210 protein-coding genes and 2 pseudogenes (1 of these 212 only partly in view) are annotated in these 227,862 nt (G+C 71.3%); 104 read left to right on the top strand and 108 right to left on the bottom strand.

Translation table 11 applies throughout. From position 1 onward, the window contains the following. Nucleotides 1–338 precede the first annotated feature (338 nt). Nucleotides 339–518, top strand: a complete 180-nt coding sequence (locus ABD978_RS20525; protein WP_345356623.1) for a DUF397 domain-containing protein — start codon at nt 339–341, stop codon at nt 516–518. A 148-nt stretch (nt 519–666) separates the two neighbouring features. Here ABD978_RS20525 and ABD978_RS20530 read toward each other — a convergent pair whose 3' ends face one another. Beyond that, the gene (locus ABD978_RS20530) at nt 667–1,176 is read right to left on the bottom strand and encodes a hypothetical protein (protein WP_345356626.1); all 510 of its coding nucleotides are present in this window, start codon (nt 1,174–1,176) and stop codon (nt 667–669) included. 463 nt (nt 1,177–1,639) lie between these two features. After that, nucleotides 1,640–2,443, bottom strand: a complete 804-nt coding sequence (hisN, locus tag ABD978_RS20535) for a histidinol-phosphatase (protein ID WP_345356629.1) — start codon at nt 2,441–2,443, stop codon at nt 1,640–1,642. Nucleotides 2,444–2,525: 82 nt separating this feature from the next. Between hisN and ABD978_RS20540 the strand changes: the two genes are divergently transcribed. After that, nucleotides 2,526–3,209 (top strand): HAD family hydrolase, encoded by a 684-nt coding sequence (locus ABD978_RS20540; RefSeq protein WP_345356632.1) that lies wholly within the window; start codon nt 2,526–2,528, stop codon nt 3,207–3,209. A 121-nt stretch (nt 3,210–3,330) separates the two neighbouring features. On the opposite strand, the gene ABD978_RS20545 is transcribed toward ABD978_RS20540, so the two are convergent. The 3 genes from ABD978_RS20545 to aroA are packed head-to-tail and all read right to left on the bottom strand — an operon-like array spanning nt 3,331 to nt 5,957. Next, the gene (locus tag ABD978_RS20545) at nt 3,331–3,753 is read right to left on the bottom strand and encodes an MmyB family transcriptional regulator (RefSeq protein WP_345356635.1); all 423 of its coding nucleotides are present in this window, start codon (nt 3,751–3,753) and stop codon (nt 3,331–3,333) included. Further along, complete coding sequence (rsgA, locus tag ABD978_RS20550) at nt 3,666–4,697, bottom strand: ribosome small subunit-dependent GTPase A (RefSeq protein WP_345356638.1); 1,032 nt, start codon at nt 4,695–4,697, stop codon at nt 3,666–3,668. The genes ABD978_RS20545 and rsgA overlap by 88 nt, the downstream gene beginning before the upstream one ends. A 3-nt stretch (nt 4,698–4,700) precedes the next feature. After that, nucleotides 4,701–5,957 carry a 3-phosphoshikimate 1-carboxyvinyltransferase gene (gene aroA, locus ABD978_RS20555; RefSeq protein ID WP_345356641.1) on the bottom strand — a complete coding sequence of 419 codons (1,257 nt, stop codon included), beginning with the start codon at nt 5,955–5,957 and terminating at the stop codon, nt 4,701–4,703. Between the two features lie 283 nt (nt 5,958–6,240). On the opposite strand from aroA, the gene ABD978_RS20560 reads away from it, so the two are divergent. Continuing rightward, nucleotides 6,241–6,897, top strand: a complete 657-nt coding sequence (locus ABD978_RS20560; protein ID WP_345356644.1) for an ATP-binding cassette domain-containing protein — start codon at nt 6,241–6,243, stop codon at nt 6,895–6,897. A gap of 48 nt (nt 6,898–6,945) precedes the next feature. Here the strand turns inward: ABD978_RS20560 and ABD978_RS20565 are convergent, their stop codons facing one another. Then, the gene (locus ABD978_RS20565; protein WP_345356647.1) at nt 6,946–7,503 is read right to left on the bottom strand and encodes a DoxX family protein; all 558 of its coding nucleotides are present in this window, start codon (nt 7,501–7,503) and stop codon (nt 6,946–6,948) included. Here ABD978_RS20565 and ABD978_RS20570 point away from each other — a divergent pair. Further along, a complete protein-coding gene (locus ABD978_RS20570) occupies nt 7,502–8,440 on the top strand; it encodes an SOS response-associated peptidase (RefSeq protein ID WP_345356650.1) in 939 nt (312 codons plus the stop codon). The genes ABD978_RS20565 and ABD978_RS20570 overlap by 2 nt on opposite strands. Nucleotides 8,441–8,461: 21 nt before the next feature. Further along, complete coding sequence (locus ABD978_RS20575; RefSeq protein ID WP_252775578.1) at nt 8,462–8,794, top strand: TraR/DksA family transcriptional regulator; 333 nt, start codon at nt 8,462–8,464, stop codon at nt 8,792–8,794. 69 nt (nt 8,795–8,863) lie between these two features. On the opposite strand, the gene ABD978_RS20580 is transcribed toward ABD978_RS20575, so the two are convergent. Continuing rightward, nucleotides 8,864–9,625: a methyltransferase domain-containing protein gene (locus ABD978_RS20580; protein ID WP_345356654.1), complete on the bottom strand. Its 762-nt coding sequence runs from the start codon at nt 9,623–9,625 to the stop codon at nt 8,864–8,866. A 235-nt stretch (nt 9,626–9,860) separates the two neighbouring features. On the opposite strand from ABD978_RS20580, the gene ABD978_RS20585 reads away from it, so the two are divergent. The 6 genes from ABD978_RS20585 (at nt 9,861) to ABD978_RS20610 (ending at nt 15,511) form a co-directional block, all read left to right on the top strand. Beyond that, a complete protein-coding gene (locus ABD978_RS20585; protein ID WP_345356657.1) occupies nt 9,861–10,490 on the top strand; it encodes a sigma-70 family RNA polymerase sigma factor in 630 nt (209 codons plus the stop codon). Next, the gene (gene rsrA, locus ABD978_RS20590; RefSeq protein WP_345356660.1) at nt 10,487–10,753 is read left to right on the top strand and encodes a mycothiol system anti-sigma-R factor; all 267 of its coding nucleotides are present in this window, start codon (nt 10,487–10,489) and stop codon (nt 10,751–10,753) included. Before ABD978_RS20585 ends, rsrA begins: the two co-directional genes overlap by 4 nt. Nucleotides 10,754–10,979: 226 nt before the next feature. Then, a complete protein-coding gene (locus ABD978_RS20595; RefSeq protein WP_345356663.1) occupies nt 10,980–12,320 on the top strand; it encodes an HD-GYP domain-containing protein in 1,341 nt (446 codons plus the stop codon). 186 nt (nt 12,321–12,506) lie between these two features. Beyond that, the gene (locus ABD978_RS20600; protein WP_345356665.1) at nt 12,507–13,775 is read left to right on the top strand and encodes an HD-GYP domain-containing protein; all 1,269 of its coding nucleotides are present in this window, start codon (nt 12,507–12,509) and stop codon (nt 13,773–13,775) included. A gap of 95 nt (nt 13,776–13,870) precedes the next feature. After that, nucleotides 13,871–15,202, top strand: a complete 1,332-nt coding sequence (locus ABD978_RS20605; RefSeq protein ID WP_345356668.1) for an acetyl-CoA carboxylase biotin carboxylase subunit — start codon at nt 13,871–13,873, stop codon at nt 15,200–15,202. 96 nt (nt 15,203–15,298) lie between these two features. Continuing rightward, entirely contained in the window at nt 15,299–15,511 is a 213-nt protein-coding gene (locus ABD978_RS20610; protein WP_345356671.1) for a biotin/lipoyl-binding carrier protein, read from the top strand. Between the two features lie 430 nt (nt 15,512–15,941). On the opposite strand, the gene ABD978_RS20615 is transcribed toward ABD978_RS20610, so the two are convergent. From ABD978_RS20615 to ABD978_RS20640, 6 genes are all read right to left on the bottom strand, one after another. Next, nucleotides 15,942–16,493 carry a GNAT family N-acetyltransferase gene (locus tag ABD978_RS20615; RefSeq protein WP_345356674.1) on the bottom strand — a complete coding sequence of 184 codons (552 nt, stop codon included), beginning with the start codon at nt 16,491–16,493 and terminating at the stop codon, nt 15,942–15,944. A 79-nt stretch (nt 16,494–16,572) separates the two neighbouring features. Next, nucleotides 16,573–18,192 carry a monocarboxylate uptake permease MctP gene (gene mctP / locus ABD978_RS20620; protein WP_345356677.1) on the bottom strand — a complete coding sequence of 540 codons (1,620 nt, stop codon included), beginning with the start codon at nt 18,190–18,192 and terminating at the stop codon, nt 16,573–16,575. 6 nt (nt 18,193–18,198) lie between these two features. Further along, a complete protein-coding gene (locus ABD978_RS20625; RefSeq protein WP_345356680.1) occupies nt 18,199–18,453 on the bottom strand; it encodes a DUF3311 domain-containing protein in 255 nt (84 codons plus the stop codon). Between the two features lie 109 nt (nt 18,454–18,562). Continuing rightward, nucleotides 18,563–19,261, bottom strand: coding sequence for a hypothetical protein (locus ABD978_RS20630; RefSeq protein WP_345356683.1), 699 nt, complete (start codon nt 19,259–19,261; stop codon nt 18,563–18,565). After that, nucleotides 19,258–20,628, bottom strand: a complete 1,371-nt coding sequence (locus ABD978_RS20635; RefSeq protein WP_345356686.1) for a sensor histidine kinase — start codon at nt 20,626–20,628, stop codon at nt 19,258–19,260. Before ABD978_RS20635 ends, ABD978_RS20630 begins: the two co-directional genes overlap by 4 nt. After that, entirely contained in the window at nt 20,625–21,299 is a 675-nt protein-coding gene (locus ABD978_RS20640; protein ID WP_345356689.1) for a response regulator, read from the bottom strand. Before ABD978_RS20640 ends, ABD978_RS20635 begins: the two co-directional genes overlap by 4 nt. A 121-nt stretch (nt 21,300–21,420) precedes the next feature. Between ABD978_RS20640 and ABD978_RS20645 the strand changes: the two genes are divergently transcribed. Then, a complete protein-coding gene (locus ABD978_RS20645; RefSeq protein ID WP_345356692.1) occupies nt 21,421–23,478 on the top strand; it encodes a transglycosylase domain-containing protein in 2,058 nt (685 codons plus the stop codon). A gap of 27 nt (nt 23,479–23,505) precedes the next feature. Here ABD978_RS20645 and ABD978_RS20650 read toward each other — a convergent pair whose 3' ends face one another. The 6 genes from ABD978_RS20650 to ABD978_RS20675 all read right to left on the bottom strand — a co-directional run bounded on the left by ABD978_RS20650 (nt 23,506) and on the right by ABD978_RS20675 (nt 28,235). Continuing rightward, a complete protein-coding gene (locus tag ABD978_RS20650) occupies nt 23,506–24,174 on the bottom strand; it encodes a LysR family substrate-binding domain-containing protein (RefSeq protein WP_345356695.1) in 669 nt (222 codons plus the stop codon). Between the two features lie 170 nt (nt 24,175–24,344). Continuing rightward, on the bottom strand, nt 24,345–25,085 hold the full coding sequence (locus ABD978_RS20655; protein ID WP_345356698.1) for a hypothetical protein: 741 nt from the start codon (nt 25,083–25,085) through the stop codon (nt 24,345–24,347). Nucleotides 25,086–25,182: 97 nt separating this feature from the next. Further along, nucleotides 25,183–25,920, bottom strand: coding sequence for a dethiobiotin synthase (gene bioD / locus ABD978_RS20660; protein WP_345356701.1), 738 nt, complete (start codon nt 25,918–25,920; stop codon nt 25,183–25,185). A 103-nt stretch (nt 25,921–26,023) separates the two neighbouring features. Further along, the gene (locus tag ABD978_RS20665) at nt 26,024–26,191 is read right to left on the bottom strand and encodes a hypothetical protein (RefSeq protein WP_345356704.1); all 168 of its coding nucleotides are present in this window, start codon (nt 26,189–26,191) and stop codon (nt 26,024–26,026) included. A 109-nt stretch (nt 26,192–26,300) separates the two neighbouring features. After that, on the bottom strand, nt 26,301–27,053 hold the full coding sequence (locus ABD978_RS20670; RefSeq protein WP_345356707.1) for a GntR family transcriptional regulator: 753 nt from the start codon (nt 27,051–27,053) through the stop codon (nt 26,301–26,303). 15 nt (nt 27,054–27,068) lie between these two features. Further along, a complete protein-coding gene (locus ABD978_RS20675; protein ID WP_345356710.1) occupies nt 27,069–28,235 on the bottom strand; it encodes an 8-amino-7-oxononanoate synthase in 1,167 nt (388 codons plus the stop codon). 38 nt (nt 28,236–28,273) lie between these two features. Between ABD978_RS20675 and ABD978_RS20680 the strand changes: the two genes are divergently transcribed. After that, entirely contained in the window at nt 28,274–29,785 is a 1,512-nt protein-coding gene (locus ABD978_RS20680; RefSeq protein WP_345356713.1) for a histidine kinase N-terminal domain-containing protein, read from the top strand. Between the two features lie 109 nt (nt 29,786–29,894). On the opposite strand, the gene ABD978_RS20685 is transcribed toward ABD978_RS20680, so the two are convergent. Together ABD978_RS20685 and ABD978_RS20690 are read right to left on the bottom strand one after the other, a co-directional pair. Further along, nucleotides 29,895–30,149 (bottom strand): WhiB family transcriptional regulator, encoded by a 255-nt coding sequence (locus ABD978_RS20685; RefSeq protein ID WP_252809415.1) that lies wholly within the window; start codon nt 30,147–30,149, stop codon nt 29,895–29,897. A 256-nt stretch (nt 30,150–30,405) separates the two neighbouring features. Beyond that, a complete protein-coding gene (locus ABD978_RS20690; protein WP_345356716.1) occupies nt 30,406–31,332 on the bottom strand; it encodes a diacylglycerol/lipid kinase family protein in 927 nt (308 codons plus the stop codon). An 84-nt stretch (nt 31,333–31,416) separates the two neighbouring features. On the opposite strand from ABD978_RS20690, the gene ABD978_RS20695 reads away from it, so the two are divergent. Next, a complete protein-coding gene (locus ABD978_RS20695) occupies nt 31,417–31,794 on the top strand; it encodes a hypothetical protein (RefSeq protein ID WP_345356719.1) in 378 nt (125 codons plus the stop codon). Nucleotides 31,795–31,853: 59 nt separating this feature from the next. Here the strand turns inward: ABD978_RS20695 and ABD978_RS20700 are convergent, their stop codons facing one another. Continuing rightward, nucleotides 31,854–32,651, bottom strand: coding sequence for an RNA polymerase sigma factor SigF (locus tag ABD978_RS20700; RefSeq protein ID WP_345356722.1), 798 nt, complete (start codon nt 32,649–32,651; stop codon nt 31,854–31,856). Between the two features lie 67 nt (nt 32,652–32,718). Continuing rightward, nucleotides 32,719–33,138 carry an ATP-binding protein gene (locus ABD978_RS20705; RefSeq protein WP_345356725.1) on the bottom strand — a complete coding sequence of 140 codons (420 nt, stop codon included), beginning with the start codon at nt 33,136–33,138 and terminating at the stop codon, nt 32,719–32,721. A gap of 333 nt (nt 33,139–33,471) precedes the next feature. Here ABD978_RS20705 and ABD978_RS20710 point away from each other — a divergent pair, with 333 nt between their 5' ends. Beyond that, nucleotides 33,472–34,575, top strand: a complete 1,104-nt coding sequence (locus tag ABD978_RS20710; RefSeq protein WP_345356728.1) for a cobalamin-independent methionine synthase II family protein — start codon at nt 33,472–33,474, stop codon at nt 34,573–34,575. 83 nt (nt 34,576–34,658) lie between these two features. On the opposite strand, the gene sodN is transcribed toward ABD978_RS20710, so the two are convergent. After that, complete coding sequence (sodN, locus tag ABD978_RS20715; RefSeq protein WP_345356731.1) at nt 34,659–35,060, bottom strand: superoxide dismutase, Ni; 402 nt, start codon at nt 35,058–35,060, stop codon at nt 34,659–34,661. Between the two features lie 87 nt (nt 35,061–35,147). Here sodN and sodX point away from each other — a divergent pair, with 87 nt between their 5' ends. Continuing rightward, nucleotides 35,148–35,495: a nickel-type superoxide dismutase maturation protease gene (sodX, locus tag ABD978_RS20720; RefSeq protein WP_345356734.1), complete on the top strand. Its 348-nt coding sequence runs from the start codon at nt 35,148–35,150 to the stop codon at nt 35,493–35,495. Between the two features lies 1 nt (nt 35,496). On the opposite strand, the gene ABD978_RS20725 is transcribed toward sodX, so the two are convergent. The 4 genes from ABD978_RS20725 to ABD978_RS20740 all read right to left on the bottom strand — a co-directional run bounded on the left by ABD978_RS20725 (nt 35,497) and on the right by ABD978_RS20740 (nt 39,151). Further along, entirely contained in the window at nt 35,497–36,249 is a 753-nt protein-coding gene (locus ABD978_RS20725) for an amino acid ABC transporter ATP-binding protein (protein ID WP_345357499.1), read from the bottom strand. 26 nt (nt 36,250–36,275) lie between these two features. After that, a complete protein-coding gene (locus ABD978_RS20730; protein ID WP_345356737.1) occupies nt 36,276–37,208 on the bottom strand; it encodes an amino acid ABC transporter permease in 933 nt (310 codons plus the stop codon). Nucleotides 37,209–37,212: 4 nt separating this feature from the next. After that, entirely contained in the window at nt 37,213–38,178 is a 966-nt protein-coding gene (locus ABD978_RS20735) for an ABC transporter substrate-binding protein (RefSeq protein WP_345356740.1), read from the bottom strand. Nucleotides 38,179–38,320: 142 nt separating this feature from the next. Then, the gene (locus ABD978_RS20740) at nt 38,321–39,151 is read right to left on the bottom strand and encodes an ABC transporter substrate-binding protein (protein ID WP_345356743.1); all 831 of its coding nucleotides are present in this window, start codon (nt 39,149–39,151) and stop codon (nt 38,321–38,323) included. Nucleotides 39,152–39,479: 328 nt separating this feature from the next. Between ABD978_RS20740 and ABD978_RS20745 the strand changes: the two genes are divergently transcribed. From ABD978_RS20745 to ABD978_RS20760, 4 genes are all read left to right on the top strand, one after another. After that, nucleotides 39,480–40,664 carry an NAD(P)-dependent malic enzyme gene (locus ABD978_RS20745; protein WP_345356745.1) on the top strand — a complete coding sequence of 395 codons (1,185 nt, stop codon included), beginning with the start codon at nt 39,480–39,482 and terminating at the stop codon, nt 40,662–40,664. A 145-nt stretch (nt 40,665–40,809) separates the two neighbouring features. Continuing rightward, nucleotides 40,810–41,094, top strand: a complete 285-nt coding sequence (locus ABD978_RS20750; RefSeq protein WP_345356747.1) for a type II toxin-antitoxin system VapB family antitoxin — start codon at nt 40,810–40,812, stop codon at nt 41,092–41,094. After that, the gene (locus ABD978_RS20755; protein ID WP_345356750.1) at nt 41,081–41,509 is read left to right on the top strand and encodes a type II toxin-antitoxin system VapC family toxin; all 429 of its coding nucleotides are present in this window, start codon (nt 41,081–41,083) and stop codon (nt 41,507–41,509) included. Before ABD978_RS20750 ends, ABD978_RS20755 begins: the two co-directional genes overlap by 14 nt. Before the next feature lie 32 nt (nt 41,510–41,541). Further along, the gene (locus ABD978_RS20760) at nt 41,542–42,510 is read left to right on the top strand and encodes a zinc-binding dehydrogenase (protein ID WP_345356753.1); all 969 of its coding nucleotides are present in this window, start codon (nt 41,542–41,544) and stop codon (nt 42,508–42,510) included. Nucleotides 42,511–42,531: 21 nt separating this feature from the next. Here ABD978_RS20760 and ABD978_RS20765 read toward each other — a convergent pair whose 3' ends face one another. The 5 genes from ABD978_RS20765 to ABD978_RS20785 all read right to left on the bottom strand — a co-directional run bounded on the left by ABD978_RS20765 (nt 42,532) and on the right by ABD978_RS20785 (nt 49,438). Beyond that, on the bottom strand, nt 42,532–43,248 hold the full coding sequence (locus ABD978_RS20765; protein ID WP_345356756.1) for a PadR family transcriptional regulator: 717 nt from the start codon (nt 43,246–43,248) through the stop codon (nt 42,532–42,534). Nucleotides 43,249–43,264: 16 nt separating this feature from the next. Continuing rightward, on the bottom strand, nt 43,265–44,092 hold the full coding sequence (locus ABD978_RS20770) for a DUF4097 family beta strand repeat-containing protein (protein ID WP_345356759.1): 828 nt from the start codon (nt 44,090–44,092) through the stop codon (nt 43,265–43,267). Between the two features lie 156 nt (nt 44,093–44,248). Beyond that, nucleotides 44,249–44,428 (bottom strand): DUF6104 family protein, encoded by a 180-nt coding sequence (locus ABD978_RS20775; protein WP_252775676.1) that lies wholly within the window; start codon nt 44,426–44,428, stop codon nt 44,249–44,251. 94 nt (nt 44,429–44,522) lie between these two features. Continuing rightward, nucleotides 44,523–48,212, bottom strand: coding sequence for a multifunctional oxoglutarate decarboxylase/oxoglutarate dehydrogenase thiamine pyrophosphate-binding subunit/dihydrolipoyllysine-residue succinyltransferase subunit (locus ABD978_RS20780; RefSeq protein WP_345356762.1), 3,690 nt, complete (start codon nt 48,210–48,212; stop codon nt 44,523–44,525). 185 nt (nt 48,213–48,397) lie between these two features. Continuing rightward, a complete protein-coding gene (locus tag ABD978_RS20785; RefSeq protein WP_345356765.1) occupies nt 48,398–49,438 on the bottom strand; it encodes a serpin family protein in 1,041 nt (346 codons plus the stop codon). Between the two features lie 125 nt (nt 49,439–49,563). Between ABD978_RS20785 and ABD978_RS20790 the strand changes: the two genes are divergently transcribed. Both ABD978_RS20790 and ABD978_RS20795 read left to right on the top strand, forming a co-directional pair. Next, the gene (locus ABD978_RS20790) at nt 49,564–50,232 is read left to right on the top strand and encodes a DedA family protein (protein WP_345356768.1); all 669 of its coding nucleotides are present in this window, start codon (nt 49,564–49,566) and stop codon (nt 50,230–50,232) included. Between the two features lie 196 nt (nt 50,233–50,428). After that, nucleotides 50,429–51,328, top strand: coding sequence for an SDR family oxidoreductase (locus ABD978_RS20795; RefSeq protein ID WP_345356771.1), 900 nt, complete (start codon nt 50,429–50,431; stop codon nt 51,326–51,328). Between the two features lie 169 nt (nt 51,329–51,497). Here the strand turns inward: ABD978_RS20795 and ABD978_RS20800 are convergent, their stop codons facing one another. Next, nucleotides 51,498–52,169 carry a cupin domain-containing protein gene (locus ABD978_RS20800; protein WP_345356774.1) on the bottom strand — a complete coding sequence of 224 codons (672 nt, stop codon included), beginning with the start codon at nt 52,167–52,169 and terminating at the stop codon, nt 51,498–51,500. A 132-nt stretch (nt 52,170–52,301) separates the two neighbouring features. Between ABD978_RS20800 and ABD978_RS20805 the strand changes: the two genes are divergently transcribed. Both ABD978_RS20805 and ABD978_RS20810 read left to right on the top strand, forming a co-directional pair. After that, nucleotides 52,302–52,898, top strand: coding sequence for a DUF1707 SHOCT-like domain-containing protein (locus ABD978_RS20805; RefSeq protein WP_345356777.1), 597 nt, complete (start codon nt 52,302–52,304; stop codon nt 52,896–52,898). A gap of 211 nt (nt 52,899–53,109) precedes the next feature. Beyond that, nucleotides 53,110–53,850 carry a L,D-transpeptidase family protein gene (locus ABD978_RS20810; protein ID WP_345356780.1) on the top strand — a complete coding sequence of 247 codons (741 nt, stop codon included), beginning with the start codon at nt 53,110–53,112 and terminating at the stop codon, nt 53,848–53,850. A gap of 52 nt (nt 53,851–53,902) precedes the next feature. Here ABD978_RS20810 and ABD978_RS20815 read toward each other — a convergent pair whose 3' ends face one another. Beyond that, nucleotides 53,903–54,289: an SCO5389 family protein gene (locus ABD978_RS20815; protein ID WP_345356783.1), complete on the bottom strand. Its 387-nt coding sequence runs from the start codon at nt 54,287–54,289 to the stop codon at nt 53,903–53,905. Between the two features lie 223 nt (nt 54,290–54,512). Here ABD978_RS20815 and ABD978_RS20820 point away from each other — a divergent pair, with 223 nt between their 5' ends. Continuing rightward, entirely contained in the window at nt 54,513–57,335 is a 2,823-nt protein-coding gene (locus tag ABD978_RS20820; protein WP_345356786.1) for a hypothetical protein, read from the top strand. A gap of 91 nt (nt 57,336–57,426) precedes the next feature. Here ABD978_RS20820 and ABD978_RS20825 read toward each other — a convergent pair whose 3' ends face one another. From ABD978_RS20825 to ABD978_RS20870, 10 genes are all read right to left on the bottom strand, one after another. Continuing rightward, nucleotides 57,427–57,603 carry a hypothetical protein gene (locus ABD978_RS20825; protein ID WP_345356789.1) on the bottom strand — a complete coding sequence of 59 codons (177 nt, stop codon included), beginning with the start codon at nt 57,601–57,603 and terminating at the stop codon, nt 57,427–57,429. Nucleotides 57,604–57,879: 276 nt separating this feature from the next. Then, entirely contained in the window at nt 57,880–58,965 is a 1,086-nt protein-coding gene (locus ABD978_RS20830; protein ID WP_345356792.1) for a Zn-dependent alcohol dehydrogenase, read from the bottom strand. A gap of 99 nt (nt 58,966–59,064) precedes the next feature. Then, the gene (locus ABD978_RS20835) at nt 59,065–59,256 is read right to left on the bottom strand and encodes a ferredoxin (protein WP_345356795.1); all 192 of its coding nucleotides are present in this window, start codon (nt 59,254–59,256) and stop codon (nt 59,065–59,067) included. A 10-nt stretch (nt 59,257–59,266) separates the two neighbouring features. Next, nucleotides 59,267–59,719, bottom strand: coding sequence for a pyridoxamine 5'-phosphate oxidase family protein (locus tag ABD978_RS20840; RefSeq protein ID WP_345356798.1), 453 nt, complete (start codon nt 59,717–59,719; stop codon nt 59,267–59,269). A 127-nt stretch (nt 59,720–59,846) separates the two neighbouring features. Beyond that, nucleotides 59,847–60,236, bottom strand: a complete 390-nt coding sequence (rbsD, locus tag ABD978_RS20845; protein ID WP_345356801.1) for a D-ribose pyranase — start codon at nt 60,234–60,236, stop codon at nt 59,847–59,849. 1 nt (nt 60,237) lies between these two features. After that, nucleotides 60,238–61,122: a ribokinase gene (locus ABD978_RS20850; protein WP_345356804.1), complete on the bottom strand. Its 885-nt coding sequence runs from the start codon at nt 61,120–61,122 to the stop codon at nt 60,238–60,240. Next, a complete protein-coding gene (locus ABD978_RS20855; RefSeq protein WP_345356807.1) occupies nt 61,122–62,075 on the bottom strand; it encodes a substrate-binding domain-containing protein in 954 nt (317 codons plus the stop codon). The genes ABD978_RS20850 and ABD978_RS20855 overlap by 1 nt, the downstream gene beginning before the upstream one ends. A 27-nt stretch (nt 62,076–62,102) precedes the next feature. Continuing rightward, nucleotides 62,103–63,062: an ABC transporter permease gene (locus tag ABD978_RS20860; RefSeq protein ID WP_345356810.1), complete on the bottom strand. Its 960-nt coding sequence runs from the start codon at nt 63,060–63,062 to the stop codon at nt 62,103–62,105. Then, nucleotides 63,059–64,555, bottom strand: a complete 1,497-nt coding sequence (locus tag ABD978_RS20865) for a sugar ABC transporter ATP-binding protein (RefSeq protein WP_345356813.1) — start codon at nt 64,553–64,555, stop codon at nt 63,059–63,061. Before ABD978_RS20865 ends, ABD978_RS20860 begins: the two co-directional genes overlap by 4 nt. Further along, nucleotides 64,552–65,553, bottom strand: a complete 1,002-nt coding sequence (locus ABD978_RS20870) for a LacI family DNA-binding transcriptional regulator (protein ID WP_345356816.1) — start codon at nt 65,551–65,553, stop codon at nt 64,552–64,554. Before ABD978_RS20870 ends, ABD978_RS20865 begins: the two co-directional genes overlap by 4 nt. A 161-nt stretch (nt 65,554–65,714) precedes the next feature. On the opposite strand from ABD978_RS20870, the gene ABD978_RS20875 reads away from it, so the two are divergent. The 5 genes from ABD978_RS20875 (at nt 65,715) to ABD978_RS20895 (ending at nt 76,314) form a co-directional block, all read left to right on the top strand. Continuing rightward, on the top strand, nt 65,715–66,338 hold the full coding sequence (locus tag ABD978_RS20875; RefSeq protein WP_345357502.1) for a class I SAM-dependent methyltransferase: 624 nt from the start codon (nt 65,715–65,717) through the stop codon (nt 66,336–66,338). A 362-nt stretch (nt 66,339–66,700) separates the two neighbouring features. Beyond that, nucleotides 66,701–70,090, top strand: coding sequence for a hypothetical protein (locus ABD978_RS20880; protein WP_345356819.1), 3,390 nt, complete (start codon nt 66,701–66,703; stop codon nt 70,088–70,090). 29 nt (nt 70,091–70,119) lie between these two features. Beyond that, nucleotides 70,120–74,091, top strand: a complete 3,972-nt coding sequence (locus ABD978_RS20885; RefSeq protein ID WP_345356822.1) for a hypothetical protein — start codon at nt 70,120–70,122, stop codon at nt 74,089–74,091. A gap of 18 nt (nt 74,092–74,109) precedes the next feature. Further along, entirely contained in the window at nt 74,110–75,432 is a 1,323-nt protein-coding gene (locus tag ABD978_RS20890; protein ID WP_345356825.1) for a hypothetical protein, read from the top strand. A gap of 189 nt (nt 75,433–75,621) precedes the next feature. Further along, nucleotides 75,622–76,314 (top strand): IclR family transcriptional regulator, encoded by a 693-nt coding sequence (locus tag ABD978_RS20895; RefSeq protein WP_345356828.1) that lies wholly within the window; start codon nt 75,622–75,624, stop codon nt 76,312–76,314. Between the two features lie 151 nt (nt 76,315–76,465). Here the strand turns inward: ABD978_RS20895 and ABD978_RS20900 are convergent, their stop codons facing one another. Both ABD978_RS20900 and ybiA read right to left on the bottom strand, forming a co-directional pair. After that, entirely contained in the window at nt 76,466–78,724 is a 2,259-nt protein-coding gene (locus ABD978_RS20900; RefSeq protein WP_345356831.1) for an MDR family MFS transporter, read from the bottom strand. A 103-nt stretch (nt 78,725–78,827) separates the two neighbouring features. Then, the gene (gene ybiA / locus ABD978_RS20905; RefSeq protein ID WP_345356834.1) at nt 78,828–79,370 is read right to left on the bottom strand and encodes a riboflavin biosynthesis intermediates N-glycosidase; all 543 of its coding nucleotides are present in this window, start codon (nt 79,368–79,370) and stop codon (nt 78,828–78,830) included. Between the two features lie 406 nt (nt 79,371–79,776). Here ybiA and ABD978_RS20910 point away from each other — a divergent pair, with 406 nt between their 5' ends. Together ABD978_RS20910 and ABD978_RS20915 are read left to right on the top strand one after the other, a co-directional pair. After that, on the top strand, nt 79,777–80,154 hold the full coding sequence (locus ABD978_RS20910) for a VOC family protein (RefSeq protein WP_345356837.1): 378 nt from the start codon (nt 79,777–79,779) through the stop codon (nt 80,152–80,154). After that, on the top strand, nt 80,151–81,209 hold the full coding sequence (locus ABD978_RS20915; RefSeq protein WP_345356840.1) for a sigma-70 family RNA polymerase sigma factor: 1,059 nt from the start codon (nt 80,151–80,153) through the stop codon (nt 81,207–81,209). Before ABD978_RS20910 ends, ABD978_RS20915 begins: the two co-directional genes overlap by 4 nt. A 114-nt stretch (nt 81,210–81,323) precedes the next feature. On the opposite strand, the gene ABD978_RS20920 is transcribed toward ABD978_RS20915, so the two are convergent. Together ABD978_RS20920 and ABD978_RS20925 are read right to left on the bottom strand one after the other, a co-directional pair. Continuing rightward, on the bottom strand, nt 81,324–82,727 hold the full coding sequence (locus tag ABD978_RS20920) for a DHA2 family efflux MFS transporter permease subunit (protein WP_345356843.1): 1,404 nt from the start codon (nt 82,725–82,727) through the stop codon (nt 81,324–81,326). Nucleotides 82,728–82,856: 129 nt separating this feature from the next. After that, nucleotides 82,857–83,723 carry a PhzF family phenazine biosynthesis protein gene (locus ABD978_RS20925; protein WP_345356846.1) on the bottom strand — a complete coding sequence of 289 codons (867 nt, stop codon included), beginning with the start codon at nt 83,721–83,723 and terminating at the stop codon, nt 82,857–82,859. Nucleotides 83,724–83,871: 148 nt separating this feature from the next. On the opposite strand from ABD978_RS20925, the gene ABD978_RS20930 reads away from it, so the two are divergent. After that, nucleotides 83,872–84,663, top strand: a complete 792-nt coding sequence (locus ABD978_RS20930; protein ID WP_345356849.1) for an SDR family NAD(P)-dependent oxidoreductase — start codon at nt 83,872–83,874, stop codon at nt 84,661–84,663. Nucleotides 84,664–84,751: 88 nt separating this feature from the next. Here the strand turns inward: ABD978_RS20930 and ABD978_RS20935 are convergent, their stop codons facing one another. The 3 genes from ABD978_RS20935 to ABD978_RS20945 all read right to left on the bottom strand — a co-directional run bounded on the left by ABD978_RS20935 (nt 84,752) and on the right by ABD978_RS20945 (nt 87,376). Then, nucleotides 84,752–85,666: an LLM class flavin-dependent oxidoreductase gene (locus tag ABD978_RS20935; protein ID WP_345356852.1), complete on the bottom strand. Its 915-nt coding sequence runs from the start codon at nt 85,664–85,666 to the stop codon at nt 84,752–84,754. Nucleotides 85,667–85,701: 35 nt separating this feature from the next. Then, nucleotides 85,702–86,796 (bottom strand): NAD(P)/FAD-dependent oxidoreductase, encoded by a 1,095-nt coding sequence (locus ABD978_RS20940; protein ID WP_345356855.1) that lies wholly within the window; start codon nt 86,794–86,796, stop codon nt 85,702–85,704. A gap of 97 nt (nt 86,797–86,893) precedes the next feature. Then, nucleotides 86,894–87,376 carry a MarR family winged helix-turn-helix transcriptional regulator gene (locus ABD978_RS20945; RefSeq protein WP_345356858.1) on the bottom strand — a complete coding sequence of 161 codons (483 nt, stop codon included), beginning with the start codon at nt 87,374–87,376 and terminating at the stop codon, nt 86,894–86,896. 282 nt (nt 87,377–87,658) lie between these two features. Here ABD978_RS20945 and ABD978_RS20950 point away from each other — a divergent pair, with 282 nt between their 5' ends. Then, a complete protein-coding gene (locus tag ABD978_RS20950; RefSeq protein WP_345356861.1) occupies nt 87,659–88,138 on the top strand; it encodes a hypothetical protein in 480 nt (159 codons plus the stop codon). 10 nt (nt 88,139–88,148) lie between these two features. Next, the gene (locus ABD978_RS20955) at nt 88,149–89,033 is read left to right on the top strand and encodes an alpha/beta fold hydrolase (RefSeq protein ID WP_345356864.1); all 885 of its coding nucleotides are present in this window, start codon (nt 88,149–88,151) and stop codon (nt 89,031–89,033) included. Here ABD978_RS20955 and ABD978_RS20960 read toward each other — a convergent pair. From ABD978_RS20960 to ABD978_RS20985, 6 genes are all read right to left on the bottom strand, one after another. Continuing rightward, nucleotides 89,030–90,133 carry a prenyltransferase/squalene oxidase repeat-containing protein gene (locus ABD978_RS20960; RefSeq protein ID WP_345356867.1) on the bottom strand — a complete coding sequence of 368 codons (1,104 nt, stop codon included), beginning with the start codon at nt 90,131–90,133 and terminating at the stop codon, nt 89,030–89,032. The genes ABD978_RS20955 and ABD978_RS20960 overlap by 4 nt on opposite strands. Then, on the bottom strand, nt 90,120–90,875 hold the full coding sequence (locus ABD978_RS20965; protein ID WP_345357505.1) for a class I SAM-dependent methyltransferase: 756 nt from the start codon (nt 90,873–90,875) through the stop codon (nt 90,120–90,122). The genes ABD978_RS20960 and ABD978_RS20965 overlap by 14 nt, the downstream gene beginning before the upstream one ends. Nucleotides 90,876–90,877: 2 nt before the next feature. Beyond that, nucleotides 90,878–92,143, bottom strand: a complete 1,266-nt coding sequence (locus tag ABD978_RS20970) for a glycosyltransferase family 4 protein (RefSeq protein ID WP_345356870.1) — start codon at nt 92,141–92,143, stop codon at nt 90,878–90,880. Between the two features lie 155 nt (nt 92,144–92,298). Next, a complete protein-coding gene (locus tag ABD978_RS20975; RefSeq protein ID WP_345356873.1) occupies nt 92,299–93,501 on the bottom strand; it encodes a cytochrome P450 in 1,203 nt (400 codons plus the stop codon). A 13-nt stretch (nt 93,502–93,514) separates the two neighbouring features. Beyond that, nucleotides 93,515–94,384 carry an SDR family NAD(P)-dependent oxidoreductase gene (locus tag ABD978_RS20980; RefSeq protein ID WP_345356876.1) on the bottom strand — a complete coding sequence of 290 codons (870 nt, stop codon included), beginning with the start codon at nt 94,382–94,384 and terminating at the stop codon, nt 93,515–93,517. Between the two features lie 104 nt (nt 94,385–94,488). Beyond that, entirely contained in the window at nt 94,489–95,709 is a 1,221-nt protein-coding gene (locus ABD978_RS20985; protein WP_345356879.1) for a cytochrome P450, read from the bottom strand. Here ABD978_RS20985 and ABD978_RS20990 point away from each other — a divergent pair. Further along, nucleotides 95,690–96,331, top strand: a complete 642-nt coding sequence (locus ABD978_RS20990; RefSeq protein WP_345356882.1) for a hypothetical protein — start codon at nt 95,690–95,692, stop codon at nt 96,329–96,331. The two genes, ABD978_RS20985 and ABD978_RS20990, sit on opposite strands and share 20 nt — an antisense overlap. A 104-nt stretch (nt 96,332–96,435) precedes the next feature. Here the strand turns inward: ABD978_RS20990 and ABD978_RS20995 are convergent, their stop codons facing one another. From ABD978_RS20995 to ABD978_RS21005, 3 genes are all read right to left on the bottom strand, one after another. Further along, the gene (locus ABD978_RS20995) at nt 96,436–97,632 is read right to left on the bottom strand and encodes a steroid 3-ketoacyl-CoA thiolase (RefSeq protein WP_345356885.1); all 1,197 of its coding nucleotides are present in this window, start codon (nt 97,630–97,632) and stop codon (nt 96,436–96,438) included. Between the two features lie 197 nt (nt 97,633–97,829). Beyond that, on the bottom strand, nt 97,830–98,069 hold the full coding sequence (locus tag ABD978_RS21000; RefSeq protein WP_345356888.1) for a DUF397 domain-containing protein: 240 nt from the start codon (nt 98,067–98,069) through the stop codon (nt 97,830–97,832). After that, nucleotides 98,070–98,936 carry a helix-turn-helix domain-containing protein gene (locus ABD978_RS21005; protein ID WP_345356891.1) on the bottom strand — a complete coding sequence of 289 codons (867 nt, stop codon included), beginning with the start codon at nt 98,934–98,936 and terminating at the stop codon, nt 98,070–98,072. A 163-nt stretch (nt 98,937–99,099) separates the two neighbouring features. On the opposite strand from ABD978_RS21005, the gene ABD978_RS21010 reads away from it, so the two are divergent. Further along, the gene (locus tag ABD978_RS21010) at nt 99,100–99,633 is read left to right on the top strand and encodes an ATP-binding protein (RefSeq protein ID WP_345356894.1); all 534 of its coding nucleotides are present in this window, start codon (nt 99,100–99,102) and stop codon (nt 99,631–99,633) included. A 61-nt stretch (nt 99,634–99,694) separates the two neighbouring features. Here the strand turns inward: ABD978_RS21010 and ABD978_RS21015 are convergent, their stop codons facing one another. Both ABD978_RS21015 and ABD978_RS21020 read right to left on the bottom strand, forming a co-directional pair. Beyond that, nucleotides 99,695–99,964, bottom strand: a complete 270-nt coding sequence (locus ABD978_RS21015; RefSeq protein WP_345356897.1) for a DUF202 domain-containing protein — start codon at nt 99,962–99,964, stop codon at nt 99,695–99,697. After that, entirely contained in the window at nt 99,961–100,308 is a 348-nt protein-coding gene (locus ABD978_RS21020) for a YidH family protein (RefSeq protein ID WP_345356900.1), read from the bottom strand. Before ABD978_RS21020 ends, ABD978_RS21015 begins: the two co-directional genes overlap by 4 nt. Nucleotides 100,309–100,864: 556 nt before the next feature. On the opposite strand from ABD978_RS21020, the gene ABD978_RS21025 reads away from it, so the two are divergent. The 3 genes from ABD978_RS21025 to ABD978_RS21035 all read left to right on the top strand — a co-directional run bounded on the left by ABD978_RS21025 (nt 100,865) and on the right by ABD978_RS21035 (nt 106,532). Beyond that, nucleotides 100,865–101,440, top strand: coding sequence for a hypothetical protein (locus ABD978_RS21025; RefSeq protein ID WP_345356903.1), 576 nt, complete (start codon nt 100,865–100,867; stop codon nt 101,438–101,440). Nucleotides 101,441–101,458: 18 nt separating this feature from the next. Continuing rightward, complete coding sequence (locus tag ABD978_RS21030) at nt 101,459–106,300, top strand: cation-translocating P-type ATPase (RefSeq protein ID WP_345356906.1); 4,842 nt, start codon at nt 101,459–101,461, stop codon at nt 106,298–106,300. A gap of 106 nt (nt 106,301–106,406) precedes the next feature. Next, a complete protein-coding gene (locus ABD978_RS21035; protein WP_345356909.1) occupies nt 106,407–106,532 on the top strand; it encodes a hypothetical protein in 126 nt (41 codons plus the stop codon). Nucleotides 106,533–106,608: 76 nt separating this feature from the next. Here the strand turns inward: ABD978_RS21035 and ABD978_RS21040 are convergent, their stop codons facing one another. Then, nucleotides 106,609–107,199, bottom strand: a complete 591-nt coding sequence (locus ABD978_RS21040) for a TetR family transcriptional regulator (RefSeq protein ID WP_345356912.1) — start codon at nt 107,197–107,199, stop codon at nt 106,609–106,611. Between the two features lie 225 nt (nt 107,200–107,424). On the opposite strand from ABD978_RS21040, the gene ABD978_RS21045 reads away from it, so the two are divergent. The 5 genes from ABD978_RS21045 to ABD978_RS21065 are packed head-to-tail and all read left to right on the top strand — an operon-like array spanning nt 107,425 to nt 113,807. Beyond that, complete coding sequence (locus tag ABD978_RS21045) at nt 107,425–109,116, top strand: AMP-binding protein (protein WP_345356915.1); 1,692 nt, start codon at nt 107,425–107,427, stop codon at nt 109,114–109,116. Next, nucleotides 109,085–110,158 carry an acyl-CoA dehydrogenase family protein gene (locus ABD978_RS21050; protein WP_345356918.1) on the top strand — a complete coding sequence of 358 codons (1,074 nt, stop codon included), beginning with the start codon at nt 109,085–109,087 and terminating at the stop codon, nt 110,156–110,158. Before ABD978_RS21045 ends, ABD978_RS21050 begins: the two co-directional genes overlap by 32 nt. After that, the gene (locus tag ABD978_RS21055; RefSeq protein WP_345356921.1) at nt 110,158–111,330 is read left to right on the top strand and encodes an acyl-CoA dehydrogenase family protein; all 1,173 of its coding nucleotides are present in this window, start codon (nt 110,158–110,160) and stop codon (nt 111,328–111,330) included. The genes ABD978_RS21050 and ABD978_RS21055 overlap by 1 nt, the downstream gene beginning before the upstream one ends. A 9-nt stretch (nt 111,331–111,339) precedes the next feature. Then, nucleotides 111,340–112,641, top strand: a complete 1,302-nt coding sequence (locus ABD978_RS21060) for an OB-fold domain-containing protein (protein ID WP_345356924.1) — start codon at nt 111,340–111,342, stop codon at nt 112,639–112,641. Beyond that, entirely contained in the window at nt 112,638–113,807 is a 1,170-nt protein-coding gene (locus tag ABD978_RS21065; protein ID WP_345356927.1) for a lipid-transfer protein, read from the top strand. Before ABD978_RS21060 ends, ABD978_RS21065 begins: the two co-directional genes overlap by 4 nt. A gap of 71 nt (nt 113,808–113,878) precedes the next feature. Here the strand turns inward: ABD978_RS21065 and ABD978_RS21070 are convergent, their stop codons facing one another. From ABD978_RS21070 to ABD978_RS21090, 5 genes are all read right to left on the bottom strand, one after another. After that, nucleotides 113,879–114,046, bottom strand: a complete 168-nt coding sequence (locus ABD978_RS21070; protein WP_345356929.1) for a hypothetical protein — start codon at nt 114,044–114,046, stop codon at nt 113,879–113,881. A 360-nt stretch (nt 114,047–114,406) separates the two neighbouring features. Then, nucleotides 114,407–115,549 (bottom strand): serine hydrolase domain-containing protein, encoded by a 1,143-nt coding sequence (locus ABD978_RS21075; RefSeq protein WP_345356932.1) that lies wholly within the window; start codon nt 115,547–115,549, stop codon nt 114,407–114,409. 70 nt (nt 115,550–115,619) lie between these two features. Then, nucleotides 115,620–116,201, bottom strand: coding sequence for a TetR/AcrR family transcriptional regulator (locus ABD978_RS21080; protein ID WP_345356935.1), 582 nt, complete (start codon nt 116,199–116,201; stop codon nt 115,620–115,622). Nucleotides 116,202–116,328: 127 nt separating this feature from the next. Beyond that, complete coding sequence (locus ABD978_RS21085; protein WP_345356938.1) at nt 116,329–117,096, bottom strand: hypothetical protein; 768 nt, start codon at nt 117,094–117,096, stop codon at nt 116,329–116,331. Nucleotides 117,097–117,285: 189 nt separating this feature from the next. Next, a complete protein-coding gene (locus ABD978_RS21090; protein ID WP_345356941.1) occupies nt 117,286–117,741 on the bottom strand; it encodes a hypothetical protein in 456 nt (151 codons plus the stop codon). 449 nt (nt 117,742–118,190) lie between these two features. Between ABD978_RS21090 and ABD978_RS21095 the strand changes: the two genes are divergently transcribed. Then, entirely contained in the window at nt 118,191–118,754 is a 564-nt protein-coding gene (locus tag ABD978_RS21095; RefSeq protein WP_345356944.1) for a dihydrofolate reductase family protein, read from the top strand. Nucleotides 118,755–118,860: 106 nt separating this feature from the next. On the opposite strand, the gene ABD978_RS21100 is transcribed toward ABD978_RS21095, so the two are convergent. Beyond that, nucleotides 118,861–119,283, bottom strand: a complete 423-nt coding sequence (locus ABD978_RS21100) for an ATP-binding protein (RefSeq protein ID WP_345356947.1) — start codon at nt 119,281–119,283, stop codon at nt 118,861–118,863. 163 nt (nt 119,284–119,446) lie between these two features. Here ABD978_RS21100 and ABD978_RS21105 point away from each other — a divergent pair, with 163 nt between their 5' ends. Next, nucleotides 119,447–120,148 (top strand): helix-turn-helix domain-containing protein, encoded by a 702-nt coding sequence (locus tag ABD978_RS21105; protein WP_345356950.1) that lies wholly within the window; start codon nt 119,447–119,449, stop codon nt 120,146–120,148. Continuing rightward, entirely contained in the window at nt 120,139–120,240 is a 102-nt protein-coding gene (locus ABD978_RS43945; RefSeq protein ID WP_364440440.1) for a DUF397 domain-containing protein, read from the top strand. Before ABD978_RS21105 ends, ABD978_RS43945 begins: the two co-directional genes overlap by 10 nt. A gap of 9 nt (nt 120,241–120,249) precedes the next feature. Here ABD978_RS43945 and ABD978_RS21110 read toward each other — a convergent pair whose 3' ends face one another. Both ABD978_RS21110 and ABD978_RS21115 read right to left on the bottom strand, forming a co-directional pair. Further along, nucleotides 120,250–121,614, bottom strand: a complete 1,365-nt coding sequence (locus ABD978_RS21110) for a cytochrome P450 (RefSeq protein WP_345356953.1) — start codon at nt 121,612–121,614, stop codon at nt 120,250–120,252. A gap of 178 nt (nt 121,615–121,792) precedes the next feature. Further along, entirely contained in the window at nt 121,793–122,233 is a 441-nt protein-coding gene (locus ABD978_RS21115; protein ID WP_345356956.1) for a winged helix-turn-helix transcriptional regulator, read from the bottom strand. A 98-nt stretch (nt 122,234–122,331) separates the two neighbouring features. Here ABD978_RS21115 and ABD978_RS21120 point away from each other — a divergent pair, with 98 nt between their 5' ends. Then, on the top strand, nt 122,332–123,036 hold the full coding sequence (locus tag ABD978_RS21120) for an NAD(P)-dependent oxidoreductase (RefSeq protein ID WP_345356959.1): 705 nt from the start codon (nt 122,332–122,334) through the stop codon (nt 123,034–123,036). A gap of 16 nt (nt 123,037–123,052) precedes the next feature. Here the strand turns inward: ABD978_RS21120 and ABD978_RS21125 are convergent, their stop codons facing one another. Next, complete coding sequence (locus tag ABD978_RS21125; protein WP_345356962.1) at nt 123,053–123,961, bottom strand: LysR family transcriptional regulator; 909 nt, start codon at nt 123,959–123,961, stop codon at nt 123,053–123,055. 72 nt (nt 123,962–124,033) lie between these two features. On the opposite strand from ABD978_RS21125, the gene ABD978_RS21130 reads away from it, so the two are divergent. Continuing rightward, on the top strand, nt 124,034–124,423 hold the full coding sequence (locus tag ABD978_RS21130; protein ID WP_345356965.1) for a RidA family protein: 390 nt from the start codon (nt 124,034–124,036) through the stop codon (nt 124,421–124,423). An 82-nt stretch (nt 124,424–124,505) separates the two neighbouring features. Here the strand turns inward: ABD978_RS21130 and ABD978_RS21135 are convergent, their stop codons facing one another. Next, nucleotides 124,506–125,159 (bottom strand): Type 1 glutamine amidotransferase-like domain-containing protein, encoded by a 654-nt coding sequence (locus tag ABD978_RS21135; RefSeq protein WP_345356968.1) that lies wholly within the window; start codon nt 125,157–125,159, stop codon nt 124,506–124,508. Nucleotides 125,160–125,431: 272 nt separating this feature from the next. On the opposite strand from ABD978_RS21135, the gene ABD978_RS21140 reads away from it, so the two are divergent. After that, nucleotides 125,432–126,196 carry a sulfite exporter TauE/SafE family protein gene (locus ABD978_RS21140; RefSeq protein ID WP_345356971.1) on the top strand — a complete coding sequence of 255 codons (765 nt, stop codon included), beginning with the start codon at nt 125,432–125,434 and terminating at the stop codon, nt 126,194–126,196. Nucleotides 126,197–126,210: 14 nt separating this feature from the next. Here ABD978_RS21140 and ABD978_RS21145 read toward each other — a convergent pair whose 3' ends face one another. Beyond that, nucleotides 126,211–127,092 carry an AraC family transcriptional regulator gene (locus tag ABD978_RS21145; RefSeq protein WP_345356974.1) on the bottom strand — a complete coding sequence of 294 codons (882 nt, stop codon included), beginning with the start codon at nt 127,090–127,092 and terminating at the stop codon, nt 126,211–126,213. A 94-nt stretch (nt 127,093–127,186) separates the two neighbouring features. Here ABD978_RS21145 and ABD978_RS21150 point away from each other — a divergent pair, with 94 nt between their 5' ends. Beyond that, complete coding sequence (locus ABD978_RS21150) at nt 127,187–128,095, top strand: MBL fold metallo-hydrolase (RefSeq protein ID WP_345356977.1); 909 nt, start codon at nt 127,187–127,189, stop codon at nt 128,093–128,095. Nucleotides 128,096–128,233: 138 nt separating this feature from the next. Next, nucleotides 128,234–128,866 (top strand): hypothetical protein, encoded by a 633-nt coding sequence (locus ABD978_RS21155; RefSeq protein WP_345356980.1) that lies wholly within the window; start codon nt 128,234–128,236, stop codon nt 128,864–128,866. A gap of 103 nt (nt 128,867–128,969) precedes the next feature. On the opposite strand, the gene ABD978_RS21160 is transcribed toward ABD978_RS21155, so the two are convergent. Beyond that, a complete protein-coding gene (locus ABD978_RS21160) occupies nt 128,970–129,647 on the bottom strand; it encodes a TetR family transcriptional regulator (RefSeq protein WP_345356983.1) in 678 nt (225 codons plus the stop codon). A gap of 159 nt (nt 129,648–129,806) precedes the next feature. Between ABD978_RS21160 and ABD978_RS21165 the strand changes: the two genes are divergently transcribed. Continuing rightward, complete coding sequence (locus ABD978_RS21165; protein WP_425550739.1) at nt 129,807–131,378, top strand: MFS transporter; 1,572 nt, start codon at nt 129,807–129,809, stop codon at nt 131,376–131,378. A 55-nt stretch (nt 131,379–131,433) separates the two neighbouring features. Further along, complete coding sequence (locus ABD978_RS21170) at nt 131,434–131,835, top strand: hypothetical protein (RefSeq protein WP_345356989.1); 402 nt, start codon at nt 131,434–131,436, stop codon at nt 131,833–131,835. Between the two features lie 88 nt (nt 131,836–131,923). On the opposite strand, the gene ABD978_RS21175 is transcribed toward ABD978_RS21170, so the two are convergent. Beyond that, nucleotides 131,924–133,471, bottom strand: coding sequence for an MDR family MFS transporter (locus tag ABD978_RS21175; protein WP_345356992.1), 1,548 nt, complete (start codon nt 133,469–133,471; stop codon nt 131,924–131,926). Nucleotides 133,472–133,622: 151 nt separating this feature from the next. Between ABD978_RS21175 and ABD978_RS21180 the strand changes: the two genes are divergently transcribed. After that, on the top strand, nt 133,623–134,237 hold the full coding sequence (locus ABD978_RS21180; protein WP_345356995.1) for a TetR/AcrR family transcriptional regulator: 615 nt from the start codon (nt 133,623–133,625) through the stop codon (nt 134,235–134,237). Nucleotides 134,238–134,339: 102 nt separating this feature from the next. Further along, a complete protein-coding gene (locus ABD978_RS21185) occupies nt 134,340–135,065 on the top strand; it encodes a rhomboid-like protein (protein WP_345356998.1) in 726 nt (241 codons plus the stop codon). A 113-nt stretch (nt 135,066–135,178) separates the two neighbouring features. Here ABD978_RS21185 and ABD978_RS21190 read toward each other — a convergent pair whose 3' ends face one another. From ABD978_RS21190 to ABD978_RS21200, 3 genes are all read right to left on the bottom strand, one after another. Next, the gene (locus tag ABD978_RS21190) at nt 135,179–136,396 is read right to left on the bottom strand and encodes an RNA polymerase sigma factor (protein WP_345357001.1); all 1,218 of its coding nucleotides are present in this window, start codon (nt 136,394–136,396) and stop codon (nt 135,179–135,181) included. Nucleotides 136,397–136,493: 97 nt separating this feature from the next. After that, nucleotides 136,494–136,991 carry a cysteine dioxygenase gene (locus ABD978_RS21195; RefSeq protein ID WP_345357004.1) on the bottom strand — a complete coding sequence of 166 codons (498 nt, stop codon included), beginning with the start codon at nt 136,989–136,991 and terminating at the stop codon, nt 136,494–136,496. A gap of 6 nt (nt 136,992–136,997) precedes the next feature. Beyond that, a complete protein-coding gene (locus ABD978_RS21200) occupies nt 136,998–137,885 on the bottom strand; it encodes an amidohydrolase family protein (protein ID WP_345357007.1) in 888 nt (295 codons plus the stop codon). 199 nt (nt 137,886–138,084) lie between these two features. Between ABD978_RS21200 and ABD978_RS21205 the strand changes: the two genes are divergently transcribed. The 7 genes from ABD978_RS21205 to ABD978_RS21235 all read left to right on the top strand — a co-directional run bounded on the left by ABD978_RS21205 (nt 138,085) and on the right by ABD978_RS21235 (nt 144,702). Beyond that, nucleotides 138,085–139,371 (top strand): glutamate-cysteine ligase family protein, encoded by a 1,287-nt coding sequence (locus tag ABD978_RS21205; protein ID WP_345357010.1) that lies wholly within the window; start codon nt 138,085–138,087, stop codon nt 139,369–139,371. After that, on the top strand, nt 139,362–140,651 hold the full coding sequence (gene egtB / locus ABD978_RS21210) for an ergothioneine biosynthesis protein EgtB (RefSeq protein WP_345357013.1): 1,290 nt from the start codon (nt 139,362–139,364) through the stop codon (nt 140,649–140,651). Before ABD978_RS21205 ends, egtB begins: the two co-directional genes overlap by 10 nt. Then, a complete protein-coding gene (gene egtC / locus ABD978_RS21215; RefSeq protein ID WP_345357016.1) occupies nt 140,651–141,385 on the top strand; it encodes an ergothioneine biosynthesis protein EgtC in 735 nt (244 codons plus the stop codon). The genes egtB and egtC overlap by 1 nt, the downstream gene beginning before the upstream one ends. 47 nt (nt 141,386–141,432) lie before the next feature. After that, entirely contained in the window at nt 141,433–142,383 is a 951-nt protein-coding gene (gene egtD / locus ABD978_RS21220) for an L-histidine N(alpha)-methyltransferase (RefSeq protein ID WP_425550738.1), read from the top strand. A 94-nt stretch (nt 142,384–142,477) separates the two neighbouring features. Further along, the gene (locus ABD978_RS21225; RefSeq protein ID WP_345357019.1) at nt 142,478–142,684 is read left to right on the top strand and encodes a hypothetical protein; all 207 of its coding nucleotides are present in this window, start codon (nt 142,478–142,480) and stop codon (nt 142,682–142,684) included. Nucleotides 142,685–142,927: 243 nt separating this feature from the next. Next, nucleotides 142,928–143,122, top strand: a complete 195-nt coding sequence (locus ABD978_RS21230) for a hypothetical protein (RefSeq protein ID WP_345357022.1) — start codon at nt 142,928–142,930, stop codon at nt 143,120–143,122. A 572-nt stretch (nt 143,123–143,694) separates the two neighbouring features. Further along, a complete protein-coding gene (locus ABD978_RS21235; protein WP_345357025.1) occupies nt 143,695–144,702 on the top strand; it encodes a LacI family DNA-binding transcriptional regulator in 1,008 nt (335 codons plus the stop codon). Here the strand turns inward: ABD978_RS21235 and ABD978_RS21240 are convergent. Continuing rightward, on the bottom strand, nt 144,696–146,138 hold the full coding sequence (locus ABD978_RS21240; protein ID WP_345357028.1) for an aromatic amino acid ammonia-lyase: 1,443 nt from the start codon (nt 146,136–146,138) through the stop codon (nt 144,696–144,698). The genes ABD978_RS21235 and ABD978_RS21240 overlap by 7 nt on opposite strands. A gap of 79 nt (nt 146,139–146,217) precedes the next feature. Here ABD978_RS21240 and ABD978_RS21245 point away from each other — a divergent pair. The 6 genes and pseudogenes from ABD978_RS21245 to ABD978_RS21270 form a co-directional block, all read left to right on the top strand. Next, nucleotides 146,218–146,961: pseudogene (locus ABD978_RS21245) on the top strand (ABC transporter ATP-binding protein); the annotation flags it as partial. A 50-nt stretch (nt 146,962–147,011) separates the two neighbouring features. Next, complete coding sequence (locus tag ABD978_RS21250) at nt 147,012–147,701, top strand: ABC transporter permease (RefSeq protein WP_345357031.1); 690 nt, start codon at nt 147,012–147,014, stop codon at nt 147,699–147,701. Next, the gene (locus ABD978_RS21255; protein WP_345357034.1) at nt 147,698–148,369 is read left to right on the top strand and encodes an ABC transporter permease; all 672 of its coding nucleotides are present in this window, start codon (nt 147,698–147,700) and stop codon (nt 148,367–148,369) included. The genes ABD978_RS21250 and ABD978_RS21255 overlap by 4 nt, the downstream gene beginning before the upstream one ends. 31 nt (nt 148,370–148,400) lie before the next feature. Then, entirely contained in the window at nt 148,401–149,342 is a 942-nt protein-coding gene (locus ABD978_RS21260) for an ABC transporter substrate-binding protein (protein WP_345357037.1), read from the top strand. A gap of 61 nt (nt 149,343–149,403) precedes the next feature. Next, nucleotides 149,404–150,231 carry an AraC family transcriptional regulator gene (locus ABD978_RS21265; protein WP_345357040.1) on the top strand — a complete coding sequence of 276 codons (828 nt, stop codon included), beginning with the start codon at nt 149,404–149,406 and terminating at the stop codon, nt 150,229–150,231. 70 nt (nt 150,232–150,301) lie between these two features. Then, nucleotides 150,302–151,255: a DMT family transporter gene (locus ABD978_RS21270; protein ID WP_345357043.1), complete on the top strand. Its 954-nt coding sequence runs from the start codon at nt 150,302–150,304 to the stop codon at nt 151,253–151,255. A gap of 23 nt (nt 151,256–151,278) precedes the next feature. On the opposite strand, the gene ABD978_RS21275 is transcribed toward ABD978_RS21270, so the two are convergent. Then, nucleotides 151,279–152,163 (bottom strand): serine hydrolase, encoded by an 885-nt coding sequence (locus ABD978_RS21275; protein ID WP_345357511.1) that lies wholly within the window; start codon nt 152,161–152,163, stop codon nt 151,279–151,281. Between the two features lie 14 nt (nt 152,164–152,177). Beyond that, nucleotides 152,178–153,080 carry a LysR family transcriptional regulator gene (locus tag ABD978_RS21280; protein ID WP_345357046.1) on the bottom strand — a complete coding sequence of 301 codons (903 nt, stop codon included), beginning with the start codon at nt 153,078–153,080 and terminating at the stop codon, nt 152,178–152,180. Between the two features lie 113 nt (nt 153,081–153,193). Here ABD978_RS21280 and bla point away from each other — a divergent pair, with 113 nt between their 5' ends. Beyond that, complete coding sequence (bla, locus tag ABD978_RS21285; protein ID WP_425550740.1) at nt 153,194–154,102, top strand: class A beta-lactamase; 909 nt, start codon at nt 153,194–153,196, stop codon at nt 154,100–154,102. Nucleotides 154,103–154,165: 63 nt separating this feature from the next. Here the strand turns inward: bla and ABD978_RS21290 are convergent, their stop codons facing one another. Together ABD978_RS21290 and ABD978_RS21295 are read right to left on the bottom strand one after the other, a co-directional pair. Continuing rightward, complete coding sequence (locus ABD978_RS21290; protein WP_345357052.1) at nt 154,166–154,516, bottom strand: nuclear transport factor 2 family protein; 351 nt, start codon at nt 154,514–154,516, stop codon at nt 154,166–154,168. Beyond that, nucleotides 154,513–155,952, bottom strand: coding sequence for an MFS transporter (locus ABD978_RS21295; protein ID WP_345357055.1), 1,440 nt, complete (start codon nt 155,950–155,952; stop codon nt 154,513–154,515). The genes ABD978_RS21290 and ABD978_RS21295 overlap by 4 nt, the downstream gene beginning before the upstream one ends. Before the next feature lie 88 nt (nt 155,953–156,040). Between ABD978_RS21295 and ABD978_RS21300 the strand changes: the two genes are divergently transcribed. Continuing rightward, nucleotides 156,041–156,757, top strand: a complete 717-nt coding sequence (locus ABD978_RS21300) for a TetR/AcrR family transcriptional regulator (RefSeq protein ID WP_345357057.1) — start codon at nt 156,041–156,043, stop codon at nt 156,755–156,757. A gap of 16 nt (nt 156,758–156,773) precedes the next feature. Here ABD978_RS21300 and ABD978_RS21305 read toward each other — a convergent pair whose 3' ends face one another. Then, entirely contained in the window at nt 156,774–158,309 is a 1,536-nt protein-coding gene (locus tag ABD978_RS21305; protein ID WP_345357060.1) for an RtcB family protein, read from the bottom strand. Nucleotides 158,310–158,629: 320 nt separating this feature from the next. Between ABD978_RS21305 and ABD978_RS21310 the strand changes: the two genes are divergently transcribed. Beyond that, nucleotides 158,630–159,478, top strand: coding sequence for a sugar transferase (locus tag ABD978_RS21310; RefSeq protein WP_345357063.1), 849 nt, complete (start codon nt 158,630–158,632; stop codon nt 159,476–159,478). Between the two features lie 169 nt (nt 159,479–159,647). Continuing rightward, complete coding sequence (locus ABD978_RS21315) at nt 159,648–160,901, top strand: amidohydrolase (RefSeq protein ID WP_345357066.1); 1,254 nt, start codon at nt 159,648–159,650, stop codon at nt 160,899–160,901. Between the two features lie 115 nt (nt 160,902–161,016). Here the strand turns inward: ABD978_RS21315 and ABD978_RS21320 are convergent, their stop codons facing one another. Next, nucleotides 161,017–161,784, bottom strand: a complete 768-nt coding sequence (locus ABD978_RS21320) for an IclR family transcriptional regulator (protein WP_345357069.1) — start codon at nt 161,782–161,784, stop codon at nt 161,017–161,019. Nucleotides 161,785–161,878: 94 nt separating this feature from the next. Between ABD978_RS21320 and hutH the strand changes: the two genes are divergently transcribed. The 4 genes from hutH (at nt 161,879) to ABD978_RS21340 (ending at nt 167,687) form a co-directional block, all read left to right on the top strand. Further along, nucleotides 161,879–163,432, top strand: a complete 1,554-nt coding sequence (gene hutH, locus ABD978_RS21325; RefSeq protein WP_345357072.1) for a histidine ammonia-lyase — start codon at nt 161,879–161,881, stop codon at nt 163,430–163,432. A 15-nt stretch (nt 163,433–163,447) separates the two neighbouring features. Next, entirely contained in the window at nt 163,448–165,100 is a 1,653-nt protein-coding gene (gene hutU / locus ABD978_RS21330) for a urocanate hydratase (RefSeq protein WP_345357075.1), read from the top strand. Nucleotides 165,101–165,171: 71 nt separating this feature from the next. Beyond that, nucleotides 165,172–166,365, top strand: a complete 1,194-nt coding sequence (locus tag ABD978_RS21335; RefSeq protein WP_345357077.1) for an allantoate amidohydrolase — start codon at nt 165,172–165,174, stop codon at nt 166,363–166,365. Then, nucleotides 166,362–167,687, top strand: a complete 1,326-nt coding sequence (locus tag ABD978_RS21340) for a formimidoylglutamate deiminase (protein WP_345357080.1) — start codon at nt 166,362–166,364, stop codon at nt 167,685–167,687. The genes ABD978_RS21335 and ABD978_RS21340 overlap by 4 nt, the downstream gene beginning before the upstream one ends. Nucleotides 167,688–167,692: 5 nt before the next feature. Here ABD978_RS21340 and ABD978_RS21345 read toward each other — a convergent pair whose 3' ends face one another. Next, the gene (locus tag ABD978_RS21345; protein WP_345357083.1) at nt 167,693–168,385 is read right to left on the bottom strand and encodes a hypothetical protein; all 693 of its coding nucleotides are present in this window, start codon (nt 168,383–168,385) and stop codon (nt 167,693–167,695) included. 147 nt (nt 168,386–168,532) lie between these two features. Here ABD978_RS21345 and hutI point away from each other — a divergent pair, with 147 nt between their 5' ends. After that, entirely contained in the window at nt 168,533–169,675 is a 1,143-nt protein-coding gene (hutI, locus tag ABD978_RS21350) for an imidazolonepropionase (RefSeq protein ID WP_345357086.1), read from the top strand. A gap of 307 nt (nt 169,676–169,982) precedes the next feature. After that, nucleotides 169,983–170,588: a LuxR C-terminal-related transcriptional regulator gene (locus ABD978_RS21355; RefSeq protein WP_345357089.1), complete on the top strand. Its 606-nt coding sequence runs from the start codon at nt 169,983–169,985 to the stop codon at nt 170,586–170,588. A 318-nt stretch (nt 170,589–170,906) separates the two neighbouring features. On the opposite strand, the pseudogene ABD978_RS21360 reads toward ABD978_RS21355, so the two are convergent. The 4 genes and pseudogenes from ABD978_RS21360 to lanKC form a co-directional block, all read right to left on the bottom strand. Next, nucleotides 170,907–172,376: pseudogene (locus ABD978_RS21360) on the bottom strand (ATP-binding cassette domain-containing protein); the annotation flags it as partial. Further along, the gene (locus ABD978_RS21365) at nt 172,376–174,079 is read right to left on the bottom strand and encodes an ATP-binding cassette domain-containing protein (protein ID WP_345357092.1); all 1,704 of its coding nucleotides are present in this window, start codon (nt 174,077–174,079) and stop codon (nt 172,376–172,378) included. The pseudogene ABD978_RS21360 and the gene ABD978_RS21365, both read right to left, overlap by 1 nt. A gap of 55 nt (nt 174,080–174,134) precedes the next feature. Beyond that, complete coding sequence (locus ABD978_RS21370) at nt 174,135–174,248, bottom strand: SapB/AmfS family lanthipeptide (protein ID WP_345357096.1); 114 nt, start codon at nt 174,246–174,248, stop codon at nt 174,135–174,137. A 6-nt stretch (nt 174,249–174,254) separates the two neighbouring features. After that, complete coding sequence (gene lanKC, locus ABD978_RS21375; protein ID WP_345357099.1) at nt 174,255–176,816, bottom strand: class III lanthionine synthetase LanKC; 2,562 nt, start codon at nt 176,814–176,816, stop codon at nt 174,255–174,257. A 1,020-nt stretch (nt 176,817–177,836) separates the two neighbouring features. Between lanKC and ABD978_RS21380 the strand changes: the two genes are divergently transcribed. Together ABD978_RS21380 and ABD978_RS21385 are read left to right on the top strand one after the other, a co-directional pair. Beyond that, on the top strand, nt 177,837–179,114 hold the full coding sequence (locus tag ABD978_RS21380) for an RNA-guided endonuclease InsQ/TnpB family protein (RefSeq protein ID WP_345357102.1): 1,278 nt from the start codon (nt 177,837–177,839) through the stop codon (nt 179,112–179,114). A 478-nt stretch (nt 179,115–179,592) separates the two neighbouring features. Continuing rightward, entirely contained in the window at nt 179,593–180,198 is a 606-nt protein-coding gene (locus ABD978_RS21385; RefSeq protein ID WP_345357105.1) for a DUF6082 family protein, read from the top strand. Between the two features lie 76 nt (nt 180,199–180,274). Here the strand turns inward: ABD978_RS21385 and ABD978_RS21390 are convergent, their stop codons facing one another. The 3 genes from ABD978_RS21390 to ABD978_RS21400 all read right to left on the bottom strand — a co-directional run bounded on the left by ABD978_RS21390 (nt 180,275) and on the right by ABD978_RS21400 (nt 184,643). After that, nucleotides 180,275–180,760, bottom strand: coding sequence for a flavin reductase family protein (locus tag ABD978_RS21390; RefSeq protein WP_345357514.1), 486 nt, complete (start codon nt 180,758–180,760; stop codon nt 180,275–180,277). 40 nt (nt 180,761–180,800) lie between these two features. Further along, the gene (gene sppA, locus ABD978_RS21395) at nt 180,801–182,513 is read right to left on the bottom strand and encodes a signal peptide peptidase SppA (protein ID WP_345357108.1); all 1,713 of its coding nucleotides are present in this window, start codon (nt 182,511–182,513) and stop codon (nt 180,801–180,803) included. A 138-nt stretch (nt 182,514–182,651) separates the two neighbouring features. Further along, nucleotides 182,652–184,643 (bottom strand): glycosyl hydrolase family 18 protein, encoded by a 1,992-nt coding sequence (locus ABD978_RS21400; RefSeq protein WP_345357111.1) that lies wholly within the window; start codon nt 184,641–184,643, stop codon nt 182,652–182,654. A gap of 185 nt (nt 184,644–184,828) precedes the next feature. Here ABD978_RS21400 and ABD978_RS21405 point away from each other — a divergent pair, with 185 nt between their 5' ends. Next, on the top strand, nt 184,829–185,671 hold the full coding sequence (locus ABD978_RS21405; RefSeq protein ID WP_345357114.1) for an NUDIX domain-containing protein: 843 nt from the start codon (nt 184,829–184,831) through the stop codon (nt 185,669–185,671). Nucleotides 185,672–185,674: 3 nt separating this feature from the next. On the opposite strand, the gene ABD978_RS21410 is transcribed toward ABD978_RS21405, so the two are convergent. Continuing rightward, nucleotides 185,675–186,397: an SDR family oxidoreductase gene (locus ABD978_RS21410; protein ID WP_345357117.1), complete on the bottom strand. Its 723-nt coding sequence runs from the start codon at nt 186,395–186,397 to the stop codon at nt 185,675–185,677. 78 nt (nt 186,398–186,475) lie between these two features. Here ABD978_RS21410 and ABD978_RS21415 point away from each other — a divergent pair, with 78 nt between their 5' ends. Beyond that, complete coding sequence (locus tag ABD978_RS21415) at nt 186,476–186,895, top strand: PIN domain-containing protein (protein ID WP_345357120.1); 420 nt, start codon at nt 186,476–186,478, stop codon at nt 186,893–186,895. A 91-nt stretch (nt 186,896–186,986) separates the two neighbouring features. Here the strand turns inward: ABD978_RS21415 and ABD978_RS21420 are convergent, their stop codons facing one another. The 4 genes from ABD978_RS21420 to ABD978_RS21435 all read right to left on the bottom strand — a co-directional run bounded on the left by ABD978_RS21420 (nt 186,987) and on the right by ABD978_RS21435 (nt 192,830). Beyond that, nucleotides 186,987–188,915, bottom strand: a complete 1,929-nt coding sequence (locus ABD978_RS21420; RefSeq protein WP_345357123.1) for a Xaa-Pro dipeptidyl-peptidase — start codon at nt 188,913–188,915, stop codon at nt 186,987–186,989. A gap of 114 nt (nt 188,916–189,029) precedes the next feature. Continuing rightward, nucleotides 189,030–189,707, bottom strand: coding sequence for a TMEM175 family protein (locus tag ABD978_RS21425; RefSeq protein WP_345357126.1), 678 nt, complete (start codon nt 189,705–189,707; stop codon nt 189,030–189,032). Nucleotides 189,708–189,766: 59 nt separating this feature from the next. Then, on the bottom strand, nt 189,767–191,965 hold the full coding sequence (gene glgB / locus ABD978_RS21430) for a 1,4-alpha-glucan branching protein GlgB (RefSeq protein ID WP_345357129.1): 2,199 nt from the start codon (nt 191,963–191,965) through the stop codon (nt 189,767–189,769). A 106-nt stretch (nt 191,966–192,071) separates the two neighbouring features. Next, nucleotides 192,072–192,830: a GntR family transcriptional regulator gene (locus ABD978_RS21435; protein WP_345357132.1), complete on the bottom strand. Its 759-nt coding sequence runs from the start codon at nt 192,828–192,830 to the stop codon at nt 192,072–192,074. 114 nt (nt 192,831–192,944) lie between these two features. On the opposite strand from ABD978_RS21435, the gene ABD978_RS21440 reads away from it, so the two are divergent. After that, the gene (locus ABD978_RS21440) at nt 192,945–193,163 is read left to right on the top strand and encodes a hypothetical protein (protein WP_345357135.1); all 219 of its coding nucleotides are present in this window, start codon (nt 192,945–192,947) and stop codon (nt 193,161–193,163) included. A 9-nt stretch (nt 193,164–193,172) separates the two neighbouring features. Here ABD978_RS21440 and ABD978_RS21445 read toward each other — a convergent pair whose 3' ends face one another. Genes ABD978_RS21445 through ABD978_RS21455 form a run of 3 tightly spaced genes read right to left on the bottom strand, consistent with a single transcriptional unit; the run spans nt 193,173 to nt 198,338 of the window. Continuing rightward, complete coding sequence (locus ABD978_RS21445) at nt 193,173–194,558, bottom strand: maltokinase N-terminal cap-like domain-containing protein (protein ID WP_345357138.1); 1,386 nt, start codon at nt 194,556–194,558, stop codon at nt 193,173–193,175. Nucleotides 194,559–194,595: 37 nt separating this feature from the next. Further along, on the bottom strand, nt 194,596–196,335 hold the full coding sequence (gene treS / locus ABD978_RS21450; protein WP_345357141.1) for a maltose alpha-D-glucosyltransferase: 1,740 nt from the start codon (nt 196,333–196,335) through the stop codon (nt 194,596–194,598). Further along, nucleotides 196,332–198,338 (bottom strand): alpha-1,4-glucan--maltose-1-phosphate maltosyltransferase, encoded by a 2,007-nt coding sequence (locus ABD978_RS21455; RefSeq protein ID WP_345357144.1) that lies wholly within the window; start codon nt 198,336–198,338, stop codon nt 196,332–196,334. The genes treS and ABD978_RS21455 overlap by 4 nt, the downstream gene beginning before the upstream one ends. Before the next feature lie 486 nt (nt 198,339–198,824). Here ABD978_RS21455 and glgP point away from each other — a divergent pair, with 486 nt between their 5' ends. The 3 genes from glgP to ABD978_RS21470 all read left to right on the top strand — a co-directional run bounded on the left by glgP (nt 198,825) and on the right by ABD978_RS21470 (nt 202,496). Next, nucleotides 198,825–201,422, top strand: a complete 2,598-nt coding sequence (glgP, locus tag ABD978_RS21460; RefSeq protein WP_345357147.1) for an alpha-glucan family phosphorylase — start codon at nt 198,825–198,827, stop codon at nt 201,420–201,422. 129 nt (nt 201,423–201,551) lie between these two features. Then, entirely contained in the window at nt 201,552–201,986 is a 435-nt protein-coding gene (locus ABD978_RS21465; protein ID WP_345357150.1) for a hypothetical protein, read from the top strand. A 333-nt stretch (nt 201,987–202,319) separates the two neighbouring features. Then, nucleotides 202,320–202,496: a hypothetical protein gene (locus ABD978_RS21470; protein WP_345357153.1), complete on the top strand. Its 177-nt coding sequence runs from the start codon at nt 202,320–202,322 to the stop codon at nt 202,494–202,496. Nucleotides 202,497–202,639: 143 nt separating this feature from the next. On the opposite strand, the gene ABD978_RS21475 is transcribed toward ABD978_RS21470, so the two are convergent. After that, nucleotides 202,640–203,443 carry an SWIM zinc finger family protein gene (locus ABD978_RS21475; protein ID WP_345357156.1) on the bottom strand — a complete coding sequence of 268 codons (804 nt, stop codon included), beginning with the start codon at nt 203,441–203,443 and terminating at the stop codon, nt 202,640–202,642. Continuing rightward, nucleotides 203,443–206,442, bottom strand: coding sequence for an SNF2-related protein (locus ABD978_RS21480; protein WP_345357159.1), 3,000 nt, complete (start codon nt 206,440–206,442; stop codon nt 203,443–203,445). The genes ABD978_RS21475 and ABD978_RS21480 overlap by 1 nt, the downstream gene beginning before the upstream one ends. A gap of 142 nt (nt 206,443–206,584) precedes the next feature. Here ABD978_RS21480 and ABD978_RS21485 point away from each other — a divergent pair, with 142 nt between their 5' ends. The 13 genes from ABD978_RS21485 (at nt 206,585) to ABD978_RS21545 (ending at nt 219,750) form a co-directional block, all read left to right on the top strand. Beyond that, the gene (locus tag ABD978_RS21485) at nt 206,585–207,364 is read left to right on the top strand and encodes an enoyl-CoA hydratase/isomerase family protein (RefSeq protein WP_345357162.1); all 780 of its coding nucleotides are present in this window, start codon (nt 206,585–206,587) and stop codon (nt 207,362–207,364) included. An 89-nt stretch (nt 207,365–207,453) separates the two neighbouring features. After that, nucleotides 207,454–208,323 (top strand): heavy metal-binding domain-containing protein, encoded by an 870-nt coding sequence (locus ABD978_RS21490; protein ID WP_345357165.1) that lies wholly within the window; start codon nt 207,454–207,456, stop codon nt 208,321–208,323. A gap of 4 nt (nt 208,324–208,327) precedes the next feature. Beyond that, complete coding sequence (locus tag ABD978_RS21495) at nt 208,328–209,143, top strand: heavy metal-binding domain-containing protein (RefSeq protein ID WP_345357168.1); 816 nt, start codon at nt 208,328–208,330, stop codon at nt 209,141–209,143. Between the two features lie 13 nt (nt 209,144–209,156). Further along, the gene (locus tag ABD978_RS21500) at nt 209,157–209,549 is read left to right on the top strand and encodes a hypothetical protein (RefSeq protein ID WP_345357171.1); all 393 of its coding nucleotides are present in this window, start codon (nt 209,157–209,159) and stop codon (nt 209,547–209,549) included. A gap of 56 nt (nt 209,550–209,605) precedes the next feature. After that, entirely contained in the window at nt 209,606–210,448 is an 843-nt protein-coding gene (locus ABD978_RS21505; RefSeq protein WP_345357173.1) for a M55 family metallopeptidase, read from the top strand. Between the two features lie 87 nt (nt 210,449–210,535). Then, nucleotides 210,536–211,063 (top strand): YbaK/EbsC family protein, encoded by a 528-nt coding sequence (locus ABD978_RS21510; RefSeq protein ID WP_345357176.1) that lies wholly within the window; start codon nt 210,536–210,538, stop codon nt 211,061–211,063. A gap of 66 nt (nt 211,064–211,129) precedes the next feature. Next, a complete protein-coding gene (locus ABD978_RS21515; protein ID WP_345357179.1) occupies nt 211,130–211,939 on the top strand; it encodes a serine/threonine-protein kinase in 810 nt (269 codons plus the stop codon). Nucleotides 211,940–211,995: 56 nt separating this feature from the next. Continuing rightward, nucleotides 211,996–213,645 (top strand): serine/threonine-protein kinase, encoded by a 1,650-nt coding sequence (locus tag ABD978_RS21520; protein ID WP_345357182.1) that lies wholly within the window; start codon nt 211,996–211,998, stop codon nt 213,643–213,645. Between the two features lie 33 nt (nt 213,646–213,678). Further along, nucleotides 213,679–215,244 (top strand): serine/threonine-protein kinase, encoded by a 1,566-nt coding sequence (locus ABD978_RS21525; protein ID WP_345357185.1) that lies wholly within the window; start codon nt 213,679–213,681, stop codon nt 215,242–215,244. A gap of 234 nt (nt 215,245–215,478) precedes the next feature. Further along, nucleotides 215,479–216,168: a hypothetical protein gene (locus tag ABD978_RS21530; protein WP_345357188.1), complete on the top strand. Its 690-nt coding sequence runs from the start codon at nt 215,479–215,481 to the stop codon at nt 216,166–216,168. A 65-nt stretch (nt 216,169–216,233) separates the two neighbouring features. Continuing rightward, on the top strand, nt 216,234–217,808 hold the full coding sequence (locus ABD978_RS21535) for a serine/threonine-protein kinase (RefSeq protein WP_345357191.1): 1,575 nt from the start codon (nt 216,234–216,236) through the stop codon (nt 217,806–217,808). 200 nt (nt 217,809–218,008) lie between these two features. Then, a complete protein-coding gene (locus ABD978_RS21540; protein WP_345357194.1) occupies nt 218,009–218,788 on the top strand; it encodes an electron transfer flavoprotein subunit beta/FixA family protein in 780 nt (259 codons plus the stop codon). A gap of 11 nt (nt 218,789–218,799) precedes the next feature. Continuing rightward, nucleotides 218,800–219,750 carry an electron transfer flavoprotein subunit alpha/FixB family protein gene (locus tag ABD978_RS21545; RefSeq protein WP_345357197.1) on the top strand — a complete coding sequence of 317 codons (951 nt, stop codon included), beginning with the start codon at nt 218,800–218,802 and terminating at the stop codon, nt 219,748–219,750. A gap of 61 nt (nt 219,751–219,811) precedes the next feature. Here the strand turns inward: ABD978_RS21545 and ABD978_RS21550 are convergent, their stop codons facing one another. Both ABD978_RS21550 and ABD978_RS21555 read right to left on the bottom strand, forming a co-directional pair. Beyond that, a complete protein-coding gene (locus tag ABD978_RS21550; protein WP_345357200.1) occupies nt 219,812–220,759 on the bottom strand; it encodes a hypothetical protein in 948 nt (315 codons plus the stop codon). Then, nucleotides 220,756–221,328 carry an RNA polymerase sigma factor gene (locus ABD978_RS21555; RefSeq protein WP_345357203.1) on the bottom strand — a complete coding sequence of 191 codons (573 nt, stop codon included), beginning with the start codon at nt 221,326–221,328 and terminating at the stop codon, nt 220,756–220,758. Before ABD978_RS21555 ends, ABD978_RS21550 begins: the two co-directional genes overlap by 4 nt. Before the next feature lie 86 nt (nt 221,329–221,414). On the opposite strand from ABD978_RS21555, the gene ABD978_RS21560 reads away from it, so the two are divergent. The 3 genes from ABD978_RS21560 to ABD978_RS21570 all read left to right on the top strand — a co-directional run bounded on the left by ABD978_RS21560 (nt 221,415) and on the right by ABD978_RS21570 (nt 226,550). Then, nucleotides 221,415–222,848, top strand: coding sequence for a DUF2079 domain-containing protein (locus ABD978_RS21560; protein ID WP_345357206.1), 1,434 nt, complete (start codon nt 221,415–221,417; stop codon nt 222,846–222,848). A 78-nt stretch (nt 222,849–222,926) separates the two neighbouring features. Next, the gene (locus ABD978_RS21565; protein ID WP_345357209.1) at nt 222,927–224,570 is read left to right on the top strand and encodes a hypothetical protein; all 1,644 of its coding nucleotides are present in this window, start codon (nt 222,927–222,929) and stop codon (nt 224,568–224,570) included. A gap of 90 nt (nt 224,571–224,660) precedes the next feature. Continuing rightward, nucleotides 224,661–226,550: an N-acetylmuramoyl-L-alanine amidase gene (locus tag ABD978_RS21570; RefSeq protein ID WP_345357212.1), complete on the top strand. Its 1,890-nt coding sequence runs from the start codon at nt 224,661–224,663 to the stop codon at nt 226,548–226,550. Between the two features lie 98 nt (nt 226,551–226,648). Here ABD978_RS21570 and ABD978_RS21575 read toward each other — a convergent pair whose 3' ends face one another. Beyond that, a protein-coding gene (locus ABD978_RS21575; protein ID WP_345357215.1) for a glycoside hydrolase family 10-like protein crosses the window boundary here: on the bottom strand, nt 226,649–227,862 show its 3' portion. The gene runs 328 nt beyond the window's last position; the window shows 1,214 of its 1,542 coding nt (coding positions 329–1,542); its start codon lies beyond the right edge, outside the window — the gene reads right to left on this strand; it ends in the stop codon at nt 226,649–226,651.

The following is a 227,862-nucleotide window of genomic DNA, read 5'->3' on the forward strand; positions in this document are numbered from 1 at the left end:
GAGACGGTGTGGGAGAGTAGGACGCCGCCGGACACTTACATAGATCAGGAAAGCCCGCCAGGTTTCTGGCGGGCTTTCCTGCGTTCAGGGCAGGAACGGCGGTCTTCCTGCTTCGGCGGCCCACTCGCGGGTGCGCATGTTCTTCGTGCCGGCCCGCGGTGGGCTTTTACGATCTTCCGCACACCGTGTCAGGCGGCCTGCTGGATTCACCCTTTCGGGCTGGTCCGGAACTGGGAAGAGCGGGTTCGATACGGGCGGTGCCTGCTAGGTTTTGGATGTGCCGTTCAGCAGGCGGTGCGTCAGCGGTCATCCGACCGCCCGGGGAACTGAGGTGCGTGGTGTCCAACGAGGGCCAGGGCGAGCGCGTCATCGCGGTTCGCGACAGCAAGGATCCTGACGGTCCGAAACTGTTCTTCAGCGTGAGCGCATGGCGTGATTTTCTCGACCGCATCAAGGCGGGCAAACACGATCTGCCAGAGGACATGCGCGAGGGCCTCGACGAGCGTTTCGCACGCTGACCGGCGCATCGAGCACCGCTCAGCGTGCACCTCGCTCCTGCTCGCGTGCGGCGTCCAGGAGCGCTACGCCCCGACGGCCGGTCGACGTCCCGGCCGCCGGGCCGACCGTCGGCTGCGGCCTCCGCTCCGCTGCGGCCGGGACGGTCGCTCAGCTCCCGAGCCGCTTGCGGGCCTGCCCGCGCAGCCGCCGTCGCTGGGACGGGTCGAGCATCAGGTAGCCGGCGACCGGCGCGGCGATGAGGCCGAGCACGATCAAAAGGGTCACCCATCCGGGCAGCAGCCACCAGGCGATCAGCGCCACGGCCACTCCGCCTACGACATATCCGGTGCGTCCCACGACAGCCTCCGTTCCGAGGACTTCGCCTAGAAGAACGACTACCACGGCGACCGGTGTTCCGGAATCCGCGATATATCTTCTCTTCCTCGATGACATGGCCGTACGGCGGCGGCCGGTCACCGGGAGGGTGCCGCTGACGGCGATGCCGACGCCGGAGGTGACCTCGGTGGCGGGGTCGGTGAGCGCCGCGCCGATCGAGGTTCGATTCTTCGGCAGACCACGGAACACGTTGATCACGGCGACGACACCGACCACACGCATCCCGGCGGCCACGAGCACGAGTGCGATCGCCACCCATACGTACCCGAATCTGTTCAGCATGCCGTAGACGTCGCTAGGTCCGCGGGACAGCCCCTCGCCCCCTCCGCGATGACGTTGCCGCCGTCGTGGTCGCATTGCCGCCGACGCTGACGGGTCGATGACCGGTATGCCGGGCCTGCTACGTCGATACCGACGTCAAAGTGGCTGATCGATCCGGTCGGAGGACGCGAAGACCCGATTGAACGGCACCGTCGGCATGCTCGCCGGACGGATCGGCCGGTGGCTGCGCCGGCGCGGCGCCGCCTGGACGTCGCGGTCGGGGGCGTCTTCTTCGGCCTCGGCGTACGCCTCGAGAAGTGATCGTCGCGGGGTGGCCGGGCTCCGGAGGGCCCCGTCGAGGAATCGACCTGCGCCGACCTGGTCCAGGTATCCCACATGGCGTCAGGAGGCCCTCAGAGGCGCTCACGCGGCGCCGTAACGCGCTCACGCGGCGCCGTACTCCCCGGGAACTCCTCCGGGCGACTCAGACCCGGAGGGTGAGCGGGCCGCCGCCCAGCTGCTCGAGGAGCTTGGCGTGCAGCAGGCCGTTGCTGCAGACGACGCTGCCGCCGTCCGGGCTGGGCACGCCGGACAGGTCGGTGAAGATCCCGCCCGCCTCCTCGACGATGATCTGCACGGCCGCGACGTCCCACAGGGAGACCTCGGGCTCGGCCGAGGCGTCCACGACGCCCTCGGCGACCATCACGTGCGACCAGAAGTCGCCGTACGCCCGAGTGCGCCACACCGTGCGGCCCAGGTCGAGGAACTTGTCGAGGCGGCCCTGCTCCTCCCAGCCGGTCAGGCTCGAGTAGGAGAACGACGCGTCCTCCAGCTCCGTGACGCCCGACACGCGGCAGCGGGTGGCCTTGGCGAGGCTGCGGCCGGTCCAGGCGCCGCCGCCCCGAGCCGCCCACCAGCGGCGGTTCAGCGCGGGCGCGGACACCAGCCCGACGACCACCTCGTCACCCTCCATGAGGGCGATCAGCGTGGCCCAGACGGGCACGCCGCGCACATAGTTCTTGGTCGCGTCGATCGGGTCGATGACCCAGCAGCGCGGGCCGTAGCCGGTGCGCCCGTACTCCTCGCCGTGGATGGCGTCCCGCGGCCGGGCCCGCTTCAGCGTGTTGCGCAGTGACTCCTCGACGAGCCGGTCGGCGTCGGTCACCGGGGTGAGGTCGGGCTTGGTCTCGACACGCAGGTCAAGGGCCCGGAACCGTCGCGTGGCGACGTCGTCGGCCGCGTCCGCCATGACGTGTGCCAGCCGCAGGTCATCCGAATAGTCCGCCACGAAGGGCAACGGTATCGCGACAGCGCCCGTGGCAGAGACACTAGACGGCGTGAACACCCTAATATCTTCCGAGTCCCGGCCGATGCCCGAACCTCCGACGCCGGCACTGCTGTTCGATCTTGACGGAACTCTCATCGACAGCGTGTACCAGCATGTGATCGCCTGGCGTAACGCGTTGACGGTCGTGGGGATCGACCTGTCGGTGTGGCGGATCCATCGGCGCATCGGCATGAGCGGTGGTCTGTTCGTGTCGGCGCTGCTGCGCGAGACGGGCGTGTCATTGACCCCCGCGGAGATCGAGGAGCTGCAGAGCCTGCACGCCCGCGCCTACCTCGACCAGGTCGACTCCGTACGAGCGCTGCCGGGCGCGGCCGACCTCCTGGGCTTCCTCACCGATCGCGGCGTGCCGTGGGCCATCGCGACGAGCGGCCGGATGGAGACGGCGCACACGGCGCTGGGAATGCTCGGGCTGCCGTCGGACACGCCGATGATCACACGGGACATGGTGCGGTTCGCCAAGCCCGACCCGGACCTGTTCCTCGCCGCGGCCGCCCTCGTCGGGGTCGATCCGCGGCACGCCATGGTGGTCGGTGACAGCGTGTGGGACCTCCTCGCGGCACGCCGCGCCGGGGCCCTGGGGATCGGCCTGCAGTCCGGCGGCTACGGCCGTGAAGAGCTCGAGCGGACGGGCGCCTTCCGCGTGTACGCCGACCCCGCCGACCTCCTGGCCCGCATCGACGAGCTCGGCCTCCGGCAGACGACCTGACCCGCGACGGCTCGACCTGTGGCGACCGGTCGACGGGGGCACCCGCCGGCTCGGCTCGCGGCGGCCGGTCGACGGCCATCCGCCGGCGAGGCGGATCGGGTCGGCGGGGCGCCGGGTCCGGTCACGCGACCGGCGCCTCGGTGTTCCAGGAGGCCAGGAGGCGCAGGTTCGTCTCCGACGGGGAGTTCGCCTCCACGGTGTAGGTGACGAGGACCTGATCCGGATCGTCCGGCAGCCGCAGCGACTCGTAGTCCAGGACGAGGTCGCCGACCAGCGGATGGTGCAGGACCTTGCGGCCGTTGCTCTTGTCCTTGACGTTGTGGTCGGCCCACCAGCGGCGGAAGTCCTCGCTCTTGACGGACAGCTCGCCGACGAGGGCCGCCAGCTCCGGGTCGTCGGCGGCCTGCCGGACCCAGGAACGGTGGGCCCGGGGCCGCAGGCGTGGCCGGGGCCGGGTCAGTCGGTGTCGTCGCCCTCGCGGGCCGCGAGCAGGCGGCGCAGCGAGTCGAGGCGGGCCGCGTCGGCGTGCCCCGCCGCGGCCCATGCGTCGAGGGCGCAGTCGTCCTGCAGGTGCGTGCAGTGCGGCGGGCACTCCGCGGCGCCCTCGAGCAGGTCGGGGAAGGCGCCCAGGATGTCATCGGGCGTGACGTGGGCCAGGCCGAAGCTGCGCACGCCCGGGGTGTCGATGATCCAGCCGTCCGCGGCGGGCAGCTCCAGCGCGACCGCCGACGACGACGTGTGCCGGCCGCGCCCGGTCACCGGGTTCACCTCGCTGACGGCGCGCTCGGCGTCGGGGACCAGGGCGTTCACCAGGGTCGACTTGCCGACGCCCGAGTGCCCGACCAGCACGCTCAGCCGCCCGGCCAGGCGCTCGTCCAGGTGGTCGACCGCCTCGTCCTTGCGCGTGACGACGTACGGGATGCCCAGCGGCGCGTACGTCTCCAGCAGCGGATCCGGCACCGCGAGGTCGGCCTTGGTCAGGCACAGCAGCGGCTCCAGGCCCGCGTCGTAGGCGGCGACCAGGCATCGGTCGATCATCCCCGGGCGCGGCGGCGGATCCGCGAGCGCGGTCACGATGACGAGCTGGTCGGCGTTGGCGACGATCACGCGCTCGACCGGGTCGGTGTCATCGGCGGTCCGGCGCAGGGTGGAGGTGCGGGGCTCGATGCGGACGACCCGCGCGAGGGTGTCGGCGTGGCCGGACACGTCGCCGACCAGCCGCACGCGATCACCGACGACGACGCTCTTGCGGCCGAGCTCGCGGGCGCGCATCGCGGTGACCGTCCGCTGGCCGCCGCCCTTCTTCCGTGTGGCGCGACCGGTGCCGTCGCCGCCGACAAGGCAGGTGTAGCGGCCGCGGTCCACCGCGATCACGAAACCGCCGACGGCGTCCTCATGTGCCGGGCGCCGGCGGGTACGCGGCCGGGAGCCGCGGCCCGGGCGCACCCGAACGTCGTCCTCGTCGAGTCTCCCCCAGTCGCGCGCCATGGGTTACCGGAGCATCTCCGTCCAGAGCTCGCCGAATTCGGGGAGCGTCTTGCCGACGGTCGGGAGGTTCTCCACCTCGACGTCGGGCACGGCCAGGCCGAGGACCGCCCCGGCCATCACCATGCGGTGGTCGTCGTAGGTGTGGAAGACACCGCCGCGCAACGGCTTGGGCCGGATCTCCAGGCCGTCGGGCAGCTCGCGCACGTCACCGCCGAGCCCGTTGATCTCCGCGGTCAGCGCGGCGAGCCGGTCGGTCTCGTGGCCGCGCATGTGGGCGATGCCGCGCAGCCGGGACGGGCCGTCGGCCAGCGCGGCGAGGGCCGCGATCACACAGGTGAGCTCGTTGACGTCGCCGAGGTCGACGTCGATGCCGTGGATCGCGCCGCCGCCCCGCACGGTGAGGTCGCCCGCGTCGTACGTCGCCGAGCCGCCCATGTCGGTCAGCAGGTGGCGCAGGGCGTCACCGGGCTGGGTCGTCTCCGCCGGCCAGCCGCGGACCGTCACCCGGCCGCCGGTGACCAGGGCGGCCGCGAGGAACGGCGCGGCGTTCGACAGGTCCGGCTCGATGTCGACCTCGCCGCCGCGCACGCCGCCCGGGTGGACCCGCCAGACGTCCGGGCCGCTCTCGACGGAGACGCCCACGTCGGCCAGCATCCGCATGGTCATCGCCAGGTGCGCCGCCGACGGCACGGGCGGCCCCTCGTGGCGGACCTCGATCCCCTTGGCGTAGCGCGGGGCGGCCAGCAGCAGGCCGGAGACGAACTGCGACGAACCCGAGGCGTCGATCGTCACCGAACCGCCGGGCACCGCGCCGGTGCCGCCCACGGTGAACGGAAGCGCGTCACCCTCCACGTCCACGCCGAGCGCGCGCAGGGCGGCCAGGATGGGGCCCATCGGCCGCTTCCGGGCGTGCGGGTCGCCGTCGAAGGCGATCGCGCCGGTCGCCAGCGCCGCGACCGGGGGGACGAACCGCATCACCGTGCCGGCGAGCCCGACGTCGAGCGTCGCCGGGCCGCGCAGCTCATCCGGAGTGACGCGCCAGGCGCCCTCGGCCGCCTCGTCGACGGCCACGCCCAGCGTGCGCAGGGCGCCCGCCATGAGGAGGGTGTCGCGGCTGCGCAGGGGGCGCCGGATCAGCGAGGGCTCGTCGGCCAGCGCCGCGAGGACGAGCGCGCGGTTGGTCATCGACTTGGACCCCGGCAGCGCGACGACGGCGTCGACGGGCCCGTCGGCGGCGGGTGCGGACCACAGAGGATGCATGACTGAAGGGTACCGGTCGCGGCCGTGGCGAACGGCGGGTAAAACGCCGGTGCCGAGACCGTCGTGGAAGGTGAATGCGCCGGTAGATCCCCCGGCGGCCGGCTCTGACCGGTCGTTATGTTGACGGCAGCCGGATCGAACGAACGACGAAGCTCACGCGACCATTGAGCCGAGGGCTGAGCGACCAATCGACAGGAGCACTGTGGACGCTTCGCCACGGTCACGACGCCGGGCCCGGCGTGCGCCGGCCGGCCCGGACACGCCTGCGGCCGGACGGCGATCGGTGCCGCTTCCCCCGGGACCGTACGAACTGCGGCTCGCCGACCTGCGGACCCGGTGGCCCGGCGGTGAGGTCATCGGCTTCGGCGACACGGACCTGCTGCTGCCGCAGGGCCGCCGGGTGGCGCTGCTGGGCCGCAGCCGCGTGGGCGCCTCGGCGCTGGCGGCGGTGCTGCTGGGATTCCTCGACTACCAGGGCGTCGCCACGCTGAACGACGTGCAGCTCCGCGATCTCGCCGACGAGGACGTCAGGGGGGTCATCGGGCTGTGCGCGCACGACGCCCATCTCTTCGACACGACGATCGCCGAGAACGTCCGGGTCGCCCGGCCGGACGCCACGGACGAGGACGTCGCCCGCGCGCTCGCCGAGGCGGGGGTCGACCTGCCGCCCGACACCCGCGTGGACGATCAGAGCGTGGTCGTCGGCGCCGGGCGCCGACGGATCGCCCTGGCCCGTGCCCTCCTGGCCGACCTGCCGATCCTCATCCTCGACGAGCCGGACACCGGTCCGGACGAGATCGAATCGGGCGCCGCGGACGCGGCGCTGGCCGAGCTGATCGCCGCGGCCGACGGCCGTACGCTCCTGCTGATCATGCACCGTACGGTCCTGCCGGGGGCCGCGCCGATCCTCCGCCACGTCGACGAGGTCCTGGAGATCTGACCGTCGCGGGCGTACGAAGGCGCTGCGGCGGCCCCGGCGTGACCGGCGTCAGCGGCCGACCTTCGCGGCCTTCTTGCGGGTGTCCGTCACGCGCTTGGCGGCCTTGCGCCGCGCACGCTCGGCCTTGCGGCTCGCCTCCGACCGGGCGAGCGCCGCCTGCAGCTTCGCCTCGTGCGCGCCCGCACGGGCCGCCTTGATCGGGCGGTACTTGCTCGGCGCGGACGCGGCGACGAGCAGCGCCCCGAACAGCCCGGCGGTCTTGAAGAACTGGGACCGCTCCGAGGCACGCCGCTCCGGGTCGTCCTCCGCCCAGAACCGGTGCTCGGCCAGGAGGCTGGGGACCAGCTGGCCGGCGAGGACGAGCGTCGACAGCCGCTGGAACCGGCCGAGCGCCAGCAGGACGCCGGTGCCCAGGGACAGCGCCCCCTGCAACCGTACGAGCGACTCGGGGTCCTTGGTGGGGAGCCAGGACACACGGTCGGCGAGGGGTTTGATCACGGGGGCGATCTTCTCGGCGCGGGCGCCGGGATCGCGCAGCGTCTCGATGCCCGTCACGACGAACGGCGCCGCCATGAGGGGACGAGCGAGAGTCCTGATGGGTTGCATGACACCCGTCATGCCCACCGTACGCGCGACCAAGCCCACCTCTTTGGCAAGCTTGGCGCGTCCGGCGCGCGGTGCGCCGTACGGGCCGGAAGGGGACGCGGGAGCCATGTGCGGGCGGTATTCCACGGCGCGCGGGCGCGAGGAGATCATCGACGCCTTCGACGTCGAGCGCGACACGACCGACGCGCTCGAACCCGACTACAACGTCGCGCCGACCAAGCCGGTGCCGATGATCCTGACGCGGGACGTCCGCGAGCTTCACGTGGCGCGGTGGGGCCTGGTGCCGTCCTGGGCGAAGGACCCGGCGATCGGCTCCCGGATGATCAACGCGCGGGTCGAGACGGTGCACGAGAAACCCGCCTTCCGGCGCGCCTTCGCCCGGCGCCGCTGCCTGCTGCCCGCCGACGGCTACTACGAGTGGTACACGCGTGAGGAGGGCGGCAAGCAGCCGTTCTTCATCCGGCCCTCCGACGGGAGCATGCTCGCGATGGCCGGCCTCTACGAGGTCTGGCGTCCGGCCCGGGAGGTCGGTCGGGGTCGGCCGGGAGGTCGGTCGGGGTCGGCCGGGAGGTCGGTCGGGGTCGGTTGGTCGGGATGGACTGGTCGGGATGGACTGGTCGGGGCAGACACAGACGCGCCCGAGGAGGAGTGGCTGCTGAGCTGCACGGTCATCACCACGGAGGCGAGCGACGACGTGGGCCGCATCCACGAGAGGATGCCGATGCTGGTCGAGCCGGAGCGGTTCGGCGCGTGGCTCGACCCGGAGCTGACCGCCCCGGAGGAGGTCCGGTCCCTGCTGGTGCCGGCCGCCGCCGGCCGGCTGGAGGCATACCCCGTCTCCACGGCAGTGAACAAAGTCCGAAATTACGGGCCTGAACTGGTCAAACCACTGCCCGATCTGGGTATCTCTCCAGGCGAGACCCCCACGCTGTTCTGACCGCCTCGCCAGGAGGTACGCATGGTCGTGGACACGGCGCAGAGGCGCCTGGAGGACATGCTCGCCGATCTCGATCAGGCGATCGCCGTCCTACGGAGCGAACACCCGGAGGCCGACCAGCACACCGCCGACGCCGGCGCGAGCCTGTCCGCCACCGACCGGGCGGAGGCCGCGCTGGACGCCATGCGCCGCGAGCGCGCCGAGGTGCTGGCCGCCCTCGCCCGTGCCCGGGCGGGCACGTACGGCAAGTGCGTCGACTGCGGCCAGCCGGTCCCGGAGGGGCGGCTGGAGGCACGGCCCGCCGCCGCCCGCTGCGTCACCTGCCAGGCCAAGCACGACCGTTTCCGGCGCTGAGACTTCCCTCAGGGTCCGCGCGGGTACGAGCCGCCCGGAGGATCGGGTGCCCGTACCCCGCGTGGGCCGTCAGAAGCTCTTGATGGCGCTCGCCACCAGGTGGATGCCGACCGGCTCGTCGCCGAGCGGCGCCGTCAGCTCCGCGCGGACCAGCCGCGGGAGCGCCTGCGGGCTCGTGCTCAGGACGTGCTCGACCGTCGAGGGCGACAGGGTCGTCCGAGGCCTGATCCACTCCAGCTCCAGCCCGCTGTCGGTGAGCAGCTCGCGCAGTTGCTCGGCGCCGAAGCAGCGGGTGATCGAGCCGTCCGGCCAGGGCACCAGAACGACCTCGGAGCGGGGCACGTCCGACAGGTGCGCCCAGAAGTTCTGCTCGGCGAGGATGGCCATGCCGAGCACGAGCGAGTCGACGCACATGAGCACCCGGCCGCCCGGCCGGAGCACCCGTGAGATCTCCGCCACGATGTTCTCGGTGACGAGATGCCGGGAGAGGACCCGGCCCTCGGCGACCACGGCGTCGAAGGAGCCGTCGGCGAGGAACCCGAGCGAGGCGGGATCGGCCACCACCGGCCGTACCCGCCGTGAGTGCGGCCCGCTGCGCGGTGTCTCCCGGACCTCGACGACCGTGTGGCCCGCCGCGGCCGCCTGCGGCGCGCAGCGTGCCTGCGGGCCCGACAGATCGAGCACGCGGGACGGCCGGTGCGGAAGCCAGCGGGAGAGCTGGGCGGCGGCGACGGCCCAGTAGAAGGTCCAGTAGCTCGCAAGCGACTCGGACTCGCCGACAGCGGGATGCTTCGCCGGAATCGACAGCACGGCGGCTCCTCGGGGATGCATTTATCCCAATCCTTCCCTGTCGACGGCATCGCTTCACCCGTTGTCACTGGTGACCGAGCATTCCTCTTTCCCGGGAATCCCGCGGCCATGCGAGGTGTTGCACTGCGTCATAACGGTCGGTGACATGGATTAGTTCGAGGTGATGATGAGCCTTCTGCTCGCGGACCGTCGGCAGGCGTCGCCGGCGGACCCGCTATCGTCTGGTGCGTACGGTTCCGATGCCGACGTCGGCCGGATGGAGGAGGTGGGTCAGGTTCCCGAGGCAGTGGAGACACTGGAGGAGCGGACCAGGCGCTTCGAGCGCGACGTGCTGCCGTTCCTGGACCAGCTCTACTCGGCCGCGCTGCGGATGACGCGGAACCCGGCCGATGCCGAGGACCTGGTCCAAGAGACCTTCGCGAAGGCGTTCGGGTCCTTCCATCAGTTCCAGGAGGGCACGAACCTCAAAGCCTGGCTCTACCGGATCCTCACCAACACGTTCATCAACTCCTACCGCAAGAAGCAGCGGGAGCCCAAGCAGTCCGCCGCCGAGGAGATCGAGGACTGGCAGCTCGCGCGGGCCGAATCCCACACCTCGAGCGGGCTGAAGTCCGCGGAGGCCGAGGCGCTCGAGCACCTGCCCGACTCCGACGTCAAGACGGCCCTGCAGGCGCTGCCCGAGGACTTCCGCATGGCGGTCTACTTCGCCGACGTGGAGGGCTTCTCGTACAAGGAGATCGCCGACATTATGGGCACTCCGATCGGTACGGTGATGTCCCGGCTGCATCGTGGTAGGCGTCAGCTGCGCTCGATGCTCGAGGACTACGCGCGTGAGCACGGTCTCGCCCGCGCGAACGGCGGACAGCGTAGGGAGGACCAGTCATGAGCTGCGGTAAGCCGCACGAGACCCCGTGCTCTGAGGTGCTGGGCCGTATCTACGACTATCTCGACGGCGAGCTGGACCAGGGCGGCTGCTCCGACATCCGGCAGCACCTCGACGAGTGCGGGCCCTGTCTCCGGGAGTACGGCCTCGAGGAGGCCGTGAAGAAGCTCGTGCACAAGTCGTGCGGGTGCGACCCCGTGCCGCCGGACCTGCGGGCGAAGGTCATGGGGCGCATCGAGCAGGTCCGCTCCTCACTGCCCGAGTAAGGCGGATCAGGACCGTAGGTGACGATTGGTTCACGCTTTGCTCACGTTTCCGCGGGCGTCTGCGTGACCTGTCACACTCGGGTTAGGCTTACCCCCGATCATTCGGGCATCGTCGAGTCGTAGCCGGGCCGCCGCACCGTCCAGGTGCCCAGGCGCGACAGGGGAGGCAGAAACACATGCGAGTAGGCGTGTCCTGGGCTTAGCCCATTACCTCGTGGGGGCGGCATTGCGTGGACTACCCCTGGCCGCATGGGCTTACGTCTGTACGGTCGTCGCGCTCGGCACCTCATGCATCGCTCTCTCGTCGTTCCACCACATCCACTGGACGACGCTCGCGGTGCTTGCGGTGCTCTCCGTGATCTGCGAGTCGGTGCCGGCGCTGCTCAGCAGCGCCAGCGCCCGCGTCTCGCTGAGCTACTCGGCCGGCCTGGCCTCGGTCGTGCTCCTCGGGCCCGTCGGCGCCGCCCTGGTGGGCGCCTCGGCCGTAGTCACCGGCCGACGCGACGTCGCCCTCGTCAAGAGGGTCTTCAACGGCGCGCAGTTCGCCCTCTCCGGATACCTCGCCGGCGTGGTCTACCGGGCGGCCGGAGGCACGGTCGGCAAGCCGTCCGACGGATCGTTCCCCGGCATCATCCCGCCCTACGTCGCGGCGCTGGCCACCTACGTCGCCGTGAACCTCGGCCTGATCGCCATCATCCTCGTGCTGACCCGGCAGGCGCCCATGTGGGGGTTCCGCTGGGGACCCGTCGGTCAGCTCGCCATCGGTCAGCTCGCGTACGGCATGTTCGGCCTGCTGATCGCCGCGCCGTGGGGGGTCGTCGGCCCCTTCTCCGCGGTGCTGGTGCTGCTGCCGATGTTCATCGCCCGGTGGGCCCTGGAGCAGACCCAGGCCCAGCAGGAGGCCCAGGCCGCCACGATCGCGGCGCTGTGCCAGGCGGTGGAGACCAAGGACTACTACACGCGCGGCCACAGCGAGCGGGTCTCCCGCGGCGCGTCGATGATCGCCAAGGAGATCGGGATGCGACCCGACCGGGTCGGCGCGGTCCGGTACGCCGGCATGCTGCACGACGTCGGCAAGCTCGGCGTGCCGACGAAGGTGCTGCAGAAGTCCGGCGCCCTGTCGGAGGAGGAGTTCGCCGCCATCCAGTTGCACCCGATGCGCGGCCTGGAGATCGTCCGTGACATCGGCTTCCTCGACGAGGCCCTGGCGGGGATCATGCACCACCACGAGCGGATGGACGGCACCGGGTACCCCATGGGCCTGGCCGGGTCGGAGATCCCCGAGTTCGCCCGGGTGATCTCGGTCGCGGACGCGTTCGACTCGATGACCTCCACCCGGTCCTACCGCCCGGCCATGTCCCTCGAGGCCGGCATGACCGAGCTGCGGCGCTGCGCGGGCACCCACTTCGATCCCGCGCTGGTCGAGGCGTTCGTCACCGCGGTCGAGCGCGACGGCTGGAACCGGCCCGATCCCGTCGCCCCGCCCGAGGGCGAGGAGACGGCCCAACAGGACCACGACGACCCCAGCGTGCCGCTGCGCGTCGCGGGTGAAGGCGTCCGCTCGTGACCGGGCGGCGCCCCGCCCCGGAGCGCACGGCCGAGCGGGCCGGCGCCCGCGTACGGGATACGGTGCGCGTCGGCGCCCGCGTACGGGGTGCGGTACGGGATGGCGCCCGCGTAAGGGACGCGGTGCGGGATGGCGCCCGCGTAGGGATGCGGTTTCGAGCGGGAGGCCCCACATGAGGAGGCGCCCATGAGCGCGCCGGCGCCCGCGCGCCGACGCGCCGTCGGCCAGGCGCTGGACTCCGCGCAGCTCCTGCTGATCGCGGTGACGGGACTGCTCGTCATCGGCTCGGTCACCCAGGTCGCCGCGGTCGGCGTCGTCGACTCCCGCACCGCCGTGCTGTTCGGCGCGTTGATCGCGGTGGGCGAGCTGCTGCGCATGCTCGTGCCCGGCAACCGCGAGGTCGCGCCGATCGCCAGCGCGGGCGCGCTCGGATACGCGCTCCTGCTGAAGGTCGGCGCCGAGTCCGCCGTCCACTCGGCCTTCCAGGTCGTGACCGTCACCGCCTGCGGGACCCTCGCCGGCGCGCTGCCGCACATCGCGGTCGGCCGGATTCCCCGGCTCGACGCGCTGGCCCGGCGGATCCTCACCCCCTCGGTGGTGGCCTTCATCTTCCGGCCGATCATGGACTCCTCGCTGCGCGAGTACTGGCCGGCGCTCATCACCGTGATGGTGCTGACCGTGATCCTGTCGTGCGTCGTCGACATCAGCGTCGCGGCGGTGATCCGGGCGGAGGCGGTGCGCGCGCGGTTCGGCATCGCGCTCGGCGACGAGATCCGGGCCATGGGGCCGCTGTGCGCCGCCTCGGGCGCGACGGGCATGCTCCTCGCGGTCAGCACGTTCGTCATGGGCCCGGCCGCGCTGCTCGTCTTCACCGCGCCGATCCTCGTCACTCAGGTGGCGTTCCGGCGGTTCGCCGGGATCCGGGCGACCTACCTGCAGACCGTCCGTGCCCTGTCCCAGGTCACCGAGGTCGGCGGGTACGTCGAGGCGGGGCACTCCCGGCGCGTCAGCCGGCTCGCCGTCGCGATGGGCCGAGAGCTCGGCATGACCGAGGAAGCGCTCCTCGAGCTGGAGTACGCCGCGCTGATGCACGACATCGGGCAGCTCTCGCTGCGCGACCCGATCCCCGGCGGCGCGACCGTCCTCGCCTCCCCCCAGGAGCAGCGCCGCATCGCCGAGCTCGGCGCGGGCGTGATCACCAAGACCGGCGTGCTGGACGAGGTCGCCGAGATCGTGCGCCGCCAGTCCGACCCGTACCGCGTGAGCGACGGTTCGGCGCCACCCCTCGCGAGCCGTGTCATCAAGGTGGCGAACGCCTACGATGATCTCGTCGGTGACTCGGCCGACCGCGACCGGTCGGCGGCCGTGCTGGAGCGGCTGCGCCTCGACTCGGCGGCGGAGTACGACCCCACGGTGATCGAGGCGCTCGGCCACGCTGTCGACCGCATGCGGTGACAAGCCGACCCCACGGGTTTTTGTCGCCGCGCGCGACGGTACATCGGGCATCGCGTGGTTATTCTCGCTGGGCCGAGTGCGAATAAGGAGGATCGGTGTTCGAGTCCGTATTGGTGGCCAACCGCGGAGAGATCGCCCGTCGTGTGATCCGTACGGTGCGTGCCCTTGGAATCAAGGCCATCGCGGTGTACTCGGAGGCCGACGCGGATCTGCCGTACGTCGATGAGGCGGACGAGGCGATCCTCATCGGGCCCGCCCAGCCCGCCCAGAGCTACCTCGACGTGGACGCGGTGATGGAGGCGGCCAAGCGCACCCACGCGCAGGCGATCCACCCCGGCTACGGCTTCCTCGCGGAGAACGCCGCGTTCGCCGAGCGGGTGATCGCCGAGGGACTGGTGTGGATCGGCCCGCCGCCCGAGGCGATCGCCGCGATGGGCGACAAGATCAACGCGCGGAACCTCATGGAGAAGGCGGGCGTCCCCGTAGCGTCCGGCACCCGCGAGCCCGTCCCCGACGCCGACGCGGCGGTGGCCGCGGGCATCGGCTACCCGGTCATGGTCAAGGCGGCCGGCGGGGGCGGCGGCATCGGGATGAGCGTCGCCCGCGACGAGGCCGAGCTGCGCAAGGCGTACGACACGGCCCGCACCCGCGCCGAGCGGTTCTTCGGCAACCCGGACATCCTGCTGGAGCGGTACATCGAGCGCGCCCGGCACGTCGAGGTGCAGATCCTCGGCCTGGCCGACGGCACGGTCGTGGCCCTGGGGGAGCGCGACTGCTCCGTGCAGCGCCGGCACCAGAAGATCGTCGAGGAGACCCCGTCGCCCGCCGTCGGCCCGGAGCTGCGGGCCCGCATGCTCGCCGCCGCCGTACGCGCCGGTGAGGCCGTCGGCTACCGCGGTGCCGGCACGGTCGAGTGCCTGGTCGACCCGGTCGCACAGGACTTCGTGTTCCTGGAGATGAACACCCGTCTCCAGGTCGAGCACCCGATCACCGAGCTCGTCACCGGCCTGGACCTGGTCGAACAGCAGTTGCTGATCGCGGCCGGCGAGCCGGTGTCCTTCACCTCCGTCCAGCCGCGGGGCCACGCCATCGAGTTCCGCGTGTACGCCGAGGACCCGAAGCGCTTCCTGCCCAGCCCCGGCACGATCAACGTCTGGGAGGAGCCGACCGGCGAGGTCGTCCGCGTCGACTCCGGCTACCGCGCGGGCAACAAGGTCACGCCGTTCTACGACCCGCTGCTGGCCAAGCTCTGCGTGTACGGCCCGGACCGGGCCCAGGCCCTCGCCGCCGCCCGCCGTGCGGTGGCGGACTTCCGGATCGAGGGCCTCAAGACCAACCTGCCGTTCTTCGTCGAACTGCTGGACGACGCCGGCTTCGCCACCGGCGAGTACGACACCGGACTCGTGGACCGGATGCGAGCCCGGTGATGGGCCGTACGGCACACTGCCAAGACGCGAACGAGAACCTTCATCCGATGAATAACGTGCGTCCGGCGCAAGCCGGCGTCTGAGAGAGGAGCCGTAGTGGCTGAGGTCCGCGCGGAAATGGTGGCGAACGTCTGGAAGGTGCTCGTCAGCGAGGGTGACCAGGTCGAGGACGGCGACACCCTCGTCATCCTGGAGTCGATGAAGATGGAGATCCCGGTGCTCGCCGAGGACTCCGGCACGATCACGACCCTGAAGGTCGCCGAGGGCGACGTCATCCAGGAAGGCGACCTGATCGCCGTCATCGAGTAACCCGCCGGCCGACCAGACCACTCGGCGAGCGCCGTGACGGCCGGCAATCCCTCGGTGAAGGCCCTGCCACAGCGGCGTTTCGCGGGATTACGTCCCCTCCTGCATCAGCCTTCACCGAGACTTTCGTCCGTCTCTCAACGGTCGGCGTCCTCGCTGGGGCGCCTGCGTGCCGTCGAGAAGCGCTCACCCGGCGGACCCGGGCGCGGGTGGTCGCGAGCCCGGTCGCCGGGAGAGAACGGCCGCGACGGTTATCCTTGAAGCGAAGACCCCGGACGGCCTCTGCACGGCAAGCCGCCGAGGTTACTGCTTGCGTCACGGAATCACCCTGTTCTGAGACGTGGCGTCGGCGTATGCGCTAGAAAGAACCGAACACCCCGGACGGCCTCTGCATCGCATGCCGCCGGGGTTACTGCTTTCTCAGGCGCGCCGATCAGAGGGGCAGGGCGTAGGTGAGGAGGTCGACGCCGGGGGCGGGGCGCCAGTCGCGGTCGGGGGTGCGGACGAAGCCGAGGCGGCGGTAGATCCGGTGCGCGGCGTGCATCACGGGCTCGGTCGACAGGCGCAGGGTCGTGCAGCCGTCCTCGCGGGCCCGGCCGACGCAGTACCGGACCAAGGCCTCGCCCAGGCCCAGACCGCGGGCCATCGGGCTGACCGCGAGCATCCGGAACTCCGCCTCGTCCGGTCCGGCCAGCTGGGCCCAGGCGCTCTCGTGCGGACAGTAGGTGACGGTTCCGATCGGCTCGCGGTCCCGTACGGCGACGACGAGTTCGGCCTCGCGGGCGCGGGCGGCGGCGTCGCGCAGGTGCGGGACATAGCTGCCGTTCGGGCTGATGTATCCAGCGGCGACGTACACCGCCGCGGTGAGCTCGCCGATCGCGCGCAGCTCGTCGGGACGAGCGACGCGGATCTCCATGCCGGCCGGCTGCCCGGCTGCGGGCGGTTCCCCCGGTGAACCCAGCACCGGAGGCGTTTCCTGGCTCACGAGGGAAGCTTAGAACACCGCAAAAGCGACCATGTACCCCTATGGCCTGCGGTGGTCTCCGGGAGACCACCGCAGGCGTTCAGCCGGTCGTCAGTTCGGGGAGGTCACGGACGCGTGAGTCCTCGGCGTCCGCGAGGAAGTCGGACGGGCTGGTCTCGTCGACGCCGTCGGCGACCTTCACCGCTCTGAGCAGGACGGTGAGCACCACCACGACCAGCATGTTGAGGACGAACGCGGTCAGCGCGATGTACCCGGTGTGGTGGATGAGGGGGATGTCGGCGATCGGCTGGCCGAAGTGCTTCTGCGTCGGCGACGGCTGCCGGTAGGCCGTGACGGTCCCGTACACCATGGCCACCGCCCAGCCCGCCAGCAGCGCCCAGCGGTGGAACCACCGGGTGAACAGCCCGAGGGCCAGCGACGGGAAGGTCTGCACGATCCAGATGCCGCCCAGCAACTGCAGATTGATCGCCAGGGACTTGTCGAAGGCCAGGACGAAGACGAGCGCTCCGACCTTCACCAGCAGGGACACGAACTGCGACACCCGCGTCTCCTCCGCGGGGGACGCCTCCGGCCGGAAGAAGGTCTTGTAGACGTTGCGGGTGAACAGGTTCGAGGCGGCGATCGACATGATCGCCGCCGGGACGAGCGCGCCGACGCCGATCGCGGCGAACGCGACCCCGGCGAACCAGCTGGGGAAGACGTGGTCGAACAACGTCGGCACGGCCAGCTGCGGGTTCTTCGCGGCCTTGACGGCGGCGGCCACGTCGGGCTTGGCCAGCGCCATGTAACCGAGGAGGGCGAGGAGCCCGAGCAGCAGGGAGTACGCCGGGAGCAGCGCGGCGTTCCGGCGGATCACGTTGCGGCGGCCGGCGGCGAGCGCCCCCGTGACCGTGTGCGGGTAGATGAACAGCGCCAGGGAGGAGCCGAGGGCCAGCGTGCCGTACGCCCAGTGGTTCAGGTCGCTGGTGATGATCGATCCGCTGGGCTTGTGGGTCGCCGGGTTGACCTTGGTGAGGGACGCCTGGGCGCTGTCGAAGATGTGACCCCAGCCGCCGAGCTTCGTCGGGATGTAGATGACCGCCACGATGATCACGAGGTAGATCAGCGCGTCCTTGACGAAGGCGATCAGCGCCGGGGCGCGCAGGCCGGACGTGTAGGTGTAGGCGGCCAGGAGCGCGAAGGCGATGAACAGCGGCAGGTCCCGGGCCAGGCCGGATCCCTTGACCCCCATGACCGTGAGAACGGCCTGGATGCCGACGAGCTGCAGCGCGATGTAGGGCATCATCGCCAGGATCCCGGTCAGGGCGACGGCCAGGCCGAGGCTCTTGGATCCGAAGCGGCCGCGGACGAAGTCGGCGGGCGTGACGTAGCCGTGCACGTGGGACACCGACCACAGGCGAGGGCCGATCAGGAAGACGATGGGGTAGGCGATCGCGGCGTACGGCAGGGACCAGAAGCCCATCGCGCCGCTGGCGAACACGGCGGCGGGCACCGCGATGAACGTGTAGGCCGTGTAGAGGTCACCGCCGAGCAGGAACCAGGTGACGAACGTTCCGAAGCTCCGTCCGCCGAGGCCCCACTCGTCCAGGTGCAGGAGCGTCTGGCCGCGCCGCCACCGGGCGGCGGCGAAGCCGACCACGGTGACCAGGGCGATGAAGAAGACGAAGACCGTGAGTTCGACGCCGTTGACGTTGTCCATGGGACCTCACTCGCCCTTCTCGTCGGCCTGGTCGGGGGAGGAGGCGCCGCGGCGGGCGAGGGCGTACGCGACGCCGATGAAGGCCGCCGTGAGGATCACCCAGGCCAGTTGCCACCAGTAGAAGAAGGGGAAGCCGCCGAGGCGGGGCTTGATCCGCGCGTAGCTCGGGACGGCGAGGTAGATGACGAACGGCGCGATCAGGAGGACGGCGATCACGACCCGTACGAGGGGACGGGTCGGTTGGGCGGCTTTGTTCGGCATGTCGGGCCCCTTTGAAACAAAGTTTCGCTCCCGCCACTGTGATGCCGTCCGGTCACGATCAGATCTCGGCCCGCGGCGTCCCGATAACGAACCGGTAACGTCCCGGCGCTCAGCCCGTCGGCTTCACGACCGATGGAGCGCCGTTCCGGGGCGAGGACGGCCCCTTCTTGCCGACGGGGTAGGCCGGATCGTCGGTGGGCGAGGGGCCGATCCCGCCGGTGTACGAGGAACCGCTCGGGGTCGGAGACGGCACCTCGGGCGGCCCATCGGACCGAGCCCCCCTCGGGCCGATGGGCCCGTTCCCGGCCGGGTCGCCGCCCCTCAGGCACACGTTCGCCTGATACACCTTGGCGACGAGGGCCGGGTCGAGGAGGCCCGGCGCCTTCACCAGCGGCGCGCCGGGCAGCAGGCGTGCCGTGCAGGAGATCTGCAGATAACCGGCGACCTCCTGCTGGGACACCTGCTGGGACACCTGCTGGCGCCGGGACTCGACGAAGACCGTCCGTGTGCCGATCGCGTGGATCGTCACGTCCGACCTCAGCTCCGTGCGCAGGCCGCGTTCGCGTTCCTGGGCGGTCGGACCGGCCAGGAGGGCGTCGAACACCGCCTGGGTGTCCCACGGCGGCACCGCCCGCTCCACGGGCTCCGGCGTGCCGTCGTGGAGGAAGAAGACCTGGGCCTTGGGCAGCGAGGTGGCGGTCGCGGTCGGCGCCTCTCCGGCACCCACCACGCCGGTCGGGCGCACTCCGCATCCCGCCAGCACGCAGATCGCCGCCGCCGCGGACACCGCGCGCACGACCCGCGTCATGCCGGGATCCGTACGGTGAAGACCGCGCCGCCGCCCGGCGCGTTGCCGGCCTCGATGCGCCCGCCGTGCAGGGCGGCGTTCGCCTGGGCGATCGACAGGCCGAGCCCGGTGCCCTTCCCCGCCGGACGCGCCGGGTCCGCCTTGAAGAAGCGGTCGAACACGTACGGCAGCACGTCGTCCGGGATGCCGGGACCATGGTCGATCACGCGTACCTCCAGCCCAGGCCGTCCGACGACGCGGACGGGCGGGGCGCCGTGCCGCAGCGCGTTGGCCACGAGGTTGGCGATGATGACGTCGAACCGCCGGGGATCGAGCCGTACCCGAAGGCCGGGCGGGATCTCGACGGCCACCTGGTCGGCCCAGCCGCGCGTGGTCACGCACTCGCGGACGAGGGCGGCGAGCGGCACGTCGTCCAGGGTCAGGTCGGCGGTACCGGCGTCCATCCGGCTGATCTCCAGCAGGTCCTCCACCAGGGCGCCGAGGCGCCGGGTCTGCTCGGCGACCAGCCGGGCCGCCGTTCCGGTGTCCGCGGGGAGCCGGGCGGCGTCCTCCTCGAGCAGGTCGGTGACGGCGGTCATGGCGGCGATGGGGGTGCGCAGCTCATGTGAGACGTCGGCGGCGAACCGCCGGGCGGTCGCCTCCAGGCGGCGCAGCTCTCCGACGGTGTCCTCCAGAGAGGCGGCGCTCTCGTTGAAGATCCGCGCGACGTCGGCCAGTTCGTCCCGGCCGCGCACGTCGACGCGGGCGGCGAGATGCCCCTTGCCGAGCGAGCGGGCGGCCCGGGCGAGGCGGCGCAGCGGCCGCAGCACGCTGCGTCCGAGCAGCGCGGCGAGGACCACGGCCAGGACGACCGTCAGCGCGCCCGCGCGCGTCAGGGCGCTCTGGATGCCGTGCAGGTCGGCGCTCTCCTTGGACAGGGACGCGAACACGAAGACGGTGAGCGGCAGCGGTTCACCGTCGCGGCCCCGCACGCGCGTGGCGGCGACCAGCCAGGGCGTCCCGTGGATGACGACCCGCTGGAAGTACAGCCCCTCGGCGGCGCGGGCGGACAGACCGGCGGGCACGTCGCGCAGACCGAACTCGCCGGTGGTGACCGACGTGGTTCCGTCGGTCACGACCACGTACCGGTCGGGCCGGACCAGTCCGGTGGCCACGTCGCTCAGCGTCCGCTCCGGGACCGGGGCGGTCAGGTCTCCGGGCACGTTGTGCGCCAGCGTCTCGCGGGTGTCGATGAGGACGGCGTCCTGCGCCCGCTGCAGGATGGCCCGGCGGACGAGGACGTACCCGATGCCGGCGACGAGCGCGGTGGAGGCGAGGCAGGCGGCGACGAACGCGAGGAACAGGCGCCCGCGCAGTCCGCTGATCACGGGGCCGTGAACCGGTAGCCGAACCCCCGCACCGTCTGGATCAGCGTCGGTGCGGCCGCATCGGTCTCGATCTTGGCGCGCAGCCGTTGCACGCAGGCGTCCACGAGGCGCGAGTCGCCGGCGTAGCCGTGGTCCCACACCTCCCGGAGCAGGTGGCCGCGGGTCAGCGCCTGGCCGGGGTGACGGGTCAGCTCCAGCAGCAGCCGCAGCTCGGTCGGGGTGAGGTGGACGTCCGCCCCGGCCTTCGTGACCCGCAGCGCCGCGCGGTCGATGACCAGGTCGCCGAAGCTCGAACGGCTCATCGGGGTCTTCTCCGCGCGCCGCAGTACGGCGCGGATCCGCGCGTCCAGGACGGCGGGTTCGACGGGTTTGACCACGTAGTCGTCGGCGCCCGCCTCCAGCCCGACGACCACGTCCAGGCTCTCGCCGCGCGCGGTCAGCAGGATGATCGGGATCTCGTCGGACCTGCGGAGACGGCGGCAGACCTCCACGCCGTCCAGTCCGGGCAGCATGACGTCGAGTATCACGATCTCCGGGCGGCGCGCCCGCGCGTACTCCAGCCCCTCCTCACCGGTCGTCCGTGCGGTGACCGAGTGTCCCTGACGGGTCAGGGCCAGCTCCAGACCCGTACGGACCGACGGATCGTCCTCCACGAGCAAGATCGCGACCATCGGCCCATTATCGAGTGGCCGGTCCGGCGCGCGGGACTCTGTCACGGGATCCAGACAATGTCCGGAAAGTGGGACCGCACCCCGACAGCTTGATGACGCTTCCCGACCAGGGTTGATCGACATGGCGGGACGGCGCAGACGCGAGCGGAGACGATGGGTCGGGATCGCGGTACGGGGCCTCGGGGGCCTCGTACCGCGCAAGGGCCGCAGGCTGCGGCTGGTCCGGCGGGCCGGGTACGCGCTCGGCGGCCTCGTCGTGCTGGTCGGGATCTGCCTGTGGGCGGTCTACACGCAGGTCAAGGTGCCGCCGGTCAGCGCCGCCGCGCGGGCGCAGGCGAGCATCCTGTACTACCGGGACGGGACCCCGATCGCCCAGGTCGGGCGGCTGAACCGCGTCGCCGTACCGCTGCGGGAGGTCCCGGCCCACCTGCGCGGCGCGGTCCTCGCCGCCGAGGACCGCGGCTACTACCACGAGCCCGTCGTCTCGCCCACCGGGCTGACCCGTGCCGTGTGGGCCGCGATGTCCGGCGGAGCGCGCCAGGGCGGCTCCGGCATCGCCCAGCAGTACGTGAAGGTCGCCTACCTGGACCCCCGCCAGACGCTCACCCGCAAGGTCAAAGAGCTGTTCATCGCGGTGAAGCTGAACCGGTCCCGGTCCAGGGACTGGATCCTCGAGCAGTACCTCAACACCGTCTACTTCGGCCGCGGGGCGTACGGGGTGCAGGCGGCCGCGCAGGCGTACTTCCGCAAGGACGTCGGCGCGCTCACGCCGGCCGAGAGCGCGCTGCTCGCCGGAGTGATCCAGGCGCCGTCGTACCTCGACCCCGCGCTCGGGCACACCGCGCAGACGCAGGCGCGCTGGCGGTACGTCATCGACGGGATGATGAGCACCGGCGTGCTCCCGAAGGGACCGCGACCGGCGTTCCCACGGGTCGCGCCCACGCATACCGACCCGCTGTACGGCGGGCAGCGCGGCTACCTCATCGAGCGGATCACGAGCGAACTGCGCCGGCGGGGGTTCGACGACGACGCGATCTACCGGCGCGGCCTGCGGGTGACCACCACCCTCGACCGCGCGACGCAGGACGAGGCGCCGCGTGCGGTGGCCGGCGCGGTCGGCGGGGACAAGGACCTCGAGACCGGGCTGGCCTCGGTCCGGCCGGGCACCGGCGAGATCCTCGCGACGTACGGCGGCCGGGACTACCTCAAGCACCAGTACGACAACGCCTTCCTCGCCGACCTGCCCGCAGGCTCCTCCTTTCACCCGTTCATCCTGGCCACGGCGCTGCAGAACGGCGTCGGCCTGCGCAGCGTGGTGGACGGCTCGCCCCTGAAGGGCGTCCGCAATGACGACGACGCGAAGGCCGACGCGCCGGACCTGCTCACGGCCGCCGCCAACTCGTACAACACCGTGTTCGCGCGGCTCATGGCCAGGACCGGTGCCTCCGCCGCCGGCCGCGTCGGTCTCCCGACCCGGCCCGCGCCGCCGCGGATCCACGCCATCGACCAGGCCGCGGCGTACGCGGCCCTGGTCGACGGCCGGTACGCCGAGCCGCACATCGTCGCCCGTGTCACGGACTCGTCCGGGAAGACGCTGCTGACCGTACGGCCCCACGTGCGGCGGGCACTGTCCCCGGGCGTCGCGGCGGACGTCACCTTCGCCCTCGGCCTCGGCGCGAAGGCGGACGCTGCGCGGCGCGTGCTCGACCCGAAGGCGGCCGGCACGCGGCCCGTGCTCGACCGCCCGACGGCCGGCACGATCGGCACCACGGACGCCAACGCCGCCGCCTGGTACTGCGGCTACACCCCGAGCGTGGCCACCGCCGTCGTCACCTACCGCGCCAGCAACCGACCGCTGATCAACCGCGGCGACGCGCCCCTGCGGGAGGCGGCCGACCTACCGGCCACCATCTGGACCGCCGTCATGACCACCGCCGTCGCCGACGGCCCCGTCGAGGACTTCCCGCCGCCCGCCTGGGTGGGTACGACCCGCCGGTTCGCGACGCCCACACCGAGCCCGACCCCGCCGACGTCACCACCCGCCGCGCGCCCGTACGCGCCGTCACCGAAGAAGACGGTCCCCACGTCGCCACGGTCCATCGACCCGTCGGAACTGCGCAAGAGGCAGGAGGCGAAGGCGGGCCGGTCCCCGATCGTCAAGCCGGGGGCGACCCCCTGACCGGTCACGCGAGGGCGGAACGATCCGTCAGAGCGGCCGGCTCGCCTCACTCGACTCTGCGGCGGCTTGGGCGAAGGCGCGTATCAGCGGGCTCTTGTCGGCGGTACGCCAGACGAGAGCCCATTGACAGGGCGTGGCGTCGCGGATGGGGACGAAGACCAGGTTCGGCCAGGGGTAGAAGCGGGCGGCTTCGGCGGCGACTCCTGCGACGGCCTCACCGGAGCAGACCGCGCTGATCACCTCCTGCCACGTGGTGGCCCGAGGGCCGCGACGGATCGGGCGTCCGGCAGGAGTGTGGTAGGGGGCGAGTGTCTCCTCCATGTAGGCGGGGATGGAGCGGCCCGCCACCAGGGTGCAGTCGCCGAGGTCTTCCAGGTCGATCGCATCGCGGTGGGCGTAGGGATGGTCGGCGGCGACCATCAGCAGCACAGGGGAGGCGTGTGTCACCGGGCCGACGGTCAGGTCGGGTTCGCGGACCGGCAGCCACAGGAGCGCGACGTCGACCTCGCCGGACCGCAGAGAGTCCAGGGGGGAGGGCGGCTGAACCTCGCGGTGCCGCAGCCGTGCGCCCGGATGACGGGCTCGGAACAGGTCGATGAGGTCGCCGATCTCCATGAGGTGCGGCCCCATGGTGCCCAGCGTCAGCGTCCCCGTCGTGCCGCGGACCGAGTTCGCCGCGGCCTCGACCCCTTCCACGATGTTCCGGTAGCCGGCGCTCAGGTCCCGCTGGAGCTGTTCGCCCAGGGGAGTCAGTTGGAGATGTTCGGAACGTTCGGGGACATCGGCTGGCCGTAATCGGCGGGTGATTCGGCAGCGGCCGGCCTCCTGGCTTCGGGACGGCCGGCCGCTTCATCATGTGTGTGGCGTCACCCGAGCGCCGAGCAGTCCGCCTCGTCGGGCAGCAGCGGCCGGAGCAGCACCCGGTAGGACCGGCCGTGATCCGACCAGTCGCGCCACCGGCCGATCGGCGCCTTGCGGGCGGCCGCGCCGGTGAGGACGGTGCAGGTCCGGGTGCCCACCCGCGTCCCGGAGCCGAGCGGCGTGGCGTACGGCCACCGTGGCGCCCCGGTCGCGGACCCGGGAAGCGCCAGCGCCGCGACCTCGGCCGGGCGGTACGGATGCGGCGCGGCGGCCAGATCGCCGCGCGCCCAGGTCGACGGATTGAGCATGGCGAGCACCGCCGCCGCCTTCGTGTCGCTCACCGGCTCGACGAGCCGGGTCGTACGCGGGTGCCCGTCGACGACGAAGGTGACGACCGCGTACATGGCGTCGGCCATGTTCGGGCTCTCCACCGTCCGCGGCGTCGCGAGCCCGGCGTCCTGAGCCGCCGACACGATGCGCCGCACCGCCTGCGGCGTCAGCCGGTACTCGGTCAGCGTGCCGGACGACCCGGCGATGGCACGCCCGTCGCCGTACAACGAGAAGTCCGGCAGGCTCCCCGGACCGCCCAGCCCGGCGATGCCGCCACTCGTACTCGTCCGCAGCACCAGCCCGGTGCCCGGCGACACGGACACCGATGGCGCCGGCGTGGGATCGAGCTTGGCCTCCGAACGTCCGGAACAGCCCGCCGCCAGCAGCGCGGCGGCCACCACGACCATGGCCTTCATAGGTGATCGCTCCTCAATGCGTGGCGCGTCCCCGGAACTCAGACGTGTCCCGAGGCCGCGCGGTTCCCTGACAGGTCGGGGGGAGCGGTACGAGGGGTCACGGTATGAGATCCCAGCTACGGGCGCGGGCGGCGCAGTCCGCGCGGAATACCGCCGCGTCGAAGACACCACCGAGATGCGGGGCCAGGCCGGCCCGGGCGGCGAGCAGGAACTCCGGCCCGGACAGCCGCCCGGACCGCTCGGGCAGCGCCCCGGACAGCGGGCGGGCGGCGATCGTCTCCAGGTCCCGGACGTTGCACAGGTCGTCCAGGCCGGGTCGGCGCGGCCAGGCCCCGATGACGACCCCGGCCAGTTCGAGCCCGTGGTTCGCCATCGCCTCCAGCGTCAGCGCCGTGTGGTTCAGCGTGCCCAGCCCCGGCCGGACGGCGACCAGCACGGGCGCCCGCAACGAGTGCGCGAGGTCGGCCAGCGTGGTGCCGTCCTCGTCGAAGCGCACCAGCAGCCCACCGGCCCCCTCGACGATCACCAGGTCCCGGTCGAGCGCGCGGATCCGGTCGGCGGTGGCGACCAGGTCGGGCGGCGGCAGTTCGGCCTGCCGGGCGGCCGCGGCCGGGGAGAGCGCGTCGGCGTAGCGCGCGAACTCGTGCAGGTCGCCGACGCCCGCGAGCCGCCGGACCTCCTCCAGATCCCCGGCCTGGTCGGGCCGTACCCCGGTCTGCGCCGGCTTGACCACGGCGACCGACGCCCCTCGGGCCCGCGCCAACGCCGCGAGGGCCGCCGTGACGACCGTCTTGCCGACCCCGGTATCCGTCCCGCTGACCACGAGCACACTCACCTGAGCGAGGGTAACGAGTAGCGGAGGCCGACGACCGTCTCAACGCCGAGGATTTCCGTCCCCCTGGCGACACCGATCCTCGGCACAGACGTTCCCCGGCGGTTCAGTCGTCCCAGGGTTCCCACTTGTCGGTTTTGACCGTGAAGCCGAACGGGTCCGGCAGGCTGATCGTCTCCCCGAACTCCCACGATCGAAGGTGCTGGTACGTGCCGCTGCTCCGATCGGGGTTGGAGAAGAACAGGGCCTGTGCGGCGTGGGCCACCGCGCTCACGTCGCGTGACTCCTCCATCACGATCAGCTCCGGTCATCGCAGGGAACCCGCTCACTGTCCGTACGCAGAACCGTACATTCTCCGGAGCCGCTGTTCGGGCAAGAGGCGGTCAGGGGGTGTGGCCTTGGCGGCGGAGGCGGGTGATGAACTTGTAGCGGTCGCCGCGGTAGAAGGACTGGGCCCACTCGACGGGGTGGCCGTCGACGTCGAAGGCGTGCCGGGACAGCAGGAGGAGCGGCAGGCCGACGTCGACGCCGAGGAGCTGGGCGTCGTCGGGGGTGGCCAGCACGGTCTCGATCGTCTCCTCCGCCTCGGCGAGGTGCACGTCGTACGCGGTCGCGAGGGTCTCGTACAGCGAGCCGTGGCGCGGCAGCTCCTTGCGGAGGCCGGGGAAGCGGCGGGCGGGCAGCAGGGACGTGTCGATCGACATCGGCTCGCCGTCGGCGAGGCGGAGCCGGTGGATGCGGAGGGCGCGGCCGCCGGGGCGGATGCCGAGCAGGCCGGCGACCCGCTCGTCGGCGGTGACGTAGTCGATGTCGAGGATGCGGGTCTCGGGGTTGAGGCCGTGGTGCCGCATGTCCTCGGTGTAGCTGACCAGCTGGAGTTCCTGGGCGACCTTCGGTTTGGCGACGAACGTGCCCTTGCCCTGGATCCGCTGCAGGCGTCCCTCGATCACCAGCTCGGCGAGGGCCTGCCGGACGGTCGTGCGGGAGGTGCCGTACTTCTCCGCGAGCGTGCGTTCCGGCGGCAGCGGGCTACCCGGGGTGAGCGCCTCGGTCAGCTCGATGAGGCGTTTCTTCAGCCGGTAGTACTTCGGGACCCGTGGCTCGACCCCGAGTTCAGGTGCCTGCTCAGCCGTCACTCGCTCTCCTCGTGTTCACCGCCGCGTCGCTCCGGCGTTAGGAGCAGGGTACGGTCTGGTCTGCTTCTTGACAGTAGCCAGTGCCTTCGTGACGGCTGTGAGATCCGCCTCGCCCAGGTCGGCGCGGGCGGTGAGCCGCAGACAGGCACGTCCCACCGGTACGGATGGTGGCCGGAAGCAGCCGACCCGGACGCCGTGATCCGCGCACAGGTCCGCGGCGCGGACGGCCTCGTGCGGGTCGCCGATGATGACCGGGACGACGGCCGCGGCCGGTGAGGTCGTCGCGAGCCCGAGTTCGCGGGCCGTACCGGCGAGCCGGACGGCGTGGGAGCGGGCGCGCTCCGGAAGGTCCGGCTCGGCGGCCAGCACGTCGAGCGCGGCGAGGGCCGCGCCGGCGCACGCCGGTGCCAGCCCGGTGTCGAAGACGAACGAACGGGCCGTGTCGATCAGCGTCTCGATCACCTCCGGGGCGCCGAGGACCGCGCCGCCCTGCGTGCCGAGCGCCTTGGACAGGGTGGCGGTGAGGACGACGTCGGGCTCACCGGCGATCCCGGCGGCGTATGCCGCGCCCCGCCCGCCCGGTCCGACCACGCCGAGCGCGTGCGCCTCGTCGATCACCAGGACGGCGCCGTGGCCTCGGACGACCCGGTGCAGCTCACGGAGCGGGGCGAGGTCGCCGTCCACCGAGAAGACCGCGTCGGTCACGACGATCGCGTCCCGCGCGCCGGCCAGGGCCGCGTCCACGGCCGCGACGTCTCCGTGCGGGGTGACGGTGACCGGCGCCCGGGACAGCCGGCAACCGTCGATCAGTGACGCGTGGTTGCCCTGGTCGGAGACGATCAGCCGGGGCCGCAGCGCGGTGAGGACCCCCAGGTTGGCCAGGTAGCCCGAGGAGAAGACGAGGGCGGACGGCATGCCGGTGAACTCCGCGAGGCTGTGCTCCAGCTCGGCGTGCAGTTCCGTCGTCCCGGTGACGAGGCGGGATCCGGTCGAGCCGGCCCCCCACTTCCGTACGGCCTCGATCGCCCCCTCGGCGAGCCGGGCGTCACGGGACAGCCCGAGATAGTCGTTGGAGGCCAGGTCGAGGAGCGACGGGCCGGGCGGGCGCGGGCGCAGCGTCCGGCGCAGCCCGGCGGCCGTACGGTCGCGGGTCGCGGTCGTCAGCCGCTCAAGTGGGTCCACCCGGAAATCATTCCAGCCCCGCCTGCGATTATGCAGACGTGCCCACCTTGACCGACCTCACCAGGCAGCACACCGATCTGGACGCGGCGGACCTCGAATGGATCCACGCGCTGGTGTCGGACTGGCAGCTGCTGGCCGATCTGTCGTTCGCGGACCTGGTGCTCTGGGTCCCGCTGACCAGGCGTCGCGCGCCCAGGGGCGGCCGTCCCGGCGACCTCGGAGGCTGGGTGGCCATCGCCCAGATCCGGCCGACGACCGGCCCGACCGCCTACACGGACGACCTCGTCGGCCTGGTCGTCGAGCCGGGCGGCCGCGGCCTGATCGATGTGGCCTGGCGGGAGGAGCGCATCTGCCGGGAGGGCGACCCGGAGTGGGGGAGCGGTATCCCGGTGCGCGAGGAGGCCATCCCCGTACGCCGGGACGGCCGGATCCTCGGCATCATCCAGCGGAGCACGAACCTCAGTTCGGCGCGTACGCCCAGCCACCTGGAGCTGACGTACCTGCAGAGCGCCAGCGACCTGGCGAAGATGATCGATGCGGGGCGGTTCCCGTTCCGGGAGGTGGAGCCGAACCTCGCCCGTTCGCCGCGGGTCGGCGACGGCCTGATCCGGGTGGACCGGGACGGGCGGGTGCTCTACGCCAGCCCGAACGCGCAGTCGGCGTACCGCAGGCTGGGGCTCGCCACCGACCTGGTCGGCACGCCGCTGGGGGAGACCACCGCCCGGCTGATGAACACCGCGGTGGACGACTCGCTGGCGGTGGTCGCCGGCGGGCGCGCCCCGAGCGAGACCGAGATCGAGTCGAACGGCGCGATCGTGCAGCTGCGGGCCATCCCGCTGATCGTCGACGGGAGTCGTACGGGCGCCCTGGTGCTGTTGCGGGACGTCACCGAGCTGCGCTGGCGCGACCGGGCGCTGATGAGCAAGGACGCCACGATCCGGGAGATCCACCATCGGGTGAAGAACAATCTGCAGACCGTCGCGGCGCTCCTGCGCCTGCAGGCCCGGCGGCTGCGGGTGCCGGAGGGGCGGGCGGCCCTGGAGGAGGCGGTCCGCCGGGTCGGCTCGATCGCGATCGTGCACGAGACGCTCTCGCACACGCCGGAGGAGCTGGTCGACTTCGACGACATCGCGGACCGGGTGATGGCCATGGCCGGAGAGGTGTCGGCACCGGAGACCCGGGTGCGCCCGAAGCGGATCGGCGGTTTCGGAGTCCTGCCCGCGGTGATCGCCACACCGCTCGCCATGGTCCTCGCCGAACTGCTGCAGAACGCCCTCGAGCACGGCCTGGCGAACCGCCCCGGGTCGCTGGAGGTGGTGGTGACGCGCGGCGAGGAGCGGCTGAAGGTCCTGGTCGCCGACAACGGGAGCGGGCTGCCCGAAGACTTCGACGTGGAGTCGACGGCGAGTCTGGGCCTGCAGATCGTCCGCACGCTGATCGTGGGGGAGCTGGGCGGGGTCATCGACCTGCGGCCGCGCGAGGGCGGGGGCACGGAGGTCGCCGTGGACATCCCGCTGGACCAGGGGCCGCGGACCGCTCCGCCCACCTGAGCCGATTCGTGCCCGGAAAACGTGGACGCCCGTGACCTGGGGTCACGGGCGTCGGAGCCGGCGGATGTCGTGGGCCGATCTGCGAGCCACGATGCGGCGTCGTCGTCTTTCAGGCGTGGGCGCGAGCGCGGGCACGGGCGTTGCGGCGCTTCAGGGCGCGGCGCTCGTCTTCGCTCATGGCGCCCCAGACCCCGGCGTCCTGGCCGGAGGTCAGTGCCCAGTTCAAGCAGGCGTCGGTCACCGGGCAGCGGCGGCATACCTGCTTGGCCTCTTCGATCTGTACCAGCGCGGGGCCGGTGTTCCCGATCGGGAAGAACAGCTCGGGGTCCTCGTCACGGCAGGCAGCGCGGTGGCGCCAGTCCATGCGGTCCACTCCTTCGTAGCGCGTGAAGTGTCGACTCCACTTGTGAACGGTTTCACGATGTCGCGAACAGTCCAAGGACCGCGGGTAAGGTCCGGGAAGTGTTCATGGCGGTCTCGACCAGGGGTGATACCCGATGCCGCGCGCCACTTAGAGATTCCCAGGGCGCCAGAGAGGGCGCAAGAGCTTTGAGAAACTTTTCTCAAAGTATGGCTGTCGCGTGTGTCACATGGCCGAAACATGAACGTCACTTCGTGACTCAGATCACGACGCGCACCGCCTTGGGAACGGACCGGAAGGTCACCGCCTCGCGTTGTCCCAGGTAGTCCCCGTCGACCTGGAACGCGATCGGGCGATGCGACCGCAGCGTGAACTCCGTCAGGTCGTGCAGACCGAGGACCTGTCCGCCGCGCGGCTGCCGCTGGAACGGAGGCAGGATCTGCGACAGCACGTTGAGAGTCGACAGCACGTCGAGCCGCCGCAGTCCGAACAGATCCAGGCCCGTCGCGAACGCCGCCCGCGGGCTCGGGTCCACCGGCCAGGGGCCCGCGTACGTCCACGGCGAGGTGTTCGACACGATGCTCAGGAAGATGTGGCCGAGCGGCGGCTTCCCGGGCACTTCGAGGGTGAGCGCCGGGCGGCGCCGGTCCGTCAGCACGAAGAACTGGCGCAGCGCCGCGCGGATGTACAGCGTGGAGTACGCCCGGGAGCCGGCGGCCCGGAGCTGCTCGACGGCGTGGACGACCTCCGCGTCCAGCCCCAGACCCGCGCAGAACGTGAAGTAACGGTTGTCGGCCATGCCCAGGCCGACCGTGCGGTGCCGCCCGGCCCGCAGCGCCTCCAGGACCTGCCCGGCCGCGTCGAGGGCGTTGTTCGGCAGCCCCAGGGACCGGGCGAAGACGTTCGCGCTGCCGGCGGGGACCACGGCGAGGGCCGGCAGGTCCTCCGACGGACCCGCGGCGAGCAGCCCGTTGACGGCCTCGTTGACGGTGCCGTCCCCGCCGAGCGCGATGACCACGTCGTAGCCCTCGCCGACCGCCTGCTCGGCGAGCTCCATCGCGTGCCCGCGCCGCTGGGTCTCGGCCAGCTCCAGCCGTACCTCGCCGGCGAACGCGCGCATCAGCACGTCCCGGGCTCGCCGTGACGTGGTCGTCGCCTTCGGATTGGCGATCAAGAGAGCGCGCACGCAAAAAGGGTAGCTTCACCGCAGACCACCGGAAGGCGCGGGCTGGGCATCACGGCGGGTCGCGCCCGGCTAGTGTTCCTGGGTGTGTCCACACGTCCCGCCACCCTGAGCGCCGCAGCCGTCGTCGAGGCCCTGGAAGGGGTCGCCGTGCTGGCCGTCGGCCTGTACGTCGGCATCGAGGCCGTCATCGGCCGCCCGCACGACCTCGCGAGCGCGGTCGCCCTCGCCTTCATGGCCGTCCTCGGCGGCGCCGGCATCATCGCGGTCGGCTGGGGACTGTGGCAGGTACGCCGCTGGGGACGCGCCCCCGCCCTGCTCACGCAGATCTTCACGCTGATCATCGCCGTGTCGATGTTCCAGAGCCACCGGCAGATCCTCGGGGTCGTCCTCGTCGTGGTCGCCGTCGTCGGCGCCGCCGCCCTCCTCAGCCCCCCGACGACCCGCGCCCTCATCGACGAATAGCCCGGAAACGACGCGCCCGCCGAGACGGTGTCGTCTCGGCGGGCGCGTTCGTTCGTGCCTCAGTCGTCGGCGGTCAGGCCGTCGCGGAGCTGGGCCAGGGTGCGGGCCAGCAGCCGGGACACGTGCATCTGCGAGATGCCGAGCTCGGCGGCGATCTGCGACTGCGTCATGTTGCCGAAGAACCGCAGCAGCAGGATGCGCTTCTCCCGGGCCGGGAGCTTCTCCAGCAGCGGCTTCAGCGACTCGCGGTACTCGACGCCTTCGAGGGCGTCGTCGACGATGCCGAGGGAGTCGGCGACCGCCGGGGCGTCCTCGTCGCCGGAGTCGGGCGCGTCGAGGGACACGGTGGAGTAGGCGTTCGCCGACTCCAGGCCCTCCAGCACCTCCTCCTCGCTCATCTGCAGGTGCTCGGCCAGCTCGCTGACGGTCGGCGCCCGGCCCTCGCGCTGGGCGAGGTCGCTGATCGCCTTGGTCAGCGACAGCTTCAGCTCCTGGAGCCGGCGCGGCACGCGGACCGCCCAGCCCTTGTCGCGGAAGTGCCGCTTGATCTCACCGACGATCGTCGGCGTGGCGTACGTGGAGAACTCCACGCCGCGCTCCAGATCGAACCGGTCGATCGACTTGATCAACCCGATCGTCGCGACCTGCACGAGATCATCGAGCCACTCGCCGCGGTTGCGGAACCGGCGGGCGAGGTACTCGACGAGCGGCAGGTGCAGCTCCACCAGCTCGTCCCGGATGCGCTGGCGCTCCGGGTCGCCTTCGGGCAGGGTGGCGAGCCGCTCGAACAGCCGACGCGCTCGAGCGCGGTCGGGCGCGCCGTGCTCGTTGCCGGCCACCGTGGTCTTCTCGGTCACGCGTCCACCTCGCTCAGCGGCCCGAAGCCGCGTGGGCGGTGGTCGAGTGCCGTAGGGATCGCGGCGTTCACGACGTCTTCCCGCGCCGCTTGTTCATGACGATGGTCACCCGGTCGTCGACGCCGACCTTGGCGTCGACGTCACCCGCGAGCGAGCTCAGGACGGTCCAGGCGAACGTGTCGCGGCTGGGCTCCAGGCCGTCGACGGTCAGGACCGAGACCGAGATGCTCATCGCGTCGTCGGTCAACTCGAACTCGCAGGTCAGATCCGTGCCCGGCACCGCCTGGGCCAGGAGCATCGCGCACGCCTCGTCGATCGCGATCCGCAGATCCTCGATCTCGTCGAGGTTGAAGTCGAGGCGTGCCGCCAGCCCGGCCGTGGCCGTGCGGAGCACGGAAAGGTAGGCGCTGTCGGCCGGCAGCCGCACGGTCACGACGTCGCGCACGTCGGACACACTCGCCGGCTTGGCCGCGGTTTCCTCGGTCACGTCACTCCCTCGTTGGGGCTACCCGCTGATGTCGAAACTACCGCTTCAACGCACCTGCGCGCGCATCCGCCGCGCTCGGTCGTCGAAGTGATGATCGTAGAGGTCGGGCGCCGGGTTCCCGCGCACCGGGGTCATCCGTGCGGCCGGTGCTCGCCGAAGTCGCACGGGCACGGCATATTGCTCCATTTTGTCCGTCAGTGGGCCGCTCCTGAGGACGGATATTCGGGAATCGCCCGGTAGTCGCTACAAAGGGTGGTTTCGGGTCGACTCAACGCCCTAAATTGGCGCCCGTAACCGGAAGATCACCGGTTGAGACGGTAGGAAGGCACGTCGATGGACTTCTCCGGCAAGGCCCTGCACGTGGGCAGCCTGCTACGCCCCCCAGCACTCCTTCAGGCCCGCGACCGCCACGCGGCAGGGGAGATCGACGCGGAGGAGCTGTGGCAGGCCGAGGACCAGGCGATCCTCGAGGCGCTGGCTCTCCAACGGGACAGCGGCATCGGCGTCTACACGGACGGCGAGTACCGCAGGAACGACTTCATGAGCCACCTCACCGCGGCGACCGAAGGCTTCGTGACGCAGGCGCCCGTCCTGGACTGGAACGCCGAGGGGGAGGAGCAGACCAAGGACGACAGCATCCTCAACCTCATCGGTGGCGGGTTGCGGCACCGGGACCGGTTCACCGACCGGGAGGCGGAGTTCCTGGCCCACCACGCGCCCGGTCCGTGGAAGCTGGCGATCCCCGAGGTCACCAACTTCGTCGTGGCCAACTGGCAGAGCGGCGTGAGCGGCGCCGCCTACCCCACCAGGGCCGACATCATCGACGACCTCGCGGCGGTCATCCGGACGGAGACGGCGGCGCTGGCGCGGGACGGTGTCCGGCACGTCCAGATCGACGCGCCGTGCTTCACCAGCTTCGTGAACGAGAAGCTGATCGCCGTCTTCGAAGCGGAGGGGCTGAACGCCCGGGAGCTGCTGGACCGGTGCATTCAGGCGGACCACGCGATCGTCACCGGCCTTCGCGACGCCGGCGTCGTCGTCGGGATGCACATCTGCCGGGGCAACTACCGCGGGCAGTGGTTCAACGAGGGCACCTACCACGGCATCGCCGAGGAGGTGTTCGGCCGGATCCCCGTCGACCACTGGCTGCTGGAGTACGACACCGAACGCGCCGGGAGCCTGGATCCGATCAAGCACGTCCCCGAGGGCACGACCGCGGTCCTGGGCCTGGTGACCACCAAGACCGGCGAGCTTGAGGACCCCGATGCACTCGCACGCCGGCTGGACGAGGCGTCACGGTTCAAGGCGCTGGAGGACCTCGCGATCAGCCCGCAGTGCGGGTTCGCGTCGGAGGTGCAGGGCAACCCGCTGACCTGGGACGACCAGAGGAGAAAGCTGGATCTCGTCGTGTCCGTCGCGCAGCGGGTCTGGGGGTAGAAAGGCGTGTGGCGGACCGGCCGTTCCCGCGAGGGGGACGGCCGGCCCGCCACTGTCCGATCCTGGCCGAGAGCCGGCGCGGATCAGGCGTTCTTGGTCTCCCAGAAGATCTTGGCGATCTCGTCGATCTTGGCCAGGAGCTCGTCCGCCTTGGCCACGTCGAGCGTGCCCTTGGTGCCGCCGGCGCCCGCGAGCTTGGTGGCCTCGTTGAACAGCTGGTGCAGCTGCGGGTACTTCTCGAAGTGCGGGGGCTTGAAGTAGTCGGTCCACAGCACCCACAGGTGGTGCTTGACCAGCTGGGACCGCTCCTCCTTGATGATCAGAGCCCGAGCGCGGAACACCGGGTCGTCGTTGGACTGGTATTTCTCGATGATCGCCTTGATCGACTCGGCCTCGATGCGGGCCTGCGCCGGGTCGTACACGCCACAGGGCAGGTCGCAGTGGGCCGACACCGTGGTCTTGGGGCGCAGAAGTCGTGCAAGCACCTGCGTGTCCCTTCCGTTGTTTCGGATCATGCTCCGTTGGCAGACACTACTCCCGGTACCCTTCCCGCGCGCAGAGAGGTAACCCACATGCAGACGGTCGAGGTCACGGGCGAGTCGATGCTGCCGGTGCTGCGGCCCGGCGACTGGCTTCTCGTACGCCGTGGCGCCCGCCTCGCCCCCGGACACGTCGTCGTGGCACGTCACCCCCGCGAGGCCCGGCTGATCGTCAAGCGGGTGGCCTGGCGCGACCGCGACGGATGGTGGCTGGAGAGCGACAACCAGCGGGCCGCGGGCCGGCAGGACAGCTGGGACTTCGGCGCCGTACCGGACGATCTGATCCTGGGACGCGTCATCGCCCGTTACTGGCCCCGGCCCGCGATATGGCTCCGCGCGCCCCGGCGAGGCCGGAGCGCGCGGACGCGGAACGATTCCTGACTCAGAGCACCTTCGACAGGAAGTCCTGGGTGCGGGCGTGCTGCGGGTTGGTCAGCACCTCGCGGGGGTTGCCCTCCTCCACGACGACGCCGCCGTCCATGAAGACCACCGAGTCGCCCACCTCGCGGGCGAAGCCCATCTCGTGGGTGACCACGACCATGGTCATGCCGTCCTCCGCGAGCTGCCGCATCACGTCGAGGACGTCACCGACCAGCTCCGGGTCGAGGGCGCTGGTCGGCTCATCGAACAACATGAGCTTCGGCTGCATGGCCAGCGCCCGCGCGATGGCCACCCGCTGCTGCTGTCCGCCGGACAGCTGCCCCGGGTAGGCCTTCACCTTCTCGGCCAGACCGACCTGCTCGAGCAGCTGCACGGCCCGCTCCTGGACCGTGCGCTTCGGCTCGCGCCGGACCCGGCACGGCGCCTCCATGACGTTCTCCAGCGCCGTCATGTGCGGGAAGAGATTGAACCGCTGGAACACCATGCCGATGTCCCGGCGCTGCGAGGCGATCTCCTTCTCGCGCATCTCGTGCAGGCGCTCGCCGCGCTGGCGGTAGCCCACGAGGTGGCCGTCCACCCACAGCCGCCCGCCGTCGATCTTCTCCAGGTGGTTGATGCACCGCAGGAAGGTCGACTTCCCGGAGCCGGACGGCCCGATGACGCACATCACCTCGCCGGACTGAACCTCCAGGTCGATGCCCTGCAGGACGTGCAGCCGGCCGAACCGCTTGTGGACGTTCTCCGCCTTGACCATCGGCGTGGGAACGGCGTCGACCTCGCTCACTTTGCCCCCTGCTCTGTGGAGCGCTGCGCCTTCAGCTTGGTCAGGAACCGTTCGAGCATGGTCTGCCGCTGGGCCGTGCCGCGGCCGAAGCGGCGCTCGAGGTAGAACTGGCCGACGCTGAGGATGGACGTCATGGCGAGGTACCAGAGCGACGCCACGAGCAGCAACGGGATGGTCTGGTACGTACGGCCGTAGACGATCTGCACGGAGTACAGCAGATCGGAGACCGCGATGACGCTGACCAGCGAGGACGTCTTCAGCATCGAGATGACCTCGTTGCCGGTCGGCGGGATGATCACCCGCATCGCCTGCGGGAGGACGATCCGCCGCAGCGTCTGCCCCCGGCTCATCCCCAGCGCGGTCGCGGCCTCGTCCTGGCCCGGGTCGACCGACAGGATGCCGGCCCGCACGATCTCGGACATGTACGCGGCCTCGTTGAGGCCGAGGCCCAGGCAGCCCGCGATGAACGGCGTGATCACCGAGTTCGCGCTGAAGTGCGCGAACGTCGGGCCGAACGGGATGCCGATCGAGAACTGCGGGATGAAGGCGTTGATGAAACCCCAGGCCAGGATCTGCACCAGGACCGGGGTGCCGCGGAAGAACCAGACGTACGCCCACGCGATGCCGGAGATCAGCGGGTTCGGCGACAACCGCATCACGGCGAGGAGCGCGCCGCCCACGATGCCCATGACCATCGCGATGACGGTCAGTTCCAGCGTCACGCCGACGCCCTGCACGACGGCGTCGATCGTGAGGTACTGCCGGATGACGTCCCACTGGAGCCGCTCGTTGTGCGCGACGCTCCAGGCCATCCAGACCACCACGTAAGTGATCAGGACCGCCGCGATCCAGCGTCCGTAGTGGCGGACGGGGACGGCCCGGATCTCCTCCTGCCGTCCCTCGCTCACCGTCTCGTCGGAAACGGTCATGCTGTCAGCCCTTGGCACCGTTGATCACCGGGTTGGTGTCGGCACCGTCCTGGATGCCCCACTTCTCGAGGATCTTGTTGTACGTGCCCTCCGACTGCAGCGCCTTCAGCGCCGCGAGGATGGCGTCCTTGCTCTGGCCCAGGTTCTTGCCGACCGCGATGCCGTACGGGGCGGTGTCGTACGCCGCACCGGAGACCTCGAACTGGCCGTTGGACTGCTTGGCCGCGTAGTCGATGACCGGGGAGTCCGCCAGCACGGCGTCGGCGCGCGCGGTGGACAGGGCGAGGTTGGCGCCGGCCTGGTCGGGGTACGGCTGCGCGATCGGCGCCGGCTTGCCGGCGTCCTTGCACTTCTTCGTCCGGGCGCCGAGGCCCTTCTTGTCGTCGATGGTCGCGGACAGCTCGTCGAGCTGCACGGTGCCCTTCTCGACGGCGACCTTCTTGCCGCACAGGGAGAGGTCGTCCGGCTTGAGGCCCTGCGGGTTGCCCTTCTTGACCATCAGGGAGGAGCCCGCGGTGTAGTAGGTCACGAAGTCGACGACCTTCTCGCGCTCCGTGTTGTCCGTGAAGGACGACATGCCGAGGTTGTACTTCCCGGATGTGATGCCGGGGATGATCGCGTCGAAGCCCGCCTGCTGGAACGTGAACTCGACGCCGAGCTTCTTGCCGAGCGCCTTACCGAGGTCGACGTCGAAACCGATGATCGTCTTGTTGTCGGTGTCGAAGAACTCGTTCGGCGCGTACGACGGGTCCGCCGCGACGGTGAACTTGCCCGCGCTCTTGATGTCGGCGGGCAGCATGGCGTTGAGCTTGGGATCCTGCTTGATCGAAGAGAAGATGTCGCCGACGTTCTTGCCGCCGGCCGGCGCCCCCCCTTCGGTCTTGCTGGACCCACAGGCGGACATGGCGAGGGCCGCCGCCAGGACTGTGATGCCCGCCCCAATGGCGCGACGGCGAAGACCGCTGTGCACGGCGTCCTCCTCCAGGCTTACGGGGCGTCACGCCCCGGTTGATTGCACGGTGGTTGCCCGACATCTTGGCGCAACCCTGTCCGAAGTGCGATTACTGCCGTGAAACAATCCCACAACAGCCGATGATCTTGGTACTGGGTCGTCAGACTCCGGCGTTGATCCGCGGCTCGCGGACGGCTCCCGCCGAGATGCCCCACTTGTCGGTGAGCTGCCGGTATGTACCGTCGTTGATCAGGTCCTTCATCGCCTTGAAGATCGCGTTCCGCAGGTTGTCGTGGTGCTTGGGGATGGCGATTCCGTACAGCGCGGTGCCGTACGGCTGCCCCGACAATTCGAAGCGGCCGGCGGCCTGTTTCGCGCCGTAGACCGCCGAGGGCGCGTCGGCGAGCACCCCGTCGGCGCGACCCTTGGCGAGGGCGGCGTTGGCGGCGGCCTGGTCGTCGAACGCGAGACGGACGGGCGCCGGCCGCCCGGCGTTCCGGCATGCGCTCAGGCGCGAACCGGCGTTGGGCTTGGCCGGGCTGGGCGGAGTGAACTCGTCTTCTTGCGTGGTGCCCCGCTCCACGGCGATCCGGCGGCCGCACAGGGACGGGCCGTCCGGCAGCAGCCGTTTCGGATTGCCCTTCCGGACCAGCAGCATCGTGCCCGCGGACAGGTATGTGACGAAATCGAGCCGGCTCTCCCTTTCCCGGGTGTCAGTGAACGACGAGAGGCTGATGTCGTACTTGCCCTCGCTGAGCGCGGGCATGATCGACTCGAATTTCATGTCCTGGAACTCCGCTTTGACGCCCAGTTTCCGGGCGATGGCGGTGCCCAGGTCGATGTCGAAGCCCACGATCTGCTCGCCCTGCTTGAACTCGTTGGGCGGGTACAGGGCGTCGGTCGCGATGACGATCTTGTCCGCCTTCTCGACGCGGCCGAGGGCGCTGGCCGGGTCGGCGTTCTCGCAGGCCGCGAGGGCGGGGGTCGTCATGAGTGCGGTGAGGCCCGCCGCGATCAGGCGGCGGACGAAGGGACGGGGACGCAGTGCTCCTCCTCGGGGGGGAGGCGGGTACGTACGGGGGGTCGGACGACATCTTGGCCTACTCACGCCCGGATGGTGATCAACAATGACACGAATGGATAACGGGCGATGTCGTGACCCGCCCGTTGCGCCCCCCTGACTGGACGCCGCCTGGGCGTGTGGGACAATTGGTCGACGGGTGACCCCCGTACGCACATCGAGAGACGGCCGCGCTGTCCATTGACCCGGAGGCAAATGCGGTCGTCTGCCCGTATTTCCACTAGTAGCAGGGGTCGCTGTGGCCGTTGAGCCTGTCGAACCACACAATTACGATGCTGATCCGGCCTTCGCGTTGCACCGCGGAGGCAAACTCGAGGTCCGTTCGACCGTCCCGGTCCGGGACAACGACGACCTCGCCCTCGCCTACACTCCCGGCGTCGCGCGCGTGTGCTCCGCGATCGCCGAGCGCCCGGAGCTCTCCTACGACTACACCTGGACCTCGAAGGTCGTGGCCGTCATCACCGACGGCACCGCCGTGCTCGGTCTCGGCGACATCGGCCCGGCCGCGGCCATGCCGGTGATGGAGGGCAAGTCGCTGCTGTTCAAGGAGTTCGCCGGGGTCGACTCCGTGCCCATCTGCCTCGACTGCACCGACACCGACGAACTCGTCGAGACGATCACCCGGCTCGCACCGAGCTTCGGCGGCATCAACCTGGAGGACATCAGCGCGCCGCGCTGCTTCGAGATCGAGGACCGGCTGCGGGCGGCCCTCGACATCCCGGTGTTCCACGACGACCAGCACGGCACCGCGATCGTGGCGCTCGCCGCGCTGCGCAACGCCTCGCGCCTCACCGGGAAGCCGCTGGCGAAGATGCGCGCGGTCGTGGCCGGAGCCGGCGCGTCCGGGGTGGCCGTGTCCCGCATCCTGCTGAACGCCGGGATCGGCGACATCGCCCTCTCCGACAGCAAGGGCCTGATCCACGAGGGCCGCGAAGGGCTGAATCCGATCAAGCAGGAGCTCGCCCGCGCGACCAACCGCGCCGGGCTGCAGGGCTCGACCGAGGACGCCCTGCACGGCGCGGACGTCTTCATCGGCCTGTCCGGCGCGACCATCCCGGAGGACTGCCTCGACGTGATGGCCGAGGACGCCATCGTGTTCGCGCTCTCCAACCCGGAGCCGGAGATCCACCCGGAGATCGCCCGGCGGCACGCCCGGGTGGTCGCGACCGGGCGGAGCGACTTCCCCAACCAGATCAACAACGTGCTGGCGTTCCCCGGGGTGTTCCGCGGGGCCCTCGACGTCCGCGCGCACACGATCACGGAGGGGATGAAGCTCGCGGCGGCCGGCGCGCTGGCCGACGTGGTCGGCGACGACCTGTCCGAGGACTACGTGATCCCCAGTCCGTTCGACGAACGCGTCGCGCCCGCCGTCACCCAGGCGGTCGCCGACCAGGCCCGCAAGGACGGCGTCGCCCGCCTCTGACCCCCAGACGCACAGTCGCGGCCCGCACACCTCACCAGGCGTGCGGGCCGCGGCACGTTTGCGCGATGGTGACCGCGAAGTGTAATCATCTCGAAACTGTTTGTGATCATTGACATCTTTATGTCATGCTGCCGACACTGTAGGCATGCGGAGGACGACGGTGCGGATCGACGATCAGCTACTCGCGGACGCCAAGGCGTTCGCGGCTCAGCAGCATCGCAGCCTGAATTCGGTCATCGAGGACGCGCTGCGTCAGCTGCTGCGGCGCGCGGATGCTCCCTCCCGAGAGCCCGCCGCGTTCCCCGTGTACGGGGGGACCGGGCCGGCCAGGCCCGACATCGACCTGAACGACCCTCGCGTCCTCAAGGACCTCATGTACGAAGAGGAAGACGAGGACTACAGGATGCGAGCCCACGATGCGGCTGGTTGATGTCAATGTCCTGGTATACGCCCATCGTCCGGACATGGCAGATCATGAGCGGTATCGGTGCTGGCTCTTCGAGATGATGGACGGTCCAGAGCCCTTCGCGGTGTCGGATCTCGTGCTCAGTGGATTCGTTCGAGTAGTGACGAATCGCCGCATCTTTAAGGATCCAACACCACTCACCGCTGCGCTGGCCGCTGTATCCGATCTTCGCAGCCGTTCGAACTGTGTCCCTCTCGTCCCGGGTCCGCGTAACTGGGCGATCTTCGCCGAACTCTGCGAGAAGTCTGGTGCCAAGGGCAACGACGTGCCGGATGCCTACCACGCGGCCCTCGCCATCGAGCACGGGTGCGAGTTCATCACCACGGACAAGGGCTTCAGCCGCTTTCCGGGGTTGCGGTGGCGGCGGCCCCTTGACTGATCGTTCGGGGGAGGCCGGGTTAGGCTGCGGGCATGTTCGCCGTCACTGCCGCACGCATCGATGCCGACAATCCGCTGAACGGGCTGGAGCTGGGGGACCGTCCCGATCCCACGGTTCCCGAGGGCTGGACGACCGTCACCGTCAGGGCGACCGCGCTCAACCATCACGACGTCTGGACGCTCCGCGGCGTCGGGATCCGGGAGGACCGGCTGCCGATCGTCCTCGGCTGCGACGCGGCCGGTGTCGACGAGGACGGCAACGAAGTGATCGTGCACTCGGTCATCGGCGATCCGGAGCGGGGCGGGGGCGACGAGACGCTCGATCCGAAGCGCTCGCTGCTGTCGGAGTCCTACGACGGGACCTTCGCGGAGAAGGTCGCCGTGCCGCGCCGCAACCTGGTGCCCAAACCGGCCTCTATCTCGTTCGAGGAGGCGGCCTGCCTGCCGACCGCGTGGCTCACCGCGTACCGGATGCTGTTCGACAAGGCCGGGTTGCAGCCCGGCTCGACCATCCTGGTCCAGGGGGCGGGCGGCGGGGTCGCCACCGCGCTGATCGCGTTGGGCGCGGCCGCCGGTTACCGCGTCTGGGCGACCAGCCGTACCGAGGACAAGCGCAAGCGGGCCCTCGAACTGGGCGCCGACCAGGTCTTCGAGTCCGGCGCGCGGTTGCCCGAGCGGGTCGACGCGGTCATGGAGACCGTCGGCCAGGCCACCTGGTCGCACTCGCTGAAGTCCCTGCGGCCCGGTGGCCGGATCGTGGTGTCCGGCGCGACCAGCGGCCAGGTGCCACCGGCCGAGCTGAGCCGCGTGTTCTTCCTACAGCTGTCGGTGGTCGGCTCCACGATGGGCACCCGGGATCAGCTCGTACGGCTGGCGCGCTTCCTCGACAAGACGGGCGTGCGCCCGCGGATCGACCGCGCGATCCCGCTGCGGCAGGCCCGCGACGGTTTCGCCGCGATGATCGACGGCGACGTCTTCGGGAAGATCGTCTTCACGACCTGACCGGTGCCGGCCGGCGCGAGGTCAGCCCTTGCCCAGGATCTCCGTGCGTAGCCGCTCGGACGTCTCGGCGAGGAGCGCGCGGGCCGCGGTGACCTGCTCCTCGTCGATGCCGTCCCGCGCCGCGGTGCGGATCTCATCGACGAACTTGCGCAGCGCCCGGTCGAGCTTGACGCGGACCGCGTCCTCCTGCGTGCCGGTGGCGGTGGCCCAGGCGTCGTCCCAGGTGCTCCGCCATTCCTCCTGCAGGGCGCGCTTGTGCTCCTTCCACTGCGTCTTCTGCCGCTGCCACTCGTCCTTCTGCCGCCGCGTCGTCTCCTTCAGGTTCTGCGCCGCGCCGACCGGGTTCTGCCGGCGCATCTCCCGGGCGGCCTGGGTGAGCTCCTCGCGCAGCGACCGCACGGTGTCGCGCACGTCCTCCTGGACCTCGCGGGCGATGTCGCGTACGGACTCGGTGAGCTCCTCCTCCAGCTCCGCGAGCTCGTCCATCCGGCGCTCCAGCTCGGCGCGGCCCGCGTCGGTGAGGCGGTAGACCTTCTTGCCCTGCACGACCTCGTGGGTGACCAGGCCCTCCTCCTCGAGCCGGGCCAGCCGCGGGTAGATGGTGCCGGGGGAGGGGGAGTAGACGCCGAGGAAACGGTCCTGGAGCAGCCGGATGACCTCATAGCCGTGTCGCGGGCTCTCCTCGAGCATCTTCAGCAGGTACAACCGCAGCCGGCCATGCCCGAACACTGGACTCATTACTCGCTCCCCCTTCTCACTCGCTCGCCGATCGCGTCAGTTCCTCTGGATCCGGTCGGCTGAGCAGTGTGATCGCACCGGAGACCGAGTTGATCGTGAGGGACGCGTCGCCGTCGCCGAGCGTACCGCTCACGTACTTGCCCACCGGACGGTCCGGCCGGGTGCGCGTCAGCTCGAGGAAGGCCGCGTCGACGCGGCCGGTCATGGAGTTGAGCGACACCTTGGCGGAGGTCGATTCGGGCAGCCGTATGGTGACCTCGCCGGAGACGGTGCTCACCTGGGCGCGGCTGCCGGTGCGCAGGTCGACGTCGGTCGTGACCTTCCCGGCGACCGAATGGGCGGTCAGCCGGTCGAGGCTGCCGCCGGCGAGGGAGAGGTTCCCGGAGACGGAGTTGAAGGTGACCGAGCCCGCGAGCCCCTGTGCCTCGATGTCCCCCGCCGCCGTGTTGGCGTCGATCGACCCGGTCACGCCGTCGAGGGTGACGTCGCCCGAGGCGGTCTTGACGGACACCCGTCCGGCCAGCCCGGTGACGATCGCGTTCGCGGTGCCGAGGTTGAGGGTGACCGGGCAGTCGGGCGGAACGGTGATCGTCACGCTGACCCGGCCCCGGGTGTTCTGCAGCCACTTGAAGACGCCGTCCCAGCCGGCGCTCTTGTGGTTGAGGTTGAGCATCCCGGCCTCGTGCACGATCTCGAGAGGTTGTCCCGAGATCTCGCCGACCTGGAGGGTGGGTCGCTCGTCACTCGGCAGGATCGAGATGGTCCCTGCCACGATATTGGCCTTGAGGGCCACCACGCCGTCGAAGTCGAGGTTCGTCGGCTCATCCACGGTCCAGCGCGCCACGGCACGATTCCCTTCCGTCGGGAGGCTTCGCTGTTAACAAGATATGTCGTGTTACGCGAAAGTCAAGATGTATCGTGTGACAAGCCGGATGGCGGGCGAGAATCCACGACCCGACGAGAGGGCCGGACTGTCCGCCGCTGCGGGACGGCCGACGGGTCAGTCGTCGTCCTCGTCACCCAGCCGGGCCAGCCAGGTGGCGAGCCGCTCGACCGGGGTCTCGAACTCGGGGTTCAGATCGACGAACTCCCGCAGCCGGTCGGCCAGCCAGACGAAGGAGACCTCCTCCTCGCCTCGGCGGTCGGCGAGTTCCTCGATCCCCCGATCCGTGAAGTACATGGCAATCGTTCTCTTTCGCTGTCGTTCGTGCCCTGCGAGCGGAACGGCGCTCCACACGTTGACCGTGCGGAGCGCCGTATGCCGGATGCGGCCGCTACTCGCTGAAGACCGCGGCCACCAGGCCCTGCTGCTCCAGAGCGTGCATCTTGGCGGACCCGACGGCGGGCGAGGAGCTCGCCCGGCGGGACACCCGCTTGAGCTCCCGGCCCTCCAGGTGCGGCGGCAGCTTCAGCGCCATGAAGGGCCACGCCCCCATGTTGGCGGGCTCGTCCTGCGCCCAGACCAGCTCGGCGTCGGCCGGGTACTTCGCCAGCTCGGCCTTGATCTCGTCCACCGGCAGCGGGTAGAGCCGCTCGACGCGGACCAGCGCGACCGACGTGTCACCGGACTTCTCCCGGGCGGCGGCCAGGTCGTAGTACAGCTTGCCGCTCGTGAGCACGACGCGGCGGACCTGGCCGAGCTGCTTCGGGTCACCGATCACCGGCTGGAAGGATCCGGAGGTGAGGTCGGCCGTGGCCGAGGTGGCGGCCTTCAGCCGGAGCATCGACTTCGGCGTGAAGACGATCAGCGGCTTCTCCCGCGGCGACAGGGCCTGCCAGCGCAGCAGGTGGAAGTAGCTCGCCGGGGTGCTCGGCTGCGCCACCGTCATGTTGTCCTCGGCGCACAGCTGCAGGTAGCGCTCGATGCGCGCGGAGGAGTGGTCCGGCCCCTGGCCCTCGTAGCCGTGCGGGAGCAGCAGGACGACGCTGGAGCGCTGGCCCCACTTCTGCTCGCCGGAGGAGATGTACTCGTCCAGGATCGACTGCGCGCCGTTGGCGAAGTCGCCGAACTGCGCCTCCCAGCAGACCAGCGCGTCCGGGCGGGTCATCGAGTAGCCGTATTCGAAGCCCATCGCGGCGTACTCGCTGAGCAGCGAGTCGTGCACGTAGAACTTCGAGGTGCCCGTGCCGAACTGCTTGAGCGGGGTGTGCTCCTCGCCGGTCCTGCGGTCGAAGACCACGGCGTGCCGCTGGCCGAAGGTGCCGCGCCGGCTGTCCTGGCCGACGAGCCGCACCGGGCGGCCGTCGATCAGCAGCGAGCCGAACGCGAACATCTCACCGGTCGCCCAGTCGATCGCGTCCTCTTCCACCATCTGCGCGCGCTTGGCCAGCAGCGGCTGGACGCGCGGGTGCGGCGTGAAGCCCTCCGGCAGGTTGAGCTGGGTGTCCACGATCCGCTTGATCGTCTCGTCGGAGACGGCGGTCGGGACGCCCGCGTGGTCCACCGGGATGCGCTCGACGTCGGGCTTGGTGAAGCCCGCGGGCGGCTGCTGCTTGGTGGCCTCCCGGGTCTCGCTGAACGCCCGCTCCAGTTGCTGCTGGTAGTCCCGCAGCGCCTGCTCGGCCTCTTCGACGGTGATGTCGCCGCGACCGATCAGCGCCTCGGTGTAGAGCTTGCGGACCGACCGCTTGGCGTCGATGAGGTCGTACATCAGCGGCTGCGTGAACGACGGGTTGTCACTCTCGTTGTGACCCCGCCGCCGGTAGCAGATCATGTCGATGACGACGTCCTTGTTGAACGCCTGGCGGTACTCGAACGCGAGCCGGGCCACGCGCGCGCACGCCTCGGGGTCGTCCCCGTTGACGTGGAAGATCGGCGCCTGGATCATCCGGGCCACGTCGGTGGCGTACACGCTGGAGCGGGAGTACTCCGGCGCCGTCGTGAAGCCGACCTGGTTGTTCACGATGATGTGCACGGTGCCGCCGGTGCGGTAGCCGCGCAGCTGCGAGAGGTTGAGGGTCTCGGCCACGACGCCCTGCCCGGCGAACGCCGCGTCGCCGTGGATGAGGATCGGCATCACGGTGAAGCCGCCCTCGCCGACGTCGCGCAGGTCCTGCTTGGCGCGGACGACGCCCTCGGCGACCGGGTCGACGGTCTCCAGGTGGCTCGGGTTGGCCACCAGCGCGGTGCGGATCTTCGAGCCGTCGCGGGCGACGAAGTCGCCGTCGGCGCCCAGGTGGTACTTCACGTCGCCGGAGCCCTGCGCGCTGCGCGGGTCGAGGTTGCCCTCGAACTCACCGAAGATCTGGCCGTAGGACTTGCCGACGATGTTGGCGAGGACGTTCAGCCGGCCGCGGTGGGCCATGCCGATGACGATCTCGTCGAGGTGGTCCTGCGCCGCCGCGGTGATCACCGAGTCGAGCAGCGGGATCAGCGACTCGCCGCCCTCGAGGGAGAACCGCTTCTGCCCGACGAACTTCGTCTGCAGGAAGGTCTCGAACGCCTCGGCGGTGTTGAGCCGGCCGAGGATGTGCAGCTGCTCCTCGCGGTCGGGCTTGTCGTGGGGGACCTCGACCTTGTCCTGGATCCAGGCCCGCTCGCCGGGGTCCTGGATGTGCATGTACTCGATGCCGACGGTCCGGCAGTAGGAGTTGCGCAGCACGCCGAGGATGTCGCGCAGCTTCATCGTCGGCTTGCCGCCGAAACCGCCGGTGGCGAACTCGCGCTCGAGGTCCCAGAGCGTCAGGCCGTGCTTGAGGACGTCGAGGTCGGGGTGCCGGCGCTGGGTGTACTCCAGCGGGTCGGTGTCGGCCATGAGGTGGCCGCGCACCCGGTAGGCGTGGATCAGCTCGTGCACCCGGGCGACCTTGGCGACGTCGTCCTCGTGGGTGGCGCTGATGTCCTGCACCCAGCGGACCGGCTCGTACGGTATCCGCAGCGCCTCGAAGATCTCGTCGTAGAACTCGCCTTCGCCGAGGAGCAGGCGGTGGACCATCCGCAGGAAGTCGCCCGACTGGGCGCCCTGGATGATGCGGTGGTCGTACGTCGAGGTCAGCGTCATGACCTTGCTGATGCCGAGCCGGGCGAGCGCCTCCTCGGAGGTGCCGGCGTACTCGGCGGGGTACTCCATGGCGCCGACGCCGATGATCGAGCCCTGGCCGGGCATGAGCCGCGGCACGGAGTGGACGGTGCCGATCGTGCCCGGGTTGGTGAGGCTGATCGTCGTCCCGGCGTAGTCGTCGATCGTCAGCTTGTTGGACCGCGCCTTGCGCACCAGCTCTTCGTACGCCGCCCAGAACTGGCGGAAGTCGAGCGTCTCGGCGGCCTTGATGTTCGGCACGACGAGCTGCCGCTGCCCGTCGTCCTTCTTCAGGTCGATCGCGAGGCCGAAGTTGACGTGCTCCGGCTTGATCAGCATCGGCTTGCCGTCGACCTCGGCGTACGAGGCGTTCATCTCCGGCATCGCCTGCAGCGCCCGGACGATGGCGTAGCCGATGAGGTGGGTGAAGGAGACCTTGCCGCCCCGGCCGCGCTTCAGGTGGTTGTTGATGACGATGCGGTTGTCGATCAGCAGCTTGGCCGGGACCGCGCGGACGCTCGTCGCGGTCGGCACGGCCAGGCTGGCCTCCATGTTGGTGACCGTGCGGGCGGCGACGCCGCGCAGTCGCACCTCTTCCGCGCCGCCGGGCACCTGGGGGGCGGGCGCGGCCTTCTTCGCGGGCGCGGCCGGCGCCGGCTTGGCGGCCTCGGCGGGCTTCGCCGCGGTGGCCGGGGCGGCGGGTGTCTGCTTCGGAGTGGGAGCCGTGGGGGTGGGCGGTGTCGTCGGGGGCGCCGCGCCGTCGGCGCCGGAGGGCGCCTTGGCCGGGCGATCCGGCTGGTAGTCGGCGAAGAAGTTCCACCAGGCTCGGTCAACCGAGTTGGGGTCTTCCAGGTACTTTTGGTAAAGCTCGTCGACCAGCCACTCGTTGGGACCGAAGTCAGGAGTGTTCAGGTCGGCGGAGGATCGCGACGACTGAGTCGACACGGCGGCGATCGCCCTCTTCCGCGGCTCGCAGGTGGATCAGTAACCTTGTCAAGGCTACCGGCCGAAGGGCCTCGGCGGGGCAAAGCCCCGGGACGGGCCGGTGATCTCCGCCAAAACGGGCGTGTGCTTTGGGCAGGAACAGGGTAGAAACCTAAGTTTCGGCCGACTCCTGTGTGATCTCGATCTCATAGGTCGGTGATCCGGGCGGCGAAGTAGATCGCCTCGGTGCGGGGATGGCGGACCAGCACGAGGAACGGCCGATCGACCCGGAACTCCACGGGACGCCCGGGAGTGAACGCCGACAGCGTCATCACCACGGCCGTCGCGGCCGCCCCCTCGAAGCCCGCCTCGTCCACGTCCAGCACGGCCTTGTGCTCGATCCGGTCGAGGTGGACCGGCTCCGCGGACATCCCGGACAGGTCCGCGTCGCCGGTGAAGGCGGTCCCGGCGCCCAGCGTGTCGAGCGTCTCGCCCAGGCTGACCCGGCTCTCCACGCGGAACCGGGGAAGGGACAGCGCCACGCTGACGTGCCGTGCCGAGTCGCGCAGCCGCCGGAGGACATCGAGGCCGGGCGGCGCGCCGGCGGGGTCCGGCCCGACGAGCACCTCGACCGCCACCTCGCCGTCGGCGGCCAGGGCGGCCATCCGCCAGCCCTCGGTCTCGGCGTACGCCATCCGCCCGGTCCGCCGCATCATCGGCACCCGCTTCCGCCCGTGTACGCCGTGGAACGGCTCCGACCGGGTGTCCCGCTCGGCGAACGGACTGCGCCATGCGGCCTTCAGGTACAGGGCGTTGGCGATGACGGCGGCGGTCCGCCGGTCGACCGACCCGGGTGGCAGCAGGTCCTGGATGAGCTCTTCGGTGACCTTCTCCACCTCGGCGTTGACGACCCGGCGCGCGGCATCCGGATCACCGGCGAAGTCGGCGACGCGGAACGCGGCCCCGGGGAGCTCCGCGATCGCCTGCCGGTAGGCGTCCTTCACGGGGAGCCCCGCGCGGGCCCACAGGACGTTGGCCACGCGGATCTCGGCGTCGCCGGGCGCGGCGGCCTCGGCGAGCCGGAGCCGCTCCGGTGGCGCGCCGAGCACTCGCGTCAGCTCCTCCCGGGTCCGGCCGCGCGCGCCCGCGGCGACCAGCGCCAGCGCCGACGCCACGGAGTACGGCGACCACACGAGATTCGCCTCCGCCGGCAACCGGCCGTGCAGCGTCATGAGGAAGTCGTCCACGGTGTGCCACCTTCCCTACTGATCCAAAGTAATGACCCGCTCTCCCACCTCAGAACGATTCACGGGTGGACCAGGGCTCATACGATGACGAGGTGCCGACCCCGAAACTGGGATGTTGATCGCCTGTGGGCTCCATCACGCATGCTCTCCTCGACCTTCACGGTCCGGTCATCTACGGCGTCGTCGCGGCGCTCGTCTTCGCCGAGGCGGCGCTGTTCTTCGGCTTCGTCTTCCCGGGGGAGACCGCCATCGTCGTGGCCGGCGTGCTGGCCAGCCAGCACCGGGTCTCGCTTCCCGTCCTGCTGGTGATCATCGTGCTGTCGGCGGTCGTCGGCGACTCGGTCGGCTACGAGATCGGCCGCCGCTACGGTGACCGGCTGCTGGGCATGCGGACGCTGCACAAGCACCGCCCGAAGGTGGACAAGGCACATGCCCTGCTGCGCCGGCGCGGTGCCTCCGCCGTCTTCATCGGCCGCTTCACCGCACTGCTCCGCGCGCTCATGCCCGCGCTGTGCGGCAGCGCCAAGATGCCGTACGGCAGGTTCCTGGCGTTCAACGCGCTCGGCGGGGTCACCTGGGGGGTCGGCTTCACACTCGGTGGCTACCTGGTCGGCACCGCCTTCGAGCAGGTGGCGCAGTGGGCCGGCCGGGTGCTGGCGATCGCGGTGGCCGTCATCGCGATCGTGGCGTTCGTCGTCTGGTCGGTGCGCCGCAAGCGCCGGGAGAACGCCGCGCCGGAGGCGGAGCTCGCCTCGGCCGACGAGCCGGAGCCGGTGCCCGACCGCGCCCCCTGACGCGGCGGCGTCGCTCGTCCAGGCCACGAAGCATCGGCCTACACGGAACGGCCCGCGATCCGGGAACGGATCGCGGGCCGACGCCTTTCCACGACTTTGGGGCGTCCCCGACCGAGCGGGATTCGGTCGGGTGTTGGACACTGGGGTCACGGTGGACCCAGGTTCACGAGCTCAGGTCGCGAGGAGGGTGCGGAGAATGGCGGAACTGCGGTTCGACGGACGGGTGGCGATCGTCACCGGAGCGGGCCAGGGCCTCGGGCGGCAGCACGCGCTCGAACTGGCCGCGCGCGGCGCGAAGGTCGTCGTCAACGACCTCGGCGGCGCCCTCGACGGCACCGGTGCCTCCACCGGCCCGGCGGCCGAGGTGGTCGCCGAGATCACGAAGAACGGCGGGGAGGCCGTCGCCAGCACCGACAACGTGGCCACCACGGAGGGCGCGGAGGCGATCGTACGGACCGCGCTCGACGCGTTCGGCCGCGTGGACATCGTCGTGAACAACGCCGGCATCCTGCGGGACAAGTCGTTCAAGAACATGTCGCCGGAGGAGTTCGACCAGGTCATCGCCGTGCACCTGCGCGGATCCTTCCTCGTCACGCACGCTGCCTGGCCGCACCTGCGGGAGCAGGCGTACGGCCGGGTGGTCATGACGTCCTCGCCGGCGGGCCTGTTCGGCAACTTCGGCCAGGCGAACTACTCGGCGGCGAAGATGGGCCTCGTCGGACTGACCAAGACGCTCGCGGCCGAGGGCGCCAAGTACAACATCAAGGTCAACGCCATCGCCCCGATCGCCTGGACCCGGATGACGGAGGACCTGTTCCCCGCCGAGTTCCAGGACCGGCTCAGCGTCGAGCACGTCACGCCGGTGGTCGCCTGGCTGGCCCATGAGAGCAACGAGAGCACCGGCGAGACCTACACGGTCGGCGGCGGAAAGGTCGCCCGCGTGTTCGTCGCCGAGGTGGCGGGCTTCACCAAGAAGGACGGGCTGAGCGTCGAGGACGTCCGCGACAACTGGCGGCAGGTCAACGCGACGGAGCCGTACCTCGTCCCGAAGAACATCGGCGAGCAGACCACGGCGCTGTTCCAGGCCCTGCAGTAACGCCTCCGGCGCGGCCCGGCCGCCCGCCCGATCCGCGCGCGGGCGGTCGTCCCCCGCAGGACGGCCATCCTCACCGGACGGTCGCCCCCGCTGGGCCGGACGGTCGCCCCCCGCAGGACGGTCGCCCCGCGCAGGACGGGCGCCTCCGCCGGGCGGCGGCCCGGCCGGGTCAGATGGCCTGGAAGTCGGCGTAGTCGAAGCCGGGGGAGACCACGCAGCTGACCAGGACCTCCCGGTCCGACGCGGGCCGGGCGGCCTGCCAGACGCCCGCGGGCACCAGCGCCTGCGGCCGCTGGCCGTCCTCGACGTCCGGGCCGACGATGACCGTCTCGGTCTGCCGGCCGGGCGTGTCGGCCTCGCCGCCGAAGATCAGCTCGAGCGGGCCCCCGCGGTGCCACAGCCACAGCTCGTCCGAGCGTACGGAGTGCCACATCGACTCCTCGCCCGGCCCGAGCAGGAAGTAGATGCCGGTCGCGGTCGGACGCTCGCCGCCGTGCGCGGCGACCGGCACGGAGGTCCGCCAGGTCTCGCGGAACCAGCCGCCCTCCGGGTGCGGCAACAGGTCGAGGGACTCGGCGACCGGCGGTCTGACCTCGAAGCCGGTGACCCTGCCGCCCGGGTCCCGGCGGCCGTACCGGATCTCCCGGACGATCTCGCGGTTGACCGCGCCGGGCAGCAGCAGCCGCGGATGGTCGAAGACCAGCGCGATCACCTGCTCGTCGCCGAAGTGCTCGGTGGCCAGCGCGGCGGCGTCCTCCTCAGGCGCGTACGCGGCCGTCTCGCTGCGGAACGGCTCGTCCGGGTCCGCGCGCCATGCGTCGAGTGTCGTGAGTAGGAGCACGGTTCCACCGTAGTCCGGTGAGTCCTCCCGCCGACGGATCCGGCCGGGTCGCGGTCCGGTGTCACGGAAACAGGTCTCGGAGTTAGAGAGATGCTGGGTTAAGATGCATCTCGACTTGAAAGGGGTCTGCCGATGGAGCCGTACCACGAGGCGTCGCCGGGCCGGCCGAGCATGCGCGCCTCCGACCAGGAACGCGACGAGACGGTGCAGCGGCTGCAGGTGGCCTTCGCGGAGGGTCGTCTCACCGACGGGGAGTTCGACGAGCGGATGCGCGGGGCGCTCTCCGCGCGGACCCACGGCGAGCTGGCCGAACTGCTCGTCGACCTGCCGGCGGCCACCGCGCCCACCGCACCGGCCGCGTCGCGGTCGGCGGCGCCCGCGCACCTGCCGAAACCGGGGCGCTACGCGGTGGCCTACAAGAACACCCTGCGGCAGGCCGGACGCTGGCGGGTGCCCGGGACGTACCGCGCGCTCGTCTACAAGGGCGGCGGCGTGATCGACCTGCGGGCCGCGGAGCTGACCGAGGCGCTCACCACGATCCTCGCCGTGGCCTACAAGTCGGATCTCCAGCTCCTCGTGCCGCCCGGCGTCCGGGTCGAGGCGAGCGGCTTCGGCGTCACGCACGACGGGGACTGGACCGGTGACCTGGCCGCCGACGCGCCGGTCGTGCACATCCGGGGCTATGCCTACAAGGGCCGGGTCGACGTCCGGACCATGCCCAGACGCTGAGCTCCGGCGCACACCCTGACCGACGACCGGGCGGGCGACGTTTGACCGCCCGCCTGGGATGACGTCCGAACGCCGGTCTTTCCGGTCGGCGGCGGTGACATCTCCCACAGCACCCGAACGAACCTTTGCGGTGGCAAAAGCATCGTAATGATCGGCCGCATGAGGTAAAACAGGTTGGCTCGTGCAATCTGTCAATGTTTGGGAGAGCTGTATGCGAATGAGCCTGGGGAAGGCCGCCGCCATCGGGACGTTGTCGGCAATGGCCCTCGTCCCGGCTGTGGCCGCCCCCGCGACGGCGTTCGCCGCCGCCGCCACAACCCCCGTGCAGGCGCAGGCCAACCCGACGCTCCATTACGGCGACAAGGGCGCGGCGGTCACGCGTCTGCAGCAGCGCCTGATCGCCCTGCACTACGACCCGGGAACGGTCGACGGACAGTACGGCAGCCAGACCCGGTTCGCTGTCTGGGCTTTCCAGAAGGCCCAGGGAATGCACCCGAACCAGTCGGCGCCGGTCGGTTCGAAGACCTGGGCCGCGCTGGCGCACCCGAAGGTCCCGAAGGCCCTCATCAAGGGCGGCGCCGCGAACCGCGCCGAGGTGGACCTGACCCACCAGCTGCTCTACATCTACAAGAGCGGCAAACTGGTCCTCATCAGCCACATTTCCAGCGGCCGGGCGTACTACTACCAGAACGGCCGCAAGATCAACGCGCGGACGCCGACCGGCAACTACTACGTGTACCGGAAGGCCAAGGGCTGGGAGACCGGCCCGCTCGGCAAGCTTTACAAGGCCAACTACTTCCACGGCGGCTACGCCATCCACGGCGAGCCTGAGGTGCCGCTGTACCCGGCCTCGCACGGCTGCGTGCGGACGCCGATGCACACGGCGGACATCGTCGCCAAGCTGCTGCCGTTGAACACGAAGGTCTACCTCCGGGGCAAGGCACCGGCCTGAGCATCCAGAGACGGAGCCGTACGCGTGGGCGTACGGCTCCGTTTCTCCTTTCTCAGCAGTCCACGAGTTCGGGCCGCTGATTCAGGATCTGGGCGCGCGGGGTGACGAACTCGCGATACGCCTCATCGGCCTCCGGGCGGAACACCGCGAGCTTGTGGCAGTTCTGGAACGCCAGGCGGACGCCGTAATGGCGTTCCAGCGCTCCGCGCATCGCGTCGCTGGCCAGCATGCGCAGCAGCTGGCCACGGGCGGCCTCGTCGGGGGGCGGCACCTCATTGGCCGTGAAGTCGGTGCCGCCCGCCCGGAGTTCGCCGATCAGCCCCTCGACGACCTGCCAGGCGTACGGCAGGGACGTGCGGATGCACTCGACGAAGGCCGCGTCGTCGAGTTCGTCCCGCTGAGCGCGGTCGATGAGCTCGGGGGAAACGGTCAGGGACATGTCACCACCTCCGGAAGGGGACGCTAGGCAGGCCCTGCCGGGAACGTCTATGGCTCGACGGTGACGACAGCCTCCGCGCGGTCGCCGACGGAATGGAACGGGCCGGTGACGCGCCGTCCACGGCCGGGAGAACGAAGCCGGGACGGCCTCGTCTCCGCCCCCTTTCGGGCCGAATAGCGGTTTGATAGGTCCTTGCACGAACGGTCTTTGACAAGAGGTGAGCGTGACCACGACCGGAAGCGGAGCGCCCCCCGGGGAGCCTTTCGGCGGCAGTGCCGTCCGCCCGACCCAGAAGAACCCCAGGCGTTCCGGCCGCGACGAGCGCCGCCGGATCAGCGAACGGCTCGCGGAGGCGGCGGACGAGGCCTCGGACGGCCGCCGTGTCCCCGGAGTGCCGAACTCCTCGCCCTGGCAGCGGTCCAACGCCGTGTGGCACCGTGCCGGGATCGACTGGAGCCGCGCCGAGCCGGAGCGCCGTCCGTCGACCCCGCCCAGCGTTCCCGTGGCGGCCAGTGCCGCGGCGTATCCGAGCCCCGCGAGCCCCACGAGCACGGGCCCCACGAGCACGGCGCCGCGGCCCACGAGCACCGCGCCGCGGCCCATAGCCCCGGCACCGGCCGCCTCCGCCGTCGTCGCGCCGGCCGCCGCCCCCGCCGCGGCGCCTCCCACGGCTCCTCCGGGGGGCGCGGCGGACGACGAGCCGTGGACGCCGCCGAAGCGGACCCGCGGCCTGCCGTCGGTGCCGCTCCGGCCCGTCGCCATCGCCGCCGCGGTCGTCGTCGTCCTCGGTGGGGGCGCCTACGCCCTGTTCGGTACGGGTGGGGACGAGCCGAAGAAGCCGGCGGCGCCCGTGCCCGTGGCCGCCGACCGTCTCTTCGCCCCGGACCCGGCGGCCAAGACGAGCGGCCGGTCGCACACGCTGACCGCCGTGGCGGGGGCCGGTAACTCCGTCGTGGCGATCGGCTCGGAGCAGGGCGGCGTCTATTCGCGCGCGCAGTTCCTGACCTCCGCCGACGGCGGCCGCTCCTGGCGGGTCGCGTCGGTGCGCGGGGCCGACGGCGGCGATCCGCCGCCGGGGGAGTACCCGCAGCTGATCGCCGGGAACACCGGCGGGTGGGCGGCGCTGGGCCTCACCTCGGCGGGAGCGGTCTCCTGGACAAGCCGCGACGGCCGGTCCTGGACGCGCGCCGCGGTCGTCGGCGCGTTCGGTCCCGGCGACAAGGTCAACCGTCTCGTTCGCACCGGTTCGGGGTTCGTCGCGGTCGGGTCGGCCACGGTGAAGGGCGGCACCCAGGGGATCGTCTGGACGTCCCGTGACGGCCGCTCCTGGACACGCGTGGGCCCGGAGCAGCTCACGCCGCAAGGAGGCGGCGCGCCGATCCGCGTCTCCTCGGCCGCGGCGTTCGGTGACACCGTGGTCGCCGAAGGGACGCTGCGGACCACCGTGACGGTCACCAAGAAGGTCAAGAAGAAGAAGCGGAAGGTCACGCAGACGGTCGACCGGGAGGCCTTCTGGCGGTCGCCCGACTCCGGGCGCAGCTGGGCGCCGGTGACGGTCCCGCAGGCCCAGGGGTCGTCCGGCAACGTCGTCGCGCTCGTGGCGACCCGCTCGGGGCTGTTCGCCGCCCGTGAGGGATCGCAGACCACCGGGTCGAAGAAGCACCGCCGGACCACGTCCTTCGCGGTCATCTTCGGCTCCGCCGACGGGCAGACCTGGGCGCCGCTGGGCCGGCTCGGCACGGCCGGCTACTCGCACCTGGGCGCGCTGCGCGGCGCCGACACCGGCCTGGCCGCCCTCGTGCCGGTGGGCGGTGGCAAGACGGCCGTGCTGACCAGCGCGGACGGCAAGAGCTGGCAGCACGCCGGGGACGTTTCAGCGGGTCGGGACCTCACCGACGTCGTGCCGGCGACGGCCGGCACGGTGGTCACCGGACGGCTCGGCGCGACCGACGCGTACCTCACCGTCACCGGCGCGGGCGACGTGAACCTCGGCGCGATCCCGGGCGCCGTGCACCCCGAGCTGACGCTCACCGGCGTGGTCGCCGACGCCGGCCGCGTCATGGCGGTCGGCAGTTCGAACGGTGACGCCGCGCTGTGGACCTCGCCGAACGGCTCGGCGTGGACCCGCGCCACGCTTCCGGCCGGTACGCCCCCCCGGCAGCTCGCCGACGTGGTGCACGGGGCCGCGGGCTGGCTCGCGGTCGGGGGCGCGGGCGACCGCCCGCTGACCCTGATGTCCGCGGACGGCGGCTCCTGGCAGGCCGTGCCGGGCGGGAAGGTCTTCGGCGGATCCGACCTCACCCCGGTGGCGGCCACCGCGAACGCCGGCGCGTACGTCATCGTGGGCCGGCGCGGCGACAGCGCCGCGGCCTGGTACTCCACGGACCTGAAGAACTGGGCCGGGGGCGGCGACGCGGCAAAGGGCGACCTGGACGGGTCCGCGGACGCCCCCAAGTGGACGGCCGACGTCACGGCGGGGTCGGCCGGGTTCGTCGCGGTCGGCGGCCAGACGAGGAACAAGACGGCCCAGCCGGCGATCTGGACCTCCCCGGACGGGAAGCAGTGGACGCTGTCCGCGAGCGCGCCGACGCTCCCGCAGGGTGCCACCGCCGGCTCGCTGACCTCGGTCGTGGCGCGCGGCGGGGCGCTGGTCGCGACCGGCGTGACCGGCGCGGCGGGGGTGACCGGCCCGCCGGCGGCGGGCGCACCGGGCTCGGCGGCCTTCGCGGCGGTCTCGGTGGACGGCGGCCGGACGTGGCAGCCCGTCTCCCTGCCCGGGGTCGGGCAGAACACGGCGGTGACGGCGGTGACGGCGACGGCGCACGGCTTCGTCCTGGCCGGTACGACGGGCTCCGACGTGGTGCTGTGGACCTCGCCGGACGGCCGTACCTGGCGGGCGTCACGGCCGCATGGTCGGGGGTTGGACGGGCTCGGCACCCAGCGGCTCGCCGGGCTCACCGTCGTGGGCGGCACGCTGGTCGGCGTCGGATTCACCGGAGACGCGTCCGGCGACGTGCCCACCCTCTGGCGCACCCCTATTCCCTAAGTCGAGCTGACCGAAAAGTCGATCCGGTCGGATGAGAACGCCATTGCGGCCGCCCTTGTCGGTAGGGCGGCCGCAATGGCGTTTCGGGGCCTCAGCGGAGGTGCAGGTCGACGCCGAGGAGAATGAGGATCCAGAGGAAGATCGCCAGTAGGGCGCTGACGACCCGCTTGATCAGGCCGGTCGTGATGTAGTCGTGGTCCCAGGCCACGAAGATCCCGATCAATATGTAAATCAGGCCGACGAAGCTGATGCCGCCCCTTATTCGCATTGGAGCCTCCTGGTTCCGAGCCGAACGCCCGCCAGATGCCCGATATGCGGCGAATAAAACTTTCGCTGCTTGACGTTCGCCAGAAACGTGTGTAGCGAATTCGCCACTCGCAGCGATGAGGCAGGTGAGTCACCGCGAAAGGGTGACCGGCGTCCCGGTCCGGGACACCTCATCACGGCGCGGCCCGCGCTCCCCCTCACCGGGTCAGGGAGTCACGGGTCGCGGCGGGGCGGCCGGCGGCCGGGCAGCGCCCGCCGGCCGCCCTCGAACACGTCCCTAGTCGAACATCACGACCTGGCGGATCGCGTCGCCGCGCCGCAGGGTCGCCATCGCGTCGTTGAGGTCCTCGAACCGGATGCGCCGGGTGATCAGGCCCTCGAGGTCCAGCTTCCCGCTGCGCCACAGGTCGACGAAGATCGGGATGTCGCGCTTGAGGTCGCTCCCGCCGTACAGCGACGACTTGAGGTTCTTGCCCTCGAACAGCAGGGAGAAGGCGCTCATCTGGAAGTTGTCGTCCACGGCTCCCGCGCCGACCACGATGACGTCGCCGCCGCGCCGGGTCGCCTTCCAGGCGGTCTCGATGGCCGCCGCCTTGCCGACGACCTCGAAGACGTAGTCGAAGTTCTGGCCGCCGGTCAGCAGGCCGCTGACCTCCTGCAGGTCGTCGAGCGTGGCCGTGTGGGTGGCGCCGAACTGCTTGGCGATCGGGTGCTTGGCCTCGTTCGGGTCGACCGCCAGGATGGTCGCCGCGCCGGCGATCCGGGCGCCCTGGATCACCGACAGGCCGACGCCGCCCGCGCCGACGACGGCGACCTTCGAGCCGGGCCGTACCTTCGCGGTGTTGAACACCGCGCCGACGCCGGTCGGGATGCCGCAGCCCAGCAGCGCGGCGTACTCGAACGGCACGTCCTCGGCCACCTTGACGACGCCCTGCCACGGCACGACGAGCTCCTCGGCCCAGGTGCCGCACCCGGCCATGCCGTACGCCGGGGCGTCGCCGCCCAGGCGGAACCTCGGGTCGCCGAACGTCTGCGCGATGAACGTCATGCACAGGTACGGCTCGCCGCGGACGCACTCGGCGCAGGTGCCGCAGTCCGGCGTCCAGTTGATGACGACGTGGTCGCCGGGGCCGACGTTGGTGACGTGCTCGCCCACCTCGACGACCTCGCCCGCGCCTTCGTGCCCGATGACGCAGGGGATCGGCATCGGCAGCACGCCCGTCAGGACGGACAGGTCGGAGTGGCAGACGCCGGTCGCCCGGACCTTCACCTTCACCTGATCGGGGCCGGTCTCGGTGGTCGTGGCGTCGTCGCGCAGCTCGACCTCTTGGTCGCCGACCTGACGTAGGACCGCGGCTCGCACCGTGCACACCTCCATGGCAGGGCCGACGAGAGCGCCGGCCGAGGATGCGGCGCCCCGGGCGGGCGCCGGACGACGTGATGGCGCCGGGCGGCGCCGGGGCTACTCCTCGAGGGTCAACGCGGCCTTGGGGCAGGAGCGTACGGCGTGCCGGACGCGGTCGAGCAGCTCGGCGGGCGGGTGCGGCTCGACGATGTGCAGGACGTCCTCGTCGTCGAGGTCGAACACCTCGGGCATGAGGCCCACGCACACGCCGTTGGCCTCGCAGACCAGCGGATCGACTCGTACTTCCATGGCTCCTCGCTCAGGTGAGCTTGCGATGGTCCCAGGACGCGATGCCCGTCGGCTCGACGATGTACGCGTGCCGCTTGGCCGCGGTCTGGTCGACGAGTGAGGCGATGGCGTCATCGTCCTTCAGGTCCATCATCCGGCGGACCACTTCGCAGCCAACATACCGAATGTCGTTCGGTTCGGTAAGGGTCCGCGCCGTGCCGTACATCATCAGCCCGCGCAGCTCGAAGTAGTCCTCGCCCGTCTCGATGAGACAGGTCACCCGAGGATCGCGGCGCAGGTTGTGCGCCTTGCGTGAGGTCCGGTACGTCCAGAAGGCGATCTTGTCGTCGACCAGGCCGTAGAACATGGTCACGAGGTGCGGGGTGCCGTCGCGGTTGATGGTCGCGAGCTGCAGTTTCTTGCTCTCCTGCAGGAGCGCGGCGACCTCGCCGTCCGTCATCGCGACACGGGAACGCTGACTCACGCCAGAAAGTAGAACACGTTTCAGTAAGCGCGGGCAAGTGCGGGCGGGCGCGGCCGGAACCGGACGGCGCCGGGCGCCGCCGGCTCGGGCAGGACTCAGAAGGCCACGCCGGCGGCCTTCGCAGGGATCAGAAGGCCACGCCGCACCGGATGATGACGTTCGCGAACGGGGTCGCCTCGCCGGTCCGTACGACCAGCTTCACCGCGTGCGCCAGCAGCTTGAGCTCCTCGTGCGGGACGTATGTGAGGGCGGGCAGCCGGTCGTCGAGCAGGGCGTGGCACTCCGGGTTGCCGCCCACGACCTCCTCGGCCGCGACCGCGCCCTCGACGACCAGCTCGGTCAGGATCCCGTCCAGCACCTCGGCGAAGCCGGGGATGCCGAGCGTGAAGGCCAGGTCCACCACCTCGGTGCCCGCCGGGATCGGCATCCCGCTGTCGCAGATCAGCACCTGGTCGGTGTGGCCGAGCCGGGCCAGGGCGCCCGACAGGGCGCCGTTGAGGATTCCCCCGCGTTTCATTTCACATGTCCTCCAGATCGGCCGGCCGCGGGAACGAGCTCTGCGCGCCCGCGACGCGAACGGCGGCGGCGCCCACGCGCGCGGCGAAGCGCGCCGCCGTCGCCAGGTCGTCGCCCCGCGCCAGCCGCCAGGACAGCGCGCCGGTGAACGCGTCCCCGGCCCCGGTCGTGTCCACGGCCTCGACACGCGGGCTCGGGACCTCGATCACGCCGTCGCCGTCGGCGACGACCGCGCCGTCCGCGCCCTTGGTGATGACCACCGAGCGCGGGCCGCGCGCCAGCAGCCCGGCCGGGTCGCTCGCGCCGAGGAACGCGGCCTCGTGCTCGTTGACCACCAGGGGATCGCACAGCGCGAGCAGTTCGTCCGGGACGGCGGCGGGCGGCGACAGGTTGAAGACCACCCGCGCGCCGGCCGCCTCGGCGGCGCGCGCGGCGGCCAGTACCGCGTCGAGCGGCACCTCCATCTGCAGCGAGACCACCGACGCGGCCGCGAAGAGCGGCCCGGCCGCCGTGACGTCCTCCTCGGTCACGCGGCCGTTGGCACCGGGGGAGACGATGATGCTGTTGTCGCCGTCGGGGCCCAACGTGATCAGCGCGACCCCGCTCGGGCCCGGCGTGGTGATCAGGTGGGTGATGTCCACGCCGTCGCCGCGCAGGGCGTCCCGCAGGAAGTCGCCCTGCCCGTCGGTTCCGGCGCGGCCGAGGAAGGCCACCCGGCCGCCCAGCCGGGCGGCGGCGACGGCCTGGTTGGCCCCCTTGCCGCCCGGATACGTGGCGAGGTCCGAGCCCAGCACGGTCTCCCCGGCCGCCGGGCGCCGGTCGACGCGGACGACGAGGTCCGCGTTGACCGAGCCGACGACGAGGACGTCATAGGTCTTGTCCGGCATCAGGATCCGTTCGTGAACTGAGCCACGTTGTCCTTCGTGGCCACCTTGACGGGGACCGCCACGGTAGCGTCGATCTTGTCGCCCTTCGCGGCCTTCACGGCGGCCTGGACGGCCATCTGGCCGAGGAGCACCGGCTGCTGCGCGACGTCGGCGGTCAGCGTGCCGGCCTGGATGGCCTTGAGCCCGTCGGGGGTGCCGTCGAAGCCGACGACCTTGATCTGCTTGCCGGCCTTCGCGCCCAGCGCCTTGATCGCGCCCAGGGCCATCTCGTCGTTGGCCGCGAACACCCCGGTGATGTCGGAGTGCGCCTGCACGATGTTGGTCATGACGTCCAGGCCCTTGGTCCGGTCGAAGTCGGCGGGCTGCTGGGCGACGACCTGGATGCCGGGGAAGGCCTTGATGCCCTCCACGAAGCCCTTCTGCCGGTCGTTGGCGGCCGACGTGCCCGCCGTGCCCTGCAGGACGGCGACCTTGCCCTTGCCGCCGAGCGCCTTGCCGAGCTCCTGGGCGGCCAGCTTGCCGCCGGCGACGTTGTCGGAGGCGACGGTCTGGGTGACGGTCGCCCCGTCGACGCCGCGGTCGGCGGCGATCACCGGGATCTTGCTCCGGTCGGCGGCCTTGACCGCGGGCGCGGCGGCCGCGGAGTCGACCGGGTTGATGATGATCGCCTTCATACTCTGGCTGGCGAAGTTCTGCACCTGGTTGACCTGCTGGGAGGCGTCGTTCTGGGCGTCCGTCGTGGTGATCTTGACGCCCTCCTTCTTCGCCTCGGCCTCGGCGCCCTGGCGCAGCTGCACGAAGTACGGGTTGTTCAGCGTGGAGACGGACAGGCCGATCTTGATGTCGCCGCCACCGCCGCCGGAGGACGAACCACTGTTGTTGTTGCAGGCCGTGAGGCCGAGGGCGAGGACCGCACCGGCGGCCGCGACCGCGGCCGGCTTGGTGAACTGCATGGTGGTGAGACCTTTCGATGTGTTTCTTCAGCGGGCCTGGCGGCGGCGCAGCGTGTCGAGGAGCACCGCGAGCGCGATGACGACCCCGATCACGACCTGCTGCCAGAAGGCGGAGACGGACAGGAGGTTCAGGCCGTTGCGGAGCACGGCGAGGATGAGGGCGCCGACGAACGTGCCGAGGGCCTTGCCCTTGCCGCCGGACAGGCTCGCCCCGCCGATGACGACGGCGGCGATCGCGTCCAGCTCGTAGCCCGCGGCGGCCTGCGGCTGGGCCGAGGCGAGCCGGCTGGCCAGGACGATGCCGGCGACGGCCGCGAAGCCGCCCGCGAGGGCGTACGTGACCAGCTTCTGCCGGGTGACCTTGATCCCGGACAGCCGGGCGGCCTCCTCGTTGCCGCCGATCGCGTACATCGCGCGCCCGGAGTAGGTCCGGTTCAGCGCGACGGCGGTGATGACGCCCATCACGATCATCACGATCACGGGCACCGGCAGGTAGCTGCCGATCGTGTCGCCGAGGTGGGACACCGAGTCCGGCAGGGCGATCGGGCTGCCCTGGGAGATGACGAGGCCGAGGCCGCGCGCCACGCCCTGCATGGCGAGCGTCGCGATGAACGGCGGCAGCTTCCCGTACGTGATGAGCGCGCCGTTCACCAGGCCGCACGCGATGCCGACGATCAGCGCGAAGCCGGTGGCCAGCGGCCAGGGCATGCCGTGGCTGGTCGCGGTCCAGGCGAGCACGACCGCCGACAGGGCCGCGACCGCGCCGACCGACAGGTCGATGCCGCTGGTGATGATGACGAACGTCTGCCCGAAGGCGAGGATCGCGGTGACCGCCGCCTGGACGCCGACGTTCAGCAGGTTCGTGACCGTCAGGAAGTCGCCGGACAGCAGCGTCAGGGCGACGACCAGGACGACGAGCCCGAGGAGCGAGCCGTTCTCGCTCAGTACCGCGCTGCCCTTGCGCAGCCGCAGCGTTCCGGTCGTCATGCTGTTTCCTCCAATTCGCCGACGGCGAGTGCCATCACCGAGTCCTGGGTCGCTTCGGCGGCGCCGAGCTCGCCGGCGAGCCTGCCGCGCGCCATCACGAGCACCCGGTCGCTCATGCCCAGCACCTCGGGGAGGTCGCTGGAGATCATGAGCACCGCGTGTCCGCTGGCGGTCAGCGAGTTGATGAGCTGGTAGATCTCGACCTTGGCGCCGACGTCGATGCCCCGGGTCGGTTCGTCGAGGATGAGAACCTTCGCGTCGGCCAGCAGCCACTTGCCGATGACGATCTTCTGCTGGTTGCCGCCGGACAGCGTGCGGACCTCCTGGCCGAGGCCGCTCATCCGGACGCCGAGCTGCTCGGCGACGCGGGCGGCGGCCTTGGCCTGCCCGGCCCGGTCGACGAACCCCGCCTTCGTGGCGTGGCGCATCGTCACGAGCCCGAGGTTCTCCCGGATGTTCGCGCCGAGGACGAGTCCCTGGCCCTTGCGGTCCTCGGGCACCAGGCCGAGCCCGGCCTCCATGGCGGCGGTGACCTTGCCGCGCGGCAGCGGCCGTCCGTCCACGAGGACCTCGCCGGAGTCGTACGGGTCCGCGCCGAAGATCGCCCGGACCACCTCCGTACGGCCCGCGCCGACCAGACCGGCCAGGCCGACCACCTCGCCGGCGCGCACCTCGAAGGACACGTCCTCGAAGACGCCCTTGCGCGTGAGGTTCCGGACCTCCAGCAGGGGCGCGCCCTGGCTGGAACGTTCCCGTGGGTACTGCTGCTCGATGGAACGGCCGACCATCAGCCGTACGAGCTCGTCCTCGGGCGTGTCGGCGGGGACCTCGGCGACCGACGCGCCGTCGCGCAGCACCGTGACCCGGTCGCCGATCTGTGCGATCTCCTCGAGGTGGTGGGTGATGAAGACGATCGCCACGCCCTGCCTCTTGAGCTGCCGGACGATCTCGAACAGCCGCTCCACCTCGGACGTCGTGAGCACCGCCGTCGGCTCGTCCATGATCAGGACTCGCGCCCGCAGGCCGAGCGCCTTGGCGATCTCCACCATCTGCATCCGGGCGATGCCGAGGCTCTCCAGCGGCGCGCGGGGATCGGCGTCCACGCCGACCCGGTCGAGCAACTCGCGGGCGTGGCTGTACATCGCCTTCTTGTCGACGAACCCGAAGCGCCGGGGCGGCCGGCCGAGCATGAGGTTCTCCGCCACGGTGAGCTGGGGCACCAGGTTGAACTCCTGGTAGATCGTGGCGATGCCGAGCCGCTGGGCGTCCTCGGCGGTGCGGATCGCGGTCTCGCGGCCGTCGACGAAGATCGTGCCCTCGTCCGGGTGGTACGCGCCGGACAGCATCTTGATCAGCGTGCTCTTGCCCGCGCCGTTCTCGCCGAGGAGGACGTGCACCTCACCGGGGCGCAGGTCGAAGTCGACGCCGTCGAGCGCCACGACCCCGGGGAACCGCTTGCGCAGGCCGCGTACCCGCAGGATCTCCTCTGTCATTTGCTCTCCGTTTCTCCGCAGGAGCGGCGGATCACGAGCCGGGCCGGCAGGACGACCGACTCGACGGGGTGGCCCTCGACGCGGTCCAGAAGCACGCGCACCGCGCGGCGCCCGAGCTCTTCGGCGGGCTGCGCGATCGCGGTGATCGGCGGGTCCAGGTGCAGGAACCACGCCACGTCGTCGAACGACGCCAGGGCGACGTCGTCGGGGATCCGCAGTCCGCGCGCCCGGATCTCGTCCAGGGCGCCGAGTGCCATCAGGTTGTCTCCCGCGAAGATCACTTCCGGGGGTTCGGGCAGGTCCAGGAACCGGGCGGTGATGGCGCGCCCGCTGGCCTCCTGGAAGTCGCCGGCCTCGACGTACTCGCCGGGCACCTCCAGGCCGCACGCGCGCATCGCCTCGTGGAAGGCCCGCGTGCGCTCCCGGCCGGTGGACAGCAGCTCCGGCCCGGAGATGAACGCGATCCGCCGGCGGCCGAGCCGCTGGATGTGCCGGACGAGGTCGTGGATGGCCGCGGTGCCGTCGGCGCGCACGGACGGCACCTCGAGGCCCGGGAGCGTGCGGTCGAGGAAGACGACGGGGCTCCCGGAGCGCACGCAGTCCTCGACGAGCGGGGTGGCCTCGGCGGTCGGGCAGATCAGCAGGCCGTCCACCTGCTGCTCCAGCAGCGTGCGCACGTAGTGGTCCTGCTGCTCGGGGCGCTCGTCGGCGTTGCCGATGACGACGGTGTAACCGGCTGCCCGGGCCTCGTCCTCCACCGCTCGCGCCAGGACGGCGAAGAACGGGTTGAGGATGTCACCGATGATCAACCCGAGCGTCTGGGTGGCCTCGGTGCGCAGCGAGCGGGCGACGGCGTTCGGCCGGTAGCGCAACGCCCGCACGGCCGCCTGGACCTTGTCCCGGGTCTTCTCGCTGACCCTGGGGCTGTCGTTCAGCACCCGTGACACCGTGGCGACGGAGACGCCCGCATGTGCGGCGACGTCTTTGATGCCGGCCATCGGGCCTCCCGAGCAGAGCGTGGAAACGATTACACGGGAGTGTATGGAAACGATTACATGATCTCTACGTGACTTGGGTCACTCACGGTGCGGCTGGGGAGCCATCGGGCGACGAGGGTAGGGTGCCCGGCGTGACCAGCCAGGCGACGAAGTACGAGCCCATGCCGCCCGACCTCCGCCGCGCCGCCGAGGCCGCGAAGGGCTTCATGCCGGCCCCGGAGGGGCTCGCGCTGTACGAGACGGCGCTGGAGTACGGCACGCGCGGCCCGATCCTGGAGGTCGGCACCTACTGCGGGAAGTCGGCCGTCTACCTCGGCGCCGCGGCCCGTACGGCCGGTTCCACGGTCGTCACCGTCGACCACCACCACGGCTCGGAGGAGAACCAGGCCGGCTGGGAGTACCACGACCCGTCCCTCGTCGACCCCACCACGGGCCGGATGGACACGCTCCCCGTCTTTCGCCGGACGATCGCGGCCGCCGGCCTGGAGGACCACATCGTCGCGGTGGTCGGCGAGTCCGGCACCGTCGCCGCGCTGTGGGGCCGGCCGCTCGCCATGGTGTTCATCGACGGCGGCCACGCCGAGGACCTCGCCCAGGCCGACTACGACGGCTGGGCGCCGCACGTCATGCCGGGCGGCGCCCTCGTCTTCCACGACATCTTCCCCGACCCCGCCGACGGCGGGCAGGCGCCGTACCGTGTCTACCAGCGGGCCGTGGCCACGGGCCAGTGGACCGAACGCCGGGTCGAGGGCTCTCTCCGCGTCCTCGAACGCACGGCGTCCTGACCCGTCACGGCTCCGCCCGCGGTCTGCCCGCCGGCCACGTCCAGCACCCGCGCCGGCGGCGACGCCCGTGACCGTGTAGATGGTGCCGACCGCCGGCTGCACTCGAAGACCACCCCGGCGACGTGAACGGGGAAGCGTGGCCGGTGCCGGCCTCCGCGGCGGATGTGCACAGGCCGGAGAGTCTCCCCGAATTCCGCTGGTAGGCGGCGGTCCGCTGAGCGGACCGGGGTCTTGTCAGTGAGGAAGCTCGAAGGCAGCCTGTCGCCTGACCGCGTGCGTCAGTGATGGAAGAGGGTCTTGTTCCGATGGTTTCGTGGGATTCCGGCCAGCCGTTTTGGCGGCGCCCTCTCACCAGGCGCGCCATGCTGCTGTCGAGCGGCGGGGCCATCATGGCCGTCGGTCTTCGCTCCAGCGCCGGCCGGCGGCCGTCGCCACGAGCCCTGGTCGCGGGCTCGGCGCCGACGTCGAGCCTGCACCTGGTGCGCGCGGAGGACATGCTGGTACTCGACTTCGACTTCTACAACCTGACGCCGGTGTTCGACACCGACCCTCCGCGGCTACGGCGCGTCGACTCCTCGACCCTCGCGTATGTCGTCGCACGTTTCGAACCGCAGCACGTGATGGAGCAGACCGTCTTCAAGGACGTGCAGAACCCGCCGCAGCCCGGCGCGGTCCTCGGCAAGGCGACCGATCCGAGCCGGCTCGTGTTCGTCGTGCCCGAAACGGTCAAGTTCTTAGCCTATTCCGAAGCCGGCCTACTGCAGTGGTGGCAGTGGATCGCGCAGGCGGTCACCGGACCGCCCACCGGGTCGGCCCCCGATGACCTGCACACCGATCTGCTCGTCGTGGACTGGCTCCATCTCACTCCCGAGCGGGAGTCCACCTGGGCGCACGCCACCCGTCCCGTCACACGCGGCGATCGAACGGAGCTGTGGCACACCCGGCTGTCCGTACGCGGGGACAACGGGCGGCCGCAGGAGTCCATCGGCGTGCCGGAACCGGCCGACGCCACGATCCCGAAGCTGCGCGCGGTGCATCGCGACAAGCCGGAGACGGGCGAGGCGAAGACGTTCGCCGCCCTCTATCCGCCCGGGTTCGCCGACCCTCCCGAGCAGATCGTTCAGCTGGCCGGTAATCCGACGCTCGGCGCGTACCGCCCGGTCGACGCTCATCTCCTCGCGCTCAGCGCAATGGGCGCGACGCTCGACTTCGACGCCCAGTGGCCCCCGACGGGGGGATTCGGTCTCAAGCACTGGGAGCACCATTCCTGGCTCGGACGCGATAACAAGGTCGTTCTCGAGCAGTACGGCTTCCTGTTCCCATTCGGGCACCGCGCCGAATTGATCTCTGAGACCAAACGGCAGATCGACGAGACGAGCGGCGTAGCGTACCTGAGACAACGCCTGTTCGTCCGGATCGCCGAACGCGTCAAGACCTTTGCGGCGCCGTTCCAGAATTGGGACGGGCGAGCGTTCCCGTTCACGAGCGTCACCATCACGAATACCACGCTTCCCGACCTGCCCGATGAGCCCGAGCTGCTGGTTCCGACGCCGCCGGGTTCACCGGAGTCGGCATTCTGGATTCAGGACATCAACGCTCCGAGCGGCAACGGCCACGCCGACGTGGCGTTCGCCTTGGTGGCGATCGACCTGACGGGCCGCCGGATCGAGTTCACGACGCCGATGGCGTTCGTGCCGGCGCCTCCGGCGAGGAACACCGGTGATCCGCTGTACAAGAGCATCCTCGACCACTTCGGCGGCTACGACGACATCGTCGGGCCACCGGGCCCGCCGGTGAACACGCGTCGCGTCATCGACCTTCGCGGCCAGGAGGTGGCGTACGCCCGGGAGGAGAAGCCGGGGGTCGCGAGCTTCCCCACCGTCCGCTGGTACTGGGGGGTCGAGGGGCCGTCGGGCGACGTGAAGCCTCCCCTCGAGACCGGCGCGCCGCCGGACGACCAGGTGCACGCCCACGTGGACTCACCGCTGTTCTATCCGAAGATGTGCGCGGGTGAGGCCCAGGTCCCGGCCGTCGACGCTGTCATCGGCACCGGCGATCCCGTCTTTCTCGTACATGATCCGGCATATCTCGCCAACGGTTTCGGGCACGTCGCGGCGTTGGTCGACTCCGGGAACGACCCGAAGATCTTCGTGCGGGTGCAGTCGTCGGTGGCCGCGATCGACAGGATCGTGAAGGGTGACCGCACGGCGGACAGCCCGGTCGGTCGAATCGTGACGAACACCGTCAACGCCGGCGGCATCGCGACGCCGAATCTGAACATCGGCGCCATCTCCGCCGCCCTCGGCCCGGTCAGCGGGAGCCAGGACTCCATCGACAACGTCCAGAAGAACGGCAAGATCAACTTCAAGGAGTACTTCTCGAGTGTCGGCGACACGCTCGCGCAGGCGGCCCTGTTCGGCCAGATAGCGCTGGGTGCCCTGTTCGACGACGGAGATATCTCCTCGCATGGATTCAGAATCATCAAACAGACCGACTACCCCAAGGACAAGGACGGCAATACCGACACCACGGCGAAGCCGATCGGGCAGACGGTCACCCTGGATTTCACGATCCCCGTGAAGAAGCTGGCGCCGCTGCCGGTCGTCACCACCAGCGATCCCAGCGGCAACGTGCTGACCGTGTTCAGCCTCCAGTGCAGCAACCAGATCAATTGGCTCACGAGGGACGAGGACACGGTCAACAAGGCGATCGCCAAGATCTACGGGTCCTTGACGAACTTCGCGATCGACCTCAACCCCATCATCTTGAAGTTCAACAAGCTCGCCTTCACTTATCAGTTGGGCAAGGGGTTCGACCTCGACCCCGGCCTGGAGGGCGTCGACTTCAAGTCCCCGCTCGACTTCGTGGGTGCCCTCGCCGACCTTTTCGGCGGGGGCGGCGGGAGCGCGTCCGCCGCGATCGCCAAGGCCAAGCGGCGCCCCAGAACCAGGAGGTCCGAGGCGGTGGCGGCCGACGCCGGCGGCAAGAAGTCGGGCTTCGGGTTCAAGCTCATGAAGGTCGACCTCAGTCACATCGGCGCCGGCGTCACGTTCGACATACCGTCGTTGCCGCTCGGGTTCTTCGCCTTGGACGGTCTGCACATCGAGGCCGGAGTCATCCTGCCCTTCTCGCCGCTTCCCTACGACCCGTTCTCCGAGGTGCCGAGGGCACGATTCGCGTTCGGCGCACCGGACGACAAGTTCAAGGTCAGCGTCTACGGTCTCGGCGGCGGCGGCCATTTCGAGATCGAGGTCAGCACCAGGAGAATCGAGAAGCTGGAAGCGTCCGTCGAGGTGCTCGGGAACGTGGCCCTCGACCTCCTCGTCGCCGCCGGGCGGGTGCTCATCGAGATCGGCATCTTCTTCAGGCTCGAGATCAAGAACGTCAAGGACAGCGCGGACACGTATTCGGAAGTCCATCTGGGCGGCTACGTGAGGGTCACGGGACGGCTGAGCGTCCTGGGCCTGATCAGCATCACCGCGGAGCTCTACGCCGACATCGAGTACACCGATGTGGGCGGAGTGGGATCCGTTACGTTCCACGCGCATGTGACGGTCTCCATCGACATCACCTTCTGGCACGTCAGCGTGGGACTCGAGTTCACGAAGACCCTCGCCGGCGCCGACAGAGCCAACGTCCCGGCCGCCGGAGCGGGCGCCCGGGTCCTTGATTCCACGGGCCGTCCCCCGACGTTCGGCGATCTGGTGAGCCGAGACGACTGGAAGCTCTACTGCGCCTCATTCGCCGGCTGACGCCCGGCCCATCAGCGAGGAGTGAATCCATGGCCGCGTCACAGATCGTGTGGACGCCCGTACCGAGCGGTTACAGCAACGGCAGGTTGAAGATATCCGTGCTCGTCGCGCCGCGGCTGTCGGGCGCCTCGACGCTGGCCGGCTTTCCCGAATGGGTCACGTGGCCGACGGCCCGGCCGACATATTCGGTCACCTTCCAGGGCGGACCGCGGGTCGCGGCCACGGTCACCGGTCCGGCTCCCCGCCTGGACCTGTGGCAGCGGTTGTTCACGAAGGACACGCCGGTCGCGGCGGTGCCGGCCTCACTCGCGGCCGCGGGCGTGCCGCCCATCCGCTCGTGGCCGAGTGTCGCGGCCAGGTCCATGGCCTACGCCGAACACACGGCGGCGCTGGCGTACAACCCCACCTCACCGCCGCCCGCGCGGAAATACTTCCCGCCCGGCGGCCTGGCGCCGCGAGACGGTACACCGGAGGAAGGGGTCACCGACATCTACCTGCCGTCCAGCCGGCGACAGGACGCCATCGCGGCGATCGACGACGCGCTCGGCCAAGGCTACTTTCTCGGTGGCGAGCTTCCGGGATTCACGGCGGCGCAGATCGACTTTCTGCTCGCCGAGTTGTTCCACGAGAGGAAGCTGAACACGAATCCCGCCCCCCGGCTCCGGCGGCCGAACAGCCACCTGGCGATGATCAAACAGGGGAGTGATCTGGACTTTCACGCCGCGCTGAGTTCTTTCGCCCAGTATCCAGCGCTTCAGCGCGCGCTGGGGCTGGTCGTCGACCTCGTCGTTGATCCGTCCGCGATCGGGGTGCCGATCCCCAGCGATCCGGTGACCCTCGGTCTCCAGGTGGACTGGCCGGGGGCGGCGTCCTACGACGGCGTCTATCCGGTCGTGGCCGCCACACTGACCAAGACGACGTTCCGGGCGAAGCCCTCCGGCACGACCATGAAGGACGGTTTCCTCGCGCTCAACACGGACCAGTTCGGCGTCGTCGAGATCGAGGCCGACTCGTCCGCCGCACTGCTGTCGGAGTTGAGCCGGACCATCCACCTCAGGGTGGGCGATGACGGGGTCGGCCTGCAGAAGGCGAAGAAGGATCCACGGACGATGGCGGCGAGTGACGTGCGTCCGCTCGGCGGCGGCGTTCCCATCTCAACGCGCCCGGACGCCGAACCGGCACCCCTGCCGGCCCTGCGCAGCAGCGGTTTCTCCGTCGTCCAGTTCGGCCGCGCGAAGCATCTGCACGACCGGCTCTCGGGCACCGCGTCGAGAATGGCCGGAGTCACCCGGCTCGCCCAGGATCCATTCCACGCCGAGGATCTCACGTACGGCGTCCGGGTCGACGTCTGGGACGAGACGACCAAGCGCTGGTACAGCCTGTGCCGCCGCGCGGGCACGTACGACGTCAACGGGACGAAGTTCACCGCCGACGACGAGGGGACCGTCCACCTCGCGCACACCCAGCGGACCGACGACCCGACGATCTATCTGCACGAGTCGATCTTCAACTGGAGCGGTTACAGCATGGTGGTCAACCGCCCGGGCAGCATGCAGGAGACGATCAACGGAGATCAGGTGACGGTCGGCCCGGACAGCGACGCGACCGGTCCGGTGAAGCTCAAGACGTCGTTCCGCGCGACCGGGCTTCCCAAGCTGCGCTACGGCCGAACGTATCGGTTCCGGGCCCGGACGGTGGACATCACCGGCAACAGCGCGGCACCGGATGACCCGGCGACGGACTCCAGCAGCGCCGCGGTCGGCTATCTGCGTTTCGAGGCGGTCGGCTCGCCGCTGCTGCTCCCGACCGCGCCCCGGACACCCGCCGAGTCGGCCCAGCTCATGGTCATAAGGGGCAACTACAACGTGCCGGCCAAGGGCGACTGCCAGCGTCATGTCGTCCCGCCGAGGATGAGCCAGTTGATGGCCGAGCAGCACGGCCTCTATGACGTCACGCCGTCGCCGTTCAATCCCGGCGGAATGAACGCGGCCGCCTACGACGAGATCGTGCGGCGCGACAACGGCACGCTGGCGACCGGCGGCAAGAGCGACCCCGATGGCTGGGGCGACGTCCACTACTACGAGGATCCGGCCCTCGCCGTCCCGTACCTCGCCGACGTGCTCGCCCGAGGAGTCGTCTTCCGGGGACTCCCGGGAATCGGCGCGGATGAGGTCTTCAGCGTCGACTTCGGCAACCCCCTCGCCGGACCGTACGCCTTCCGCATCCGCCTGATCAACGGCACGGGGAAGCCCGCGTACAACAGCGTGTCCCGCGTCCTGACCGTGCAGCTGCCACCGGGCCGGACCGTGGACGTCGCCTACTCCAGTCGTATCAACGACGCGGACGTCGACCTCATGGGCGTGTGGAACTGGTTCGTGCAGAGCGGGCTGCAGCCGGACGGCGGACTGACCGTGCAGGACCTTCGTCGGTTCGCCACCCAGGGACGGCTCTGGCAGCTGACCCCGGCGGGGACGCTGACTCTCTCGCACGCCGTCGTCCAGCCGATGACGCCGCCCGCTTTCGTCAAGCCGGTGGCGGTGCGCAAGCCGGGGGACACGACGGCGCGGATCATCGATGTCCTCCGCATCGACCGGCAGAGCACTGACCACGTGGACATTCAGGCGACCTGGACGCAGCCGATCGACGACCCCGCCGACCCCGGGCCCACCCAGCGCGACGGCAGTGCGCACGTCGTCAAGCTGATGGCACCGGCGGACGCGCCCGAAGGCGACCGGCTCTCTCTCAGCGCGCCGCATGAATTCCACGACACCCTGCACCGGCAGGTCACGTTCTCGGCGATGGGCACGTCGCGGTACGTGGAGTTCTTCCGGCAGAAGACCCAGGTGACGCTGTCGGGCACCGCACCGGTGACCCTGGCGCGCGACGGCATCGCGCCCGGAACCCTGCACGTGAGCGATCCGGGCACCGGTCGGGACTTCAGCGCGGACCACAGCGCGTCCAGCGAGGTCGTGGGGGACTACGTGGTGGACTTCGGCGCGGGTACCATCGCGCGCTCGGGCGACGTGTCGGCCATCGCCGACGGGGCCACCGTCCAGGCCGACTTCGTCCCCGGCTCGGTGACCAGGACCAACACCGAGGCTCAGCAGCCGATCGTGGTGAACGTACGCTCGTCGGCCCGCCCATCGGTTCCCGACGTCGCGTATCTCGTTCCGACCTTCGGCTGGGACAAGTCCGACGACACGACGAGGATCTCCAGTACGCGTCGCGGGAACGGGCTACGGGCCTATCTCCGCCGCCCGTGGTACTCCTCGGGCGACGGCGAGATGCTGGGAGTGGTCCTGTTCGAAGGCGGCGGCGGCCTGCCGCCGAACCTGAGACAGTACGTCACCCTGCGCGGCCAGGATCCGCTGTTCGCCTCCTCACCGGCCGCGGTCGCCCCGGGCATGGACGAATTCGCGCTCGCGGTACATCCGAAGGCGGGCTACCGGCTGGCCGAATCCGACCTCCTGCCCGAGCTGACCGCGACCGTCGCGGTCGCGCCGCACGCGGTGGCCTACGACACGGATCGGAGGATGTGGTACTCCGACATCACGGTCGCGCAGGGAAAGACCTACCGCCCGTTCATTCGGCTCGCGCTGGCGCGTTTCCAGCCGAACTCGCTGAGCGGCATCGAACTCTCCCCGGTCGTGCTGGCTCAGTTCGCACAGCTCAGCCCGGATCGCACGCTGTCCATCGTCTTCGACGCCTCCGACGCGACCTTGGCGCATCTGACCGTCGCGGGCACGACGTACGAGGCTGCGAACGACAAGACGTCGCTGGTGAAGGTCCTGGTCCAGGTGGGGGACCCGAAGCCGGTCGGCGCGGTGGGCTGGAGAACGACCGCCGAAGCCGAACTGCGCTCCTTCGGGGGACAGTGGTCCGGGGACGTCACGATGCCGGGGCGCCGTGGCAGCGGGCCGATGCGGCTGGTGGTCGAGGAACGCGAGAGATTGTCGAACGGCGGAAGCCGGCTCGTCTACGTGGACGCCGTTGAGATCTGATCGCAAAGGAATCAGCTGATGAGACCGAGCCTGTGGATTCCGCGCCTGCTTGTCACGGCCACCCTGATCTGTTCCGGCGTGGTCGCCGCCCACGCGACGGCGGGCGCCTCACCCGGCCCCGGCCCGAGGCCGGTAGGGGCGACGCGTGCGGCACAACAGAAGGCGCAGGTGCTGCGCCGGGCGAGGATGCTGCCGAAGAGGACCGCTGACGCCATTCCGGCCGGCGGATTGGGGAATGGCATATTCCAGGTGTACGTCACGCCGGCGTACAGCGTGGGGACCGGCCAGTTCACCGTCATGACCGGCCCGAACAACCCGGCGGGCGCCGGTCGCGATGTGCTGTTCGGCGGGGGTGCTCCAGGGACGAGCTACATGATCGTACGCGACGTGACGACGGGCGTCGATTACGTCCAGGGCCAGATGCTCACCCACGCCAACGAGGTCTCTCTCGACGACCTCAACACGGGTCAGTGGACCGAGGGGACCACCACCACGACGGCATGGTCGACCACCAATCTGGAGGTCCATCAGGAGGTCTCTGTCGCGGGTACCACCGTGGCGAATTCGCGGGTCAGCGTCACGACGAAGATCACCGACTACAACACGCCGCCGCATCGCTACCGGATCCAGTACCTCTGGGACACCGAGCTCGGCACCGATGACGGACCGGTCATCCAGCCGCACACGGCGGGCGTGCCGTACGCGCCCTTCGATCCGGTCGTCGGTGCCGAGCGGACGATCACCCGTGGCACTGACGACACGATCGTCGTGGACAACGACACCAATCCCGGCCCGCCGACCCTGGCGGTCGCGCTGTCCGGTGCCGACAACGCGCAGGCCGTCCCCGAGTCGGTGAAGTATCTGTGCTGGGCGGACGCGATCTTCGCTCCGCTCGGCGGATACGTCACCGACGCCACCAGAGACATCAGCGATTACCGGTCCGATTGTCTGGGCGCCCAGGGAGACGCCGACTCCGCGGTCGAGTACCTCTGGTCCGCGGACGCGAGCCAAGGCGATCCCCAGGTGACGGCCTCGCTGCGGATGAGCCCGCCGGCCGCGTACGCCACGACGATGAAGGCCGGGCCGATCTCGCTCGGCTCGGCGACGGCGACCCTCACCGATACGGCGACCGGTAGGCCGATCGCCGGGAGAGCCGTCAGCTTCAGCGTCGGCGGTCGGACGTCGTGCGACACGGTCACCGACGCCGCCGGCCACGCGACCTGCGGCGGGTTGCTCGGTGGCCTGCTCGGCTACGACGTGAGGTACGCGGGAGACGCGATCTGGGCGTCGTCCACCGCCCACGGCGGTCTGTTGCTGAAAACCGCGCGCCGGAATCCCTGATCGACCCAGCGACCGCTGACGTCCAAGGATCTCCCATGTCCCGGCGACGCCGGACGACGGACACGTTCCTCGCCGCTTTGGACCGGCTTCGCGCGTTGGGAAGTACGCGATTTGCCCGATGTGCGAGTGCGACGACGGATCATAAGGTCTATTACCGGCACATGGGTGGGTGGCAAGGGAGCCTGGTCGATGGAGCATTCGGGCGGCCGGAGCGTGTTAGAAGGAGCCTTCAGCCTGCTGGAGGCATTGAAGACGGCCGGTGACGCGGGCCTGACAACGCTGGCATCCGCCAGCGGCCTGCCGAAGGCGACCACGCACCGGTTGCTGGAACAACTGGTGCAACTGGGCGCGGTCGAGCGATCCGCCGGCCGCTACCGGATGGGCCCGCGCATGTTCCGGCTCGGCCAGGCATGGCAGCCCCACCCGAAACTGCTTGCCGTCGCACGCGAGCCGATCCGGCAGCTGTCGCGCGCCACCGGAACAACGGTCGGGGTCTGTGTTCAGTCGGAGGGACGGACGCTCGTGGCCGCCGCCGTACCCGGCGACATGGACGCGGTGGCGCCGATCCGGCCCGGGGCGATCTGCCCGTCGTCGACGGCGGCGGGTAAGGTTCTGGCGGCGACCGCGGGTCACCAGGATCTGTTCGGGCCACTCTCGGCGGGCTGGCGGCGAGAGGCGGCCGAGATCCGAGATCGCGGAGCGGCGTTCGACCATGAGGAACTGATCTCCGGCGTATGTTGCGTCGCCGTCCCGATCCACGGCCCGACCGGAGAGGTGATCGCCGCCCTCTGCGTCCTGACCGACCCGTCCCGCCCGATCACACATCTGACGCAGGCCGCCGGACGGGTGGCCCGGAACATCAGCCTGCGACTGAATCGTTGATCCGCGCGGTGCCCTCACCGCGCGGATCAACGGTCTGGCCGGCGTCTCGGGCCGATCCCCCGCCGGCCACGTCACCGGTGCCGAGCAGGCCTTCCACGGCGGCGCGTCGCGCCGTGTCCTCGAACGCACGGCGTCCTGATCCTCGGCGCCCTCAGGCTTCGGGGCGCCGGACGAACACCGCGAACGCCGCGGTGACCAGCATGATCGCGCCGATGACGACGAGCTGGGTGTGCATCCCGGTGACCAGCGTCGGTCCGGTGTTCCAGAACGGGGTCAGGTCACGGGGCAGGGCCAGGGCGTAGAAGACGGACGTCCCGACGGCGCCCCCGAGAAGCTGCCCGCCCTGGTGCAGCCCGGCGGCGGCGCCGCCGAGACGCACGGGCGCGTGTCCGAGCACGGCGGCGGCCGCGGTGGGGATGACGAGTCCCAGGCCGAGCCCGGCCGCCGGGAGCCACGGCACCACGGACACGTAGGAGAAGTGGGTTCCGGCCAGGGACAGGCCGAACGCCGCCGCCATGGTGAGCAGCAGCCCGATCACGAGCGGCGGCCGCGGGCCCACCCGGCCGCCGACGGCGGCCGCGATCGCCGCGCCGACGACGTACGCCAGTGTCATCGGCAGCGTGGCGACCGCCGCTCCCAGCGGCGACTCACCGCCCACCACCTGCAGGTAGATGGCCAGCAGCAGATACAGGCCGTTGAGTCCGGCGAAGCCGATCGCCGTCAGACCGATGGCCGCCGGCAGCGAGGGCGAGGCGAGCAGGACCGGCGGACGGCCCCGCCGGATCTGCGACTCCACGATCCAGAAGATCCCGACCAGCAGCGCGGCTCCGGCCAGCAGCACGCCCGTCACCACGCCGGCCGAGTACTGGACCCGGGCGATCGCGAAGGTCAGGACGAACAGCGCCGCCGACAAGAAGATCATCCCGGGCGGGCTCAGCGACGCGTTGGCGTCACCGCGCGACTCCCGGCCGGCGGCCAGGACGATCACGGCGGCGAGGACGCCCAGTACCGCCGGGAGGACGAACACGAACCGCCACGTGACCTGTTCGAGCACCGGCCACGCGGCGAACACCCCGGCCAGCGTCGTACTACCGGCCACGGCACCCCAGACCCCGGTGACGACGATCAGCCTGACCCCGGAGAACGCCTCGCGGACGAGCCCCAGACCGGCCGGCAGGGCCAGGCCCGCCGCCACGCCCGCCACGCCGCGCAGCGTGATCAGTACCCCGATGGAGGGCGAGAGGACCGCGAGGAGCGTGGCCACCGCGCACGCGGCCGTACCGATGACGAACAGCTTCTTGCGCCCGAACCGGTCGGCGAGCCATCCGCCGGCGACGACGCTGAGCGCCAGCCCGAGCAGATACGCGTTCGCCACCCAGGCCAGGCCGGCGACTCTCGCACCCAGGTCCCGCTGGATGGTGGGGAGGGCGAGATTCACCCCGCTCGCGGTGAGCGAGTTCGCCAGCACGCCGAGCACCACCCCGATGGCCGCGAGCGGTGGAACGCCGCGCGACGGCACCCGCCCCGGCGCGGCCTGGAACGGCGGCGCCCCGTGGCGGGTCGCGGCGGACGCCCCCTGCGTGAGCAGCGTCTGAACGTCGCCCTGCGGCGTGCCGGGCGGGGCGCCCAGCAGGTGCAGCAGCGCCTGGACGGCGGTCGGCCGTCGCCGTGGATCCTTCTCCAGGCAGGCGGCGACCAGGCCGCCCAGCCAGGGCGGCAGCCCGCTCAGGTCCGGCACGCCGTGCAGGATCGCGTTCATCACCGACGGCACCGAGTCGCCGGCGAAGGCCCGGCGTCCCGTCGCCGCGAAGACCATCGTGAGCCCCCACGCGAACAGGTCCGCGGCCGGCCCGATCGGACCGGCCGCCAACTGCTCCGGCGCCATGTACGCCGGCGTGCCGACGACCTGGCTCGTCATCGTGACGTCGGAGTCCAGCACCCGCGCGATGCCGAAGTCGATGACCCGAGCGCCGCCGGGGCCCATGATCACGTTGGCGGGCTTGAAGTCCCGGTGCACGATCCCGGCCTGGTGGACGGCGGCCAGCGCGGTGGCGGTGCCGATGGCCAGCCGCAGCAACTCGGGCTCCGGCAGCGGGCAGGTCACGTCCTGCAGCGCGGGACCGGGCACGAACTCGCTCACGATGTACGGCTGGTCGCCGGCGACGTCCGCGTCGATCACCGGCGCGGTGCAGAAGCCGGGGACCCGCTCGGCGGCCGACAGCTCACGGATGAACCGCGAACGCGCCTTGGTGTCGCCGCTCAGCTGCGCGCGCAGCAGTTTGATCGCCACCTGCCGTCCGGACGCGTCCGCCCCGAGATAGACCACCCCCTGGCCGCCCTCTCCGAGACGCCCGGTGACCGTGTAGGCGCCGAGCCGTGTGGGATCGCTCGGGAGCAGCGCAGCCGTCATCCGTCCTCCGAATGGGGTCGATCGGAGCTGGTCGGTCCTGGGCCCGGTCGTCGATCGACGGCCGGGCCCGATCATTATCGAGGCTGCGACGGCTCGCGACCGGTCAACCGCGCAAAGCGGTGCGAACATCCATCAGCGCGAACCCGAGCAGGTTCAGCCCGCGCCAGGCGGACGGACGTACGGCCTCCGGCTGTGACGCGGACAGACCGATGCCCCACACGGTGTCGTACGGGCTGGCCTCCACGAGCACCCGTTCGCCGGTGGCCAGCAGGAAGTCGCGCAGCGGGGGACGCTGCCCGAACTTGGCCTCGTTCGCCGCGACGACCAGGCGGTACCGGTGCTCGGCCCAGACGTCCTCGTCGAACCCGCGGACCCTGCGCCCGGCGCCCTTGGCCTTGCCCGGATCGTCGTCGGCGAGCACGCGCTCCTCCGCCTCCGCGTCCCCGAACAGTCGCGCCTTGCCGGCCATCATGTAGTGCTCGGCGGTCGCGTACCGCACGCCGTCCACCGTGAAGGGCGCCGGATACCACTGGCTCAGGCAGCCCTTCCCGACGCCACCGCCCTTCGGCGGCCGGTGCCCCCAGAACAGCAGCAGCTCCGGCAGTTCGTCCTGTTCTTCGAGTGGGATCAGGTCATCGACGCGCATACCGCCCGATGCTGGTAGGTGTCGGATGTCTCGCGCAATGCGATTTACGGCGGAAGCTCGGGGAGTTTGATGAAGGTTCGATTTCACACCCGCACGACATCTCGGAAAGCGCGCCGGCGGCCAGCCCTGGTTGCCGGAATCGCCCACTTTCGCGGACCCGTGCGGAGCGCGTTCACCGAGCGTTCTGCGTACCGCAGCCCCCGCAGTCTCGCCGAGGCCTGGTCGCACGCCCCCGGTTTCGCTCCGTCCGGTGGCCGTCCAGCTCACATCAGTGCCGAGGATTTCCGCTGTTCAAGCGACCGAAATCCTCGGCGCCGACGCCGGGACGCCCATGACCGATTCCTTTCGGCGCCGTACCGAGTCCGTAGGTGTGATGGACTCCGATGACGACCGAAAAGGACTGGTCATGGCAGAGACGACGGGGATTCGGCTGGGTGGTCTGGTGCTGGGCAGCGACGACCCGGAGCGGCTCAGCGCCTGGTACCGGGCGGCGTTCGCGCCGTCGGCGGAGCCGGGCATCGTCCTGATGGTGGGCGACGGCCGGTTGGTCTTCGACCGCCGTGACGATCTCGAGGAGAGCGCCCGGGAGCCCGGCCGGATCCTGATCAACTTCTACGTCGAGGACATCGAGGCGGTCGCGGCCCACCTGAAGGCGCTGGGCGTGACGCGGTGGATCCGCCCGGTGGAGGACTTCGGAGCGGGCCGCATCGCGACGGTGGAGGACCCGGTCGGGAACTATGTGCAGATCGTCGAGTTGGCCGCCCGGCCCGGAGCCGTACGATGACGCAGATGGCTCATCCCGAGGTCGAGGCCGACGAGGTCTTCGCCCGGCTGGCCTCGCCGTACCGGTCGGAGCTGCTGGCCTACTGCTACCGCATGATCGGTTCGGTGCACGACGCCGAGGATCTCGTGCAGGAGACCTATCTGCGGGCGTGGCGGTCGTACGAGGCGTTCGAAGGCCGGGCGTCCCTGCGCACCTGGCTCTATCGGATCGCGACGAACGTCTGCCTCACCGCACTCGAGCACCGCGAGCGCCGCCCGCTGCCGTCGGGCCTCGGCGGTCCCGCCGACGACCCGGAAGGCCCGGTGGCGCCGCCGCCGGAGGTGACCTGGTTGCAGCCGCTGCCCGACCGGCTGGTCCGCGTCGGCTCGGACGACCCCGCCGCCATCGTCGCGGCGCGGGAGAGTCTGCGGCTCGCCCTGGTCGCCGCCCTGCAGTATCTGCCCCCGCGTCAGCGCGCCGTCCTCATCCTGCGTGACGTATTGGCGCTGCGCGCGGCAGAGGTCGCCGAGCTGCTCGACATCTCCGTCCCGGCGGTCAAGAGCATCCTGCAACGCGCTCGAGCCCGGCTCGACCAGGTGGCGCCCTCCGAAGACGACGCGACCGAGGCGTCCGGCGCGCGCCAGCGGGAGCTGCTGGACCGCTATGCCGCGGCCTTCGAGAACGCCGACATCACCGCGCTGATGGGGCTGCTGACCGAGGACGCCGTCCTGGAGATGCCGCCCACGCCGACCTGGTTCGCCGGGCGTGACTCCGTCGGCCGCTTCTTCGCGTCCAGGATTCTCACCGCGCCAGGTCTCTTCCGGATGGTCCCGACCGCGGCCAACGGGCAGCCTGCGGTCGCCATGTACCAGCGCGGCCCGGACGGTGTCCGTCACGCATACGCGGTGATGGTCCTGTCGGCCTCCGAGGCGGGGATCAGGCACATCGTCGTCTTCCGCGACCCCGGCCTGTTCGAGCAGTTCGGACTCCCGCCGACACTCGAACCCGCTCCGACCGGCGATTCGGTCGAAGCGCCGGACAGCGGTTCGTCCGCGCCGGGTCGGCCGACGTCCTGAGGTTCCCGCTCGCCGCGGTTCGGCCATCGGTTCGCGGCGGGCGGCCGACCGGCGCGCCTGGCACGGTGGTGTCCGTGTCAGGCGCGCCGTTTCGCGGCTGATGGTCCCTACCGATCAGCGACTCGGGGTGAGCACCGGTGCGGCGGGTGCCGGGGTCCGGGTGATCCGGCGGCCCGGGATGGCCAATGCCGCCAACGCCCCGGCCAGCGACAGCGCGCCGCTGACCGCGATCGCCGGGGCGAACCCGTCGGTGAAGGCGGCCGGTCCCGCGTAGCCGCCGGACTCGCTGAACACCAGGGCCAGCACCGCGACCCCGAACACCCCGCCCAGTTGCCGCCCGGTGTTGAACACCCCGGAGGCCTTGCCGATCTGCTCGGGCGTGACCGCGTTGAGCACGGCGGCCTGGGTGGAGGGCATCGCCATGCTCACCCCGGCCCCCGCGATGAGCATCGGCGCGATCAACTCCCAGTACGGCACGGACGGTGTCGCGATGAGCCCAAGCCACCCCATCCCGGCCGCCTGCAGAGCCAGCCCGAGCGCGGCCAGCGGCCGTGCGCCGACCCGGTTGACCTGCCTGCCCGCCAACGGCGCCACCAACGTCACCGACGCCGTCCAGGCCAGCAGGTGCAGCCCGGCGGCCAATGGCCGGTCGCCACGCCCGACCTGGAAGTACTGCGCCGCGAAGAACAGGGAGCCGTAGAGCGAGGCGTACAGGAACAGGCCGGAGGCGTTACCGGCCGCGAAGCCACGGAGCCGGAACAGCCCCAGGGGCACCATCGGCCGCTTGACGGCCCGTTCCCAGGCCACGAAGGCGGCGCCGCAGACCGCGCCGGCGACCAGCGTTCCGACCACCTCGGCGCTGCTCCACCCGGCGGCGTTCGACCGGACCAGCCCCCACACCAGCCCCAGCGCGGCACCGGTCACCAGGACCAGCCCGCCGGCGTCCACGCCGCCGCCACCGGCGCCGCGGCTCTCGGGGACCCGCAGCAGCACCAACGGGATGACGGCCAGGGCGATCGGCAGGTTGAGCCAGAAGATCCACTGCCAGGCGAGTCCCTGAGTGACGGCGCCGCCCACCACCGGACCGGCGACCACCGCGAGCCCGGTCAGACCGGCGAAGATCCCCAGCGCCTTCGGCCGGTCCGGAGGTGGATAGGCCGCGCTGAGCAACGCCATGGCGAGCGGCATCACGAGTGCCGCACCGGCGCCCTGCACCGTACGCGCCGCGATGAGCCAGCCCACGTTCGGCGCGAGTGCGCAGGCCACCGAGGCGGCGGTGAAGAGCGCCAGCCCGGTCGTGAGGACGAGCCGCCGTCCGAACCGGTCGCCCAACACCGCACCGGTCATGAGCAGAACGGCGAAGCTCAGGCTGTACGCGTTCACCGTCCATTCGAGTTGTTCGATCGAGGTGCCGAGATCCAGCCGGATCCGGCTGAGTGCCGTCGTCACGACGGTGGCGTCCAGCGCCACCATCACCGAGGCCGCGGAGGCGAGCCCCAGAACCCATCGTCTGTCCATGCGAGTACCGACCGGCGGCCCGCCGAAAGGAATCGGCCGAGGCGGCCGGCGGATGGGCCGCGCGGCTCGAGAAGCCGCTCCGGCCGGGCCGGGCTCCGCGGGCGGCCGCGCTAGGCCCACGCCTTCCTGTTACGGCAGGCGGAGGACGCGCACGATCCGCGCGGCGCCGCCCAGACGGACCAGGGAGCCCGACGGGCCGGGCCGCGTGGCGGCGGTGATCGTGGAAGGGCTGCCGAGGGAGTCGCCCATGTCGACGGCGATGCCGGTGACCCCCCGATCGGCCAGGTGGGCGGCGAGGCAGGCGGTGCTGTTGGCGTTGGCGACGTCTTCGGGGACGCCGATCGACGGGGCGAACATGCGGGCCGCGGCCCGGCCGGGGTGCTCCCGAGCGGAGTAGACGTAGCAGCCGAGGAAGCCGAGCCTGTCGCAGGCGGCGCGGAGCCGTTCGGGGTCCGGGTCGAGCGCGGCCAGGGCCGATCGCGTGGCGACGGGGACCAGCAATCGCGGCCGCCCGATCGCGGCGACCCGGGCGCCGGGCGCGTGGATGTCCGCGGTGACGCCGAGGGTGGGCAGGACGAGATCGCACTCGATCGCGGTGGGCTCGCGCAGGTCGACGGGGCCGGTGTCGAAGGAGGCGGTGATGTGCCCCTTCTCCCGTACGGCCCGGCCGGCGAAGGCGTGCCGCGACGCGTGGAGCGTCGTCCGATGCTCGCCGCTCCCGGCGCGCTCGGCGAGGAAGGCCAGGGCTGCGACGGTCCCGTGACCGCACGCGGGCAGCTCCCCCTCGGAGGTGAAGAAGCGCAGGGCGGCCACGGGTCCATCGGGTCCGTCGTGCGCGGAGACGAAGACCGCGTGCGAGGTTCCCATCAGGACCGGCACGCGGCGGCGCTCGCCGTCGGTCAACGGCGCCTCGTCCATCACCGCGGTCGGACTGCCGCCTCGGCCGTCGCGCAGGCACGCGTGGACGATCGTGACCCGCGGGCCGTCCCCGCTCATCGGCGGTCCTTTCCACCGGCTCGCTCGGCTTCGGCGGGCTGCGGTGATTCCGGCGATTCTACTCCTCGGCCGATTCCTGTCGGCGGGGCGGCGAGTCGATAGGGGTGACGGAACGCCCGTCGGCGACAGCCACCTTTCGGGAGTGACAATGCTGCTGGAGAACAAGAACGCGATCATCTACGGAGCCGGTGGATCCATCGGGAGCGCGGTCGCGCACGCCTTCGCCGCGGAGGGGGCGCGAGTCTTCCTGGCCGGGCGCACCAGCGCGACGCTGGAGGTGGTCGCGGAGAAGATCCAGGCCTCCGGCGGCGTCGCCGACGTCGCCACGGTGGACGTGCTGGACCACGACGCCGTCGAGGCGCACGCCGACGCGGTGGTCGCCACCGCCGGATCCCTCGACATCTCCTTCAACGCCGTCAGCCTGCCCCAGACCGGTATCCAGGGCACCGCGCTGGTCGACCTGCCGCCGGAAGGGTTCGACCTGCCGATGGCGACCTACCCCAGGGCCAACTTCCTGACCGCCAAGGCCGCCGCCCGGCGCATGACCGGCCAGGGATCAGGCGTCATCTTGACGATCACGGCGAGTCCGTCGCGGACGGCCGTCCCGCTGATGGGCGGCATGGCACCGGCCTGGGCGGCGATCGAGTCGCTGTCCCGGGGCCTGGCCGCCGAACTCGGACCGGCCGGCGTCCGAGTGGTGTGCCTGAACGCGGCGGGGATGCCGGAGACCCCGCAGTTGACCGAGGTGTACGGACTGCACGCCGACGCGTACGGCATCAGCCGCGAGGCGTTCGAGGCCCGCATGGCGGATCGGACCCTGCGCAAGCGGCTGCCCACCGTCGCCGAGATCGCCGACGTGGCCGTCTTCGTCGCCTCGGACAGAGCCGCCGCGATGACCGGCGCGATCGCCAACCTCAGCGGCGGAATGATCGCCGACTGAACGTGGTCCGCGATCGCCGGTGAGGTGACGCGGCGCGGAAGCCCGGTTCCCCTCGGCTCCGGGCTTCCGCGCCGACCGCCGACGCCGTTCAGCCGTTCTCCTTCGCGATCGCTTCGCGTACGGCCGGGACGATGTCTCTGGCCCAGCGGGTGAGGGAGACGAGGTCCGGCGTTCCGCCTTCGGGGGAGAAGAGCATGAAGCCCGACGCGCCGTGCTCCAGTACGGCCCCGGTCAGTTCTTCGGCCCACTGGTCGGTGGAACCGCCGATCCAGCGGCCTTCGGGGTCGCGCGTGGCGGGCAGCGGCCGGTCGGTGATGCGCCCGGGGAGGTTGAAGACCGTACGGATCTCGCGTGGATCGCGGCCGACGGCCGTCGCCGCTTCGTCGATGACCGGCCGCGACGTCCGGTAGCGCTCGCTGAGCCAGTCCGCCGCGTGGCCGGGGATCCAGCCGTCGGCCACGCGGCCGGTGGCGGCCAGGGATCTGCGGCCGACCGATCCGGTCCATACGGGAGGAGCGGCCACGGGAGCGGGCTCGATCCGGTTCACCTGGTAGTGGCGGCCCTGGTGGGTGACCGGGGGACCGCCGCCCGACAGCTTCTTGACCAGGACGATCGCCTCTTCGAAGAGGTCCACGGCCTCGGCCGGTGACAGGCGCGGCACTCCCATGTCGGCGATCCGGTCCCACAGCCCACCGGCGCCCATGCCGAGCACGACGCGGCCGCCGGACAGTGCCGACAGCGTCGTCACCGTCCGCGCCAGCATGGGGGCGGGCCGGGTCGGCAGGTTGGTGACGTTGGCAAAGCCGGACAGGCGCTGCGTACGTCCGAGGACGAACCCGATGGAGGCGTAGGCGTCCGCCCGGCCGCCGATGTAGGGGTGGTCCGACAGGGAGAAGAGGTCGAGCCCGTCGCGGTCGGCCTGTTCGGCCATGCTCAACAGTTCCGGTATCTCGTCGATGCCGCTGTGCGCGCCGAAGCCGAAGACGACTTTCTCTACGGACATGTTCTGCCTTCCTTTGATGGTCTGTGTGTGCGGTCTCAGGCGGTGGGGCCGAACTGCTCGACGAAACGGGCGGTGAACAGGTCCGTGCCCTTGTACTCGGCGACCATCGACGCCGGGGCGACGGACGGGCCCTCGGGAGAGGGCAACTGCCCGACACCGCCTTTCGAACCGAGCGGGAGAATGATCATGGGGAAGGGCAGCGGCTGGTAGGCGGCCGTGGGCTCCTCACCGTTCAGTCGGGCGGTGATGTTCGCGGCGACCACCTCGGCGTGGCGCATCGCGTAGCCGGCCATCTTGGCCTCCGCGACATCGGTGATGTCGCCGACCGCGTAGACGTGGTCGTACCCCTTGACGTTGAGGGATTCGGTCACGGGGACCTGGCGGAGCGCGTTGAGCGTCGTGAGCCTGCCGTCGGCGAGGTAGTCGCTGTTCGTGCTCTTGCCGTGGGCGCGGAACCAGATGTCGGCGGTGATCTGCTCGCCGTCGGTGGTCGTGACGGTGAACGCGCCGACCTGGCCGGCCTCGGTGCTCGGCGGCACCGCCAGGCCGGTCCCCAGACGCAGCTCGACGCCCAGGCCGTCCAGTTGGCCGCGCAGGTCCTCGACCACCTCCGGCTGGAAACCGGGCAGCAGCTCCTCGGCCGGGTCGGCGATGGTCACGTGCTTGTCCGGCCAGACCTCCTTGATCTCCCCGGCCAGTTCCAGGCCGACCGGGCCGGCACCGAGGATCAGCACCTTGTCGGCCTGCCGCAGTTCCTTGTGCGTCCGGCGGAGGTCGTCCAGCGCGTCGCCGATCGAGTCGGAGCCCGGCTTGGCCGGGTAGGCGTAGCTGGAGCCGGTGGCCAGCACCAGGTAGTCGGCCGCGACGCGCTCACCCGAGGCCAGGGTGACACCGTCGGGGTCCACCGAGACCGCGCGGTCGCGGATCACCGTGCCCTTGGTGAGCAGCGTCTCGAAGGGGAAGAACGCGTTGGCCGCCCAGTCCGGCCGGGTCAGCGCCCGCAGCGACGCCGCCGCGTTGACGAACGCCTCACGGGGGTCGATGAGGACGACGTCGGCCTCGGACTCCAGCGCCTTGGCGACCGCGGCGCCTCCGTAGCCCCCACCGATGACCGCGACGGTACGGCTCATGATTGTACGCTCCTCAAAAGAAAGGTCGAGTTCGTAGTACGAACCATATTAGTTCGTACTACGAACAGCAACCTTTTTGGGAGTGTGGTGCCGCGCGTCAGTGTTCGTGGGCGGCGGAGACTCCTTCGTCCGGCTCCAGGAAGACCGCGGGCACCTCGTTGGCCAGCACGACGCGACCCAGTAGGTCGGCGAGCGTGTCGCGCTCGGCCGCACTGAGGTTCCCCGGCAACTCCGCGACCCGCCGGCACGTCTCGTCGTAGAACTCCTCCACCAGCTTGGCGCCGTGCGCGGTGAGCGCGACCCGGACCGCGCGGGTGTCCCGCGGGTCCGGTTCCCGCTGGACCAGGCCATTGCGCTCGGTACGGTCCACCAGGCCGGTGAGGCTCGACTTGGCCAGCCTCAGCATCGCCCCCAACTCGCTCATGCCGCGTGGCTGCGGCATCAGTACGCACAGCAACTGCCCCTGCTGTGGGGTCAGCCCGTACTCGCGACTGGATTCGGCGTACACGGAATCCACCAGGAACGAGGACCGCACCAGCGCGGCCACGATTCCGATCCGGCCATCGTCAGGCTTGCTCACCCGGCCAGGGTAACACCGGGAACGCCCATAATTCGTGTGACGAACTATGCGGGTACGGGCCGCGGAAGCGGCCGAGCGAGCGCCGCTCGGCCGGCCATCAGGCGGCACACACTGGGCAAGGTGCTTCTAAAGCTCAGTCCGAGGCGACGCATGGTCAAGTGCTGTGACGGAATGTGACCGAATCGGGCACTCCGGCGGGCTTCTCGCCGATCAGGATCGGCTGCGACAAGCACTTGACGGAGGCTGCCAAGTACTGGACGATCGGCGTCAAGTAGGCGATGCGTGGACGAGGGGGAGGAGCCGGTCATCCGTAGGGAGCTCATCGATCAGTTGGTCCGGGTCATCGAGGTCAGGCTGCTCGATCCGCTGGAGATCCTGCTCGACGGCGACGAGGCGGTCGGGGCGTTGCGTCGTTCGGTGCGGGATCGGGCGGAGGACTGGGCGGACCGGATGCTCGACGGTGACGAGCGGACGGCGACGCACACCATCGCGCGGATGATGGCGACGCTCTACCCCGGTGACGAGCCCTTCGACCCGCCCGCCGACTGGTGGCGCACGCCGCTGGGGCAGGTCGTCGTACGGCGGGTCGGGCACCCCTACGCGCGCGCCGTCTCGTACTCGGTGGCCGGGGCGATGCTCGGCATCACCCGCCAGGGCGTGCACGACCTGGTAACCAGGGGAAAGCTCGAACGCCACCCGGACGGCGGCGTGACGCCCGAGTCCGTCCGCGACCGCCTGAACCGGCGGTCTCCGACCACATGAGAGGAATTCCATGGCCATTCGGCTCGCGACCCACGACTTCGGCGGGCCGGGGACGCCGCTGCTCCTGCTGCACGGGGCCGGCGCGAACCTGGTGAGCATGGCGGCGTTCGCCCGCGAACTGTCCGCGCGCTTCCGCGTGGTGACGGTCGACCTGCGCGGGCACGGCCGGTCCGAGGACGGGCCGTGGGAGTGGGCAGCGGTGCTCGACGACCTCGAGGCGGTCGCCGGCGAACTGTCACTCGGCGAGCCCGCCGTCGTCGGCTGGTCGCTGGGCGGCATGCTCGCGGCGCTGTGGGCCGAGCGTCATCCGGCCTGCCCGCTGGCGGTGAGCTTCGACGGCACGCCGCCGCCGGCCCGTCCGGACCAGCTCGACGGGCTGGACCCGGCACGGGGGCAGGCGGAGCTCCACCGGCTGCGGGCCGCCTTCGACGGGATGTCGGCCATGTACGCCCGGCCGCTGGCGCCCGAGGAGGTCGAGGCCGCCGTCGAGAGGCAGCGGGCGATGGCGCGGCAGGTCGGCGCGCCCGAGGAGGCGGTCGTCGAGGGCTTCCGGCGCAACTTGGTGACCCGCGACGGGCGGATGTGGCTGCGGCCGTCGCCCGACGTCCTCGGCGGCCTCCGTACGGCGATGGACGCACTCGACGTGATCCCCGTCTACCGCGACGTACGGTGCCCGCTGCTGGTGGCCGTCGCGACCGAGGACCTGCCGGAGCAGAAGCCGTTCCAGGAGCTGTACGCCGCCTACCGGCGCGGGTTCGAGCGGCGCCTGGCCGAGGCGGCGCAGGACAACTCCGCGCTGCGGGTCGTACGCGTCGAGGGCGCGAGCCACGCGATGGTCGCCGAGCGACCCGCCGAGCTCGCCAAGCTGATCAGCGAGTTCGCCGACGAGAGCTAACTGAGCGCCTCGGCCAGGGACTCGCAGCCGCAGGCGACCGGGTCGGCGGGCTCGGACGGCCCGAGCGGCCGGCCGTCGACCTCCTTGAAGATGCGGGCGGCGGGGGAGGCGTCGGCGAGCGCGTCGGCGGCGAGGATGACGGCGGCGGCCGTGTAGGTCGAGCGGTCGCCGGGGAAGTGGCGCCGGTTGGCGAACTGCCAGCCCGTCCAGTACGAGCCGTCCTCGTGCCGTAGGTGCTGGATCGTCGCGAACAGCTCGCGGGCGCGGGCGGTGTCGCCCATCGCGTCCAGGGCCAGGACGAGCTCGCACGACTCCGCCCCGGTCACCCACGGCTGGTCGGAGACGCACCGGCAGCCGAGGCCGTCGACCACGAACGTCTCCCAGTGCTCGTCGATCCGGCGGTACGCCGCGGGGCCGCGCAGCGGGCCGCCGAGCACGGGGTAGTACCAGTCCATCGAGAAGCGGCTCTTGTCGGCGAACGCCTCCGGGTGGGCGGCGACGACGTGGCCGAGCTGGTCGGCGGCGAGCTCCCAGTCGGGCTGCGGCTCGCCGAGGCGTTCGGCGAGGGCGACGGCGCAGCGCAGCGACTGGTGGATCGACGAGCAGCCGGTGAGCAGCGCGTGGTCGGCGGCGGAGCCGTCCGGGTGGCGGATCCAGAGGATCTCGCCGCGGGCGGTCTGCAGCCCGAGCGTGAACTCGATCGCGCGGCGGACCGTCGGCCACATGCGCGCCGCAAATTCCTGGTCGCCGGTGAGCAGCAGCTCGTGCCAGACGCCCACGGCGACGTACGCCGCGTGGTTGGACTCGCCGCCCGGCTCGGTGACCTCGCCGAGGACCCACTTGGCGGGCCAGGAGCCGTCCTCGCGCTGGTTGGCGCACAGCCACTCGTACGCGCGGCGGGACTCGTCGCGCAGCCCGACGATCGACAGCGCCATCGCGGCCTCGACGTGGTTCCAGGCGTCGACGTGGCCGGGTACGCCGCCGGTCGGCGCGAACCAGGGGATGGCGCCCGAGGGCTCCTGCTGGGCGGTGATGCTGTGGGCGGTGGCGAGGATGTCGTCTGCGGTCAGTATTCCGGGTACGGCCTCAGGCCGCCGCATGCGCCCGCTCCTGGTCCTCCGTCACGGAGACGGTGGGCTTGGTGAAGTAGACGACGACGCTCTTGCCGATGACCGGGTTCAGCACCCGCTCGGCGAGCCGGGTGGCGAGGGGTCGCTTCATGATGTCCCAGACGAGCACCTGGTGGTACGCCTTGGCGAGCGGGTGGCCGTCGTTGTTCACGCCCACCGCGCACTTGATCCACCAGTACGGCGCGTGCAGGCCGTGGGCGTAATGGTGGCCGCCGACCTTGAACCCGATCGACTTGAGCTTGGCCTCCAGCTCGGCGCGGGTGTAGATGCGAATGTGCCCGCCCGGAGCGGTGTGGTAGTCCTCCGACAGCGCCCAGCAGATGCGCTCGGGAAGCCACGACGGCACGGTGACGGCGAGCCGGCCGCCGGGCTTGAGGACCCGCAGCAGCTCGGCCATGGCCGCCATGTCGTCCGGGATGTGCTCGAGCACCTCCGCGGCGACGATCTTGTCGAAGGTGTCGTCGGGGAACGGCAGGCTGAGGGCGTCGCCGGTGACGGTCCGCGCGGAGGCGCCCTCGGGCGGCTCGCCCGCCAGCTCCATCGCGCCGAACATCTTCGCCACCTCGGCGAGCTCTCCCTCGTCACGGTCGAACGCGACGACGTGCGCCCCGCGCCGGTACAGCTCGAACGCGTGCCGCCCCGCGCCGCACCCCATGTCGAGCACGTGCTCGCCGGGCGACACGCGGAACCTGTCGAAGTCCACGGTCAGCAGGGTCATGCTCCTTCCGGGCGGGGCCCGCGGCGGCGGGCGATGGCGGCCTCGTAGTGGCCTACGGTGGCCCGCGCGACGGCGGACCAGGTGAACCGCTCCTGCACGCGCGCGTAGCCCGCCGCGCCGACCCGCTCGCGCTCCTCGGGGGAGTCGTGCAGCCGGCCGAGCGCGCCCGCCAGCTCCTCGACGTCGCCGGGCTCGACGAGGACCGCCGCGTCGCCCACCACCTCCGGCAGTGCGCCCGTACGGCTGGCGACGAGCGGGGTGCCCGAGGCCATGTGCTCGACCGCGGGCAGGGAGAACCCCTCGTACAGCGAGGGCACGACCGCGATCTCGGCGCTGGCCAGCAGCTCGCCGAGCTCATCGTCGGAGATCCCGGACACGAACCGGACGCGGTCGCCGAGGGACAGCTCGCCGACCAGCTTGTCGGTCGGGCCGCCGGGCGTCGGCTTGCTGACGATGACCACGTGGACGTCGCGTTCGGTGGCGAGCTTGGCGACCGCGCGCAGCAGCGTGGAGACGCCCTTGAGCGGGGAGTCGGCGCTGGCGACGGCGACGATGCGGCCGGGGACGCGTTCGCCGCGCGGGTGGAAGTAGCGGGTGTCGACGCCGAGGGGCAGGATGTGCACCTGCTCGGGCGGCGCCTGGAAGTCGCGGATGATGTCGTGCTTGGACGACTCGGAGACCGTGAGGATCGGGCCGATGCGCTGGGCGACCCGCGCCTGCATGTTCACGAACCCGTACCAGCGGCGCTTGCCGAACCGTTCTTTGAGGGTCTTGGCCGCCTCGATCTCGATCCGGCGGTCCACGCTGATCGGGTGGTGGATGCTGGTGACGAGGGGCAGGCCGAGCCGGGGGATGGCCAGGTTGCCGTAGCCGAGCACCTGGTTGTCGTGCACGACGTCGATCGAGTGGCGGTACTTCCGCAGCTCGCGCAGCACCCGCAGGCTGAAGGTCAGCGGTTCGGGGAAGCCGCCGGTCCGCATGTGCGCGAACTCCAGGACGTCGATCCAGTCGCGGTACTCCGACAGGGCCGGCGTGCGGAAGGGGTTCTCGTCGGCGTACAGGTCCAGGCTCGGGACCTTGCGCAGCAGGATGTCGTCGCGGTCCAGCTCCGGATACGGCTGGCCCGAGAACACGACGACGCGGTGCCCGAGCTCGGCCAGCTCACGGGACAGGTGCCGCAGGTAGACGCCCTGGCCGCCGCAGTGCGGCTTGCTCCGATAGGAGAGCAGGGCCACGCGCAATGGTTCGCCGACCTCACCCACGCGTTGCCCCTCCCGCAAGTGTCACTGCTGGTGAAGTTAGACCATAGCCTGACAACCGTTACGGCTGACCCCCTATTAGCCATTGAGTCTAAAAAGGTGGTGAAGGCCACTTTCGTCGCACCAGTCGCACCAGCATCAAGTGACACGTTGCCGGATCACCCGCTGAAGCGCACCGGCATCTCCTTGATGCCGTTGATGAAGTTGGACCGCTGCCGGCGTGCCTCGCCGGCCAGGGCGATGTCGGGCAGCCGTTCGGCGAGCGTCTCGAACAGCACCCGCAGCTCGAGCCGGGCCAGGTGCGAGCCCAGGCAGAAGTGGGGTCCGCCGCCCCCGAAGCCGATGTGCGGGTTGGGATCGCGCCCGATGTCGAAGTCGTACGGGTCGGGGAAGACGTCCTCGTCGCGGTTGGCCGAGGCGTAGAAGACCACGACCTTGTCGCCCTCGTGGATCCGCCTGCCGCCCAGCTCGGTGTCGCGGGTCGCCGTGCGCTTGAACAGGTTGACCGGGCAGACCCAGCGCACGATCTCGTCGGCGGCCGTTCGCGCCAGGTCGCCGCCGTTCCGCCGGTCGGCCACGAGCCTGCGCCACTGGTCCGGGTGCTCGAAGAAGGCGAGCATGCCGCCGGAGGCCGCGTTCCGGGTCGTCTCGTTCCCGGCCACGACCAGCAGCATCATGAACAGGTCGAACTCGTCGACCGTCAGCTCCTCGCCGTCGTGCGGCCGCAGTAACGTCGTGACGATGTCGTCCCGCGGCTCCTGCCGGCGTCGCTCGGCGAGCTCGTTGGCGTAGGCGTACAGCTCGGCCGCCGCGGCGCCCTCTTCCTCCTCCGTCGAGCGCAGGTCGGGGTCGTCCTCACCGATCAGGCGGTTCGACCAGTCGAAGATCTTCTCGCGGTCCTCGACGGGCGCGCCGATCAGCTCGCAGATCACGTACAGCGGGAGGGGAGCGGAGACGTCATGGACGAAGTCGGCCTCGCCCCGGCCCGCGACCTCGTCGATGAGGCCACGGCAGATCTCCCGGATGTGCTCCTCCAGCCGGCCGATCGTCCGCGGCGTGAAGCCCTTGCCCACGATGCTCCGCTTGCGGGTGTGCTCCGGCGGGTCCTGGTTGAGCATCATCATCCGCTGCATGACGAGCTGCTCCTCGGTCGGCTCGGGGAAGAGCGAGAGCCGGCGGTGGGAGGAGAAGATCTCGGGGTGGCGGGAGACGTGCACGACGTCGTCGTACCGGGTGACCGCCCAGAAGTCCGGTTCGCCGGGGTGCCGATGGACGGGGTCGTGGCCGCGCAGCCACTGGAGCTGGTCGTGCGGGATACCGGTGTTCGCGTACCGGTCGGGGTCGACCAGGTCGATGTCCATCCGCGAATCTCCCTCACAGGTCGGCTGTCTGGAATCCTCCGGCGGGAAGTCCGGTCAGCGCTTCGGCGAGCGCCTCGGGGGTCGAGCCGGTCACCCGCAGCGCCACCGTGGGCGGCGCCATGACCGTGACGGTGCCGCCGTACGTGACGAACACCTGGCCGGTGACGTCCTCGGCCGCGGGGGAGGCGAGGTAGGCGACGAGCGGGGACACGTGCTCCGGGGCGAGCGGGTCGGGGCCGTCCTCGGGCGGCGGCCCGAAGACGCCCGCCGTCATCGCCGTACGGGCGCGCGGGCAGATCGCGTTGGCGCGCACGCCGTACCGGCCGCAGGACCGGGCGATGGAGACGGTCAGCGCGGCGATGCCGGCCTTGGCCGCGGCGTAGTTCGGCTGGCCGGGCGCGCCGAGCAGGAACGCCTCCGACGCCGTGTTGACGATCCGCGCGTAGACCGGGCCGCCCGCCTCCTTCGACCGGGCCCGCCAGTACGCCGTCGCGTGCCGCGCCATCACGAAGTGGCCCTTGAGGTGGACGGACACGACGGAGTCCCACTCCGCCTCGGACATGTTGAAGATCATCCGGTCGCGGGTGATCCCCGCGTTGTTGACCAGGACGTCGAAGGCCCCGTACGCCTCCAGCGCCGTCTTGAGCAGCGCCTCGCCCGCCGCCCAGTCGGCGACGTCGCCCTCGGCGATCACCGCCTCGGCGCCCTGCTCCCGTACGAGTTCGGCGGTACGCCGGACGGCCTCGCCCGGCAGGTCGTTGAGGACCAGCCGGGCTCCCCGCCGGGCGACTTCGAGCGCGTGCGCCCGGCCGAGGCCGTTGCCGGCCCCGGTCACCGCGACGACCCTGCCCCCGAGCGAGAGGTCCCTGTCCGTGACGGCCATCCGGCTCCTTCCGCGACGGCATGCCGATCGCCCGGGGTGGCCTGTCCGGGCATCGGCATGCCGCGTCCAATATAAGTGAAACTCGTTCTAGAATGGAACCTGTTCTAACTACGCTTTTCGGACGGGGTGAACCGGACCGGCAGCTCCTTGATGCCGTTGATGAAGTTGGACCGCAGCCGCCGCGCCGGGCCGGCCTGCTCGATGTCCGGCATGCGTTCGAGGAGCACCTCGAACAGCACGGTCAGCTCCAGCCGCGCGAGGTGGGTGCCGAGGCAGAAGTGCGGTCCGCCGCCGCCGAAGCCGATGTGCGGGTTCGGGTCGCGGCCGATGTCGAAGCGGTACGGGTCGTCGAAGACGTCCTCGTCCCGGTTGGCCGAGGGGTAGAAGATGACCACCTTGTCGCCGGCCCTGATCGGCTGTCCGCGCAGCTCGGTGTCGTGCAGCGCCGTGCGGCGGAAGAGGTTCACCGGGCTGACCCAGCGCACGATCTCGTCCGCGGTGGTCCGGAGCAGCGCCCGGTTGCCGCGCAGCCGCCGCCACTGGTCCGGGTGCTCGAAGAAGGCCAGCATGCCGCCGGACGCGCCGTTCCGCGTCGTCTCGTTGCCCGCCATGATCAGCAGCAGGATGAACATCGCGAACTCGTCCGCGCTGAGCACCCGGCCGTCGGCGTCGGGCTGCAGCAGTTTGGTCGCGATGTCGTCGCCCGGGTGCTCACGGCGGTAGGCCGCCAGCTCGTGGGCGTAGGCGAGGATCTCCGCCGAGACGTCGCGCGCGTGCTCGGCGGAGGTGCCGTAGTCCGGGTCGTCGAAGCCGATCAGGGCGTTGGACCAGTCGAAGAGCCGGCCGCGGTCCTCCACCGGCGCGCCGATCAGCTCGCAGATGACGTAGAGCGGGAAGGGCGCGGAGATGTCGCGGACGAAGCACGCCTCCCCGCGCTCGACGACGTCGTCGATGAGCTGGTGGCCGACATCGCGGATGTGCTCCTCGAGCTGTTTGATCATCCGGGGCGTGAAGCCCTTGTTCACGTAGCTCCGCTGCTTGGTGTGCTGCGGCGGGTCCATGAACAGCATCATCAGCCGGTAGAGCGCGATGTCGTCGTCGGTGAACTCCTCGAGCATCGACGTGCGCGCGTACGAGGAGAACAGCTCCGGGTGGCGGGAGACATGGACCACGTCGTCGTACTTGGTCACCGCCCAGAAGCCGGGCGAGCGCTCGTCGGGATCCTCGTGCCAGTGGATCGGTGCCTCCCGCCGCAGCCGGCGGAAGCCCTCGTCCGGGAAGCCCCCGCGCTCGTAGATCTCCGGCGTGATGATGTCGATCGGCATCGTCGCTCCTCGGGCGGCACCTTGTCTGAAACACGTTCTAAACCAAGCGCTCGCTCGGGTCAAGGAGAAGGAGGTCGCCGGGGGAGTGGCGCGCGTCTCATCGACCCGCTGTGACGCGAATGTCACTCATTGGAAAGAGGTGTCGGGGGCACGGCGGTGGGTGGATGTGGTCGATATCGGCTCCGCCCGGACGATCCTCGGTAAAGCCATGAGACAAACTGGGGAGATCGAAATGACTGCTTCCGAGGCTGATCTGTCGTTCCTCGGGGACATGGGTGTTGCCGAGGCCGCCATTGACGCCATGAAACTCATCAGGGTGGTCAGTTGCTCTGTCGACGTCACGTTGACGGGTGCCTTCAGGGAGACCCTGGATGGGGTGCTCCGGAAGGCGCTGGCCGCCAACTCCTGGGAGACGGCCGACATCGAGGCCGAGCTGAAGGCCGTCTCCGAGGCCGTCTTCACGAGGGCCTTCGCCGCCGCGCACGCGGCCTGGAGCGAGTTCGATATGGAAGAGCCCGACGACGTCGACGCCGCGCGTGAAGACGCCAGGCGCGCCGCCGACGGCGTCGTCAGGTGGCGGGCCCGCCTGCATCGGGAAAAGTGCCGCCTCGGTCGCGGCTGAGGCCGAGGGAGCGTTGCCATCGGCTACCGGCCGTCTGCTGGAAACTTCCCAGCAGACGGCCGGTTTCGCGCGTTACGAGCGTTTTCCGCGGCGGGGCGGTGTCGTCAGAGGCGTTCGAGGATCGTGGCGGTGGACAGGGCGCCGCCCGCGCACATCGTGACCAGGGCCGTCGAGGCGTCGCGGCGCTCCAGCTCGTGCAGGGCCGTGGTGATGAGCCGGGCGCCGGTGGCGCCCACCGGGTGGCCGAGGGCGATGGCCCCGCCGTTGACGTTGACCCGGTCCAGGTCCGGCTCGTGGACCGAGGCCCAGGACAGCACGACCGAGGCGAACGCCTCGTTCACCTCGAACAGGTCGATGTCCCGCATCGTCATGCCCGCCGCGGCGAGCACGGTCTCCGTCGACTGGATCGGGCCGTCCAGGTGGTAGTACGGCTCGGCGCCCACGAGCGCCTGCGCCCGGATCCGCGCGCGGGGACGCAGCCCGTTCGCGCGGGCCCGCTCCTCGGACATCACGAGGACGGCGGCGGCGCCGTCGGAGATCTGCGAGGACGTGCCGGCCGTGTGCAGCCCCTCGCCGGCCGCCGGGCGCAGCCGCGCCAGCCCGTCGAGCGTCGTCTCGCGCAGCCCCTGGTCCCGGGTGACGGTGCGGACCTCTCCGGTCGGCGCGCCATCGTCGTCGAGCACCGGCGCCTCGATCGGCGCGATCTCGCGGTCGAAGCGGCCGTCCGCCTGCGCCTTGGCGGCGCGTTGCTGGGAGCGCAGCCCGAAGGCGTCGAGGTCGGAGCGGGTCAGGCCGCGTCGCGCCGCGATGCGCTCGGCGGCGGTGAACTGGTCCGGCAGGTCGATCGACCAGTCGTCGGGGCGGGAGCGGGCGTACGGGTGACGGCCGCCGGCCTCCGCGCAGGGGCCCGTGCTCGCGACGTTGGCGCCGAGCGGCGCGCGGCTCATGACCTCCACGCCGCAGCCGATCGCGGCCTCCACGACGCCGGCCTGGATCAGGGCGGCGGCCAGGTGGACCGCCTGCTGGCTCGACCCGCACTGGGCGTCGATCGTCGTGACGCCGACCTGGTGGGGGAGCCCCGCGTACAGCCAGGCGTGGCGGCCGACGTGGCCGCCCTGTTCGCCCGCCTGCGTGACGCAACCGGCGAAGACCTGGCCGATTTCGGCCGCGTCGATTCCGGCGCGTTCGACCACGGCGCGCTGCGCGTGGGCCAGCACCGCCTGGGGTTTGAGCCCGGCCAGCCGGCCGCGGCGCTTGCCGATCGGCGTGCGTACGGCTTCAACGATGACCGGCGAGCCCATGTGGCCTCCTGCGGTGACGACGCTTCGCCGAACTATAACCCGTTCTAATATGACGGTTGCAAGCCTCTCGGCATCGACTAATGTCGAGAAGAACTTGTTCTTGTTCGGTTTGATTCGGGGAGCGTGCCCGCAGCGGTCGGCCCGCCGCGAACCCCCGGCCGAGCATGCCCGGGCGGGGGCGGGGTGATGTCGTGGCCTTAGGCGATCAGGGTGTCGAAGTCGCCGGCCTTGGCGCCCTGGATGAGGGCTTTGATCTCCGCTTTCGTATAGACCAGAGCAGGCCCGGACGGATGCCGGGAGTTCCTGACGGCGACACTGCCGTCGGGGAGCTGGGCCAGCTCGACGCAATTACCTTGTGAGTTGCTCCGGTGGCTCTTCTGCCATCGGACTTCGGCGAGATCGGTTGCGGGGATGCCGTTGTACGCCCGGTACTGCATTCATGTCTCCTGGAGAATCCTGCTGAGGATCTCGGCGGTGTTGTCCGGAGGCGCGCTGACCACGCAGAGGCGTTCCATCGCCTCCATGTAGGCGTCCACGTCGTCGCGTCGGTCCAGATACAGCGCACTGGTGAGTTGCTCGACGTAGACCACGTCCGGCAGGTCCGATTCGGGAAACCGCAGGATGGTGAACGCCCCGGCCTCGGCGGTATGACCGCCGACCCGGAACGGCAGCACCTGAAGAATGACGTTCGGCAGCTTCGTCGCCTCGATGAGGCGCTCGATCTGGCCGCGCATCACTTCTCGTCCCCCGATCGGGCGTCGCAACGCCGCCTCGTCCACGACCGCCCACAGGCGAGGACCGTCCCCTCGTGTGAGCAGTTTCTGACGAGTTATCCGCAGGCTGACCCTCTGCTCGATCTCTTCGGGAGGCGCGGCCGAGTTGCCCAGGGAGATGACGGCGCGGGCGTAATCCTCGGTCTGCAGGAGACCGGGGATGAACTGGACCTCGTAGGTGCGGATCAGCGCGGCCGCCTCTTCCAGCCCCACGTAGGTCTCGAACCAGCCCGGCAGAACGTCGCCGTACCTGTGCCACCAGCCGGGAGTGTTGGCGTCCTGAGCCAGCTCGAGAAGGGTCTCCCGCTCTCGCTCGTCCATGACGCCGTAGAGAGTGAGCAGGTCGGCCACGTCGCGTTCCTTGAAACCCACCCGGCCCAACTCCAGGCGGCTCATCTTGGAACCGGAGGCGCGGATCGCGTATCCGGCCTCCTCGCGCGTGATGCCCTGCCGCTCGCGCAACCGGCGCAGCTGAGCGCCGAGGAGCCGGCGAAGAACGGTCGGTCCCCCAGCGGGCTGCGCTGTGTCCACCCCTACCTCCATGAGCATCGGTCAGCGCACAGTGTGCCACTCCCTTCCGTCGCTGTCAGAGTTTGCACGATCGTCTGCACGTGCATCGGGCCTTGCATATGCAAGGCATGTCGAGCAGGATAGCGCGCGAGGCACGCCGATCACTGCTTCCCAGAGGATCGCGATGACAGCACACGGAGCGCGCTGGATGACCGGTGAGAGCGTCGACGAAGCGCACGAGTGGCTGTTGTCGGCGATCGTGCGTGGCGGACCGTGGTCCGGCCACGCCGTACCGCCCGCCAGGATGGGCCTGAACGCGAGGACGGAAGATCTCGCGGCGGTGCCCGAATCCGTACGGGAGGCGCGCGAGTTCACCCGCGACGGGCTGAAGATCTGGGGTCTGGCGGCCATGTACGACGACGTCGGCCTCGTCGTCTCCGAACTCGTGACGAACGCCATCCGGCACGCCGTCGGGGGGACGGCGCGACCCGGCGACACCCCGATCAGACTCGGCCTGCTGCGCACCGCCGGCCTGCTGACCTGCGCGGTCGCCGATCCCAGCGACGAGGTCCCCATGCAGGGGGAGGCCGACTTCGTCTCCCAGAGCGGGCGCGGCCTCTATCTCGTCGCCGCGGTCAGCGACTCGTGGAACTGGACCCCGCTGTACGGCTACGGCAAGGTCGTCTGGGCGAGCTTCACCGTACGGGGCGGCTACTGATCCGCACCCGCGCGGCGGGCGTACGGGAGCGCCGCGCGCGGGTCATGGGTGTCGGCCGCGGTCAGAGCACGATGGCGCCCGCGATCGCGATCCACGCGCAGGCGCCGGCGACGAGCACTCCTTCCACCCACGACATCGTCGGGGGCTCGCCGGGGCCGCGCAGCCACCGCCGCCTGCGATACGCGACGACCGTTACGACCAGCGGGCCGGGCAACGCCACGATCCCGACCGGGAATGCGATCTTGACGGCGAGCAGGCCGACCGCCCAGCAGGACAGCGCCGTCCGCAGCCAGGCGAGCTCCGTCCGCTGAGCCTGCAGGCCGGAGCTCAACGGGTCACGATCCCGCTCAGGAGCGTCAGCGTGAAGAGGAGCCCCACGCCCACCGTGAGGACGGCGGGAAGCGGATCACGCGGTAGGCACACCCCCAGCCGCATCGCCTCCTGGGCCCGCCGCCACCGGCGGTAGGCGATGGGCGCGATCGCCACGCTCAGCGCGATCGCGCCGAGGCCGATCTCCCGATGCCACCCCGGGAGGGCCACCCCCTGGATGCCGCCCGCGAGCGGTATCCCCAGCGCGGCCAGTCCGAAGGACGTCCGCACCCAGGCCAGCAGGGTCCGCTCGTTGGCGAGCGAGAACCGGTAGTCGGGCTCGTGCCCGGGTTCGTCGTCCGACATCTTCCTCCTCAGGACGGTCGAGGCGCACCTCGATGATGCCTGTCCCTACCCCGGGTCTTCGCAGGTGGGCTCATGCGACCTCCTTCGTCGGTGGAGAGACCAGAGGCGCTGTGCCCATTGATTCACTCGCTCCGCTCGCTCATGCGCGCCGGGCCGGGGCGCCCGCCGCCGCTTCGGATCGGCCGGATCGTCCGGCGGTGGTATGGGATCCGCTCGAGCCGGGAAGGTCTGCCGGTGGTGCTCGTTTCCCGAGGGGCGTGTGTGGGATCTGGCACCAAGTCGGGCGTACGTGGCAACACGCTCAAATTTGCCCTCCGTATGACCCTGAGCAGGGAAAAGGTCCGTCCGGATCTCCCATTGTGGGCTTGTGTCGAGGCCCTTTGCGGAGCAACGTGGACCTTCGAGAGCGCAAACGGTGTTCTGGCACGATCGGGGGTTGGTCGGCATGGCCGCGGAGAGAAGAGCCACAGCCACGAAGGAGAAGCCCGCGTCGCGGAGGGCGTCGGCGACGACCACGGCCACCGCACGGCGCGGTCGAACGGCGACCCCGGCGACGGTGGACACGACCAAGAGCGAAGAGCACGGGGCGGCGCTTCCCGTCCCCGTCGTGACGCCGCACGTCAAGGTCATGAGGGTGCCCCTCCCGACTCGGGGGCTCTCCATGGTCGGCGACATGGGGCGGGTCGCCGCCGGGTACCTGCCGCCCAAGGACCGGCTGATGTTCTACGGCGGCCTGGCGGCCGCCGCCGCCTTCGGAGTCATCGACTGGCCGGTGGCCGCGGCCGTCGGCGTCGGGACGATGGTGGCGCGCCGCGCCGTCGGCAGACGCGAGAAGGCACGGCCGGTTCCGGCGAGCGAGCGGGCGACCCCGGCACGGGCCACGAGCCGGACGACGGCCGGCACCAGCCGGGCCCGGACGACGGCCGGCACGAGCCGGACCGGGTCGACCACGGGCGCCGGCCGAGCCAAGACGACGGCCGGCACCAGTCGAGCCAAGACGACGGCGGGTACGAGCCGGTCCCGGACGACGGCGGGCACGGCCGCGAGCGAGAGCGGAGCGGGAACCGAGACCGCCGGTACCGCGACCACGCCTCGTTCCGCTGGCCGGTCCTCGGCCACCGAGAGCGTCTGACGGCCGGGTCCCAGACTCATGCCGCTGCGAGGCATTCTCCGTACCGCGACCGGCCTGCTGCAGACGACCACGACGGTGCCCGGTACGGCCGCACGGGCGTCGGGGATGGTCCCGCGCGCGGTACGGCGCGCCTCGGGCGAGGCGGCGCGTCTGTCCGGCGCGGTGCTGGGCCTGCCGGCTGCCGCAGCCGGCTCCGGCGCGCCGGCGAGCCTGCGGGCCGCGCTGAGCCTGCCCCAGGCCGCGTTGGGCTTGCCGCGTGCGGCTTTGAGCCTGCCGCATGCGGCTTTGGGCTTGCCGCGGACCGCGTTGGGCCTGCCCCAGGCCGCGTTGGGCCTGTCCGGGATGGCGCTGATGAGGCCCGGCGCCGCCGCGGTTGGCCTGCCCGCGGTGGGCCGGCTGCCGGGTGCGGCCGCGCGGCTGCCCGGCGCGGTCGCCGCTCTGCCGGGACTCGCGGTCCGGGCGTCGGGGGAGATGTCGCGGCTCCCAGGGGCGCTGGTGCGGCTTCCAGCGGCCGCCGCGCGGGCGTCGGACGCGGCCCTGCAGGATCCGGGCGCCGCGCTGCGCGGCGCCATTGAGACGGCGGAGCAACGCCGGGTGTACCGCGGCGACGAGCGGACCAGCATCCGGGTCCGCGGCCTGCACCACACCGGCCGTACCGACATGGCGCGCGACCTCGTCACCGGGATGAAGGACGTGGCGGGGGTGCGGCGGGCCGAGGTGAACGGCGTTCTCGGCACCGTGACGGTGGTCCACGACGGTGACGTTCCCGTCGAGGAGCTGACCGCCGTGGTCGACGCGGTCGAGGAGCGGCACGACGCCGCCTCGGATCCGTACGCCGGGCATCCCGACCCGGGCCACCGGCAGGCGGTCCTGCGGGAGAGTGCGATCATGGCCGCGTACCTGACGGGCGCGAGCGTCGCGATCACGGGCAGACTGGTGTTGCGGGCCGTGCCGGTCCCCCCGGCGGTGGGGACCCTGATCGCCATGGCCGACGCGACGCCTCAGGTCCGGGACCGGCTGACGCGGTTGATTGGGCGCCCGGCCACCGACCTCCTCCTCGGCGGCAGCGTGGCGAGCCTGCAGGCGCTGGCGCAGCAGCCGACCGGCCTGATCATCGGCTTCGTGCACCGGATGACCCGCACCGAGGAGGCGCGCGGGTACCGGTCCGCGTGGCACCGGCGCGTCGAGCACCTGATCCATGAGGAGGGCTCCTTCCAGGCTCCGCCGCTGCAGGTGCCGAAGCGGCCAGTCCCCCTGCCGTACGGCCCGGTGGAGCGGGCGGCCTGGACGGTGCCTACGGCGATCACCGCGTCGGTGGGCGCGTACGTCTTGACCCGCGACGCGACGCGGGCGCAGGGAGTGCTCGCCGCGGGCGTGCCGAGGGCGGCGCGCATGGGCCGTGAGGCGTTCGCCACCCAGCTCGGCATGGTCGTCGCCGGCCGGGACGTCGTCGTCATGGACCTGCAGAGCCTGCGCCGGTTCGACCGGGTGGACCACGTGATCGTGGACGCCTCGGTGCTGCGCACCGGCGACATGGTGATCGAGGACGTCGTCTCCCTCCCGTCTTCGGTCACCGCCGAAGAGGCACACGAACGTGCCCACGCCCTGGTGGACCTGGATCACCCGGAGGCCCGGCGGCGGGAGGGCCCCTGGGCGATCTCCCGGCTGCGGCCGACCGCTGTCCCGGCGGACGCCCGCGAACGCGCGGCCGAACTCCGCGAGCGCGGCGCGACCGTGCTCCTGCTGACCCGCGACGGTGAACCGGCCGCCCTCGTCTCCGTCGTGGCCGAACTCGACCCGCTGGCCGAGGCCCTGATCGACGCCGCGCGTGGAGTGGGGTCGGTGGCCGTGGCCGGCGCCTCCGTGCTGGCGCAGCGGCTGTCCGTCGACAGCGCGGTCCCCGGCGGCGACCGGCTCCTGGACTCCGTACGCGAGGCCCAGGAGGACGGGCGCGTCGTCGCGCTCGTCGCCGCGCGCGATGGTGCGCCGCTCGCGGCGGCGGACGTGGGGATCGGGCTGCTCGGTCCCGGTCACCGCCCGCCCTGGGGCGCGCACCTGCTGTGCGGTCCGAGCCTGGCCGACGCGGTCCTGCTCCTCGAGTCGATCCCGTCGGCCGGACGTACCAGCGCACGCGCAGCGCGGATCGCCTATGTGGGGTCGGTGGCGGGGGCGCTGCTGGCCGTGGCCGGATCGCCGGCGCGCGCGCCCCGGCGGGCGCGGCTGGCGATCGACCTCGCCACCGTGTCGGCGTTCGTCATGGGCACCTTGTCGGCCCGGGCGCTGGCCCGGCGACCCGCTCCGGTGCCCCAGGACCGTACGCCCTGGCACGCGTGGCCGACCAAGGCCGTGCTCACCCGGTTGGGGTCGTCGATCTCCGGCATCGACGAGGACGAGGCCGCCCGGCGCCGCTCCGACCTGGGTGAGGAGCTCAGACCGCCCGGCCTCGCCCAGGTGACCGTCGACGAACTGGACAACCCGCTGACGCCCGCGCTGGCGGCCGGGGCCGGGGTGTCCGCGGTGGTCGGTTCGATCACGGACGCGGCGCTGATCGGCGCGGTCCTCGGGGTCAACGCGATGATGTCCGGCCTGCAGCGGGTCCGCGCGGACCGCGCGCTGCGGCAACTCGTCGACATGAGCGCGGTGCGCGTCCGGCTCCGGCGGCCCGGCGAGGGCGGTGCCGAGGCGCAGGCCACCGCCGACCGGCTCGTTCCCGGCGACGTCGTCGTCCTCACCGCAGGTGACGCGGTTCCGGCGGACCTGCGCCTGCTGTCGGCCAAGGACCTGGAGGTCGACGAGTCGAGCCTCACGGGCGAGTCGCAGCTGGTCACGAAGAACCCGCGGCCCAGCATGGCCCAGTCGGTGGCCGACCGGCACTCGATGCTGTACCAGGGGACGGTGATCGCGGCGGGGAACGCGGTCGGCGTGGTCGTCGCGACGGGTGCCCAGACCGAGGTGGGGCGCACGACGCGGCAGGGCGGCGCCGAGGATCGTCCGGGTGGGGTCGAGGCGCGGCTGCGCGCACTGACGGAGATGACCCTGCCGGTCGCCCTGGGGGCCGGCGTGGTGCTCTTCGGGACGGATCTGCTGCGCGGGGCCACGCTGGCCCGGGCGCTCGGGCCGGCGGTCAGTCTCGCCGTCGCCGCCGTTCCCGAGGGGCTGCCGTTCGTGGCGACGGCGGCCGAGCTGGCGACGGCGCGGCGGATGTCCCGGCGTGGCGCGCTCGTCCGCAATCCGCGCACGATCGAGGCGCTCGGCCGGATCGACGTGCTCTGCTTCGACAAGACCGGCACCCTCACAGAGGGGCGGTTGCGGCTGGGCCACGTGTCCGACGGCATCGCGTCCCGGCCCGTCGGGGAGCGGCTGTCGCCCGCCTTCCGGGAGATCATCGCGGCCGCCGTCCGTGCGACGCCGGACCCCGGCGGCGGCCGGCTGCCCCACCCGACCGACCGGGCGATCATGCGAGCCGCCCGCAAGCTCGGCATGGACGCCGCGGAGGGGCTCGGGTCGTGGGAGCGGGCCGACGAGCTGCCGTTCGAACCCGCGCGCGGCTACCACGCCGTGCTCGGCCGTACGGACGGCCGGCAGCGGCTGAGCGTGAAGGGCGCCCCGGAGATCATTCTGGAGGCGTGCGACACCTGGCAGCGCGACGACGGGCCGGTTCCGTTCGACCAGAAGGCGCGGGAGAAGGTCGACCAGGAGATCGACCGGCTGGCCCGCCTCGGCTACCGGGTGCTGGCGGTCGCGGAGCGCGCGGCGTCGGGGCGCCGGGACCTCACCGCGGAGCGCATCGACCGGCTGAGCTTCCTCGGCCTGCTCTGCATCGCCGATCCGGTGCGGCCCACCGCCGCCGAGGCCGTCGGCCGGCTGCGCAAGGCGGGCGTCGACGTGGTCATGATCACGGGGGATCATCCGACCACCGCCGAGGCGATCGCCGCCGAGCTGCGGCTGCTGAACGGCCGGATCATGACCGGGCCGGACCTCGACGCCCTGCGAGACGAGGAGCTGGCCGACGCGCTGTCCGGGGTCGCGGTGTTCGCCCGGGTCAGCCCGGCGCAGAAGGCCCGCGTCGTGCAGGCCCTGCGCGACGCCGGGCGGGTGGTCGCCGTCACCGGTGACGGCGCCAACGACGCGCCGGCCATCCGGCTGGCCGACGTGGGCATCGCGCTCGGCGAGCGGGCCACTCCCGCCGCCCGTGAGACGGCGGACGTGGTCGTCACCGACGACCGGATCGAGACGATCACCGACGCGATCGCCGACTGCCGCGCGATGTGGCGCTCGACGCGGGACGCCCTGGCCGTGCTGCTGGGCGGCAACCTCGGCGAGATCGCCTTCACCGTGGGGACGGGGCTCCTGAGCGGGCGCAGTCCCTTGAACGTGCGTCAGCTCCTGCTGGTCAACCTGCTCACCGACATGCTTCCGGCGATCGCCCTGGCGGCTCGCCCGCCGTCCGGGGTGACGAACGAGGAACTGCTGGCGGAAGGCCCGGAGCGGTCGCTCGGCGGGGCGCTCACTCGCGATGTCGCGGTCCGCGCGGGCACCACGGCCGGGGCGGCGCTGGTGGCGTGGTTGCTGGCCCGGGCCAGCGGGACACGCGGTCAGGCGGACACGACGGGTCTGGTCGCGCTCGTCACCACCCAGCTCGCGCAGACGATCGTGGCGGGCGGGCGCGATCCGCTGGTGCTCGGCTGTGGCCTCGCGTCACTCGGCGCACTCGCGTTCATCGTGCAGGTGCCGGGCCTCAGCCACTTCTTCGGTTGCCGGCCGCTGTTCCCGCACTCCTGGGCCATCGCCCTCGGATCCGGCGTGAGCCTGGCCCTGGCGGCCGTCGTGCTCACCCGGATCCGGCGACCCCGCGTCTGACTTGGGAAAATATTCACCTATCCGTCACCTGCCAGCGCGACCGTCGATTCGGACAACAAGGCATAATTCAGGCGAAGGAATCCCCACTCAACCCCGTAGGTGCCCCATGCCTGACCTCGTGACGACCGTCCTCGCCAAGGCGCTCGTGATGCTCGTCGAAGCCCTTGTGACCCGGCTGGCCCTCTACCTGGTTCAGACCGGAATGTACCGGCAGCTCTGGGCGGCGGCCTGAGCCTTTGACCTCGCGCCGCCCGCGTTCGGCGGCCTGAGCCTTTCACCCCACGCGGCCCGCGTCGCCGACCCCGTCCTCAGAAGTCGGCGAGCAGGCGGGCCGCCGCGATCTCCAGGCGTGCCTGGATCTCCTCGTTAGTGGTGTGGCCGCGGAGCATCTCGATCATCTCCATCACCCACACGCTGCCGAGCGACCGCAGGAGGGCGCGGGTCTCCTCGCCCTCGCCGGGGTCGGTCCCCGTGGCGCGGGCCAGCAGGCCGGTCATGCGGTTGCCGAAGTCGGTCTTGACGTCCGACAGCAGCAGTGACCGGATCAGCGCGTCGGCCAGCTCCGGCTCGCGCATCAACCCCCGCGTCGCGCGCATCAGCACCTCGACGGCGCGTCCGGCCGCGGTCGCCGAGCGCGGCGGGCGGCGCTCCAGGCTGCCCTCGAGGGTGTCCATCTCCTCGCTGACGACGGCGACGACCAGGTCCATCTTGGACGGGAAGTAGCGGTAGAGCGTGCCGAGGGCCACGCCGGCGCGCTCGGCGACGGTCCTCATCTGCATCGCCTCGACGCCGCCGCGCGAGGCGAGGGCGGCGGCCGCCTGGACGATGCGCCGGCGGCGCTGCTGCTGGCTGCGGGAGCGGACCCCCGGATGGCCGGCGGCGGTGGACTCTGCCGTCACGACGACTCCTCAAACTGCGGGCGCGGTGCCCGCCCGCGCGTGTCGTAGATCAGCGTACCGCCCGGCGAGAACACGTTATGCATGCCGCGACCTACCGGACGATTGCTCGTTCCGTCGAGGCAAGCGGAGCCTGACGCGGCCGGAGGGGCGGTCGGAGATCGTCGGCGGTGGACACATACTAGAATCTGTTCTAGTTTTCTTCCGGTGAGCCCGGGAGGTGACGCGGTGTCCGAAACGGTGGCCGAGCTGCTCCGGGCGCGGTCCGCCGACGACCGCGTCGGGCTCCGCGCCGCCGACGAGGCCTGGACCTGGCGCGAGGTCGTCCGGGAGTGCGCTGAGCGCGCCGGCTGGATGGCCGAGACCGCCCATCGCGAGCCCGGGACGCGGCCGCTGCACGTCGGCGTCCTGCTCGACAATGTTCCCGAGATGGTGTTCCTGCTCGGCGGCGCGGCCCTGTCCGGGAACGTGATCGTCGCGCTGAACACGGCACGCGCCGCCGACGAGCTGGCCGGTGACGCGACCCGCGCCGACTGCGACCTGATCGTGACGGAGCCGCGCCACGCGGCCCTCGCGGAACGGGTCGCCGCCCGCACCGGCCTGCCGATCACCGAGCCAGGGCGCGCCGCGCCCACCGGGGAGCCCGTGCCGGTCGCGCCGGAGACCCTTCTGATGCTGATCTTCACGTCCGGCACGTCCGGGCGGCCCCGGGCGGTCCGCGTCACGCACCGCAAGGTCGTCGTCCCCGGCACGGTGCTGGCCGACCGCCTGCTGGGACCCGACGACGTCGTCTACTGCCCCATGCCGCTGTTCCACTCCGGCGCGGTCATGGCGGCGTACGCCCCGGCGCTCGCCGCCGGCGCGCAGTTCGTCCTCCGCGCGCGGTTCTCCGCCTCCGGAACGCTGCCCGACGTCCGCCGGTACGGCTGCACGTACCTGCACTATGTCGGCAAGGCGCTGTCGTACGTCCTGGCGACGCCCGAGCGCGCCGACGACGCGGACAACCCGCTCCGCGTGGCGTTCGGCAACGAGGCCGCGCCGCTGGAGCAGCGGCGGTTCGCCGAGCGGTTCGGCTGCGCGGTCGTCGACGGGTACGGCTCGACCGAGACGGCGATCGCCCTGTCGCCCGACCCGGCCGGCCCGCCGGGGGCGCTCGGCCGCCTCGGCGACGGCGTGCGGATCCTCGATCCGGCCACCGGCCGGGAGTGCCCGCCCGCGCGGCTGGACCCCGCCGGCCGCGTCCTCAACGGCGACGAGGCCGTCGGCGAGCTCGTGAACACGCGCGGGCTCGGCCTGTTCGACGGCTACTACAACGAACGCGCCGACGACCGGCTCCGGGACGGCATGTTCTGGAGCGGAGACCTCGCCTACCGGGACGAGGACGGCTTCGTGTTCTTCGCCGGACGGGACGCCGACCGCCTCCGCGTGGACGGGGAGAACTTCGGCGCCGTCCAGGTCGAACGGGTGCTCGGCGAGCTGCCCGGCGTCGCGGCGCTCGCCGTGTACGGCGTGCCGGACGTCGCGGCCGGCGACCAGGTGATGGTGGCGCTGGTCGGCGCCTTCGACCCGGAACGGTTCGCGGCTTTCCTGCGCGGGCGCGCCGACCTGAGCCCCAAGTGGACGCCGCGCTATGTCCGGGTCGCCGACCGGCTGCCGGCCACCGCGTCGAACAAGGTCGTCCGGCGGGCGCTGGCGGCGGACGCCTGGAACACCACGGACCCGGTGTGGTGGCGGCCCGGCCGGGAGCTCCGGTACCGCCGTCTGACCGGCGAGGACGCCGCCCGCCTGCACGCGGAGTTCGAGAGCCGGGGCAGGGGACACCTGTGGCCCGCAGGGAGCACCGGCTCGGCGGCCGGGCCGTGGGAATCACGATGTGAGGAGGGGGACCGTGGACTTCGACCTGGACGAGAGCGCGCGTGAGCTGCAGGACCTGGCGGACGGCCTGTTCGGCCGCGAGGTGACGGCGGAGCGCCTGGAGACGCACGAGAGGTCGGACGCGCCGTACGACACCGCGCTGTGGCGGGCGATGGCGCAGGCGGGACTGCTCGGCGCCTGCCTGCCCGAGGACGTGGGCGGCGCCGGGCTCGGGGCGGTGGAGTTCGCCGTGATCATGCGCCAGGTCGGCGCGCACGTCGCGCCGGTCCCCGCGTACGGCTCCCTCGTCGCGGCGGCGACCCTGGCCGCGCACGGCACCGCCGGGCAGCGCGGCCGGCTCGCCGACTTCGCCGCCGGCGGATCGGTCCTGAGCGTGGCGGTCCGCGAGCCGGGCCCCGGCGTGGCCACGACGGCGCGCCGCGACGGGGACACGTACGTCCTCGACGGGATCAAGACCTTCGTCCCGTACGCCGAGCAGGCCGACGCCGTCCTCGTCCCGGCGCTGATCGGTGAGGAGACCGGGGTGTTCCTCGTCGAGCCCGGTCGGATGGCGCTCGCCCCGCAGCCGTCGGCCACCGGCGAGCCGCTGTCGCGGGCCGGCCTGGAGGGCGTACGGGTCGGCGCGGACGCGCTGCTCGGCGGCGGCGCCCACGAGACCCTCACCGGGTACGCCACCGCGGGCGCGGTCGCCGTCGTGTCCGGCGCGCTCGACGCGGCGCTCGCGCTGACCACCGCGCACGTCAAGACCCGCGAGCAGTTCGAACGGCCGCTCGCCGAGTTCCAGGCCGTCACGATGCAGATCGGCGACGTGTACATCGCCAAGCGGGCGCTCGACGTGGCGGTGTGGGCGGGCGTGTGGCGGCTCGCCGAGGGACTCGACGACGCGGCCGAGGTGCTCGCCGTCGCCGCGTACAACGTGTGCGAACCCGCGCTGGCGGCCTTCTACACCTGCCAGCACCTGCACGGCGGGCTCGGCCTGGACGTCACCTACCCGCTGCACCGGTACTTCGCCTGGGCCAAACACCACGCACACCTGCTGGGCGGCGCCGAGGCGCAGTTGGACGCGATTGGAGCTCTGGTGGCCTGATGTTCATCGACCTGACCGACGAGCAGAAGGCGCTGCGTTCCGAGCTGCGCGCCTACTTCGCCTCCTGCCTGACCGAGGACCAGCGGAACGACATCGCCGACGACCCGTTCGGGACCGCGTACATGGCGCACTGCCGGCGGCTCGGCAGCGACGGCATGCTCGGCATCGCGCTGCCGAAGGAGTACGGCGGCGGGGGCTTCGGCCCCGTCGAGCAGCAGATCTTCGCCAACGAGATCGCCCGCGCCGAGGTCCCTTACCCGATCATCACGCTGAACACCGTCGCGCCGACGCTCGTGCAGTTCGGAACCGACGCGCAGAAGAAGCGGTTCCTGCCGGGAATCCTCGCCGGGGAGTGCCACTTCGCGATCGGCTACAGCGAGCCCGGCGCCGGGACGGACCTGGCCGCGCTGCGCACCACGGCGGTACGGGACGGCGACCACTACATCGTCAACGGCCAGAAGATCTTCACCTCGGGCGCGCACTACTCGGACTACGTCTGGCTGGCCGCGCGGACCGACCCGGACGCCAAGAAGCACAAGGGCATCTCGATGCTCATCGTCGACTGCAAGGACCCCGGCTTCTCCTGGACGCCGATCGTCACCATGGACGGCCGCCACCACACCAACTCCACCTACTACCAGGACGTCAAGGTCCCGGCCGACCTGCTCGTCGGCGAGGAGAACAAGGGCTGGAACCTCATCGTCAACCAGCTCAACCACGAGCGGGTCACGCTCGGCCCGGCGGGCAACATCGGGCACACCTACGACCGGTTCGCCCACTGGGCGCGGACGAAACCGGGCCGCGACGGCCGTCCGCTCATCGAGCACCCCGACGTACGGCGCGCGGTCGCCCGCGTGCACGCGTACCTGCGGGTCAACGAGCTGCTCAACTGGCAGGTCGCCGCGAGCATGGACCTGGGCTGGCTCGGCGCGCCCGACGCGTCCGCCACCAAGATCTACGGGTCGGAGCGCATGCAGGACGTCGGCCGCGTCGTCGGCGACGTCCTCGCCCGGTACGGCGATCCCGGCGACGAGGAGACCCGTGACCTCATCGACCGCCTCGACCACGGCGTGAAGGGCGCGATCGTGCTGACGTTCGGCGGCGGCGTCAACGAGATCCAGCGGGAGCTGATCGCGATGATCGGCCTCGGCCTGCCGCGAGCCCCCCGGTAAGGAGACACGTTGCACGAACGGCTGATGGCCCTCGCGGAGGAGCTGACCGCCCTGGGGGAGCGGCCCGCCGCGCCCTGCGCGGACCCGGTGAACCCCGCGATGATCCGCAACTGGACCCAGGCGCTCGGCGACCGCACCCGCTGGGCCGGGACGGCGCCGCCCACGATGATCCAGGTCTGGTCGATGCCCGGCCTCGCCCGGGACAAGCCCGGCACGGTCGCGGACCGGATCCTGACCCTGCTGAACGAGGCCGGCTTCACCGGCGTGGTCGCGACCAACTGCGAGCAGACCTACGACCGGTACCTGCGGCACGGCGAGGAGCTGCGTTCGACGATGCGCTTCGGTGGCGTCACCGGGCCCAAGCGCACCGGCCTGGGCGAGGGTTACTTCGTCACCTGGCACCAGACCTGGTACGCGGGGGACGAACGCGTCGCCGAGATGATGTTCCGGGTGCTGAAGTTCCGCCCGCGCGCGACGGGCGGCCGGGCCGCGAAGGGCCGCCGCTTCCGGCCCGCGATCGGCCCGGACACCCGGTTCTTCTGGGACGGCGTACGCGCCGGGGAGCTGCGAATCCAGCGCTGCGCCGAGTGCGGTCGGCTGCGCCATCCGCCCGGTCCGATGTGCCCGGCCTGCCACGCCACCAAGCGCGACCACGTCACCGCGAGCGGGCATGGCACGCTCCACAGCTACGTCGTCCACCACCATCCACCGGTCCCCGGCCTCGATCCGCCGTTCGTCGTCGCGCTCGTCGACCTGGAGGAGGGCGTGCGCGTCGTCGGAAACCTTCTCGACTGCCCGCTCGACCAGGTCCGCATCGGCATGCCGCTCGAGCTGGTCTTCCAGGAGGTGGATGACGACCTCACCCTGCCCCAGTGGCGCCCCGCCGGCTCTTCGCCGGACCCGGTCACACCGCTCCGGCCGGACGCGTCGGAGGCGTCGGGCGCGGAGAGCGAGGCGGGGCCGGTGGAGCTGAGCATCGAGCTGACGCCGACCTTCGTGATCGCCACCGCCCTCGCGACGCGCGACTTCACGCCCGTGCACCACGACACCGCGCTGGCCCGGGCTCAGGGGTCCAAGGACATCTTCCTCAACATCCTCACCACGATGGGCCTGGTCCAGCGCTACGTTCTCGAACTACTGCCGGACGCCGTCATCGAGGGCATCTCCGTACGGCTCGGCGTCCCCGCGTACGCCGGTGACACCCTGACCATGACCGGCCGGGTGGTCGACGACCGCACCGTCGAGGTGCGCGGCGCCGTGAGCCTCGGCGACCATGCCATCGCCACCGTACGACTCAAGGGGCGATCATGAGCATCTCCGGAACGGCGGCGATCGCCGGGATCGGGGCGACCGAGTTCTCCAAGGAGTCGGGCCGCTCGGAGCTTCAGCTCGCCGCCGAGGCGTGCATCGACGCGATCAAGGACGCCGGGCTGACGCCGGCCGACGTCGACGGCCTCGTGACCTTCACGGCCGACGCCAACACCGAGATCGCGGTGGCGCGGGAGCTCGGCATCCCCGGCCTGTCCTTCCTCTCCCGGGTGGACTACGGCGGCGGCGCGGCCTGCGGAACCGTCGCGCACGCGGCCATGGCGGTCGCGACCGGGCTGGCGGAGACGGTCGTGTGCTACCGGGCGTTCAACGAGCGTTCGGGGCGCCGCTTCGGCCAGGCGGCGGCCCGCTCGGAACACGCCGCGAGCGCCGCCGACCTGGAGTTCTCCTGGCACCTGCCGTACGGCTTCGCGACCCCGGCCGCATGGGTCGCGATGTACGCCCGGCGGTACATGCACGAGTACGGCGCGACCAGCGAGGACTTCGGGCGGGTCGCCGTGGCCATGCGCCGCCACGCGGCGACCAACCCGAAGGCGTGGTTCCACGAGCGGCCGATCACCCTGGAGGACCACCAGGCCAGCCGGTGGATCGTCGAGCCGCTGCACCTGCTCGACTGCTGTCAGGAGTCCGACGGCGGCGTCGCGATCGTCGTGACGAGCGCCGAACGCGCCCGCGACCTGCCCCACCCGCCCGCGGTGATCAGGGCGGCCGCGCAGGGCTCCGGGCCCGGCCAGATGATGATGTTCTCCTACTACGAGGGCGACCTGACGACCCTTCCGGCGATGGGCCGCGTGGGGGAGGCGCTCTGGCGGCAGGCGAGGCTGGGGCCTGCCGACGTGCAGACGGCCATCCTGTACGACCACTTCACGCCGTTCGTCCTGGTGCAACTGGAGGAGCTCGGCTTCTGCGGAAGGGGCGAGGCGAAGGACTTCATCGCGGACGGCGGCATCGAGCTCGGCGGCCGCCTGCCGGTCAACCCGAACGGCGGCCAGCTCGGCGAGGCGTACATTCACGGCATGAACGGCATCGCCGAGGCCGTCCGCCAGCTCCGCGGCACCTCCGTCAACCAGATCGCCGACGTGGCGAACGTCCTCGTCACCGCCGGCACCGGCGTCCCCACCAGCGGCCTCATCCTCGGCCGCCCCTGACGGGCCGAGAGACTCGAGGACACCGGCCTCCATCCCCAGAGAGATGGAGGCCGGCCGGTTGCGGACCGTGCTCAGCTCTTGCTCTTCCGGCCGTTGCCCTTGTCGCCGGCCTTGCCGCCCTGACCGGCCTCGCCGGTCTTACGGGCCTGTCGGGCCTGGTCGACCCTGCTGGCGACGTAGCCGGCGACCCCGGTGACGACGATGGCGCCGTCGACCGCGTTCTCAGGGATGCTGGGCATCTCTAGTTCTCCTCTGTTCGGCTGCTGCCGCCGCGGCGTGTTCGCTGCGGCGATGACAACCGTCCCGAAGCGATGCCCGCCCGCAAGCCGATGGTCCGCCGTGGCACGCGCCGATGCGCGAAGTGCGGCATGTGCGGGGGCGCACAGAAGGCTCGGGGAACGCCGCCCTCGATCGGACGGATCGGGACGGGCTCCATGGGAAGGTCATCGGCTGATTGCCGCCGGAGCGGTTCCGGCCGGACGTGCCGCTGGCCTGGCTGAGCGGGTGGGACGCCGAACTGTCCGCGTTGGACTCGGCGGGGTAGGTCCCACCTGCTGGGTGTGACGCACCTCCACCGAGCGGTTGCGTACGCGGTGGCGTCAGCGGTCCAGGCACGCGCGCAAGGCGATGATCAGGCGGGTGGCGCGGGCGTCGCCGTGGCCGACCATGCGGTTGGCGACATAGGCAAACCCGACGCCGTACTCGTCGTCACCGAAGGCGAACTGGCCGCCGGCCCCGTCGTTGCCGAAGCTGCGCCGGCCCAGCATCGGCCGGAAGGACGAGTCGAGCAGGAAGCCCGAGCCCCAGCGCGCCCCGGCGTCGAAGCCCAGCCAGCCCTTCCCCGACGACACCTCCCGGACCGCGTCTGTCACGGTGTCCGGCGTGAGCAGCCGCTCCCGGCCCTCGATCCCGGTGACCGCCGCCGCGTACAGCCCGGCGAGACCGCTCGCCGACGCGGTGGCGCCGGCACCGGGCAGCTCCATTCCGAGCAGCGCCGGGTCGTTCCAGCCGTGGGGTTCGTCCAGGCCGGGGAAGACCAGCGCGCCGTTCATCGTCACGATGCGGGTGAGCAGGTGCTCGGGCCCCGGCATCCCGGGCCGCCCCTCCGCTTCGACGAGCCGCGCCCGGCCGCTCATCTCCTCGTCCGGCAGGCCGATCCAGGCCCGTAGCCTCAGGGGGTCGCCCACGGCCTTGCGGAAGTAGGCGCCCGGGGTCAGCCCGGTGAGGCGCCGGATCACCTCGCCGAGGAGGAAGCCGAAGACGTGGCCGTGGTATTCGTACGCAGTGTTCGGCTCCCACAGCGGCCGCTGCTCCTCGATGGCGTGGATCACCGGCGTCCAGGCGGCGATCTCCGCGAAGGGCAGCACCTCGTCGAGGACGGGGACTCCCGCGCGATGCCCGAGCACCATGCGGCCGCTGATCGCCTCCTTGCCGTTCCGCGCGAACTCGGGCCAGTACCGGCCGACCGGTGCGTCGAGGTCGAGGCGCCCTTCCTGCGCGAGGAGGTGCACGCATACGCTCACGATGGCCTTGGCGCAGGAGAACACCGGCACGACCGTGTCCTGCTCCCACGGCCGGCCGGTCCGCTCGTCCGCGACCCCGCCCCAGAGATCCACGACCTTGCGGCCACCGGCGTACACCGCGACCGCCGCGCCCAGTTCGGGGAAGTCCGCGAAGTTACGCGCGAACGCGTCCGCGACGGCTCCGAAGCGCTCGTCGGCCCATCCGTGATACCGCTCCACTGTTCCCGTCCTTTGCGTGGTCGTCATGCGTGTCGCCGGTCGCCGGGGCGTGTCTCCGTACGCCGGCCGCTCACCGACCGGGCTGGTGCGCCGGCCAGTTCTCCAGGAGCACGTGGAGGGCGTCCAGCGAGCGCGACCAGGAGTCCTCGATCTCACGGGGGTGCGCGAAACCGCCGCTGAGCTCCAGGTGGATGTAGCCGTGGAAGGCCGCGCGCAGCAGGCGGCCGGCGTCGGTCAGGTCCGGCTCGGTCAGGCCGTAGGCGCGGAGCATCCCGTAGGTCAGCTCGATGCTGCGGCGCAGGGCCACGGAGTCGGCGACCTCCTCCGGATCGAACCGCATCTGGGTCGCGGCGTACCGGCCGGGATGTTCGAGCGCGTACCGCCGGTAGGCGTTCGCGAAGGCGACGAGCGCGTCCTTGCCCGCCCGGCCCGCCACCTCCGTCGCGATGCGGTCGGTCAGCTCCTCGCCGCCGAGCAGGGCGATTCGGACGCGCAGCTCCCGCAGGTTCTTGACGTGCGAGTACAGGCTGGCGTCCTTGACCCCGAACCGCCGCGCGAGCGCGGAGACGGTGACCTGCTCGAGCCCGACCTCGTCCGCCATCTCCGCGGCGGCCTCCGTCAACTTCGCCGCACTGAGCCCCGCCCTGACCACGCGCCGCCTCCGTCCCTTCCTAGAACCTCTAGTTTTCAACCTAGCATCGTTAGGCTCGCGAGTGCGTCGGCGATCCCGGCGTCAGCCCTGCGCCGTCTCGAGCTGCGGGGCTACCGGAGCGGACGCGTCACCAACCCCAACGGCGCAGCTCGGCGTCTTGCAGGATCTGCCACAACTTTTCTTGGTCCGCGCGCCACCCCACCAGGTGGTAATAGTCATCCGCGGGGAAGCTGATGACCGGAACGCCGGGCGCGTGGGCCCGCACCGCCTCCAACACGGAGGAATGGCGGTAGCTCCACCCGTGAACTTCGGTGTGGAAGCTGACCGCCGTCTTCATCCGTGCTTCCGGCAGGTCCCGATCCAGCTCCCGGAGCTGTTCCCACACGTGGAGTTCCATATCAGGCTTGGCAAGGATTTGCTTGAGGCGTGCGAAATGGTCTTCGGGAGAGCCGGCAACGGATGAATTCAATCGAACTCCAACGCATTCGACGGCGCCACGAAGGAACTCTGTACGTCGGGAGAACAGAATCAGCGCGTTGATCTCGTCCCAGGGAATCCGTCGTGCCTGTCCATCGGGTTCAGATCCCGGGTAAACGCAGTCGGCGAAGTAGACCCCATCGGCATCGATGGAAAAGGCGACCCGGCCCTTGGAGTGTCCCCGGGCAAGTCTTACCGTACCGAAGCCGACCATCCCGAGCGCCGTGCATAGCAGAGCGAGAGCCGGCGGGCCGTCATCCAGATGTGCGCCGCGTGCGGCCTGAACGAGCCAAAGGGACGACAGCACGATTGCGACCCCGCCTGCGGCGACCGACGCAATGGGCCCGAAGCGCCGGAAGCGCTCGACGTACGGGGGCGGTGCGACCCCGTGGTGCTCGGCTGTCTTCCCGGCGATCACGATGAGAACCCTCCGGCCGGAACCTGCTGCACGCCACAGCCTAACCGACCGGCGCACCGTACACCGTGCGTCCGAGAGCACGGTGTACGGCGCGCCGTGGGCCGACGGAATGGCGCCGAACTCGAAACGGTGCCTTATGGCGCCCTGGACGGGGCACCGATCTGTTCGCGTGGCGGTCGGTCTCGTGTGCTACTTGTAGTATTCGGCTCCCACTTGTACCAGCGTCTTCGTGCCGATCACGTACACGCCGACGTAGTAGTTCGACCGGGTGTTCGCGTGTTTGAAGACCAGGTTCTTCCAGTGGCCATCACAGCGCATATTGTGGCTTTTCACGGGGACTGTGGCACCGTAGATCGCCGCGAACATCGTGTCGCCGCCCCTCCAGTACCAGCATCTGAAGATGATGCCCAGGACCTTACTTCGGGTCTTGAAGTGATTGGAACGCCACGAGTTGTAGGTGCCGCTCGTCCAGGCCGCAGCCGGCCCCCAGAGGTGATACCACTTCGCGCCGGCCTCGCTTATGGGCAGGTCTCCCGGAACAGGCGCCGAAGACGCGGACGGTGTCGTGGCGGCGTTCGCGACGGATGAGGTCGGCGCGGTCGCGCAGACCGTTGCGACTAAGGCCGCGAGCACGGCGATGAGCATTTGGACTTTTCGCACGTACCGTTCCCTTCGCGGATGGATGATAACTAGTCGCGAAATTAGCATGAGTGCGGCTATATCTGTCGTCCGCTATTGGTCGCCCGAATGCCGGGGAGTCAGTGTTTTCCACGATGTGTCGGTGGACGCCGCGCCGTCTGGTGGCCTTCTTCGGTTTCGGTGCCGGACGCGTGGTCGTGCTGCGTCGACATTTCCGCCACCCCGTCCCGAAGCCGGTGCCGGGGCGGATCGGCGACGCGGCATCGCGGTCGTCCGCCGGGACGGCCCGGACGATGCCGGACGTGGCGCGGCCCTTCGGTCCCGATCGGATGCCCTCGGGGGCGGAGGGAAGCCGTAAAGATTCCGTAATCGGGCTCGGCCACGCTGAAGGCACATCAGGACGGCGGGGCCGGACGGAGCCGCCGCTCCCACGCATCACCCGAGAGGAAGCAGCCGTGCGCAAGCTCAAGCTCCAGGTTCAGACCACCGCCGACGGCTACATGGGAGGCCCGAACGGCGAGATGGACTGGATGACGTTCCCGTGGACCGACGACATCAAGGCGTACATCACGGCGCTGATGGAGCCGGTCGACACCATCATGCTGGGCCGCAGGCTCGCCGAGGGGTTCATCCCGGCCTGGGAGGCGGGCCCTCCCGGTGAGGACCAGAAGGCCATCGACGCGATGAACAACACGCCGAAGGTCGTGATCTCCGACAGCCTCACCGAGTCGCCCTGGAAGAACGCCGTCGTCGCGGGCGGCGATCTCGCGGAAATCGTGAAGCGGCTCAAGTCCGAGCCGGGCGGGGACATCATCGTCTACGGCGGCAGCACGCTCGTAACGAGCCTGATCGCCCAGGGGCTGATCGACGAGCTGCACCTGTTCGTCAACCCGAGCGCGATCGGCGTCGGGCTGCCGGTGTTCCCCTACGCCCACGGTGTCCAGCGGCTGAACCTCGTCGCCGCGACGCCGTTCGACTGCGGGATCACCGCGATGCACTACGAGCCGAAGCGGGCCTGAGACCGTGTGCCCAATGCTCGGTGAACGCCGTCGCGAAGCGCCCATACCCGGGCGCCGAGCGGCCCGGCCAGGACGTTCACCGAGCATCGTGTACGCCCCCGGCCGCTCAGGGCCCGAAACGAGCCCAGACGACCTTGCCCGGGCGCTCCCGGGACGGGTACCAGCCGAGCCGGCCACCGGTGAGCTCGTTGATGATGAACAGGCCGCGTCCGGTCTCCGCGACCTCGTCGACGGCGATGATCCGAGGCAGGTTGACGCGGTCGGGGTCCCACACGCCGACCTCGCCGACGCCGTACCGCGGAGTCGCGACCCACGTGTGGATCACCTTGCCCGGATAGAGCCGACAGGCGTTCGTCGTGAGCTCCGTGAGGATCAGCCGGCCGAGGTGACGGACTTCCTGCGACAGGCTCCAGGAGTCGGCGGCCTGATCGACGAGGTTGCGCACCAAGTAGACATTCTCGGCGCAGGCGTGCAATTCAAGGGTGAGACGGGGCGGCGGGACCCATTCGTCCGGACTTGTCGTGACCATGCGGCGTCCTTTCGGGAAAACTCCCTGCATTCGCGTGATGACGTGTGGTGACATGGTCTGTGGACAGAGAAGCCGCTGGTGAGGACTGTCGTATCCAGGGGTGAACGTGCCGACTCTCGCGCCCCCAGTTGTGAAGAGTCGCGACACCGAGGAGGAGTGGCGAATGGCGATCGGCAAGAAGCGCCCCAAGACGCTCGAACTGTTCGGTTCCCAGGTGAAGCGGTACCGCTCGATCTCCGGTCTCTCCCAGGATCAACTAGGGGAGAAGGTCCCCGTCTGCGGCTCCCACATCGGCAAGATCGAGCGCGGTGAAACGCGCTGCGACCGGGCCATCGCCGTCAAACTCGACGAGCTCCTCGACACCCGCGGAGCCCTCCCGTCCCTCTGGGACGAACTGGTCGTGGATGCGGCCTTCCCGGTCTGGTTCGACTGGCCCGAGGTCGAGTCCGAGGCCGAATTCCTGGGGACCTACCAGTGCCTGGTCGTGGACGGCCTCCTCCAGACCGAGGACTACGCCTCAGCGCTGCTGGGCGAAGACACGGCCGCGACCGCCGCTCGCATGAAGCGCCAGGCGATCCTCTCGCGTGAGGATCCGCCACCGCCTCGCGTGTCCCCGCGTATCTCCGTTCAGATCGTTCCCGACCCGTTCGGCCCAATCGGCACGGCTGGGGGATTCGTTCTCGCAACTCTTCCGAACCGAACCGAGCTGGCGTACGTGGCGACAGCCGTTCGCGGAATCACGACGAGCGAACCGGACGACATTCGCCTACTCTCGGAAACGTACGATCAGATCCGGTCTCGAGCCCTTCCGGTGGAGATGTCCAGAGATCTGATCAGCCGGGTTCTGGAGGAACGATGGACGTGACGGCCAGCTCTTGGAGAAAAAGCAGTCACAGCGAAGGAAACGGCGGTCAATGCGTCGAGGTGACCGTCGTTGGGATGAGCGCGGCGGGCTGACGCGGCCGATCAGCGGGGGGTGAGGATCACGGGGAGGCCGTGTTTCGGCTGGTAGGTCATGGCGTAGTGGCCGGTGACCTGAACGCCGGGCGCGGTCCGCACCTCGTACGCCTGGGCGATCGTCGCGATCAGCAACTGCGCGATCGTGAGCGCCATCGGTTCGCCGATGCACAGGCGTTGTCCCTTCCCGAACGGGTAGTACGCCTCGCGGGCGCGGGAGTCGTGGCGGTCCGGGGCGAAGCGGTCCGGGTCGAACGCCTCCGGGTCATCCCAGAAGCGCGGGTCGTGGTGGGTGGCGTACGGGCTGAGGATGATGTTCGCGCCGCCGGGGATCGCGTACGGGCCGACCACGTCGTCCTCGACCGAGCCCCGGAAGTACATCGGGAACGCCGGGTACAGCCGGAAGGTCTCGTCGACGATCCGCCGGGTGTACGTCAGCTCGGTGAGGTCGTCATAGCCGGGGGCCCGGCCGCTGAGGACCCGGTCGACCTCCTCCCGCAGGCGGGTCGCGGCCTCGGGATTTCGGCACAGCAGGTGCCAGGCCCACGCGACGCCGGTCGCGGTCGACTCGTAGCCGGCGATGAAGATGGTGAAGATCTCGTCGCGGAGCTGACAGTCGCTCATCCGCTCGCCGGTCTCGGAGTCCTCGGCCTGGATGAGTATGCTCAGCAGGTCCGCTTGGGCGTCGCCGCTGGCCAGGGCCGCACGGCGGGCGGCGATAAGAGCGTAGATCTCCTGGTCGAGCGCCTCGATGGCGCGCCGGTACGCCGCGGCGCCGGGGGTCGGCAGCCACGACGGCACGAAGAACGTCCAGACCCGCCGGGTCATGCCGGCGAACACCCGGTCCGTCAGGTCCAGCAGGCGGACGGAGCGCTCCTCGTCCACGGCGGTCCCGAACAGGGTCTCCAGGATGATCCGGATGTTCATCCGCACGGATTCGCGGAGCATGTCGATCGGCGTGCCGTTCGTGACGGCCGGGGCCCAGCCTGCCATCGAGTCACGTACCGTTTCCCGCACGGTCTCGGCCATACGCTGGATCTGCCGACTGTGGAAGGCGGGCTGCATGAGCCGACGCTGCCGCCGCCAGAAGGCGCCGTCGCTGGTGAACAGGCCGTTGCCGAGGGCGAGCCGGATGCCGTCCATGATGCTGCCCTTGACGTAGTTGGCCGCGTTGCCGACCAGGATGTGGCGTACGTAGTCCGGGTGGCTGACGAGGTAGGCGCGGACCGGTCCGGCGCCGAGCCGTACCAGGCCGTCGCCTTCCCGGGCGGCCTTCATGCAGAAACCGAACGGGTCCCTCGCCAGCGCGACGAAGGGAACGCCGCGGACTCCGGGAACCGGTACCGGGGTGTCGGCCTGCGTAGCTGTACTCATCTGGCGCTACTCCTGAATCCGGCCGGGATATGCCGACGGTCCGTGTGGGGTCCGGCTGCCGGCCGGAGGAAAGGCCGGTGTCGGTGCGGGGGATTCCGCTCTGAGATTTTGTGCCACTCAGCGGCGAAATGGCCAGACCGTATCCTAGATTCTCCGCTTAAGTGCTGATTCGTCCCGGTTATTGGCGATGGAGATGCGTCGAGGCGGCCGTGCCGGGCCGCGACGGCTCGCCGGCTCTCAGAAGTGCCGGACGCGGCGTCGTTTCGTGCCTTTCCCGAGCCTCGAGCAGGGCGGGGAGATGGTCCCTGCTCCAGGCGCGGGCGGCGTCGATCAGGGTCAGCAGGGTGCGGCCCAGGTCGGTCAGTTCGTACTCGACACGCGGTGGGTTCTCGTCGTACGCCGTCCGGGTGACCAGGCCGTCGCGCTCCATCGCGCGCAGGGTCTGGGTCAGGACCTTCGGGGTGATGCCGCGCAACGGCACCCGTAGTTCGGTGAAGCGTCGCGGGCCGCTTTCAAGGCAGATCACCACCATCGCGGTCCACTTGTCGCCGATCTGGATCGGCATGGCGCTCGACGGGCAGACGGGGTCGAACATCTCCGGGTCCAGCGGCTCGGCCATGGTCCCGCAGCCTATCCCGGTATCTTTGAGGTAACCAGTATCCCGTAGATACCGTCCTGTTCCGGCGGCGAAGTACGCGGCCGGAAGGGAACAGCGACATGAGTGGAATCGTCATCTTCGGGGCCGGTGGCCGGGCGGGACGGGCCATCACCGCCGAGGCCCGGAGCCGGGGCCATCGGGTCACAGCGGTCGTACGGGATCCGGCCCGGCATCCCGATCTCGCGACGGACGGTGTGCGGGTGGTGCCGGGGGACGTGACCGACGTACGAGCCATCGCCGCGATCGGCGAAGGTCACGACGCGGCGGTCCATGCGGTGAGTCCGATGTCCGGTCCTCAGCAGGGGTTCGACGACCTCGATCCCGCGTTCTTCGTGCAGGCCGCCGACGCGCTGGTGGGCGGCCTGTCCGAGGCCGGGGTTCCCCGGCTCGTCGCGATCGGCCTGTTCTCCACCCTCGAATCGCCCGGCGGCGGTCTGGTGATGGACGACCCCGCCGCGTACCCGCCCGAGTTCCGCTCGTTCGCGAAGGAGCTCCGGCCGTTCGCGGCCGCGCACGCCGCCGGCTTGGACCGGCTTCGCGAGGCGGGCTCGGCCGTCGACTGGCTGATGCTGACCCCGCCCGCCCGGCTGGAGGCCGATGGCACGAGGACGGGCGGCTACCGGATCGGAGGTGAGACCGCGCCGCGGTGGGAGGTCCGCCTCTCGTACGCCGACCTCGCGGTGGCGGCGCTCGACGAGATCGAGACGCCGCGCCATCACCGCACCCGCGTCTCCGTCTTCGGCGACGGGGAGGACGGGGCGTGAGCCGCCTCGGAACGGCCTAGGGTCTGTCCGGCGGATCTTGACTGACGGTCGCCAGCAGACGTGTCACCAGGGGGTTATGGTCGTTCTTGCGCCAGGCGACGGCGACTCGCGTGCGGGCGATGCCGGGCTCGATCCTGCGGAAGGCGACGCTCTTGAGACGGATGCGTCGGATGCTCGCCGGAGCCAAGGAGACGCCCAGACCGGTTTCCACGAGCGCGCACACGGTCTGCCACTCCACCGCGTGCTGGGCTATCCGCGGTGTGAAGCCCGCCGCGGTGCACAGGCCGGTGATCTGGTCGTACAGCTGTGGGCCGACCGCACGGGGCAGCAGCACGAAGGGCGAGTCCGCCAACTGAGCAAGTCGCACGGTCCGTTGGGCGGCAAGCGGATGCGTGACCGGCAGCACGGCCACAAAGGGCTCGGTGAGTATCGTTCTGAAGCCGAGTTCTGCCTCGGCGGCGGGGGGCTCGCGCAGCAGGCCGATGTCGATGGTCTCGGCGTGCAGAGCGGCGATCTGCGGCGCGGTGGTCATCTCACGGATGTCCAGGTGCACGCCGGGGAACCGCTGCCGGAAGGTACGCAGCAGGCCGGGCAGGACGGTCAGGGCGAGCGAGGCGGCGAAGCCGATCCGTAGACGGCCGGTCTGGCCGCTGCCAACGGCCCGGGCCGCGGCCAGGCCGTCCGCAAGGTCGGTGAGGGCCCGCCGTGCGGCGGGCAGCAGTTCGCGGCCGGTTGCGGTGAGCGTGACGCGTCCTGGTTCGCGGCTGAACAGCGCGTGGCCGACCTTGTCCTCCAGGCGGCGGATCTGCTGGCTCAGGGGCGGCTGGGCGATTCCCAGGCGGGCGGCCGCATGGCCGAAGTGGAGTTCCTCGGCGAGCACGACGAAGGCATGCAGCTGTGGAAGGGGGAGTTCGGGGCGCTCCATACGCCTAGAGATATCAGGTCATGCCTGTGGCTGTATTAGACGTATCGGCACTGCTCACTTAGCGTTCGGCGCATGACAGAGCGACGTGCGATCCTCAGCGGCTCGACCTTTGAGGAGCAGATCGGCTATGCCCGCGCCGTGGTCGACGGCGACTGGGTGCACGTGTCCGGGACGACCGGGTTCGACTACACCACCATGACGATCGCCGACGACGTAGTGGAGCAGGCCGAGCAGTGCCTGCGAAACATCGAGGCGGCGCTGACCGAGGCGAAGTGCACCTTCGCCGACGTGGTGCGGGTGCGCTACCTGCTGCCTGACCGCGAGGACTTCGAGTCCTGCTGGCCGACCCTGCGCCGCTACTTCGGTGACGTCCGGCCGGCCGCCACGATGCTCATGTGCGGTCTCGCCGACCCCCGGATGAGGATCGAGATCGAGGTGTACGCGCGGCGGGCCACCGCGTAACAGCCCGATCCGTTCTGCGGGAACGGGCGTCATGCCCGACCACAGGCGGGGCGATCTGACACGTCACGAGAGGGACGGCTCTTCAGCGGACGTGGGAGTCCGGGCCGTCGATCACGAGGGCCTGCCCGTCGCGCAGGGCGCGGTGGGCGACGCCGTTCGCCTGGTAGCGCGCGGCGACGGCGGTCAGGACCTCGCTCTCGGGATGGCCCGGCGAGTCGACGTGCGGGACCACGGCGTGGTCGAGGACGCCCAGTCCCTCCCAGATCGGCGGATCACCGTAGGCCGCGGGAACCACCTGCGGATCGTCGCACTCCTCCAGACCGCGCAGACTCGGCGCGAGCACGCAGGCGCCGGCGCTGTAACCGGCGTAGACCACCGCGTCCCGCCGCAGCAGCGCGGTCAGCGCGACGTCGGCGCCGCTGCGCGCCATCGCGTAGCGCAGCATGAACACGTTCCCGCCGCGTACCCACAGCAGGGGGAAGCGGGCCAGCGCCGCGGCGACGGTGCCTGTGGGCTGGTCGAAGAACTCTCGCAGGTCCACCTCGGTCGGCCGCAGCCCCAGCCGGGCGAGCGCGTCGGCCTCGCGCCGTACGCCGGCCGATCGTTCCGGCTCGGCCTGGGCGTCGATGGCATTGGCGATGACGGCGACTTCCACCGGGGCCGGTCGCTCGCGAAGCAGCGCGAGCAACCGGCTCGGGTGATCTCCTTCGCGGAAGGAGGACAGATAGAGGCGCACCTGTGGACCCTAGAGCGCCGGGATATGATCCGAAAAGCTAGTGGTTGCGTCTAGGGTTCCGTGCCGGCCTCCGCCTCCAAGACGACAACAAGGGGGCCGGTGGACTGGACCGAGCGGCGCCAGGGCCGATGTTTCGGCCCCACACCTGATGGGATAAAAACCCCGAGGGCTTCCATTCCGCCTGCCCGCCATCCGGCCGGGCCGGACCTGGGGAGGCCCCATCCCATGAGTCGTGTCGTCATCCGAGTATCGGCGTCCCGGACGGTCCGGTCATGACCGGCATCGGCGATCTCGTTCTGCTGACCGCCGCCGGGGCGCTCGCCGGGGTGGTCGGGACCGCGGGCGGCATCACGTCTCTGATCTCCTACCCGGCCCTGCTGGTGGCGGGCCTGCCTGCCCTCGCCGCGAACGTGGCCAACATCATCGCCGTGGTGGCCTGCTGGCCCGGCGCGGCCCTGGCCTCCCGACCCGAGTTGGCCGGTCAACGGGTACGGCTATGTCGGTGGATACCCGTCGCCGCGCTGGGCGGCGCCGCGGGATCACTGCTGCTGCTGTCCACGCCACCTGGCGTCTTCGCCCACGTCGTGCCGATCCTGGTGGCCGTGGGATCGCTCGCACTGCTGGCTCAGCCCCGGATCGCCGCCCGCCTCGATCGGCGCGGTCCGCTGTCAGGCGCGCGCGGCGTGATCCTGCCGTTGGGGCTGACCGCGATGTCCCTCTACAACGGCTACTTCGGCGCCGGCGCCGGGGTGATGATCCTCGCCCTCCTGCTGATCAGCGCGGAGCCGAACCTGCCGACCGCCAACGCGCTGAAGAACATGCTCATCGGGGCCGGGGCCCTCACGTCTGCCGCCATCTTCGCCACCGCCGGCACCGTCGACTGGCCGGCCGTGGTCCCCATCGGCGCGGGCATGTTCGTCGGCTCCGTCATCGGTCCGCGCATCACCAGACGCCTGCCGGCGGGCCTCCTGCGCTGGCTCGTGGCCCTGATCGGCATCGTCCTGGCCGTCCAGCTGTGGATCGACCCGAACGGCTGACCCGCCGGCGATCCTCAACCGGCGGGCTCGCGGTCGCGGTACAACCCCGGCGGGAGACCGAACTGCCGTTTGAAAGCGTGGGAGAAGGCGTACGGGGAGCCGTAGCCGACCTGACGGGCGATCGCGAGGAGCGGCAGGTCGGTCTCGCGGAGGAGCCGGGCGGCGGTGGTCATGCGCCACCAGGTCAGGTAGGCCATCGGGGGTTGCCCGGTCAGCGCGGTGAAACGCCGGGCCAGCGTGGCGCGGGAGAGGCGGACATGTGCGGCCAGGTCCTCGATCCGCCAGGGTGCCGACGGGCGGGAGTGCAGCGCCTCCAGCGCCGCGGCGATCTCCGGGTCGCGGAGCGCGCGGGGCCATCCGGTCTCGGCGTTGTCCTCCAGCCAGGCGCGCAGCATGTAGACCAGCAGCAGGTCGAGCAGGCTGGTGATGACCGTCTCCCGGCCGGGTCCGTCGCCCCGTACCTCGCCGCCGAGCAGGTCGATGGCGGCGCGCAGCCGGGCGTGCCGGCCCAGGTCGGCGGGGAGGTGCACGACCTCGGGCATGCCGACCAGCAGCGGATGCGCCCGGGAGCGGTCGAGCCGGTACTTGCCGCACAGGAACTCCACCGGGCCGTCGGCCGCGGAGAGCGTCGCGTCGAACGGCACCGCTCCCTCCGCGCTCGGCGAGTCCGACAGCACGTGGGAGGCGCCGTGCGGCACCAGGACGGCATCGCCCACGCCCAGCGGCACCGGCTCGGCCTCATCCGGGACCAGCCAGCCGGAGCCGCGGAGCAGCACGTGGAAGCCGGCCCCGTCGTAGGGCGCGAACCGGCAGCGCCACGGCGAGCCGACACTGAGGCGGCTGGAGGACGGCCTCCCGGTGCGCATCGTCTCGATCGCGTCGCTCACCACGTCCATGCTGCCATGCTAGATCTCACTGGTGAGACGATCGCGCATCGAGGAGCGCTCATCGCGCATTGGAAAGCGCATCACGAGCCAGGAACATGGCCTCATGAGTGATTTTCGAATCGGTGACGTCGAGGTCACCAGGGTCGTCGAGTGGCAGGGCGAGATAGCGCCGGCCCGCTTCATCATCCCGGACAGCCCGGCCGAAATCTGGCGGCGCAACGAGTCCTGGCTGGCGCCGGACCACTGGCGTCCGGAGACCGACGCCTACCACGGTGCCGCGCAGACGTGGGTCCTGCGCAGCGAAGGCAAGGTCGTGCTGGTCGACACGGGGGTGGGCAACGACCGGAACCGGCCGCAGATCCCGCTGTTCGACCATCTGCGGACCGACTTCCTCGACCGGCTGGCCGAGGCCGGGGTCCGGCCCGAGGACGTGGACGTCGTGATCAACACGCACATCCACTACGACCACGTCGGCTGGAACACCGAGTCGCGCGACGGGGAGTGGGTCCCGACCTTCCCGAACGCCACCTATCTGATCCCAAAGGTCGACCAGGAGTTCTTCGACCCCCGCAACGCCCACCGCCGTCGCGCGCCCCGCGACGACCACGAGAGGCGTCGGCAGGAGGGCAGCCGGATCGTCTACGCCGACAGCGTCGCGCCCGTCCTCGGTCGCGCCGTGCTGTGGAGTGACGGGCACCGCATCGACGGCAACCTCAGCCTGGAACCGGCGCCCGGCCACACCCCGGGCTCGTCGATCGTCCGGGTGGCGTCCGGTTCGGACCGCGCCGTGTTCGTCGGCGACCTGGTGCACAGCCCGGTGCAGATCCTCGAACCGGACTACGGCAGCTGTTTCTGCGAGGACCCGGCGCAGGCGGCGGCGACCCGCCGCAGGGTGCTCGAGCGCGCGGCCGACACCGGAGAACTCGTCGTACCGGCGCACTTCGCCGGGGCCGGCGCTGCCGAGGTCCGCCGCGACGGCAGCCGCTTCGCCATCAAGCGATGGGCGAGATAACCCTACTTTTCCAGCCGATCTACTGGAGAAATCTCCCTCGCGCGGGACGGTCACTGGTGGCCCGGTCGTCGAGTACCGGCGCCGTCCTCCGGTTCACGGAGGACCCACAAACCGAGACCCCGAGGGGGGTAGACCGAAATGATCGAAGAGGAATCCGGGGTGGCCGGGCTTCGTGACCGGGTCGCCCGGGACACCGCGTGGATCGTCATGCGGCGCGCTCCGGACGAGCGAGTGAAGAGGATCATCCTTCATCTGTTCGACCTCGCGGTGGGAGGCGAGCGCGGGTTCGGCCTTCCGCCGAGCCTGAAGGACGACGACTTCCTCATCCCGCTGCACACGCTCTTCGACGAGTTCCACTTCCTGGCGCAGAAGATGGCATGCGTCAGCACGGTCGAACTGTTCGAGGACTACGCCGCCGCCGAGGAGGCGGGCCTCGAACCCCGGTCGGCCCGGAGCGAGGACGAACTCCTGCGCGTGCTCGAAGAGCACCGCCACGGCGGGTTCGACCCCCGAATCGCCGGTGTCCGCCTCACGGCGAAGGCGCTGGCCGTCAGTCTCGGCGAGCGTGACGTCGACCCCCGTGACGAACGGACGGTCGCGGCGCTCGCCGAGCTGATCACCGAGGTCGGTACGGACGGCCGGCCCGACGCCGGCACCGCCCGTCCTTCCTGGAGCGAGGCCCTCACCGCCGGCATGGCGCTCCGTCGCCACGCTCGGGACCACGGCACGACCGTGGCCCGGCGACTGCGTGAGCTGATGGCGCGGGCCTGAGAACCGCGGGGCGGGACCGATGCGGGTCACGGGTTCCGGCGATCGCCGGAACCCGTGCTCGGTCGGCCTCCCGCCCCGTTTCCCGTGGCCGGCCCTGTGATCGTCAGTCGGCCGACGCGGGACTCGCCGCCGCCGCGGCGGGGAAGTTGATGCCGCCCTCGAGGGTCAGCAGGAGCTCGGACAGCGCGTCGGAGAACCGCTCGGCCCGTACCGCGCCGGAGCCGAGCAGCTCGAACGCCGTGTGGAACACCCCGTTGACGACGGCCGCGACCACGTGCGGGCGCATGTCGGTGACGGGGTCGACCCCCATGCGCTCGGCGACGAGGCGGGTCATCTCCGCGTGCTTCCGCTGGCCGTGTTCCAGGCTGCTGCCGAACACGGCGGGGCTGGACTCCATGAGCTGACGGATGCAGCCGAACCGCTCGGGGTCGAAGCCGAACGCGCCGTCCTCGCAGGCGCGGAGGATGGAGACCGAGGCCCGGCGGAGGGCGGTGATCACCGGCTCGTCGGCGGGCCGGGCGGCGAACGCCTCCTTCATCGCGCCGAACTGCTCGTCCTGGAACGTGAGGAGGACGTCCTCCTTGGACGCGAAGTAGCGGAAGAAGGTCCGGGAGGACACGTCGACCGCGTCGGCGATCTCCTCGACGGTCGTGGCCTCGAAGCCCTTCTCCGCGAACAGCCGGAACGCGCTGTCCACCAGGGCCTCGCGTGTGCGCTGCTTCTTGCGCTCACGACGACCGGCCGTCGGGATGCACGCCTGAACCGCAGGGGTCGCCTCCATGCCCGCAGGGTAACCGACGTTGGACGACTCGGCCAATAGTTCCTTCATTCCGTGACACTCGTCATAGCGAGACTTTAGTCGCTTGACGACAAGTGTCACAGCGTGACACGTTTGGGGCATACGAACTCTCGGAGGCAGTTCATGACGTCCCAAGCGACAATGCCGTCCCGTCCGGGGACGCACGCAAGACCAGGCCGTGCCGGGCACGGCCACCCCTGGCTCACACTGTTCGCGGTCGCGCTCGGCGTGATGATGGTCGGCCTCGACGCGACCGTCGTGTCGATCGCCAACCCGGCCATCGCCAAGGACCTGCACGCCGACCTGACCGGTCTGCAGTGGGTCACCAACGGCTATCTGCTCGCCCTGGCCGTCACCCTGATCCCGGCCGGGAAGATCGCCGACCGGTTCGGGCGCAAGCGCACCTTCCTCGCCGGAGTGATCGGCTTCGCCGTCGCCTCCGTCCTCGTCGGCGTGTCCGGCGGCATCGGCATGGTGATCGCGTGGCGGGTCGTGCAGGGCTTCGCCGGCGCGCTGCTGCAGCCCGCCAGCCTGGCCATCCTGCGCAACACCTTCCCCGCGGAACGGCTCAACGCCGCGATCGGAATCTGGGGCGCCACCGTCGGCATCTCCATCGCCGGTGGCCCGATCGTCGGCGGCCTGCTCGTTCAGCACGTGAACTGGGAATCGGTCTTCTTCCTCAACGCTCCGCTCGGCCTGGTCGCCCTCCTGGTCGGCCTGTGGGTGATCCGCGAGTCCCGCGACGAGGGAGCCGTCGGCTCGTTCGACGTCCTCGGGGTGCTCCTGCTGTCCGGCTCGCTGTTCGCCCTGGTCTGGGGCCTGATCAAGGCGGGGACGTACGGCTTCGGCGACACGGTGCCGCTGGTGTCGTTCGCCGCGTTCGCGGTCCTGCTCGTCGGGTTCGTGATCCGTGAACTGCGGGCGGCCCACCCGATCCTGCCGATGAGCCTGTTCCGCTCGGCGTCGCTGTCGGCCGCGACCGGACTGATCGTCCTCGGCGCGTTCGCCCTGTTCGGAACCATCTTCTTCATCACGCTGTACCTGCAGCAGGTCCACGGCATGACCCCAGTGCAGGCGGGCGTCCGGATGCTGCCGATGACCGCGATCTTCATCGTCTCCTCGCCGCTGGGCGGGGCGCTGACCCAGCGGTTCGGGCCGCGGGTGCCGCTCGTCATCGGCATGGTGTTCACCGCCGGCGCGCTGTTCGGGCTGTCCCGGATCGGGGTCGACGCCTCGTACAACCAGATCTGGCCGTGGTTCATGCTGATGGGACTGGCGTTCGGGTTCATCCTCACCGCCGGCACCGAGGCGATCGTCGCGAACGCCCCCGCGCATCTGGCCGGGGTCGCGGGCGGTCTGCAGCAGACCGGGTTCCAGATCGGCGGCGTGCTGGGCACCTCGGTCCTCGGCACGATCCTGTCCAGCCGCGTCGGGAACGTCCTCGTCGACCGGCTGACCGGCGCGGGACTGCCCGCACCGGCGGCCCACCAGCTCACCGCCGCCAAGGACTACATCGCCCAGGGCGTCGCCCCGGTGCCCGCCGGCGCTCCGGGACCGGTCGCCAAGGCCATCACGACCGGCAGCCACCTCGCCTTCATGGACGGCTTCCAGACCTCCATGACGGTCGCCGCGGCCGTCGCGATCGTGGCCGCGTTCGCCGCACTCCTCGTACGGCGCGGCGAGTCCCCGGTCGAGGGAGCCATCGCCATCTGACCGGCACCGGGTACGGGCGGCCGCCGCCCGTACCCGTCTCTCACGGAGGTGCACCATGACCCACGCCATGACGTTCCCGACGACCCCGTTGACCGCGAGCGGCTGGGAGCTGCGCGTCGGCCGTGGCAGCCGGCGCCGCCCGGCCCTGGAGGTGCACACCGGTGACGGACTGATCGACGTCGCCGTGCCCGGCGGGCTGGACGCCAGCCTGGTCCGCGGCGCCGTACGCGGCAGGCGCTGGTCCGTGGCGTGGGGCGAGCTGCCGCCCGGCGGCGAGGTGCTCGTCGAGTTCCACGCCAAGGGGTCCGTGGTGAAGGTCCCGGCGGTCACGATCGCCGGGGCGTTCTGGGTGGCCGAGGTGCCGGGACGGTACCGCTCCGTCGCCGTCACCACCGCCGTCGACCAGGTCTCCGTCCGGCTGCGCCGCTTCCGAGAGGCCCGCCCGCCACAGCGGTAGGACGGGCCGGCGACCGGCCGGCGAGAGGCGTTCGCGTCCGGGCGACCGCCCCTCGCCGGCCGGCTCTGACGCCGCCGCGGCCGAGCGGTCAGTCGGCGGTGGGGACGGGCACCTTCCCGTCCGCGGTTGCCGGCCGGGGCGGGCCGGCCTTTTTCAGCGGGACCTCCTTGACGGCGAGGGCGGCGGCGAACGCGGCGGCGCACAGAATCGCGATCACCAGGAAGATCTGCCGGGTCGCGTCGGCCAGCCCGTCCACGTAGGCGGCCCTGGCCGCGGCGGACAGCGCGGCCGGCGCACCGGAATCGGCGGCGCCGCCGGGCAGGTGGTGCTGGATCGCGCGGGTGACCATCGATCCGAACGCCGCGACCGCGAGGGAACCGCCGAGCGTGCGGAACAGCTGGGTCGACGACATCGCGGCGCCCATGTCGCGCATCTCGACGCTGTTCTGCGCGATCGTGGTGGCCATCTGCATCAGGCAGCCGAGCCCGAGGCCGATCAGCACCATGTAGGAGCACGTGACCAGGCGGGACGTCTCGGTGTCCATGGTGGCCAGGAGGGCCGCGCCGACGGTCAGGAAGGCCGCGCCGAGCACGGGGAAGATCTTGTACCTGCCGGTGGCGGACATCACCTTGCCCGCGACGGTGGAGACGATCACGACCGGGACCAGCATCGGCACCATGAGGAGCCCCGAGTTGGTGGCCGACGCACCCTGCACGGTCTGCTGGAAGAGCGGCAGGTAGAGCCCGCCGGCGAACATGACCACGCCGGCGACCAGGATCATGCCGAGGGCGAGCGGGAAGTTGCGGTGCCCGGCGAAGATCCGTAGCGGCATGAGCGGTTCCGTCGCCCTCTTCTGCCAGGCGATGAACCCGGCGAGCCCGACGAGGGTGGCGACGCCGAGCGCGACGATCTGCCAGGAGCCCCAGGCGTAGGTGGTCCCCGCCCAGGTCGTGGCCAGCACGGCGGCGGTGATCGTCGCCGTCAGGAGGGCGATGCCCGGCCAGTCGATCGTCGCCTTGCTCCGGTTGACGGGCAGGCGCAGCATCACCCACAGCCAGACGAAGGCGAGTACGCCGAGCGGCAGGTTGATGTAGAACGCCCAGCGCCAGCCGAGGTGACCGGTGACGAAGCCGCCCAGCAGCGGCCCGCCGATCGTGCCGATCGCCATCACGGACGCCGACATGCCCTGGTACCTGCCGCGCTCCCGCGGCGGGACGAGCGCGCCGATCAGCGCGAACGCCCCGGCGCCGATCCCGCCCGCTCCGATGCCCTGCAGCGCGCGGGCGAGGATGAGCTGGGTCATGGTCTGCGCCGCTCCGCACACCGCGGAGCCGACGACGAACACCGCCACCGAGGCGAGGTAGGTGTGCTTGCGGCCGTACAGGTCGCCGAGCTTCCCCCACACCGGGGTCGTCACGGCGGTGACCAGGGTGTAGGCGGTCACCACCCAGGAGATGTGCCGCAGACCGCCCAGGTCACCGACGATCGTCGGCATCGCGGTGCCGACGACCATGGTGTCGAGCATCGACAGCAGCATCGCGAGCATCACGCCGAGCAGGACCCAGCGCACGTTCGGGGAGGGAGGAGTCCCGGCGGCCGGGCCGCCGGGGGAGGGCGAGGAGGTGGAGGCGGACATGCTGAACGGTCCTTCCGGTACGGGGAGGGGTTCGAGGAAGAAGAGCCGGGCAGGGGCGGCCGGCCGACCGTTCCACGAAAGCACACTCGATTAATAAGTGCAACCGTTTAACTTTTTGCTCCGGTCAACCGAGTCGGATAGGGTCATCGCCATGACCGACGCGACGACGGAGCGCGCGCCACTGGGCCGGCGCGAGCGCAAGAAGGCCGCCACCCGCCAGGCCCTCGCGGACGCCGCCCTCCGCCTCTTCCTCGAGCACGGCTACGACCACGTGGGCATCCGGGACATCGCCGAGGCCGCCGACGTCTCCACCACCACGCTGTTCAAGCACTTCCCCGGCAAGGAGGCCCTCGTCTTCGACGAGGACGCCGAGCTGGAGGCCGCCCTGATCGCCGCCGTACGCGAACGCCCCGAGGGGCGGTCGATCCCCGGTGCCCTGCGGGAGTACGTCCTGCGCACCCGGCGGGCCAAGGGCGACGACGCCGACGCGCGCTTCACCCGGTTCATCGAACTCGTCGAGAACACTCCCGACCTGCGCGAGTACGAGCGCCGCATGTGGATGCGGCACGAGACCGCCCTGGCGCGGGCGATCGCCGAGGAGATCGGCGCGCCCGCCGAGGACCCGACCTGCCGGGCACTGGCCCACTTCACGCTGGAGACCCGCTTCCTCACCTGCGAGAAGGCCGACGTCGGCACCGTCATCGCCGGTGCCTTCGAGCTGCTCGAACACGGCTGGAACGCGGCCGCCGGCGGCGCCCGGGGCTGATTCGGGCGATACCGGGAGGGTCGCCTGTCTCGACGGTAAGACCGAGCTGACGATCATCTTGAAGTCATCGAGCTCTCAGAAACAGCCCCTACGCTTTCACGCGTGCACTCGACCCTCAGGCGCTATCCGCTGCCCATCTCTTTCATCGTCGCGTTCTGCGCAGTGTCGGCGGTGTACGCGTACGGCCTGGGACCGGCCCAGCAGCGCTCGGTCGTCGCCACGACGGCGACCAACCTGGTGAACCTGAGGAGCGACCCCTTCGGCACCATGATCGCCTCGGCCTTCGTGGCCGAGGCCGTGCCGTGGATGTGGGTGGTCCTGGCGATCGTCGGGCTGTTCCCGGTGGCGCACCGCTTCGGCAACGTTCGGACGCTGGTCCTGGTCGGCGGGGCCCAGGTCGTCGGGACGCTCATCAGCGAGGGCCTGCTCGCCTGGCGGATCTCGACCGGTGCCATGCCCGCCTCCATGCGGTACCTCGACGACGTCGGCCCGTCCTACGTCATCGCCTCGGCGCTCGTCGCCACGATGCTGTACGGCGCCGAGCCCCTCGTGCGCACCGCCCGGCACGGCCACTGGCTGTTCGACCGCGTGCCGAGCCGCTGGTGGCGCATCGGGGCGGGCCTGGCCCTGGCCTTCCTCGCCCCGCACCTGTTCAGCGGGCTGGACCGGCTGGGCGTCGCGGCGGTGGGCCACGTCGTCGCCCTGCTCGTCGGTGCTCTCGTCGGCCTGATCTTCGCCCGGCGCGAGCGGGCCGGTGCGGGGCAGGACGGCCCCGGCGAAGCCGGACCGCGGAACCTCGCCCGCGAGGCCGTCCTGAGCGAGGCCTGACCACCGCTCCGGGAAGGCACTCCCAGAGCGGCGTCCCAGACGCGGCTCAGGCGGCGACCCTCAGCCGCGACGAACGAAGCGGCTATCCGCTCACCGGCAACGTCGTCGCGGAACTAGGGCTTCTTCGGGCCGGTCTTCTTCGGCGTCGGGGTGGTGCTCGGCCTTCCGCCGATGGGCGCCGGGAGGGGCAGCGTCGAGAGGCTCGGGGTGGGAGTCGGCGACGCGGACGTCGTCGGGGCCGTCGTCGGGGTCCCGGACGGGGCCGGACTCGTGGGTGACGCGGGCGGGCGGCTCACCGTCGCCGTCGGCGAGGGCGAGGAGTGCGTGGCCGCGGCCGACGGAGACCCGGGCCCGGGCCGCGGCGTGGTCCGCGCACTGCCGACGGACGAGGATCCGTCGCTCAGCGGCCCCGCGTGGCCGACCGACGGTGACGGCCGGCTCGTCGGCGTCCCGTGCCGCACCAGCCGGCTGTTGTCGCCGACGTTCGAGGCGCCCTGGTCGGACGCGGCGGGCCAGACCAGGATGGCGCCGACGACCGCCGCTGCGCAGGCCGCCAGCGTGAGCGTCTCGGTGAGCAGGGCGTTGCGCCGGCGGGGCTTGCGCCGGTGGCGGGCCGATGCCGGGGCGCCCGGCCGGTCGGCCTTCGGGCGCGGACCGGTGCCGGCGTCGGTCGGGCCGAACACTCCCTCGAAGGAGAGGGGCAGGCCGTCGGCGAGGGACAGCGGCACGCCGATGAACGTCCGCTCGGCCGCGACGCAGGCGGCGACCACCGTGTCCCGCAACGACGCGGGCGGCTCGGCCGCCCGCCGGCCCACGAGCGCGTGCAGGCGGCCCTTCGCGAGGGCCGTCAGCAGTTCGTCGTCCGCGGCGGAGCCGGCTTCGAGCACGGCGACGACGGCCTGTTCGAGCCGGCGACGCGCCATGCGGACCAGCAGCTCGGCGGTGTCGAGGGCCACTCCGGTGAGCCGCGCGAACTCCTCGACCTCGAGCGCGTCGGTCAGCGCCAGCGCCTCCCGGTGCTCGGGCCGCAGCCGGGCCAGGGCGCGCTCCAACGGGGCCGCCCCCGGGTCGACCGGGACGGTGCGCTGCAGGGCGCCGCGGCGCAGCACCTCGGCCCGGGCGAGCGCGTACAGCCAGATCGGCAGCGCGTCATCGCCGGCCGGGGCCCCGGCCGGGTAGCGGGCGGCGGTGACGAAGGCGTCTCGTACGGCGTCGGCGGCCTCGTCACCGACCATGCGGTGGCAGTAGGCGTGGATCCGCGGCCCGTGCTCGTCGTAGAGCAGGCCGAAGACCTCCGGCTCGCCGGCGCGCAGCGCCTCCGTCAGGGACACCTTCGACTCCGTTCCAGCACGCGGGCTCGTCACTACAAGTAAAGAGCAAGCTACCAGGGTGCCAAAAATGGACGCCAGAGGCTTTTGCTTCCGGTGATCAGGCGGCGGGGTCGAGGGGGCGGAGCTCGTCGGCGTAGCTGACCGAGACGCGGCGCATCACGCCGCCGTCGTCGATGGAGTACTGCCCCATGCGCCAGAGCGGGGGTGAGTACGCGTGGATGGACACGCTCCGGTCCGCCACCCCGACCAGGCGGTGGATGTGCTCGGGCCCGAAGCAGAACGAGGTCTCCGCCTCGACCTCCACCTCGACGTGCTCGCCGCCGATCCGGGGGTTGCACTCCATGAGGGTGCCGTCGACGACCGCGACCGCGCCGGAGGAGATGTCGTGGTCGTGCCAGCCCGTGTCGCTCTCCGGAGTCCAGCACAGCAGCCACACGTCGACGTACTCGTCGCGGTGCAGCGACACGTAGTGGCGGTGGCCGTCGGGGAAGTCGACCAGCTCCTGCCACGTCTCGGGGTGAGCGGCCAGGTCGTCGACCAGCCGGCGCAGTTCGTGCCGGTCGAGGCTTCGTTCGGGGAGGGACTCGATGGTCAACGGAGTTCAGTCCTTTCCGGTGAGCAGTCGGTGCGGGTTGGCGGTGCGGATGGCGTGCTCGGCGGCGTCGCCGATGCCGAAGTCGCGGGGGACGCGGGCGTACGGGCGGTCGGAGCCGCTCACGATCGTGTCGATGCCGATCGCCCGGACGGTGGCGTCGACGGCGCGCGGTCCGTACGAGGACGTCTCCACGTAGGCGTTCGAGTCGACCAGGCCGCGTCCGCCGCCGCGGGCGGCCAGCCGCTCGCCGTGCAGGGGCGCGAGCCCGGCGAGCAGGGCGAAGCAGACGCGCAGGTGGGGATGGCGCGGCCGGCCGAAGGCGCGGAAGGCGTACCAGGCGGCGTGCATCTGGTGGACGTACGGGACGAGCGCGGGCCACCATGCCGGGCCGTCCGTGGCGGGCGCGGGCCCGGGGTGGACGAACAGCGGCAGCTCGCGTTCCTCCAGGAGCGCGAGGAGGGGCGCGCAGCGCTCGTAGCCCGCCGGGTCGAGCAGTGCGGTCGCGGGCAGCTGCAGGCCGACGAACCCCTGGTCGAGGAGCCGGGCGAGGGCGTCCACGTCGATCTCGGCCAGGCCGGCGGCGGCCCAGGCGCGGAACGGCTCGGGCAGCGCCAGCGCGTCCGCGTGGTAGGCGTCGAGGAGGGGAGTGGCCTGGTCGGGCGGCAGCGATTCGACGCCGAGTGGAGCGGAGAGCGAGATCAGCACGAGGCCGAAACCGTCCTCGGCGGCTTCGTCGGCGCGGCGCCGGGGGTCGTGGTCGGCCGGGTCGACGTCGTACGGGGCCTCGCCCGCGAGATGGAGCGTCCAGCCGTCGAGCCGGGGAACCGCCGTACGCCGCCGGAGGGCGTCGAGGAAGGCCGGGCCCCAGAGGTGCTGGTGCACGTCGATCCGCACGGATGTGCTCCTTACTCGCAGGTCAGCGCCCTGAACCGGTTCACTGAACCGTATCAGTGTAGCGGTTCAGTGGACCGTTTCACATACGTCCCCGCCACCTCAACGACATCTGCCGCTTTTGGCAACGAAAGGTACTTTTCGGATTATTGATGCGGTTCAGTAGGGAAAGACCTTCGTTCGTCCCTGTTCGGAGGTGCCCATGAGCCGACTGACCATCGACCAGATCTACGAGTACGCCCGAGGGGTCTGCTTCAAGACCGGTCCGCCCGGCCTGGTCGGCGCCGAGACCGAGTGGTTCGTCATCGACCGGAACGCCCCGTCCCGGCCCGCTTTACTGCCTCATGTCCAGGCGGTGATGGAGGCGGCCGGCCCGCCGCCCGCCGGAAGCCGCATCACGTACGAACCCGGCGGCCAGCTCGAGCTCAGCTCGCCCCCGCGTCCGGGCCCCGCCGCGGCGTGCGCCGCCGTCGCCCGCGACATCGCGCATGTCACCGCACACCTGGCCAAAGAGGACCTGATCCTCGACGGGCGCGGCGCCGACTCCCGGCCGCCGGTGTTCCAGGCGACCGAGGGCCGCTACCGGTGCATGCGCGAGTACTTCGGCGAATACGGCCTGCGGATGATGTGCGGCACCGCCTCGCTCCAGGTCTGCCTCGACATCGGCGCCGACGCCGAGGACGCCGCCCGGCGCTGGCGGCTCGCGCACGCGCTCGGACCGGTGCTGGTCGCGGCCTTCGCCAACTCGCCCGGCCCGTCCGCGCGGTCTCGCCGGCAGATCGTCTGGGAGAGGCTCGATCCGGGGCGTACGGCGGCGGTGGGCGGTGACGACCCCGTCGAGGCCTGGGTCCGGTACGCCCTCGACGCACAGGTCATGCTGATCCGCGACGGCTGGGTGGCGGCTCCGGGGATGACCTTCCGGGAGTGGATGGCGACGGGCCGGCCCGACCTCGGCGACCTGGCGTACCACCTGTCGACGCTGTTCCCGCCCGTCCGGCCGCAGGGCTGGCTCGAGCTGCGGATGATCGACGCGCTGCCGGAGCCGTACTGGCCGGTGCCCGTCGCCGTGGCCGCCGCGCTGCTCGACGATCCGGTCGCGGCCGACCTCGCGACCGAGGCCGCCGCCCCCGCGCGGGACCGCTGGCGCCAGGCCGCGCGCGACGCCCTCACCGACCCGGTGCTGGCCCGCGCCGCGCGCCGCTGCTTCGCCGCCGCCCTGGACGCCCTGCCCAGGCTGGGCGCGGAGGCGCTCGTCCCCATCGTCGACGCCTACGCCGGCCGGTTCGTCGAACGCGGCCGCTGCCCGGCCGACGACCCACCGCCGGGCGAGGAGCGAGGTCGCCGCGGAGCGAGGGAGAAGGCCGAGCGACCCGTCGCCACCGCCGTACGCCCGGCGGTCCCCCCGAAACCCGATGCATGCAGGACCGTGCCGGGCACGCACGCCGAGCCGCCCGCCACGGCCACCGAGGAGGAAACCACGTGGACCTGAAGGAACGGATCGCGACGGAGCTGATCGCCGCGCGCGACCGGAGCGTCGGCCTCACCCTGGAGGCGCTCGAGGAACCGGACCTGATGGCGCAGGTCTCGCCGCTGATGTCACCGCTGGTCTGGGACCTGGCGCACATCGGCAACTACGAGGAGCTCTGGCTGCTGCGCGCGGCCGCCGGCCAGGACGCGATGCGCCCGGAGATCGACGATCTGTACAACGCCTTCGAGCACCCCCGCGCCGAACGGCCGAAGCTCCCGCTGCTCACCCCGGCCGAGAGCCGCGCGTACATCGACACCGTACGGTCCAAGGTGCTCGACTCGCTGGAGAAGGTGCCGCTGACCGGACCGCTCGCGGCGGGCGGCTTCGTCTACAACATGGTCATCCAGCATGAGCACCAGCACGACGAGACGATGCTCGCCACTCACCAGCTCCGTACGAACGGCCCCACGCTGCTCGGCCGATCGCCGGAGGATCCTCCCGCCGGCGCCCCGGCCCTGGCCGGGCACGAGGCGCTGGTCGACGCGGGCCCGTTCGTCATGGGCACCTCCGACGACCCGTGGGCGTACGACAACGAGCGCGGCGCCCACACGGTCGACCTGCCCGCCTTCTTCATCGACGTCACGCCGGTGTCGAACGCCGCGTACCTGGCGTTCATGGAGGACGGCGGGTACGACGACCCGCGCTGGTGGCAGCCGGCCGGCTGGGACTGGCGGACGGGGTCCGGCAAGCGCGCGCCCGCCTTCTGGAGACGCGAGGACGGCCGGTGGCTGCGGCGGCGGTTCGGCCGGACCGAACCGGTGCCGCTCGACGAGCCGGTGCAGCACGTCTGCTGGTACGAGGCGGACGCCTACGCCCGCTGGGCGGGCAAGCGGCTGCCCACCGAGGCCGAGTGGGAGAAGGCCGCGAGCTGGGACCCGGGGACGGGCCGCAAACGCCGCCTGCCCTGGGGCGACACGGGGCAGCACGCCAACCTGGGGCAGCGGATGATGCGGCCCGCGCCGGTCGGCTCCCACCCCGAGGGCGCGTCGGCGTACGGCGTGCGTCAGTTGCTCGGCGACGTGTGGGAGTGGACGTCGAGCGGTTTCCACGGCTATCCGGGGTTCCGGGCCTTTCCGTACAAGGAGTACTCCGAGGTGTTCTTCGGCGGCGACTACAAAGTGCTGCGCGGCGGCTCCTGGGCGACGCATCCGCTGGCGTGCCGGACGACCTTCCGCAACTGGGACCATCCGATCCGCCGGCAGATCTTCGCCGGGTTCCGCTGTGCGAGGGACGCCGCCTGATGTGCCGTCACATCGCCTACCTCGGCGCACCGCGCACTCTGCACGAGCTGCTGTACGCCCCGGAGCACTCCCTGGAGCGGCAGTCGTACGCGCCGCACATGAACGCCAACTGCGTCGTCAACGCCGACGGGTTCGGCGCGGGCTGGTACGACCCGTCCCGTGCGCGGCCCGTCCGGTACCGCCGGTCCCAGCCGATCTGGACGGACCTGTCCTTCGCCGACATCGCCGAGGTCGTCCGTAGCCGCTGCGCGGTCGCCGCGGTCCGCTCCGCGACGCCGGGCTTCCCGGTCGACGAGTCGTGCGCCCAGCCGTTCACGGACGCCGAGCGGCTGTTCAGCCACAACGGCGCGGTCGAGGGCTTCCCGGGCGTCGAGGCGAAGCTGCGGGAGCTCGCCGGCGACCTCGCGCCGATCCCGGACGCCCGTGCCCCCGTCGACTCGGCGCTGCTGTTCGCGCTGGCCGCCGGGCGGTGGCGGGTCGGTCACGCTCTCGCGGACGGGCTCGCGTACGCCGTCGAGGCCACCGCCGCGCTCGCCTCCGGCCGGTACAACCTCCTCGCGGCCGACGGACGCGCGCTGGCCGCGACCCGGTGGGGCGACACGCTGTACGTGCGCCGGGGCGAGGACGTCGTCATCGCCTCCGAGCCGTACGACGAGTCGGCCGAGTGGGAAGAGGTCCCCGATCGCTCACTGGTGATGGTCGACCACGACGGGGTACGGGTGAGCCCACTGTGACGGACCCCATCGGGCCGACGACGGACAAGAGAACATCGGGAGGCATCGTGGATCGGTATCTGACCCCGGACGACCTCGGTAAGGCGCTGCGCCGGGACGTCGCCGACGGCCTGAGCACGCGGCCGAAGACGCTGCCCGCCAAGTGGTTCTACGACGAGCGCGGCAGCGAGCTGTTCGAGGAGATCACCCGGCTGGAGGAGTACTACCCGACCCGCCGCGAACGCGCGATCCTCGCCGAGCGGGCGGGCGAGATCGCCGAGGCGACCGGCGCGGTCACCCTCATGGAGCTGGGCGCAGGCTCGGGGGAGAAGACCCGGATGCTGCTCGACGCGCTGAGCGGAACCCTGCGCACGTACGTGCCGGTCGACGTCAGCGGCGACTTCCTCGGCCGCGCGGCCGGGCAGATCGCCGAGGACCACCCCGGCCTGACGGTGCGGCCCGTCGTCGCCGACTACGAGCGGCACCTGGCCCTGCTGCCCGGCGGGGAGCGCCGCCTGGTGGCGTTCCTCGGCGGCACGATCGGCAACATGGCCCCGGCCGAGCGGGTGTCGTTCCTCAGCGCGGTGGGCGCCACGATGAGCGAGGACGACGCGCTGCTGCTCGGCGCCGACCTCGTCAAGGACGAGGACCGGCTCGTCCGCGCGTACGACGACGCCCGTGGCGTCACCGCGGAGTTCAACCGCAACGTCCTCAACGTCATCGACCGCGAGCTCGGCGCCGACTTCGTCCCCGAACGGTTCGAGCACGTCGCCGTCTGGAACCCGAACGACGAGTGGATCGAGATGCGGCTGCGCTCGACGGCGCCGCAGGTCGTGCACATACCCACTCTCGACCTGAAGGTCGAGTTCGATGAGGGCGAGGAGGTGCGCACGGAGATCTCCGCGAAGTTCCGCCGGGACCGCCTCGACGCGGAGGCGGGTGCGGCGGGCCTGCGCATCGACCGTTGGTGGACCGACCCCGATGGCGACTTCTCCCTCAGCCTGCTCAGGCCCGTCTGATCAGGCCTTGCCGAAAACCGGGGCGTCCGGACAGTAAAGAACGCCGCGGCCAAGGTCCGCGGCGTGGAATTCGGACGAGACTCGAGGAGTCACCATGCGCAAAGCCAGCATGACGCCGACGCACACCGGCACCAACGGGGCGCCGACGCACACCGGCACCAACGGGACGCCGACCAGCGGTGGGGCCACGAACGCGCCGGTCACCACCCGCTCCGGCGGCGGGTCGGGCCACACCTCCAACGGTGGCACGGACATGAGCGCGGTCGGCGACGCCGTGACGGCGGGCTGGCCGAAGGAGTGACGGCCCGCTGAGCCGTCGCCGCCAGCCGAACGGACCGGTCCCCGGCCCGCCCTCGTGGCGGGACCGGGGACCGGTTCTTCTTTACGACTGGTTTTGTAAGTGAGGCGGTTTCTCCCGCAGCCTCATCAGGCCCGCCTGAGCCACCCGAGAACGGTTGCCGAAGACCGGCGCATCCGGACGGTGAAAGTCACTGCGGCCAAAGTCCGCAGCGCACAACGAGGCGGAAGATCAAAGGGAGTGACCATGAGCAAGAGGTCTGGCAACTTCGTCCACGGCAGCGTGGTTCCCAGCGGCAAGGCCAAGATCGACTCGACGCCGCACACCTCCAGCGGCCGCCGCTCGCCGCAGGACGACGCGGCGCAGAAGAGGCTGGACGCGGGCATGGCGGAGGTCCGCGGCAAGATCGAGAAGGCCGCGGACGTCATCCGCCGCGGCTAGCGGTCGCCTGAGCGCCGACCGCCGGCCGAACAGACCGGTCCCCGGCCCGCCCTCGTGGCGGGACCGGGGACCGGTTCTCTTCTTGTGGCACCGATTCGCTTGCCGACCAGATCGGCCCCCGGACGTTCCTTATCAAAGGGAGCTCCATTTGGGAGACACCAACGAAGAGGCCAAGAAAGAGACGCGAGTTCAGCCTGTCGACCGACGAGTTCCGGAAGGAGCTCCAGCGAGACCAGGCCGCAGCCGGGAAGAGCATCCGCCAGGCTCAGGGCGAGTTCCGCGACAAGATCGCCCCTGAAGTCCGAGCCGCCCGGAGGGCGAGCCGCTCCTAGTCGTCGGCCTCGACCACCCAGCCCGAAGAGCGCCGTTCGTCGTCCGTCATCTGACGGACGGCTAACGGTGTGCGCACGGAGGCGGCCCCCACGGGGCCGCCTCTTCCTGTGTAGCGTGCGCTGTTCTGGCGGTGCGACGTCGGTGAGGGGCGTCGCCCGGCACGCCCCAGGGGCGGGACGAGGCCGGTTCTCTTCTTCCGAGGCCCGGGTTTGTCGGTGGAGATCTGTACTGTTGGGGTCGTGGCGCAGCAACGTAAGCGAGCGACCATCCGCGAAGTGGCGAAGGCGACGGGGCTCTCGCCGGCCGCGGTCTCGTATGCGTTGCGCGGCATTCAGACGTCGGAGGAGACCCAGCAGCGGGTCCGGCAGGCCGCCGCCGAGCTGGGCTACGAGGCGCACCCCATCGCGCGGGCCCTGGCCAGCGGGCGCACCGGCATGGTGGGGCTGCTGTGCGGCTCCCTCGAGGACCTGTGGCAGCAGGCGCTCGCCGTCGGCATCGGCCGGGCGCTGTTCGCCCGCGACCGCTACGCCATCATCCTCGACGCGGCCGGTGACCCCGACCGGGAGGCCATGCTCGCCCGGCAGCTCCGCGACCAGCGCGTCGACGGCCTGATCGTGCAGCCGGTGGACCCGGCCGGCGAGGTGTGGGCCGAGCTGGGGGAGAGCCTGCCGATCGTGTCGATCGGCGACTCGCTGCACGGCGGGCACGCGTACGGCGAGGTGGTGTTCGACAACCGGGCGGGCGTCACGCTCGCGCTGGAGCACCTGCACCAACTCGGGCACCGGCACGTCGCCGTGCTCACCCCCACGCGCGCCAGCACCCCGGACCGCCCCGCCGACCTGCACGTCAACGCCGAGGCCGAGCGGATCGGCATCGAGGTCGACGTGGTCACCTCGCCGCAGGCGCTGCCCGGTGCCACCGAGGCGGCCCTCGGGGCGCTGACCTCGCCGAACCCGCCGACCGCGATGTTCTGCTTCTCCGACTCGATCGCGTACGGCGTCTACGCCGCGACGCGCGAGCTCGGTCTCAACGTGCCCGGTGACCTGTCGGTCGCCGGCTTCGACAACCACCCGATGTCCGCGCTGCTCACTCCGCCGCTGACCAGCATGGACTGGGACATCGACGACATCGTGCACTCGGCGGTGCGGGTCATCGTCGGCGCCATCGAGGGCAAGCCGCGCCGCCGCCGCATCGTCTGCGAGCCCAGCCTCCTGCTCCGCGAATCGACCGGTAAATGTTCTCAGTAGGCACCGTAGACGGCGATCCGGGGAAGCAGGTCGGCCGCGGCGCCGATGTCGGCGTCGAGCGGCCGGTCCTCGACCGCGGGGTCCAGCGCGTCGGCGGCCTGGGCGTAGACCTCGCCGAGCCGGCCCAGTGGCGTGCGGCCCTGCATCCGCAGCGCCCGTACCGCCGCGACGAGCTCACAGGCCAGCGCGGTGCGGTACGCCGTGACGACGTCGGTGGTGGCGCGCGCCGACTGGGTGGCGAAACCCGCGTGCTCCTCGACGCCCCGCGACAGCACGGCGCTGCCGAGCGCGGCGGGGGAGGCCAGCCGCCGGATGTCGGCGATGGCCGAGTGCGCGACATACTCCAGGATCATGATTCCCGAGCCGGGCTCGCCCGGGGCCGCCTGAAACGCCTCCAAGCCGGTGAAGGCGGGCTCCACCAGCGTGCCGAGCCGGGCCGCCGACAGCGCCGCCGTCTGGAACAGCGCGGCCCGTACGGCGTCGAGCGCCAGCCCGACGGACGCGGTGTGGAAGTTGCCGTTGTGCCAGACGGTGCGGTTCGCGACGTCGACGAGCGGGTTCTCGGCCGCCGCGTTGATCTCCCGCGTGACGACGCCCTCCGCCTGCTCGGCGACGTCCACCGCGGGCCCGTGCACCTGGGGGAACGCCCGGTAGCCGTACGGGTCCTGGATGCGCGCCGGGGTGATCTCCTCGGGGAGCAGGCCGCGCACGGCCTCGGCGACCCGGCGCTGCCCGGGGTGCGGGCGCGCCTCGTGCACGGGGGCGGCGAAGGGCTCGGCCGAGCCGCGCACCGCGTGCAGCGACAACGCGGCCACCGGGATCGAGGCGCGCAGCAGTTCGGTGACGTCCCGGACGGCCAGCGCGGACTCGCCGAAAGTGGCGGCGCTCGAACTGATGAAGGCCAGCGCGTCCGTGGGGCGCAGCGCGAAGTGCGGGCCGCCCGCGCCGCCCTGCCAGGGGCGCTCGCCGATCAGGCACAGCGCGGTCGCGGCGAGCGCGGTCAGGTCCCCGGTGCCGATCGCGCCGTACGCCGGGATCGGCGGGATCAGCCAGCGATTGATCACCTCGGCGAGCGCGCCGAGCACGTCCGGGTCGACGCCGGAGCCCCCGGCGGCGATCTGGTTGAGGCGCACGACGAGCATCGCGCGGACGATCTCGGAGGCGAGCAGCGGCCCGGCCCCGCCCGCGTGGCTGCGCAGAAGCCGCAGGCCATGGGCGTCGTCGTCCTCGATCGTGACGTTCCGGTTGGCGCCGACGCCCGTGGTTCGGCCGTACACCGCCTGCCGCCCGGCGACCTCGCGGGCGACCTCCCAGGCCTGTCGCGCCCGCTCCACCGCTTGTGGCGGAACTGTAACAAAGATGCCATCACGGGCCACCGCTGCTACGGCTTCGCAGGTCAGGCCGCTACCGTTGACGGCTACGGATGTCGGACTCATCGGTGGAACCTTATGGCAAGTAGATAAATCACACTATCTTGACCTTTTATCCCGGATACCCCCAGGGGCTGAGCCACTCTTGATCAAATTCGATGGCGTAACGAAGCGATACGCCGACGGCACCGTGGCCGTCGACGACCTGACGCTGCAGATCCCCACCGGCCAGATCACCGTGCTCGTCGGGCCCTCCGGCTGCGGCAAGACCACGACACTGCGGATGATAAACCGGCTGATCGAACCCACGAGCGGCACCATCACGATCGACGGCGAGGACGTCCGCGCCCAGGACCCCGCCCGCCTGCGCCGCGGCATCGGCTACGTCATCCAGCACGCCGGACTGTTCCCGCACCGGACGATCGTCGACAACATCGCCACCGTCCCGTACCTCCTCGGTTGGGACAAGAAGAAGGCCCGGACGACGGCGCTGGAGCTGATGGAGCGGGTCGGCCTCGACACCAAGATGGCCAAGCGCTACCCGTACCAGCTGTCCGGCGGCCAGCAGCAGCGCGTCGGCGTCGCCCGCGCGCTCGCCGCCGACCCGCCCGTCATGCTGATGGACGAGCCGTTCAGCGCCGTCGACCCGATCGTGCGCGCGAGCCTGCAGGACGAGTTCATCCGGCTGCAGTCCGAGCTGCGCAAGACCATCGCGTTCGTCACCCACGACATCGACGAGGCGGTCAAGCTCGGTCACACGGTCGCGGTGTTCAAGGTGGGCGGCGTCCTCGCCCAGCACTCCACGCCCGACGAGCTGCTGGCCGAACCGGCTGACGACTTCGTCAAGGAGTTCCTCGGCGGCGAGAAGGGGCTGAAGCGGCTGCGCTTCAATCGCGACCTCGACCGGCAGGACGGGGCGGACGTCCAGGCGGCGGACCGATGACCCTGGCTGCCACGGACGGCGGCGAGCCGCTGGTCCGCTGGGACTGGATCGGGGACCACACCGGCCAGATGGCGGACCTGACCGCGCACCACCTCAAGCTCGCGCTGCTGCCCATCCTGTTCGGACTCGTCATCGCGATCCCGCTCGGCGTCCTGTGCGCGCGGTGGCGCTGGCTCTACCCGCCGACGCTGGGCGTGGCGAACGTCCTGTACGGCCTGCCGTCGCTCGCGCTGTTCATGCTGTTCATCCCGTACTTCGGCGTCGGCAGCGGGGGGCGGGCCGACTTCACCATCATCGTGCCGCTGACGCTGTTCTCCCTGTCCGTCCTCGTGCCGAACGTCGTCGACGGGCTCCGGTCGGTCCCCGACCCGGTGCGCCAGGCGGCCACCGCCATGGGGTTCGGCACGCTGCGGCGGCTGCTCCAGGTCGAGCTGCCGATCGCGGTGCCCGTCGTCATCGCCGGGGCCCGGGTCGCCACCGTCTCCTCCATCAGCCTGGTCAGCGTCGGCATGCTCATCGGCAACGGCGGGCTCGGGCAGTTGTTCATCGACGGCTACTCCCGCGACTTCACCACCCCGATCATCGCCTCCTCTGTGCTGATCATTGTTCTGGCCCTGTTCAGCGACGGAATCCTCGTCGCCGCGCAGCGCCTGCTCACGCCCTGGGCCCGGAGGAGGACCGGATGAACCTGACCGACCAGATCAGGGCCGCCTGGACCTGGCTGACCGCCTCGGCCCACTGGAGCGGCGGCGACGGCATCCCGCACCGCCTGCTCGAGCACCTCGGATACAGCGCGCTGGCCCTGGTGGTCGCCGCGCTCATCGCGCTGCCGCTCGGCGCGCTCGTCGGCCACACCGGGCGCGGCGGGTTCGCCGTCGTCACCGTCGCCAACTTCGCGCGGGCCATCCCCACGCTGGGTCTCGTCCTGCTCGTCGTGACGGTGACGTCCATCGGCCTGACCCCGGTGATCATCCCGCTGATCGCGCTGGCCACCCCGCCGATCCTCGTCAACACGTACGAGGGCGTCCGCGGTGTCGACAACGACGTCAAGGACGCCGCTCGGGGAATGGGCATGACCGGGCCGGGCATCCTGCTGAAGGCCGAGCTCCCGATGGCGATGCCGCTCATCCTCCTCGGCCTGCGCACCGCCGCCATCCAGGTCGTCGCGACCGCCACCATCGCGGCGTACGCCGGGATCGGCGGGCTCGGCCGCTACATCGTCGACGGCCTCGCCCGCAAGGACTACCCCTCGGTCGTCGGCGGCTCGGTGCTCGTCGTCCTGCTCGCGGTCCTCGTCCAGCTCGCCTTCGTCGGCATCCGCCGAGCGGTCGTGTCCCGCGGCCTGCGCAACTGAGACCGTGCTGTTTCAACGGAAGGAATCCCCCATGATCCGCATCGTCCGTGGCGCCGCCCTCGGCGTGACCGTCGCCCTAGTGCTCGCCGCCTGCGGAGGCGGCAGCGGTGGCAAGAGCGGCGGTAATCCCCTCGATCAGAAGTCCGGCGGCAGCGGCGGCGCGGGGAGCGTCGTCGTCGGCTCGGCCAACTTCCCCGAGAGCCAGTTGATCGGCGAGCTGTACGCCCAGGCGCTGGAGGCCAAGGGCGTCAAGGTCACCAAGAAGTTCAACATCGGCAGCCGCGAGATCTACTTCGACCAGGTCAAGTCCGGCGGCATCACCGTGATGCCGGAGTACAACGGCGCGCTGCTGACCACGTCGGTCGACAAGGCCAGCAAGGCCGTGACGACCGACCAGGTGAACTCCGAGCTCAAGGCGAAGCTGCCCGCCACGCTGGAGGTGCTCGACTCCTCCAAGGCCGAGGACAAGGACTCGGTGACGGTCAACTCCCAGACCGCGGCCAAGTACCACCTGAAGTCGATCGCCGACCTCAAGTCCGTCGCCGGGCAGCTCACGATCGGCGGGCCGTCGGAGTTCAAGACCCGCCAGCAGGGCCTGGTCGGGCTGGAGAGCAAGTACGGCCTGAAGTTCAAGAAGTTCCAGCCGTTCGACGCCAACGCCCAGACGACGCTGGTCAAGCTGCTGAAGAGCGACAGCATCCAGGCCGCCGACCTGTTCACCACCGACCCGACGATCACGGCCAACAAGTTCGTCGTGCTGGAGGACCCGCAGAGCGTCTTCAGCGCGCAGAACGTCACGCCGCTGGTCTACAAGTCCGGCCTGAACGAGACCGGCGTGGCCGCGCTGAACGCCGTCTCGGCCAAGCTCACCACCAACGACCTCCTCGCCATGATGACCAAGGTCGTCAGCGACAAGGAGGACGCGAGCACCGTCGCCAAGGACTGGCTGAAGCAGGCCGGCCTCGGCGGCTGACCCGGCAATGCGGCCCCTCGGCGATCGCCGAGGGGCCGCGCCAGGGCGAAAGGACGCCAAGGTGAGCGCACGGGAACAGGCGCAGTGGACCAGGACGAGGCTCGGCCGGGGCGGGCCCCGGCTCGACCTGCTCACCGCCCGCTTTGACAAGCACGTCTACGCCCCGCACGCGCACGAGGAGTTCACCATCGGCGTCTGCGTCGGCGGTGTGGAGTCCATCGACTACCGCGGCGGCCGCATCCGTACGTGCCCGGGCTCCATCATCGTTCTGGAGCCCGGCGAGATGCACACCGGCGGCCCCGCCACACCCATCGCCGGCTACGCCTACCTCGCTCTGTACGCCGATCCCACCCTGGTCACCGACGGCACCCGCGGCGGCCTTCCGCACTTTCGCGAGCCGCTCCTCGATGACCCCGAGCTCGCCAAGGCCCTGCGCGCCGCGCACATCGACATCGTCCGCCGCCCCGACCCCCTGGAGGTGGAGTGCCGCCTCCCCTGGCTGCTGACCGCGCTCGCCCGCCGACACTCCACCGCCCGCCCGGCGAGCGACACGGTCCCGGGCGCCACCCGGATCGCCCACACCGTCCGCGACCGCCTGACCGACGACCTCACCACCCCGCCCTCGCTCACCAGCCTCGCCGCCGAGCTGGGCCTTTCTCGCTACCAGCTCCTGCGCGCCTTCCGTACGGCGATGGGGGTACCGCCGTACGCGTGGCTCGCCCAGTATCGGGTGGCCAGGGCCCGCGCACTCCTGGAGTCGGGACTGCGCCCCGGCGAGGTGGCCGCACTCGTCGGCTTCGCCGATCAGGCGCACCTCACCCGGTGGTTCCGGCGGGTGCTGGGGGTGACACCGGCGGCGTATCGCGCCAGCGTGGCAAGGGCGGCCTGACGCCACCGGACACGCCCCGGGCGCAACAGCGTTCAAGACGGCGCCCGCCGGCCTGGCCGATACTCGCGGCATGACTGCACGCGGTTGGTTGCTCTTCTCCCTGATGGGAGTCGTCTGGGGCGTCCCTTATCTGATGATCAAGGTGGCGGTGGACGCGGTGTCGCCGTCCACGGTGGTGTTCACGCGCTGCGCGCTCGGCGCCGTATTGCTGTTGCCCTTCGCGCTGCGGCAGGGCGGCCTCGCCCGCACCGCGCGGGCGCACTGGCGTCCCCTGCTGGCCTTCGCGTGCGCCGAGATCATCGTCCCCTGGTTCACCCTCAGCGACGCCGAGCGGCACCTGTCCAGCTCCACGGCGGGCCTGCTGATCGCGGGCGTGCCGATCGTCGGAGTCGTCGCGGCCCGTTTCTTCGGCGACACGGACCGGCTCGGGCCCCGGCGGGCGGCCGGCCTGACGGTGGGCCTCGCGGGCGTCGCGGTCCTCACAGCACCACACCTGGCCGGCGGTGACGCCCGCTCGCTGGCCGAGGTGCTGCTGACCGTGCTGGGGTACGCCACGGCCCCGCTGATCGCCGCCCGCCACCTGAAGGGCGTCTCCTCGCTCCAGCTCACGGCCGCCTGCCTGACCCTGGCCGCCGTGGTCTACGCGCCCGCGGCCGCCGTCACCCGTCCGTCCGCCATGCCGTCCGCCGAGGTCCTGGCCGCCCTCGCAGGTCTCGGCGTCGTATGCACCGCGGTCGCCTTCGTGGCCTTTCTGGAGCTGATCAAGGAGGCGGGTCCCGCCCGCGCCACCGTCATCACGTACGTCAACCCGGCGGTCGCGGTGGCGGCCGGGGCGTTGTTCCTGGGCGAACCGCTGACGCCCGGGATCGTCACCGCCTTCACCCTGATCCTGGCCGGTTCGGTCCTGGCGACGGCGGGTCCCGTCGCCGCCGGAAAGCCGGGCGAAGGTTCCGGTGCGGTCCGTCGGACCGATGCGTCGCGCCCGCCCGAGGCCTTGGCCGGCATGGCGGACGAGCCCAGCTGACGGCCGCGTCGAGCCCCTGGGGGTCACATCTCGCGGAGCCGGTCGCGGAGCGTCCGCGCGACCCGGCCCATCAGCGCCTCGGCCTCGGGCTGGTGCAGAGCCGGCACCCGCGACTCGGTGAACGCGGCGACCCCGAAGACGCGACCGTCGGCGTGCTCGACCACCCCCACCTCGTGACGGAGGTTGAGGAGCGTGCCGGTCTTGGACGACCAGCGGGCCGCGTCGGACCGGAAGTCCGGTGCGAGGCGCTGCCGCATCAGGTTGTCGCCCATGAGCTCCCGGACCCGCGCGGCGACGTCCGCGTCGATCTTCGAGGGCGTCCAGAGCGCCTGCAGCAGGTCGAGGTACGCCCGCGCGGACCCGGAGTTGGCGAGGGTCACGTCGAGCTGCCGGATCCGGTGCCCCCGCCCCGTCGTGCCCGCCTCGATCGCCAGGACGTGGGCGAAGTGCACGTCCTCCGGCGGGAGCAGTTCGGCCGGCGTCCCGGTCAGCTCCCGGATCGTGTGCCGTACCGTGACGCCGCGCACGCCCAGGTCCTGGAGGATCGCGGCGACCTCGGCCGGCGGGGTCAGCGCGAACAGCGCGTCCGTCGCGGCGTTGTCGCTGACGGCCATGCCGAGGTAGAGCAGGTCGTCGACGGCCACCCGGGTGGGGTGCCGGAAGCGGCTCAGCCCGTTCGGCCCCGGAGACGCCATGCCCGGCTCGATCAGGATCTGCGCGGAGCCGTCGAGCTCTCCCCGTCGTACGCGCTCGAGCGTGGCGACGGCCAGCGGGATCTTCACGAGGGAGGCGACCGGGAACTCCAGGTCCGGGTCGATGCCGAGCTCGTCGCCGGAGTGCAGGTCCCGGACCAGGAACGACCCGCTCAGCCCGCCGTCGTGCAGCGTCCGCCGCAGGTCCCGGATCATCCCCTCGACGCTCGTCACGGTGCCGGTCCTTCCTCGGGTTCGGGCTCATCGGCGCCCAGGCAGCGGGCGATCTGCGCGCGCAGCCGGGTTCGGAGGCGCTCCGCGTCGTCGCCGATGGCCGCGGCGACGTCGAAGCCGCGCGACACCCGGACCTCACCGATCGGGCGCCAGCGCAGCCCGAGCTCCTCGGCCTGGTGCGGTGAGCACAGGAGGAGATCTTCCGACGCCACCACCTCCGCCGTCGCGGCGACGAGAGTACTCGCGACGGCGACCTGCGCGGGCTGCAGGCCGACCGCGTCGCGGACCCGGAAGACACGGTCCCGGATGTGCGGCACGTCGTCCTCCGGCTGGATCCAGATGCGACGCCGCCCCGATTCCAGGCCGGCCCGGCCCGCCCGGAGGGTCTCCAGGTAGACGGTCCGTACGGCGGGAGCGGAGACACCGGCCAGCCCGAGGCGCACCGTCCAGGTGCCGTCGTCCGGCGGCATGGCCGTCAGGGCGGCGCGGACCTCCCGGGACCGGACGAGCTCGGCGCGTTCGCCGGGTGGGGCCGGATGGAAGTCCAGGTAGACGCCCTTGCGGCGCGCCTCGGCGGCGAGCAGGGCCAGGTCGCGGACGGAGCAGACGTCCGGAACGGCGAGACGCAGGGGACTGAGCCTGGCGCGTTCGGCCTCGTCCTCCATCGCCTCCGCCAGGCGGACCAGGCGCTTGGCCGAGGGCAGCATGTCGCGGCCGAAGCGCGTGAGCGTGACGTGGCGGGACGACCGGTCCAGCAGGCGCTCGCCGAGATGCTTCTCGAGGGCGGCGATCCGGCGGCTCGCCACCGACTGGGGGACTCGTGTCGCGGCCGCCCCTTCGGTGAAACTGCCGTGCTCGCTCACGTTGACGAATGCTCGCCACGCCCCGAGGAGATCCACGAACAGACTCTATGCCGTTTAAGCATTGATCTGCCGGTTTTCGTCTTTGACGGCATACGACGACCCTCGGGAGACTCCCGGCCATGACGAACGCACGACAGGAGAAGCGGTCCATGCGCCTCCGGACTCCGCTCGCGGCGCTCGCCGCCATCGCGCTGGTCCCGCTGACGGGGTGCGGCGCGGCCGACGACGCGGGGGCCGTGTCCGCCATGGCGCCCGCCGCGACGAAGCCCGCGGCGCAGCGGAACGACCAGGCGTTCCAGAACCTGGAGAAGCAGTACGACGCCCGGCTCGGCGTCTGGGCGATCGACACGGGCACGGGGAAGGTCGTCGCCTGGCGCGCCGACGAGCGGTTCGCCTACGCGTCCACGTCCAAGGTCCCCCTCGCGGGCACCGTCCTGCGCCAGGACTCGATCAAGCGGCTGGACCATGTGGTCAAGTACACGAAGGCCGACCTCGTCGCCAATTCCCCCGAGACCGAGAAGCACGTCGACACGGGGATGACCATCCGCGAGCTGTGCGACGCCGCGCTCCGGTTCAGCGACAACACGGCCGCGAACCTGCTGTTCCGCGAGATCGGGGGGCCGAGCGGTCTCAGTGCCGCCCTGCGGCGGATCGGGGACCGCACCACCCACCCCGACCGCGTCGAGCCGGACCTCAACACCGCGATCCCGGGGGACGTCCGCGACACGAGCACGCCGCGGCAGTTCGGCACCGACCTGCGGGCGTACACGCTCGGCCACGTGCTGTCCAGGCCCAAGCGTGACCTGCTCATCGACTGGATGCGGCGCAACACCACGGGCGACAAGGTCATCCGCGCCGGCGTCCCGGCCGACTGGACCGTCGGGGACAAGACCGGGACCGGCGACTACGGAACGCGGAACGACATCGCCGTGGCCTGGCCGCCGCACCGGGCGCCGATCGTGATCGCGGTCCTGTCCACCCGCTCGACCAAGGACGCCACCACGAACGACGACCTCGTCCGCGACGCCGCCAAGGTGGTCGTGGACCGCCTGACCTGACCGGCCGTCCCGCGGACGTCCCGAAACGTGCGGAGACGTCTCGGGACGTCCGCGGGTGCGCGGTCAGAAGAAGCCGACCACCCGGCGGATGCGGCCGCCGGCGAACTCGATCACGTCGTATCCCGTGCCCACCGCCTCGTCCGTCCCTGCCGGGCCGAGCCGCCAGGTGAACAGCGCGGTGTCGTGGTGAGCGCCGATGATCTCGCCCAGGCCGAACACGAGGTCGCCGAACTTCTCGTGCGCCGTGCCGATCGCGGCGGAGAGCGCGGCGTGGCCCTCGATGCCGGCGTAGTCCGGATCGGAGTAGACGGAGTCCTCCGTCAGGACCTCCTTGATGATCGCGTTCCGGCGGGCCTCGTCCCGCTCGTTCCAGATGCCGAGGTACTGGGTGATGAGCCGGTTGACGTCGCTCATGAGCCGATTCCTTCCAGGGTTTCAACGGTGGTGGTGTCCTGCGGCGCGGGGGCCGAGGGACGCTTGAGGATGAGGGCGACGAGGCCGCCGGCGACCGTGACGGCGGCCGCCGCCCAGCCGGCCGCGTGCAGGCCGTCGAGCAACCGGGCCGGTGCCGGGTTCGCGGGGAGGCCCGCGTTCGCCACGGCGACGAAGGCCGCGAGGCCCATGGCCCCGCCGATCTCCTTGGCGGTGGTGGCGAGCCCGGAAGCGACGCCCTGCTCGGCCGGTGCCACGCCCGAACCGGCGGCGACGAACACCGCGACGAACGCGACGCCGCCGAAGAATCCCCAGATAACACTTCCGGGGAGCAGCGCCCAGAAGGTCCCGTGCGCCGAGAAGCCGGCGACGAGGGCGCCGATCCCCACGCCGGCCCCGAGCATGCCGACGCAGAGCGTGGTGCGGAAACCCCACCGGCCGAGCATCATCGGCGCCGCCTTCAGCGCCGCGCCCATGCAGACGAGCGTGAGGGGCAGGAAGGCCAGGCCCGCCTGCAGCGCGCTGTAGCCGAGGACCGGCTGCAGGTAGGTGGTGAGCACGTAGTACCCGCCGCCCAGCGTCGCCTGGAAGACGGCGATCACCACCATCGTCGTCGCGAGCCCGCGGTTGCGCAGCAGCCGCAGCGGGACGAGGGGGTCGGGGGTGCGCCACTCGACGACCAGCAGCAGCGCCAGCAGCGCCGCGCCCGCCACGAGCGCGCCCGCGCCACGGAGTGAGGCCCACCCCGCCTCCGGGCCGCTCGCCAGGCCGAGCACCAGGAAGGCCGACCCGGCGGTGGCCAACAGCGCCCCCGGCACGTCGAAGGGCGACCGGCCCGCCCGGCGCGGCGGATCCGCCGAAAGCAGCCGGCGCCCGGCCAGCGCCGCGCCCAGGGCCAGCGGCACGTTGACGAAGAAGACCCACTCCCAGCCCAGGTAGTTGGTGAGGACGCCGCCGAGCAGCGACCCCGCCGCCAGGCCCGCGCTGCCCGCCATGCCCCAGGCGCCCATGGCGCGGTTCCGCTCCGGTCCCTCCGGGAAACCGGTGAAGATCAGCGCCAGCGTCGCGGGGGTCAGCAGGGCGCCGCCGACTCCCTGGACGGCACGCGCGCCGATGAGCACCCCGGGGTCGGCGGCGAGACCCCCGGCGAGGGAGGCCAGTCCGTAGAGCGCGAGGCCCAGCGTGAACATCCGCCGGGCGCCGAGCCGGTCGACCGCGCGGCCTCCGAAGAGGAGCAGGCCGCCCAGCCCGACGGCGTAGGCGCTGACCACCCACTGCACGGACTGGGCGGTGAAGCCGAGCGCCCGGCCGACGTCCGGCAGGGCGACGTACACGATGTTGTAGTCCAAAGCCACGATGAGCTGGGTGAATGCCAGCAGGGCCAGGCGGAGGCCGGCCCTGTGACGGGACGTTTCCACGATCACGCTCCCTATTCGCCGTCCAATTACTACACGGCGTTCAGACTTGTCACGCCGAACAGTAGCGCAACGCTGTAGACTGTCAACCGTGGGAGAGCAGACGATCAGCCGGCGGGCCCGGCTCCGCGCCGAGACGACCAGGGAGATCAAGGAGATCGCGCTCCGGCTGATGGCGGACGGCGGGCCGGACGCCATCTCGCTGCGGGCCATCGCCCGCGAGATGGGCATGACCGCAGGGGCGATCTACAGCTACTTCCCGACCCGCGACGACCTGATCACCACGCTCATCACCGACGTCTACACGGAGCTGGTCGACCGGGCGGAGGCCGCCCGCGACACCGTGCCGGAGACCGATCCGGGGGGCCGCGTCATCGCCTGGGCCCAGGCCGTACGCGCGTGGGCGCTGGCCAACCCCGAGGGATTCCGGCTCATCTACGGTGATCCGGTTCCGGGCTACCAGGCACCCGAGGGCGGCGCGGCGAGCGAGGCCGAACACCGCGCCTGTGCCGGGCTGACCGGACTGGTGGCCGCGGCCTGGCCGCGCGCCGGGGAACTGCACGACGGCGACTACCGATGGGCGGACTTCGACCCGGGCCTGGTCGCCCAGGTCCAGGAGGAGTTCCCCGGCCTGCCCCCCGCCGCGGTCGCGCTGGCGCTCCGGGTCTGGGGTCGCATGCACGGCCTGGTCGCCCTGGAGATCTACGGCCACCTGAGCCCGCTCGCCAACGACCCGGCGGCCATCTACCGCGCCGAGATGCGCGACCTCGTCCGCTCCCTCGGCCTCGAACCCCCCGCCGAGGCCTGATCGCCGCCGGCCGGGGTCAGCCCTTGACCGTCAGCAGGGGGCGGAGCTCGACGACGGGGTCGGCGACGCCCGCCCGGCCCAGACTGGAGACGACCGGGCCGACGTCCTTGTAGACCCAGGGCGCCTCCTGCTTGAGGTCGCGACGCCACGCGGCCATCACGTCCGCCCGGCGGGTGACGGACGGGTCGCGGTGGTCGAGCGGCGTCACGACCCGGAACTCGCGCAGGAAGGCGTCCAGGTCGGCATCGTTCCCGCGCGAGGCGGCGCCGCGCGGAACGCGCCGGCCCGCGCCGTGGCAGGCGCTCGCCAGCGTCCGGGGATTCCCGTGCCCGCGAAGGACGTGGCTGGCGGCGCCCATCGAGCCGGGCACGATGACGGGTTCTCCCCACAGGGCGTACGGCCCGCCGGCCGCCTCGGCGTATCCGCCGGCCGGCGTGGCGCCCTTCCGGTGCACGACGTGGCCGTCCTCCTCCGGCCAGAGCAGGTTGTGCGGAGCGTCGTACACCACCTCGCCCGACAGCTCCCCGCACTCCGCGGCCAGCCCGGCCCGCATCATGAGCGCGAGGAAGAAGCGGTTGCCCACCGCGAAGTTCGCGGCGTTGCCGAACGCGTCGAGGTAGCGCCGCCGGGCCGCCGCCGAGCGCTCGTCCAGCAGCAGCGGCAGGATCCCGTTGCCGGGCAGCGGCACGCCGTCCGGCCACATCGTCCTCGCCTGCTCCAGGCCCGTTCCGTTCGCCTGGTGCCCGAGTGACAGCGAGCCGCTGTGCACCATCAGGACCACCTGGCCGACCGTGAAGCCCCAGGCGTACGCGGCCTGCCGGTCGTGCACGGCCGCGACGTACTGCAGTTCGGCGAAGTGGTTCCCGCCGCCGACACTGCCGATGATGCTGTCGTAGCTGGTGCCGCCGGCGCTCTCGATCCAGTCCCGGAACGCGTCCGCGGTTGTGGTCGGATACCGGGCCGCGTGGAGCCGCCCGGGATCGGCGTCGCCCGGCCGGAGGGCCGACCACACCCCGTCGGCGGGCGGGCGACCCGCGTCCAGCAGGCCGGGCAGGCCGTCGCGCAGCAGCGCCTCGCGTTGCGCGCCGGACAGGGCGATCCGCCGCCCGCCCTCGAAGAACAGGTGCCGGAGCCGCTTTTCGATCGCGTCCAGGTGCGGGCGCACCCGGTCGACGGTCAGCGAGGTCGTCTCCAGCCGCATGCCGCAGTTGACGTCGTTGCCGACGGCCTGGGGGATCAGCGCGCCACGGGTCCGCAGCACGGTGCCGATCGGGATGCCCGCGCCCTTGTGCAGGTCGGGGGTGAGCGCCACTCGGTCGATGACCGCGCCGGGATGCCCGGTCGCGGCCGCGAGCCGCTCGAGCGTGTCGGCGGTCTCCAGCACGGTGAGGACCTCGTCGACCGCGCTGGACTCGATGGGCACGTCGGCTCCGGCGCAGACGTCGACGGGGATGTCCCACCGGTTCGGCAGGGTGAGCCAGTCCTCGTCGACGCGGACGAGCCGGGGGTCGGTGGAGGGAGCGGCGGAGGTCCGCCGCCTGGAAGTCGTCATGGGGGCCTTCCTAGGGGCTGCTGGTGAGAGGGCATGCGTGGATGGCGCCGCCATCCGTCGGTCGATGGCGCACGGGATGCCGCCGGAGGTGGCCCGGCGAGGTACTCCCCGGGTTCAGCAGCCGCAGGGAAGGCCCAGCGTAACGACGACGATCACCGCCGTCGACCGGATATTCGTGCCGAGATCACCGACGGGAGGCCGAGTGTCGCCTTCATGTGCGTCGCTTGCTGTTCGTCACGGTTGACGGACGGTAAGGCGCGGAGGAGTGGGCACCCCTGAATCCCGGTGCCCCAACAAACAAAATGAACACAAAGTCATCATTGGGAGTCGACGCGGTCTACGCGATCGGGGCTCTCCTCAACTCGGAGCCGATCAACATCGGCCGGCTCTTCAATACACGCACCTTCCCCTCCGCGAAGGAAAGCGTCCAGGCGGTTCGTGACTTCCTTCACGACCCGCCGATCAAGTGCGAGAAGACAGGGCTCGACTGGTTCCTCAGCGAGGAGAAGAGGCAGTTCGACCGGGAACTCTGCAAGGTCCTGGCGCCGCTGTTTCTTCCGGTCCTCAACGCGGCGGCCTCGCTGGCGGCGCTGGAGGACGGAAAGCCCCCGTTCTTCACGCAGCAACGTGTCGGCAAGGGCGGTGTGCTGTTCGACATGCACAAGGGACGCTCCATGTCCGACACGGACGGAACCGGTCCCAGCAGCGGTCCTGCCGACCCGCGAAGGACACAGGTCGGCGGGCTGATCGGCCCGCCCATCATCGACGAGGGAGGTCAGTTGTGGGATATCTGGGAGGGCTGGATGACATTCTGTGCTTCCAGGTCGCTCGTGCCACGCGAGATCTCACGCACGCTCTTCCACATCGAAGAGCCGTGTCGCGAAGGCGAACTCGACCTCGTCATGGAAGAGATTCTCGGGCCGCGCCGGTTCCACGACTGGTTCTGGGAGGGCTACGCGCTGATGCGGCCGGGGCTCGTCAGCCCGTTCGGCAACGTCAGCGTCCACATCAAGAAGGACCGCGCGTACTTCCTGAAGCGGTGTGAACTGGACGTCTGGTACTTCGGCACCGGGTGTCTGAAGTTGGACCTGATGCTCCTGGAGGCGAAGCTGAACCACGCTCTCGCCGCTCTCCAGCGCGTCTTCCTCGGTCCCCTGGGCCTCTCGTAGGTTTACCAATCGGAGGGCGCGGCCATCGGCCGTGCCCTCCCTGCGTTCGGTCTGCCTTTCGCTCGGCTTCCGGATGCCCGAAAAACGGTTGCGCGGTCACGGTTCTCTCGGACAGTCCGGAGGTGGCGATCAAAAGACGCCACACAGAACAACGCAAACGGAGGACAATATGTCCACAACCAAAACGGGCAATGACCTGCCCGTACCTGAACTGCCGGTGCGCTGGCTCAGCAGGTCTTCGCTACGGGAGCGGCTCGACGACTTCCTGGCCCTGTCCGAGCCGAGGCTGGTCGCCTTCCGCCACCGCCGGCACCGCCACCCGGAGCCGTCCGGTGAGGAGTTCCAGACCACGGCGGCCATCGCCGAACGGCTGAGGGACGCCGGGCTCGATCCGAAGATCCTGCCCGGAGGCAACGGGCTGATCTGCGACATCGTCGGCTCGGACGACGGTCCCACGATCGCGCTGCGGGCCGACATCGACGCGCTGCGCCTGAAGGACGAGTGCGGGAAGTCGTACGCCTCGACCGTGCCGGGTGTGGCGCACGCCTGTGGCCACGACGTGCACACCACGGTGGTGCTGGGGACCGGTCTGTTCCTGGCCGAGCCGGCCAGGCTCGGCCTGCTGCGCGGCCGGGTGCGGCTGATCTTCCAGCCCGCCGAGGAGAACGGCACCGGCGCGTTGAAGGTCATCGCTGCCGGAGGCCTCAAGGGCGTGGACCGCATCTTCGCGGTCCACTGCGACCCGAAGATCGAGGTCGGAGAGGTCGGCCTGACCAGTGGTCCGATCACGTCGTCGATGGACAGGATCACCGTACGGCTCAAGGGGCCGGGCGGGCACTCATCACGGCCGTACAAGACCGTCGACCTGGGCGCCGCTACCTTCGCGGTCGGCCACCTCCTGCCGACGGTACTGCGCAGCAAGATCAGCTTCACCGAAGGCTACGGGCTGACCTGGACCATGAACGAGATGGGGACCGCGGCGAACGTGATCCCCGATGAATCCGAGATCACCGGTACCCTCCGGTGCCTGGGCCATGAGAGCCGGAAGAAGGCGCTGGGGCTGCTGGATCCGCAGCTGCAGTTGATCGCGGCGCTGTACGGCGCCAAGGCGGAACTGGAATGCGTGGAGGTCGTGCCGTCCACGGTGAACGAACCGGCCAGCGTCGAGATCTTCCGGCGCGGGGTCGTGTCGGCCGGGGCAAGGGACGTCTCCACCGAGCAGAGTGAGGGCGGGGAGGACTTCTCCCGCTACCTCGCGTGGATCCCGGGTGCCCTCGCCCGGCTGGGCGTGCGTACCCCGGGATCGCGGGTGAACCTCGACCTGCACCGCGGCGACTTCGACGTCGACGAGCGGTGCATCGGGGTCGGCGTCCGGGTCATGGTGACCACCACGCTGACCGCGCTCGGCGCACTGCGCGACTGAACCAGGCCGACAGGCCGCCCAGTGATCGACTGCTCGTCGATCGCATCCAAGCGAAGGGCCCGGCGTGAGCCGGGCCCTTCCCTTGTGGCACACGACGCGAGTGAGGACAGGAGGGTCAGCCGGGCGCGTGGCCGCCGAGACGGCGGGTGAGGTCCGCGGCGGCCTCGCGTACGCGGGCGGCGAGGTCCGGCCACTCCGCCTCGTCGCGGGACTCGCGGCGGAACGTCACGGCCAGCGCGGCGGCGGGGCGGCCGACGTGGTCGAAGCTGCACGCGGCGATGCTGGCGAAGCCCTCGGTCACGTGCCCGTCCTCGACCGCCCAGCCGCGCCGCGCGTCCTCGGCGAGCGTCCGCCGCAGCTCGCGCAGCGACCGCGGCCCGGCGCCGGTGCGGTTCACGAACTCGCCGGGGAACAGCGCCCGGACCTGCGCGGCCGGCAGGTGCGCCAGCATCGACCGGCCGCTCGCGGTGAGGTGCGCCGGGAGCCGTACGCCCACGTCGGTGACGAGCGTGGCGTGGTGCCGGGGCTGCTCCTTGAGCAGGTACAGCGTCTCGGCGCCGTGCAGCACGCCGAGCTGGCCGATCTCCCCGAGCCGGTCCACGAGGCGTACGAGGAGCGGACGGGCGAGCCGTTCGAGCGGCCCCTGCCGCAGGTACGCCGAGCCGATCTCGAACGCCGTCACGCCCAGGCCCCAGAGCCGGTCCTCCGGGAGGTAGGTGACGAAACCGTCCTCGGCCATCGCGGTGAGCAGGTGGTACGTGCTGGACCTCGGCAGGGCGAGCTCGCGGGCGATGGCCGACGCGGCGAGCGGCCGGGCCGAGGACGCGAGCAGGCGCAGGACGGCCAGCGCGCGGCGCGCCGCGGGCACCTGTCCGGCCGCCATCCTCAACCCTCCTTCTACGCAGAAGTCTCGCATGTCAGACACCACCGCGGCCCCCCGGTCCCCGGCACACGGGCCGGTCGAGTCCAATGGGGATATGGAAACGACGACTGGTGCGTGTGTCGACGTCGGGGTGGGGCCGCTCGCCTTCGACCAGGTCGTGGCCGTCGCCCGCCACGGCGCGCGGGTCGCGCTGACCGACGAGGCGCTCAAGGCGATCGCCGCCGCCCGGGCGCACGTCGACGAGCTCGCCGCCCGGCCGACGCCCGCGTACGGCATCTCCACCGGGTTCGGCGCGCTGGCCACCCGGCACATCCACGAGGACCTGCGGGCCCGGCTCCAGCTCAACATCGTCCGCTCGCACGCCGCCGGCTCCGGCGCGGAGGTGGAGCGCGAGGTCGTCCGGGCGATGATGCTGCTGCGGCTGAGCACGCTCGCCACCGGCCGTACCGGCGTGCGGCCCGTCACCGCCGAGACCCTCGCGGCGTTCCTCAACGCCGGGATCACACCCGTCGTCTACGAGTACGGCAGCCTCGGCTGCTCCGGTGACCTGGCGCCGCTCTCCCACGTGGCTCTCGCGCTGATCGGCGAGGGCGAGGTCCGCGACGCGGAAGGACGGCTGCGCCCCGCCGCCGATGCGCTGGCCGAGGCCGGCATCGAGCCGCTGAGCCTTGTCGCCAAGGAGGGCCTCGCCCTGCTCAACGGCACCGACGGCATGCTCGGCATGCTCGTGCTGGCCATCGAGGACCTCCGCGACGTCCTCAAGGCCGCCGACGTCGCCGCCGCGATGAGCGTCGAGGCGCAGCTCGGCACCGACCGGGTCTTCGCCGCCGACCTCCAGGAGCTGCGGCCGCACCCCGGCCAGGCCGTCAGCGCCGCCAACCTCCGGGCGCTGCTCGCCGACTCGGCGATCATGGAGTCGCACCGCGGCCCGGACTGCACGCGCGTGCAGGACGCGTACTCGCTGCGCTGCTCGCCGCAGGTGCACGGCGCCGCCCGCGACACCCTCGAATACGCCGCCCTCGTCGCCTCGCGCGAACTGGCCTCGGCGATCGACAACCCGGTCGTGCTGCCCGACGGGCGGGTCGAGTCGAACGGCAACTTCCACGGCGCGCCGGTGGCGTACGTCCTGGACTTCCTCGCCATCCCGGTCGCGGACGTCGCCTCGATCTCCGAACGCCGTACCGACCGGATGCTCGACCCCGCCCGGTCGCACGGGCTGCCGGCGTTCCTCGCCGACGACCCGGGCGTGGACTCCGGCCACATGATCGCGCAGTACACCCAGGCGGGCATCGTCTCGGAGCTGAAGCGGCTCGCGGTTCCGGCCAGCGCCGACTCGATCCCCAGCTCCGCCATGCAGGAGGACCACGTCTCGATGGGCTGGAGCGGGGCCCGCAAGCTGCGGCGGGCCGTCGACGGCCTGACCCGCGTCGTCGCCGTCGAGCTGCTGACCGCCGCCCGAGCGCTGGACCTGCGGGCGCCCCTGCGCCCCGGCCCCGCCACCGGCGCCGTCGTCGCCGCCCTGCGCACCCGGGTACCCGCCCCCGGCCCCGACCGCTACCTGGCGCCGGAGATCGCCGCCACCGTCGACCTGGTCCGCGACGGCTCCCTCGTCGCCGCCGCCGAAACCGTCACCGGCCCGCTGGCCTGAGTAAGGAGACACACGATGGGTCCTCGTCCGGTCCGCGCGCCGCGCGGCACGACGCTGAGCGCCAAGGGCTGGCAGCAGGAGGCCGCCCTGCGCATGCTGATGAACAACCTCGACCCGGAGGTCGCCGAGCACCCCGACGAGCTGATCGTCTACGGCGGGTCCGGCCGCGCGGCGCGCTCGTGGGACGCGTTCGACGCGATGGTGCGCTCGCTGCGCTCCCTGGAGGCGGACGAGACGCTGCTCGTCCAGTCCGGCAAGCCGGTCGGCGTCATGCGCACCCACGAGTGGGCGCCGCGCGTGCTCATCGCCAACTCCAACCTCGTCCCGCAGTGGGCGACCTGGGAGGAGTTCCGGCGGCTCGAGGCGCTCGGGCTCACGATGTACGGCCAGATGACCGCCGGGTCGTGGATCTACATCGGCACGCAGGGCATCCTGCAGGGCACGTACGAGACGTTCGCGGCGGTGGCCGCCAAGCGGTTCGGCGGCTCGCTCGCCGGCACGATCACGCTCACCGCCGGGCTCGGCGGCATGGGCGGCGCGCAGCCGCTCGCCGTGACCATGAACGACGGCGTCGCGATCTGCGTCGAGTGCGACCCGTCGCGCATCGACCGCCGCGTCGAGCACCGGTATTGCGACGTGCGCGTCGACGACCTGGACGAGGCGCTGCGGCTGGCCGTGGAGGCCCGCGACGCCCGGCGGCCACTGTCCATCGGCCTGCTCGGCAACGCCGCCGACATCGTGCCGCGGCTGCTGGAGATGGGCGCGCCGATCGACATCGTCACGGACCAGACCTCGGCGCACGATCCGCTGTCGTACCTGCCGCGCGGCGTCGCGTTCGAGGACATGGCCGACGAGCGCGCCAAGGACCCCGAGGGCTTCACCACCCGTGCCCGCGAGTCGATGGCCGCGCACGTCGAGGCGATGGTCGGCTTCCAGGACGCGGGCGCGGAGGTCTTCGACTACGGCAACTCGATCCGCGGTGAGGCGGAGCTCGCCGGGTACACCCGCGCGTTCGACTTCCCGGGTTTCGTCCCCGCCTACATCCGGCCGCTGTTCTGCGAGGGCAAGGGCCCGTTCCGCTGGGCGGCGCTGTCCGGGGACCCGAAGGACATCGCGCGTACGGACCAGGCGATTCTCGACCTGTTCCCGGAGAACGAGCAGCTCGCCCGCTGGATCCGGATGGCGGGGGAGAGGGTGCACTTCCAGGGCCTGCCCGCGCGGATCTGCTGGCTCGGCTACGGCGAGCGCGACCGGGCCGGCCTGGAGTTCAACAAGCTCGTCGAGACCGGCGAGATCAGCGCGCCGATCGTCATCGGCCGCGACCACCTCGACTCCGGCAGCGTCGCCTCGCCGTACCGCGAGACCGAGGGCATGGCCGACGGCTCCGACGCGATCGCCGACTGGCCGCTGCTGAACGCCCTGGTCAACGCCTCCTCCGGCGCCTCCTGGGTGTCGATCCACCACGGCGGCGGCGTCGGCATCGGCCGGTCCATCCACGCCGGGCAGGTCTCGGTGGCCGACGGCACGCCGCTCGCGGCGCAGAAGCTGGAGCGGGTGCTGACCAACGACCCGGGCATGGGCGTCATCCGGCACGTCGACGCCGGCTACGACCGCGCCGCCGACGTCGCGGCCGAGCGCGGCGTCCGCGTCCCGATGAACGAGCAGTAGGACCGCGGCAGCAATCCCCGCCGCTCCGCCCGCCGCCGCGGGTGGAGCGGCGCCCGGCGTGAGGAGAGGCGATGGGCTACGAAGAGATGTGGCGGGACCTGCTCCCGATCGGGCGCGTCTCCGGCGGCGGTCACCGGCGGTTCTCCTGGACCGCCGCCGACCGGGAGTGCCGCGCCTGGTTCGCCGAGGAGGCGGGGCGCCGGGGGCTGACCGTGGAGGAGGACCGCAACGGCAACCTCTTCGCCTGGTGGGACGTTCCCGGTGAGCGCCGGGACGCCGTGCTGACCGGCAGTCACCTGGACTCGGTGCCGGACGGCGGCGCGTTCGACGGGCCGCTCGGCGTCGTCTCGTCGCTGGCCGCGATCGACCTGCTGCGTGAGCGCGGCGTGACCCCCGTCCGGCCGCTCGGTGTCGCCGTCTTCGCCGAGGAGGAGGGCGCCCGGTTCGGCGTCGCCTGCCTGGGCTCCCGCCTGCTGACCGGCGCGATCGACCCCGTACGGGCCCGGGGCCTGCGCGACGGCGACGGCGTCACCTGGGCCGACGCGATGGCCGCCGACGGCCACGACCCGGAGGCGCTCGGACCCGACCCCGATCTGCTGGCGGGCGTCGGCTGCTTCGTCGAACTGCACGTCGAACAGGGCCGCGCCCTGGACGTGCCCGTCGGCGTCGCGAGCGCGATCTGGCCGCACGGCCGGTGGCGGTTCGACTTCACCGGCCAGGGCAACCACGCCGGCACCACGCTGCTGCGGGACCGCCACGACCCGATGCTGCCGTTCGCGCAGACCGTGCTGGCCGCGCGCGACGCCGCCGCCCGGCACGAGGCGGTCGCGACCATGGGCAAGGTCCATGTCACCCCGAACGGCGTGAACGCCATCCCGTCGATCGTCCGGGCCTGGCTCGACACCCGGGCGCCAGACGACACGGCGGTACGCGCGACGGTCGCGGAGATCCGCGCCGCCGCGGAGAAGGCCGCCGGTGAGCACGGCGTCGCGGTCGCGCTGGCCGAGGAGTCCTACACCCAGGTCGTCGACTTTCACGCCGGGCTGCGCGACCGGCTCGCCACCACGCTCGGCGGCGCGCCCGTCCTGCCGACCGGTGCCGGGCACGACGCGGGCATCTTGTCGGCGCACGTTCCGACGGCGATGCTGTTCGTCCGGAACCCGACGGGCGTCTCGCACGCGCCGGAGGAGCACGCCGAGACCGGCGACTGCCTCACCGGCGTCGAGGCGCTCGCCACCGCCCTGGAGGACCTGCTGACCTCATGAAACTGCACGCCGAACACGCCTGGCTGGGCGACCGCGTCGCCGCCGACGTCCTCATCGAGATCGCCGGGGAGCGGTTCGTCCGGATCACCCCCGGCGTGCCGGCGCCCCCGGACGCCGAGCGCCTGCCCGGCCTGACGCTGCCCGGCATGGCCAACGTGCACTCCCACGCCTTCCACCGGGCCCTGCGCGGCCGGGTGCAGGCCGGCCGGGGCACGTTCTGGACCTGGCGCACCCACATGTACGAGGTCGCGGCACGCCTCGACCCGGACTCCTACCTCGCGCTGGCCCGCGCCGTCTACGCCGAGATGGCGCTGGCCGGGATCAGCTGCGTCGGCGAGTTCCACTACGTCCACCACGGTCCGGGCGGCACCCCGTACGCCGACCCGAACGCCTTCGGCGAGGCGCTCCTGCAGGCCGCCCGCGAGGCCGGCATCCGGATCACCCTGCTCGACGCCTGCTACCTGACCGGCGGCATCGGCAAGGACCTGGAGGGACCGCAGCTCCGGTTCGGCGACGGCACCGCGGACGCCTGGGCCGACCGGGTCTCGGAGTTGCGCGCGGACGGGCACGCCCGGATCGGCGCGGCCATCCACTCCGTACGCGCCGTCCCCGGCGACCAGATCCGGACCGTCGCCCAGTGGGCCCGGCAGCGCCGCGCCCCGCTGCACGTCCACCTGTCCGAGCAGCCCGCCGAGAACGAGGCGTGCCTCGAGACGTACGGCGTGACGCCGACCCGGCTGCTGGCCGACAAACGGGCGCTCGGCGGCCGGACCGTCGCCGTCCACGCCACCCACCTCACCGCCGAGGACATCGGCCTGCTCGGCGCCAGCCAGAGCGGCGTGTGCATGTGCCCGACCACCGAACGCGACCTGGCCGACGGCATCGGCCCCGCCCGCGACCTGGTCGCCGCCGGGTCGCCGCTCTCGCTCGGCTCGGACCAGCACGCGGTGATCGACCTGTTCGAGGAGGCGCGCGCCGTCGAACTCGACGAGCGGCTCCGCACCCGCAAGCGCGGCCACTGGACCGCCGGGGAGCTCCTGGCCGCCGCGACGTGCAACGGCCACTCGGCGCTCGGCTGGCCGGAGGCGGGCCGCATCGAGCCCGGATCGTACGCCGACCTGGTCACCGTGAACCTGGACTCCGTACGGCTCGCCGGCGCCGCCCCGGGCCACCTCGCCGAGTCGGCCGTCTTCGCCGCGTCACCCGCCGACGTCCGCCACGTCATGGTCTCCGGCAACCGGATCGTCCGCGACGGCCGCCACCTGCTCATCGACGACGTCCCCACCGCCCTCACCGACGCGATCACGGCATTGACCGCCTGACCCGGTCAGGGGCTGCGATCTTCTGAGGGTGGGAGATAGGGGCGGAAGTGATCGGCGACGATGTCGGCAACGGCGCGGGCGTCGCGGGTTCCGTCGACTTCGATCACGCGGATGCCGAGGCGTCGGGCGGAGCGGACGGCGTCGTCGGCGACGAGGCGGTCTCGTTCGAGCCGGTTGCGTTGGGCCCGGGCGGGGTCGCTGAGGTCGTGTCCGATGGTGGCGGCTCGGGTGAGTGCGCGCAGTTGCCGGTCGCGGAATGCCTCGGTGGGCACCATGACGGCCATCTGCCGGGGCGAGTCGATGATCGGTGCCACCAACTCGGGGCGCAGTCCCCAGCCTTCGGCGATGATGGGGTGTCTGGAGACCAGGGCGCGCAGGTCGTCCAGGGCCCATTCGAAGCGGACCGGGAAACCGGCGAGCGTTTCGGCGGCCATGTCCTGTGGGGTGGTGTTCACCCAGGTGGCCTCGGGATCCGGGTCGGCGGGCGAGTGGCCGAGCTTGATCCGGCGGGCGATCCGGCGGTCGTTGTGCCCGCGGGCGTCGTGGTAGTCGTAGTGGTAGGCGGTCAGCCCGTATCGGTCGGCCAGCAGCCGGGCCACGGTGGACTTGCCGGCCCATTGTCCGCCGCCGATCCACAGGACCCGGCGAAGCGTGCCGTAGGGATCCCAGACTTGGCTGTTGATGCCGCGCTCGGTCACCGGTCTCCTTCGGGTCCGTCCAGCCAACCGTACAGTCCCGACAGAGGATCGGTCGGTGCGTCGTCTCGTATGTCAGACGGGGGTCGCTTCCCGCGTCCGGGGGAGAGGCGGTGGGGGTGCGATGCTGGCGGGGAGAGGGAGGCGGGCGTGAGCATTCTGATCACGAACATCGGTGAGCTGGTCGGGGCCGATTCGGAGCGGTGGACGATCGAGGACGCCGCGCTGGTCATCGACGGTGATCGAGTCGCCTGGGTCGGGGCGGCGGCCGACGCGCCCGACGCGGACGAGGTGGTCGACGCGGGCGGCCGGGCGGTGCTGCCCGGGTTCGTCGACTCGCACGCCCACCTGGTCTTCGCGGGGGAGCGCGCGGAGGAGTTCGCGGCGCGGATGAGCGGGCGGCCGTACGCCGCCGGCGGCATCCGCACGACCGTCGCGAAGACCCGCGCCGCCTCCGACGACGAACTGCGCGCCAACGTACGGCGGCTGGTGGCGGAGATGGCCCGGCAGGGCACCACCACGATCGAGTGCAAGTCCGGGTACGGGCTGACGGTCGCCGACGAGGAGCGCGCGGTGCGCATCGCCGCCGAACTGGTCGACGAGGTCACCTACCTGGGCGCGCACGTCGTTCCCGCCGGGACGGAAGCCGGCGACTACGTCCGGCTCGTCACCGGGGAGATGCTGAAGGCGTGCGCGCCGCATGCCCGGTGGATCGACGTGTTCTGCGAACGAGGGGCCTTCGACGCCGACCAGACGGAGGAGATCCTGGCGGCGGGCCGGGCCGCCGGGCTGGTGCCGCGCCTGCACGCCAACCAGCTCGGCCACGGCCCGGGCGTCCGGATCGCGGTGGAGTACGACGCCGCGTCGGCCGACCATTGCACGTTCCTGTCGGACGACGACGTCGCCGCGCTCGCGGACTCCGAGACGGTGGCGACGCTGCTGCCCGGCGTGGAGTTCTCCACCCGCCAGCCGTACCCCGACGCCCGGCGGCTCATCGACGCGGGCGCGCGGGTCGCGCTGGCGACCGATTGCAATCCGGGCTCCTGCTACACCTCCAGCATGGCGTTCTGCGTGGCCCTCGCGGTACGGGAGATGCGCATGAGCCCGGAGGAGGCGGTACGGGCGGCCACCGAAGGGGGTGCGCGGGCCCTGCGCCGGACCGATGTGGGGCACCTGCGGCCCGGGGCGCGGGCCGACGTCCTGCTGCTCGACGCCCCCTCGCATATCCACCTGGCCTACCGTCCGGGCGTGCCGCAGGTCGCACGGGTTTGGCGGGCCGGACTATCGGTCTGACAATCAAGAAATGGTAAGCGTCAATTATTTTAATAATTGATCTTGCTGTGTAACCTGTTGCCGCGCGGCCCGAGGTGGCCACGCCACGATGCGGGATTGACTGTTAACCCATCGTCATCCACTCTTGAGGGGATCGCCCCCAGCCCCTCGGGAGCCTCCTGATGTTCATCCGTGGCCACCTACTGCCTGCTGCCCGCCTCTCACGTCTAGTCGCCGACGGCATGGTCGCCTGAGTCGACGTACGAAAGATTTCAGCGAGCCCGGGAAATCGACGGCCCGGTGAAATCAAAAATGCCAAGAGGCGGAAATGATACGCGTTCTCATCGTAGAGAATACGAACCTGGTCCGCGGCGGGCTCGTCGCCCTGCTCAACGCACAGCCCGATATGTTGGTCGGCGCCGCCTTAGAGTCCGCGGACAAGGCACTGCCCACCGCCCTGGAGACGAACCCCGACGTGGCCCTGATCGGCACCGGCCTGGCGCTCGGGGACGGATTCGGGGTCGCGCGCGCGTTGCACGACGAGTTGCCCTCCTGCAGCGTCCTGATCATGGCCGACCGCCGTCGGCCGGGCGACCTGCGCCGCGCGGTGGCCGCCGGAGTGATGGGCTATCTCCTCATCGACACCCCTCCGGAGGACCTGGCCGACGCCGTCCGGCGGGTCGCGCAGGGGGAGCGGGTCATCGACGCGGAGCTGGCCTTCGCGGCCCTCGAGACCGTCGAGAGCCCCCTCACCGACCGGGAGCTCGACGTCCTGCGGCTGGCCGCGCAGGGAGCGTCATCCGCCGAGATCGCGAACCACCTGTTCCTGTCGGTCCGCACCGTCCGGAACCACATGTCGCGCGTCATCGGGAAGATAGGGGCGCGCAACCGGGTCGACGCCATCCGCATCGCCGACGACGCGGGCTGGCTCTGAGCCGACGCCGTTCAGATCGCCGACGACGCGGGCCGGCTCTGAGCCGACGCCGTTCAGATCGCCGACGACGCGGGCCGGCTCTGAGCCGAGGCCGTTCGCGGCCCAGTGCCCGTGCAGGTCCCGGTACGGCCCGCAGCGGGTCAGCAGGTCCTCGTGGCGCCCGAGCCAGGCCCGCGTGCCGTCGAGCATGAGCACCCGGCGGGCCCGCCGGGCCGAGGTCATCCGGTGCGCGATGACGATCAGGGAGCCGGGCCGCGCGGCGAAGGCCGCTTCGGCGCGCTCCTCGGCCGCGGCGTCGAGGTGACAGGTGGCCTCGTCCAGCAGGACGAGCCGCGCCGGGGACAAGTACGCGCGGGTCAGCGCGACGAGCTGGCGTTCGCCGGCGGACAGCGCGGCCGGGTCGACCTCGGCGTCGTACCCGCCGAGGCGTTCGACCAGGGCCGCCAGGCCGACCGCGGCCGCTGCGGCGGCGAGCTCCTCGTCATCCGGCCGTGCGGTGTCCCCGCGCAGGTAACACAGGTTGTCGCGGAGCGTGCCGCCGAAGACGTACGCCTCCTGGGGGATGAGCGTGCGGGCCTCCGGCGTGACGTCCGACGCGGGCGTGCCGCCCAGGAGCACGGTGCCGCGCGCGGGCCTGAGCAGCCCGGCGACGAGCAGGGCCAGCGTCGACTTGCCGATGCCGCTCGGGCCGACGACCGCCAGGTGGTCGCCGTCGGGGACCGACAGGGACAGGTCGTCGATCACGGGCTCGGCGTCCGGCCCGTACGCGAAGGTCACGCCGGTCAGCCGCAGGTCGCCGCCGTCTCCGGTGGGGCGCGGCACGGCGGGGACCTCGCCGGTCTCGACCAGGCGGTCGAGGGTCACCGCGAGGCGCAGCCCGCTGCCGCCCAGCCCCCGGATGGCGGTGTGCAGCGCCGGGGCGAGTCCCTGCAGGACGTACGTGAGCGCGCCGAGCACCGCGCCGGGCGTCGCGCCGTGCCGCAGCAGCCACGGCGCGGCGGCGACGATCGCCAGGAGCGGCAGGCGTCCGCCGACGGCCAGCGCGATCGTGCGGCCGGCGGCGAGCCGCGCCACCGACCGAGCCGCCGCAGCCTGAGCGTCGATCAGCCGCCCGATGTCGGCGGCCATGGCGTCCTCCGCGCCGCAGGCGACGATGTCGCGGAGGCCGGTGGCCAGCGCGGTCGCGGATCCGGCGATCCGCTCCTCGGCGAGGATGAGCTCCCGCTGACGGGTCATCGCCCGCGACACCATGCCGAGGAACAGGCCGAGTCCCACCGCGACCGGCGGCACCACGAGGAGCAGCGTCACCGGCATCAGCGCCGTCAGGCCGATCAGCGCGCTCACGAGCGTGAACACGAATCCCCGGACGACCACGAGCAGGCCCGCGAACGTGTCGCGGACGATCTCGACGTGCTGGGTGAGCCGGGCGACGGCGGCGTCGCCGGGGCGGCCCGTACGCACGGCCTCGTGGACGGCGCCGCGGACGACCCGGCGGACCAGCGCGTCCCGGAAGGGTTCGACGATCCCGGCCAGCGGCCGATACGCGGCGGCGCTGCCGACCGCGCCCGCGGCCGCCGCCACGGCCAGCGCGGCCAGCCAGACCAGTCCCGCCTCGACGCGGTGGGCCAGGAACGCGTCGGTGGCCCCCGCGACGGACCGGCCGAAGACCAGGACGGGCGCGGCCTCGACCGCCGACCACACCGCGAGCAGCACCGCCTCGCGAGGGTGGCGGCGTACGGCGGCGACCAGCACCCGGGTGCCGCCGAGACGTCTCCACCGCCGTGGCATCAGCGGAACACCTCCCGGTACTCCGGATCGGCCCACAACTCCCGGTGCGGAGCGCAGGCGCGGATCCGCCCGCCGTCGAGCCAGGCCACCAGGTCGGCTCTGGCCGCCGTCGCCGCCCGGTGCGCGATGATCAGCCGGGTGCGCGGGTCGCGCGTGAGGACGTCGCCGATGTGCACCTCGGTGGCGGTGTCGAGGCTGGAGGTGGCGTCGTCGAGGATGAGCACCCGTCCGGGATGGGCGAACGCCCGGGCCAGGCCCAGCCGCTGCAGTTCACCGCCGGAGAGCGGGGCGGCGTCCGGGGGAGTCTCGTAGCCGGCGGGCAGGCGCCGGATGAACCCGTCCGCCTGCGCCGCACGGGCCGCCAGGACGGCCTCCCCACCGGTCGCCCGTGCGGGGTGGGCCGCCGGGGCGGCCTTCTCGCTCGTCGTCGACCCGTTCGCCCGCACGACGTCGCCCGTGATCGCCTGGGCGATGGTGGCCCCGAAGAGGGCGGGCCGGGCGAATGCGTATCCGACCGTCTGCCGGAGCGCCGTACGGCTCAGGTCTCGCAGCGGGACGCCGTCGAGCAGGATCTCGCCCGTGTCCGGCTCGGCGAGGCGACCGGCCAGCGCGGCCAGCAGCGACTTGCCCGATCCAGACCGGCCGACGACGGCGACGGCCCGGCCACCGGGAACCGCGAGGTCCAGGCCGTCGAGGACCGGTGCGGCCGACACCCCGCGGAACTCCAGGCGTCCCGGCCCCTCCGGCGGCGATGCGGTGCCGTGGGCGGGCGGCTCCCGGTCCAGTACCGGAGCGAGGCGGGCGGCCCCGGCGCGGACGCGGGCCAGCCGACCGAGCTGTGTGATCACCGGGCCGATGTCGGCGCCCAGCCCGGCGTACTGGGTGGCGGCAAGCAGCCCGCCCGCGGTCAGCCGCCCGGCGGCCAGTTCGTAGCCCGCGACGGCCAGGACCGCGATCTGCAGCAGCGGAAGCGCGAGGGTGCCCCGGCCCGCGGTCGCGGCCTGCACGCGCCAGGTCCGGTGCCCGTGCGCGGCGAGCTCGGGAAGGGGCGCAAGGATCCGGGCGGTCTCGCGATCGGCGGTGCCGGCGGCCGCGACCGTCCGGTTGCCGGCCAGCGCCTCGACGAGTCGCGCGGCGATGACGCCCTGGACGGCCAGATAGCGGCCGACGATGGCGGAGGTGTCCCGGACGAAGGCGTTCAGCACCACGACGATGACCGGGAGGCCCAGCGCGAACGTCAGCGCCAGCCAGGGGTCGAGCACCAAGAGGGCGATCATCCCGCCGACCGGCGGCAGGACGGCGGTGACCGCGAGGACGACGGCGGACGGGGCGAGGCCCGTGTCCGTGGTGGCCGTGACGGCCCGGCTGGTCACGTCGCCCGCCGCGAGACCGGACGCCGACGGGCCGAGGGCCAGCAGGCGGCGTACGAAGCGGTGCCGCATCCGGGCGGTGGCGGCGGCCGCGCTGGTCCCGACCGCGAGTTCGGTGAGGACGTCGCCGGTCATGGCGGCGGCCACCAGGGCGGCGTAGGCGAGCGGCCAGGTGGACGTCCCGCCGTCATGCAGAACGCCGTCCACGGCGCGGCCGAGGACGGCCGGCAGGAGCGTCTCCGCTCCCGCCCGTACCAAAGAGGTGACGGCGAGCAGGCTCGCCCAGACGCCGCCGTCGCGGATCGCCCGAATCACGAGCCCACTCGCCGTCATCGGTCTCCCTGCCTTCATGGTCCGGGCCATGGTTCCCGGGACCAGATGTCCTTCATCAGAGGCAGACAGTGATGCTGTGCGAGCTGTGGCACAGCAGGCTCAGGCTGCTGTTCGTCTCGCCGCCACCACCCGGGGTGGACTCCATGCCCTGCATGTCGAGAAGCGTCATCGTGTTTCACCTCCTCGCCGTGTTCGTGTCTCCGACACCCGCGAGGGTTCTCGCGGGTTGCTCTGGTGCCGCCAGGAACGGCAGGTGGACCGGCCGGTCGTGCAGTGCCGCGCCGAGCGCGAGCAGGACGCCGGCGGTCCCGGTGCCCAGGTCCATCGAGAGCCGGAGCAGGTTCTCGCCGATGAAGGCCAGGCCGCCCTCGTACGAGACGGCGTGCCAGGCCAGGTCGCGGATGTGCGCCGCCGCCCGCGGATCGCCCTGCCGGGCGAGGTGGAGGAGCATTCCCGCGCGCCCGCTGAACAGGCCGGACTGGGCGTAGTAGACCGAGCGGGCGGCGACCCGGATCGCCTCGCGGGCCTCCCGGAACCGCTCGTCCTCCCGGTGGGCGAGATAGTCGTCGATCACGAGACCGATCCCCACGCTGCCCCGGCCGAGGTACGGCAGGATCCGTGAGCCCTCGTCGACGTGCAGCGCGCCGTTCTTGTCGGTCACGCATCGCTGGAGGTCCAGCCGGATGGCCGCAGCGGCCAGGTCGAGAAGGTTCGGGTCGCCGGTGCGCTCGTAGAACCGGACGAACATCAGCGCGGGGCCGGACATCCCGCGCAGCAGCCCGGGTCGGGCGGGCGCCTCGGTCGCCGCCACGACCTGGTCGGCGACCGACTGTGCGGCCCGCGCCGCCGCGTCCCGGAGGGCCGGCGCCTCCAGCGGCCCGGCGAGCCGCTCCAGCGTGAGCGCGATGCCCGGCAGTCCGCCGTACAGGTCGGTGCCGAGACGATCCCACCGCTCGCTGAGGCAGATGTCGACGACCTTGCCCGCGGCGTCGAGGTGCCCGAGGTGGGCCAGCGTGAAGGCGGCGCCGTACAGCCCGTCGTACAGACCGAGACCGCTGCCGGGTGGGGGGTTCGTGGCGTGCTCGATCAGCCAGCCATCGTGCTCGACCGCGCATCCGGTGACGTCCAGGGCGTAAAGGACGCCCGCCGCGCCGTACGCCAGGCCGAGGGCGGTGCCGCCGAACTGCTGGATGTCGCCGGGGAACAGCCGGTCGTCGCGGTCCGGCGTGGCACTGGCCAGGATCGCCCTGCTCAGCGCCGAGCGCGCCTCTTCCCAACCGCCCGGATCGGGCTGGATCGAGGGGATGGACCCGACGATCCGGCTTTCCGTGGCGACGTCACGGGAGATCTCCGCCACGGCCGACTCGAGGTAGCCGTCCGGCAGCGGGAACCGCTCGGCGATCACCTCGGCGAGGTGGGCTGCCTTCGTACGGTCGAGCTGGAAGATCGTGGTCAGCGGCGCGAACAGCGCGAGCTTGAGGCACGCGAGGCAGTATCGGTCGACGGCGACGCCCCGACGGTCCGGCGGGGCGAGGAATCCCGGGTTGGCGAGGATCTGCCGGCCCTCGTCGGCGGCCGGCGCCGCCGTCTCGAAGTCGATCAGCGCGACGGTGTCGTCCGGGCGCACCATGATGTTGAACATGTGCAGGTCGTTGAAGACGATCCCGCGGGAGTGCACGGCCTCGACGACGCGTTCGGTGCTCTCGTAGACCTGCAGCGCCCACGCGGTGTACTCGGCGACCCGGCCCGGATCGGGTTCGGGGTCGAGCAGCGGATGCCGCTCGGCGAAGAAGGTGTTGAGCGGCCGTCCCTCGACGAACTCCTGAACGAGGAACTCATGGTGGCCGAGGGTGAAGTAGTCGTGCACCGCGGGCACGCCGTCGATGCCGGCGAGGCGCCGCATCATGTCGCGCTCGCGGCGGAGCCGGGTCACCGCGTCGGCGCCGTCGGCCGCCAGTCCGGCGTACGGCCGGCCCTCCTTGAGCACGACGCGTTCGCCGGTCCGGGTGTCCTCGGCGGCGTAGACGCCGCCGCCGTTGGAGAAGTGGAGCGCCTCGGTCACCTGGTACGGCAGGCCCGCCATCGTCACCGCGTTGCGGGCGTCCAGGTGAGGGCGCAGGCAGTCCGGCACGGTAACCCAGTCCGGCACCCGGAAGACCGGGTCCCGGCGGTCGGGTACGAGCCGTCCCTCGCCGTCCTCGATGGCCGAGACGAGCCGTCCGTCCTCGTCCTTGCAGTGGCGCTCGGCGAAGCCACCGTAGCGCACGTAGAGCGGGCCGTCCCCGATCCGCAGGTCGGTGAGGATGTACGGACCGGGCTCGCCGGCGAGGAGTTCGCCGAGGTCGTGCAGGATCCGCTCGAGCTCGGCGTCATTCCGCGGGTAAATGGTGATGAGTTTCCCGCTCCCCCCGCGTCCCGCGTATTTCGCGTTGCGCATCAGAAGGACGTCGGAACTGCGTAGGTGCTTGAACGAAACCGTCCTGGGAACGCAGTAGTCCCGGACTCGGACGAGCACGTCTTCGGCGTTCTCGTGACACGCCGACACGTGGATCTTCCAGCCCTGGCGGGGGATCTCCTGGGCCGGCGGGACGTAGACCAGCCATTCGCTACGGCGAATCCGCTGCCATCCCTCGGGGAGAGGCTCGTCGGCGATGGCGAAAGCCGGGCTCTCCTGACCGTCCATGACGTCATAGAAGAGCCGGTCTTTCTGGCAATACACCTCGTACTGCTTTTCCACCGCTGTGTCCTCTGCTCGGAGGAGTGGGCTGGTCTGGTGAGTTCCGGGTGTTACGAGAAGAGAGAATGGCAGGGCGCGCTATGCGTCGCCTAGGGACAAGTGTCACGAATGACTCGTGAACATGTCCTATGGCGGCATGTGACCGTGAAAGGGAACAAGCAGGCGGACAGGGCATCTGCCCAGATGGCTGCCTTTTCGGGAATGGCTACCAGACGGTATCGAACGATGTGGGCGATTCTCGCGACCTTCGTTCTGGGACGCGTTCGGTGGTGCTCCCCGGGCACCGCCGGCCCCGCGCCCCGTCTCACCGCTCGGTTCGCCGCCCTGCCTGTGGGGCGGGCGCGACGCGGGCCGGGGGAAGGGGCCCGTTCCGGCCCGGTCCGGCCGGGACGAAGGGACCTGACGGCAATGCGCACGACGGCGACTGATGGCAGGATGGGGCGACGACGGACCGGGTGTCGGCCGGCCGAGCAATGGATCTGTATTGCGTCGGATAAAACGCGATGATCTTCTGCGAGAGGCCGCGCCGGTCAGGTTAGATCAGTGTCACCTTCGGGTATCCGTTACACGGTGTCCGACGGTAATGACTATGCGTATCAAGCATGCCGGTCAGCTGGGCTGTTCGACCGGCTATCCGGTGAGGAGAAGGCACATGGCTGCCGATCCAGGCTCACTCGCCCTGGCAACACCTTGGCGCAAAAGCACGCGCAGCGCATCGGGCGCCTGTGTCGAGGCCGCCGTCGCGAAGGTCCTGCGCTCGGGTCCGGATGCGAGCGCAGCTGACGCACACGGGGCCGACACTTCGGGGCCGTCCGGCGACTGAGCCTTGCCGGCGTTCGTTCGCGCGTCTTGCGATCGCCATCAGGCGAGGCGGCGGCGACGATCAGACGGCCGGCGGGGTCCCGCCGGTCATCTGAGTGACGGCCGCTGTCGTGGACAACACTGCGGCCCTCGGCGAACGTCCGGGTCTGATGTCCATCACGGTGACATCAACCGATCGTATTGGTAAAGTCACATGGCGTGAAACTGGCGGTGCAGGTGAAGCTGCTGTCGACGCCTGAGCAGGCGGCGGCGCTGGCGGCGACCCTGTCCCTGTGTAACACCACGGCGAATGAGGTGTCGGCGGTCGCGTTCGCCCAGTGCGTGTTCGGCCGGCAGAAGCTGCAAAAGCTGGTGTACGCGGATTTGAAGGCGCGGGGGTTGTCGGCGCAGCCCGCGTTACATGTGATCCGTAAGGTCGCCGACGCCTACACCACGCTGCATGCTCAGATCGAGGCGGGTCTGCTGGGCGGTGAGCACTCACGTCGGCGCCGCAAGGCCGTCTCCAAGCCCATCACCGTACGAGGCGACGCTGCCCAGCCGTTCGATGACCGATGCCTGTCCTGGCAGATGGACGCCCGCACCATCTCGATCTGGACCGTCCAGGGTCGTCTTCGCGGCATCGCCTTCACCGGTGAGCCCGGGCAGCTCAAGTTCCTGGCGGCCCACCGCAAGGGCGAGACCGATCTGGTGCACCGCGATGGGATGTTCTTTCTGATCGCCACCTGTGAGGTCGAAGCGGCCCCACGATTCGAGCCTGTCGATTGGATCGGGGTGGATCGGGGGATCGTGAACCTGGCCACCACCTCCGACGGCGACAACCACCAGGGCAAGGGCCTTGCGCGGTACCGCCGGCGCCAGGCCCGGCTGCGTACCGAACTGCAGGCCAAAAAGAGCGCGGGCAGCCGGTCGGCCGCTCGCCGTCTGGCCCGCCGCGCACAGCGGGAGGCGCGGCACGCCGCCAATGAGAACCACAAGATCAGTAAGACGATCGTGGCCGATGCCCGACGCACCGGACGCGGTATCGCGCTGGAGGAACTGAGCGGGATACGCGATCGGGTACGGCTCAGGCGGCACCAGCGGGCCACACTCTCTTCTTGGCCGTTCCACCAGCTCGGCACCTTCATCCAGTACAAGGCCCAGCGGGCCGGGGTGCCGTTCTTAGAGGTGGACCCGGCCTACACCTCCCAGCGGTGTCCCGTGCCATGGTGCGGGCGCACCGAGCGGGCCAACCGGCCCGACCGGAACACCTTTCGTTGTCGCCGGTGCGGGTTCGCTGGCCCCGCCGACGTCATCGCCGCCACCAACATCCGGAAACGGGCGCGGGTGGCGTGGGCATTCGTCAGCATGCCCGTCCCTGACCCCGACACTAGGGGGAAGGGAGATGCGACCCTGGCACGACACCCAGCCGCGACGGGGAGCGCGACAAGGCGTGAACACCCGAGCCCCAAGCTCGAACGTTCACGGCCGAGAAGCTGACAGGGAATCAGCTCGCGAGGCGATGCGCGGCCTATGCGTGCGGTAGACGGCTCGGGCGATCTTCGGGGTCGTCGCCCTGCAGACTGTGACCGTTCTCGTCAGCGGTATCGGCGGTTGACACGGACCCCGGGGGCGTTGCGTCGACTTAGTCGAGCGGTAGGGACGGTCGATGGGCCGATCATCTTGCGGGTGCCCGTCGCCAGGCGTTTCGTCGTTACAGGTGCAGAGCGCCCCCTGCGTAAATGTGTCAAACAGCACCGACACTGACCAGGTCGTCAGATAGTGTCCAATAGACCCTGATCCTGGTCAAACCTAGGTCCGAACAAGGGATCGGCGATCGTTTACGAGGGAGTCTGATATTAAGAGCCCTATTATGGTCATTACGGCCACAATAACGGGATTCTTCTTGGCGTTGACGTGTGTCGCGTTGTCGCCATTGGCGCTGGATCGGGCGGGAGCCACATATCATGCCAATTGGTTGCAGTTGGCCAACATAGGGCAAGCCTATGAAGGCGCGATCTCCCTGCTGACCATTTTTACGCTGCTGGGGGTAGTGATATCGGTCGTGCTTCAGGTGAAAGAGGTCAAGGCGAACCGGATGCAAAATCTGCGATCGATGCACTTGGGATTGATGCAGATTGCTTTGAGTGACCCGATCTACGGACGTACGTGGACCGCTTCTGGCGCTGCGACCTCCAAAGAGCGACTGCAAGAAGTTCAGTTCATAAATATAGTGTTCTGGTTCCTTATGTTGCAGTGGGAGCTCGGTGAGATGACGGAGTCGCGTCTACGGGAGACCTTCTCGAAGGAGATGTTCCCAAACGCTGCGTCACGCGAATACTGGGAGCATGCCGGAGAGATCGTGACCAAGGGTGCGGAGACGCGGAAGCAGATGCGATTTTACGCCATCGTGGAGCAGGAATACCGTAAGGCGGTTACTCAGGGTAAGGCTTCCGTTCCTTCGGCTACCCAAATAGCCGAGGCCAGAAGGCGAAAAATCCGAAGGAACACCACTGTTGGTCTGGTGGCCTTTGGGGCGCCTATCGTGTCACTCGTCCTGGCGTTCAAGCGTAAGACTCGCTGATCGGATCGCGCCGTGTCCCCTGGACGCGGCAGAGCGGTCTTCGGGATCGTCGCCCTGCTGGCCGTGATCGTTATCGTCAGCGGTATCGGCGGTTGACGCGGATCAGGGGCGGCCGTCCGGCGTCGACGTAGTCGACCGCGAGGGCCTCGGCGATGAAGAGCACATGGTCACCCGCCGTGACGTGCTGCCGGGTCTCGCACTCCAGAGCGGCCGAGCCTCCCTCGATCACCAGCGCGCCGGAACTCGGGCCCCGATGGTGCGGCTCTCCGGCGATCAGCAGCCGAGCGCTGGGCCGGCCCGCCGCCGCGAACCGGCCGGCGATCGCCCGCTGGGCCGCGGACAGCACCGTCACGGCCCAGCGATCGCACCGGTGCAGGACCTCGCCGAGGTACGAGCCGGTGCCGACGCCGATCAGGACCATCGGCGGGTCGAGGGAGACGGAGGAGAACGCGGTCAGGGTCGTGCCGATGTCGTCACGTCCGTCCCGTACGGTCACGACCACGACGCCGGTCGCGAACGTCGCCAGCGCCTCGGTGAAGTCGGCCGGCGTGACCTCGCCCACGGTCACGCCGTGCCGGGTCCGGGCGTGCGCCCGGTCCCCATCAGCGGATCTCCCAGGCGCCCGGCAGCATCAGCGGGCCGCCGGAGGGCAGGCCGATACGCGTGGCGACTCCGGTGAGCGGGCCCCACGCGTCCACGCGCGCGCTCGCGGCCGTACGGTCGTCGCTGGACTCGGCCGGACGAAGACGATCGAGCGGCGAGACGCGAGGGTAGGCCCGCACGGGCGCGTCGGCGGCCAGCCCGGCCTTCTTCCTCGCCAGGTCGAGGGCGTACGCCAGTCCGCCGAGCTCGTCGACCAGGCCGCGTTCGTGGGCGTCGGCGCCGGTCCACACCCGCCCCCGGGCCAGCTCGTGCACGCGCTCGCGGGACATCGCGCGGCCCTCGGCCACCTTGCCGACGAAGTCGTCGTACACCCGGTCGAGGAAGGTGTTGATCCGCGACCACTCCTCGTCGGTGAAGTCACGCGTCGGCGCGTACATCCGGGCGTGCGCGCCGTGCTCCACGCTGCCGAGCCCGATGCCGAGCCGGTCGAGCAGGTCACCGATGACCGGCTTGCCGATGACGACCCCGATCGAGCCGGTCAGCGTGCCCGGCTGCGCCACGATGGTGTCGGCGGGCGCCGCCACGAAGTAGCCGCCCGACGCGGCGACGTTGCCCATCGACACGATGACGGGCTTGCCGGCCTTGCGGGCGAGCACGACCTCGCGCCAGATCGTGTCCGACGCGACGTACGAACCGCCGGGGCTGTCGACCCGGAACACGATCGCCTTGACCTTGTCGTCCCGGGCCGCCGTGCGGAACGCCGCCGCGACGGTGTCCGAGCCGATCGAGGCGCCCTGTCCCGGCAGGAGGCCGCGACCGCTCCGGCCCAGCCGGATCGGCCCATGCCCCTGGATCAGCGCGACGACGTCCTGCTGGGGGCGGGGTATCCGCTTGGTCACGGCCTGACCCCGGTTGTACCGCGCGACGTAGCGCAGCCGGACCTCGCCGCCGCGGAAGCCGCCGGCCGCGGCGCGGACCTCGGCGTAGATCTCGTCGCGGTAGGCCAGCCGGTCGACCAGCCCGGCCTCGAGGGCCTCGGGGCCCAGGAGCGGCGCCTGGTCGATCAGCTCACGGACGCGCTCCTCCGGTAGCCCGCGCCCGGCGGCCACCCCCGCGACCACCTGCGCACCGATGGAGGAGACGATGCGGTCGGACATCTCCCGGTGCTCGGGGGTGTACGTGCGCTCCATGAAGGTGTTGGCGGCCGTCTTGTACTCGTGTCGCTTGGCGAAGCGCGGCGTGATCCCGGCCTTCTCCAGCGCCTCGTTGAAGAAGGGCTCTTCGAGCGCGACGCCGGTCAGCGCGAGATCCCCCGACGGCTGCAGGTAGATCCGCTCGAACGCGGTCGCCAGGTAATAGGGGACGGTCCCGCGGCCGGTCTCGCCGAAGGACTCGGCCCAGGCCACGGTCAGCTTGCCCGCGTCGCGGAACGCCTGGACGGCCGCCCGGAGCTCCTGGGCCACGGCCAGGCCGAGCCGGCCGCCGCCGATCCGTACGATGAGCGCCTTGACGCGAGGGTCGGAACCGCCCTTCCGCAGCCCGGCCAGGACGTCCCGCAGGTGCGCCCGGCGCATCGAGACCAGCGCGGACACCGGGTCGGCGGGCGGCCCTTCGACGATCCCGTCGGTCAGGTCCAACTCGAGAATCAGCGGGGCGGTGCGCCGCTCCCGCGCGTCTTTCAGCAGGTCGACCACTGCTCCGGCATCCACCATGAGCCCAACCCTATGCGGCACGCGCACGTACCGGGGCGAGGCCTGGTGATCAGGCCGCAGGGTATTCGAGTCACCCGGCGGCCCTGGACCGCCCCGTGTGGGCCGGCGCTCATGGACGGAACGCCGGCCCCGTACGGCTCAGTGCAGGCCGCTGTCGAGGGCGGTCATCAGGGGGCCGGTGTCACCGGACATCTCCCAGATCATCGCGCCGAGCAGGTTCTTGGACTTGATGTAGTCGGTCTTCTTGCCGATCGACCACGGGTCGTCGAAGGACCACCACTGGCCGTTCGCGCCCGTGTAGCAGTACGTCGCGATGGCCTGTTCGTCGTGGTAGACGGTGCAGCCCGGAACGTTCGTGGCGATGTTCTTGTATCCGCGCGTGCCCGCCTCCTCGGGGAAGTCGCCGGGCGCCGCGCCGTTCGCCGCCTGCCACTCACCGTTCTTGCCGCCGTCGGCCACCTGCTGCCAGCCCCGGCCGTAGAACGGGATCCCGATGGTGAGTTTCCGGGTGTTCACCCCGGCGTCGGTGTAGACCTTCACGGCCGAGTCGACGCTGAAGTGGGTGGAGTAGGGATCGTCCGTGTCGACGTACAGGTTCGCCTGGTGGCCGGTGCGGTTCGGCTCCCAGGAGTTGTCGCTGCCCGAGCCGTGGAAGTCGTACCCCTGCACGTTGGCGAAGTCCAGGGAATTGAAGATCTTGGACAGGTCCCAGCCCGCGTTGATCTTGACCGGGTCGGCCGGGGTGAAGGCGGTCAGCAGGTATCCGCTGCCGAGGGCGTTCAGCTGGCTGCGGAACTCCGCCAGCAGCGCGGTGAGGTTCGCCTTGTCGGCGGGGTCGTAGTGGTTGCCGGGGTGGCCGTCCGGGCTGCCCGGCCACTCCCAGTCGACGTCGATGCCGTCGAACACGCCCGCGCCGGTGCCCGACCCGCCGGTCCCGTCGGACGACACGGGCAGGTTGCCCTTGATGAACATGTCGAGGCAGGAGCTGACGAGCTTCTTGCGCCCGGCGTCGGTCTTGGCGGCGTCGGAGAAGAACTTCGAGTACGTCCATCCGCCGATCGACACGAGCACCTTCAGGTTCGGGTACTTCGCCTTCAACTTCTTGATCTGGTTGAAGTTGCCCTTGAGTTTCTGGTCCCACGTGTCGCCGACGCCGTCGACGCTGTTGGCCGCCGATACCGAGGCGCCGTAGTCGGCGTACGCGTCACCGGCCCCGGTGCCCTGGTCGGGGTCCTCCGGGTTGGACGTCGTGCCCTTGGTCGTCTCGGCGCAGGTCAGGTTGGTCGGGTCGAGGTTCTCGAACGCGTAGTTCAGCACGGTGAGCTTGCCGGCCGCGCCGTCGGTGTCGAGGTTCTTCATCCAGAAGTTGCGGCCGTAGATGCCCCACTGGGGGTAGTAGCCGACCTTCTGGTAGGTCCCGCCACCGCCCCCGCCGCCGGACTGCGTCGTGCCGGACACGGTGGCGCTCTTGGCGGACTCGTTCCCGGCCGCGTCCCGGGCGGTGACGGAGTAGGTGTGGCTGCTGCTCGCGGCCAGCCCACCGATCGTGGCGCTGGTCGAGGTCGTGGTGGCGACCACCGTGGACCCCTCGTAGACCCGGTAGCCCGTGACGCCGACGTTGTCGGTGGACGCCGTCCAGGAGAGGCTGATCGAACTGGACGTCGTACCGGTCACGCGCAGGCCGGTGGGCACCGTCGGCGGCGACGTGTCACCGCCACCGCCTCCTCCGCTGCCGTCGCACGGCTGCCCGTTGAGCTTGCAGTTCAGCGGCGTGGCCGACTCGGGCGCGCCGGTCCAGCCGAAGCTCGCCGACGCGCCGGGCGCGAGCGTGCCGTTGTACTCCCGGTTGGTGAAGGTGTAGTGGGTGCCGCTCTGGGTCATCAGGGCGTCCCAGTACGCGCCGACCGAGCCGCCGGCGGGCACGTCGAACTCGACCTTCCAGCCGTTGAGGGTCGTGGAACCGCCGTTGGTGATCGTGTACTTGCCCTGGTAGCCGCTGCCCCAGCCGGAGTCCTTGGTGAACGTGGCGGTCGGGGCGGTGGCCGCGTGGGCGGACGGGGTCGAATGGGGCAGGGTGAGGAGGGCCGCCGCCGCGAACGCGACGACGAGCCGGAGGATGTTCCGTCTCAAGATGGCTCCTCGGTGTGGCGGGAGGAGCACGGCGCCGTACTCACTGAAAAGAAACTTTCTTTTCAGTGCTCGGAAGCTAACCCGGTGGAGAGACGCCGTCAATGCCCGAAAAACCAGTGGTCAGCCGGGTGGTAAGGGCGGTTTTCGCCGGTAGCCGTCCCGACCTGCCCGTTACCCTCACTGGTATGGGCGACGGGGACGGCTGGGTGAATTGCGACGCCGGTCATCGGCACTGGGGGCGCCACGGCGCGGCCGGTCTGCTCCTGTACCACCTGGCTCCCGAGCCCCACGTGCTCCTGCAGAAGCGCGCCCGGCTGTCCATCGGCGGCGGCACCTGGGGGATCCTCGGCGGCGCGCGGCACAGCCACGAGGACGCGATCGCCGGCGCGCTGCGCGAGGCGGGGGAGGAGAGCACGCTCGACCCGTCCGTCGTCCGGGTGCACGGCCTGATCGGCGAGCACCACGGCGGCTGGTCGTACGAAACGGTGATCGCATCCGTCGCCGAGCGGCCCGACGTCCGCCGGGCGTCGTTCGAGACCGCCGACGTCGCCTGGGTCCACGTCGATCAGGTGCCGCGCAAGAGGCTGTTCCCGGCGTTCGCCGACGGCTGGTCCCGGCTCCGCGCCGCGCTGGTCCGGCCGGTCCTCGTCGTCCACGCCGCGGCGCTCGACGGCGCGGACGGCCCCGCTCGGTGGCGCGATCGGCTGGCCGCCCTCGGCCCGATCGAGAACCTCCCCGGCACCGTCGCCGACCTGTCCTATCCCGAGGTGGTCATCGCCTCCGCGGACGCCGCCCTGCCCGCGGGGGAGGTGGACGGTACCGGCGAAGGCACTGAACGCGTGGCCGGGAACGGCGTACGAATCCTCGTCCTCCGGGACGGTGCGCGGGATCTCACCCGGCTCGTCGCGCCGCGGGCTCCGGACGAGCACCGGGTCGTCGTCACCGACGATCCGGTGCTGCGCCGCCGTGCCGAGGAGGCGGGCGCGACGGTCGCCGACCCCCGCTGGCTCCTCGGCCTGCTCCGTTGAGCGTTACCAGGGAAGCGGGCCGTTCTCGTCGAAGTAGCCGCAGGTGGGCCCGTCGTCGCCCAGCAGCGCCAGGTCGATGGCGACCTTGGCGCTCTGTTCGGGCGTGCGTACGCCCCGGTGGCCGTTGAGGTCGGTGGCGGTGTATCCGGGTTCGCAGGCGTTGACCTTGATCGCGGTGTCCCGCAGCTCCTTGCCGTACTGCACCGTCACCGCGTTGAGCGCCGACTTCGACGACGCGTACGCGAGGTAGGACGGCACCGTCGAGTCCGGAGCCGCGTGGGAGCCGATCGACGCCAGCCGGCTGGACACATTGACGATCCGCCCCGCCGGGGAACGCCTCAGCAGCGGCAGCAACGCGTGCGTCACGGCCACGACCCCGAACACGTTCGTCTCATAGACGGTCCGCATCGCCGACACGTCCGTCTCGCTCGGCGGCACGGGCACGGGGCTGTCGGTGATCCCGGCGTTGTTCACCAGGATGTCGAGCCGGCCGAAGCGCTCCTCGATCCAGCGCGCCGCCTCGGCGATCGACGACTCGTCCGTCACGTCGAGGCGCACGGAGTGGAACTCACCACCGTCGTCGTTCAGCGCGGCGACGGCCTGCTCGCCTCGTGTCCGATCACGGGCGGCCACCAGTACCGCGCAGTCGTGTCGCGCCAGCCCGCGAGCGATCTCAAAGCCGATGCCCTTGTTCGCCCCGGTCACCAGGGCCAGTTTCGATGTCATGCGATGATCAAAACTTTTAGAGCGCGCTCTAAGTCAACCCTGCCGCTTGGACCCCGGGCGGTCGGGCATGGTGGCGCTATGACGGAGCAGCACTCGGGCCAGGAGCCCCGAAGGCCGGTTCTGATCGTCGACGGGGCGAATGTCGTGGGCGCCACGCCCAATGGCTGGTGGCGGGACCGCGCCGGCGCGGCCGAGCGGCTGCGCGACCGGCTCGCCCGCCTCGGCGCGGTGGAGGGACTGCCGGGAGCGGGCTCCGGCACCGCCCATCCGGAGGTCGTCCTGGTCACGGAAGGCGCCGCCCGGGGCGTGCCCAGCGTGCCCGGCGTACGCGTCGTCGAGGCGCCGGGCAGCGGCGACGACACGATCGCCCGGCTGGCCGCGCCCGAGGCGGGGGAGAACCGCACCGTCGTCACCGCCGACCGCGAGTTGCGACGCCGCGCCGAGGCGGCGGGCGCCTCGGTCGTCGGCCCCAGCTGGCTCCTGGGCCGCCTGCCCTGATCCGGACTCCATCGAGGATGTTCTCGGCTGAGGGCCGCGAGACGCGAGCGGGCCCCGGGACGGTCGTCCCGGGGCCCGTCTCATTTGGTGATCAGTGGAACTGGTGGGGCTGCTTGGGCAGTACGACGTGGGTCGGGCCGCGCCACTTCTGCTCGGTGGAGAAGGCCGAGGCCGACGGTGCGCCGCCGATGATCACGGGGAGGGTGATCTCGCTGCCGGCCAGGTCGACCGTCACGGCGGCGCCGGTGGCGTCGTCGTCCTGGGTGTCGGCGTCGGTGCCGATGAGGACGAGGGCGAGGCGGTGCCCGGCCTTGAAGCGGTAGTCCTGCGGCAGGGTGTTCCAGCGGACCGTGTAGGTCGTGCCCGGCGTGAGCGGCGACGGGTGGCTGAGGGACGTGCGGTTCTGCGCGTCGAGGTAGCCGCGGGTCACCACGTTGACGTCGGACGTCACCGTGTCCGTGACCACCTTCCGGTAGCAGGCGTCGTCGCCGGCCGTGCTCTCACCGTGGCAGTCCTCGGTGGTCAGCGTCTTGACGCCCGATCCGGCGCCCAGGTAGTTCACCCGGGTGTCGGTGCCGTAGTCGACGAGCAGCGCGCCGAGGTTCGCCGTCGGCCTGTCGAGCTTGATCTTCAGGCTGACCCGCGGCGTGCCGGACAGGCGTACGTCGGTCTTCAGCGGCGGGGTCGTGTAGGCCAGCCGGTAGGGCTTCGCGGTGGTCGGGTCGGCCACGGTGTCGGCCTCGGCCTGCTTCGTGTCGCTGTACGTCCCCGTCCCGGACCCGGTCTTGAGGCCGAGGGTGCCGTCCGCCTGGGGGCGCAGGCCGAGCTGCCGGGTGTGCGGCGCGGGCCAGTCGGACTGGGCGGCCCACTGGTCGGGCCCGACCTCGACGTCGGCGCGCGGCTGCTTCATGATGTCGTTCGGCAGCTTCCACAGCCAGTGGTCGAACCACTGGTGGAGGGTGTCCACCCAGACGTCGCGGCGGAAGTCGAACGGGTCGACGTGTCCGTACTGCGACAGCCACACCTTGCGCGGCACTCCGCGCTTCGCCAGCGCCGCCCACCAGATGGAGAACTGGCTGGGCTTGACGTTCAGGTCGTTCAGCCCGTGGATCGCGAACACGCTGGCGTGCACCTTGCTCGCGTCGGCGATCGGCCCGGTGCGGTAGTTCCGCTCGTTCCAGAAGGCGTTGTAGTTCCCGGTGGCGTCGTCCTGGCCCTGGGCGAGCCGCTGCTGGACGGCGGCGCACTTGGCGGGCGGGTCGGTGTCGACGACCTGCGCGAGGCCGTCCTCCTCGCCCTTGAACCAGATCACGCCGTTCATGCGGCTGTAGTCGTACCAGGAGCTGATCGCGGAGATCGGCACGATGGTGTCCAGGCCCTTGACGCCCGTGGCCGCGACGCCGTTGGCGAGCGTCCCGTCGTACGACTTGCCGATCATGCCGGAGTGGCCGGTGGACCAGGTGGCCTTGACCGGCCTGCCCTGGGCGTCGAACGCCTTGGCCCGGCCCCCCAGCCAGTCGATGACGGCCTTGCCGCCGAGCACGTCGGAGGCGCCGCCGGAGGTGGGACAGCCGTCGGACTTCGTGGTGCCGTCCATGTCGACGTTCAGGACCGCGTAGCCGCGCGGCACGAAGTAGTTGTCGTAGAACAGCGGGAACTTGACCGGGTTGCCGTTCGCGTCGTACGTCTTGCGCTCGGACTCGTTGCCGCGGCCGAGGTTGTCGTAGTACGGGCTCTCGTCGATGATCGCCGGCACCTTCAGCCCGGCGTCGGTCTCCCGCGGCCGGATGATGTCGACCCGGATGAGGTCCTTCTTGCCGTCACCGTCGGAGTCGACGCTCGACTGCACCCGGACGAACTCCCGGATGGCGTTCTGGTACGAGAAGACGGGCTGGGTGACCCCGCCCGCCACCTTGATCGTCGGCTTCTTCGCCGCGTGGGCGGCGGGCGCCCCGGTCGCCGTGAGGGCGGCCGCGACTGCGATTGAGGCGAGAACTCCTCGCCGTGCTGAGATCCGCACGCGCTACCTCCTGGGGTTGCGCGCGCAATCTCTCGTACCACAGGGCCCTGTCACAACATCATTGCCACATGTGGCCCGGTGATCATTGCCACTGCCGCGGCGTCGGTACCCCGGTCAGAAGCGGTTGAGCGGCCGGATGTTCGGTGCGATCGCCGAATTCAGCTGGAGCAGCACCACGAGCGCGATGCTGACGTACGTGTTGACCACGCACAGCGCGAACGCGGCGGCGTACAGAGCCTGGGGGATCACGATCCGGCGTTGGAACGCCTGCGGGAACCCGGGCGTGAGCTCGGTGTCGAGGAGCTCGGCGGACCGCGCGTACCGGAGGGCGGCCAGCAGCAGCAGGCCGAGCGCCAGCAGGTTCACCCAGTAGATCGCGACGGCGATCCGGAAGGTCATGAACTTGGCCAGCAGGGCGGTGGTGAACGGCAGGAGGGACACGCCGAGCAGGAAGGTCAGGTACAGCCAGGCGAAGTTCCGGTCGCTGCCGCGCAGGTGGTTGAACAGCGTCTGTGAGCCGATGTAGAACATCCCGAGCGTGAGGAAGCTCATCAGGTAGGTGAGCAGGTTGGGCCCGACCTCGCCGAGGAGACGCCACAGCTCACCCTCCGAGGACAGGGCGTCACCGCTCCACAGCGGCCGCTGCGGATGGATCAGCTTCTCCGCAGGCACGTGCAGGTCCAGCACGAGCAGCGTGAGCACGATCGCGAACACCCCGTCGCCCAGCGCGGACAGCCGCTCCACGCTGCTGCCGGCGACGCGGTGGTACAGCGAACGATGATCTTCAGACACGGCCCCATCATGGCCGTGACGGCGACACGGCCACAACGGTTATTCCGGGCGGGAGAGGATCATTCCGGGGCGAGCCAGAGGGCACCGAGCGGCGGCACCCGCAGGCAGGCGGAGGCGGGCAGCCCGTGGCTGGGCTCGTCGACCGCCTCGACCCCGCCGAGGTTGCCGACCCCGCTGCCGCCGTAGTCGTACGCGTCGGTGTTGACCACCTCGCGCCAGTGGCCCGGGCAGGGCAGGCCGAGCCGGTAGTCCTCGTGCGGGACGCCGGAGAAGTTGACGACGCACGCGAGCGGCGAGCCGTCCGGCCCGTACCGCAGGAAGGAGATGACGTTGCCCGCGACGTCGTCCGCGGCGATCCAGCGGAAGCCCGCCGGGTCGGCGTCCCTCGTCCACAGCTGGGGCGACGCGGCGTAGTTGTGGTTGAGGTCGCGGACCAGCCGCCGTACGCCGACGTGGAAGTTGTCCTCGGCCTCGTCCAGCAGCCACCAGTCGAGGGACCGGGACTCGGCCCACTCGGCGCCCTGGCCGAACTCCTGACCCATGAACAGCAGCTGCTTGCCCGGGTGCGCCCACATGAACGCCAGCAGCGCCCGCAGGTTGGCGAACCGCTGCCACTCGTCACCGGGCATCTTGCCCAGCAGGGAGCCCTTGCCGTGCACGACCTCGTCGTGCGACAACGGCAGCACGTAGTTCTCCGAGTACGCGTACACCATCGAGAACGTGATCTCGTGGTGGTGGTAGCCGCGGTACAGCGGGTCGCGCTGGAGGTACGCGAGCGTGTCGTGCATCCAGCCCATGTTCCACTTGAACCCGAACCCGAGCCCGCCGAGGTGGGTGGGGCGGGTGACGCCGGGCCAGGCGGTGGACTCCTCGGCGATCGTCACGATGCCGGGGGAGCGCTTGTACGCGGTGGCGTTCATCTCCTTGAGGAAGTCGATCGCCTCGAGGTTCTCCCGGCCGCCGTAGATGTTCGGCGTCCACTCGCCCTCGGCGCGCGAGTAGTCGAGGTACAGCATCGAGGCGACGGCGTCCACGCGCAGCCCGTCGACGTGGAACTCCTCCAGCCAGTAGTTCGCGTTGGCGACGAGGAAGTTGCGGACCTCCGCGCGGCCGAAGTCGAAGATGAGGGTGCCCCAGTCCTTCTGCTCGCCCCGGCGCGGGTCGGCGTGCTCGTACAGCGGCGTGCCGTCGAAGCGGGCCAGGGCCCACTCGTCCTTCGGGAAGTGGCCCGGCACCCAGTCGATGATCACGCCGATGCCGGCCTGGTGCAGCCGGTCGACGAGGTGACGGAAGTCGTCGGGGTTCCCGAAGCGCGACGTGGGGGCGTAGTAGGACGTGACCTGGTAGCCCCACGAACCGCCGAACGGGTGCTCCGACACCGGCAGGAACTCCACGTGCGTGAAGCCCATCTCGGTGACGTAGCCGACGAGCTGGTCGGCCAGTTCGCGGTAGCCCAGATCGGCGCGCCACGATCCCAGATGCACCTCGTACGTGCTCATCGGCGACCGCAGCGCGTCGTAGGACTTGCGGCGCGTCATCCACTCGTCGTCCTCCCACTCGTAGGAGGACGTGAAGACGGTGGACGCGGTGGCGGGCGGGCGCTCGGCGTACCGCGCCATCGGGTCGGCCTTCCGCCGCCAGACCCCGTCGTGGCCGAGGATCTCGAACTTGTAGTTGGTGCCGTCGCCGACCTCCGGGACGAACAGCTCCCAGATGCCCGTGGCGCCGAGCGAGCGCATCGGGTGGGCCCGGCCGTCCCAGTGGTTGAAGTCGCCGATGACCCGTACCCCGCGGGCGTTCGGCGCCCAGACCGCGAACGAGGTGCCGGCGACCGGCCCGAACACCGAGGCGTAGGTGCGGGTGTGCGCGCCCAGGACCTTCCACAGCTCCTCGTGCCGGCCCTCGCCGATCAGGTGCAGGTCGAGTTCGCCGAGGGTGGGCAGGTGCCGGTACGGGTCGTCCTGGATCACCTCGGGCCCGTCGTACGCCACCGCCAGCCGGTAGTCCGGCACCGCCTGGGGCTCGTCACCGGCCAGAGGGGCATCGGGCGGCAGCGTGACCGCGAAGACGCCCTCGTGCACATGGCGCATCGGGTGCCGAGCGCCGTCCGGGAGGATCACCTCGACCTTGGTGGCCAGCGGCCGCAACGCCCGCACGGCGACGCCGTCACGCCCGGGATGGGCGCCCAGCACGCTGTGGGGGTCGTGGTGATCTCCGCCGACCAACCGGTCGATCTCATCATTGGTGACCCGCGCCATGACGCTCCTCGATCTTCTTGTGTGCCCACGCTCTTCCTAAGCCTGCCCGAAGAGCGTGGGCTAATCCTCCAGTAGGTCCCGATCTCCGAGTGCGGTCCTCATCCGCTCACAGGTCGAGCGCGTAGTCGAGGACGACGCGGTCCGCCGGGAGGACGATGTCGCGGCAGACCTCCAGGACGCGGTCGCCGGACAGCATTCGCCGGGTGATGGTCAGCACCGGCACGCCCGGAGCCATCCGCAGGGTCGCCGCCTCCTCCGGGGTGGGCATCCGGGACCGTACGGACTCCTCGACCCGGGTCGCGGGGTGCCCCAGGTAGGCGAGTTGCGCCGGGGTGCCGCCCGGCCACGGCTCGCGGTCCGGGTCGGCCACCGGTGTCCCGGCCACCAGGCTCCAGGGCAGGTAGTTGGTGGAGATCTGCTGGGGTTCGCCGCGTGCCCAGAACACGAAGTACCGGCGGAGCAGCAGGGTTCCCGGATCCGTCGCGAACAGCGCCGCCAGGTCCGCGTCGGCGCGCCGCCGGGAGTAGGAACGGTCCAGGCGGTAGTCCCGCCAGGTGATGTGGTGGTCGACGGTGAAGGAGGTGGCGGGCGTCGCGCCGGGGTCGGTCTCGACGCGGTAGCGCTCCATGGCCAGCCGTCGCGCGGGCGGGCGGTCGCGGACGAGCGTGCCACCGCCCCGGCGGGTCTCGATGAGTCCCTCGGTCCGGAGTAAGGAGAACGCGCTGCGAACGACGATCTCCGAGACGCCGTACGACTCGGACAGCCGGCTGATCGTGGGCAGCCGTGCCCCGGGCGGATAGGTGCCGTCGCGGATCAGCTCGCGGAGCTCGCCGGCGATGCGGACGTAAGCGGGGAGGATAGCCACCTTGCCCTCCTCATAGCCGTACGGGGACGTTCCGCTTACGGGCGGGTTGACACCTCCACCTAACAGACCCACTTTCGTATACAGAAGGCGGACTTTCCAGCGCGAAGGGGCAATATGGCGGATTTCGCCGCAGACAAGGCCACGTTAGAGAGTGACTTCCCCGGCTGGGTCGTCTGGCGCAGCGACGCCGGGCACTGGTACGCGACCCGCGCGGGCAGCCTCACCGACCAGCAGATCCAGGCCGGTCAGGCGATGACCGTGGCCGCCGAGGCGCCGGAGACGCTCCGGCTCCTGCTCGCCGAACAGGAGCATCCCGGCGAGGGCGCGGGATGACCCGACCGGTCAGGAGGCCAGGTAACCGGACTCGGCGCGGGTGCTGAGGGCGGCGATCGAACCGAGCGGGATCCGCAGCCAGGAGGGCCGGTTGCGCGCCTCGTACAGCACCTCGTAGATGGCCTTGTCGAACTCGAAGGCGCGCAGGATCACCTCGTGCGCGGCCGGGTCGATGCCGCCGGCCTCGGCGTAGCCGCGGCAGAAGGCGGCCCGGTTGCGGTCGGCCCACTCCTGGGCGCGGTACTCCAGTTGGTCGCGGTCGCCGCCGAACGCCTGCCCGTTCACCAGCAGGTGGCGTGCCGCGTAGTCGAACGAGCGCAGCATCCCGGCGACGTCGCGGAGCGGGTGGGCGGGCGCCCGGCGCTCCTCCAGGGACTTGACGGGCTCGCCCTCGAAGTCCAGCAGCATCCAGCCGGAGTCGGTGCGCATGACCTGGCCGAGGTGGTAGTCGCCGTGGACCCGCTGCACGAGGAGGGGCCCGTCCAGCTCCTCCAGCGCGTCGAACGCGTCGGTGAGCCGCCCGGCGTACGGCCTGAGCTGCGGGACGACGTCGCACGTCTCGACCAGCCGAGCGTGCATCCGCTCGGCGACCGCGCCGACCTCGGCCTGGGACATCTCGCCGGTGCCGAAGGCGGCGGCCAGGTCCCGGTGGACGTCGGCGGTCGCCGCGCCGAGCCGTTCGGCCTCGGCGGCGAAGTCCCCGCCGACCTCGTCGGCGCGCAGGTCGGCCTCGGCGTACAGGTCGCGGACGCTGGTGCCGGCGAGCTGCCAGCCGTCGGTCCCGCTGCGCAGGAACTCCGACATCATCCCCAGCGTGGACAGCGTGCCACCGAGGTCGCTGGAGAACCAGCCGTGCAGCTCCGGGACGTGTTTGCTGCCCGCCCGCGCGAGGCCGATGCTGACCTCGAGGTCGGGGTTGATGCCGGGGGTGAGGCGGCGGAAGAGCTTGCAGATGTAGACGTCGCCGTAGATCAGGGAGGTGTTGCTCTGCTCGGCCGGGCTGGCGAGGCTCTCCAGCTCGGTGTCGATGGTGGTGATGGAGCGGAAGGTCAGCGGGCCGGCGTCGACGTTGCCGGCCATGTTCTCCAGCCAGACCCGGGTCAGGCCGGGGTCGTGGACCGCGTCATAGACGCAGGACCCATCGCCGAGCTGCCCGATCGCGGCGTACTGCAATCGGCCGGGCAGCTCGCTGCGTACTCCCAGGGGCACCTGATATCGATCGGTGCCCCCATCCTGGTGTACGGCGAGGATGACATGTCGCAGCGACGGATCGCCCTCGACCAGTTCGGTGTCGGAGACGACGGATATCCCGTCGATCCTCCGATCCTTGCCCGCGAACCACCGCTGGCGCGGGAGCCAGTCCACCAACAGATCGTCGAGTCGTTCCAGCCGCACTGACTATGTCACCTCGCCTGTGCCTCCTGTGTGTGCGTCATGGCGCTTCGCCATCACCCCCGGGGCTCGGGGACAGGAGGAACCAGTAGAAACCATGCCCAGGAAGCGTAAGAAGATACGGGAGCTCCCCAATCGTGGGGAATTGCACTCCTCCCATGCACTCGACGGGGTTCGCGCCCTTGAACCGCCGCAGGTCGAGCTCGACCGGCTGCGGGAAGCGCGAGAGGTTGTTCACACACAACACGCGATCTTGTCCGTATTCCCGGACGAACGCCAGCACGCTGGGGTTCGACGCGGTCAGCTCGGTGTAGTCACCGACGCCGAAGACCGGATGCCGCTTGCGGATCTCGATCATCTTGCGCGTCCAGTGCAGGAGCGACCCCGTGTTGTTCTGCTGCGACTCCACATTGATCGCCTGGTACCCATAGATCGGGTCCATGATGACCGGGAGGTAGAGACGGGCCGGGTCACAGGAGGAGAAGCCGGCGTTGCGGTCCGGCGTCCACTGCATCGGCGTGCGCACGCCGTCGCGGTCGCCCAGCCAGATGTTGTCGCCCATCCCGATCTCGTCCCCGTAGTAGATGACGGGTGAGCCGGGCAGCGACAGCAGCAGGGCGGTGAACAGCTCGAGCTGGTTGCGGTCGTTGTCCAGGAGCGGCGCCAGGCGACGGCGGATGCCGATGTTGGCCTTCATCCGCGGGTCCTTGGCGTACTCGGAGTACATGTAGTCGCGCTCTTCGTCCGTGACCATCTCGAGCGTCAGCTCGTCGTGGTTGCGGAGGAAGATGCCCCACTGGGCGTTCTCCGGGATCTTCGGGGTCTGCGCCATGATCTCGGAGATGGGGTAGCGCTGTTCCCGGCGGACCGCCATGAAGATGCGCGGCATGACCGGGAAGTGGAACGCCATGTGGCACTCGTCGCCGCCGGTCGCCGGGTCGCCGAAGTACTCCACGACGTCGGCGGGCCACTGGTTCGCCTCGGCCAGCAGCACCCGGTCGGGGTACAGCCGGTCGACCTCGGCCCGGACCCGCTTGAGGTAGTCGTGGGTCTCTTTGAGGTTCTCGCAGTTCGTGCCCTCGCGCTCGTACAGGTAGGGCACGGCGTCCAGGCGGAACCCGTCGATGCCGAGGTCCAGCCAGAACCGCAGGACCTCCAGCATCGCGTCCTGAACCGCGGGGTTGTCGAAGTTCAGGTCCGGCTGGTGGTTGAAGAAGCGGTGCCAGTAGTACTGGCCGCGCACAGGGTCGTACGTCCAGTTCGACGTCTCGGTGTCGACGAAGATGATCCGGGCGTCCTTGTACGCCTCATCCGAGTCGGACCAGACGTAGAAGTCGCCGAACGGCCCCTCCGGGTCCTCCTGGGACGCCTTGAACCACGGGTGCTGGTCGCTGGTGTGGTTCATGACCAGGTCGGCGATGACGCGGATGCCGCGCTTGTGCGCCTCCTCGACCAGCTCCACGAAGTCGCCGAGATCGCCGAACTCCGGGAGGATCTTCATGAAGTCGCTGATGTCATATCCGCCGTCGCGCAGGGGCGACTCGTAGATCGGCAGCAGCCAGATGCAGTCGATGCCGAGCCACTGCAGATAGTCGAGTTTCTGGGTGAGCCCCCGGATGTCACCGGTGCCGTCACCGGTGGAGTCGTAGAAGCCGCGGATCAGAACCTCATAGAACACGCAGTTCTTGTACCAGTGAGGCTGGTTGGGCTTCTCACGCGTGAACGTGTCGGGAACCGGCTCTACGGGGCCGACTCCGGCTAGGGGATCCGACTGGGTCAACTCTCGCCTCTCGAGACCGTGAAGATGTGGGCAGGCCGGGTGCGGGGGTCGAGACGCACGTAGTTCGCCTGCCGCCAGCGGTACGACTCGCCGGACAGCTCGTCGGTGACGACGAACTCGTCCGCCCAGTCGAGGCCGAGTGCGGGCAGGTCGAGATGGACCGTCGCCTCGCGGATCTGATGTGGATTGAGATTGACGACGACCAGCACGACGTCTCCGAGGCTGTCGGGGCCGTCCGACACGCGTTTGGAGTAGCAGATCAGCTCGGGCTGGTCGACATGATGGAATCGTAGGTTACGCAGCCTATGCAACGCAGGGTGTGCTCTTCGCACGGAGTTGAGCGTCTCGATGAAGGGCGCCAGGCTGCGTCCCTCCCTCTCGGCCGCCTCCCAGTCCCGGGGCCGGTACTGGTACTTCTCCGAGTCGCGGTACTCCTCGCTGCCCGGCCGTACGGGGATGTTCTCGTATAGCTCGTAGCCCGAGTAGACGCCCCACGTGGGCGACAGCGTCGAGGCGAGGACGGCCCTGATCGCGAACGCGGGCGGCCCGCCGTGCTGGAGGTACTCGTGGAGGATGTCGGGCGTGTTGACGAAGAAGTTCGGCCGCATGTAGGCGGCGGCCGGCCCCGACAGCTCCCGGAGGTACTCCTCCAGCTCCTCCCTGCTGTTGCGCCACGTGAAGTACGTGTACGACTGGTGAAAGCCGATCTTGCCGAGGGTGTGCATCATCGCCGGGCGGGTGAACGCCTCGGCGAGGAAGAGCACGTCCGGGTCGGTCGCGGCGATGCTCCCGAGCAGCCGCTCCCAGAACGCCACCGGTTTGGTGTGCGGGTTGTCCACCCGGAAGATCCGTACGCCGTGCGACATCCAGAGCCGGACGACGCGCTCGACCTCCTCGTAGATCCCCTCGGGGTCGTTGTCGAAGTTCAGCGGGTAGATGTCCTGATACTTCTTCGGCGGGTTCTCCGCGTAGGCGATGGAGCCGTCGGCGCGCGTGGTGAACCACTCGGGGTGCTTGCTCACCCACGGGTGGTCAGGCGAGCACTGGAGGGCCAGGTCCAGCGCGACCTCCATGCCCAGCTCGCGGGTGCGGGCCACGAAGGCGTCGAAGTCCTCGAACGTTCCAAGTTCGGGGTGGACGGCGTCGTGGCCGCCCTCCTCCGAACCGATCGCCCACGGCGAGCCGGGGTCGTGCGGCTCGGCGTGCAGGGTGTTGTTCGGGCCCTTGCGGAACTGCCGGCCGATCGGGTGGACCGGCGGCAGGTAGACCACGTCGAAGCCCATCTCGGCGACGGCCGGGAGCCGCCTCATCGCCGTTCGGAACGTTCCCGACTGCGGTGCCCGGTAGCCCATCGGGTCGTACGTCGCGCCCTCGGACCGCGGGAAGAACTCGTACCAGGAGCCGAACAGCGCCCGCTTGCGGTGCACGACCAGCGGGTGCCACTCCGAGGCCGTGACGTGATCGCGCAGCGGGTGCGCGTCGAGGACCGCGCGCACCTCCGGGGCGTCCGCCGCCTCGAAGCGCGTCATCGGCGGGATGGTCCGGTCCCGGAGCGTACGGGCGAGGGTGGTCAGCACGGCCCGCTTCTTCGGCACGCCGACGGTCCCCTTGGGCAGGCCGGCCGCCGCGCGCTCGAACAGCCGGGCGCCCTCCTCGAGCATCAGCTCGGTGTCCTGACCGCGCGGGATCTTGATGCCCGCGTCGTGGTGCCAGTGCGCGATCGGATCGCCCCACGCCTCCACGCGGAAGTGCCACAGCCCGGTCGTGGTCGGCGCCACCTGGGCGGCGTACCGGTCGGTGCCGGGGGTGACCTCGGACATGCGGACGAGGGGCCAGGTGCGGCCCTCGGGATCCCGCAGGACGACCCCGGCGCCGAGCATCTCGTGGCCCTCGCGGAACACGGTGGCGCCGACCTCGAACTCCTCGTCGGGAACGGCCTTGGCGGGCCAGCGTCCGCAGTCGATCACTGGCTGCACGTCGAGAGTGGGAATGCGTCCGATCATCGCAGGCGAGCGTACAGATGCGGGCCCGCGATCACCCTGATCTTCGGAAAGAACTGATCTTTCTTGAGGGTTGCTGACGCCGGTCGGGGTGGGGGTGCTCGGCGTGGGTTGGCGCATAACGTCTCCGTTGCCGGTTTCGTGGGTGTGAAACGGGGTTTGTCGCGTTGTCACGGTCACGGTGCTGCTGCGTCCGGTGACGCCCGGGACGGCTGCGTCCGGTGACCGCACGCGCCGACCTCGGTCCGCGCTGGAATTCTTTCATCGGCGCAAGTGGGGCGCCGGGCACGACTCGTACTCGGTATGCCTCGGTTGGAAGACGTCAGGAGCGCCCCCGCGGTACTGCCGCTTCCATCCTCGCACTCAGCGACCTAGCTCGCATTTCCGACTTGGTGTGCGGCTTTCCGGGACCAAGCTGAGATCAAGATGTCGCTCACCGGGCGGGTTCGGGTCGCGAGCACCGGCCCGGACCGATTAGTGTCGCCGCACGTGAAGGCGATCCGCAGATTCACCGTCCGCTCCGTCCTGCCCGAGCCGCTGCAGCCGCTCGAGGAACTCGTTCTCAACCTGCGCTGGTCATGGCATCCGGAGACGCTCGAGCTCTTCGAATCGGTCGATCCGGACCTGTGGGAGGCGAGCCGGCACGACCCGGTGCGACTGCTCGGCGAGGTCTCGCCCGAGCGGCTGTCCGCTCTCACCGGTGACCGGCGCTTCCTGCGTGCCCTCGGCGACGCCGTCGACGACCTCCGGGAGTACGTCAGCGCACCGCGCTGGTACCAGAGGCTCACCGACGCCCCCACGGCGATCGCCTACTTCTCCCCGGAGTACGGCATCGCCGCCGCGCTGCCGCAGTACTCCGGTGGCCTGGGCATTCTCGCCGGCGATCACCTCAAGACCGCCAGCGACCTGGGCGTGCCCATCGTCGGGGTTGGATTGCTGTACCGCCACGGTTACTTCTCCCAGTCGCTCTCGCCGGACGGCTGGCAGCAGGAGCGCTACCCCCCGATCGACCCGGCCGGGCTCCCGCTGACCCTCCTGCGCGAGGCCGACGGCACGCCCGCGCGGGTCGGCGTCGGCCTGCCCGAGGGCCGCTCGCTGCGGGCCCAGATCTGGATCGCGAAGGTCGGCCGCGTGCCGCTGCTCCTCCTCGACTCCGACGTCGAGGAGAACGACCCGGTCTCCCGTGACGTCACCGACCGCCTGTACGGCGGCGGTACCGACCACCGCCTCCTCCAGGAGATGCTGCTCGGCATCGGCGGCGTCCGCGCGATCCGCGCCTACTCCCGTATCACCGGACACCCCGCCCCGGAGGTGTTCCACACCAACGAGGGCCACGCCGGCTTCCTCGGCCTCGAACGGATCCGCGAGTACATCGACGACCAGGGCCTGACCTTCGACGAGGCCCTCGAGGCCACTCGGGCGGGCACGGTCTTCACCACCCACACCCCGGTCCCGGCCGGCATCGACCGGTTCCCGCGCGAGCTGATCGAGCGGTACTTCGGCGGCTCCAACGAGGAGGGCAGCCTGCCCTCCGACCGCATCCTCGCGCTCGGCGCCGAGTCGTACGAGGAGGGCGACCCCGCCGTCTTCAACATGGCGGTCATGGGCATGCGCCTCGCCCAGCGCGTCAACGGCGTCTCCGAACTGCACGGCCACGTCAGCCGCGAGATGTTCGGCGGCCTGTGGCCCGGGTTCGACACCGACGAGGTCCCGATCGGCTCGATCACCAACGGTGTCCACGGGGCGACGTGGGTCGCGCCCGAGATCATCGACCTGGCCCGCCGCGAGCTGCCCGACATCGTCGAGCTCGGCCGCGGCTGGGAGGGCGTCGAGAAGGTCTCCGCGTCCGAGATCTGGCGCATCCGGCGCACGCTGCGCGCCCGGCTCGTCGAGGACGCCCGGCGGCGGCTGCGAGAGTCCTGGCGCCACCGCGGCGCCAGCGAGGCCGAGCTGACCTGGATCGACGACGCGCTCGACCCGGACGTCCTGACGATCGGCTTCGCCCGCCGCGTCCCGTCCTACAAGCGGCTCACCCTGATGCTGCGCGACCCGGAGCGGCTCAAGTCGATCCTGCTCGACCCCGAGCGGCCCGTGCAGATCATCATCGCCGGCAAGGCGCACCCGGCGGACGAGGGCGGCAAGCGGCTGATCCAGGACATCGTCCGGTTCACCGACGACCCCGCCGTGCGGCACCGCATCGTGTTCCTGCCGGACTACGACATGGCGCTCGGCCAGGCGCTCGTCCAGGGCTGCGACGTCTGGATGAACAACCCGCTGCGCCCGCTCGAGGCGTGCGGCACGTCCGGTATGAAGGTCGCCCTCAACGGCGGGCTGAACCTCTCCATCCGCGACGGCTGGTGGGACGAGTGGTTCGACGGCAACAACGGCTGGGCGATCCCGTCCGCCGACCGCGCCGACGACCCGGACCACCGCGACGACATCGAGGCCCAGGCCCTCTACGAGCTGATCGAGGACCACGTCTCCGCGCTGTTCTACGACCGCCCGGGAGACGGCCTGCCGCGCCGCTGGCTGGAGATGGTCAAGCACACGCTGGCCTCCCTCGGTCCTAAGGTCCTCGCGGGGCGCATGCTGCGCGACTACGTGCAGGCGCTGTACGCCCCGGCGGCCGGGTCGGCCCGCCGGCTGTCCGCCGACGGCAACGCGGGCGCGAAGGCGCTCGCCGCCTGGCGGCACCGGATCGCCAAGGCATGGCCGGCCGTCTCGGTCGAGCACGTCGAGTCCACCGGCGCGGGCAAGACCCCGCACCTGGGCACGCGCCTGACCGTACGGGCCACCGTCCAGCTCGGCGAGCTGCGGCCGGATGACGTCGCCGTCGAGGTGGCGTACGGCCGGGTCGACGACAACGACGCCCTCGTCAGCCCGTCCTACCTGGAGCTTGACCAGGCCGAGGACCTCGGCGAGGGCCGCTACCGCCTCACCGGCGAGGTCCCCCTGGACCGGACCGGGCCGTTCGGGTACAGCGTCCGCGTCGTGCCCCGGCACGAGCTCCTGGCCTCCCGCGCGGAGACGGGCCTGATCGCCCTGCCGCCGGCGCCGATCGGCATGACCAACGGCGACCTGCGCTGACCACCCCGAACGTCCCCGGACCCGACGACGGGTCCGGGGACGTTCGCGTTGCCGGGCGTGGTCGGGATCGTACGGTCGAAACCCCTCTGTCATGATCGACTGGCTCACGATCATGATGAAGGGAGACGCATGTCCATGCGTCGCAAGACCGCGGTCCTGGCGACCGTCGTGCTGGCCTCTTCCGGCGTCGTCGCCGTCGCCGCCCCGGCGTACGCGTCCAGCCCCTGCGGAAGCGGCTACTCGTTGATCGACGTCTACAACATCAACACGAAGAGTGGCGTGAAGAGAGGCTCTCTGGAGCTCTACTACAGCTCCTCTTCCGGGAAGAACTGCGCCCTCGCCTACGGCGTAGGAAGCACGTACGGCACGACGACCTGGAAAGTCGTGAAGATCGCCAAGCACACCGATTCGCTGTGGACGGTCAACCAGGGGAATTTCGCATATTACGCGGGCCCGGTCTACGTCTCGGCCGCAGGTCAGTGCATCGATCTCGAGGCTCAGATCGACAACACGACCCAGACCGACAACGGCTACGCGCTGGAGACCAACGTGCACTGCGGCTGACAGCCGCCCGCAGCGTACGAAATGCTCGGCGATCGCCCTGACGAAGGGACGGAATCCCGCGTTTCGGCGACGTGAGGCGGCCTTTCCCCGAGCATTCCGTACGCCCCACCGGCAGAGCCACCAGGCCTGTCGCTCGTTACCGGTCGACGTGCTCCTCCAGGCACGTCACCTCGGAGTCCACTCGCGCCTCACCGCGACGATTCGGTGTCATCCGGACGCCGACGAGAAGCTGATGTGGTGGTGGAGTTGGGGCGAGCCGATCTGTCCCGCCGCCAGCATCGATCTCGCCGTACGACACATCGCGCATGTCGTCGTCCCGTGAGGCGGGGACCGGTGAACGATCTCCAGCGCGCGATCGATAACTTCTACGCGACCCTGGACTCCCTGCGATTTCAGGGTGTTTCTCAAGTCGCCGAGATCCAGCAGCTCGAGGTTCTAGTCCGGAAATATCCGGAACTGGCGCAGCGGTTCCTGGAACGATTGGGGAGACATCGCCGCGGACCGGTATGACTCACCCCTGGTGGGCGGGCCTCGCCGTTCTAGGGTGTCTACTGAGCGGAGAATTTTCTCCCGCTCAGTAGACACTCCAGGATTCGGCGGCCCGCTGCGGAGGCCGACAATGACGGTGTTCGCCGGAAATGACCTATCGGCTGTTATTCCGGCTGTTCGAGGACGGGGAGGGTCTCGTAGGCGGGTTTGAGGACGTCGACGAGGTCCCTGCGGCGGACCTTCACCTTGGGCGGGTCGAGGAGGCGGAGCAGCAGGCCCGGCGGGATCGGGGGAGCGGGCGGGCGGTCGCGGACGACGGCGGGCGCCCAGAAGTCGTCCATCCGCTCGGCCAGCGGCGTCTCCTCGATCTCCAGGGGATCGACTTGGGCGGGTTCGAGGCGGCGCAGGCCGGCGAGCAGGTCGTCCTTGGTGCGGCCGTGCCAGGCGAGGATGAGGAACGGGTCGTCGTCGAACGCCTCCGCGAGAAGGTAGAGCACCGCGGCGGTGTGCTTGCACGGGTCTCCCCAGTCGGGACAACTGCACATCAGGTGCATGTCCGCCGACGACTGAGGGAACAGCGAGACGCCGAAGATGGCGAAGACGTCCTCGATCTCCGGCGGCATCTCCCCGGCCAGCAGCCGGGCCCGGAAGACCGCCTGGGAGGCCAGGGCCTCCTCGATCGACTCCCAGACCGTGTCCCTGATCGGGTCGATGCCGATCGACACGTCGTACGGCTCGGGTTCGGAGCCCTGGACTCGGGCGGTGACCTCGTACGCGTCGATCCGCAGTTCGACCACCTGGCCCTTGCGGGCGTACGTGCGGCCCCGGGTGAGCCGGCCGCGGTCGGCGAAGGACTCCAGGACGTCGATGAAGCGGCGGGACCACCACTCCTCGCCGATCGAGCCGCGCCCGCCGGACTTCGCCTTGAGCCCGTCCTCGACGGGCCGGGCCTTCCCATAGATCGGCATCAGTCGCTCACCGCCTCGGGGTCGAGCCGCATGATCTCGCGCAGGTCGGCGACGGACAGCTCGGTGAGCCAGCCCTCGCCGGTGCCGACGATGCGCTCGGCCAGGGACTTCTTGCGCTCGATCATCTCGTCGACGCGCTCCTCGATCGTGCCGACGCAGATGAACTTGCGGACCTGGACGTTCTTGGTCTGCCCGATGCGGAACGCGCGGTCGGTCGCCTGGTCCTCGACGGCGGGGTTCCACCAGCGGTCGACGTGGACGACGTGGTTGGCCGCGGTGAGGTTCAGCCCGGTGCCGGCCGCCTTCAGCGACAGCAGGAAGATCGCCGGATCGGCGTCCTCCTGGAACCGGCGGATCAGCTCGTCGCGCTGCTTCTTGGCGACGCCGCCATGCAGCCACAGCACCGGGCGGTCGAGCTTGGCCTCCAGGTGCGGCCGCAGCATCGCGCCGAACTCGGCGTACTGGGTGAAGACGAGAGCCTTCTCGCCCTGCTCGACGACCTCGGCGCAGATCTCCTCCAGGCGTTCGAGCTTGCCGGAGCGGCCGTGCAGGCGGGAGCCGTCCTTGAGCAGGTGGGCGGGGTGGTTGCAGACCTGCTTGAGCTTGGCCATGGTGGCCAGCACGAGACCGCGCCGCTCCATGCCCTCGCTGTTGGCGATCTGGTCGAGCATGTCCTCCACGGTCGCCTGGTACAGCGACGCCTGCTCGGGCGTCAGGTTGCACCAGACCTTGATCTCCTGCTTCTCCGGCAGATCGGTGATGATCGTCTTGTCGGTCTTGAGGCGGCGCAGGATGAACGGGCCGGTCGCCCGGTGCAGCGCGGCGGCGGCCTCCTCGTCGCCGTACGCCTCGATCGGCACCGCGAACCGCTCCCGGAAGTACTGGCGCGGCCCGAGCACGCCGGGGTTGGCGAACTCCATGATCGACCACAGCTCGGTCAGGTGGTTCTCCACTGGCGTGCCGGTCAGCGCCAGTTTGCTGCGCGCCGGGATGCTCCGGACCGCCCGCGCCTGCCGGGTGCCGCTGTTCTTCAGCGCCTGCGCCTCGTCGCAGACGACGCGGTCCCATTCGATCGCGGCGAGCGCCTCGTGGTCCCGCGCGGCCGTGCCATAGGTCGTCAGCACCAGATCGGCCTCCGCCGCCGCCTTCACCAGATCCTCGCCCCGGTGCCGCCCCCCGCCGTGGTGCACGTAGACCCGCAGCTTCGGCGTGAACCGCGCCGCCTCCCGCTGCCAGTTCCCCATCAGCGACATCGGTCCGATCAACAACGTCGGCCCGGCCTTTGTCTGATTTATGAGGAGAGCAAGGGTCTGCGCGGTTTTCCCGAGTCCCATATCGTCCGCGAGGATTGCGCCGAGGCCGAGGTCGTCGAGGAAGGACAGCCAGGCGAGGCCGCGTTCCTGGTAGGGGCGGAGGGTGCCCTCGAAGTCGTCCGGGGTGCCGACCGGCTCCAGCCGGCGGTCGGCCTCGCCGGAGAACAGGTCGCCGAGCGGGCCGTCCGCGTCGACCTGGAGCAGCGGCAGCGCGTCGTCGCCCGCGTGGATCGCGGCGCGGACGGCCTGGGCGGCGGTCATCTCGCCGCTGCGGCGCTGCTGGAGGAAGTCGAGGGCGGAGGCGAGCTGGCGCTCGTCGAGCTCGACCCACTTGCCGCGCAGCCGTACGAGCGGGGCCTTGAGCCGGGCCAGCTCGGCCAGCTCCTCCTCGGTGACGTCCTCGCCCTCGATGGCCAGGTCCCACCGGAAGTCGACCATGCTGTCGAGGCCGAAGCCCGAGGAGGTGGCCGCCCCGCCGCCCTCGCTCGTCGTCTTGGCCCGGGTCGTGAGCTTCATGCCCAGCCGGGCGCGGCCCGCCCACTGCGGGAGCTGGACGCCGAAGCCGGCGGCGGACAGCAGCGGCGCGGCCTCGCGGAGGAACCGGAACGCGCCCTCCGCGTCGGTCGTGACGCTGGTCGGCGTGGCGATCCGCAGGGCCTGCGCGAGGTCCGGGTAGAGGCGCAGCGCCCGGCCCAGGCCGGTGAGCAGGGTCTCCTCGGCGTTCGGCACCGAGGTGACCTCGCCCGTCCAGAGGACGGCGGCCGGGACGTAGAGGCTGGGGTCGTCGGTGCCCTGCACCGCGAACTCGACGGTCCACGGCCCCTGCACCGCGACCTCGCCCTCGGGCGCGGGCGGCTCGACGAGGCGGAAGCAGACGCGGAGCGGGCCGGTCGACCTGCGGGCGGCGGCGGCCCAGGCGTCCAGCTCGGCGGCGAGCGCGTCCGGGTCGTCGCCCGGCTCGCGGGACACCGTCGGATCGGGCCCGGTGAGCGCGGCGGCCCAGCGCTCGGTCAGCGGGAGCCGGTCGGGGACCCGCCCCGTGCGCTCGGGCAGCAGCGGGTGCGGCACGACGCCGCGGACGGCCGCGTCGACCAGGCCGGACAGCGCGTCCAGCAGCACGCCGGACGCGGGCAGGTCCTCGTCCGCGGCTCGGCAGGCGGGCGGCATCGCGGCGGCGAGCTCGCGGAACCGTGCGGCGTCGTCGCCGGTGATCACCGGCCGCCATCGGGCCGTCGGGTCGCCGTCCTCCCGGACGAGGGCGGGCAGGACCCGGCCCCGGGCGGCGAGGTGGACGGCCTCCTCGGCGACGTGCGCGAAGAACCGCAGGTCCGCGCCGCGTACGACGTCCTCGGCGTCGCCGGCCAGATGCAGCAGCGTCATCGCGGCGAACGGGTCCAGCACGAGCGCCGGAACCCGCCAGGGGTGCGGCCTGGGCCGTCCGGACGCCGGCTCGCGCGCCAGCTCGGGTGAGGGGAGCGGCCCGGTGGCGGATCCGGGGAGGATCAGCGTCGGCTCGATCCGCGGCGCGCCCCGCGTCACGGCCGCGTAGGAGGTGCCCTCGAAGTCGGAGGTCGCGAAGGGGTGCGGTTTGGGGGAGACCCGCAGGCGCGCGGTGGCGGGGAGCGCGGAGTCCTCCGCCCACAGGCAGAGCGCACCACCGTGCCAGGTGGCGTGCGCGACGAGCATGATCGCCCCCCGAAGACGCTATGGACCAGGTGAAGCTACCAAACGGCCCTGACACTGCTCGCCGTTCCCGCATGCCGCGACGTGGACCGCGGGCCGGCGGACGTTACGCTCGCGACGCACCGCAGTCGATGAGGGAGGCGCCGTGGGCGAGTTCGTACGCGTGGAGGTCGAGGGGGCCGTCGCCACGATCCGGCTGGACCGGCCGAAGGTGAACGCCCTGAACGCGCAGGTGGTGGCCGAGCTGGCCGAGGCGGCGCGGGCCGTGGACGCTGACCCGGCCGTCCGGGCCGTCGTGCTGTACGGCGGCGAGCGGGTGTTCGTGGCCGGGGCGGACATCAAGGAGATGGCCGAGCTGCCGTACGCCCAGGCCACCGGGCACGCCCGGGCGCTGCAGGACGCGTTGAACGCCGTGGCGCGGATCGGCAGGCCGGTCGTCGCCGCGATCACGGGCTACGCCCTCGGCGGTGGCCTGGAGCTCGCGCTGTGCGCCGACTTCCGCGTCGCCGGCGAGTCGGCGAAGGTCGGTCAGCCGGAGATCCAGCTCGGCGTCATCCCCGGCGCCGGCGGCACCCAGCGGCTGCCCCGGCTGATCGGCCCGTCCCGCGCCAAGGACCTGATCTTCACCGGACGGCACGTCGGTGCCGAGGAGGCCCTGGCGATCGGCCTGGTGGACCGGGTCGTGCCGGACGACCAGGTGTACGCGGCCGCCACCGAACTGGTCGCGCGGTACGCCGAGGGCCCGGCGGTCGCGCTGCGCGCCGCCAAGCAGGCGATCGACGCCGGCCTGGAGACCGACCTGGCCACCGGGCTGGAGATCGAGCGGCTGCAGTTCGCGGGCCTGTTCGCCACCGAGGACCAGAAGAACGGCATGCGCAGCTTCGTCGAGGAGGGCCCCGGCAAGGCGCGGTTCACCGGCCGCTGACCGGGAGGGCCAGGAGGGAACCCGGCGTCCGCTCCGGACGTCACAGGACAGATCGACGCGTCCGGCCGGACGCGGGGAGAGGGGACGGGGTGCCGAGCGAACCATTGCCGCCCGCGGCTCAGGCGCGGCTCGACCAGGCCCGGCAGGGCGGCACTTGGACCTCCGGCCTCACCGTGGACGAGTTCGCGGCCCTGCGAGCCGTCGGGTTCGAGCCGGTCGGCCAGGTCATGGGCAGCACGGTCTACAACCTGGGCCGGTTCTACCGCGCCTCGGTGAACTGCGGGTACGTGCCCGCCCTGTTCGGTGGCGGCACCACCACGATCACGTCGAGTGGGCCCGCGTGGCTGGGCGGCTTCGGCGCCTACATCGACACGCTCTACCGGGCCCGGCGCACCGCCATGGACCGGATGGCGGCCGAGTGCGCCGCCCTGGGCGGTGACGGCGTCGTGGCCGTCGATCTGACGATCGCGCCGTTCCAGGGAGCGGCCCAGCACCTGGAGTTCCAGGTGCTCGGCACGGCCGTGCGCGCCCGTGGGCCCGTCCGGCCGCGCCGGGTCTTCCTGTCCCATGTCGGCGGGCAGGAGTTCGCGAAGCTGATCGAGACCGGCTGGGTGCCGGTCGACCTCGCGATCGGCGCCTCCGTCGGCATCCGGCACGATGACTGGCGGACGAACCGGTCGGCCCGCCGGTTCGCGGCCGCGCAGGAGGTCGGCGGCTGGACCGAGCTCGTGGCGATGACACGGCGCGACGCTCGCAAGCGCCTGCACGCCGACGCCAAGCGCACCGGCGCCGACGGCGTCGTCGTCTCCGACATCGACCTGCGCGTCGAGGAACGCCCCTGCACCGTCTCCGACCACCAGCACGACCACATCGTCGAGACCACGATCCTCGGAACCGCGATCGCCGAGTTCCGCGTCCCGCACCGCCCGATCCGCCCGTTGAACATCATGAGGTTGTGACCAGATGACCGATCCCGTCGCCCAGGGAGTTCCCGCCGACGCGATGACCCGGCTCGCCGAGCTGCGGCCAGGCGCGCCCGGGGCGCTGTTCACCAGCGACCTGTCCGTGAACGAGTTCCTGCTCGTCCGGGAGGCCGGGTTCCGCCCACTGGGGCTGGTGCTGGGCAGCTCGATCTACCACGTCGGCATCCAGGTCGGCCGGTGGAGCAAGAACATGGAGCTGGACCAGCTCTCCGGCGCGATGTACCACGCGCGGGAGCTGGCGATGACCCGCATGGAGGCCGAGGCCGACCAGCTCGGCGCGGACGGCATCGTGGGCGTCCGGCTGCGCGTGGAGTTCCGCGACTTCGGCAGCGACATCGCCGAGTTCATCGCCATCGGCACCGCGGTCAAGGCCGACGACACCTCCCAGAACTGGCGGAACAACAAGAACCAGCCGTTCACCTCCGACCTGAACGGCCAGGACTTCTGGACCCTGATCCAGGCCGGGTACGCGCCGCTGGGCATGGTGATGGGCACCTGCGTGTACCACGTCGCGCACCGCCGGCTCGGCTCGGTGCTCGGCAGCGTGGGGCAGAACGTCGAGATCCCGGAGTTCACCCAGGCGCTGTACGACGCGCGGGAGCTGGCGATGACCCGCATGCAGGCCGAGGCGCAGGCCCTGCACGCCGAGGGCATCGTCGGCGTCTACCTCGACCAGTTCCACCACCAGTGGGGCGGCCACACGATGGAGTTCTTCGCGATCGGCACGGCCGTCCGGCCGCTCCGCGCCGATCACGTCATCGCCAAGCCGCAGATGGTGCTCGGGCTGGACCGCTGATTCACTGATGGCCATGGACTTCGACATGGTGGCCGCCGCGCTGCGCCGCGACACCGCCGACCTCGGGACGTACGCCCGCGTGCTCACCGGCACGCTCGCCGACGCGCTGCCGCCCGGCTGCGTGACCGTCGACTACGAGCGGAGCCTGGGCGATCGCCTGCGCGGCCGCGACGGGCGGGCCCACCGGATCGTCGTCCGGCTCGGCGAGCGCACGCTGTTCCTCACGGCCGGGAACGGCGGGCGGCCGACGGGCGAGATCCACCACGAGGTACGCGGCGTCGTGCTGTCCCGGGACCAGGTGACGCTCGACGTGTGGGTACGCGCGCTCACCGAGGAGCTCATCGCCCAGGCCGAGGCGGACGCCCGTGCCGCCGAGGCGCTGCGCCGCCTGGTCACCGGCGGCTGACCCGCGGACGCCCACGATGTACGGTCGAGGCGCCGTTTTCGTGAAGGGAGTCGTCAGTGCGGGTGTTCGTCTCGGTCGACATGGAGGGCGTGTCCGGGCTCACCGATCCGGATGAGATGCGGGCCGGCGGGCGCGGCTACGAGCGCGGCTGCGAGCTGATGACCGCCGACGCGAACGCCGCGGTGGCCGGGGCGTTCGACGCCGGAGCGGACGAGGTGATCGTCACCGACGCGCACGGCAGCACGAAGAACATCCGCGCCGACCTCATCGACGAGCGGTGCACGCTGATCCGCGGGCCGTACCGTCCGCTGCGCATGGGGCAGGGGCTCGACACCGGCCACGACGCGGCGATGTTCGTGGGCTACCACGCCCGCGCGGGCGTGCCGCACGGCGTGCTCAACCACACGTGGATGGGCTATGAGATCCAGAACCTCTACCTGAACGGCGAGATCTGCGGCGAGATCCGGCTGATCGCCGCGCTGGCCGGGTCGATGGGCGTGCCGGTCGCGCTGGTGGCGGGCGACGAGGCGGCGTGTGCGGAGGCCCGCGAGGTGCTCGGCGACGTCGAGACGGTCGCGGTGAAGAAGGGCATCGACCGCTACTCCGCACAGATTCTGCCGCCTGTCCGCGCGCAGGCCCGGATCCGGGAGGCGGCCGGCCGCGCCCTCGGGGACCTGAGCCGCCGCCGCCCGTACACGGTGCCGTCCCCGTACACGCTGGGCATCGACTGGGCGTCCACCGCGATGGCGGAGTCCTGCGCCATGATCCCGGGCATCAAGCGGCTCGGCCCCCGGTCGGTCGAGTTCACCACCGACGACTACGCCGACATCCTCGGGGTGCTCGGCATCATGGCCTCGATCGGCGGCAGCGTCGGCTGCACCGGCCAGCACTACGGCTGAGCGCCGGCCGTACGGGTCGGCCCGTACGGCCGAGAGCCCTGCCACACCGGACGGCGCCACGGATCACGGTCGGTAGGGTGACGTGCCATGTGGGGACTTTCGCTCGAGCCCGCCCTTGACCGTACCGATCTGCTCGCCGCGCCCGTGGCGGACGCGATCCGCGCCTGGAAGGGCGAGGACGCCTTCCAGGCGGCCGAGATCGACCCGGAGCTCGCCGACACCGCCGCGTTCTGCGAGCGGTACGGCACTCCGCTCGACGCGTCGGCCAACTGCGTGATCGTCGCCGCCAAGCGGGGCGGCGAGGTGCGGCTCGCGGCGTGTGTGGTGCTCGCGACCACGCGCGCCGACGTCAACGGCGTCGTACGGCGCCGGCTCGACGCGCGGAAGACCTCGTTCGCGCCGCAGGAGCAGGCCGTGGCCGAGACCGGCATGGAGTACGGCGGGATCACGCCGTTCGGTCTGCCCGCCGAGTGGCCGGTCCTGGTCGACCGGGCCGTCGTCGAGACCCCGCATGTCGTCGTCGGCAGCGGGGTGCGGCGTTCCAAGCTGGTCGTGCCCGGCACGGCGCTCGCCGCGCTCGCCTCGGCCGAGGTCATCGAGAGCCTCGCCCGCTGAGCTCCGGCGACCCTTCGGGCCGGCACCGTTCGGAACCTCCGGAGCGCATCCAGCGTCAAACCGGGCATGAACGCGACGGGAGTTGCGCCACTCGGCTCGTACGAGCTGCGGGAGCGGGTCGGCGAGGGGGCCACGTCCGTGGTGTACCGCGCCACGGACCGGTTCGGGCGGACGGTCGCGGTGAAGGAGCCGCGGCGCGAGTTCGCGCACGATCCGGCCGTCCGCCGTCGCCTGGCCCGCGAGGCCCGGACGATGGCGCGGGTGCGCAGCCCGTACGTCGCCGAGGTGTTCGACGCCTGCCTGGACGGCGACCGTCCCCACCTCGTCACCGAGTTCGTCCCGGGGGTGCCTCTCCGGGACCTGGTGACGACGTACGGGCCGCTGTGGGAGGAGGCGCTGCGGGGCTTCGCGGAGCGGTTCGCGCGGGGCTTGGCGGCCGTGCACGGCGCCGGTGTGCTGCACCGGGACCTCAAGCCCGGAAACGTCATGGTGCTCGGCGGCGTGCCCAAGATCATCGACTTCGGCATCGCGCGGGACGCCGGGACCGAGGAGGCCACGCAGCCGGGCGTGCTGACCGGGACGCCGGGCTACGTCGCGCCCGAGCTGATCGACGGCGGCCGCTGCAGCGAGGCGTCCGACATCTTCTCGTGGGCCGCGACCGTGGCGTTCGCGGCGACGGGCCGGCCGCCGTTCGGGGCCGGATCGCTGCACGGCGTCTGCTTCCGGGTGCTGCGCGGGGCCGCCGACCTGGACGGCGTGCCCGAGGCGCTGCTGCCGCTGCTGCGCCGGGCCCTGTCCCGCGACCCGGCCGAGCGCCCGGCCGCGTCCCGGCTGGCGGGCAGCCTGGCCGAGCGGCGGCCGGTCCCGGCTTGGTGATCGGTTCCGCCAGGGAGGCCGTGAGGTGACACATGCCCAGGTATCGTGACGCTTCTATGGAGGGGGTAGAGACGTCCGGCGAGAGCATCGGCCGATACCGCCTGGTCGAGAAGATCGGGGAAGGCGGGATGGGGGTCGTGCATCTCGCCACCGATCCCTTCGGCCGCAAGGTCGCCGTCAAGGTCCTGCGGCCCGGCGTCGCCTCCGACCAGACGGCCCTGCGGCGGCTGGCCCGCGAGGTCGACTCCATGCGCCGGGTGCACAACCCGCACGTCGCGGAGATCGTCGACGCGGACGTCACGGCCGAGCCGCCCTATGTCGTCACCCAGTTCGTCCCCGGCCGGACCCTGGAGCAGACGGTCCAGGACGACGGCCCGCTGCGCGGCGAGGCGCTGCAGCGGCTGGCGACGGGGCTGGCCGTCGCGCTGACCGCCGTCCACGACGCCGGCATCGTGCACCGGGACCTGAAGCCGGGCAACGTCATGTTCCTGGAGAACGGCGAGCCGGTCGTCATCGACTTCGGCATCGCGCAGGGCGTCGACGCGACCCGGCTGACCGCGACCGGGCTCGTCATCGGTACTCCCGGCTACCTCGCGCCCGAGATCATCGAGGGGGAGGACGCCGGCGCGCCCGCGGACGTCCACGCCTGGGCCGGCACGATCGCGTACGCCGCGACCGGGCGGGCGCCGTTCGGCGGCGGCACGTTCGAGTCGATCTTCTACAAGATCATGGAGGGGCGGCCGGATCTGGACGGCGTCCCCGAGGCGCTGCTCCCGGTCGTCCGCGCGGCGATGGCGCGCAACCCGGCCGAGCGGCCCACCGCGCACGCCCTCGTCGAGCTGACCAGGCGCATCGACGTCGACGCCACCCGGCTGGACCCGCCGTCGTCCCATACCAAGCGGCTCACCGCGGTCTCGGCCCCGCCGCCGGCCCCGGCCCCGGCCCGCCCGCGCGACTTCGTGGGCCAGTTGCCGCCGGCGCCGCCCCCGCAGCCGTACGCCCGTTCCCCGTACGGCCCGCAGGGGCGGGAGAACGCGCCCGGATACGCCCCGCCCCCGCCGAAGCCGCAGCGCCCGCCGAAGCCGCCACGGCCGGACGAGCCGAAGCCGTACGGCGTCTACCGCTTCCTCAGCCTGCTGCTCCTCGTCGGCGGGGTCGGGCTGTCCCTCGTGACGCCCACGATCGCGCTGATCGTCGTGCTGGCCGTCCTTCTCGTCCTGCGGACCGCCGACCGCGGCCACAAGGAGCTCAGTTCCAAGCGCACCCGGCGCGGACCGCGCTCGGGCGACCTGGCCGCGGTGATCGTCAAGTCGCCGTTCACGGCGGTCCGGGCGGCGCTGGGCATGCTGCTGGTCAGCCCCCTGGCGATCATGGCCGGCACCGTCGTGCTGCTGATCGGGCTGGTCGCCAAGTCCGCGCTGCCGATTCCGCGGGCGGTCGCGCTGGGCGCGGCGGCGTTCGTGATCGTGCAGTGCCTGGGGCCGGGCAGCGAGCCCGCGCGCCGGCAGCTCGCCCGGTTCTGGGGCGCCGTGCTGCCGCGACGCAACCAGGCGCTGATCGCGCTGGCCGTCATAGGATTCGTCGTCTTCCTGATCGTGTCCTTCGCGCTCAGCCAGACGCCGGATCTGCGGCCGTTCGCCGGCGGGTCGTTCACGAGGAACCTCGCTCACGTGCGCTCCGGAATCCGGAGCCTGCTCGGCGGCTGACCCGGGCGGCACCCGACAAAGGAAGATCGAACCATGCCAGTGGAGGACGCCTCGGTGGAGAAGGTCGGCCCCTACCGGGTCGTGGCGACCCTCGGCGAGGGGGGCATGGGCGTCGTCCATCGGGCGGTCGACGACATCGGCCGCGAGGTGGCCCTGAAGGTCGTGCGGACGGAGTACACCGAGGACACGACCTTCCGGCGGCGGCTGGCCCGCGAGGTCGACACGATGCGGCGGGTGCGGAGCCCCTACGTCGCCGAGGTCCTCGACGCCGACGTCGCGGCCGAACGCCCCTACATCGTCACCCGCTTCATCGACGGCCACCCGCTCGACGGCGTGGTCCGGGCGGCCGGGCCACTGTCCGGCGGGCCGCTGGCGCGCGTGGCGGTCGGCCTGGCCGAGGCGCTGGTCGCCATCCACCGGGCGGGCGTCGTCCACCGGGACCTCAAGCCGAACAACGTCATGATGGTCGACGGGGCGCCGGTGGTGATCGACTTCGGCATCGCCCACGGGATGGACGCCACCCGGCTCACCCAGACCGGAATGGTCGTCGGCACGCCGGGCTACCTCGGGCCGGAGATCATCGACGGCAAGCCGCCCGGCCCCGAGGTCGACGTCTACGGGTGGGCGGCGACCGTCGCGTTCGCCGCGACCGGGCGCGCGCCGTTCGGGGGCGGCTCGCTGGAGGCGGTGCTGGCCCGCATCCTCACCGGCAACCCCGACCTCGACGGCGTCCCGCCGTCCCTCGAACCGCTGCTGCGCATGGCCCTCGCCCGCGACCCGGAGGCCAGGCCGGCCGCGGCGGAACTGGCGGGCCGGGTGCGGGTGCTCGACCTCGGCGCCCCACCGCCCATCGGCGCGACTGCCATGGGCCCGTCCGCTGACGCCGCGGGCCGCACCGGGACGCCGCCGAACTCCCGGCCCTCCGGCCCCTTCGCGGCGGCGCGCGCTTCCGAGCCGCCGGCGGGCCCGCCGTCCGGATCGTTCCCGCCCCATCCGGCGCCGCGTGTGGCGCTCGGCTGGTACAAGCTGCTCGCCTACCTGGTGATCCTCACGGCCGTGGCGGTCTGCGCCGTGGCCCCCGTCGTCGGCCTCCCCGTCGTGGTGGCGGGCGCCTGGTACCTGCGGGCGGGGGACTCGGCCGTCCGCTCCCGCCGGACGCCGGTCCGTGGGGCCGAGGACCTCGCGCTGGCGCCCTTGCGCGTGCCGGAGTCGCTGAGCCGGTCCACCGGAGCGCTGGTGCCCGCCCTGCTGTACGCGGGCGTGGCGGCGGCGGTGACCGCCCTGGCGCTGCTCGTCTGGTCCGCCACGCACTCCCTCTCCTGGCCAGACGCCGTGGCCCGGTGGAGTGCGGCGGTGTTCGCCTGCGTGACGCTCGCGGGTCCCGGCGTCATGGCGCCGCGCCGCCAGCTGGTCCGGCTGCTGTCGGCGGTGGCCCAGAGGCCCCGGCAGGCCGCGTCGGTGGGCCTGTGCCTGGCCGGGATCACCTCGCTCGCGGTCGCGGCCGGGTGGCTGGCCCGGCCGCGCTGGTGGCCGATCGGCGACCGGGCCGGTGCCATCGCCGAGCTCACGGACCGGATCGCCACGCTCCTGAATCACTGACGCGCGGCGGGTCCCCTCGGGGCGGACCACATCGGCACGGGTTCGCGGACACCCGCGGTGCGTCCCCGCTCGGGTGGACGACGCCGCCACGGGCTCGCGGACACGCGCGGCGTGTCGGCCGCTTCGCGCCGGTCGGACCCCGTGGCACGGTAGTGTGGCATCGCCTTCACGTCCGCCCGATGCGGGGACCCCAGCGACATTTTCGAGGAGGGAACGGCGTTCCTCTCCGGCCCGATGGCCGGGGGCACGCGCCGCGCACCGATGACGTGGGATGAGACATCCGGCGCGGTCTCCGACCCGCCGCTGGAGGCCCAGGAGACCGTCGACGCCGTCGTCGAGGGCTGGTCACGGCTCTTCACGTATCTCGTCGTCGCGAGCGTGTTCGGGCTCGCCGTCATCACGCCGTTCTTCGGGCTCCTGCTGGCGCTGGCGGGCGCGTCGTACCTACGGGCCGGGCAGGCGCACGCGCGCCGGCATCCCGCGACGCCGCTGCGGCTGACGGTCGGCCCGCTGACCGCGCCGCTGGACCTGATCCGCGGCGTCGCGGGGACGTTGCTCACCGTGCCCTACGCCGTGGTGTTCGCGGTCGTCGTGCCGATGGCGATCATGGCGGCGGCGGCCGTCGACGTCCAGGTCGCGCCGCTGGTCGCGGCGGCCTGGGGGGCCGGGGCCGCGGCGTTCGTCCTGCTGGCCGCGCCGGGCGTCCGGGTGCCCCGCCGGCATCTCGTGCAGGTGTTCATCGCGCTCGCCTCGGGACCGCGCCGGATCGCGGTGATCGGAGCGCTCCTGTGCGTGGTGACACTCGCCGTCCTGGCCGCGGCGATCGTGCTCAGGCCGACCTTCGCCCCCATGTACGAGCTGGAGAACACCATCGCCCAGGAGCTCTCCCGGTTCCAGACCTCGATCCAACAGCGCGTGTCGTGACCGGGGGCCCGCCGGGCCGAACATTTACGATCATGCGGTAGCCCGTCGACCGCGGAATCCCCCCAATGACGTCCCTGCGCGAGAGTCTCGGCCCCTACCGGCTCCTTGAGGAGATCGGTGTCGGCGGCATGGGCGAGGTGCACCTCGCGCTGGCCCCGGACGGCAGCACGGTCGCGGTCAAGATCCTGCATCCCGCCGTCGCCCGCGATCCGCTGGCCCGCCGTCGCCTCGAACGCGAGGTCGCGACGATGCGCCGGGTCCGCAGCCCGTACGTCGCCGAGGTGGTCGACGCGGACTTCACCGGCCGCCGTCCGTACGTCGTCACCAGGTACGTCCAGGGCCGCTCCCTGGACATGTGCGTGCGCCGCGACGGCCCGATCCGGGGCACGGGGCTGCTGAGGGTGGCGCGCGGGCTGGCCCGCGCGCTGCACGTGATCCACGCGGCCGGGGTCGTCCACCGCGACCTCAAGCCGGCCAACGTGATCCTCGTCGACCGCGATCCGGTCGTCATCGACTTCGGCCTCGCGCACGTGCTGGACGCGACCCGGCTGACGCGTACCGGCACGGCGATCGGCACGCCCGGCTACCTGGCCCCGGAGATCCTCGACGGGGAACGGGCCGGACCGGCCGCCGACGTCTTCTCCTGGGCGGGCACGGTCGCGTTCGCGGCCACCGGCCGATCGCCGTACGGGCCGGGGCCGGCGCAGGCGATCTTCTCCCGCGTGCTGCGCGGCCGCCACGACCTCCGCGGCGTGCCGGGCGGGCTGCGGGCGACGCTGGAGGCCGCGCTGGCGCTCGACCCGGAGTCGCGTCCGGGCACGGGCGACCTCCTGGAGGAGCTCGCGGTGCGGAACCGGCCCCGGCCGACCGTCGTCCCCAGCCGACCGCCGGCGACGGCCGCCCCGGCGCCGGACGGCCGGACTCGAGTCGGCCCGGCTCCGGACGGTCGGGCTTCGGCGGGTCGGGCGCCGGTCGGTTCCGCTCCGGCGGACCGGTTCCGGGAAGCGGACCGGGCATCGGGTGATCCGGTCGTCGAGGCGGCCGCCGTCCCGGACGCTCCCGCCGCCCCGATGGCGGGCGAGCCTCCAGGCCCGGAGGAATTCCCGGTGGGGGAGCGGCCCGTCGAGTCCGGCTCCAAAGGCCGGCGCCGCGGTCTGCCGTCGCGCCTGCTGCGGGGAACGGTGGCGCTCGCCGTTCCGGCCGCCTGCTACGCCCTGCCGGTCCTGGCCGTCGCGACGATCCTGTCGGCCTGTGCCGCGGGCTACGCCTGGGACGCCATCGCGCGCGCCCGCCGCCGGACGGCCGCCCGGGTCGGCCGGCTCGCCCGTCTGGGGTCGGTCCTCGCCGCTCTCGTCGCGGTTCCGGCGCAGACGGTGGTGCGGCTGGTGGCGCTGGTCCTCGCCATGGTGGTCGGGTACGGCGCGGTGCTCGGGATCACCTGGTGGTCGGTCGTGCCGCGCGACCGGGCCCTGGCGCTGCCCCTCGGCGTGCTCGCGGTCGCGGCGGCGCTCGTGCGCGCACGCTACGCCGCCGAACACCGTCGGGTCCGGCTGGCCCTGGCCGTGCTGGCCGCCGGAACGCTGGCGCTGGCGGTGGTCGGCATCCCGTTCCCGGCATGGTGGCCGGTCATCGTGCCTTGATCGGGGCAGACGGACTTTGCGGAGTCGCTACCCGTGGGTAACATCGGGGGCGATGCGAGGGGATGCCCCGGGGCCGAATCACTTTCGGGCGTTTGGCAGGCTTGGGGCGTCCAACGCGTCAGCCCGCGTCGCCCGCAGGGGCGGCGCCCGTCGTGCCGGAGGAGCGCGTAGATGAAGTGTGCAGGGAGGGCGGACACCATATGAACATCGTCGTCTGCGTGAAGCAGGTTCCCGACACGGCGACCGAACGCAAGCTGCGGTCCGACGACAAGACCCTCGACCGTGAGGCCGCCGATGGCGTCATCAACGAGCTCGACGAGTACGCCGTCGAGGAGGCCCTGACCATCAAGGAGGCCCACGGCGGTGAGGTGACCGTCCTCACCATGGGTCCCGAGAAGGCGTCGGAGTCGATCCGCAAGGCCCTGGCCATGGGTGCCGACAAGGCCGTTCACGTGTCGGACGAGGCGCTGCACGGCTCGGACGCGCTGTCGACCTCCTACGCGCTCGCGCAGGTGCTCAAGAAGATCGGCTTCGACATCGTCATCCTCGGTGCGGAGTCGACCGACGCCCGTACGGGCCTGCTGGCCGCGATGCTGTCCGAGCGGCTCGGCGTGCCCCAGGTGACGCTGGCCAACAAGGTGGAGATCGACGGCTCCTCGCTCAAGGCGCAGCGGCTCACGGACTACGGTTTCGACCGTGTCGAGGCGAGCCTTCCCGCCGTCGTCAGCGTCGTCGAGAAGATCAACGAGCCGAGGTACCCCTCGTTCAAGGGGATCATGGCGGCCAAGAAGAAGCCGGTCGAGAAGCTCGCCGTCGCCGACGCCGAGATCGACGCCGCCAAGGTCGGGCTCGCCGGAGCCTCGACCGAGGTCGTCGACTTCGCCGACGCGCCGCCGCGCGAGAAGGGCCAGATCGTCAAGGACGAGGGCGACGGCGGCGTGAAGGTCGCCGAGTTCCTCGCGTCCAAGAAGTTCATCTGAGAGGCGGGGAAATGGCGGAGATTCTCGTCCTCGTCGACCATGTCGACGGAGAGGTCAAGAAGGTCACCTTCGAGCTGCTGACGCTCGCGCGCCGGCACGGCGACGCCGCGGCGGTATGGATCGGCCCGGGCTACGAGGGCGCCAAGGACAAGCTGGCCGAGTACGGCGCGGCCAAGGTCTACGTCGCCGCCGACGAGGAGCTGACCTCCTACGTCGTCGCGCCGAAGGCCGAGCTCCTTGCGCAGCTCGTCGCCGACACGTCGCCGGCGGCGGTCCTCGTCGCCGCGACGGGCGAGGGCAAGGAGATCGCGGGACGTCTCGCGGTCAAGACCGAGTCCGGCGTCCTCACCGACGTCGTCGACGTTGCGGACGGTTTCGTCGGCGAGCACTCGATCTTCGGTGGCGCGATCGTCTCGCACGCGAAGGTGTCGAAGGGCACGCCGATCATCGCGGTGCGCCCGAACTCCACCGCCCCCGAGGCCGCGCCGTCGACGCCGGCCGAGGAGCAGGTGTCGGTGACGCTGTCCGACGCGGCCAAGGCGGCCAAGGTCGTCGAGAAGGTCGTGCAGGAGAAGGGCGAGCGCCCGGAGCTGACCGAGGCCGCGATCGTGGTCTCCGGCGGCCGGGGTGTCGGCGGCGCCGACAACTTCAAGCTCATCGAGGAGCTGGCCGACTCGCTCGGCGCGGCCGTCGGCGCCTCGCGCGCCGCGACCGACGCCGGCTGGTACCCCCACACCTTCCAGGTGGGCCAGACCGGCAAGACGGTGTCGCCGCAGCTGTACGTCGCGGTCGGCATCTCGGGCGCCATCCAGCACCGGGCCGGCATGCAGACCTCCAAGACGATCGTCGCGATCAACAAGGACCCGGACGCGCCGATCTTCGAGCTGGTCGACTACGGCATCGTCGGCGACCTGTTCCAGGTCGCCCCGCAGCTCACCGAGGAGATCACCAAGCGCAAGTGACCTCGCGCGCGACGACGCCCCGGCGGATCTCCCGCCGGGGCGTCGCCGCGTTCGGGGAACGTCAGTGTGCGGTCGGAGTGGTGACGGGCGCCCCGGGCGCGGTGGGGGTGGCGACGGGTGCCCCGGGCGACGGCGGGCCCTGGTGCACCCGGCGGGTCGGGCCGACGAACAGCAGGACCTGGTCCTGCGCCCACGGGACGGCGTCGTGCACGAACCATCCCGGCTGCACCTTCGTCGGCGGCACGCCGTTCTGGTACGGCCGGTTGTCGCCGTTCCCCGCCTCGTACCGATACTGCGGCACGGTGACGTGCCGCTTCTTCAGCGTCGCCAGGACCTCGGCGACCGTGCGGCCGCGGTACGTCAGCCCGTGCATCACCTCGCCCGGCGCGTCGACCGGGGCGGAGGAGCTGTACTGCTCGCCGGGCCGGGCCGCCCGTCCGAACACGACCGTCGCGTGTTCCTTGTAGTCGATCGGGATCTTCACGCCGACCGGGCACTCGTCACCGCCGCCTCCGGTGCGGCACTTGCCCCGCGCCGTCATGTCCTTGATCGCGCCCTCCGACATCACCACTGTGCCGACGATCGACGGCGACGCCGGGACGAGCCTCAGGTCGATGTTCATCCCGTGCGCGGCGAACTCCTTCCGGTACCGCGCCGGATCGGCGAGCGGGTCCTTGACCTTCACGATCAGGTACCGGCCCTGGGTGGAGAAGGTCAGCGCCGCCAACTGGATCTTCGGCGAGACGCTCCGCACCGCCTGCGGCGTCTGCCTCTGCGGGGACGGTGAACCGGACAGCACGGACGCGGCGACGACGGACGCGGCGACCCCCGCCGCGGCCAGCGGCAGGCCGATGACCAGGGCCCGGCGGCGCCGTGCCGGTCGTCTCTCCGGTACGGCGGTGGACGTGATCCGCTCGGCCAGGTCGCTCTTGGTCCTCGGGCTCACCATGTGGGCCGCCTCCTCGTCCGTGACGGGCGCCAGTCGCCCGATCAGCTCTTCGTGGTTCATGCGTGTTCCCCCTTCGCGATCCGCGCGTGGTGGTGGGTCTCCGCGCGGGTCTCCCGGGCTTCTCTGGCCTCCCGGTCCGCGAGCGCGCGGGCGAACCGCTTGCGCGCGCGGTGCAGCCGGATCCGTACGGCGTTGCGCGAGCAGCCGAGGACCGTCGCGATCTGTCCGGCGTCCAGGCCCTCCCAGCCGACCAGCGACAGCAGCTCGCGGTCGTCCTCGGACAGGCCGCGGAACGCGTCGGCGACCGCGCCGGACGCCTCGCGGTCCTCGATCGCCTGGACGGAGACCTCCAGATCGGCGCGCAACCGGTCGCCGAGAGCCGTGCGCCGCCTTTCCCCGCGGCGATGGTTGGCGAGGACCCGCCTCGCCACGCCGTACAGCCAGGGACGGGCCCCGTCGCCGGTGGGTACGTCGTCGAGCCGCCGCCAGGCGATCAGGAAGGTCTCGGCGAGGACGTCCGCGGCGTCGTGCCCGTTCTCGGTGCGTCGCATGACGTAGCCGAGAACGGGGTCGTGACAGGCCGCGTAGATCTCCGCGAATCTTCGCTTCCTGTGGTCGAGAGGTTCCAAGCCTCTCTCCTCTCGCTCGGGTACCGGCCCGCGCAGTGCGTGCGCTCACCCCGAACCTGTCCGGCCGACCCGTAACATTTCGCGGAATGATCACCTATGTCCGGGCAGTTCGCCGCTCCTGGGCGGAACCTCGCCGGGATCCGTACTGGCTCGCGGGCGCCTTCCTCGTCGCGTACGCGGCGTTGTCGCTCGCGCGGTATCGCCGCATGGCGACGCTGTCCTGGGACCTGGGGATCTTCGAGCAGGCCGTCCGCGGCTACGCGCACCTGCGCGCCCCGATCGTGGACATCAAGGGCCCCGGCGCGAACATCCTCGGCGATCACTTCAGCCCGATCATCGCGCTGCTCGCACCGCTCTACCGGATCTTCCCGACGCCGGTCACCCTGCTCGTCGTCCAGGCGGCGCTGTTCGCGTCCGCCGCCATCCCGATCACCCGGGTCGCGGCGCGCCTTCTCGGGCGCGGGCGGGGCCTGGCGATCGGCGTCGCCTACGGGCTGTCCTGGGGCGTCCAGCGCGCGATCGAGTTCGACTTCCACGAGATCGCGTTCGCCATGCCGCTGCTCGCCCTGTCGCTGGAGGCGATCCTGCGCGGGCGGTGGTGGGCGGCGATGGCGTGGGCGCTCCCGCTCGTCCTCGTCAAGGAGGACATGGGGCTGACGGCCGCGGCGGTCGGCCTCGTCGTCGCCCTGCGGGCGCGGCGGAACCCCGCCGCCTCCCGGGTCCTCCCGTGCGCGGTCGCGCTCGTCGCGTTCGGGGTGGCGTGCACCGTCCTCGCCCTCCTGGTGATGATCCCGGCGTTCAACCACGGCGGCGACTACGGGTACTGGCAGAAGCTGACCGGCCATGGCGTGTCCGGGGCCCGCCACGTGCCGCCCGGCATCGCGGTCCGCACCGTGCTGTGGATCCTGGTGCCCACCAGCGGCCTGTACGCGCTGCGGTCCCCGCTCCTCCTCGTCGCGGTGCCGACGATCGGCTGGCGCCTGGCCTCGCAGGACGCCCACTACTGGGGTCTGGACTGGCACTACAGCGCCGTGCTGATGCCGGTCGCCCTCCTGGCGCTCGTGGACGCGGTCGCGCGGACCCGGGCCCGTACGGACGGGCCGCGCTGGGCACGGGAGTACGCGTCCCGGCTCCCGGCCGCGGTGGCGGTCGCCGCCCTCGCGCTCACGACGACCCTTCCGCTGGGGACGCTCCTGCACTGGGGGACGTACCGGGTCGACGCCCGGACCGTCGCCGTGAAGAGGCTGCTCCGGAAGATCCCGGACGGCGCGACCGTCGAGAGCGACGTTCTGCCGATCAGCCGGTTGACCCGGCGCACGACGGTCTACTGGATCGGCGCCGCCAAGGGCGTCACCCCGGACTACATCACGTTCCGGCTGCGGTCGCCGGACGACGGGGATCCGCTCGACCTCTCCCACCACCTCCATCCCAACGCGAACTACGACGAGGTCGCCCGGGCCGGCGGCTACATCCTCCTGGCCCGAGACAAGGAGGGCCCGGTCGCCTGGAGAGGGTCCTGAAACGCCGGACGAGGTGCCGGACACCCAGGGAACGAAGGCCGCCGGCTCGTGGCGGTCCCGTCCCTCGAAGGAGATCCCTTGGCACTCGTCAGAGCCGCCCTGGCCCTCGGAGCCATGGCCGCCCTCACCGCCGCCCCGGTCCAAACGGCCCACGCCGCACCGCGACCGGCGACGTCCACGCCGGCGGGCAAGGCGCGCGACCTCAAGAGCCCGATCGTCGCCGGAAAGCCGATGCGCAAGCCGGTCCCGCTGGGCAGCCGGAGGTTCGCGGGGCCGACCGCCACCGTGAAGGTCGACCTGCTGGACCGTAAGGGCGCCGCGCCGTCGACGGACGACGCGCCCTTCGTGGCCTTCATGGCGCTCGGCGGTGGTGACTCGTACTCGGCGACGCCGGTCGACGGGCACGTCGAGGGAACCCTCCCCACGGGCGACTACGCGGTCTACACGCGCGTCCAGACGGCCGGGGACACCGGCGGCACGTCGACCACCCTCGTCTACCTGTCGAAGGTCTCCGTCACCGAGGACACCTCGCTCACGCTCGACGCCCGGAAGGGCCGGCCCGTCACGGCGTCCTCGGACCGCGCCGACGCGCGGATGACGAACCTCACCGTCCAGTTGACCCAGAACCTCGGAGACGGGCCGGAGACGGTCGCGCTGGACGGAGGCACGAACTTCTACATCACCCCGGCCGGAACCGACGGCGCGCTCACCTACCACCTCCAGGCGCAGCTGACCAGGAACGGCGCCGAGACCGGCAGTCCCTACGTGTACGACCTCGCCACCTCCGCGCCCGGCATTCCCGCGAACCCGGCCCTGCGGACCCGGACGAGCGCGCTGGCGGCCGTGCGGACCCCGTACCTCGCGGAGGGCGGACCGGCCTGCGGCGGAACCCACGCGGGCGCCAACTGGGGCGGTGTCGTCTATATGCCCTGGACGGAGCTCGGCGCGCTTCCGGTCACCCGCACCGAGTACTTCACGCCGGGGGTCGACTGGCGGGTCGACGAGGACGTCACCGGCGCCGACTGCGGGTTCGCGTTCGACGACACCGACGTCAGGTACCGCACGGTGAACTTCCCGAGCGCCGGGTCGTACACGCGGGGCTGGAGCGCCGCGCCGCTCGGCCCGTCGGTCGGCAAGATCTACTGGAGCACCAACGGCCCGGGCGGGGAACCGGCGCTGATCATGTCGATGCTGTCCTCCGCCGACGCGAAGAGCCAACTCGGCCCGTACGCGCACATGACCGGCACCTCGACCCTGCGCGACGCCGCCGGGAACGTCGTGGCCACCAGTGACGAGCCGGGTACGGCGCAGGACTGGGCCGCCCCCGCGCCGGGGAGGTACACGCTCACGATCGACGCCGAGCGCGCCGCCCCCTGGTCCGACCTCGCCACCCGCCAGCACGACGTGTGGAACCTGACCGTGGGCACCGGCCCGCAGGTGGCGCTGCCGGCCCTGCGGTACCGCATGCCACTGGACGCGAACAGCCGGGGAGCGGCGGGCGCCGACCAGTCGGTCAGCGTGGTGCCGGACGGCACCGACGGGACGCCGACGCTGCGCGTCTCCTACGACGACGGCGCGACCTGGAGCGACGTCGCGCTGCACACGGACGGTTCGGTCTGGACCGGCGTCGTTCACAACCCGTCGTCCGGCTACGTGTCGCTGCGCGGCGCCGTCGCCGGCGTGGTCGACCAGACGCTGATCCGCGCGTACGGCGTCCGCTGAACAGCGACGAATTCTGACGTTTCGGTTGACGCGGCATGACGGGCCGGAGCACTCTTCCCCGAGTCGATTTGATCTTGGGGGAAGCGTCGAATGTCCAACCGACGTCGTGCGATAGGGGCGGGGGCCGCCCTGGTGGCGGCCCTCGCCGCCGGCACCGTCTATGTCCAGCAGTCCTCGTCCTCGTCATCGGCGGGTCTGCAGTCCTCGTCCTCGCAGACGCGGCAGGTGGCGTACGCCGCCGCGGCGAAGCGGTACAAGGTGCCGGAGAGCGTCCTGCTCGGCGTGTCGTACCTGGAGTCGCGCTGGGACGCCAACGACGGCCTGCCGAGCGTGAGCGGTGGGTACGGCCCGATGCACCTGACCCAGGTCGCCGCCGCCTCGGGACGCGGGGTCGAGCAGGGCGGCGGTGAGGACCTCGGCACGGCCGCCGCGCCGAAGACCGCCGCGGCCTCCTCGGATCCTCAGACCCTGCCGGAGGCGGCCAAGCTGACCGGCGTCGACGCGGCGAAGCTGCGCACCGACCCGGCCGCCAATATCGCGGGCGGGGCGGCGCTGCTGGCGAAGTACCAGCGCGACGCGCACAAGCCGCTCGGCGTCGACCCGGCGCAGTGGTACGCCGCCGTCACCCGCTACGGCGGGAGCGCCTGGTTCGCCGACGAGGTCTTCTCGGTGATCCGCTCCGGCGAGACCCGGACCACGGACGACGGCCATCGGGTCACGCTCGCCGCCGACCCGAAGGCCGCCCCGGCGGCCTCCCAGGGCGTGAGCGCCACGGCCGCGGCCACCGACTGCCCGGCGAGCCTGAAGTGCGAGTGGATTCCGGCGCCCTACAAGCAGCTGGACTCGAAGGACCCCAGCAAGTACGGCAACCACGAGACGGCGAACCGGCCCGCCCAGCAGAAGATCGACTACATCGTCATCCACGACACCGAGTCGTCGTACGCGTCGGCGGTGAAGTCGGTGCAGGACCCGACCTACCTGGCGTGGCACTTCACGATCCGGTCGAAGGACGGGCACGTCGCCCAGCACGTGCGGGTCAAGGACGTCCCCCGGCACGCCGGGAACTGGTACGTCAACTCGAAGTCGATCGGCATCGAGCACGAGGGCTACGTCGCCAAGGGCACGTGGTTCACCGAGGCGATGTACCGCGCCTCGGCGAAGCTGGTCGCCCACCTGGCCGCGACCTACGGCGTCCCGCTGGACCGCGGGCACATCCTCGGCCATGACAACGTGCCCGGCCGGGCCATGAGCGCCGTCTCAGAGATGCACCAGGATCCGGGCCCGTACTGGGACTGGGCGCACTACTTCGCCCTGCTCGGCAAGCCGCTGAAGGGTGCGGCCACGCTCCAGAGCCGGGTGATGATTCTGCCGGACTATGCCAAGAACAAGTGGGCCTACACCGGCTGTGACTCCGCTCACCCCACGGCGAAGTGCCCGTCGCACGGCGGCGCGTCGATCATTCTGCGCTCCGCGCCGAGCAAGACCGCCCCGCTGGTCAAGGACGTCGGCGCGCACCCCGGAAGTGGCAAGGCGACGATGAGCGTCTACGACCACTCCGCGCGGGCGTCGACCGGCCAGATCTACGCGGTCGCCGAGAAGAAGGGGGGCTGGACGGCGATCTGGTACCTCGGGCAGAAGGCGTGGTTCTACAACTCCAAGGCCCTTCGGAGGGCCGTCGCCGCGCCGGGGCAGATCGTCACCCTGAAGAAGTCCGCGCAGATCTGGGGCATGGCCTATCCGGCGAAGCTCTCCGTCACTCCGCCGGCGGACCGGGTCGCCGAGCCGCTGAAGTACACGGTCGCCGCTGGACAGAAGTACGCCCTCCTCGGCACCGAGACCGGTGAGTACTTCCACTCCGTCACCTACGACAGCGCCAAGCACGTGGTGTACAAGGACGCGACGAAGTACTACGAGATCCAGTTCGGCCACCGCGCGTACTTCGTCAAGGCCGAGGACGTGACGGTCTCGACCGTCGGTTAGCTCATACTCATGCGCCGGGACTCCGCGGGGTCCCGGCGCATCCGCCGCCGTACCGCCGTGACCCCCGTAGTGGGAGGTCACGGCGGTGCCGGGTGTCCTCAGGACAGATGGGCGGGCCGGGCCCTCGCCGCCGGGCTCTCGTGCCAGAGCCGGTCGAGAGCCGTCACGACGTACACGTAGTTCTTTCCGGGCTCGGCGGTCGGGTCCGTGAAGGACGTCCCGCCGGTCACGGCGATGCGTGAGGTGGCGCCGACGCCGCACCGGGCGGCGGCCGGGCCGTCGAACCGGTAGACGGCGTACCGCGCCGCGCTCGTGACAGGCCGCCAGGTCACGGCGGAGCCCGCGACGGCGGGGTGCGGCCGCTGCGGGGCGCGTCCGCCGAGCCTCGGCATCAGCGGGACCAGCGCCGGGCGCGCGTAGTGGTCGGCGACCATCCGGCTCACCGCGCCGAGCCGGTCGGCGTCCATGTCCTTGGCGCTGAAGTGGATGTCCCCGGCCACCTGCGGGTAGCCCTGGTCGAACGTCAGGTGCCGGGACAGCTCCGCCGGGTCCTGCCAGGGCGCGGCCTGTCCGGCGGCGCCCTCCCGATAGTCGGCCTGGCCGATGTAGAGCTGCACGCCGGTGCCGTCGACCTGGCGGGCCCACCAGGGGACGAGCTTGGCGTAGTCGGCGACGGCGAACCCGATGTACCAGTAGATCTGCGGGGCGAGGTAGTCGATCCACTGTTTCTTCACCCAGCCGCGGGTGTCGGCCGAGATCGCGGTGTAGGACTCCAGGCCGTTCGTGTCCGAGCCGTCGGGGTCGGAGCTCTTGTTGCGCCAGATGCCGAACGGGCTGACCCCGAACTTCACCCACGGCTTGAGGGCGTGGATCCGGCGGTCCATCTCCTGGATCAGCAGGTCGATGTTGTGCCGCCGCCACGCTGCCTTGTCGGTGAACCCGGAGCCGTACTTGGCGAACGTCGCATCGTCGGGGAAGTCCGCGGTGCCGCTCGGGTAGGGGTAGAAGTAGTCGTCGAAGTGGACGCCGTCGATGTCGTAGCGGCGTACCGCGTCGAGCATCGCCCGCTCCACGAAGTGGCGGACGTCGGGGATGCCGGGGTCGTAGTAGAGCTTGCCGGCGTAAGGGTGCGTCCAGTCGGGATGGCGGCGGGCCGGGTGGTCCGGTGACAGCAGGCTCGGGTCGGCCTTCATCAACACCCGGTAGGGGTTCATCCAGGCGTGGAACTCCAGGCCGCGCGCGTGCGCCTCCCGTACGAGGAAGGCGAGGGGGTCGTACCCCGGGTTCTTGCCCTGCGTGCCGGTCAGGTACT

It is taken from the genome of Actinoallomurus liliacearum (genome assembly GCF_039542035.1).
GTDB classification, from domain to species: domain Bacteria; phylum Actinomycetota; class Actinomycetes; order Streptosporangiales; family Streptosporangiaceae; genus Actinoallomurus; species Actinoallomurus liliacearum.

Excerpts from the sequence above, each read along its gene's own strand:
- ABD978_RS20530 (WP_345356626.1), bottom strand. The coding sequence starts at position 1,176 with ATGCTGAACAGATTCGGGTACGTATGGGTGGCGATCGCACTCGTGCTC.
- ABD978_RS20540 (WP_345356632.1), top strand. The coding sequence starts at position 2,526 with ATGCCCGAACCTCCGACGCCGGCACTGCTGTTCGATCTTGACGGAACT.
- ABD978_RS20545 (WP_345356635.1), bottom strand. The coding sequence starts at position 3,753 with ATGGGCCGCGGCGGGGCACGCCGACGCGGCCCGCCTCGACTCGCTGCG.
- rsgA (WP_345356638.1), bottom strand. The coding sequence starts at position 4,697 with ATGGCGCGCGACTGGGGGAGACTCGACGAGGACGACGTTCGGGTGCGC.
- aroA (WP_345356641.1), bottom strand. The coding sequence starts at position 5,957 with ATGCATCCTCTGTGGTCCGCACCCGCCGCCGACGGGCCCGTCGACGCC.
- ABD978_RS20570 (WP_345356650.1), top strand. The coding sequence starts at position 7,502 with ATGACACCCGTCATGCCCACCGTACGCGCGACCAAGCCCACCTCTTTG.
- ABD978_RS20565 (WP_345356647.1), bottom strand. The coding sequence starts at position 7,503 with ATGCAACCCATCAGGACTCTCGCTCGTCCCCTCATGGCGGCGCCGTTC.
- ABD978_RS20575 (WP_252775578.1), top strand. The coding sequence starts at position 8,462 with ATGGTCGTGGACACGGCGCAGAGGCGCCTGGAGGACATGCTCGCCGAT.
- ABD978_RS20580 (WP_345356654.1), bottom strand. The coding sequence starts at position 9,625 with ATGCATCCCCGAGGAGCCGCCGTGCTGTCGATTCCGGCGAAGCATCCC.
- ABD978_RS20585 (WP_345356657.1), top strand. The coding sequence starts at position 9,861 with ATGGAGGAGGTGGGTCAGGTTCCCGAGGCAGTGGAGACACTGGAGGAG.
- rsrA (WP_345356660.1), top strand. The coding sequence starts at position 10,487 with ATGAGCTGCGGTAAGCCGCACGAGACCCCGTGCTCTGAGGTGCTGGGC.
- ABD978_RS20600 (WP_345356665.1), top strand. The coding sequence starts at position 12,507 with ATGAGCGCGCCGGCGCCCGCGCGCCGACGCGCCGTCGGCCAGGCGCTG.
- mctP (WP_345356677.1), bottom strand. The coding sequence starts at position 18,192 with ATGGACAACGTCAACGGCGTCGAACTCACGGTCTTCGTCTTCTTCATC.
- ABD978_RS20625 (WP_345356680.1), bottom strand. The coding sequence starts at position 18,453 with ATGCCGAACAAAGCCGCCCAACCGACCCGTCCCCTCGTACGGGTCGTG.
- ABD978_RS20630 (WP_345356683.1), bottom strand. The coding sequence starts at position 19,261 with ATGACGCGGGTCGTGCGCGCGGTGTCCGCGGCGGCGGCGATCTGCGTG.
- ABD978_RS20640 (WP_345356689.1), bottom strand. The coding sequence starts at position 21,299 with ATGGTCGCGATCTTGCTCGTGGAGGACGATCCGTCGGTCCGTACGGGT.
- ABD978_RS20645 (WP_345356692.1), top strand. The coding sequence starts at position 21,421 with ATGGCGGGACGGCGCAGACGCGAGCGGAGACGATGGGTCGGGATCGCG.
- ABD978_RS20655 (WP_345356698.1), bottom strand. The coding sequence starts at position 25,085 with ATGAAGGCCATGGTCGTGGTGGCCGCCGCGCTGCTGGCGGCGGGCTGT.
- ABD978_RS20685 (WP_252809415.1), bottom strand. The coding sequence starts at position 30,149 with ATGGACTGGCGCCACCGCGCTGCCTGCCGTGACGAGGACCCCGAGCTG.
- ABD978_RS20710 (WP_345356728.1), top strand. The coding sequence starts at position 33,472 with ATGGACTTCTCCGGCAAGGCCCTGCACGTGGGCAGCCTGCTACGCCCC.
- sodX (WP_345356734.1), top strand. The coding sequence starts at position 35,148 with ATGCAGACGGTCGAGGTCACGGGCGAGTCGATGCTGCCGGTGCTGCGG.
- ABD978_RS20725 (WP_345357499.1), bottom strand. The coding sequence starts at position 36,249 with ATGGTCAAGGCGGAGAACGTCCACAAGCGGTTCGGCCGGCTGCACGTC.
- ABD978_RS20730 (WP_345356737.1), bottom strand. The coding sequence starts at position 37,208 with ATGACCGTTTCCGACGAGACGGTGAGCGAGGGACGGCAGGAGGAGATC.
- ABD978_RS20740 (WP_345356743.1), bottom strand. The coding sequence starts at position 39,151 with ATGACGACCCCCGCCCTCGCGGCCTGCGAGAACGCCGACCCGGCCAGC.
- ABD978_RS20750 (WP_345356747.1), top strand. The coding sequence starts at position 40,810 with ATGCGGAGGACGACGGTGCGGATCGACGATCAGCTACTCGCGGACGCC.
- ABD978_RS20755 (WP_345356750.1), top strand. The coding sequence starts at position 41,081 with ATGCGGCTGGTTGATGTCAATGTCCTGGTATACGCCCATCGTCCGGAC.
- ABD978_RS20760 (WP_345356753.1), top strand. The coding sequence starts at position 41,542 with ATGTTCGCCGTCACTGCCGCACGCATCGATGCCGACAATCCGCTGAAC.
- ABD978_RS20765 (WP_345356756.1), bottom strand. The coding sequence starts at position 43,248 with ATGAGTCCAGTGTTCGGGCATGGCCGGCTGCGGTTGTACCTGCTGAAG.
- ABD978_RS20775 (WP_252775676.1), bottom strand. The coding sequence starts at position 44,428 with ATGTACTTCACGGATCGGGGGATCGAGGAACTCGCCGACCGCCGAGGC.
- ABD978_RS20795 (WP_345356771.1), top strand. The coding sequence starts at position 50,429 with ATGGCGGAACTGCGGTTCGACGGACGGGTGGCGATCGTCACCGGAGCG.
- ABD978_RS20805 (WP_345356777.1), top strand. The coding sequence starts at position 52,302 with ATGGAGCCGTACCACGAGGCGTCGCCGGGCCGGCCGAGCATGCGCGCC.
- ABD978_RS20810 (WP_345356780.1), top strand. The coding sequence starts at position 53,110 with ATGCGAATGAGCCTGGGGAAGGCCGCCGCCATCGGGACGTTGTCGGCA.
- ABD978_RS20815 (WP_345356783.1), bottom strand. The coding sequence starts at position 54,289 with ATGTCCCTGACCGTTTCCCCCGAGCTCATCGACCGCGCTCAGCGGGAC.
- ABD978_RS20825 (WP_345356789.1), bottom strand. The coding sequence starts at position 57,603 with ATGCGAATAAGGGGCGGCATCAGCTTCGTCGGCCTGATTTACATATTG.
- ABD978_RS20835 (WP_345356795.1), bottom strand. The coding sequence starts at position 59,256 with ATGGAAGTACGAGTCGATCCGCTGGTCTGCGAGGCCAACGGCGTGTGC.
- rbsD (WP_345356801.1), bottom strand. The coding sequence starts at position 60,236 with ATGAAACGCGGGGGAATCCTCAACGGCGCCCTGTCGGGCGCCCTGGCC.
- ABD978_RS20850 (WP_345356804.1), bottom strand. The coding sequence starts at position 61,122 with ATGCCGGACAAGACCTATGACGTCCTCGTCGTCGGCTCGGTCAACGCG.
- ABD978_RS20855 (WP_345356807.1), bottom strand. The coding sequence starts at position 62,075 with ATGCAGTTCACCAAGCCGGCCGCGGTCGCGGCCGCCGGTGCGGTCCTC.
- ABD978_RS20860 (WP_345356810.1), bottom strand. The coding sequence starts at position 63,062 with ATGACGACCGGAACGCTGCGGCTGCGCAAGGGCAGCGCGGTACTGAGC.
- ABD978_RS20865 (WP_345356813.1), bottom strand. The coding sequence starts at position 64,555 with ATGACAGAGGAGATCCTGCGGGTACGCGGCCTGCGCAAGCGGTTCCCC.
- ABD978_RS20870 (WP_345356816.1), bottom strand. The coding sequence starts at position 65,553 with ATGGCCGGCATCAAAGACGTCGCCGCACATGCGGGCGTCTCCGTCGCC.
- ABD978_RS20875 (WP_345357502.1), top strand. The coding sequence starts at position 65,715 with ATGCCGCCCGACCTCCGCCGCGCCGCCGAGGCCGCGAAGGGCTTCATG.
- ABD978_RS20880 (WP_345356819.1), top strand. The coding sequence starts at position 66,701 with ATGCTGCTGTCGAGCGGCGGGGCCATCATGGCCGTCGGTCTTCGCTCC.
- ABD978_RS20885 (WP_345356822.1), top strand. The coding sequence starts at position 70,120 with ATGGCCGCGTCACAGATCGTGTGGACGCCCGTACCGAGCGGTTACAGC.
- ABD978_RS20890 (WP_345356825.1), top strand. The coding sequence starts at position 74,110 with ATGAGACCGAGCCTGTGGATTCCGCGCCTGCTTGTCACGGCCACCCTG.
- ABD978_RS20895 (WP_345356828.1), top strand. The coding sequence starts at position 75,622 with ATGGAGCATTCGGGCGGCCGGAGCGTGTTAGAAGGAGCCTTCAGCCTG.
- ABD978_RS20900 (WP_345356831.1), bottom strand. The coding sequence starts at position 78,724 with ATGACGGCTGCGCTGCTCCCGAGCGATCCCACACGGCTCGGCGCCTAC.
- ybiA (WP_345356834.1), bottom strand. The coding sequence starts at position 79,370 with ATGCGCGTCGATGACCTGATCCCACTCGAAGAACAGGACGAACTGCCG.
- ABD978_RS20910 (WP_345356837.1), top strand. The coding sequence starts at position 79,777 with ATGGCAGAGACGACGGGGATTCGGCTGGGTGGTCTGGTGCTGGGCAGC.
- ABD978_RS20915 (WP_345356840.1), top strand. The coding sequence starts at position 80,151 with ATGACGCAGATGGCTCATCCCGAGGTCGAGGCCGACGAGGTCTTCGCC.
- ABD978_RS20920 (WP_345356843.1), bottom strand. The coding sequence starts at position 82,727 with ATGGACAGACGATGGGTTCTGGGGCTCGCCTCCGCGGCCTCGGTGATG.
- ABD978_RS20925 (WP_345356846.1), bottom strand. The coding sequence starts at position 83,723 with ATGAGCGGGGACGGCCCGCGGGTCACGATCGTCCACGCGTGCCTGCGC.
- ABD978_RS20930 (WP_345356849.1), top strand. The coding sequence starts at position 83,872 with ATGCTGCTGGAGAACAAGAACGCGATCATCTACGGAGCCGGTGGATCC.
- ABD978_RS20935 (WP_345356852.1), bottom strand. The coding sequence starts at position 85,666 with ATGTCCGTAGAGAAAGTCGTCTTCGGCTTCGGCGCGCACAGCGGCATC.
- ABD978_RS20940 (WP_345356855.1), bottom strand. The coding sequence starts at position 86,796 with ATGAGCCGTACCGTCGCGGTCATCGGTGGGGGCTACGGAGGCGCCGCG.
- ABD978_RS20955 (WP_345356864.1), top strand. The coding sequence starts at position 88,149 with ATGGCCATTCGGCTCGCGACCCACGACTTCGGCGGGCCGGGGACGCCG.
- ABD978_RS20960 (WP_345356867.1), bottom strand. The coding sequence starts at position 90,133 with ATGCGGCGGCCTGAGGCCGTACCCGGAATACTGACCGCAGACGACATC.
- ABD978_RS20975 (WP_345356873.1), bottom strand. The coding sequence starts at position 93,501 with ATGGACATCGACCTGGTCGACCCCGACCGGTACGCGAACACCGGTATC.
- ABD978_RS20980 (WP_345356876.1), bottom strand. The coding sequence starts at position 94,384 with ATGGCCGTCACGGACAGGGACCTCTCGCTCGGGGGCAGGGTCGTCGCG.
- ABD978_RS20985 (WP_345356879.1), bottom strand. The coding sequence starts at position 95,709 with ATGCCGATCGACATCATCACGCCGGAGATCTACGAGCGCGGGGGCTTC.
- ABD978_RS20995 (WP_345356885.1), bottom strand. The coding sequence starts at position 97,632 with ATGGGCTCGCCGGTCATCGTTGAAGCCGTACGCACGCCGATCGGCAAG.
- ABD978_RS21000 (WP_345356888.1), bottom strand. The coding sequence starts at position 98,069 with ATGCAGTACCGGGCGTACAACGGCATCCCCGCAACCGATCTCGCCGAA.
- ABD978_RS21010 (WP_345356894.1), top strand. The coding sequence starts at position 99,100 with ATGACAGCACACGGAGCGCGCTGGATGACCGGTGAGAGCGTCGACGAA.
- ABD978_RS21020 (WP_345356900.1), bottom strand. The coding sequence starts at position 100,308 with ATGTCGGACGACGAACCCGGGCACGAGCCCGACTACCGGTTCTCGCTC.
- ABD978_RS21030 (WP_345356906.1), top strand. The coding sequence starts at position 101,459 with ATGCCGCTGCGAGGCATTCTCCGTACCGCGACCGGCCTGCTGCAGACG.
- ABD978_RS21035 (WP_345356909.1), top strand. The coding sequence starts at position 106,407 with ATGCCTGACCTCGTGACGACCGTCCTCGCCAAGGCGCTCGTGATGCTC.
- ABD978_RS21055 (WP_345356921.1), top strand. The coding sequence starts at position 110,158 with ATGTTCATCGACCTGACCGACGAGCAGAAGGCGCTGCGTTCCGAGCTG.
- ABD978_RS21065 (WP_345356927.1), top strand. The coding sequence starts at position 112,638 with ATGAGCATCTCCGGAACGGCGGCGATCGCCGGGATCGGGGCGACCGAG.
- ABD978_RS21070 (WP_345356929.1), bottom strand. The coding sequence starts at position 114,046 with ATGCCCAGCATCCCTGAGAACGCGGTCGACGGCGCCATCGTCGTCACC.
- ABD978_RS21090 (WP_345356941.1), bottom strand. The coding sequence starts at position 117,741 with ATGCTCATCGCCGTGCTCGCGGCCTTAGTCGCAACGGTCTGCGCGACC.
- ABD978_RS21100 (WP_345356947.1), bottom strand. The coding sequence starts at position 119,283 with ATGGTCACGACAAGTCCGGACGAATGGGTCCCGCCGCCCCGTCTCACC.
- ABD978_RS21105 (WP_345356950.1), top strand. The coding sequence starts at position 119,447 with ATGGCGATCGGCAAGAAGCGCCCCAAGACGCTCGAACTGTTCGGTTCC.
- ABD978_RS43945 (WP_364440440.1), top strand. The coding sequence starts at position 120,139 with ATGGACGTGACGGCCAGCTCTTGGAGAAAAAGCAGTCACAGCGAAGGA.
- ABD978_RS21110 (WP_345356953.1), bottom strand. The coding sequence starts at position 121,614 with ATGAGTACAGCTACGCAGGCCGACACCCCGGTACCGGTTCCCGGAGTC.
- ABD978_RS21115 (WP_345356956.1), bottom strand. The coding sequence starts at position 122,233 with ATGGCCGAGCCGCTGGACCCGGAGATGTTCGACCCCGTCTGCCCGTCG.
- ABD978_RS21120 (WP_345356959.1), top strand. The coding sequence starts at position 122,332 with ATGAGTGGAATCGTCATCTTCGGGGCCGGTGGCCGGGCGGGACGGGCC.
- ABD978_RS21125 (WP_345356962.1), bottom strand. The coding sequence starts at position 123,961 with ATGGAGCGCCCCGAACTCCCCCTTCCACAGCTGCATGCCTTCGTCGTG.
- ABD978_RS21130 (WP_345356965.1), top strand. The coding sequence starts at position 124,034 with ATGACAGAGCGACGTGCGATCCTCAGCGGCTCGACCTTTGAGGAGCAG.
- ABD978_RS21140 (WP_345356971.1), top strand. The coding sequence starts at position 125,432 with ATGACCGGCATCGGCGATCTCGTTCTGCTGACCGCCGCCGGGGCGCTC.
- ABD978_RS21145 (WP_345356974.1), bottom strand. The coding sequence starts at position 127,092 with ATGGACGTGGTGAGCGACGCGATCGAGACGATGCGCACCGGGAGGCCG.
- ABD978_RS21150 (WP_345356977.1), top strand. The coding sequence starts at position 127,187 with ATGAGTGATTTTCGAATCGGTGACGTCGAGGTCACCAGGGTCGTCGAG.
- ABD978_RS21155 (WP_345356980.1), top strand. The coding sequence starts at position 128,234 with ATGATCGAAGAGGAATCCGGGGTGGCCGGGCTTCGTGACCGGGTCGCC.
- ABD978_RS21160 (WP_345356983.1), bottom strand. The coding sequence starts at position 129,647 with ATGGAGGCGACCCCTGCGGTTCAGGCGTGCATCCCGACGGCCGGTCGT.
- ABD978_RS21165 (WP_425550739.1), top strand. The coding sequence starts at position 129,807 with ATGCCGTCCCGTCCGGGGACGCACGCAAGACCAGGCCGTGCCGGGCAC.
- ABD978_RS21170 (WP_345356989.1), top strand. The coding sequence starts at position 131,434 with ATGACCCACGCCATGACGTTCCCGACGACCCCGTTGACCGCGAGCGGC.
- ABD978_RS21175 (WP_345356992.1), bottom strand. The coding sequence starts at position 133,471 with ATGTCCGCCTCCACCTCCTCGCCCTCCCCCGGCGGCCCGGCCGCCGGG.
- ABD978_RS21180 (WP_345356995.1), top strand. The coding sequence starts at position 133,623 with ATGACCGACGCGACGACGGAGCGCGCGCCACTGGGCCGGCGCGAGCGC.
- ABD978_RS21205 (WP_345357010.1), top strand. The coding sequence starts at position 138,085 with ATGAGCCGACTGACCATCGACCAGATCTACGAGTACGCCCGAGGGGTC.
- egtC (WP_345357016.1), top strand. The coding sequence starts at position 140,651 with ATGTGCCGTCACATCGCCTACCTCGGCGCACCGCGCACTCTGCACGAG.
- ABD978_RS21225 (WP_345357019.1), top strand. The coding sequence starts at position 142,478 with ATGCGCAAAGCCAGCATGACGCCGACGCACACCGGCACCAACGGGGCG.
- ABD978_RS21230 (WP_345357022.1), top strand. The coding sequence starts at position 142,928 with ATGAGCAAGAGGTCTGGCAACTTCGTCCACGGCAGCGTGGTTCCCAGC.
- ABD978_RS21240 (WP_345357028.1), bottom strand. The coding sequence starts at position 146,138 with ATGAGTCCGACATCCGTAGCCGTCAACGGTAGCGGCCTGACCTGCGAA.
- ABD978_RS21250 (WP_345357031.1), top strand. The coding sequence starts at position 147,012 with ATGACCCTGGCTGCCACGGACGGCGGCGAGCCGCTGGTCCGCTGGGAC.
- ABD978_RS21255 (WP_345357034.1), top strand. The coding sequence starts at position 147,698 with ATGAACCTGACCGACCAGATCAGGGCCGCCTGGACCTGGCTGACCGCC.
- ABD978_RS21260 (WP_345357037.1), top strand. The coding sequence starts at position 148,401 with ATGATCCGCATCGTCCGTGGCGCCGCCCTCGGCGTGACCGTCGCCCTA.
- ABD978_RS21270 (WP_345357043.1), top strand. The coding sequence starts at position 150,302 with ATGACTGCACGCGGTTGGTTGCTCTTCTCCCTGATGGGAGTCGTCTGG.
- ABD978_RS21275 (WP_345357511.1), bottom strand. The coding sequence starts at position 152,163 with ATGATCCGGGACCTGCGGCGGACGCTGCACGACGGCGGGCTGAGCGGG.
- bla (WP_425550740.1), top strand. The coding sequence starts at position 153,194 with ATGCGCCTCCGGACTCCGCTCGCGGCGCTCGCCGCCATCGCGCTGGTC.
- ABD978_RS21290 (WP_345357052.1), bottom strand. The coding sequence starts at position 154,516 with ATGAGCGACGTCAACCGGCTCATCACCCAGTACCTCGGCATCTGGAAC.
- ABD978_RS21305 (WP_345357060.1), bottom strand. The coding sequence starts at position 158,309 with ATGACGACTTCCAGGCGGCGGACCTCCGCCGCTCCCTCCACCGACCCC.
- ABD978_RS21315 (WP_345357066.1), top strand. The coding sequence starts at position 159,648 with ATGTCCACAACCAAAACGGGCAATGACCTGCCCGTACCTGAACTGCCG.
- ABD978_RS21320 (WP_345357069.1), bottom strand. The coding sequence starts at position 161,784 with ATGGCGGCCGGACAGGTGCCCGCGGCGCGCCGCGCGCTGGCCGTCCTG.
- hutH (WP_345357072.1), top strand. The coding sequence starts at position 161,879 with ATGGAAACGACGACTGGTGCGTGTGTCGACGTCGGGGTGGGGCCGCTC.
- hutU (WP_345357075.1), top strand. The coding sequence starts at position 163,448 with ATGGGTCCTCGTCCGGTCCGCGCGCCGCGCGGCACGACGCTGAGCGCC.
- ABD978_RS21335 (WP_345357077.1), top strand. The coding sequence starts at position 165,172 with ATGGGCTACGAAGAGATGTGGCGGGACCTGCTCCCGATCGGGCGCGTC.
- ABD978_RS21340 (WP_345357080.1), top strand. The coding sequence starts at position 166,362 with ATGAAACTGCACGCCGAACACGCCTGGCTGGGCGACCGCGTCGCCGCC.
- ABD978_RS21355 (WP_345357089.1), top strand. The coding sequence starts at position 169,983 with ATGATACGCGTTCTCATCGTAGAGAATACGAACCTGGTCCGCGGCGGG.
- ABD978_RS21365 (WP_345357092.1), bottom strand. The coding sequence starts at position 174,079 with ATGACGGCGAGTGGGCTCGTGATTCGGGCGATCCGCGACGGCGGCGTC.
- ABD978_RS21370 (WP_345357096.1), bottom strand. The coding sequence starts at position 174,248 with ATGACGCTTCTCGACATGCAGGGCATGGAGTCCACCCCGGGTGGTGGC.
- sppA (WP_345357108.1), bottom strand. The coding sequence starts at position 182,513 with ATGGTGGATGCCGGAGCAGTGGTCGACCTGCTGAAAGACGCGCGGGAG.
- ABD978_RS21405 (WP_345357114.1), top strand. The coding sequence starts at position 184,829 with ATGGGCGACGGGGACGGCTGGGTGAATTGCGACGCCGGTCATCGGCAC.
- ABD978_RS21410 (WP_345357117.1), bottom strand. The coding sequence starts at position 186,397 with ATGACATCGAAACTGGCCCTGGTGACCGGGGCGAACAAGGGCATCGGC.
- ABD978_RS21415 (WP_345357120.1), top strand. The coding sequence starts at position 186,476 with ATGACGGAGCAGCACTCGGGCCAGGAGCCCCGAAGGCCGGTTCTGATC.
- glgB (WP_345357129.1), bottom strand. The coding sequence starts at position 191,965 with ATGGCGCGGGTCACCAATGATGAGATCGACCGGTTGGTCGGCGGAGAT.
- ABD978_RS21440 (WP_345357135.1), top strand. The coding sequence starts at position 192,945 with ATGGCGGATTTCGCCGCAGACAAGGCCACGTTAGAGAGTGACTTCCCC.
- ABD978_RS21455 (WP_345357144.1), bottom strand. The coding sequence starts at position 198,338 with ATGATCGGACGCATTCCCACTCTCGACGTGCAGCCAGTGATCGACTGC.
- ABD978_RS21465 (WP_345357150.1), top strand. The coding sequence starts at position 201,552 with ATGTCCATGCGTCGCAAGACCGCGGTCCTGGCGACCGTCGTGCTGGCC.
- ABD978_RS21475 (WP_345357156.1), bottom strand. The coding sequence starts at position 203,443 with ATGCCGATCTATGGGAAGGCCCGGCCCGTCGAGGACGGGCTCAAGGCG.
- ABD978_RS21480 (WP_345357159.1), bottom strand. The coding sequence starts at position 206,442 with ATGCTCGTCGCGCACGCCACCTGGCACGGTGGTGCGCTCTGCCTGTGG.
- ABD978_RS21495 (WP_345357168.1), top strand. The coding sequence starts at position 208,328 with ATGACCGATCCCGTCGCCCAGGGAGTTCCCGCCGACGCGATGACCCGG.
- ABD978_RS21500 (WP_345357171.1), top strand. The coding sequence starts at position 209,157 with ATGGACTTCGACATGGTGGCCGCCGCGCTGCGCCGCGACACCGCCGAC.
- ABD978_RS21510 (WP_345357176.1), top strand. The coding sequence starts at position 210,536 with ATGTGGGGACTTTCGCTCGAGCCCGCCCTTGACCGTACCGATCTGCTC.
- ABD978_RS21515 (WP_345357179.1), top strand. The coding sequence starts at position 211,130 with ATGAACGCGACGGGAGTTGCGCCACTCGGCTCGTACGAGCTGCGGGAG.
- ABD978_RS21520 (WP_345357182.1), top strand. The coding sequence starts at position 211,996 with ATGGAGGGGGTAGAGACGTCCGGCGAGAGCATCGGCCGATACCGCCTG.
- ABD978_RS21525 (WP_345357185.1), top strand. The coding sequence starts at position 213,679 with ATGCCAGTGGAGGACGCCTCGGTGGAGAAGGTCGGCCCCTACCGGGTC.
- ABD978_RS21530 (WP_345357188.1), top strand. The coding sequence starts at position 215,479 with ATGGCCGGGGGCACGCGCCGCGCACCGATGACGTGGGATGAGACATCC.
- ABD978_RS21535 (WP_345357191.1), top strand. The coding sequence starts at position 216,234 with ATGACGTCCCTGCGCGAGAGTCTCGGCCCCTACCGGCTCCTTGAGGAG.
- ABD978_RS21540 (WP_345357194.1), top strand. The coding sequence starts at position 218,009 with ATGAACATCGTCGTCTGCGTGAAGCAGGTTCCCGACACGGCGACCGAA.
- ABD978_RS21545 (WP_345357197.1), top strand. The coding sequence starts at position 218,800 with ATGGCGGAGATTCTCGTCCTCGTCGACCATGTCGACGGAGAGGTCAAG.
- ABD978_RS21550 (WP_345357200.1), bottom strand. The coding sequence starts at position 220,759 with ATGAACCACGAAGAGCTGATCGGGCGACTGGCGCCCGTCACGGACGAG.
- ABD978_RS21560 (WP_345357206.1), top strand. The coding sequence starts at position 221,415 with ATGATCACCTATGTCCGGGCAGTTCGCCGCTCCTGGGCGGAACCTCGC.
- ABD978_RS21570 (WP_345357212.1), top strand. The coding sequence starts at position 224,661 with ATGTCCAACCGACGTCGTGCGATAGGGGCGGGGGCCGCCCTGGTGGCG.